Origin of the sequence: Bradyrhizobium diversitatis (genome assembly GCF_016031635.1) — a bacterium.
Taxonomy (GTDB): Bacteria; Pseudomonadota; Alphaproteobacteria; order Rhizobiales; family Xanthobacteraceae; genus Bradyrhizobium; species Bradyrhizobium diversitatis.
This window is the reverse complement of the sequence record NZ_JACEGD010000027.1, coordinates 1-162,817: the sequence shown is the minus strand read 5'-3', so window position 1 is coordinate 162,817 and position 162,817 is coordinate 1. Positions and strand designations below refer to the sequence as shown.

The window sequence follows — 162,817 nt, the reverse complement described above, 5'->3', positions numbered from 1 at the left end:
CCTGGAACCGATCCGCGCTCCGCCAAGCCCTACCTGCTGGCCCACCTCTTGATCATCCTGCTGCTCGAGCCGCTTGCCCGCGACTTCGAGGACTCTCCCCACTGGATGCAGGCCGCCTGACGACACCTGGCGCTTGGCGCATTCTGCAACAACTCGTTGCATCCTTGCTACAAGCGATCATTCCACAACCAACCATCCGTTGCTTCCGCCGCAGAAAACGAGCGCTTGGGCGGCACCTGCGCGAGCCTCCTCGAAAACGTCGGTATCAATCGATGCTCGCACTACCTTAACGCCTATGCGGTCTTCCCTGCGCCCTTTTCTTTGAGGGCAGGCAATGAAGCAAAGCTCGGGCGAGATGCGCCGCGAGGCTGCGAAGCTGTGTCTGTATCTACACAATCGCTGTCATCGCCCGCCTAGTGCGCAATTGCGCACAGGGGCGGGCGATCCAGTATTCCAGAGGCCGTTGTGAGTGAGCCGACAGGCTGCGGCGTACTGGATTCCCCGCCTTCGCGGGGAATGACACCGGTGATGGAAGCGATAGCGGACGCTATCGCAAGCAAGTTCGCGCCTACACTTCCCGCCGGCTCAGGAACGCCAGCCGCTCGAACAAATGCACGTCCTGCTCGTTCTTGAGCAGCGCGCCGTGCAGCGGCGGGATCAGCTTGCGCGGGTCACGCTCGCGCAGCTGTTCGGCGCTCATGTCTTCGTTGAGCAGCAGCTTGAGCCAGTCCAAGAGCTCCGAGGTCGAGGGCTTCTTCTTCAGGCCCGGCACCTCGCGCACCTCGAAGAAGATGCGCAGGGCTTCCTCGACGAGGCGCTTCTTGATGCCGGGGAAGTGGACGTCGACGATGCGGCCCATCGTGTCGGCGTCGGGGAACTTGATGTAGTGGAAGAAGCAGCGGCGCAGGAAGGCGTCCGGCAGCTCCTTCTCGTTGTTGGAGGTGATCATCATGATCGGGCGCTGCTTGGCCTTGATCGTCTCGCCGGTCTCGTAGACATGGAATTCCATGCGGTCGAGTTCGAGCAGCAGATCGTTCGGGAATTCGATGTCGGCCTTGTCGATCTCGTCGATCAGCAGCACCGGGCGCTGCTCGGCGGTGAAGGCCTCCCACAGCTTGCCGCGCTTGATGTAGTTCTTGATGTCGGAGACCCTGCTGTCGCCGAGCTGGCTGTCACGCAGGCGCGAGACCGCGTCGTATTCGTAGAGGCCCTGCTGCGCCTTGGTGGTGGACTTGATGTGCCAGGTCAGCAGCGGCGCGTTCAGCGCCTTCGCCACTTCCTCCGCCAGCACCGTCTTGCCGGTGCCGGGCTCGCCCTTCACCAGGAGCGGGCGCTCGAGCACGATCGAGGCATTGACGGCGACCTTGAGATCGTCGGTCGCAACATAGTCCTTGGTGCCGGTAAATTTCATCGCGCGTCCTTGTTGGTCGTCGTCGTGAGGCAATGCCGATTTCGTTGCCTCGGTCACGACAAGCGAACGGCCGCGCATGGCGGCCGTTCCTGGTTCGGTCAGGCTTTCAGACCCGTTTTATCAGCGAAAGGATGACCAGCACAATCACCGCGCCGATCGTGGCGTCCACGATGGCACCGACCGTGCCGGTGGCGAGCTGGATGTGCAGCTGGGGCAGCACCCAGCCCGCAACCAGTGCGCCGATGATGCCGACGACGATGTTGCCGACCAGCCCAAATCCCGCCCCGTGGACAATCTTGCCCGCGAGCCAGCCTGCGATCGCGCCGATGATGAGCGCTGCGAGAATTCCCATTGCAAACGTCCCCAAAACAACCCCGTGAGAAGGGCAATTCTAGAGCAAAAAGGCCTCGGGTCCACGTTGAATTGGTCCGCCGACGCGCGTGGTTCACCTCTCCCGATGGGAGAGGTGGAGCGGCGCCCCTTGACGTTCGCCCCCCGACGGGCAATCTGTCAGCCATGTTCCTGCAATTCTTCACCTCTCTGCGCGACGCGCAGGTCCCCGTGACGCTGCGCGAATACCTCACGCTGATGGAGGCGCTCGACGCTGACCTTGCGGACTACACGGTCGAGAATTTCTATTATCTGTCCCGTGCCTCGCTGGTGAAGGACGAGCGCAACCTCGACAAGTTCGATCGCGTCTTCGGCACGGTGTTCAAGGGGCTGGAAAGCCTGCTCGAGGCCATGGACAAGGCGGAGATCCCCGAGGAGTGGCTGAAGAAGCTCGCCGAGAAATACCTGACGGAAGAAGAGAAGAAGCAGATCGAGGCCATGGGCTGGGACAAGCTCATGGAGACCCTGAAGAAGCGCCTCGAGGAGCAGAAGGGCCGGCACCAGGGCGGCTCGAAGTGGATCGGCACCGCCGGCACCTCGCCGTTCGGCGCCCATGGCTACAATCCCGAGGGCGTGCGCATCGGCCAGGAGAAGAACCGCAACAACCGCGCCGTGAAGGTGTGGGACAAGCGCGAGTTCAAAGACCTCGACGGCAATGTCGAGCTCGGCATCCGCAACATCAAGGTGGCGCTGCGCCGGCTGCGCAAGTTCGCGCGCACCGGCGCGCCGGACGAGCTCGATCTTGACACCACGATCCGCGAGACCGCCAATCACGGCTATCTCGATGTGCACATGCGCCCCGAGCGGCGCAACGCGGTGAAGCTGCTGGTGTTCTTCGATATCGGCGGCTCGATGGACGCGCATATCGAGCAGGTCGAGGAGCTGTTCTCGGCGGCGAAGAGCGAGTTCAAGCACATGGAGTATTTCTACTTCCACAACTGCCTCTATGAAGGCGTGTGGAAGCAGAACAAGCGCCGCTTCACCGACCGCACGCCGACCTGGGACGTGCTGCACAAATACCCGCACGACTACAAGGTCGTGTTCGTCGGCGACGCCTCGATGTCGCCTTACGAGATCATGGTGCCCGGCGGCTCGGTCGAGCACGTCAACGAGGAGCCGGGCTCGGTCTGGCTCGACCGTATCATCCGCACCTATCCGCACGCGGTGTGGCTGAACCCGGTGCAGCAGAAGCACTGGGACTATTCGGAATCCACCACCATCATCAAGCGCATCTTCGCCAATCGGATGTACCCGATCACCATCGAGGGGCTGGAAGGTGCGATGAAGGAATTGACGCACTGATGGTTGCTGTCATTCCGGGGCGCGACGAAGTCGCGAACCCGGAATCCATCGGGCCGCAGCGCATGTAGAGGAATGGATTCCGGGCTCGCGCTGCGCGCGCCCCGGAATGACAACAAGAGGGAGACATATATGCCCCAGACCATCACCCGCGGCATCAAGGCGCTGATCGACGAGGCCAATGCCGAGATCGAGACTCTCACCGCCAAGGACGCCATCGAGATCTCCAAGAACGGCGATGTCGTCATCGTCGACATCCGCGACCCCCGCGAGATCGAGCGCGACGGCCGCATCCCCGGCGCCTTCGCCTGCACCCGCGGCATGCTCGAATTCTGGATCGATCCGCAGAGCCCGTACGCCAAGCCGATCTTCCAGGAGGACAAGAAATTCGTCTTCCACTGCGCCGGCGGCCTGCGCTCCGCGCTCGCGGCCAAGACCGCGCAGGACATGGGCCTCAAGCCCGTCGCCCACATCGCCGGCGGCTACGCCGCCTGGCGCGACGCTGGCGGTCCGACGGAGAAGTGGGAGCCGAAGAAGAAGGGGTGAGGGGGCACCTCCCTCGCCTCACATACTCCGTCGTGCCCGGGCTTGACCCGGGCATCCACGTCTTCGCCACAGGACAGAACGTGGATGGCCGGGACAGGCCCGGCCATGACGACCGAGACAATTGCCGGAGCATGCCAATGACCGCCACCGACCCCCTCGTCTCCACCGAATGGCTCGCCGCGCACATGAGCGACGCCAACGTCAAGATCCTCGACGCCAGCTTCAAGCTGCCGGGCGTCTTGCCGCTGCCGAAGGACGACTATCTCGCCGCGCATCTGCCGGGCGCGGTGTTCTTCGACGTCGATGCGGTGTCGGATCATTCCAATCCGCTGCCGCACATGTTTCCGAGCGCCGAGCAGTTCGGCCGCGATGTCGGCAATCTCGGTATCGGAAATAGCGATACCGTCGTGATCTACGATGCCGGTGGCTGGGTCGCAGCGCCTCGTGCCTGGTGGATGTTCCTGTCCTACGGCCACGGCAATGTGCGAATCCTCAATGGCGGCCTGAAGAAGTGGCGCGCCGAGGGCCGCCCCGTCGAGAGCGGCGAGGTCAAGCCGAAGCCGGCGACGTTCAAGGCCAGCTATGATTCAAACCGCGTGCGCAGCATGCAGCAGCTGATCGCCAATGTCGAAAGCCGCAAGGAGCAGGTGATCGATGCGCGCGCCGCCGACCGTTTCGAGGGCCGCGCGCCCGAGCCGCGGCCGGGCATCCGCTCCGGGCACATCCCAGGCGCTCGCAACGTGCCGTATAATCTCCTGTTCGACGCCGCGACCGGCACGATGAAGCCGCTCGATGACCTCCGCGCTGCCTTCACGGGCGCCGGCGTCAAGCTCGACGCGCCGATCGTCACGAGCTGCGGCTCCGGCGTCTCCGCCGGCGTGCTGACGCTGGCACTCTATCGGCTCGGCATCACCGACACCGCGCTCTATGACGGCTCCTGGTCGGAATGGGGCCAGGCCGGCGGCCCGGCCATCGCAACCGGTCCGGCGTAGCCTCGCTATTTCCACATCGTCATGGCCGGGCTTGACCCGGCCATCCACGTCTTGAGGCGCGGCACAAAGAACGTGGATGCCCGGGACAAAGCCCGGGCATGACGATCGTCGAAACGATTGCAGGGCCGCAAGGAAGGCGCCTCACCGCGTACGCGTGGTCGTCGTGGCAAACGTCTGCTGTCCAAACGGATCCAGCTGCTGCTGCAATTGCTGAGGCGGCGGACGCCGCACCACGCGGTGCGGCTTCTTCGCCTTCGCCTTGCGCTTGGTCGCCTTGTCGTCGGCCTTGCTCTCGACCTTGGCCTTCGCCGGCGCATCCTTCACGGCCGTCGTCGCCGGATTGTTCAGCGCGGCCAGCTTGCTCGAAGCGACGTCGGGCGCCGAGGAGGCGAGGGCGGCACTGGGATCGACCGGTGCCGGCTCGCTGGCGGTCGCGACAGCGGCAGGTTGAGAGTCAGGCTTGGCGTCGGGAATCGAGGCCGTCGTGTCGGCTTGAGTGAGCGTGTCGGTGGGCGCTGGCGCTTCAGCTTCCGTCATCGTCTCGGGCTTGGCCGGCTCGGGGGCCGGAGGCGCGGCTTCAGTGACCTGCGGCTGCGGGTCAGCCTCGCTCGTCAGCGCGGCCACCTGCTCGGGCCCGCTCGCCGGCAGCCCGATCGTCGGCACCCGGTCCCGCAGCGACGGTGCGGGCGCGGGCGCGATCTCCGGCTCCGCTCGCAGCACCGCGAGCACCGGTTGAGCCGGTTCGGGCACTTGCGCAAACACCTGCTCCTGCGGGCCGTTCCGCCAGGAGGGGTTGCTGACATATTGCTGATGGGTCGCCCGCAGCAGCGCGGCGGCTCCCAGGCCGAACACCAGGATGGAGGTTGACAACAGGATCGCGGCAAACAGGAAGCGAAAGCCGGGAAGCATCGAGCGATTGCGAATTTCCGCCCCGGCGGCGAGGAGGCCTGGGCCAAAGAGCCATCTGAACGCGGTGACGGTACTGATTGCCGCGTTCGCCACGCGGGATCGGAGCTCGGAAAGGTGGCGAATCAGGCTGATTCGACCATATCGCAACGATCCCGCGCCGTTCCGCTAAAATCGCGGCCGAATAACGCGGCAATTGATGGCGCAATACGATTTCAACCCCGTGATGCAACGGGGCAACGGTCGTCTTGCGGATCACAAATCGGCAAATCCGGCGCAAATAGGCCTGATATGTCTTGAATGTGCCGCTATCTTCCGTCATCTGGCCGTTAACGGTCCGATCGGGCTTCGGGACTATACAAGAGCGATGATGATCAAACATTTTCTGACGATATGCGCTGCCGCAACAGTCGCTGCGGCGGGAACCTCGCTCGCTCAGGCTCAGAGCTATCCGGTCCAGCAGGCGCCGAGCTATGGCGCCCCGGCCGAATATCGGCCCGGTGACCGCACACCGAATTTCGACGCACTGGACGAAGACGACGAGGCGATGCCGCAGGCCTCGCTGCCGCCTCCCGGCCCAGTCGACGATCCGCGCTACGGTCGCCCGGTCGGCGCGCCCCCGGTCTATTCGGCCGCCCCGCAGGGGCCGGTGATGTCGCCGGATGATCCCCGATACGGTCGTCCGGCTGGCGCTCCGCCGGTCTATTCGGCGGCGCCCCAGGGGCCCGTGATGTCGCCCGACGATCCGCGCTACGGCCGGCCCGCCGGTCCGCCGCCGGTGATTTATGCCAATCGTCCGGGACAGCAGGCGCCCGCCAGTGACGGCCTGCGTCCGCCCGAGGCGGTCGGTGGTCCCGCCGCGACCGGAACGGTCGATGCCGCCCAGCCGCCCGTCGGCGCCGATGGCCGGCCGATGACTTTGGCCGCGCTGCCGCCCGAGGAGCAGCCCGATGCTGCGCCGGTGCAGCTGCCGCCGAACCTGCGCCGCCAGGAGGTCGCGTTCCAGACCAAGGAGCCGGCCGGCACGCTCGTGGTCGATACGCCCAACACCTACCTCTATTACGTGCTCGGAGGCGGCCGCGCGATCCGCTACGGCGTCCGCGTCGGCCGCGACGGCTTCACCTGGACCGGCGTGCAAAAGATCACCCGCAAGGCCGAGTGGCCGGATTGGCATCCGCCGACCGAGATGATCGAGCGTCAGCCCTACCTGCCGCGCTTCATGGCCGGCGGCCCGGGCAATCCGCTTGGCGCCCGCGCGATGTATCTCGGCTCGACCGTCTACCGCATCCACGGCACCAACCAGCCCTCGACGATCGGCAAGTTCGTCTCCTCCGGTTGCATCGGCATGCTCAACGAGGACGTCTCCGACCTGTTCGATCGCGTCAAGGTCGGCACCCGCGTGGTGGTGCTGCCGGGCGGCCCGCCGCCGGGAACGGCGACTGCCTCCGCTGCGCCGACGCAGGGCGCTGCCGGGCCGGCTCCGATCTCCGCCCAGGCTGGTCCCGTCCCGGGGACGCAGCCGACCGTGGTGCCGCCGCTGCCCGCGCCGGTCACCGTGCGCTGAGCGCTTCGTCCCCTACCAGATTGCAGAAAGGGCGTGCCGTCGGCGCGCCCTTTTCGTTTCAGGCCAGCCTGCGCGGCAGCTCGCCGCCCCTGGTGAAGGCGTCGATCGCCTCGACCATCTGACCGTAATGGATGCGCAAGCCGTCCGCGGTGGCGTAGCCGAGGTGCGGCGTCAGCACGAGGTTGTCGAGCTTGCGGAAGGGATGGTCGACCGGCAGCGGCTCGACCGAGAACACGTCCAACCCCGCGCCCGCGATATTCCGCTGCTGCAACGCCTCGAGCAGCGCCTGCTCGTCCACGATCGGCCCGCGCGCGGTGTTGACGAGGAAGGCGGTCGGCTTCATCCGCGCGAGATCGGCGCGGCCGACGAGGCCACGCGAGCGATCGCTCAGCACCACATGGATGGTGACGATATCGGCCTTGGCGAACAGCTCCTCCTTGCTGGCGTAGCCGACGCCGGCCTCCTTGCACTTCTCCGGCGTGAGGTTCGGACTCCAGGCGATCACGTTCATGCCGAACGCTTTCGCGATCCCAGCCATCTTGCTGCCGAGCTTGCCGAGCCCGACGATGCCGAGCGTCAAGCCCTCGATCTCGACGCCGGCAAAGGTCTGCCAGGGCTCGCCCGCATGCATGCGCGCATTCTCGCGGCCGATGCCGCGGGTCAGCTCCAGGATCAGGCCCATGGCGAGCGGCGCCGTGGGATCGCGCGAATATTGCGTGCCGCCGATGGCCACATTGCGCGCCTTCGCAGCTTCCATATCGATGGAAGCGTTGCGCATGCCCGACGTCAGCAGCAGCTTCAGCTTCGGTAGGTTCTCGAACAGGCTCATGGGGAAGGCGGTGCGCTCGCGCATCGCACAGATGACGTCGAAGTCCGCCAGTGCGCTCGCCGCGGCCTGCTCCGAAGCGAAGGGATGGCTGAACACGGTGACGTCGACCCGGTCGGACAGTTTCTGCCAGTCGGCGACGTCGAGCGCGAGGTTGAAATAATCGTCGAGAATTGCACAGCGCAGCCGGCTCATCAGCGTTCATCCATGGCAAGAGATGACGGCGCAGGCGGGCACCGTCGAGGGAGCCCGGCCATGGTTGCGCGCAATCACACCTGTGCGCAAGCAGCTGACGACTTCAAAAGTCCGATAGGAAGGAGAGGCTCAGAGATCGCGGGATTTCAGGCGGAACGGCGCATCCATGCCGTGCTTGGCGCGCCAGGCGGGACCGGGTCCACGCATGTAGTGCAGTTCGGGCCGGTAGGGATTGAAGGCGGTGGTGAAGAAGCGCTTCCAGAAGCCCTTGACCTCCGAAACGAACCCGAAGACGTGGCCGGCTCCTGCCGGAACAGGATGAGAATGCGTCTCAATCAGAGCCATGATGCGGCCTCGCTGTGCTCCCGTTCATTCTGGCGGGTGGCGCTGTTTCCGCGCGAAACCGAGCTTTCGGCCTGATTTATTAAAAGATAGTTTCAATTGTCCGGATTGGCGTCGGGATGGTGTCCATTCCGTATTCATCCGTGGTGAACGGACGGAAAACATTGCCCTTTTAGGGCGGGATCGTTACATCGGCGGCAAGCAAAATTTCCTCAAATCGAAGGTGTCACGGGACCGATGGCGCGCCAGTTCATCTATTTCATGCAGGGCCTGACCAAGAGCTACCCGACCCGGAAGGTGCTCGATAACATCCACCTGAGCTTCTACCCCGACGCCAAGATCGGCGTGCTCGGCGTCAACGGCTCGGGCAAGTCGACGCTGCTCAAGATCATGGCTGGCCTCGACAAGGAGTACACCGGCGAGGCCTGGGTCGCGGAGGGCGCCCGCGTCGGCTATCTCGAACAGGAGCCACAGCTCGATCCCAAGCTGTCCGTGCGCGAGAACGTCATGCAGGGCGTCGCCAAGCAGAAGGCGATCCTCGACCGTTACAACGAGCTCGCGGTCAACTATTCCGACGAGACCGCCGACGAGATGACCAAGCTCCAGGACGAGATCGAGGCCCAGGGCCTGTGGGATCTCGACAGCAAGGTCGACCAGGCCATGGATGCCTTGCGCTGCCCGCCCGATGACTCCGACGTGACCAAGCTCTCCGGCGGCGAGCGCCGCCGCGTCGCGCTATGCAAGCTGCTGCTCGACCAGCCCGAACTCCTGCTGCTGGACGAACCGACCAACCATCTCGACGCCGAGTCCGTGTCGTGGCTGGAAGGCCATCTGCGCAACTATCCCGGCGCGATCCTGATCGTCACCCACGACCGCTACTTCCTCGACAACGTCACCGGCTGGATCCTCGAGCTCGATCGCGGCCGCGGCATTCCCTACGAGGGCAACTACTCGTCCTGGCTGGTGCAGAAGCAGAAGCGCCTGGAGCAGGAGGGCCGCGAGGACGCGGCACACCAGAAGACGCTCGCCCGCGAGCAGGAATGGGTCGCATCTTCGCCGAAGGCGCGCCAGGCCAAGTCGAAGGCACGCTATCAGCGCTACGAGGAGCTGCTCAAGAAGGCGAGTGAGAAGCAGACCCAGACCGCGCAGATCATCATTCCGGTCGCCGAGCGGCTCGGCGCCAACGTGGTCGATTTCGACGGCCTCAGCAAAGGTTTTGGCGATCGCCTCCTGATCGACAATCTCACCTTCAAGCTGCCGCCCGGCGGCATCGTCGGCGTGATCGGCCCCAACGGCGCCGGCAAGACCACGCTGTTCAGGATGATCACCGGCCAGGAGAAGCCGGACGCAGGCACGATCACGGTCGGCGAGACCGTGCATCTCGGCTATGTCGACCAGTCGCGCGATGCGCTCGACGGCAAGAAGACCGTGTGGGAGGAGATCTCCGGCGGCAACGAATTGATCCTGCTCGGAAAGAAGGAAGTCAATTCGCGCGGCTATTGCTCGGCCTTCAACTTCAAGGGCGCGGACCAGCAGAAGAAGGTCGGCGCGCTCTCGGGCGGTGAACGCAATCGCGTCCATCTCGCCAAGATGCTGAAGTCCGGCGCCAACGTGCTGCTGCTCGACGAGCCGACCAACGACCTCGACGTCGACACGCTGCGCGCGCTGGAAGAGGCGCTGGAGGACTTTGCCGGCTGCGCCGTCATCATCAGCCACGATCGCTGGTTCCTCGACCGTATCGCGACGCACATCCTGGCGTTCGAGGGCGAGAGCCACGTCGAATGGTTCGAAGGCAATTTCCAGGACTACGAGAAGGACAAGATGCGCCGGCTCGGCCAGGACAGCATCATCCCGCACCGCGTGAAGTACAAGAAGCTGACGCGGTGATGGCGGCATGATGCGGCGGGCGCTCATCGCTGCGGTGATCGTGGTCACCTGCGGCTGGTCGTCCGCCCGTGCTGCCGACGCCGCCTTCACGCAGTTCATCGCCTCGCTGTGGCCGGAAGCCCAACAGGCCGGCGTTTCGCGCGCGACGTTCGAGCGAGAGACGCGCGGGCTCGAGCCCGATTACAAGCTGCCCGACCTGCTTCTGCCGGGCCGGCCTGCGCTAGGTGCGCCGTCGCAGGCCGAGTTCGTGCAGGTGCCTGCCGACTACGTCAAGGAGGCTTCGATCGCGCGGCTCGCCGGCGAGGGGCAGCGGCTGCTGCAAAAATATCGCACCGCGCTGACCGAGATCGAGAAAAGCTCCGGTGTGCCTGCCACCGTGATGCTCGCAATCTGGGGCCGTGAGACCGATTACGGCCGCTACACGCTGCCCTACGATCTCGTGCGCGTGCTGGCGACGCAAGCCTATGTCGGACGTCGCAAGGACCAGTATCGCAACGAGTTCATCCTCTCGCTCAAGATTCTCGGCGAGGGCGTGGTGACGCGCAAGGACATGCGCTCGTCCTGGGCCGGCGCCACCGGGCTGACGCAGTTCCTGCCGTCGGAATATTACAAGCATGGCGTCGACTTCGACGGCAATGGCCGCATCGATATCTGGCACTCCGTGCCGGATGCGCTGGCCTCCGCCGCGCAGCAGCTCGTCAACAAGGGCTGGCAGAGTGGCCTCCGCTGGGCCTATGAGGTGCAGGCGCCCGCGAAGGTCGATTGCACCACGGGCGTACCGGAGGTGACGAAGCCGATCGGTCAATGGCTGCGCGAAGGTTTTGTGCCGGTGCGTGGCGCGAGGCTCAGCGCCGCCGAGCAGGCGCAGCAGGCCTCGCTGCTCCAGCCCGAAGGCATCTACGGCCCGTCGTTCCTGACCACGAAGAATTACTTCGTGATCAAGGAGTACAATTTCTCCGACCTCTACGTGCTGTTCGTCGGCCATCTCAGCGACCGGATGACCAGCCCGCTGCCATTTGCAACGCCGTGGTCGGCTTCGAAGCAGCTGCGCACGAAAGACGTCGAGACCATGCAGCGCGAGCTGACGCGCATCGGGCTCTACAAGGACAAGATCGACGGCAAGGCCGGCATGCAGACGCGCGCAGCGCTCGGCGCCTATCAGAAGTCGGCAGGCCTCAAGGTCGATTGCTGGCCGAGCGAAGAGGTGCTGCGCTCGATCCAGGCGGGGCGATAGCGCAGGACCAAAGAAAAAGCCCGGCCGATGGTCTCGGCCGGGCTTCGATCGCAGCGCTTGCGAGCGCCGTGCGATCAGATCAGTAGCAGACGCGAACCGGGCGAACGACCCAGCCATAGCCGTCCCAATAGCGCTGGCGCTGCCAGTAGCAGGGCGGGGGCGGCGGGCCGGGCTCGGCCACGTAAACGGGACCACCATAGGCCGGTCGGCTCGACGCGATGGCGCCGCCGACGATCGCGCCGCCGATCAGGCCGGCCGCGATGCCGGCGCCAATGTTGTCACCGGCCTTGGCGGGCGGCGTGGCGGTCACCAGCGATCCGGCGACCGTCGCAACCGTGAGGGCAGCAACCAAAGTCTTCTTCATGCTCTTTGCTCTCCTGGGAGATGGACTTCCCCTGTAAGGGACGGCCCGGGTTTCAAAGGTTCACGCACACTCTGATGGAATTTGGCCTTGCGGTTAGGAAGCGCGCAAATGGTCAATCCACGGTAAACGCACACGGAGCTGTGACGAGAAAAAGCGGTCTTTTTCGGGCTCCGAGATGAACGGCGCATCCGTAGTGAACCGGTTAAGCGCGCCTCAGCCACAAACTCTGACGCGGCGGACGCGCCATGCATAGCCGTCCCAGAAGCGCTGCTTCTGCCAGACGCAGTTGCCGTAATAGTCGTCGGCGACATAGCCCGGACCGGGGGCGTAGTAGCGGGGCGGATAATAGCCCGGTTCGTAATAGCCGGGGCCTGGTCCGTAATAATACGGAGAGGCCAGCGCACCGCCGACGATGGCGCCGCCGATGATCCCGGCTGCCACGCCCGCTGCGACACCGCGCTGGGCATGGGCCGGTGTACCGGCCGTCAGGGCCAGAGTGAGGACGGCAGCGACTGCCAGGAACGACTTCTTCATGCGCTCGACCTTATCACACGCGGGAACTCTTTGGAGCGTAAGGTTCCATATTTCGTTTGAATGATCAATGAACGGCACTTTTGCCGGAGACGACCAACCGGCATGGCCCCCAGTTTCATCAGGAGACGATGATGGGCAACGCGATGGTCAATGCATTGATTGCTGCTGGGGTCGTCTTCGCGATCGGCTACGGCTGGATCGCTCACCTCCAGAACCGGGGCCGGCGGCGCACGCGTGTCGGGGCCGGCGGTGATAGCGGTGGTAGTGGCGCCGACACCTACATGGGGACAAGCGACGGCTTGTCGTTGGGAAGCTGGTTCTCCAGCGACCGTTCGGGGAATTCAACCGACGGCGGCAGCTGTTCCAGCAGCGATGGCGGCAGCAATGGCGGGGACTGCGGAGGTGGCGGCGATGGTGGTGGAGGCGGTGGCGGCGATTAGCTCCGCCAGAAGCTTGATCAACCGCAACACCTGATTTTAGAGCCGTTCTAGGCTGATTGCCGGGCCAGTTTGGAATAGCTTCAAATACCGCTTTTTCCTTTTGCATCCGGCCGGCCCGTTAAATATCGATGATGGCGCATCACCGAAGGGCCTGCCGCTTCCATGATCGTTTGTTCCTGTAACGTGCTGAGCGATGAGGACATCCGCGCCGCCGTCGCCGACTCCGACGACGCCGTGCGCCATGCCAAGCAGGTCTATGGATGTCTCGGCTGCAGCGCCGAATGCGGCCGCTGTGCCCGGACCATCAAGACCATCATCGACGAAGCGCTTGGCCCCTGCGCCCAGTCTTGCTGCGCCGGCTGTCCCCATGGCCATACCGTCGCCGCCAATGACGAGACGGCCGAACCCGCCCAATTCGCCCTCGCGGCCTGCTGAAAACTTCCGCATCCTCAGCTGACCTTTTCCCCGGCTGCGTCCGCATAGCCGGTTGCCGGCATGCGCAAACTCATTTAGAAGCATTCTAAACTCGGTTAGGGCCGATTTGGACTGCAAAGCTGGAGTGAACCATGCAGGGCGACGCGAAGGTCATCGACTATCTCAACAAGGCACTGCGTCACGAGCTGACTGCGATCAATCAGTACTGGCTGCACTACCGCTTCCTCGACAATTGGGGCCTCTTGGACATGGCCAAGGTCTGGCGCAAGGAGTCCATCGAGGAGATGGAGCATGCCGACAAGCTCACCGCGCGCATCCTGTTCCTCGACGGCTTTCCGAACATGCAGGTGCTGGATCCCCTGCGCATCGGCCAGAACGTCAAGGAGATCATCGAATGCGATCTCGCCGCCGAGATGAGCGCGCGTGCGCTTTACCAGGAAGCGGCGACCTACTGTCACGGCGCCAAGGACTACGTCACGCGTGACCTGTTTGAGAAGCTGATGAGCGACGAGGAGCACCACATCGACTTCCTCGAAACCCAGCTCGACCTGATTGGTCGCATCGGTCTCGAGCTCTACACCCAGAAGCACGTCGGCGGGCTCGAGGGCGAGGGGCATTAAGCTCCGGCGCCAGCCGCGCACCCGGTGTCGTCCCTGCGCAAGCAGGGACCCATACCGCGGAATCTATCGATCGTCGCCAGTAGCAGTACCGAACGACGAGGCTTCGCCAAACGATGTCCTGTGGCTATGGATCCGGATCTGCGCTTCGCTTGTCCGGGACGACACCGCGATTGTCGCTCGCCTACAGCTGCGTCTTGTACCGAGCCTCCACGATCTCCTGGCTCTCCGGTTCTCCCAAGCCCGTCTGGTCGTGAATGACCTCGATGATGCTCGGCATCACCGATCGCTGTACCTTCTCGGATGACCACAGCTTCGAGCGCATCAGCGCCTTGCCGCAGTGGAAATAGACCTCGCTGACCGCGACGTTCAGCACCGCGCGGGGCGGCTTGCCGAACTCCACCATGGCGGCGAGCAGATCCGGATCGGCCGACAGCGTGCCGCGTCCGCCGACGCGCAGCGTCTCGTCGATCCCCGGCACGAAGAACAGCAGCTGAACGAAGCCCGAGCCCTCGACGACGTTCCGAAAACTGTCGATGCGGTTGTTGCCGGAGCGGTCGGGCATCAACAGCTGGTTGGGACCGGCGACGTGGACGAAGCCGATGCCGCCGCCGCGCGGCGAGGCGTCGACGCTGCCGTCCGCGCCCGAGGTCGCGAGCACGCAGAACGGCGACATCTCGATGAACTTCCTCGCATGCGCATCGATCGCCGGCCGCGCTTTCGCGATCACGCGCGGGGTCGGCTTGGCGTAGATGGTGGCGAGGTCTTCGGCGCTAAGATCGGTCAACGGCGTGCCTCCGTATCAGCTTGTCCTCAAGCAAGCCGATCAGGCGCCCCCAGCCAACGAAATCCGGCGCGCTAGACTGCATCCGCCGGCACGAAGCAACTGATGATGATGGCGCCGCGATGGTGGACGTACCACACCACGGCCTGGCCCACGGGATTGCCGCGGTCGCGGATGATGGCGCGCGCGGGCACCTCCATCCATTGTCCGTCGATCGGCACCCAATAGGCGCCGCCGCGCACGTCGTATTCGGTGCGATGGCCATCGGAGATATCGCAGCAGGGCACTCCGTTCGGAGCGATCACGCTCTTGAACCAGGCGCGGATATCGGGCGGGACGTGGTCGTATTGGCCGTTGTCGAACGCGAACGCCGCGCTCGTCAGCGCTGTCGTTGCAGCCAGCCAGACGCACAGTACCAGCCTGTGCATGCGATCCTCCTCATCGCGTATCGTGCCATCGGCGCGCGATTGTCCCGCGCGTCGATTCGTATCCTCGGCGCAATTAAGCCCGAGCTGTCGGCGCAATGCATGCTCAAATAATGCGCTGCGCCGGGGCGCCGCACATGATGCGTTGCGAGATGAGACAGCTTGTGGCGGTGCGCAGCCACGGAGTTGATCGGCAGGGCGCGATGGAACTTCGCAGAAGCGCGAAGGCCGATGTAGGATTTCGGCCCAGACCTTCGTCTTCAAGAAAACGTCGGGAGAGAGTGCATGTGCCGCAACATCAAGACGCTGTTCAATTTCGAGCCGCCGGCGACGGAGGACGAGATTCACGCCAGCGCACTGCAGTTCGTGCGAAAACTGTCCGGTTTCAACAGGCCGTCGCAGGCGAACGAGGCGGCGTTCGAGCGTGCGGTGGCGGAGGTCGCGGAGGCCGCACGAAAACTCCTGACGTCGCTGCATACCCATGCGCCGGCGCGCGACCGCGAGGTCGAGGCGGAAAAGGCGAAAGAGCGCTCGCGGCTGCGCTTCGGTTCGTGAGCTCGAACGGCGCACTCCGTGACCTGGCTCACGGTATCTGCTGCGTCAGGTTGCGATGGTGTCGGCCGGGGTTTTGACCGCCCGGAGCACGACCATGAGCCGCGCCCTTCTTCCCTTGAAAGCAGGTGCCATCGTCTTCACGCTGCTGTGGACTGCGTGGATGATGTGGTGGAGCGGCTCGTTCTCGAGCGCGAACATGATCATCCTCGCCCTGTGTGGCGCGGCGGTCGGCTACCTCTGGTATCGCGCGATACGCTGGCAGTTCGAGCGTATGGGCATGTTGCCGCGAGACGAGGATCGGCCGAAATAGACCCGTCTGCTAGGCCTTGTCGCCGTGCTTCTTCTTTTTCTTTTTCTTCTTGTGGTCGTCGCCGTCATCGCTCTCGTCATCGACGAATGTCTCGTCTGGCTCCTGGACGGCGGCCGCGAGCGCTTCGCGCTCAGCGGCTTCGCGCTCGCGCTGGCGGCGGCGTTCGTCCCAGGCGTCGAAGAGCTGGTCGAGCCAGGGCAGCACTTGCTCGATCGACGGCAATTGGCCGGGCGGACCTGGTTCGCCGCGCGGGCCTTGCGGCCCTGCCGGTCCCTGAGGTCCGGCAGGTCCCGGTGCGCCGGCTGCGCCGCGCGGGCCGGCTTCGCCCTGCTTGCCTTGCGGACCGGGTTTGCCGGGCGGGCCAGCCTTTCCGACCGGCCCCGGCTTGCCCTGCGGTCCGGGCTTGCCGCGCGCCCCGTCCGGGCCACGCCGGCCCGGATGGCCCTGCGGCCCCGGCCGCCCCGGCTCGCCTTGCCGCCCGCGCGGGCCCTGAGGTCCCTGCCGTCGTCCCTGATCGTCTGCCACGCCACTGCTCCCTTGACCGGAAGCAAGCTACTTAGCGGCCTTTGACGACAGCAGCAATTCTGCCCGCGCACCGTGTCGGGCTTGATCAACATCTCGGTCGCGATGATCGCGCTTGCGGTCATCGCCGGCGTGCATCTGCGGCACGAGCTGCGCCGCTTGCGGCGCAGCGCGTCGTCGCGGGCGGACTGATGTCACCCGTCAGTCCTGATAGGCAGGCACCTCGATGCCGGAAGCGGCGTAGATCCTGATCTTGTTGCGCAGCGTGCGCACCGACAGGCCGAGCACGCGCGCTGCACGCGTCCGGTTTCCGTCGCAGCGTGCGAGCGTCTGGAGCACGAGCTCACGCTCGACCTCGTCGACCGTGGCGCCGATCAGCATCGGAACGATCTGATTAGGGGCTAGGAATTGCGCGCCCGGTTCGGACGCAGCGACATGAACAGTGGTCATCAACACACTCCCCGATCAACGCCCGCTTCCATCATTGGAAGCGGATCGAGAACAACGACCCCAAGCCGTAATTTCACGGTGGTCCTGTTTGGTTAATGAAGGGTTAATCGGGAGCGAGCCCACCAATTGACCCCGGGAATGCCGCGAAGCCGCCGCGATTGGCGCAGGATGCATCGCGATGCGGACCTATCTCGCGCGACAAGTACGGTGTCATCGTCCGCGAAAGCGGACGATCCAGTACGCCGCGGCCCCTCGTGGGATGTTTGGCGTCTCTGGAATACTGGATCACCCGCTCCAGTGCGCAATTGCGCACAAGGCGGGTGATGACACCGTGTATGTGGTGAAAGCGTTCTCCCTCACACCGTGCGGTACCCGCCGTCCACCATCACGATCGTTCCGGTGACATAGGCCGACAGGTCCGATGCCAGGAAGATCGCAGGGCCGACGATGTCCTCGGGCTTGCCGGTGCGCGCCAGCGGGGTGTGATCGAGGAAGGCCTGCACCAGCGCCGGATTGGTTGCGCGCACATTGGCGTTGATGTTGGTCTCGATGAAGCCGGGACCGATCGCGTTGACGCGCACGCCTTCCTTGCCGAGCTCGGCGGCGAGCGCCTTGGTGAAGCCGAGCACGCCGTGCTTCGAGGTCGTGTAGGCCGCCGAGCTCGGCGTGCGCAGATGCATGAAGGACTGGATCGAGCCGATGTTGACGATGCGGCCCTTGCTCGCGCGCAAGGGCGCGAGGAACGCCTGCGTCATGTTGAAGACGCCGTTGAGGTTGAGCGAGATGATGTCGTTCCAGTCCTTCGCCACCGTCTCGGTCTCGGCGGTGAAGGCGTTGCGGCGGGTGATGCCAGCATTGTTGACGAGGATCGAGACCTGTCCGATCTTGGCGTCGACCTGCTTGGCCAGGGCAAAGCAGTCCTCGCGCCTGACAACGTCGAGCGGAAAGCTCTCGGCCTTGCCGCCCGCTGTTCGGATCTCCTGCGCGGCCTCCGCCACCGTCTCGGCGTTGACGTCGAGCAGCACCACCTGTGCGCCCTCGCGCGCGTAGCCAGCCGCGATCGCCCGGCCGATGCCGGAGCCGGCACCCGTGACTACGGCGATGTGGTTTGCGAGCAATGCCATGACATATTCCTCCCGGTTTCTTTTCGAAGTTTCACGAAAAGCTAACTCGAAATTAAGGGGGCGGAAACGGCGGCCTTGGCATACTGATCCTGATTGCTAAACGTTGCGCGCATGATGGAACGGCTGGACTCCTGGAAACTCGCTATCGAACGGCTGCGGTCGGCGCACGTGCCCGATTGGGCCGAGGCGGCCCGGCTCGTCGCCGAGATCGCGCGGATGAGCAGCGACGTCACGCTGCGCCAGGCCGCCGAGCAGGCGCTGCCGGTGCTGCGCCAGGCCGTCGACAATGACGATCACAGTGTGACGCTGGCGGCCCAGCGCCGTCTCGGCGTTGTGCTCGAGGTCGTCCACGATCTCTCCGCCCCGCGCTTCGGCCGCCGCAACGCCATGCCGAAGCAGATGTCCAGGGAGGACCGCGCCCGCAAGGTGCTCGGCCTCCCGCTCGCGGTGCAGCTCACCTGCGAGGACATCAACCAGGCCTATCGCCGCGCCGCCAAGGGCATGCATCCCGACCGGGGCGGCAGCGCGCAAGGCTTCATCGACCTCGCCGCCGCGCGCGATCTCCTGATCCACCCCGGCGCGCACAAGGACGCGTGAGTATCAATGTGCTAGACTGTAGCCCGGATGAGCGAAGCGATATCCGGGGAAGGTCTCGCCATGGTTCTGTACCGCAGAAATTTCATTCCCGGCGGCACTTACTTTTTCACAGTGACGCTTTTCGACCGTCGGTCGAGCGTCCTTACTGACAACATCGATGTTCTTCGCAACGCCTTCCGAACCGCTCGGAACGAGCGACCATTTGAGCTCGACGCCATCGTGATCCTTCCGGATCATCTGCATGCGGTCATGAAACTGCCGCTGGACGACTCTGATTTTGCAGGACGGTGGCGTCGGATCAAGGGGCACTTCAGCAGTGCTCCGCTGCATGCCGGTGTCGACATAGCCCGCCACTCCAATGGAGAATTGGCGCTATGGCAGCGGCGATACTGGGAGCACACGATCCGCAACGAAGACGACTTTGCACGTCATATCGATTACGTTCACTTCAATCCCGTCAAGCACGGCTACGTTCGGCGTGTTGGTGATTGGCCGCATTCGTCCTTTCACCGATACGTGCAGACTGGGCTGCTCCCGGGGGATTGGTCCGGTGAGGTGAGCGAAAGTGGGGATGCCTTTGGTGAGCGTGCCGAGGAAGGCTGACGGGAGAACGAGTCGCGTCCCGGATATCGCTTCGCTCATCCGGGCTACGGAGTGGAAAAAAACCGGGCAGGGACGCTGGCGTCCTGCCCGGCTCTTCGTTCGCCGATCGAATTGTTACCAGGTGCACTGGCCGTTCTTGAGGGCGGCGTCCTTCATGACGAGGGCGTCGATGAAGGTCGGCACGCTCGCGCTGGCGCGGTGGTAGCCCGCCGGCCACGGCGTGGTCGGGATGCTCTCGTCCCAGATCTGGCAGAAGCCGCTGTCCTGCCAGCGGATCAGATGATAGCTGGCTTCGGCAGGGCTCGCGGCGGCGAAGGCGGTGACGGCAAGACCGACGGCAGCGCACAGCACGGAAATACGACGCATGATCAGCTCCTCAAAATGAAAGACGTGATGCGCCTCCCGACAATGACGGGAGGGGTTGGCGCGGGACGCCTTTGGAGATGCGCCCCGGACAAGATGTGAGTAGTTCCGCCGGCCGGTCAGGTTCAAAACAGCCGTTGCGGGAAATACGCAATTTGAACAGATTCTGCAAAAGAGAAGGGCGGACCGTTCGCGCGGTCCGCCCGTGAAAACTTATCCGTATGCGCGACCCGTCGCGTCGGGGCTCAGAGCGTGCAGCGGCGCTCGGCGCGCAACTTGATCTGGACGTCGGACGCCTCCTGGAAGGTCGGGAACGGCTTGCTGACGACCTTGTAGGTCGACGCGCCGATTTGGAACGGCTTGTACTTGAGGTCCTCGTTCCAGACCTGGCAGATGCCGGTGTTGTCCCAGCGGATCACGTAATAGCCGACCGCCGCCGAGGCCGGCACGGCGAACACGGAACTGGCGATGCCGGCAACGGCACAGAGGGCGAGAACGCGACGCATGAACTATCTCCTGTGGGAAAGTGGATCTTAGAGTTCGTGCGGTAAAAGCAGGATCTTTGCAAGCCGGGGCGCAGCCGCTCACGGACATGTCAGTCGTTCCGCTCGCATTTGGTTCGGCCGCGTGCCCGGCAGGCCACACGCTCACCTCGCCAGTGACGCCACCGCCTCGATCTCGATCAGCATCTCCGGCCTGGGCAGCGCCTGCACCACGCACGTCGTCCGCGCCGGATAGGGCGGCGGGCCGAAGGCGCCGGCATAGAGCGCGTTCATGGCGGCAACGTCCGAGGCGCGGGTCAGGAGCACGTTGACCTTGACGAGGTCCTGCATGCCGGCGCCGGCCTCGTCCAGCACGCGGCGGATGTTGACGACGACGTTGGCGAACTGGGCCTCGAAGCCGTCGGGCAGCTCGCCCGATGCGTCGAAGCCGGGAATGCCGGAGACGAACAGGAGATCGCCGACGCGCGTCGCAAAGGACAGCGGCGGCGCCTTGACGTGCGGCGGCGGCGCGAAGTGCTGGATCGGCATGGGATCACCTCAAGGACGGTCGCGGGACACATGGACGGTGGCGAGGGAGGAGCCTCGCAAAACGAAAGTGCGAAAACAACCCCATGCACAGTAGACGCCGCACGGAAATCATTGATGTTTTCCAGAATTCGTGAAAGGCGAAGCATTCGCTTGCTCCGTCGGGCAATACAGGGGCATTATGGCATGCTGGCGAAGGTCGGTGCGCGGCCCCAATCTCCGCTGTCATGCTGCGGCTTGGCCGGGGCATCCAGTACGCCGCGGCGGACGTGGCGAGAGTGAGCTTCCCAACGCAGGCCTCTGGAATACTGGATCGCCCGCCCCTGTGCGCAATTGCGCACCAGGCGGGCGATGACGGTTGAGGGTGTTGCTGCACCTCGCAACCCACATCCTCCGCCCCATCATGTTGCCGCCGCGATCGATCGGATACATTCGCCGCGTCTGATTCGAATCCACTCTTGAAAAATAGCCCCCGGAGACACCCATGAAGCTCGCATCCACCTTCCGCGCCGCGCTGGTCGCCATCGCCGCCCTGGCCGGCCTCTCGACCGCCGCGCGGGCCGACAGCGGCTTCGTGACGCTGACGATCTACAAGGCGGGCTGGATCATCGGCGGCTCCGGCGGCTCGGGCGTGCTGAACTTCCGCGGCCGCTCCTATGCGCTCTCCACCGGCGGCCTCGACTACGGCCTCGTGTTCGGCGGCTCGAAAACCGTGCTGCGCGGGCGCGTCTCCAACATCAACCGCCCCTCGGACGTCGCCGGCGTCTACGGCGCCGCCGGTGCCGGCCTTGCCGTCGGCCGCGGCGCCCGCGCCATCGTGCTGACCAACCAGAAGGGTGCGGTGCTGGAGCTGACGGGTCACCAGGTCGGGTTGATGGCGAATGCGGATCTCTCGGGGCTTGCGATCACGATGCGGTAGGGGAGGTCGCGTAGGGTGGGTTGGCCCTGCGGATGCGCGAAGCGAATCCGCGGGGCGTAACCCACCTCTTTGGCGTCTCCGGAGACGAACAGCGGTGGGTTACGCTTCGGACAGCGCTTCGCGCCGCCCGAAGCTAACCCACCCTACGATTTCTCGACCATCCCGTGAATCCGCTCGCAATGCGCGACGAGATTTTCGTGCGTATCGACGAAGGCCTTCAGCGGCGTCGGGATCGGAACGAAATAGATGTTGGCGATGAAGCCGTAGATGCCGGCATCGACGCTGGACGGCGCCGCGCCGTGGACGAAGCCCGCGGCCGGCACGATCTCGGCCAGCACCTGCAGATCGGCAAGCCCCCGCGCGTAGGCCTGATCGGGCGTGTAGCGGCCGATGCCCTGGAAGTGATAGCGCTGCGCGTTGTACGCCTTCGCCTTCTCGAAGCCTTCCGCACTCACTTGCGGATGCTGCGCGATGAAGCCGTCGCGGAACGCGGGATAGAAGCGCTCGTCCTTCCAGCGCGAATAGGACATCACCCAGTAGAGATCGTCGAGCATGCGCGTGACCAGATGATCGGTGCGGCGCTGCGCGGCCGTCAGCGCGGCATCGATGCCGAGCCGGTATTTCGCGACGACACGCGCGATGATCGCTTCGCTGTCGCCGATGGTCTCGCCGTCGTCGACGATGTAAGGCAGCTGCCCGCGCGGCGCGGCGGAGGCATCGAAGACATGCTCCTGCACGAACGGCACGCCCGCGAGCTTCAGGAAGGCATAGACCTTGAGGCCGTAGCCGTTGTTGTCGGCGACGCCGAAGAGTTCCGGGTAGGAGTAGAGGGTCAGCATCGGCGGGCTCCTCTGGCGTGGTGGGCCCAGCATGAAGTGGTGTGGTGACGGACGCAATGGTAGCCGTGCGGCGCAGCTCTCGTAGGGTGGGTTAGCCGCGGGCTGCGCGAAGCGCAGTCCCGTGGCGTAACCCACCTCTTCTCCATCCACGGCGACAGAAGTGGTGGGTTACGCCGCACGGTCTGCGCTTCGCGCAGCCGCACGTCTAACCCACCCTACGAATTACGAACGCGATGCAGCGGTGAACACCGCCAACTGCGCATCGAACGCGCGCCGGAACGCCGGCCGCGCTTCGCCGCGCGCGACATAGGCGGCTATCTCAGGAAATTCGGCGAGCAGCCCTGATGTATTCAGCCGGCGCAGCACCGTCACCATCATGAGATCGCCGGCGCTGAAGGTGCCGTCGAGCCAGTCGGCACCGCCGAGGCGGCGGGACAGTTCGCCGAGCCTGACACGGACGCGGTCCTGCAGCAGGGGCAAGCGCTCCGCGTACCAACTCCTGTCGCGCTCGACCAGCATGGCCATGCCGAGCTCGACGATCGGCGGCTCCAGCGTGTTCAGAGCCGCGAACATCCACGCGATCGCACGGCTCCGCGCGTTCGCATCAAGCGGCAGCAGCCCGGAATGACGCTCGGCGATGTGGAGCACGATCGCGCCGGATTCGAACAGCGCGAGATCGCCATCCTCATAGGTCGGGATCTGCCCGAACGGATGCAGCGCACGATGCGCGGGCTGCTTCATTTCTTCGAACGAGACGAGGCGAACGTCGTAGGGCTGGCCGACCTCTTCCAGCGCCCAACGAACGCGCATGTCGCGGGCCTGCCCGCGGCCGCGATCGGGCGAGGATTCGAAGGCGGTGATGGTGGGAGGCATCTGGGGGCTCCGGGTGGTCGCGCCTGGTCCAGAGGACGAATGGGCTGCGCGGATTCCGACAACGTTCCTTTTTATACGCGTGCCGCCAAACCAACGGTGTCGTCCCGGCGAACGCCGGGACCCATACCGCGAGATCTATCTATTGCGGTTGGTGGCAGTACCGAAACGCCGAGTCTCCGCCAAACTACTCCCTGGGGTTATGGGTCCCCGCGTTCGCGGGGACGACAGCGGAATGTGACGCGCTATTGTTCGCTGAACCTACGCGGCGATCCACGCCGCCAGCTCGCGCCACGGCTCTAGTGTCCAATGCCCCGATGCAGCACCCGAGGGCGAGGGCAGCACGAATATCTCCGGCCACATTGCATCGCGCGCCTGCCGCCCCAGCACAATCGCAGCTGACGGCCTGCCGTAGAACAGGCTCGCCGCCTTCTTGCTCGTGAACGCAATCGTCCGCGGCCGGTACTTCTCGATCTTCGCCCTGAACCCCGGCACGTCGATCGTCTCCGCCGCGATCTGGTGATCCATGCCGGCGTCCGTCTTGCAGAGATCGGTGAAGCCGATCCCGAGCGCGATGAGCGATGCGAACTCGCCCGGCTGATAGCGCCGCGGCGTGATGCCGGCCTCATGGATCGCGCGCCAGAAGCGGTTGCCGGGATGGGCGTAGTAGTGCCCAAGCTCGGCCGAGCGCGTCGAGGCGGCGGTGCCGACGAAGACGAGGCGGAGATTGGAGCGGAGTTGGTCGGGGAGGCGGTGGGAGTTGATCACGAGATCTCTACCTGACGGGTTGAAGGGTGAGCGTCGTGAGGCCAAATTTGAGAATGTGCGTAGATTGATGCAGTACGAAATTCCAGCGGTTCATATGCGGGATTTCTCCTTCGATCAGGCTGTGGAGGCATTTACCCGCATCAATACCTTGGGGGTTAAGTTAAAGACAGAGGATATCGCCAGCGCGCGCGTTGCTGCAAAGCATACAGGTTTCATTGCGGATGAGGTGGCGCCGTTCGTTGCCGAACTCAAAGGTGAGGGTTTTTCCCGCTTGAACGTTATGCACTTATTTCGTGCATGTGCGTTCGTTGCGCTTCCAGACGGCCGAAGTCGAACTCCTCTCCATGAGCTAAGCCGTTCCGAGGTCGCAAGTGCTTGGTCTGCAACAAAACGGGCAACAAAGGAGGCGATGGCGCTCATTCGGAATGAGTTTGGCCTGGTCAATATGGACATCCTATGGAGCGGCGCGCTTCTTGTCCCTGTCATCGCATTGTGCGCATCGCGCGGCGTACGTAATAGGGACCCAAGAGGCGTGGCGGGATGGCTGGCCATGGCAGCCCTGTTGCACCGCTACAGTAAGTCGTCTGAAACAGCATTAGACCAAGACTTACGCGCGTGCCGATCCGACGATCCGATTGGAAAGTTGCTAACTAACGTTCGTAGAGATGCTGGAGCGTTCGGTGCAATTGCAAATGATTTTAGAGGTGCACTCAACGATAAGGGGGCTCTATTCGCAGCCTATATCGCCTGCCGACACCGAGGGCTTCGCGATCTATTCTCCGGTTCTCCGATTTTATTGCAGGCGAATGTGGATCGGCATCATATCTTGCCTCGCGCGCAGTTTGAAGAATCGAGTAGAGGCAAAGCAGATGCAGTCGCCAACATTGCTTTTATTAGCGGCGAAGCTAACAGAAACGTCGGTGCTGCTTCGCCGGACGTCTATCTAAGGAAACTCAAGCGGGAAACGCTGGAGAGCCAATGTATTCCGCTCGACGTATCGCTTTGGGACGTCGACAAAGCCGAGGAGTTTTGGGCGGCTCGTCGTGTTCTGCTCGCCGAAGCTTTCAATGGCTTCTTGCGCGAGATGCTGCCCGGACGTCGGATACTTCAATGAAAAGTTGCCTCGATCCCCACGTCTAAGTGATAGTGGGGACGACGAGAATCCTGCCGAATTAAGCAGGCCGGCTCTCGCTGGCCTGCTTAATTTCCACAAAATGGAGTGGGGCGGGAATAACGGGCAGAGCTAACCCTCACAACACCCGATTACTCTCCTTCACCTTCTCCGCATCCAGATAAACGCTCGACCCCATCTCCTTGAACTTCGCGCTCATCTGCTTCATGCCGTCCTCGGCAGTGCCGCTCATCGACATTCCCACCGAGTTCGGGTCGTTCAGCGTCGCGGCGTAATCCCGCACGTCCTGCGTGATCTTCATCGAGCAGAATTTTGGGCCGCACATCGAGCAGAAATGGGCGACCTTGTGGGCTTCCTTCGGCAGGGTCTCGTCGTGGAAGCTCTTGGCGGTATCCGGATCGAGGCCGAGGTTGAACTGGTCGGTCCAGCGGAATTCGAACCGCGCGCGGGAGAGGGCGTCGTCGCGCAGTTGCGCCGCGGGGTGGCCCTTGGCGAGGTCGGCGGCGTGGGCGGCGATCTTGTAGGTGATGACGCCGGTCTTGACGTCGTTGCGGTCGGGCAGGCCGAGATGCTCCTTCGGCGTGACGTAGCAGAGCATGGCGCAGCCGAACCAGCCGATCATGGCAGCGCCGATGCCTGAGGTGATGTGGTCGTAGCCCGGCGCGATGTCGGTGGTCAGCGGCCCGAGCGTGTAGAACGGCGCCTCGCCGCACTCCTTGAGCTGCTTGTCCATGTTGATCTTGATCTTGTGCATCGGCACGTGGCCGGGGCCTTCGATCATGACCTGGCAGCCCTTGTCCCACGCGATCTTGGTGAGCTCGCCGAGCGTTTCGAGTTCAGCAAACTGGGCGCGGTCGTTGGCGTCGGCGATCGAGCCCGGGCGCAGGCCGTCGCCGAGCGAGAACGAGACGTCATACTTGCGCATGAGGTCGCAGATCTCGTCGAAATGCGTGTAGAGGAAGCTCTCCTTGTGATGTGCCAGGCACCACTTCGCCATGATCGAGCCGCCGCGCGAGACGATGCCGGTGACGCGGCTGGCGGTGAGGTGGATGTATTGCAGGCGCACGCCGGCGTGGATGGTGAAATAGTCGACGCCCTGCTCGCACTGCTCGATCAGCGTGTCCTTGTAGAGCTCCCAGGTCAGCTTGACGGGATCGCCGTTGCACTTCTCCAGCGCCTGGTAGATCGGCACGGTGCCGATCGGCACCGGCGCGTTGCGCAAGATCCATTCGCGGGTGGTGTGGATGTTGCGCCCCGTCGAGAGGTCCATCACGGTGTCGGCGCCCCAGCGGATCGCCCACACCATCTTCTCGACCTCTTCCTCGACCGACGAGGTCACCGCGGAGTTGCCGATATTGGCGTTGATCTTGGTCAGGAAGTTGCGGCCGATGATCATCGGCTCGAGCTCGGAATGATTGATGTTGCAGGGGATGATGGCGCGGCCGCGCGCGATCTCGTCGCGGACGAACTCCGGCGTGATGAAGGCGGGGACGGAGGCGCCGAAGCTCTCGCCGTCGGCAAGGGCGGCTTCCGCGCGCTCGAGCTGTGCCTTGCGGCCGAGATTCTCGCGCGCGGCGACGTAGATCATCTCCTTGGTGATGATGCCGGCGCGAGCGAATTCGAGCTGCGTGATCTTGTGGCCGTCGAGGCCACGCAGCGGCTTGTGATAGGCCGAGAAGGCGCGCGCGGCCTTGTCGGTGGAGACGCTGCCGTTGTCCTCCGGCTTGATCTGGCGGCCCTCATATTCCTCGACGCCGCCGCGCTCCAGCACCCACGCCTTGCGGTTGCGGGGCAAGCCGGCATTGACGTCGATGGTGACGGACGGGTCGGTGTAGGGGCCCGAGGTGTCGTAGACGGGCAGGTTCGGCTCGCCCGCGCCCTCGGAGAGGATGATCTCGCGCAAGGGCACGCGCAGGTCGGGCGCGGCGTCGGGCGTCGCGAAGATCTTGCGCGAGGAGGGCAGGGGGCCGGTGGTGACGGCGGGCACGGTCTTGTCGGGATTGGAGCGGATGTTCATGGGATCCTCCGGTTAATTCTGTTGTGCGTGCGATTGAGCCACGGCGATGAATTCTTGCTCCGTCATTGCGAGGAGCCCTTGCGACGAAGCAATCCAGACTGCCTTCGCGGAAAGATCCTGGATTGCTTCGCTACGCTCGCAATAACGGTGTGGAGAGAGTGTGCGCATCACTCCGCCTCCTTCGACAGGCCGAGCCATTGCCGCACGCGGGCATCGGGGTCGGGGTTTTGCGTCACGTCGCTGACCACCGCGATGGAATCCGCGCCGGCCGCAAAGATCTCCGCGGCGTGCTCGAACTTGATGCCGCCGATGGCGACCAGCGGGATGTTGCCGATGCGCTTCTTCCATTCTGTGATTTTTGGAATGCCCTGCGGCTCGAAGCGCATCGATTTGAGCGTGGTGAAGAAGATCGGGCCAAGCGCGACGTAGTCGGGCTGGGCTTCGAGCGCGGCCGCAAGCTCGTCGTCGTCATGGGTGGAGATGCCGAGCTTGAGGCCGGCCTCGCGGATCGCCTTGAGGTCGGCCTCAGCGAGGTCCTCCTGGCCGAGATGCAGATATTCTGCGCCGGCGACGACCGCCGCGCGCCAATAGTCGTTCACCACCAGCTTGGCCTGCGTGCCCTTGGTGATCGCCAGCGCGTCAGTGACGATCTGCAGCGCCTGGGAGTCGTCGAGCTCCTTCGCGCGCAGCTGGATGGTGCCGACGCCGAGCCTGGTCAGGCGTTCGACCCATTGGAGGCTGTCGACGACGGGATAAAATCGATCAGGATACGGCATGCCAGAACGGGGTCCCAACGACAGGGGTTGAAGGAGAGGCGAAGTCGCGGGCGTTCATCAGCCCGGCTTCATAAGCGGTGCGGCCGGCATCACAGCCGAGGCGGAAGGCGTCGGCCATGGCGACGGGATCGGCGGCCTTGGCGATGGCGGTGTTGAGCAGCACGGCGTCGTAGCCGAGCTCGAGCGCCTGGGCCGCGTGGGAGGGAGCGCCGAGACCGGCGTCGACCACCAGCGTGATGTCGGGCAGCCGCTCGCGCAGCAGCGTCAGCGCATCGCGGTTGGTGATGCCCTTGGCGCTGCCGATCGGCGCGGCCCAGGGCATCACCACCCTGCAGCCGGCGTCGACCAGGCGGTTGGCGACCGAAAGATCCTCGGTGCAATAGGGGAACACGTCGAAGCCGTCCTTGATCAGGATGGTCGCGGCTTCGACGAGGCCGACGACATCGGGCTGCAGCGTGTCGTTGTCGGCGATGACTTCGAGCTTGATCCAGTTCGTGCCGAACAGCTCGCGCGCGAGCTTGGCCGTGGTCACCGCCTCGCGCACGGTGCGGCAGCCGGCGGTGTTCGGCAGCACGGTGACGTCGAGCTCGCGGATCAGCTTCCAGAACGCATCGCCGCTCTTGCCGCCGGCGGATTCGCGCCGCAGCGACACCGTGACGATGTTGGCGCCGGAGGCGCGGATTGCGTCCTGCATGATCGCGGGTGAGGGATAGAGCGCGCTGCCGATCAGGAGGCGCGAGGCGAAGGTCTTGCCGTAGAAGGTCACCATGTTGAAGGTGTCTCCTCGAATTCAGTGCGCTCCCTCGCCCCGCTTGCGGGGAGAGGCATCGGCGGCCTGCGGCCGCCGCTCTTCTTAGTAGAACGCCGATGCGCAGCATCGGCTATGGGTGAGGGGGGGCCTCCGCGGGGACGGTGAGAGTTGGACTCGCGGAGAGTCCCCCTCACCCGGAATTTGCTTTGCAAATTCCGGCCTCTCCCCGCAGGCGGGGAGAGGCGAAGGACGGCGATAGCTTCACTCATCCCGCTCACCCTCCCTGCCGCGGCGTGATGATCTCGATCTCGTCGCCGGCCTTCAGGGCGGTCTCGGCCCAGCGGCTTTTCGGCACGACGTCGTAATTGAGCGCGATGGCGAAATGGTTGCCTTCGTAGTCGAGCTCGTTGAGCAGCGCATCGACGCTGGCCGCGCTGACCTCGCGCTGCTCTCCGTTGACGATCACGCGCATTGCATCACCTCATTGTCGATCTGGCCGCGCTGGACATAGGCCAGCGTCAGCTCGGCGAGCGCAGGCGCGATCAGGAAGCCGTGGCGGTAGAGCCCGTTGACGCTGATCCTGCCGCCACAGATGCCGATACGCGGCAAATTGTCGGGATAGGCAGGCCGAAGCCCTGAGCCGAATTCGAGGATGCGGGCTTCGCCGAACGCCGGATGCACGGTATAGGCCGCGCCCAAAAGCTCCAGCGCCGAGCGCACGCTGACGCCGGTGTCTTCTGTTTCGATCGAGGTCGCGCCCAGCATGAACAGGCCGGCCTCGCGCGGGATCACGTAGAGCGGCCAGCGCGGATGGATCAGCCGCACCGGGCGCGCAAGCTGCACCTCGTTCGTCTCGATCAGGATCATCTCGCCCTTGACGCCGCGAAGCTCGCCCTGCTCGTCGCGGGCACTGATGCCGCGGCAGTCGATCACGATGCCCTCGGGATCCTTTGCGAGATCGTTTGCGGTGACGTCGCTGCAAAACCTGATGGTGCCGCCGGCGGCGCGGATGCGCTCGTGCAGCTTCGGCAGCACGCGGCGCGGCTCGACATGGCCCTCGGCCGGGAAGAACAGCGCGTCGCGGAAGCGGCCCTCCAGCGAGGGCTCCAGCGCGGCGAGGCCGGCGGCGTCGAGCCGCTCGTGGCCCTCGGTCATCCGGGCGAAGCGCTCGAAATCGTTGCGCTCGCGCGGATGGGAGACGACGAGCGAGCCGTTGAAGGGCGTATCCGGCAGCTCGCGCCGCCAGATGTCGAGCGAGCGCAGGCCGAGGCGGCTGATGATGGGTTCTGCGACCTCGGCCTCGCAATAGGGTGCGAGCATGCCGCCGGCCCAATGGCTGGTGGCGTCCGTCATCGCCTCGTCACCGCGCTCGTGCAAGGTCACGGCGTGACCCGCCTGTGCGAACAGCAAAGCCTGCCAGGCGCCTGCGATGCCTGCGCCGATGATGGATACCGGGGAATCCGGTCGCTTGGTGGTCTGCAACATCCCTGTCCCTTCGCCGGCATGACCCGGATCAGGTTCAAAGGGTCACCGCGGTCCTGGGCGTTATTGCCCATTTAGCGGTATCTCAGCTCCTCCTCGGAGCACCCCTCGGAACGGTGCTAATGTATGCCAGTGGCGGGCAGTGTCAACGCGTGTTGGCGCAAGGCCAGTCATTCCGGGATGGTGCGAAGCACCAGACCCGGAATCTCGAGATTCCGGGTTCGGTCCTACGGACCGCCCCGGAATGACGGTGGTTAGCGCGGGGCCTGCGCCCGCGCGTTTCGGACGCGCTGGGCGAGCTTCCTGTGCGTCGGCGCGGTTCCGACCATCGGCTGCGGGTTGCCGTTCGGCTCGAGCCAGGGCTGACCCACGGTCTCGCCCGCATTGGCGAGTTGCACGGCTTCCTGGCGCTGGCGCTTTGCAGCGTAGTAATAGCCGCCCGCGAAATAACGCACAGCTCGGGCATGATCGCCATTGGCGGCGCGATAGGCGCCGGCGAGGTATTTGACCGCGTAGGTGAGGTTGGTGTTGGGATCGCGCAGGCCGGCGGCATCGCCGGTGTAGCCGACGCCGCGGGCGGTCGCGAGCTTGATCTGCATCAGCCCGATCGTGCCGCCACGGCCGACGAGGTGCGGCTGATAGCGGCTTTCGCGCATGATGACGCGATGCACCAGCGCTTCCGGCACGCCGTTGGCGCGGGCATGGGCTGCGACCATCTCGGCATATTCGGCTTCGCCGGCAATAGCGGCCTGCGGCAAAATCGATCCGGCCGCGAGCAGCGCGGCAACGCGTAAAATTTTCATCATTTATTCCCGACTTGCCTGGGTCTGGCTGCCTTATTGTTTGAGCATGATCTGCTCGGAAAACCGCGATGCACTTTTCCGGATCATGCTTTAGGCCCCCGAACACGGCGATGATGTGACCAAACGACGCCGCTGACGTTTTTGCGGTGCCGTGCCGCCGTTACGACTCAAAGCTGGCGTAGTTGGGCTTCCGGGGCGGATGACCCCCGCGCGACAGCACGCCTGTCTATTCGTGCCGGCTCGCGAAAGCGAGCACGCAAGCGCTGCAAATCGGGAGAGGTGCCATGACAAAAGCCAGCCTCGTCAGTGCACACACCGGCGACATCCCCAGACACAACCCTTGCGCCCAGTGCGGCACGCCGATCGCGCAGCCCGATTGGATCGAGCCGGGCGAGGGGCGCGTCTCCTACCTCTGGACCTGCCGCGCCTGCAATTATCGCTTCGAGGCGGTGGCCATCTTCCCGCATGAGGCCGTCGAGCACCCGCCGCTCGCGGCGTGAGGTGCGTCAAGCCGCGAGCCGCGGCTCCTGCCAGATCGGCAATCGCATCCGCACGATCAGGCCATGTGGCTCGCGGTCGTGCAGCGACAGCTCGCCGCCATGGGTGATTGCGATCGCGCGCGCGATCGAGAGGCCGAGCCCGAAGCCGGTGGACTCGTCCATGGTGCGTGCGTCGTCGCCGCGCACGAACGGCTCCAGCATCTCCTGCTTGCGCGCATCCGAAATGCCGGGGCCGTCGTCCTCGACGTCGATGACGAGCGTCGTGCCCGAGACGACGAGACGGATCGTCACCTCGGCGCCGAAGCGGACCGCGTTCTCGACCAGGTTGGTGACGCCGCGATGCAGATCGTCGGGCCGCGCGGCGGCGGTCGCGGACGCCGGTCCGTCGTATCGCACGACATGACCCATGTCGCCGAACTGGTCGGCGATGAGCTGGAGCGTGCTGGCGATGTCGACCAGCGTCAAGGCCTCGATCTTGCGATCGTTGCGCAGCAGCGACAGCACCGATTCCAGCATCGAGCGCATCTGGTCGAGATCGATCAGCATGCGCCTGCGGTTGCCCTCGTCCTCGATGAACTCGGCACGCAGGCGCAGCCGCGTGATCGGCGTGCGCAGGTCGTGGCTGATCGCGGCCAGCATCCGCGTGCGATCCGCCATCAGCCGCGCGATCCGCTCCTGCATGCGGTTGAGCGCGCGCGCGACCTGGCGGATCTCTTCCGGCCCGCGCTCGGGCAGCGGCTCGGAGGTGCGGTCGAGACTGAAATTCTCGGCGGCCTTGGCGAAGGACGACAGCGGCCTCGTCAGCGTACGCGCCGCCCACAGGCCAAGCACGGTGACACAGATGAAGGCGGTCATCAGCGCCATCAGCCAGGGCGCGCCCCAGAACATCGGCCGCGGGCCGCCATCGCCACGGGCTGCGATCACCGTGCCGTCGGGAAATTCGATGCCGACGCGGCGCGCATTCCCGTCCGGGGCGAGCTGCACCGCCTTGAAGCCCGGGGGGAGGTGGCGGCGCATCTCGCGCAGGTGCGGACTGTCGCTCGTCTCGACGGCCGCGGTGCCGGGTGCCAGCATCTCGATGCCGAGCCTGGGAAAGGCGCGCGCCAGATCGGCGACGAGGCGCGGCCGCTCGCTCGCCTCGGCCGCGCCGAGCAGCTGTGCGGCATCGGTCAGTTGATGGGCGCCGTCCGGCGGCGTCTCCTGGCGGTCGGGCCGGCCGATCAGGAAAGCGGTGGTGACGACGAGATGGAGCGCGACAGTCGACGCCAGCACCAGCGCGGCGATCTGCCCGCCGATGCCGTTGAGGTGGAAGAACCCGGGCGGCTTCATCTTCGGCAGGCTCAGCCGCTCAGAGGCGTCGCGACCGCTTCCGTCCTCGGCGTGAACAAGTAGCCGCCGGAGCGCACCGTCTTGATCAGGGTGGGGTCGGCCGGATTGGGCTCGATCTTGCGGCGGATGCGGCTGACCAGCACGTCGATGGAGCGCTCGAACGAGCCGGCGTTGCGGCCCTGCGTGAGGTCGAGCAGGCTGTCGCGCGACAGCACGCGGCCCGGCCGCTCGCAGAACGTCCTGAGCAGATCGAACTCGGCGCTGGTCACCGCAACGCGCGCGCCCTCGGGATTGCGCAATTCGCGCAGGCGCAGATCGATGCGCCAGCCTTCGAAGGCGAGCGTGCTCGCGCCTTCGACCGCGCTCGCCGCCTGCGCCGCGGCCTGTCGGCGCAGCACCGCGTTGATGCGGGCGAGCAGCTCGCGCGGGTTGAACGGCTTCGGCAGATAGTCGTCCGCGCCCATCTCGAGGCCGACGATGCGATCGACGTCCTCGCCGCGCGCGGTCAGCATGATGATCGGCGTCTGCGATTCGGCGCGCACCTTGCGGCACAGGCTGAGGCCGTCTTCGCCGGGCAGCATGACGTCGAGAATGATGAGGTCGACGCGATGGTCGGCCATCGCCCGCGACATCTCGCGGCCATCGCTCACGGCGGTGACGTTGCAGGCGTTGCTGCGCAGATATTTCGCAATCAACGCCCGGGTTTCGCGGTCGTCCTCGACGACCAGGATGTTGGGATTGGGGATGGCCATGCGATTTGTTTGACCAAGATTCGGGCCAAATGGCGAATATTTTTGTTTCGATTTGTTTCTGTTCGGTTGCCTGAAACGAGCGGCAATCGACGGATGGCGGAGTGGCAAGACTGCGTTAAGGCCGTTAACCATACCGTGGCGTGGTCGGCGACGAAACCCCGCAACAACCACGGAGCCATCATGACCTCGATTTCGGCGGCGTCCGCCGGCAGCTATCAATCGCCGCTCCAGCGGCTTCAGCAGGAATTGCAATCGCAAGTCTCCGCCGGCACGATCTCGTCGTCGGACCAGTCCGCGCTCTCGACGGCGCTGACCGATATCGACACGGCGCTCCAGCAGAGCCGATCGAGCGACCAGTCGAGCGGTGCGCCTCCCTCCAGGGAGGAGATGCAGTCGAAGATCGACGACCTCATCTCGAATGAAGTGTCGAACGGGACGCTGACCTCGGACCAGGCCGAGGAGCTGAAAAGCGTGTTTCAATCCGCCTTCGCGGGCGGCGCGGGTGGCGCAGGCGGCCCGCCGCCCGGTCCGCCGCCGGACGACGACTCTTCGGATTCGACGACGACGGACTCGAGCAACAGCTCGACGGACCAGACCACGGCCGAGATCCTCCAGCAGTTCCTGCAGGCGCTGCAACAGTCGCAATCGTCGGCATCGTCCTACGGCGCCAACGGCAGCTCATCGAGCAGCTCGGATTTCTCCGCGCTCCTGATCGACTTCAAGAGCTGACCTGAGCGAGTTGAGGTCGGCGCAGTCCTCGCCGCGGTCATGCGTCGCCCAGGGCGCATGATTGTCGGCGGGGAACCGTGCATCGCAAAATGTTCCTGAGTGACGCAGGAACAATAGTTGTGGCTCCCGCTCGCGCATTGCGCGACGAAATTGCGGCGCGCAAGGAACTGCAAGTGATCAGCGCTGTTTTCCCCGCACGAGTTTTCTGTGAAGGAGAGGACAAACATGCTGACGAAATCGATCGCCGCCGGCCTTGCCGGCACCGCACTTCTTGCAACCGCCGCGTTCGCGCAAGCGCCGACCGCCACCACCGACAAGGCGCCGACCGCGGCCGCCACCACGACATCCACGACCGCGTCGGGCCAGTGGCGTACGTCCAAGATGGACGGCCTGAAGGTCTACAACGAAGCCAACGAGAACATCGGCACGATCAATGATCTGCTGATGGACAAGAACGGCGACATCAAGATCGCCGTGATCGGCGTCGGTGGCTTCCTCGGCGTGGGCGAGCATCTGGTCGCCGTGCCCTATGAGAAGCTGAAGTTCGTCAACGAGGCCGTCGCCTATACCGGCACGAGCGCCAAGCCGGGCGCGACCACCACCACCACCACCGGCGCTGCGACCGACAGGCCCGCTGCGACCGCGACGTCGTCCACGTCGAAATGGTATCCGGACCACGCCGTGTTCAACGCCAGCAAGGACGAGCTGAAGAACATGCCCGAGTTCAAGTACTCGGAGTAATGCGGCTCGCGTAACTGCCTGAACGAAGCGCGCCCGGTTCTCACTGGGCGCGCTGTCGTGTCTTTTCGCCATCGCGAGCAGCTCGCCACGAAATTGCGACGCCGCCGGTCAGGCCCCGGTGCCCTTGAGCCGTTCGTTGCGCCGGCGCAGGCCTTCCAGGGTGGCGAGGAGGATGACCGAGACCGTCGTTAGAATCACCGCCGCTGCCGTGATGGTCGGGCTGATGTTCTCGCGGATGCCGCTGAACATCTCGCGCGGCAGGGTGCGCTGCTCGGGGCCTGCCATGAACAGCACGATCACGACCTCGTCGAAGCTGGTCGCGAAGGCGAACAGCGCACCCGACGCCAGGCCCGGCAGGATCAGCGGCAGGATCACGCGGCGGAACGCCTGAAGCGGCGAGGCGCCGAGCGAGGCGGCGGCGCGTGCCAGATTGGTGTCGAAGCTTTGCAGCGTCGCACCGACCGTGATCACCACGAAGGGCGTCGCCAGCGCGGTGTGGGCCAGGATCAGGCCGAGATAACTGCCGGTCAACCCGATCGGTGCGAAGAAGAAATACAGGCCGACCGCGGTGATGACCCCCGGCACGACCACCGGCGACAGCACGAAGGCCAGCACGAGCGGCTTGAACCGGCTCTTCCACTGCGCCAACCCCAGCGCGGCCGTCGTGCCAAGGACCATGGACAGCGCCGTCGAGGCGACGCCGATGATCATGCTGTTCTTCAGCGAGTTCATCCAGCGCGGCGAACTGATGAAATCGTCGTACCAGCGCAAGGAGAGGCCCGGCAGCGGATAGGTGAGGTACGAGCCCGAGCTGAAGGACAGCGGCATGATCGCCAGGATCGGCGCGATCAGGAAGACGAACACCAGCGTGGAGACGATGATCGTCGCGGTCCACGCGATGCGCTGGCTGGGCGTGCGGAGGGAGGGGCTATCGCTCAATTCTTCATGCCTCCCGTGACCTGCTGTCCCTGCACCAGCTTGCCGTAGACAAGGGCGAGCAGAACGGTGGCCAGCAGCAGCACCGCACCCAAAGCCGAAGCGAGGCCCCAATTGGCCGTCTCGGTCGTGTAGAGCGCAATGAAGTAGCTGATCATCTGGTCGGCGGCGCCGCCGACGAGGGCCGGCGTGATGTAGTAGCCGAGCGCCAGGATGAAAACGAGCAGGCTTCCCGCGCCGATCCCGGGCAGGGTCTGCGGCAGGTAGATCCGCAGGAAGGCGGTGAGGGGTGGCGCGCCGAGCGAAGCGGCGGCACGCATGTAGGCAGGCGAGATCGCCTTCATGCTGCTGTATAGCGGCAGGATCATGAACGGCAACAGAACGTGGGTCATGGCCACGCAGACGCCGAAGCGGTTGTAGATCAGGCGCAACGGCTCGTCGACGATGCCGAGCCACAGCAGGCTGTCGTTCACGACTCCCTTGCTCTGCAACAGGACGATCCAGGCGCAGGTGCGGACCAGAAGCGACGTCCAGAACGGCAGCAGGACGAAGATCATCAGCAGGTTCGACCGGGCCGGCGGCAGCGTCGCCAGGAGATAAGCCACCGGGAAGCCGAGGATCAGGCAGAGTGCGGTGACGCTGAGGCTGATGATGAAGGTGCGGGCAAACAGGCTGCGATAGATGGCCTGGTCCGGCGGGGCTGCGACGATCGCGCCGTCCACGTTCCGCGTCAGGTCGAGCGCCGCCAGCAGGTAGAAGCTGGTCACTGGACCGCCGGCGTCCCTGATCGTCGTCCAGGTGGCGCGGTCGCGCCAAGCGGGATTGATCCTGCCCAGCGTCTCCTTGGCCGTCCCTCGCTCCGGCTCCGACTTCAGGTTGCGGGCCGTGCTGGTCAGGATCGTGCGGAAGCCGTTCAGCGCGTAGTTCAGCCGCTTGGCTGCGATGGCGATGGTGCCGGAGGCGCGCGCCGCCAGGATGTCGCTTGCCAGCGCAGCGTAGGCGGTTTCGTCCGGCAGGTCCTTGCCGTCCCACCCAGCGAGCGCAGCCAAGGTGTTCGGCAGAACCTGACGGACCTCGCGGTCGTCGACCGCACGCCACAGCATGCCGGCGATCGGCCCGGCAAAGGTGAAGAGCAGGAAGACGAGAAGCGGTGCTACCAGCGCCAACGCCTTGAGCTGGCGTGTCCGCTCGGTGCGCCTCAATCGGCGCTTGAGCGGCACCTCGGTCGACGCATCGGCGCCGGTCAAGAGTGCATCCGTCATGGCATGAGCCCTTTTGAACGGACATCACTCGCCCATTCGGAGCGGGCTATTGCATGTGGCCTTTCGGCGCGGCCTGAGCAGGCGCCTCGTCCTTCGAGACGACCGCTTCGCGGCCTCCTCAGGATGAGGCTCCTCGAGATCGGTGCCTGTAGAATCGTTGCCACAGACTTAGACCTCATCCTGAGGGCTCGCCGTAGGCGGGCGTCTCGAAGGATGCGCCGCGGGCGAGCTATCCGCCACGTTTTTCCCTCCGCCTGCGCCATACAACGGTTCGGTCGCTTGCTATTTCGCCGCCCATTTGTTGAAGCGCTCGGTCAGGCGGTCGATGTTCTCGAGCCAGAAGGCAACGTTGATCTCGACCGCGTTCTTGATGTTGTCAGGCGCGGTCGGCAGATCCTTCAGGACGGCGGCTGGGAGTCGTCCGGCGGCATCCTTGTTCGACGTGCCATAGGCAATGTTCTCCGACAGCTTTGACTGGTTCTCCGCTTTGCCGACGAAGTCCAGGAACTTGTAGGCCGCGTCCTTGTTCGGGCTCCCCTTCAGGATGACCCAGCTGTCGAGGGTGAACAGCGCGCCGTCCCACACCATGCCGAAATTCTTCTTCTCGTTCTTGTTCGCGGTGTCGATGCGGCCATTGTAGACCGAGGTCATCGCCACCTCGCCGGAGGCGAGCAATTGCGGCGGCTGCGCGCCGGCCTTCCACCAGACGATGTCGCCCTTGATGGTGTCCAGCTTCTTGAAGGCGCGATCGATGCCTTCGTCGGTCGCCAGCACCTTGTAGACGTCCTTCGGCGCGACGCCGTCGGCCATGAGGGCGATTTCGAGCGTGGTCTTCGGGCCCTGACGCAAGGCGCGCTTGCCCGGAATCTTCCTGGTATCGAAGAAGTCGGCCCATCCGCCGGGGGCCTGCTTCAACTTGTCCTTGTCGTAGCCGAGGACGAAATCGTAGAGGATGGCGCCGACGCCGCAAGGGTTGACCGATGGCGGGATATAGGCGGCCTCGCCGCCGATCTTGGAATAATCCAGCTTCTCGAACAGGCCTTCCTCGCAGCCGACCGCCAGTTCGTCGCTCTCGACCTGGACGACGTCCCAGGTGGCGGCGCCGCCCTGCACCTTGGCGCGCAACACGCCGACGCCGCCGTCCCAGGACTCGTCGTTCATGGGAATCCCGGAAGCTTTCTTGAACGGCTCGAAATAGACCTTCTTCTGCGCATCCTGATACGCGCCGCCCCACGACACGACGGTGAGGTCGCGCGCTTCTGCAACCGTGGCCAGCGCAGCACTGGCACTCAGTGCCGCGACCAAACCCAGAGCGATCTTGCCAATCTTGCGCTTCAACATGGTTCCTTTTCCTTCTACATGTGAGTTGCGTTGAGGTTGATCGATGCGGGTCCTGATCAGACGGGATCGAGGGCCAGGCAGTCCTCGGGGCGGAAGGTGATGAAGACGCATTCGCCCTGTGGGAGGCCGTGATGCGCTCCCGGTTGAAGCTTGACCATGAACTCGCCGTTGCCGGCGACGTCGAGCACGGCCAGCGCGTGGTCGCCGAGATAGATGGTGTTCTGCACTTTTGCCGGCAGCCGGTTCGGTCCCTCGCTGGCGCTGCCATCCCGAACAATCGCGACACGTTCCGGCCGCACCGACAGGGAGGTCGATGCGCCCGCGCCTGACACGTTGACCGCCCTTGCGGCGACAGTGCCGCCACCGGCCAGCGCGACGCGGCAATAGTCCCTTTCGACGGTTTCCACGGTGCCGGGGAGCACGTTGTTCTCGCCGATGAAGTGAGCGACGAAGCTGTTCACCGGATGCTCATACAGCGCATCGGGCTTGTCGATCTGCTGCACGATGCCGTCGTTGAACACGGCGATGCGGTCCGACATGGTGAGCGCTTCGCTCTGATCGTGGGTGACGTAGACGATCGTGATGCCCGTGGTCTCGTGCAGTTGCTTGATCTCCAGCTGCATCTGCTCCCGCAGGCGCTTGTCGAGGGCGCCAAGGGGCTCGTCCATCAGCACGAGTTGCGGATTGAAAACCAGCGCGCGGGCCAGCGCCACGCGCTGCTGCTGACCGCCGGACAGCTGCCCCGGCCGCCGGTGCGCAAAAGTTTCCATCTTGATCATGCGCAGCGCCGCCCTCACGCGGTCCTGAACGTCCGCCTTGCTCGACTTGCGAACGGAGAGCGGGAAGGCGATGTTTTCCGCGATCGTCAGGTGTGGAAACAGCGCGTAGTTCTGGAACACCATGCCGATGTCGCGCTTGTGCGGCGGCACGTTCTTGATCGGGCGGTCCGCGAGATAGATCTCGCCATGGGTCGGTACCTCGAAGCCGGCCAGCATCATCAGCGTCGTCGTCTTGCCCGAGCCCGAGGGGCCGAGCAGGGTGATGAACTCGCCCTTCCTGATGTCGAGATCGAGGTTCTTCACCACGAGATGCTCGCCATCATAGGTCTTCTGAATGCCGGAAAAGCGTACCAGTGCCGGCGCAGGTGTGACCATGCCGGCTTCCATGTCGTCCTCGCGTTGTCCCGTCCAATGCCATGCGAGATTAGCATCGTGCAGCGAGAATGCCAGCGGCGCAAGCGACGAGGACGTGTGCGGGTCCGGTGAGTGGCAGGGCTATTGCATTTCAGAGCTCTTTCCTGCGGCCATCCTTCGAGACGCCCGCCTTGGGCGGGCTCCTCAGGATGAGGACGGAGTGCGTGGCTGCAGTTCAAAGGGCACTGAGGCCGAATAGCCTCATCCTGAGGAGGCGCGTAAGCGCCGTCTCGAAGCACGAGGCGTGCGCGCAGGTCGCGCAACAAAGTCAAATGCGATAGCTCTGTAGGGGCGCTACATTCCCGACAGCTTCGTCACGAACACGTTCAGCGTTCCGCCGGCTTCCGCGACCACGCGGAGGGTCTTGGAATCGAAGGCGATGTCGGCGAGCGTCAGGCTGTCGATTTTGGCCTCGACCTTGAGGCCGTCCTCGCTCTTCTGGTAGTCGGCGATTGCGGCCGCGATCTTCTCGCGGGCGTTCGCAGCGATCGGCTTCAGATCGAGCGTTGCCCTCTGCAACAGCGCCTGCTGCAGCTGCGGCACCACCGCGCGCGCGGCGGCGCCCAGCAGGCCGAAGGCGGCCTCGGATTCCACCGCGAGCTCGATGTCGTCGAGCCGTAGTGTCTGCCGTGCCTGGTCGAGAATCGGCCGGCCCCAGATGTGCACCGTCGCCTCGGCGCCGAGCCCGAACCAGCTCTTCTTCTCCTTGGCGCGCACCAGAAGCGAGATCAGCAGCCGGTCGCCCGAAGGGGTCACATTGGCACTCTTGACGGTGACGTCGACCGGGCCGGAGCCGTCCTCGGGATAGGTGCGGCCGACCATCTGCGCTGCGATCAGCTTGTTGATCTCGGTGAACGGTACGTCGATCGGCACGCCGATGCTCACACCGGTGCCGGTCGGCGGCACGATCGAGATCTTGTCGGGAAACGGACACTCCGGCTTGGTCGCCGCCGAGGTGACACGTGTCTCGGCCTCGAGGCCGAGCAGCAGCGTCACGGCCTGCGCATCGACGCGCGGCTGCGCCGCGATCGCGCGCACCGGCTTCATCTCGAGCCAGAGCGGCGGCAGCGCGGCCGAGGAGCCCGAGCCTTGCAGCGGAATCGAGCGGCACGCCTTGGCCCATTGCACCCTAGCGTTCTCTCGCAGCGAAGGATCGTTGCGGATGCGTTCGGCGACCGCGTTGATCTGCTCGCCGACCGTCTTGTCGATCAGCGGCTTCACCTGCGCCGGCACGTTGACCTTGGCGCCGGCGACCGCGAGATTGGTGTCGCCGAGATTGACCTGGGCGCCGAGATTGGGCTCCAGATGCCAGGCGGCCGCGAGCTTCGGGCGCGAGGTGACGACCACGTTGCCCTTGATCTCGGCGCTGGCGTTCAGGTTCTTGATGTTGACGGCGCCGATCCGTTTCGCCGCGTCACCGCCGAGCACGCTGCCGAGCGCGTCGCCGAGCGCGCCCGTGGCTTTCGACGACAGCGACCCCGTCACGTTCAGCTTGCCGCTGAGCGGCGTCGAGATCGTCAGCACGTCCTTGTCGCCGCTAGCTGCCATCGGGCCGCGCGCCGCGGACCAGCCGATATCGGCGTTCTCCAGGATTTGCGAGATCGGGTTGTCGGCCTTGCCGGCGAAATTGCGCGGCGCGGCCTTCTCGGCCTGCTCGCGGATCGCCGACAGCGCGATGGCGACCGGTGCGATGACGATGGAGCTCTTCGACGCCGGCGGCAGCGGCGGCAGTTGTGCGACCGGCGGCGCCGAGTTCGGCGCGTGCGGCGACAGGAGATCCATCGCCTTCAGGCTGATGAAGAACGACGCCGCGAGCACTGCCAGGCCGATCAGGATGGTCTTCAGATTCAACGTCGGTCGCATCAATCCCCCAAGCAGCCCCGGTGGGATTCTACAGGGCGGGCGAAGAGGGCGCTAGAGCGCACCGGTGGGGTGGAATTGGGGCGAACAGGTTAACGGAAGCGAACGCGCCGTTACCAGGCCTTCAAGCATTGCGGGCTAAAGCGCGATGCGATCGGGATGAATCGGCATCGCGCTCCAGGCTGTCGTTTAAGCATGATCTTTTCGGAAAACCGCCGCGCACTTTTCCGGATCATGCTTTAGCCGCGCCGAGGACGGCGGATCGCCCTCACATTGCCGCGATCTCCGCCGCCGCAGAAGAAGCGGTCGCCGCCGTCGGATTCCAACCCCGACACCACCGTTCCGGCGGGCAGGTCGAGCTGCTCCAGCACCTTGCCCGTATCAGGGTCAATTCGCCGCACATCGCTCTCCTCGCCCTCCCAGGTGCCGTGCCAGAGCTCGCCGTCGACCCAGGTCACCCCGGTCACGAAACGCTTGCTCTCGATGGTGCGGAGGACCTTTCCCGTGTCGGGATCGACCTGATGGATCTTGCGCTCGCGATATTGTCCGACCCAGAGCGAGCCCTCGGCCCAGGCAAGGCCGGAATCGCCGCCGCCGCCGGGTGCCGGAATGGTGCTGAGCACCTCGCCCGAGGCGGCATCAATTTTCTGGATGCGATCCTCGGCGATCTGGAACAGGTGCCGGCCGTCGAACGCCGTTCCCGCATGCGCGGCGACGTCGATGGAGCGCGCGATCTTGCCGCTCGCCGGATCGAAAGCGTTCAACTTGTCGCCGGATGCGAACCAGACATGCTTGCCGTCGTAGCTGACGCCATGCACGGCTTCCACGCCAGGAAAGGGCCCATACTCGGTGACGATCTCGGTGGCTGAACGTTTCATGTGCTCGCTCCCTGATGCTTGCGCGCATCCTACGTCTTCAGGAGCAGCGTGGGGAGTAACAAGCCTGTCGGGAAACCCGGAACAGGCGGCGTCATCCAGCGGCGTGCCCGTCCGTGTCCGAAGCACTGCACCTTGTGCGACCGCGCCAGCTCGTCGAGCGCCCGCTGCACGGTGCGCGGACTGATCCCAAGCGCAACTGCGAGCGCCGAGCTCGACCATGGCTCGCCGTCGGCGAGAAAGGCCAGCACGGCCGCGTGCTTCTCCTCGAGGGGCCGCGCCAGCACGAGGACGTCGCGCGTCTTCCGCGGCGTCAGCACAAAGCCCGGCTTCGTCGCGCTGATTTCGGCCAGTGGCTTCAGCTTGGTGCGGAGCCGTCCGATCTCGACGCGCAATCGCGCGCGGTGCGATTCATCGGCGTGCCTTGCGTGAAAGGCGCCTGATATCAACGCCTCTCGCGAGACGTCGGCGGGCCATGCCTGCGCCAGCAGGCGAGCGAGCGCGAACAGCACGGGGCGCGTTCCGAGCGGCACGACGACGCCTTGCCTGCGCACGACATGATGGAAGGTGTCCACGACGAGCGCCGTCGAGGTCGCCAGTCGTTCGATCTCTCCGAGCAGCAACGGATGTTCGCTGCCGCGCGTGATCAGGCGCGCTGCCGGCGTGTCGAGCATGAGGCTCGCGCTGTCGACCTCGGCCACCAGCGCCGGGATTTTCGCCAGGCGCGCCGCGTGAGCCGCGCGGCTGAGGGCCGTGCGCGCGTCTTTCGTTCTGAGCCGCCTGATGGCGATGCCGGCGACCACGAGCTCGCGGACGACTTGGGAGGCGGGCGGGAGCGGCGCAGGACGGACCTCGGCCAGCGTGCGCTCGGCCTCGTCGAGGCGCCCGACCAGAAGCAAACGCCGCGCCTCGATGTGGCCTGCATGGGCGGCATTGGCGAGATCGCCATGGTTTTCGAGCGTCGCGCGTGCCGCCGCGAGGGTCTTCACCGGCCAGCTCAGATCGCGCGAGACCAGCGCGATCTCGGCTTCGGCCACCACGCATCTTGCGCGTGCCACCGCCTCGCGCGGACCGAAGCCGCGCGCGGCGCTTCGCAGCAGCGTCTTGGCCTTGGCGAGATCGCCGAGCTGCGCCATCGCGATGCCGCGCAGCGCGAGCGACGGCGCATCGTTGCGCAACGCAACGCGGTTCAGCGCGCCGAGCGGATCGCCGGCTTCGAGCGCGCGCGCCGCGGCGGTGATCAGCGACTCCATGTCAATCCCGCCACACTTGTTACTCCCACCGCGCGGCTGTCCGGTGCCAGAAATCGTTGACGGCCGACGATGTGCGGCGAGGGACGATCGGTTCCGCGACCGTCAAGGTGCGGCGGAGCTTCGCCCAGGCAAGGGAATTGGAGGACCATGATGAGTTCAGCAGACAACGCAGCGACGCACGGAAAGACCGCCATGCAGACACCGCCGGTGGTGTCGCCGCAGGACTGGGAGGCAGCCCGTCAGCAACTGCTCGTGAAGGAAAAGGCGCATACCCGTGCCCGCGATGCCCTGGCCGCCGCGCGGCGCCGGATGCCCTGGATGGCTGTCGACAAAACCTATGCGTTCGAGGGGCCCGGCGGCAAGCTCAGTCTGCTCGACCTGTTCCAGGGCCGGCGGCAGCTGATCGTCTACCGCGCGTTCTTCGAGCCCGGCGTGTTCGGCTGGCCCGATCATGCCTGCCGCGGCTGCTCCATGGTGGCGGACCAGGTTGCCCATGTCGCGCACCTCAACGCGCGCGACACCACGCTCGTCTTCGCCTCGCGCGCGCCGCAGGCCGACATCGCGCGGCTGAAGAAGCGGATGGGCTGGACCATGCCGTGGGTCACCATCACCGACAGCTTCGATGCCGATTTCGGCGTCGGCGAATGGCACGGGACGAATGTGTTCTACCGCGACGGCAGCCGCATCTTTCGCACCTATTTCGTCAAGAGCCGGGGCGACGAGCAGATGGGCGGGACCTGGAACTATCTCGACATCACCCCGCTCGGCCGCCAGGAGGTGTGGGAGGATTCGCCGCAAGGCTATCCGCAGACCCCGACCTACAAATGGTGGAACTGGCACGACAGCTACACCGAAGGCGCCGCGCCCGACAAAAGATGGGTCGAGATCTCCGACGCCGGCGAGAAGGCCTTTCGCAAAGAGGCTGCGGAAGGACGTGACTAGTCCCGTCAGCGCAACTGTCGGCGCCGGCCGCGACGGCGCGGCGACCGCACGTCACGTCGCCCGATGGCTCACTCTGGCGGCCACGCCGACCTTCGCGATCATGGCCGCGCTGACGGCCATGACCGGGGGTGGGCCGGCAGATCTGCTGTGTGCCGCCGGGCAGGGATCTCTGCTCGGCGGAATGGTGCCGATGTATGTCTTGATGAGCGCGTTTCATGCATCGGCGTGGCTGAGATTGATCGCAGAATGGCGACGCCCAGTCAGCCGGTAAGCGCGCCGCCGGTGCGAACGCCTCGTCCTTCGAGACGACCGCTTCGCGGTCTCCTCAGGATGAGGCTAATCGACATCGTCGCCGCGGCTAGAGAGCTGCCCCGCACTCAGTCCTCATCCTGAGGGCCCGCCGTAGGCGGGCGTCTCGAAGGATGATGCGATCCGCGCTTTGCCAGCTCATGGAGTTCGGCGAAGTCGGCGCGCATGAACGCTTCCTTTTTCGCGCGGCTCCATTTCTTGAGCTTGCGCTCGCATTCGATCGCGTCGGTGATGCGATCGAACCATTGCGAGAAGGCCAGCGTCACGGGACGTCGCGACTTCGTGTAGCCTTCGAACGTGCCGGCGTTGTGCTGTGCGACCCTGACCTCGAGCTCGGTGCGCGTCGTGCCAATGTAGTAGCTGCCGTCGGCGCATCTGAGAATGTAGAGCCACGCGCCTTCGGTCATCGTGCACGCCTCGTCCTTCGAGACGCGCGCAAGGGCGCGCTCCTCGGGATGAGGCTAACTGGCATTTGATGACTGGTGCAAGTAGGGCGGAGAGACTGCGGCCGCACACTCAATCCTCATCCTGAGGGCCCGCCGGTAGGCGGGCGTCTCGAAGGATGCGCCGCGAGTTCTAAAGCAAACCTGAAACCGCCCGGCGCGGGCACCGCTATTGACCGCCCGCCGCCTGCAGATACGCAAACACCTTGCTCGCTTCCTCTGCCGAGACGCCGCCATAGGGCTGCATCTTGTGGCCGGAGACGACCTCGTCCGGCTTGACCATGAAGCGGGTGAGCTTGTCCTGGTCCCAGGCGAAGCCCGCTTCCTTCATCGACGAGGAGTAGTTGTAGTTCGGCAGCGAGCCGGCCTTGCGTCCGACGATCTTGTTGAGGTTGGGACCGAGCCGATTGTCGCCCTCCTTCATGGAGTGGCAGGTGCGGCAGGAGTTGTTGAAGGCTTGCTGGCCTTTATCGTCACTCGCGGGTTGCTGCGCGAGTGAGAAGGGTGCGGACAACAGCAGCGTCAGTGCCCCGGCGCCGATCCACGCTTTTGACGAAGGTTGCAGGCGGGGTCGCATTTGCGCCTCCATCGGGGATCGCGCCGCAGCAAGCGCGTCGGGATGTCGAGGGCAAACAAAGACGGCCCCGGCGGGTTCCGGGGCCGCTTGCGTCACAATGTCCGGTCGCTCAGCGCGTTGCCGTGCCGAGCTCGGCCCTGCGCTCGGTCATCGGCAGCACGATCACCTTGGTGCCGACGTTCACGCGGGAATAGAGGTGGGTGACGTCCTCGTTGGTCATGCGGATGCAGCCCGAGGAGACACGCTTGCCGATGGTTTCGGGCGCGTTGGTGCCGTGGATCCGGTAGATGGTGCCGCCGAGATACATCGCACGGGCGCCGAGCGGATTGCCGGGGCCGCCGGCCATGTGGCGCGGCAGATAGGGCTGGCGGGCGATCATTTCCGGCGGCGGAGTCCAGGCCGGCCACTCCGCCTTGCGGCTCACCGACTGGATGCCGGACCAGGTGAAGCCATCGCGGCCGACGCCGATGCCGTAGCGCAACGCCTGGCCGTTGCCGAGCACATAATAGAGATAGGTGTTGGGCGTGTCGATGATGATCGTGCCCGGCGCTTCGCGCGTTGCATAAGACACGGTCTGGCGGCGGAAGCGGGCCGGCAGCTCGACTGCGTCCTGATCCTCGGACGGCTCTGTCTGGTAGGTCGGCGGCTGATAGGGCTGATACGGCTGATAGGGCTGCAGCGGCTGCGGCGCGGTCATCGGCGGCAGCGGCTGGAAGAACGGGAAGATCTGCACCGGCGCGGCCTTGGCTGCGCTAGCGAACGCGATTGCGGAGATCGCGGCTGCACTGAACGCAGCGGCGCGCGAAAACGTCTTGAACATATCCAGATTGAACATTGGTCGCCCCTGTTTGCTCGGTGTTTCTGCTCACCGCGGCACCATTTCGGTGCTCCGTTGCCTCAAGTCCTAACGGCGAAACGTTTCGGGACATTTGCGCGGAAAACCGAAAACGGTTTCGTCGCGGAAAGGATTGTTTCATGACGGTTTCGTGGCCCCGACGGCCCGTTAACGAACAAAACAGCACGCCGACACTTCTGTGACGTCACACGCCTGAAATATCCTTCGTTGATGGTCGATGCCTGAGAATCATCAAACTCTCGGGATCTTCCCATGCGGGTATTAATCGCGACTGACGCCTGGCATCCGCAGGTCAACGGTGTGGTCCGCACCCTGACCTCACTGGCGAATGCGGCGAAGGCCCTCGACGTCGAGATCGACTTCCTCACCCCCGACGGCTTTCCGTCCTGGCCGCTGCCGACCTATCCGGGCCTGCGCTTTGCGCTGCCGGGCGGCAAGGAGATCGCACGGCGGATCGAGAAGGCCGCGCCGGATGCGCTGCATATCGCGACCGAGGGCCCGATCGGCTGGGCGGCACGGGCCTATTGCCGCCGCAGCCGGCTTGCCTTCACCACTTCCTACACGACGCGCTTTCCCGAATATGTCGCGGTGCGGACCGGCATCCCGGCCGCAATCGGCTATGCCGTGCTGCGCCACTTCCACGATGCCGCCGCCATGACGATGGTGGCGACGCCCTCGCTGCGGCAGGAGCTGTCCGAGCGCGGCTTCAAGCGGCTCGGTTTCTGGACGCGCGGCGTCGACACCGAACTGTTCCATCCCGATAGTCCGGCCGAGCTCGACCTGCCGCGCCCGATCTTCATGACGATGGGCCGCGTGGCGGTGGAGAAGAATCTCGAAGCATTCCTCTCGCTCGACCTGCCCGGCACCAAGGTCGTCGTCGGCGACGGGCCGCAGAAGGCGGCGCTCGAAAAGAAGTACCCGGACGCCGTCTTCCTCGGCGAGAAGAAGGGCGCGGATCTGACCGCGCATCTCGCCGCTGCCGACGTCTTCGTGTTTCCGAGCCTGACCGACACCTTTGGCGTGGTGCAGCTCGAGGCGCTCGCCTGCGGCACGCCGGTCGCGGCGTTTCCGGTCACGGGACCGAAGGACGTCATTGCCGATCACCCGATCGGCGCGATCGACCACGATCTGCGCACCGCCTGCCTGCGCGCGCTCACCATGTCGCGCGAGACCTGCCGCAATTTCGCGCTGGAGCGCTCCTGGGAGAACAGCGCGCGCCAGTTCGTCGGCAATCTCACCTCACTGCAGCCCAGCCGCGTCCTGCGCGCCTCGCCTCGCATGGCGCGGCGGCCGGTGCGCGGTTGACCGTCCATTCGAACCACAGCGAGAACCCCATCGATGGCTAAGATCATGAACCTTGACGGCACCCAGCAGCTCGACCTCACGCGCGGCACGGTCGAGCAGGCCTATGACCGCTGGGCGCCGGTCTACGATCTCGTGTTCGGCGGCGTGTTCGCCAAGGGCCGGCAGGCGGCGATCGCGGCCACCAACAAGATCGGCGGCCGCGTGCTCGAGGTCGGCGTCGGCACCGGCATCTCGCTGCCGCTCTATGCCCCCAACGTTCGCATCTTCGGCACCGACATTTCGGAAGCGATGCTCGACAAGGCGCGCCGCCGCGTGAAGGAGCAGAAGCTGAAGAACGTCGAGGGCCTCGCGGTGATGGACGCCGAGAAGCTCGAATTCCCTGACAATTCCTTCGACGTCGTGATGGCCCAATATGTCGTCACCGCCGTGCCGAACCCGGAGAAGGCGCTCGACGAATTCGCCCGCGTGCTGCGCCCCGGCGGCGAGCTGATCATCCTCACCCGCGTCAGCGCCGACACCGGCATGCGCCGCTTCATCGAGCAGAAGCTGCAGCCGGTGGTGCGCCCGCTCGGCTTCCGCACGGCCGAATTCGCCTGGTCGCGCTATGCCAAGTGGCTCTCCGGTGCGAACGGTATTGAGCTCGCCGAGCGCCGCCTGATCCCGCCGCTCGGTCATTTCTCGCTGGTGCGCTTCCGCAAGGTCGACGTCGCCAAGGCGGCTTGAGTTCCTCGGCCTTCATCCTTCGAGACGCGCGCAAGAGCGCGCTCCTCAGGATGAGGGGAGAGAGTAACCCGTGCGTCATCGCGCCGCTGCGCATCGTCACATGACAAAATGATGATGTCACACGGCCTACATCGAATCCCTGTAATCCCGTACCCGAAAGCATTTTGGGGGAGAGCATGATCAAGAACTATCTCGAGCAGCTGCGGATCCAGCGCTGGGACGACCATCGCTACTATCACCACAGCCGCATCAACCAGAGCCTGCACTTCGTCAGCGCGCTGAGCTTCCTGTTCGCCTATGTCTGGCTGTTCATCGACCCCGTGGTCTCGGCGCTGGTCGGCTGGCTGGTGTCGATGACCTCGCGCCAGGCCGGACATTTCTTCTTCGAGCCGCATACTTACGATCACGTCAACCAGGCGACGCACGAATACAAGGAAGAGATCAAGGTCGGTTACAACCTTCAGCGCAAGGTGGTGCTGATGGCGATCTGGGCGCTGTCGCCGCTGGTGCTGGTCGTCGATCCCACCCTGTTCGGCATCTTCACGCCCTGGCAGAGCGCGACCGACTTCATGCGGCAGGTGGCGAAGATCTGGCTCGTGGTCGGCGGCGGCGGCCTGTTGTTCCGCACCGTGCACCTGTTCTTCATCCGCGACGTCGAGACCGGCCTCGTCTGGATGACCAAAATCCTGACCGATCCGTTCCACGACCTGATGCTCTATCACAAGGCGCCGCTGGCGCTGATGCGCGGCGAGCTGATGGATCCCGGCCTGCACCTCAATCCCGAGCATACGCTGGGCTTCATCGACGAGCCCGTGCTCGAAGAGCAACACGCCTGAGCGCGCTGCTCGCACGACGCACTCCGATGTCTGATGGTTACGTCATGCCCGGGCTCGTCCCGGGCATCCACGTCTTGGGGGCTGCGAACGCGGTGCTTCCTTCACCTCTCCCCGCGTGCGGGGAGAGGTCGAATTTGCGCGGAGCGCAAATTCGGGTGAGGGGGGCTCTTCGCGGGGGGGCTGCCAGATGGTCGTGCGTCAACGCTCACCGCACGCGCGGAGAGTCCCCCTCACCCCGACCCTCTCCCCGCAAGCGGGGCGAGGGAGAAGGGCGAGCGGTGATCGGGGCCAAGTGTCAGAAAGCCTCAGCGCCCGAGGCGCTTGGCCAGCATCTCTTTCAGGATCTGCCGCTTGATCTGCTTGTTGGTGAGCACGCCGTCGTGCCACCAGAAGCCGTCGGCCTTCATCTTTTCGGCAGCGCGGACGAAGCGTTCGGCGACCTCGGTGAAGTCGGCGTCGGTGTAGTTGAGGCTGAAGATCAGCCGGCCGGTGCCGACCCAGCTCAGCGCCAGGCCCTCGGCGCGCAGGTAATATTGCAGCATCCAGTTGTAGCGCGACGGCATGGTGTATTTCACCGTCCAGATCGAGGAGAAGTTGGCGAACCGCACCGGCAGGTCGGCGCTCTCCATCATCCGGTTGAGCTTCTGGACGCGGCCGTTCCAGGTTTCCTCGAGGCCCTCATAGACCGCGCGGAAGTTCGGGCTGGCGAGGCGGCTCAGGAACTCGTCCATCGCCGTCATGACGTAGGGGTGGGAGTTGAAAGTACCGCGGGCGAAGCAGATGTCGGCGGGACGATCGTCGCGGAAGCGGCGCATCAATTCCTTCTTGCCGCAGACCACGCCGACCGGCAGCCCGCCGGCGAGGCTCTTGCCGTAGGTCACCATGTCGGCGCGCACGCCGAAATATTCCTGGGCGCCGCCGGCGGCGAGGCGGAAGCCGACGAAGACCTCGTCGAAGATCAGGACGATGCTGCGTTCGGTGCAGACTTCGCGCAGCTTCTTCAGCCACTCCGTGTAAGCGGCCCGATCGAAATTGCCGCCGCGGGAGGAATCGACCAGCGAGGAATCGCCGGGCGCGTTGGCGTTCGGATGCAGGCCCTGCAGCGGATTGACCAGCACGCAGGCGATGTCCTTGCGCGTCTTCAGCACGTGCAGCGTTTTCTCGGACATCTCGGCGAGGGTGTAGGTCTCGTGCGCGGGGATGGGATTGCCGACGCCGGGCTGCACGTCGCCCCACCAGCCGTGATAGGCGCCGGCGAAACGGACCAGATGGGTACGCTTGGTGTGGTAGCGCGCCAGCCGGACCGCCTGCATCACGGCTTCGGTGCCGGACATGTGGAACGAGACTTCGTCGAGGCCGGAAATCTGGCAGAGCCGCTGCACGTTCTCCAGGATGACGGGGTGGTAGGGGCCGAGCACCGGTCCGAGCGCATGCGCCCGCTTCTCGGCGCCCTCAATGCATTCCTTGTAGAAGTCGTTGCCGAAGATGTTGACGCCGTACGAGCCGGTGAGATCGTAAGAGGTGTTGCCGTCGACGTCGGTGACTGTGACGCCGCGCGAGGACTCCATGAAGGTCGAGGTGCCCAGGTGCTCGCGGACGAGACGCGAGAACTGGAACGGCACGCGGTAGCTCTCGGTGAAGTTCAGGTCGGAGATCTTCTCCGCCGCCTCCTTCGTCATCGCGCGGCCCTTGGGGTAGCGCTCGGCGTAGAGGCGGGCGAGACGGAAGAAGCCGTCCTTGCGTCGCGCGGCGATGTTCGCGGGCGCGCCGTCGCAGGAGAAATAGTCGTTCTCTCCGTACTCGTAGAACGGCAGCAGCCGCGCTACCCGGCGCGACATCTTGGAGTGCCCGGCGAGCGACCGGTGCTTGGCGCGGGAGAGTTCGATGCGCGCCTTGAGCTTCGGGAAGGCGGCGGCAGCGGACGCTGCGGCGGCCACGGACATCGAGAGAATCGGGAGTGTCGTTTCCATGACAACAAGCGCTAACCCTGCGAGCTGACAGATTCATGACAGTCAAAGCCCTCATCGCCTCTTTCACCCAGCAGGAAGACCTCAACTTCCTGCTGACCAACCGCATCCCCCGCGCGGCCCTGACCCGCTTCATGGGCTGGTTCTCCAAGGTCGAGAATCCGCTCGTCCGCGACTTCTCGATCGCGCTGTGGAAGCTGTTCTCGGACCTCGATCTGTCGGAGGCGCGCAAGACGCATTTCAAGAGCCTGCACGACTGCTTCACCCGGGAGCTGAAGCCGGGCCTGCGCCCGTTTGATCCGGATCCGGCGGTGGTGGCGAGTCCCTCTGATGGAATCGTCGGCGCCCACGGCAAGATCGCCGACACCGAGCTGTTCCAGGTCAAGGGTGCGCCCTATTCGCTGCTCGACCTGCTCGGCGATTCCGCGCTGGTCGACCAGCACCGCAACGGCTCCTTCGTCACGCTGCGGCTGACGTCGAGCATGTATCACCGCTTCCACGCGCCCTATGACGCCCATATCGAACGCGTCACGCTGATCCATGGCGACGTCTGGAACGTCAACCCGATCGCGCTCAAGCGCGTCGAGCGTCTGTTCTGCAAGAACGAGCGCGCGGTGATCCGCACCCACCTCTCCACCGGCGAGGCGGTGACACTGGTGCCCGTTGCGGCGATCCTGGTCGCGAGCATCCGGTTGCACTTCCTCGACATGGTGCTGAACGCGCAGACGAAGGGGCCGGTCAATTTCCCCTGTGACGTCAACGTAGCCAAGGGCGAGGAGCTCGGCTGGTTCGAGCACGGCTCGACCATCATCATCCTGGCGCCCGGCGATTTCAACTTTTGCGACGGCATCGCCGAGGGTTCGCGCATTCGCGCGGGTCAAGCGCTCTTGAGGAGAAACTAGCCTTCAATCTGCCGTCCCGCTGGCTATATCGTCTGTCGGGGACGACGATTTCGGATGTGAGCGATGGCGCGGGAGCCGGTCATGGCCGCGGGTGGTATTGTGCTGCGGCGTGGCTCGGCGCCGCTGATCGCGGTCGTGCGCCAGCGCAAGCGCAACGAATGGGTCCTCCCCAAGGGCAAGCTCGACGACGGCGAGACGCCGAAGGAAGCCGCGCACCGCGAGGTGCTGGAGGAGACCGGCCACGAGGTTGCCGTGCACGAATTTCTGGGCACCCTCGTTTATCAGTCCGGCGGGCGCTCCAAGGTCGTGCATTTCTGGCGGATGGAAGCTGACGGCGGACCGGTCCGCAAGCTGATGAACGACATCAAGGCGGTCGACTGGCTGACGCTGGACGATGCGATTGCCCGCCTGTCGCGCGAATATGAGCGCGCGTTTCTCAACCAGGTCGGTCCGATCGCGCTTGCGGCGGCGGGGCCGGCAGCGCCGCTGCTGCCGCCCGAGCCGGCGCAAGCGGCCGATGACATCGATGCCGCCTTGCAGACGCTGACGCCGGCCGAGGCGGCCTCTGTCGATGAGCTGCGCCACGGTTTGCTGCAGAAGGTGAAGGCGTGGCTGCGCGGCGAGGCGTGAGACCTGTTCACGCCGCTCTGCCGCGCTCGCAATGACGGAGGGGCGGCGCCGTCACCGTCGCTCTTTCCTTTCCTTCGGAGAAGGCGCCGGTCTTCGTGGCGGTGTGAGGCGTTGCTGGAATCCACCGGGGCGCTGCATGCCTGGCTGTTGAGCCGCGGCCGGCTGGCCCGGCTGCGGCGGCACGATTCCGCCGGGCTGAGGTTGCATCCGTCCACCGCGCTGCGGCCGGGTTTGCGGCGCGGCGCCCGGCTGCGTTGCTTCTCCGCGGCGCGGCGCGCCTGTCGGGCGACCTGCGCCTTGCTGCTGGCCCTGCTGCTGTCCCTGGCCTGCGCGCCGGCCACCCGGCTGCACGGCGCCGCCTTGTCCCTGTCGCCGCGGCGGCGGCGCGCCTTGCCGGTCAGGCGTACCCGGCTGCTGCCGACCCGGACGGATGTTCTGGCCGGGCTGGCCGTTCGGTCGCTGTTGTCCCGTCGGCGTATTCGGCCGCAATTGCTGCTGCTGCGGCTGGACCGGTCGCGGAATGCGGCTGAGCGCGCCCGGATTGGCACGGCGGAAGTCGCGCTGCTCGGTGACGATCTGCCGGCCCGTGGTTTGTGCCAGATGCACCTGGCTGACGAAGCCGCGGTCGCGCGCGATCTGCTGCGCGGGAATCGTGATCGGTACCGCGGCAAAGCGCATGACGCCGCCGGCGCCGCCCGCACCCGGCCGGATCGCAAAGCCGCTGGACGGCTGTGTCAGCGCGCCGAGCCGTGTGCCGCTGCTGCGGTCGTCGACATCGATGTGGCCGACCCGGCCGTCGGCGTCGGGATAGAGCTTGATGTTGACGTTGCTGGCCCTGCTCGCCGCCGCGCCTTCCGGCACCTCGACGACGCCGGTGGTGCCGCGGATGCCGAGCGTTGCCGTCGGCGTGGTGATCTTCATGTCGCCGGTCTTCGCCACCGCTGCCGCCACGAAGGCAACCGTGCCCTTGCCGACGTCGAAGATCGCCGAATTCTGCCTGCCGCTGTCCTCGTAGACGTAATTGTCGATCGTGATTCTGGCGCTGGCCGAGAGATTGAACGTGGTGGCGTCGTTGAAGGTGATGCCGAGCGCGGAGTTCGACGAGGTCTGCACCACGTCGTTGAGATAGATGTCGTCGCGCACGCGCAGCGGATAGGAGTTCTTGTCGCGGATCACGGTCGCGATCCCCGTCACCGTCGCGACGTTGCCGATCGGCTCGACGGCGGCGGGCTGTGCGTCTGCAGCTTGTGTCGGTGAGGCCGCCGGCGTCGGGGAGGGGGCGGGTATCGGCTGCACTTGCGGCTGCGCCTGGGCGAACTCGATGGCCTCGAATGCACGAGCCGCGTTGCTGCCAGCCAGCGGCAAGGCCAGCAGCACAAGCGCGAGCGCGAAGCGGCGCCAAGCCACCAATGAAGTCACGAGGAAGTTCCGGTGAGAACGCGAGGCGAGAGCTGCGGATATGAGCCGGGCTTGGCTGAATGGCGGATGAACATGTTTCGCAGGGGAAGGAGTGTTTGAAAGCCACGTTCGCCCAGAATGTGGCGTCGCCTTCTTGCTCGTCATTCCGGGGCGCGACGAAGTCGCGAACCCGGAATCTCGAAATTGGAATGGGTGTCTGCGGCGCGAGATCCTCAGGTGCGCAATTGCGCACCATAGTTCGATGCTTCGCATCGCCCCGGGATGACCGTGGTAATATCAGCTCACGCGCTTCCAGGTCTGGCCGCCGCAGAACATGCCGCCGAAGGCGCAGCCCTGAACGCGCATCGCGTTCGGACCCTTCATGGCGATCGTGGAATCGTAGTTGCGGCCGGAGTCGGGATCGTGGATGCGGCCGCTCCACTTCGAGCCGTCGGGCCTCATGTTGATCAGGATGCGCGCATTGGTCTTCTCGGCGTAACCGCAGAGATTGGCGCCGCACTGCTCGACGCGGACATTGCCCTTGTTGCCTTCGGTTGCCCACAGGCCGATCGGCGAGTTCGGCGCCGCCACGGGCGCGGCGGCAACAGGAGCCGGGGCCGGCGCGGGAGCCGCAACGACGGGAGCGGGCGGGGCAACCGGAGCGGGCGGGGCAGCGGGCGCAGGCTGCGTGGCGTCGACGCCGACGGACGGAGCGGCGGCGACGGTTGCTGCCGGGGCGGCGGGCGTGGTCACGGCCGGTGCCGTGGGCGCAGCCGCCTGCACCGGAGCCGGCGCAGGCTGCGCCGTCGTGGGGGCGGGAGCCGGCGTGGCGTCGAGGTCATCGTCCTTGAAACCGCCAAGGCCCTTGAGGTTGATGTCGTTCAGCTTGATCGGCTTGTCCGACAGGCCCGGCGCGACGATGGTCACGCAATCGAGCGAGGCGCAGTTGCGCGGCGTCTCGATGCGAATGCGCTGGCCTTCGATCTGGAACGAGATCGAATTGCCGGCATGTGCGGCGGCAGTCGAAGCGAGCAACAGCGCGGTGGCGGCGATGGAGAGCTTGTTCATGACAACCTCCGAAAATGGCGTGGTCGCGATATGACAGGTGTCGCTGGTGGATGAAGCGTGGTTCGACCCTACGCCGGGGCGGGCAGGCGTTCTGTGATGAACGTCACGACCGGCGAGCGCGTCTGGGTGAGGCAGCGCACATTCAGGTCGCTTTTCTGCATAGGGTCGCCGCGACGCTGGGCCGGACGCCGATGCCGCGGCTTGCGCCTTCGCAGATGGATCGCGCGATGGCAGTCGGAGTTCCCAGGAACGGCGGCCAAAGCTCGCCTATGCCACTTCCGCAGGGCGAGAAGGGAACGGCAACGTGCCAGCGTTCGATGTCGCGGTCTGAAGCCTCTAGATCACGCCGAGCACGATAGCGCCGACGAAGGCCATGGCGAGGTAGGCGGCGACAACGCTCAGTTTGCAGGCGAACGTCATGAGGTCGCTCTCCCCAGGCGCGCCACTTTGCGCGCGGGCATCATGGTTAACAGAGAGTCTCCTTCCGAAAAAGTCAGGCTTGCTGTCGATCGGGCCGTGCATCCGGGCGCGCGCGGCCGCCATGGTTAAGGAAGGCTGAAATCAACGTGTTGAAGAGTCTTTAAGTAAATTCACCGAACGTGCGTGCATGACGCGCGGAGTTCGTTTGTATCTCGTCGGCTCCATCGTCCTTGTTTCGCTAGCGGGTTGCGGACGCGGCTTCTTCCAGGCCGAACGCGAACCGTGGCGGGCCGAGGCAGAAGCCGCATGCCTGAAATCGGGCGCGGTGAAGGAGAGTGCGGACATCGTCCGCATCGACCCGATTTCCGGCCCCGGCCAGTGCGGCGCCGAGTTTCCACTCAAGGTCGCAGCGATCGGCGAAGCCTCCAGCACTTATGGCTTTGCCGACGAGCCATTGCGTCCGCCGGGGAGCATCGGTAACCAGCCGCGCTGGCCCGTGACACAGCCGCAATCGAACTATCCGCAGGGTCAGAACTACCCGGCCTCCTCCTATCCGCCGCGGTCGAACTATCCCGAGAGCGCGACGCGCCAGCCGTCCGGCTATGGGGCCGCGACCGGGCCGATGTCGCTGAACGCGCCCGGCGTGGCGCCGCAGGAGGACGAGATCGATCTGCCGCCCGAAGGCACCGATGCCGCCGGGGCTGCGCGCTACATGAATGCGCCGAGCTATCCGGCACGGCCGGCGCCTTACTCGCAGGCGCCCGCGCAGCAGCCACTCCCGCGCCTTGGTCCGGCGCAGGGCAATCCCGTCACCGCGGTCGGTCCCGTCGCGATCAAGCCGACGGCGACGCTGGCCTGTCCGATCGTGTCCGAGCTCGACCGCTGGCTCGCCGACACGGTGCAGCCCTCGGCGATGCGCTGGTTCGGCGTCCGCGTCGCCGAGATCAAGCAGATCTCCGCCTATTCGTGCCGCGGCATGAACGGCAATTCGCGTGCTCACATCTCCGAGCACGCTTTCGGCAACGCGCTCGACATCTCCGCCTTCGTGCTGGCCGACGGCCGCCGCGTCACGGTGAAGGACGGCTGGCGCGGCATGCCGGAGGAACAGGGTTTCCTGCGCGACGTGCAATCGGGAGCGTGTGCGCATTTCACCACCGTGCTCGCGCCGGGCTCGAACGTCTTTCACTACGATCACATTCACGTCGACCTGATGCGCCGCGCCAGCCGCCGCCTGATCTGCCAGCCCGCCGCCGCGTCCGGCGAGGAGGTCGCCGCGCGCGCGCAGTCGCGCAGACCCTATGCGAGTGCGCGCGAGCCATCGGTGACCGGTTCACTCGGTGCGCGCAGGAGCACGATGCACAAGCGCGAAGAAGACGAGTACATCGACGAGTAGTGGCGCGATCGTTACCGTATCCTGCTTCGCTCCATACATGCTACGATCTACGAGCCCGGCTTGACGGTGCCGGGGCCAGCCCCATGCAGCGCTGCACCTCACCCGGAACGTTGTAGGTGCGCATGATGTGGCGGCTGTCGCGCAAGCCGGACGCCTCACGTTGGACGACGAACATCCAAAGCGCGTGGCCGGCTTCCATCACCAGCTTGCGCCTGGCCGATTGCATCGAGGCCGGAACCTCCGAGGGGGCGTGGGCGGCGTCGAATTCGCGCAAACGCGCAAGACTCTGTTCGAGCGCGCGGCCCATCCGTCCAAGCGCCGAGGCCTGTTCCTGAACGATCTCGTAGTGGAGGATGTCGACCGGCGGGCGAAGATCACGAGACATGGCCGCAATATAGTGCCGCCCAGCCCGTCTGCGCAACGCGCTGCTACTTCGTCTTGTATGCCGCCAGGAACATCCGCGTTGCGCTGCCGACCACCTCGGTCATGCGCTGTTCCGATGGCGCGGGCGCGGCCTGGAAGACAAAGGGCAGGAACAGCGAGGCCTTGCACAGCTCCATGAACTGCGAGGCGGCTAGATCGCAATCGTCGATCTCGAGATCGCCCGCGGCGACGCGGGCCTTGAGATAACCGGATAGGCGGTTGATGGACTTGTCGAGCACGCGCCCATAGTAACGGCGGCCGACATCGGGCATGCGTTCGGCGATCGCCATGACGGTGCGGATCGCCGATCCGCCACCGGGCCGGCACACCAGGTGAAGGTAGGCGAGGCCAAACTCCTTCAGCGTGGTCTTGGCATCACGGGTGGGATCGAAATTGAACACGACCTGGCCGTGCTGGAGCGCTTCCTGCTCGAGGATGGCTTCGAACAGCGCGGATTTGTCGGCGAAGTAGACGTAGAGTGTGCCCTTCGAGACCTGAGCGGCGCGCGCGATCTCGCCCATGCTGGCGCCATCGAAACCGAGGTCCATGAACACTTTGCGGGCGCCGTCGAGGATCTGGCGGCGCTTGGAGCTGTCCTCTTCATGGACAACCTGCGGATGTTCGTTGGCAGCTACAACCATTGGTTTAGTGTCTCGGAAGGTTTTTGGACCGGATCAGTTCCATGAAACCCGAATAAAGCCTTCAAGGTCGTATGGTCTGTCCGCGAAGATTGTCTATATTGACCGAACGGTTCGGTCAATGGTACTTGGAGTCAGCGAGAGGGAACCGGCTGCGCGGCGGCCGCCCTCGATCGCACATATTTGGGGGAGGCCTTTATGGCCGTATCGAGAGACCAGACTGCTCGCGTCCTTCGCCAGGACGCGGTGGAGCTGCAGTCGGGCGATGATGCTGCGTCCGAGACAGCCGCACCCCATGCCGAGCAGTTGCGCGCTCATGTGGCCGACGAAGCGAAACATCCGGCCCCGGAGGCGCCAAAGCCCGTGACCGACAAGCCGGCCGCACCCGCGCCAGGCGCGCCCGCCGCCGGTGCGCCCAAATCGGGCAAGCGCAAATTCGTCCTGATGGGCGTCGGCCTCGTCCTCGCGCTCGCGGCCGCGAGCTACGCCGGCTATTACACGCTGGTCGGCCGCTTCTATGTTTCCACCGACGACGCCTATGTCCGCGCCAACAATACGATGCTCGGCGCGCGCGTTGCCGGGCATATCTCCTCGATCCTCGCCGGCGACAACACGCCGGTGCGGGCCGGCGACATCGTCCTCCGCATTGACGACGGCGACTACAAGATCGCGGTCGAAGCCGCCGCGACCAAGATCGCGACCCAGCAGGCCACCATCGATCGCATCGGCCGACAGGTCGCCGCGCTCGACAGCCAGGTCGCGCAGGCCAAGGCGCAACTCGTCTCCGCGGAGGCGGGCCTCAAGCGCGCCGACCTCGATTATGAGCGCCAGCAGGCGCTGAGCAGCAAGGGCTTTGCCTCGCGCGCCACCTTCGAGAGCTCGGAAGCCGGACGCGATCAGGGCGCCGCCGCGGTCAAGGCCGCGCAGGCTGCCTACGACGTTGCCGTCAGCAATGTCGATGTCGCCAGGGCGCAGCAGGCCGAGGCTCAGGCCCAGCTCGCCGAGCTCAAGACCACGCTCGCCAAGGCCGAGCGCGACCTCGCCTTCACCGCGGTGCGCGCGCCGGTCAACGGCACGTTCTCCAACCGCCTGGTCAACACCGGCGACTTCGTTGCGGTCGGCCAGCGCCTCGGCAATATCGTGCCGCTCGACGACGTCTATATCGACGCCAACTTCAAGGAAACGCAGCTCAAGCGCATCCGGCCCGGCCAGCCGGTGACGATCAAGGTCGACGCCTACGGCATGCGCAAGTTCTCCGGCGTCGTCGACAGCATCGCGGCGGGTGCGGGCTCGGTGTTCACGCTGCTGCCGCCGGACAACGCCACCGGCAATTTCACCAAGATCGTGCAGCGCGTGCCGGTCCGCATCCGCGTGCCGAAATCGGTGGCGAAGCAGAACCTGCTCCGTGCCGGCATGTCGGTCTACGCCACCGTCGACACCAACAAGGGCGCCGCCGACGCCGAAAGCGAGGTCGATCTCGACGATCCCGCGGTCCATCCGCAGTAAGCGCGGTGACATGAGCCTCGACGCACTCTTACCCCGAGCGCAGGTGCGCTCCCGCCCCCGCCTGCGGGGGAGGGTTGGGGAGAGGTTGTCTCCGCCAGGGAGATTCCCCAAGAGGATAGAGCCCTCACCCGCCGCGCTCTTTGAGCGCGGCGACCTCTCCCGCAAGCGGGAGAGGTGTACCCAACTCGCAGCCTGCTCCAGTCAGAGCTGACACCATGGCAAATGCCACCACCGCTTCACCGGCCATGACGGCGGATCCCGCTTCGGAGCGCATTGCGCCGAAGCGGCTGTTCGCGTTCATCATCATGGTGTTCGGGATGTTCATGTCGATCCTGGACATCCAGATCGTCTCGGCTTCCCTCAGCGAGATCCAGGCCGGACTGTCGGCGAGCTCCAGCGAGGTCTCCTGGGTTCAGACCGCCTATCTCATCGCCGAAGTGATCGCGATTCCGCTGTCGGGTTTCCTATCGCGCGCCTTCGGCACGCGGCTCCTGTTCGCGATCTCGGCGGCCGGCTTTACCGCTTCGAGCCTGCTCTGCGGCTTCGCCACCACCATCGAGGAGATGATCGTCTGGCGCGCGCTTCAGGGCTTTCTCGGCGCCGGCATGATTCCGACGGTGTTCGCCTCGGCCTACACCGTTTTTCCGCGGACGAAATTCCACATCGTCGGGCCCATCATCGGGCTGGTCGCGACCCTCGCACCCACGATCGGGCCGACGGTCGGCGGCTACATCACCGACCTGATGTCGTGGAACTGGCTGTTCTTCATCAACGTCGTGCCCGGCATCGGCATCACCATCGGCGTCCTGGCGCTGGTCGATTTCGACGAGCCGCAGTTCGAATTGCTCGACCGCTTCGACTGGTGGGGCCTGCTGTTCATGGCCAGCTTCCTCGGGACGCTGGAATATGTGCTGGAGGAAGGCCCGCAATATGAATGGATGCAGGATACGTCGGTCGCGATCTGCGCCTGGATCTGCGCGATTTCGGCGATCGCCTTCTTCTGGCGCGTGTTCACGGTGGACGAGCCGATCGTCAATCTGCGCACCTTCTCCGATCGCAATTTCGCCGTCGGCTGCACGCTGCAGTTCTGCATCGGCATCGGCCTTTACGGCCTGACCTATATCTATCCGCTTTATCTCGCCCAGGTGCGGGGCTACAGCGCGCTGATGATCGGCGAGACCATGTTCGTGTCCGGCATCACCATGTTCCTGGTCGCGCCGCTGGTCGGCCGGCTGATGGCCACGCTCGACATGCGCTACATGATCGCGTTCGGCCTCATCGTGTTCGCGATCGGCTCCTACCAGATGACCTGGATCACCCGCGAATACGATTTCTACGAGCTGCTGGTGCCGCAGATCCTGCGCGGCGTCGGCATGATGTTCGCGATGGTGCCGACCAACAACGTCGCGCTCGGCACGCTGCCACCCGACCGGGTGAAGAACGCGAGCGGCCTGTTCAACCTGATGCGCAACCTCGGCGGCGCGGTGGGTCTTGCCGTCATCAACACCGTGCTCAACGACCGCACCGACCTGCACATCGCCCGCCTCCAGGAGCGCGTGACCTGGGGCAACGCGACCGCGATCGAAACCCTGAGCATGTTCATGCAGAAATTCCAGGGGTTAGGGGATTCCACGCTGATGGCGATGAAGCAGCTCTCCCAGCTCGTGCATCGCCAGGCCGTGGTGATGAGTTTCGGCGACACCTTCCTCATGCTGACGCTGTTCTATCTCGGCCTCAGCCTGCTGGTCGCGCTGCTGAGCAAGCCGGCCTCGCCGTTCGGCGCCGGCGGCGACGCGCACTAATTTGCAACACTCGTGCGTGATCTCGCGCGAGCCCCGTTGCAATCCACGCGCGGCACATCTATAAAGCGCACCTCATTCATTCGAACCGGGAGGGATTTGCATGATTTCGTCGCATTCGCAGATCGTACGCCCGCGCTCGATGATGACCTCGATCACGTTCTGGCTCGGTATGTACGCGGCCTGTTAGAGGCCTCTTCCGCCAGCTTCGATTGGGCCAAGGTTTCGACCCAGCGTCCCGATCGCTCCGCTTCCCAAGTCAAAATCAGTTTTGAGTGACGCCGTTCCGGCCTTTCGCGGCCGGCTTGCGTCCATCGATGGAGCCGGCCCGCGTGTGCGGCCGGATGATGTCATGACCGCTCTGTCCAAGAAGCCCGCCGCAATTCGCGTGGTGCTGCCCTTCGTGTTCCAGCACTGGCTGAAGCAGCCGGGGCGCGGCCTCATCGTGGCCGGCGGGCTGCTGGGCGCGACCGTTGCCGACCTGTTCATGCCGGTATTCTCGGGACATCTGGTCGATGCGTTGACCCGCGGTCCGTCCGATCCCGATGCGCGCCACGCGGCGCTGGTTGCGTTCGGCGCCATCGTGGCGCTGGGCGCGGCCTCGATGGTGCTGCGTCTCGTCGGTCTCCAGGCGATCGTGCCGTTCACGCTGAAAATCATGTCCGACGTCGCGCAGGACGCGTTCACGCGCGTACAGCGTTTCTCGACCGACTGGCACGCGAACTCATTTGCCGGGTCCACCGTCCGCAAGATCACCCGCGGCATGTGGGCGCTCGACCTGCTCAACGACACCATCCTGATGGCTCTGGCGCCGTCGCTGCTGGTGCTGGTCGGCTCGATGATCCTGATCGGCGCGCACTGGACCTCGCTTGGCCTCGTGATCGCGGTCGGGGCGATCTTCTACGTCACGATCACGGTGGTGTTCTCGACCCGCTACATCGCGCCGGCCGCGCGCGTCTCAAATGCCTGGGACACCAAGGTCGGCGGCACGCTGGCGGACGCGCTGACCTGCAATGCCGTGGTGAAATCGTTCGGCGCGGAAGCGCGCGAGGACACGCGGCTTGCCCGTGTCATCAACCGCTGGCGCGTGCGCGTGCGGCGGACCTGGTATCGCTATAATTACACGGCGATGTCGCAGCTTGCCTTGCTGCTGTGCCTGCGCGCGTCCGTGATCGGCGGATCGGTGCTGCTGTGGATGTCAGATCACGCATCGCCCGGCGACGTCACCTATGTGCTGACGAGCTACTACGTCATTCACGCGTACTTGCGCGACGTCGGCATGCACATCAACAACCTCCAGCGCTCGGTCAACGACATGGACGAGCTGGTGGCGATCCACGACGAGCCGATCGGCATTGCGGATGCTTCCGACGCACGACCGATCGCGATCGAGGGCGGCGAGATCGTGTTCGACGACGTCACGTTCCACTATGGCGGCCATCGCGCGCCGCTGTACGACGGCTTGTCGGTCAAGATCCGCGCCGGCGAACGCGTCGGTCTGGTCGGACGCTCCGGCTCGGGCAAGACCACCTTCGTCAAGCTGGTGCAGCGGCTCTACGACGTCACCGGCGGTCGCGTGCTGATCGACGGGCAGGACATCGCGCACGCCACGCAGCAATCGCTGCGCAGCCAGATCGCGATCGTGCAGCAGGAGCCGATCCTGTTCCACCGCACGCTTGCGGAGAACATCGCCTATGGCCGGCCGGGCGCCAGCCTCGAGGCGATCGAGCAGGCGGCGCGGCTTGCCAACGCGCACGATTTCATCCTGCGCCTGCCGAAGGGCTATGGCACGCTGGTCGGCGAGCGCGGCGTGAAACTGTCGGGCGGCGAGCGGCAGCGTGTGGCGCTGGCGCGCGCCTTCCTGGCGGACGCGCCGGTGCTGATCCTGGACGAGGCGACGTCGAGCCTCGATTCGGAATCGGAAGCGCTGATCCAGCAGGCGATGGAGCGCCTGATGAAGGGCCGCACCTCGATCGTGATCGCGCATCGCCTGTCGACGGTGAGGAGCCTCGATCGCATCCTGGTGTTCGACCGCGGCGAGATCGTCGAGCAAGGCACGCATGCGATGCTCGCAGCCAAGCAAGACGGCGTCTATCGCGGCCTGTTCGAGCGCCAGGTGGTGGAGCTCGGACAGATCGCAGCGGAGTGAGGCGCGCGGCGGCGGGGCGAAGGTCCCGACGTCACGCCGCCATAGGTGAATGACATGAAAGACCTGGCGAACGGCTCCATCGTGAGACACATCCTGGCCATGACGCCGCCGATCATGGCCGGGATGGTCTCGATCATGGTCTGCCAGCTGGTCGACCTGTACTTCGTGTCGGGCCTGGGCGATGCCGCCGTGGCAGGCGTCGCCGCGGCCGGCAATGCCGGCTTTCTCGTCAACGCGCTGATACAGGTGCTTGGCGTCGGCACGGTGGCGCTGATCGCACACGCCGTCGGGCGCAAGGATCGACCCGACGCCAATCTGATCTTCAACCAGGCGGTTGCGCTGTCGGTGCTGTTCGGCGTGTTGACCCTGGTCGCGGGAGCGGTGCTGTCGCGCGCCTACATGCGTTCGGTCGCCGCGGACGAGGCCACGATCGAGGCGGGAACCACTTATCTGTTGTGGTTCATGCCGGCGCTCGCGCTGGAATTCATCATGCAGGTGACGGCATCCGCCCTGCGCGCGACCGGCATCGTACGCCCGGCCATGTTGGTGCGGGTCATCGCGGTCGTCATCAACATCGCGCTGGCGCCGGTGCTGATCTCGGGCTGGGGCACCGGCTACGCGCTCGGCGTTGCCGGCGCGGGGCTGGCGAGTTCGATCGCGGTCGCCATCGGCGCGCTGATGCTGCTTGTCTATTTCCGCAAGGTCGAGCGCTATGTCGTCTTCAATCCGGCGCAGTGGCGTCCGCAGCCGCGTCATCTCATGCGCATTCTCAATGTCGGCCTGCCGGCTGGCGGCGAGTTCGCGATGATGTTCATCTTCATGGCGGTGGTCTACTACGTGCTGCGCGATTTCGGCGCGGCGGCACAGGCCGGATTCGGCATCGGGCAGCGGGTGCTCGGCCTGATCCAGATGCCGGCGCTTGCGGTGGCGCTGGCGGCCGGACCGATCGCCGGCCAGAATGTCGGCGCCGGCAATGGCGCGCGCGTACGGGAAACCTTCGTCAAGTCGGCGCTGATCACCAGCGCCGTGATGGTCGGCTTCATGATGCTGGCGCAGTTGAAGCCGGAGCTGCTGCTCGCCGGATTCTCGAACGATCGGGAGACGATGGAGATCGCCTACCTGTTCCTGCGGATCATCTCGCTCAACATGGTGGCGCAGGGTCTCATCTTCACCTGCTCGAGCATGTTTCAGGGCCTCGGCAACACCAAGCCGGTGCTGCTGAGTTCGGCGACGCGCGTCTTCACCTATTCGCTGCCGGCAATCTGGCTGTCGACGCGGCCAGGCTTCCGAATGGAGCACGTCTGGTATCTGTCGATCGCGGCGACGACGCTCCAGGCCGCGTTGAGCCTGTGGCTGTTGCGTCGCGAATTCGGCAGGCGGCTGGTATTGCCTCCTCCGGAGCAAGGTATGGAGGAGGCGGGGTCCGAGCCGGTCGTGCCTCCTGCACGCGTGCCCGCGCTTTAGGGGGCGACTCAAAAATCTTCGTCACTGTCAGCTTCGATCCGATACCGACCGCTTTCGTACAACGGCAGCAAAGGTCGGAATGGCAAGAACCGAGCTTGGCAGTCTTTTTTGCGCAAAGCGGGTCTCGCCGCAGCCATGGTCAAATTGCGGATCCCGCGAGGCACTTATCTCGAGGCTAAAGCAGCTCTCTACTGCTTGAGTTGCTTGATGAGGTCTTCGATTTTGCGATTGTGGGGCATCAGGCGCGCGAGTTGCTCAGCATAGCCCAGCGCAGATGCGGAATCGCCTTTTTCGCGGCTCAGCGCGAGTGTCGCAGAAAGGGTATCACGATCATTGGGATGCATTAGCAAGCTGTTCCTCAGAACAGCAAGGGCGTCGTCGCGGCGGCCAGAGGAATGTAACCCCACGGCGTAAACGTAAGCATAGCGCGGTTGACTTGGCTCCAGGACTGCCGCCTGGCGCAATTCGTCGAGAGCCTCATTGGCGCGCTTTTGGCGTACAAGGACGAGGCCGAGCGAATGGTGAAGTGAGGCATTTTGCCCCGATTTGGACAGAGCTTCGCGAAGAAGTTGCTCGCCATCACTTTCGCGACCGAGTTGCCGGTACAGATCGGAAAGATTGACGGCCGCGGGCGAGAACGAGGGGTCAAGCCTAAGGGCAGCCCGATATTCTGCTTCGGCCCCTGCGGCGCTGGCTTGTCGTGCATAGAAATTGCCGAGCGCTGTCCGGGCGTCCGGACGATCTGCATTCAATTTCTGCGCAGCCACAAACTCGGCCACGGCTTGCGCGAACCTATCGCGGTCGGCGGCAGGCTGTTGAAAGGGAGGCACGGAGGCGAGCACCTCGGCGGTGCGAATGCGCACGCCGCGAATCGGATCGGCCAGTTGCGCAGATGCGAGGGCCCAGAGCTGATCGGTTGGTACCCCCTCCAGCGCATCGAGCGATCCCAATCTCACCAGCGGATCGGGATCCGAGAGCCCGCGGCGGATCAGAATTAGGTCAGGCACCGGGAGCTCGGCCAGCGCGCTGGCGCGAACGATACCGGGAACGTCGCCGGAACCGGCAATGGCGGCCAGCAGCGACTGCGCGTCGGCAGCTTCGCTCCAGGCGGCGTGAAAAGCGCGAGCATAGGTCTGATGGTCGTGCCGCTCCGGACCGAACCAGGTCTCGATCTGCTGGGCCGCCCACGCCGCGGGCTTGTCGTGATGGCAATCGTTGCACGCATTCGGTGCGCCGGTGTGCATCGAGAGATCGGGGCGCGGGATGCGGAAGCCATGGTCGTGGCGGCGGTCGACAACCATGTAGCGCCGCTCCGGCATGTGGCAGGACGCGCAACTTGGTGTGGGCGAGACCTCGACGTGGTGCCGGTGTGCGGCGGATTCATAGTTCGCCGCCGCATGGCACTGCGCGCAGATGCCGTCCCCAGGGGCCTTCAATGCGGCGCTATGCGGGTCGTGGCAGTCGCTGCAGGTCACGCCCTTGGCGAACATCTTGCTCTGCCTGAACGGCGTGTAATTGTAGGTCTCCTCGTCGTCGCGCATCTGACCGTCGGCATGGAATCGTTGCCGGTCGAGCAGCGACACTCGGTGGGTTTCCGAGAGCGGACGGCCGGGCGTCCAGTCCTCCGAAAGCTGATCACGGCGCGCGTGGCAGCGTCCGCAGGTTTCGACCTCCTTGCGCAAGGCCGTTGCGGGCACGCTGCGCTTCGGCCTCAACGTTCCGGTCTCGGTTGACCAGGTGATGCCCGTTCGCTCGTCGAACCTCACCAACAAACCGTCGTCCGGACCGCGCCACGCCGGCTTCTGATTGGCCCAGGCGATATGGCGCGAACCTGCACCGTGACAGGCCTCGCAACCTACGCTGATCTCGGCGAACTTCGTTGCGAAGCGGTTATCGGCCGCATCGTAGTTCTTGTGCACGCCGGTCGAATGGCACTCGGAGCACATGAAATTCCAATTCTGGTTCAGCCTGGTCCAGTGCAAGGGGTCGTTACTGGTGATCGCGGCATCCGGATAGAGATGAAACCAGCGCTGTCCGCCCTGGTCTTTCGGCCTGGTGTCCCAGGCGATCGACAGAGCCTGGATGCGGCCGTCCGGAAACTCGATCAGATATTGCTGCAGCGGGTCGAGGCCAAACGTGTACTTGATGTCGAACGTCGCAGGCTTGCCGTCCGGCCCGTCTGTCTCGACAAGAAATTTCCTATCGCGACGAAAGAAGCGCGAGCGCGTGCCGGCGTATTCAAGCACCGCGTCGTTGAAATCGCCGCGAACGGATTGGTTGGTCGCATGATCCATTGCGTGTCGGTGCTGCGAGGTCTGCCAGAGCTTTGCCTGCGTCGCATGGCAGCCGCTGCACGCTTCGCTACCGACAAATGTCCGTTCGGCGATTTGCCGTGGTTTGGCTGGGACCTTCGAAACTCTGGGCCATAGTAGTGCCCCCGCGATCAGAACGAGCAGCGAACCGCCCAGCAGTACAGCGGCCTTCAGCCTGGTGGCCGAGGACCGTTGCGCGGGATGAGCAGATTCAGGCGTGTGCGCCTTCGTGCCGGCATTTTCGCGCTTGCGGTTCTTTCGCGAACCTTTTGCCACGTTCGCTCACCGGAGGCAGAACATCAAAAGCGTCGCCGTGACAGGGTCATCGAAGGACCTCCACCTTTGCGGCCATGTCGGGAAAGCGGCTGACCCGATAGGTCGCATTGCTACATTTGAGAACCCAGACCTCATGATCCGGCTTCGAGCGCTTTGTGTCCTTGCTGGCGCCGAGCGGCTTGTCACACGCAAAGCCCTGCAGGCGGATCTGGGCCGCGAGCATACCCTGAGGCGTTTCGCCGGCGGTTTGCGCAAAGGACTCGGATCCGCCGGGCAGAATGCCGAAAGACAGGCAAGCTGAGAAAATGATGAAGCTCCGAGCCTTCACGATGCCTCCACCTTCTATCAATGACAGGCAATACCAAGATCAGGCGAGAAGGTGGGGCGCGTAAACCCGCCCCACCTTGCGACTCGCGTTAGTTCGCAGATGACATCTTGTTTGGTCCAAGCCTCACATTCAGCTTGTTGATCTTGCCGGTGAACTTGAAGGGCACCTGGTAGTCCTGATCGTCCACTGGCGTGCCGGTGTCGAGACCGACGTTGAAGGTCTCATCCCACATCAGAGTGATGGGCAGACTGCGTGGCATGGGATGACTTTCCACGACGTTGCCGTCTACCTTCAGCGTGCCGGTGCCGCCCTTGCCCAGGCCGGGGCCATCATACTTCCAGTCGAACTCCAGCGTGTGCTTGCCCGGAGCAAGTGCCTCTTTGCCCTGCCACTTGACGCGCTCGAGGGCGACCAGATTCCAGGTGAACACCGGCCGGCCCTTTAGCAGATAGAAGCCATAGCCGGCGAATCGGCCGCCGTCGGTGACCAGCATCCCCTCGGCGCCGCCTTGGGGAATATCGACCTCGGCCGTGATCGTGTACGACCGGTTCAGCAGGCTCGGTGCGGAGCCCGTTTCCGGGAAGGGCACGTTGCTCAGCTCGCCGGTGTAGGTAAAGAGCGTCCGGTCTGCAGAGTAACTTGGTTTGTGCGAGATGAACCTGGTCAGGCGGGTGTCGTCGAGCGGGAAGACTTGGTACTTTGTGGCCTCCATTGCAAACAGCTGCTCCATGTCGCGCAGCTTGTCGGGCATCTTGGCCGCGAGGTCGTTGGCCTGCGTCCAGTCTTCATTGATGTTGTACAACTCCCAACGGTACGCGTTCATGACGTCCGAGGGCGGCTCGGCCAAACTGAGGTCCCATGGCGGGCTCAATGGAGGAGTCGCGGCGACCCAGCCGTCCTGATAGATGGCGCGCTTGCCGAACATCTCGAAATACTGCGTCGTCCGTTGGCCCGGCGCGTTGGCGTCCCCCCACGTATAGGCCATGCTAACGCCTTCGATTGGCTTCTGCGCGATGCCGTTCACCATCGCCGGCTGCGGAAGACCGGCTGCTTCGAGGATCGTCGGGACGACGTCGATCACATGGTGGAACTGGTGGCGAATGCCGCCCGCGTCCTTGATCCGCGCCGGCCAAGCCATCGCCATGCCGTTCCGGGTGCCGCCAAAATAGGATGCGATCTGCTTTGTCCATTTGTACGGCGTGTCCCAGGCCCACGCCCATCCCACCGCGTAGTGTGGGTAGGTCTGGTCGGAGCCCCAGGCATCGTAGAACTTCGTGTTCAGTTCGACGGTCGGGTGTACGGCGTTGGCGACAGCGAACTCGTTGAACAGCCCGTGCAGCGTGCCCTCCGGGCTCGCGCCGTTATCACCGCTGATGTAGATGACGAGCGTGTTGTCGAGCTTGCCGGTATCTGCGATGGCCTGGATCACGCGACCGATTTCGTGGTCGGTGTAGGCGAGATACGCCGCATAGACGTCGGCCTGGCGGATGTAGAGCCTCTTCGCCTCTGGGGAAAGCGTATCCCACTTCGGGATGCTGTCTGGCCAGGACGTGAGCTGAGCGTTCTGCGGAATCACGCCGAGCTTCTTCTGGTTGGCGAAGGTTTGCTCGCGCAGATCGTTCCAGCCCTTGTCGAACAGATGCATGTCGCTGATCTTCTTGGTCCACTCGGGCGTTGGATGATGCGGCGAATGCGTGCCGCCCGCTTGCGTCCCCTCCCACTGCGGCACATTGTGGTCCTTCCCGTACCAGGATGTATCGTAGCCGTTTTGCCGAAGGATCTCGCCGATGGCGACGGCGTCGCGTGGGATGACGCTGTTGTAGCCGGGATAGCCGGTGGCCTGATCGACGACAACGCCGGTGGCCACCGAGTGATGGTTGCGGCCGGTAAGGAGAGCGGCTCGCGTTGGAGAGCAGAGCGCCGTGGTGTGGAAGCGCGTGTAGCGCAGACCTGTTTGAGCGATCCGATCCAGGGCCGGTGTCGGGATGACGCCGCCGAAGGTGCTCGGCGCGCTGAATCCGACGTCGTCGGTCATGATCAAAAGCACGTTGGGCGCGCCCTTCGGCGGCGTCACGAGCGCGGGCCAATACGGCTTCGACTGCACCGCATTGGGACTGATCTCGCCTTTGACGGCTGTGGGGGATTCGGCAGGTATCTGCCGTCGATGGTAGTCGTCGCTCCCGGCGAACCCGCGACGCCGGTGGTTTGCTGAGCGTACGCGTTAAGTGCTGTCAATGGTAACAGCAAGAGAGAACCGACTAGAATGCGTGAGGTAACTCGGTGATGCAGGTTCGAGACACTCGTCATTGGCTCCTCCCGAAGACCAAATTGGTCTGAATTGGCTGGAAACCGGATCCCCTCTTCTAGAAAGCAGTACGTCGCCCCATCTGCAACGCGAGGCTGTTTCGGACTTAGTCTGACTCAAGGGCCGTTCGCGGACGTGCAGTGCTTCGACCGGCTCGTCCGTCGTTATGTTTGCTGCTCAAATGCCTGAGCGTTGACGATAAAGGCAGTGAGATCAGCAATTTTGCGAATATCCATTGCAAATACACTCCCCACGCACAACCGCTCCACCTCAGATCGCATCCGATCGTCGAGCGTTGATCCAAATCAATGCAAATGACGCGCGAGAATCGGCGTCACCATCACAATGAGCAGGATGATACCATTCATTGCACTTGTGGCAGCATTGCTGTCTTGCCGGTAGTGACGCCCGGTAGATGGCGAAAAGCATCGTCCCTCAACAGTGTTCTTATGGTTGCCCGAAAAGCGGCGAGCCTACGTGACTTAAGCGCAACAGGCCGAGCGCAATTTGAGGAGATCGCTACCTTGGAGCGACACATAGAATCACGGTTTGATACACTGTTATTTATTGGCGGGAGGACAACAGATGATGCAGGGCATACCCGAACCCAGGTCTCGTTGCCTTATTCGGGCAACGATCGGGGTAGCTGTGGCAATGGCCGGCTTCGTGTCCGAAGCCGCATATGCTGATGAAGACGGTGTTTCATACTGGCTTCCGGGGCGCTTCAGCAGCCTCGCGGCAGTGCCTGCGGTCCCTGGCTGGTCAATGGCCGAGGTCTATTATCACACGAGCGTCTCGGCCTTCGGTAGCGCCGCGGCGGCAAGAGAAATTCGTGTTGGCCGAATCCCCGCCAACGTCAATGTCGATTTGAATTTGCGCTTGAACGCGCAGGGAGACCTTCTCCTGCTCAACCCAACCTACACATTTGCAACGCCGGTACTCGGCGGACAATTAGCAATCGGCGTCACCGGCTTGTTTGGCCGATCCGCCGCAACGCTCGACGGAACACTAACGACGGCAGTCGGGCCGTTTGCGACAACCCGCACGGGCACGCTTTCTGATTCAGTCACCTCCATTGGAGACCTATATCCGCAGATGACACTGAAGTGGAACGCGGGCGTCCACAACTTCATGACCTATCTGACCGGCGACATTCCGGTCGGCGCCTACGATCCGTTGCGTCTTGCAAACCTTGGCATCGGCCACGGCGCGATCGACGGCGGCGGCGGCTACACGTACTTCAATGAGAAGTTGGGGCACGAATTTTCAGCGGTCGCTGGGCTCACTTACAATTTCAAGAACCCGGATACGCAATACCAAAGCGGCATCGATTTCCACATCGATTGGGGGGCTTCGCAGTTCCTCTCGAAGCAACTCTTCGTCGGGGCGGTCGGCTACTATTACCAACAGATCACGGACGATTTTGGTCAGCATCCGATCCTGGGTGGTTTCCGGTCGCGCGTCGTGGGAGTGGGCCCTCAGATCGGATACCTGTTTCCAGTTGGAGACTGGCAGGGATATTTGAACCTAAAGGGATACGGCGAATTTGCTGCTGAAAACCGTCCAGCAGGTTGGAATACCTGGCTGACTTTCTCGCTTTCGCCAATGGCGCCGACGAGCACAGTCGCGCCGACGCGGCGGATTGTGACGAAATAAGAGCCGGCCGACATGGCTTAGCGTGCCGCCGGCGACCGTCCGCCAACGCACGCTGGTGATGAATGGCTGCATTGCTGTCGTCGGATGCAGACGAGACCTGTTCGATCGACAAGCCGAACGATGCGCTCCGCCCACCCAGCCTAGTCAGTTTTGGGCAATCACTGTCCGCGATCAGCTGCTGGAGAGGAGAGGAAGTTCTGACGAATAAACGCGCTACGACAGGCTTGCCGCCAACTACCTTGCCTTCGTTCAACTTGCGTCAATCAGGTTATGGCTGCGTCTTGATGAGTCCGCGGGCTAACTAATGCGTGCCAACACTGTTCCAGACGAGGCCAAGGCCTGACAGGAACAACAGGCCGAGCACGACATCGCCGAAATGCTTGTCGCTCAGGGCGTGATAGACCCGGGCGCCGGCCCATGCGCCGATCAGTGTGCCCGGAAACGCGACCAGTGCGAGCCAGACCACTTTCAGTTCGACCAGGCCTGATGCCGTCTGCAGCACCAGCGCGGTGGCGAGCACCGTGAAGTTGAAGAGCTGGAAGATGCCGCGACGCTCGTGCTTGTTCCAGCCTCGGATGTTGGCCCAGAGGATCGGCAGCGGCCCCGAGAGTCCGGCGAGGCCGCCGAGAATGCCGCCGGCAAAGCCGATCGCTCCGTCGGCGATCCTGCCGCCGAACTTGAAGGAGAGAGGCCTCTTGTTGAGGTACAGCGCGCTCGAAAAGATCAGGAGCAGCACACCGACGCTCAGCTTGAATACCTTCGGATCGGCCGTGGCGACCATCATGGTTCCCAGCGGGACTCCGATCAGGCCTCCGATCAGGAACGGCCAGACCAGCGAGAGGTCGAAGCTTTTCCACATCGAGGGCAGCGTCGAGGTCTGTGCGATCACCGAGCAGATCAGCACCAGCGGTACCGCGAGCGAGGGCGGCAGGACGTAGAGCCAGATGCCGAGCGCCATCAGCGCCGTGCCGAACCCGGCCAGTCCCGAGACGAAGCCACCGGCCAGCGCGCCGAACAGCAGCAGGACGTAGGTGAGCGTTTCCAACAGATTAGCCTTGTCGCAAGGGGCGATCCCGGATTGCTGATCGCCATCGCTCGCATAACATGCTTGCCGCCGTTCCGGTCAATCCATGCTGCACGCAAGCGTGATCTGCCGTGTCGGGCTTTCGCGGAAGACACGCCTACATGATGGCCGTACTTCAATCCGGGGGGCCGCCCGACGCGATCATGCGCCCGGATCGGTCAGTCCTGAATGCGATGATGGAGAATGACCATGACCCGCACCAAGATTGCCGTTGCAGCCGCGCTGCTGGCGGTCGCGTTGACGCCGACAATGGCCCAGGCACAGTTTTCCGAGCCTGCGGCTTATCAGGCCGCTCATCCGGATCGCGATGTGCTCAACGGAGGCCAGCTCACGCCTGCGGCGCGCGCGGCTCTCGGTCAGCGGGGAACACCGGGCGATGCGTATGCATCGCAGGCCTATCCGTCACCTGTGGCACCCCCCGTGCGCTCCGGCCATCGCCGTCATCGCCGATGATCTAGACGATCTGCCTGGTGTCGGAAGGCTTCTGCAGCGCGCCGACCAGGATGCGTAGCGCCTCTGCCAATTCCGATCTGTTCCGCGCCGCCCCCAGTGAGACACGTGCCGCATGCGGCGGCGCCCCGTCGACCGTGAAGGCATCGCCGGCGACGACCGCAAGTCCGCTCCGCAGAAGATGTGCCGCGATATCGGGCCGGCCTTCCGGCAGCCGCAACCACAGATGATGGGCGGCGGGCCTGGCCAGGAATTGAAAACCCTTCAGCGTGCGCTGCGCGAGCTGCTGGCGGCCGACCGCCTCGCTGCGGATGGCGGCGATGATGCGATCGGCAATGCCGCTTTCGATCCAATGCGTCACCAGCGCGACCATCAATGGCGCCGGCATCTGCACGGTCGCCTGCAAATACGTGCGCATGTCCCGTTGCGCGCTGCTGTCGGGCGTCACCAGGTAGGCGACGCGCAGCGCGGGCGCGATGCATTTTGACAGTGTGGTCGCGAGATAAGTCCGCTCCGGAATGAGGCTCGCGATCGGCGATGCCGAGCGGTCGAGCAGGCCGTAGGCGTCGTCCTCGATCAGGGTCGTGTCGGCATCGCGAATGATCTTTGCGACGGCATTGCGCCGCTCGGCGGACAGCGTCGCGGTGGTCGGATTGTGCAGCGTCGGAATGAGATAGACGGCCCGTGGCCGGTGCGCGCGGCACGCCTTCGCCAGCGCATCGGGCAGGATGCCGCCGTCATCCATGGCGACGCCGACGAGCTTGACGCCGAGCCGGGCCGCGGCGGCCTTGATGCCGGGAAAGGTGAGGGCTTCCGTCAGAACGATGTCGCCGGGCCGCGCGAGATGGGCGAGCAGGTTGAACAGGATGGTTTGCGCGCCGGGGAAGATCAGGAGCCTGTCGGCCTGCGCATGCGGAACGCGTGCGCGCATCCAGCGCGCCGCGACCTCGCGCTCATGCGTGCTGCCGCCGGGCGGCTGATAGTTGAGATACGCCGTGAGGCCCGATTGCGCGCGGATGGCTTCCATGCCGGCGATGATGCGCTCGTCGAGCTGCGCCTCCAGCGGATGCGGCGGCACGTTCATCGAGAGATCGATCGCGACGGGATGCGGCAGGTCGACCGCGCGGCGCGCGCTGGTCTCCGACACGAACGAGCCCTGTCCGACGCGGGCTTCCATGATGCCGCGGCGCCGCGCCTCGGTATAGGCGCGCGTCACCGTGGTCAGGTCGATGCCGAGGGCTTTTGCGAGCGCGCGCTGCGTCGGCAATTGCTGGCCGCGCACCAGCCTGCCCGCAGCAATGTCGGCCTCCATCGCATCGACGATGCGCTGATAGCGCGGGCCGCTCAGCTCCGAGATTGTAGGGGTCCAATCCATGCAATCTAGCCCCGTATCCTTTGAATGTATGGATGCAAGATACTATTGTATGGATCGTCGAAAAGGAAGAGGTTTGGTCATGTCGGTCTCTCTGGCGCCGGTCTCTCTGGCTAAGGCGATGTGGCGCGGTTTCAGCGGCAAGTGTCCGAATTGCGGGGAAGGGCACATGTTCGGCCGTTTCCTGAAAGTGGCCGACGCTTGCGACCATTGCGGCGAGGAACTGTTCCACCAGCGCGCCGACGACTTTCCCGCCTATCTCGTGATGGTCGTGGTCGGCCATCTCGTGGTGCCGGCGATCCTCGCGGTCGAGACCGCCTATGCGCCGCCGGAATGGTTGCAACTCGCGGTGTGGCTGCCGGTGACGCTGTTCGCCTCGCTCGCGCTGCTGCAACCGACCAAGGGCGCCATCGTCGGGCTGCAATGGCAGCTGGGCATGCACGGTTTCGAGGCGAGCAAGCTGCGGCGCGAAGCCGCCGGGCTTGCACCGGTCCTGGTGAAGGCGGATACGCGCGCGGCCTGAGCGGCGTTTACATCGCGCGGCCGGCCAGTACACTCCGTCGTACCAACAAGAACGATGGAAACGCCGATGGCCGCACGCGCGAAGACCTTCCTGCTTTGTCATGGCGCCTGGTCCGGCGGATGGGCCTGGAAGAAGATGCATCCGCTGATGGCGCAGGCCGGCCATCGCCTGGTGGCACCGACCTATACCGGGCTCGGCGAGCGCGCGCATCTCGCAAGCCCCACGATCGATCTGGAGACGCACATCCAGGACATCCTCAACGTCATCGGCTTCGAGGATCTCAGCGACATCGTGCTGCTTGGCCATAGCTATGGCGGCATGGTCGCGACCGGCGTCGCCGATCGCGCGCGCGAGCGCGTGACGCAGCTGATCTATCTCGACGCCTTCGTGCCGCGCGATGGCCAGTCGCTGTTCGATCTCAATGAGGGCGGTCGCGAGCCGATGCGAAGGGCGGTAAGCTCGGGCGACGGCTATCGCATCCCGCCGAATCCGCCGCCGCCGGACACGCCCCAAGCCGATCTCGACTGGCTCAATGAACGCCGGGTCCCAATGCCGATCAAGTGCTTCGAGACCAGGCTGAGGCTCGAGCACGGCGAGCCGGCGATGCCGCGCAGCTACATCTATTGCACGCGCATCCCGCCGGGCGACGTGTTCGGGCAGTTCGCCAAGCGGACGAAGAGCGAGGACGGCTGGCGCTATGTCGAGCTCGACGCCAGCCATGCGCCGAACGTGACGGCGCCGGAGGCGCTGATGGCGGTGTTGAACGAGATCGTTGCCTAGTTCTCGCCGTCATTGCGGGGCGTGCGCAGCACGAGCCCGGAATCCATTTTTCCTCCGTCTCCGCCGCTCGATGGATTCCGGCTTCTCGCTTCGCGAGCCCCGGAATGACACCGGTTGAATGGCAGGGCGCCCGGCCAAAATGGTGAGGGGTCCGATGCGTTGGCACCGAACCCCTCGTCGCTTACCGAGCAAGACGCGCTTTCTTCACGCGAACCGGAAACCCACTTCGCTCGAAAACGCTTTAGAGTATCAGCCGGCCTGTAAGCCGGGTTCTGTAGGGCACCGTCCGCTTGCGCGAACGATACGTGACGACCATTCCTCTGGGACCGTGTTTGCACATGGCCTCGAGCAACCTACCCGGACGGCGGGCCTGACATCGCCCCGCGGCGTTATCGCTCAAAGCGAACAGCCCGCTTAAGCCGTCCCTATTCGGTTTTGCTCCCGGTGGGGTTTGCCATGCCGGCTCCGTTGCCGGAACCGCGGTGCGCTCTTACCGCACCTTTTCACCCTTACTTCCTCCGAGGAGGAAGCGGTTCGTTCTCTGTGGCACTTTCCCTGGGGTCACCCCCGCCGGACGTTATCCGGCACCGCATGTCAAGGGAGCCCGGACTTTCCTCCCCGGCGGCCTTTCGGCACGTGCCGGAGCGGCCGTCCGGCCGACTGACGGATTACGCATGGGGCATTTGTGACGGTTTCGTCAAGCCGATATCGCGACGCGCGCCTCGCCGGCGAATAATCTATCCTGAAGATGTCGTTTGGTGCGTGTTCCGTTCGACTGAATGTCGGCAACACAGCCGGGCAACAGGAGTGAAGCAATGCAATATCTGCTGATGATCTATCAGAACGAGGTCGAGTACGCGAAGAACGACGCGGCGACCAGCCAGAAGATGCTGGCCGAATACCAGGCCTTCACGCAATCCATCATCCAGGGCGGCAATTTCAAGGCCGGCGACCGCCTGCAGCCGACCACGACTGCAACGACCGTGCGTGTGCGCGAGGGCAAGACGCTGACGACCGATGGTCCGTTCGCGGAAACGCGCGAGCAGCTCGGCGGTTACTATCTCGTCGAGGCCAAGGATCTCAATGCCGCGATCGAGATCGCGGCGCGGATTCCCAGCGCGCGCATCGGCTCGATCGAGGTACGGCCGATCTGGGTGTATGAGAAGTGACAACTCTCACCTTCGTCATTCCGGGATGCGCCGCAAGGCGCAGGCCCGGAATCCATATCCCCGAATCGTGGTTATGGATTCCGGGCTCGCGGCTTTGCCGCGCCCCGGAATGACGAGAGGGAAGTGATCGCGTTCAATGGCCCCTGGCGAGATCGACAAAATCTTCCGCGACGAGACGGGGCGGGCGCTGGCCACGCTGATCCGTCTCGTCGGCGATTTCGATCTCGCCGAGGACGCGCTCCAGGATGCCTTTGCCGTCGCGCTGGAACGCTGGGCGGGGTCTGAGGTCCCCGGCAATCCGCGCGCCTGGCTGGTCAATGTCGCCAAGCACAAGGCGATCGACCGCATCCGCCGCCAGGCCGTCTTCCGCGGCAAGCAGCAGGCGCTGGTGCATGAGCTCGAGCTGAACGCGCTGGGCTCCTACGAGCCGCCGGCAACGCTCGACGACGACATGCTGCGGCTGATCTTTACCTGCTGCCATCCCGCGTTCGCGCCCGAGGTCCAGGTCGCGCTGACGCTCCGCACCGTCTGCGGGCTCTCGACAGCGCAGGTCGCGCGCGCGTTCCTCGTGGGCGAGGAGGCAATGGCGCAGCGGCTGGTCCGCGCCAAGCAGAAGATCAGGCTTGCCGGTATCCCCTATGAGGTGCCCGAACGCGACGCGCTGGTGCCGCGGCTCGATGGCGTGCTCGCCGTGATCTATCTCGTCTTCACCGAAGGCTATGTCGCGACCGAGGGCACGGACCTGATGCGGCCCGATCTTGCGGCCGAAGCCATCCGGCTCGGCCGCTTGCTCGATCGGCTGATGCCCGATCGCGCCGGCATCAAGGGGCTGCTGGCCCTGATGCTGCTGCACGACGCCCGCCGCGCCGGACGCGAGACGCCGGCCGGCGACATCGTGCTGCTCGAAGAGCAGGACCGCTCGCTGTGGGATCGTGGGCAGATCGATGAAGGCCTGCGTCTGGTCGACGATGCGCTGCGCGTGCCCGGCCGGCCGCAGCCCTATGCCGTGCAGGCCGCGATCGCCGCGCTGCATGCGAGAGCGCCGAGCTTTGAGGAAACCGACTGGCCGCAGATTGCGGGACTCTATGAGGTTTTGCTGCGCATCAACCCGTCGCCGGTGATCGAGCTGAACCACGCCGCCGCGGTGTCGATGGTCGACGGGCCGGCACGAGCGCTCGATCTCGTCGATGCGATCACCGCGCGCGGCGGGCTTCGCGGCTATGAGCTGTTGCCGGCAGTGCGCGCGGATCTGTTGCGGAGGCTCGGCAGGACGGAGCAGGCGCGCGAGGCCTATCATGCGGCGATGGAGGCGACGCAGCTCGAGCCGTTGCGGAGGCTCTATGCGCGAAGGATGAGGGAGATGGAGTAGTCGCCACACATTCCGTCATTGCGAGCGTAGCGAAGCAATCCAGCGTCTTTCCGCAGAGACATACTGGATTGCTTCGTCGCAAGAGCTCCTCGCAATGACGGCGGATGTGGCCTACGCCGTCACTTCGACGCCACCGTCGTCCCTTCCGCCGGCAGGCTCGCCAGCAGTGCCTGCAATGTCGACAGCGTCGAATGATCGGCGACGCCATCGAGCCGTGCCGGACGGAAATGGCGCTGGAAGGCGGTGACGACTTCCAGCGTCGCGGCGTCGTATTTGCCGGTGAGCGGCACGCCGTAGCCGTACCTTGCGAGCGCCTGCTGCATGCTCAGCACGGCGTCACTGATGGTGCCGAGCATCAGAGTCTCGCCGCGCACGATCGGAGCGGGCGTAACCCAGTGGCCGACGCCGGAATTGGCCAGCGAATGCCATGGAAATTTTTCGCCGGGATCCTTCTTGCGCGCGGGCGCGACGTCGGAATGGCCGAGCACCCGGTGCGCCGGCACCTTGCGGCGAAGCATGATGCCGCGACACAGCGCGATCACGGCGGCGATCTGGCGCAACGGAAACTCGGGATAGCCCCAGTCGTGGCCGCGATTGATGATCTCGATGCCGATCGAGCAGGAGTTGATGTCGTCCTCGCCGGCCCAGGACGAGACACCTGCGTGCCAGGCGCGCTTGGCCTCGGGCACGCATTGCACGATGCGGCCGTCCTCCAGCACGACATAATGCGCCGACACTTCGCTGCCGGCCGTGCACAGCCGTGCCAGCGCGCCCTCGACATCGGGCATGCCGGTGTAGTGCAGCACGATCATGTCCGGCTGCCGTCCCTTGTTGCGCTCGCCATGATTGGGCGAGGGGATGATGTCCGAGACGATCGACGAGTCGGGCTCGAACGTCCGCAGGCTCGCCACGGTCTTGGGAACCGGGAGAACGCGTTGGCGCTTCGAATCAGATCCAGACGGTGTGGACGAACCGGAGGGCATGAGCAGCTCGAACGAACGGAGAGTAGGGCAAGCCCTTCTCTTTACTATTCCTTTACCGTCCACCGCACGCAATCGCGCGGCGCGGTTAACGGATGCATTTCGGCGACGTGTGTGGATGAGGCATCACCCCGCTCGTCACCTTTACGACTTGTATCGAGTCGAGCAACGCTTTCTTAACGCTAAGGGCCGTTACTGAGGGATGAAGTGCCGACCCGCGTCCGGAGGCGGCCAAAGCGTATTTTGGCTTGAAATCCCATGGCTGCCCGACAAATTCCACTGGGAACACTGGGTTTGCGGCGCGGGACGACCGGGCCCGGTAACCATGCTGGACGAGGGCTTTGTCGTGGAACCGCCGCGACGCGTAATGATTCGAGGCGTTATGGGCTTGTTCGTCCCCGATCTTGCTTGGATGTCAGGCCGGTCGGTCGGCAGGCGTTTCGCATGAGCTCGGTTCCGCACATCCCCGTCCTTGGTCGGGAGGCCGTCGCGCATCTCGCTCCGCGCGAGGGCGGCGTCTATGTCGACGCCACTTTTGGCGCCGGCGGCTATAGCCGCGCGATCCTGGAGGTGCCGGGAACCCGACTCATCGCCATTGATCGCGACCGCACGGCGATTGCCGGCGGCGCCGGGCTGGTCGAACGTTCCGCAGGCCGGCTGATGCTGGTCGAGGGCCGCTTCTCCGATCTTGCCGAGATCTGCGCGGCGCAGGGCGTCGAGGCGATCGACGGCGTCGTGATGGATGTCGGCGTGTCCTCGATGCAGCTCGACCAGGCCGGCCGCGGCTTCTCGTTCCGCCTCGACGGTCCGCTCGACATGCGGATGGGGCAGACGGGCCCGACCGCGGCCGACGTGGTCGCGCGTGCGTCGGAAGGCGATCTCGCCGACATCATCTATCTCCTCGGCGAGGAGCGGCATTCGCGCCGCATCGCACGCGCCATTGTCGCGGACCGCCAGGAGACCCCGTTCACCACCACGCGCGCGCTTGCCGATCTCGTCGGAAGGGTGGTCCGCTCAAAGCCGGGGGACATTCATCCGGCAACGCGGACGTTCCAGGCGCTGCGCATCTTCGTCAACGAGGAACTCGACGAGCTCCAGGCCGCGCTCGCTGCGGCCGAGCGCATGCTCAAGCCCGGCGGCCGCCTCGTCGTGGTCTCGTTCCATTCGCTGGAAGACCGCATCGTCAAGAATTTTCTCACTGAGCGCTCCAGGACCGGCGGCGGTTCGCGGCATCTGCCGGAAGTGGCGCAAGTGACGCCGAGCTTCCGGGTTCTGACGCGGCGGCCCGTCGTCGCCGGCGAAGACGAAGTTGCGCATAATCCGCGCGCACGCTCCGCAAAGCTGCGCGCCGCCGAGCGCACCGCGGCGCCGGCGCACGAGACCGACGAGGCATCGCCCTGGCCGAAACTCTCCGACGTGATGAGGGGCGGTTAGCGCATGCGCATCATCCACCTCCTCGTCATCGGCGCGCTGATCTTCGCGGCGGCCCATGTCTACCGGATCAAGATGGACTCCACGGCGCGCACCGAGAAGGTGCTGCGGCTGCGTGCAGAGATCCGCGAGGAGCGCGACGCGATCGCGGCGCTGCGGGCCGAGTGGGCCAAGCTCGATGCCCCGCTGCGGCTGCAAGGCCTGTCCGACCGGCATCTGCACCTCAAGCCGGTCAATGGTACGCAATATGACTCGCTGAAGAATCTGCCGGAGCGCCCGCCGCGGCTGTTCAGGCCGGGCGATCCCGATCCGATCGGGGCCATGCTGAACGCCATCGAAGCCGCGAGCGATCCCGATACCGTGACGGGCTCCGTGCCTCAGCCCGAGGACAAGCAATGAGCGCGGCAACGCCTGCAAAACCGACCGAGAAGCCGGCTGAACCGTGGCGGCAGCGGCTGATCCGCAGCCTGCTCTACGGGCGCAATGTCGATCGCGCCGTGAAGGCGCGAGCGCGCGTGGGGCTTGCGATACTCGCCTTCGCTTCGGTCTATGCCCTGATCGGCGGGCGGCTCGTGATGTTCGCGATCGGCGCGGACGCCCACGGGGCGCGCCGCGCCGCGGCGCAGGAGGTGGTCGCGACCGCGCGGCCCGACATCGTCGACCGCAACGGCGCGATCCTTGCGACCGACGTCAAGGCCGCGAGCCTGTTCAGCGAGCCGCGCCGCATCATCGACAAGGATGAGGCGATCGAGCTCCTGACGGCGACCATTCCCGACCTCGACGAGGCCGAGGTGCGCGAGCGCCTGAAGTCGCGCAAAGGCTTCGCCTGGCTCAAGCGCGAGGTCACGCCGGCGCAGCAGCAGGCCATCCACAAGCTCGGCCTTCCCGGCATCGGCTTCCTGCGCGAGAACAAGCGCGTCTACCCGACGGGCAACGAGGTCGCCCACATCATCGGTCTCGTCAACATCGACAACCAGGGCATCGCCGGCCTGGAGAAGTGGCTCGACAACCAGGGGCTCGCCGATCTCCACCGCGCCGGCTTTGCAACCGACCGGCTGCAGAAGCCGATCGAGCTCTCGGTCGATCTGCGCGTCGAGCATGCGCTGCGTGACGAACTCCTCAAGGCCAAGGACAAGTTCCACGCCAAGGCCGCTTCCGGCATCGTCTCCAACGTCAAGACCGGCGAGATCGTGGCGATGGTCTCGCTACCGGATTTCGATCCCAACAATCCGAAGGAAGCGCACGACCCCGATCGCATCAACCGCCTGACCACCGGCGTCTACGAGATGGGGTCGACCTTCAAGGCGTTCACGCTGGCGATGGGGCTCGATTCCGGCAAGATCAACCTGAATTCGATGTGGGACGCACGTGGAAACCTGCACTACGGCAAGTTCACCATCCACGACAGTCATCCGCTCGGGCGCTTCATCAACACCAAGGAAGTGTTCACCTACTCGTCCAACATCGGCGCCGCGCGCATTGCGCTCAATCAGGGCGTCGAGGCGCACAAGGCGTTCCTCGCCAAGATGGGTCAGATGACGCGGCTGCGCACCGAGCTGCCGGAGAGCGCGGCGCCGCTGATCCCGCGGCGCTGGAGCGAGTTGAACACGGTCACCGCCGCGTTCGGCCAGGGCCTGTCGGTGGCACCGCTGCAAGCCGTGATGGGCATCAACGCGCTGGTGAACGGCGGCTATCTGATTCCGCCGACATTCATGAAGCGCAGCGAATCCGAAGCCATGGCGATGGCCAAGCGCGTCATCAAGACGGAGACCAGCGACAAGATGCGGTACCTGATGCGGCTAAATGCCGAGATCGGCACCGCCAAGACCGCCGACGTCAAGGGCTATTACGTCGGCGGCAAGACCGGCACGTCCGAGAAGGTCATCAACGGGCGCTACGCCAAGAAGCGCGTGCTCAACTCCTTCACCGCCATCCTGCCCTGCGACGATCCCAAATATCACGTCCTGATCATGCTGGACGAGCCGCAGGCGCTGCCCGAAACGCATGGTTTCATCACCTCGGGCTGGAACGCGGTGCCGACCGGCGGCAAGGTGATCGAGCGGATCGCGCCGCTCCTGGGCGTCGAGCCGCGGTTCGACCTGCCGCCGTCCGACCGCCTTATTCTTGCAGCATCCAGGACAACCCAGTAATCAATCGGGTGCGCCATCGCCGGTGCCGAGTCGGGATTTTCAAAGGGATTCGGCTTTCCGGCAGGCATGTCGACTGGAAGACCATGAAGCTGTGCGACCTCTTAGGTCAGGATGTTCTGGGCAATGATGCCGCGATCGAGCCTGCTGTTGCGGCGCTCGACGTGAGCGGCATTGCGCTCGACAGCCGCGTGGTCAGGCCGGGCGATCTCTTCGTCGCAATCGCGGGCAGCAAGACCGACGGCGCGCGCTTCATCGATGCGGCAATTGCCGCGGGCGCGATCGCGGTCGTTGGCGACCATGCGCCTGCGGCGACCAAGGTGCCGTTTGTCACTGTGGCCAATCCGCGCCGCACGCTGGCGCTGGCCGCGGCAAGGTTCTTTCCCGCGCAGCCCGCGACGATCGCCGCCGTGACCGGAACCAGCGGCAAGACCTCGGTTGCGGCCTTCACGCGTCAGATCTGGGAGCGGCTGGGGTATGCCTCCGCCAGCATCGGCACCATCGGTCTCGTCTCGCCCAAACGCACCGTCTATGGCTCGCTGACGACGCCCGATCCGATCGCGCTGCACCGGCAGATCGACGAGATCGCGCGCGAGGGCGTCACCCATCTCGCTTTCGAGGCCTCCTCGCACGGGCTCGACCAGTATCGCCTCGACGGCGTGCGCGTCTCCGCCGGCGGCTTCACCAACCTCTCGCGCGACCACATGGATTATCATCCGAGCGTTGCACATTATCTCGCGGCGAAGCTCCGCCTGTTCCGCGAGCTGGTGCCGCCGGGTGGCGCCGCGGTGATTTCGGCCGATCATGATTGCTCGGCCGAAGCGATCGAGGCCGCCAAGGCGCGTGGCCTGCGCGTCATGGCGGTCGGCCGCAACGGCGACGGTGCAGGCGAGGGCATCCGCCTGACGGAGGCCGTGGTCGAAGGTTTCGCGCAAAAGCTCACGCTCGAACATCGCGGCAAGCGCTTCGCCATCCGGCTGCCGCTGGTCGGCGAATTCCAGATCGAGAACGCGCTGGTGTCGGCGGGCCTTGCGATCGGCACCGGCAGCGATGCAGCAAACGTGGTTGCGAGCCTCGAACATCTCGAGGGCGCCAAGGGCCGGCTCGAGCGCGTCGGCGAGCGCAACGGCGCGCCGATCTTCGTCGACTATGCGCACAAGCCCGATGCGCTGGCGAAGGCGCTGCAGGCGCTGCGGCCTTATGCAAAGCGCAGGCTGGTCGTCGTGTTCGGCGCCGGTGGCGACCGCGATGCAGGCAAGCGTCCGATCATGGGCGAGATCGCGGCCGAGAATGCCGACGGCGTCATCGTCACCGACGACAATCCGCGCAGCGAGAAGCCGGAAGCGATCCGCGCCGCGATCCTCGCCACCGCGAAGGGCGCCCGGGAGATCGGCGACCGCAGTGCTGCGATCCGCGCCGCGATAGAGCAATTGGAAGAAGGCGATGCGCTGCTTATCGCCGGCAAGGGCCATGAGACCGGGCAGATCGTCGGCGGAGAAGTTCTGCCCTTCAGTGATCACGAGGCGGTTGCCGCCGCACTAGCGTCGAGGGTTGCATGAGCGCGCCAATATGGACGGTTGCCGAGGTCGCGCGTGCGCTGGGCGTCACCGGATCGTTCCCGGACACGGGAATCGACTTCGTCACGCAGGACAGCCGGCTGGTGAAGCCGGGCAGCCTGTTCGTCGCGCTCAGCGGCACGCCGAGCGGCGGCTTCGTCTCGGCCTTCGCCAGCGCGCGCGACGGCTGGGAGTTCGCGGACAAGGCGGAAGCTTCGGGCGCAGTCGCGATGATCGTGCCGCACGAGATCGCGGGCATCCGCATCCCGCAGATCGTCGTCGGGGACACGCTGATCGACGGTCTCTGGGGCCTTGCACGTGCCGCACGCGCGCGCTTTGCCGGACCGGTGATCGGGCTCACCGGCAGCGCCGGCAAGACCAGCACCAAGGAATTTCTCGCCGCCTATCCGAACGCCTATGCGAGCCCCTCGAGCTTCAACAATTTCTGGGGCGTGCCGCTGACGCTGTGCAATGCCAGGCGAGATGCCAGCCTCTGGGTCGTCGAGATGGGCATGAACCAGCAAGGCGAGATCGCGCGGCTCAGCGAATTGACGCGCCCGACGGTCGCGCTCGTCGTCAACGTGCAGCCCGTGCATCTGGAAAAGCTCGGCTCGCTGGAAGCCATCCGGCGCGAGAAGGTGTCGATCGCGCTCGGCCTGCCCGAGAATGGTGTGCTGGTGCTGCCCGCCGGGATCAAGGCGCCCGAGTGGAAGGGCAAGGTCGTGCGCTTCGGCGGCGAGCATGCCGAGGTGCACGAGGTCGCGCACGCGCCGCACGGCGAGAGCTGGCAGGTCGTGGCCGCGATCGGCAAGAAGGAGATCGCCTTCAGCCTCACCCCGGGCGCGCCGCACCGGGTCCATAATGCGCTGGCCGCGCTCGCCACCGTTCATGCTGCGCATCTCGACGTCGCGACGCTGGCGATCAAGCTCGACCGCGTCGGCATCATGACCGGCCGCGGCGTCGAGCAGGCGGTCGGCGATATCACCGTGATCGACGACAGCTTCAACGGCAATCCGGCCAGCGTGGCGGCTGCGCTGCAAAGCCTGCAGGCGCGCCACGTGAGCGAAGGCCGCCGCATCGCGGTTCTCGGCGACATGCTCGAACTGGGCGAGGACGCACCGAACTATCATACCGGCCTCGCCAAATATCTCGAAGGCATCGACGGCGTCTACTGCGTCGGTCCTCTGATGCGCCACCTCTACGACGTGCTGCCATCAGGCAAGGGCCTCGGCTGGCACGATGATCCGGCCACGCTGAAGCCGGGCGAGGTTGCGAGCCTGCTGAAGGCAGGGGATGTCGTGGTTGTCAAGGGCAGCAAAAAGATGTTCTGGGTCAACAAGTTCGTGCCGGGCCTGATGACCGCCTTGCAGGCGAAGGCGTAAACTGCTTGGAAGGCGCTGTTCCCGAATCCCACCCTTTGTGGCGCGAAGCCGTCCGTTTTCCCAGAGGTCGCGCGAGCCATGACGAAGACCAGCGAATGCCCGTGAGGCACATCGAGGCCAGGATAACGGCCACGAACAAGGCCAAGGCTGCGTGTGCAAAGGCGCCATAGGACCGTCTGAATGTTTTACTGGCTGATCGAGCTCTCCAACACATTTCCGGGCTTCGGTGCCATTCGCACCTTCCTGAACGTCTTCCGCTACATCACCTTCCGCACCGGCGGGGCGGTCGTGACCGGCGCATTGTTCGTGTTCCTGTTCGGGCCCTGGATCATCGACCATCTGCGCATCCGCCAGGGCAAGGGCCAGCCGATCCGCTCCGACGGCCCGCAATCGCATCTCGCCAAGAAGGGCACGCCCACCATGGGCGGGCTGATGATCCTGTCCGGCCTCACCGTCGGCACGGTGCTGTGGGCCAATCCGCTCAACCCCTATGTCTGGATCGTGCTGGCGGTGACGCTCGGCTTCGGCTTCGTCGGCTTCTATGACGATTACCTCAAGGTGACCAAGCAGACCACGACCGGGTTCGGCAGCAAGCTTCGCCTGCTGATCGAGGCGGTGATCGCGCTGGTTGCCTGCTACGCGCTGGTGCGGCTGAACCGCGATCCCGCCTCGACCGCGCTGACGATCCCGTTCCTCAAGGACACCGTGCTGCATTTCGGCTGGTTCTTCGTCATCTTCGGCGCCTTCGTCATCGTCGGCTCCGGCAACGCGGTGAATCTCACCGACGGTCTCGACGGCCTCGCCATCGTGCCGGTGATGATCGCGACCGCGAGCTTTGCGATGATCGCCTATCTCGCCGGCAACGCCGTGTTCGCCGAATATCTCCAGATCAAATATGTTGCAGGTACCGGCGAGCTCGCGGTGCTCTGCGGCGCATTGCTGGGTGCCGGCCTCGGCTTCCTCTGGTTCAATGCGCCGCCGGCCTCGATCTTCATGGGCGACACCGGCTCGCTCGCGCTCGGCGGCATGCTCGGCGCGATCGCGGTCGCGGTGAAGCACGAGATCGTGCTCGCCGTGATCGGCGGCCTGTTCGTGCTGGAGGCGGTCTCCGTCATCGTGCAGGTGGTGTCATTCAAGCTGACGGGCAAGCGCATCTTCCGCATGGCGCCGATCCATCACCATTTCGAGCAGCTCGGCTGGACCGAGCCGCAGATCGTGATCCGCTTCTGGATCATCTCGGTGATGCTGGCGCTGGCCGGTCTCTCCACCCTGAAGCTGCGGTGATGGGGATGACTGCCCAGCACCGTCATTCCGGGGCTCGCGAAGCGAGAACCCGGAATCTCGAGATTCCGGGTTCGCCCTCCGGGCGCCCCGGAATGACAGAGGAGGGATCATGATCCCCGTCACCTCCTTCGCCGGCAAGACGGTCGCGGTGTTCGGCCTCGGCGGCTCCGGGCTCGCCTCCTGCCACGCGCTGAAGGCGGGGGGCGCTGAAGTGATCGCCGCCGACGACAATGCCGAGAACGTCGCCAAGGCCGCGCAGGCCGGCTTCATCACCGCCGATCTGCGCGACGTTTCCTGGACCAATTTCGCCGCGCTCGTGCTCGCGCCCGGCGTGCCGCTCACTCATCCGGTGCCGCATTGGAGCGTGCTGAAGGCGCGCGAGGCCGGGGTCGAGGTGATTGGCGATATCGAGCTGTTCTGCCGCGAGCGGCGCCGGCACGCGCCGGACGCGCCGTTCGTCGCCATCACCGGCACCAACGGCAAGTCGACCACGACGGCGCTGATTGCGCACCTCACGAAAGTCGCCGGCTATGACACGCAGATGGGCGGCAATATCGGCACCGCGATCCTGTCGCTGGAGCCGCCGCGCATGGGCCGCGTCCACGTCATCGAGATGTCGTCCTACCAGATCGACCTCACGCCCTCGCTCGATCCCTCCGTCGGCATCCTGCTCAATGTCAGCGAGGATCATATCGACCGGCATGGTACGATCGAGCATTATGCCGCCGTGAAGGAGCGCCTCGTTGCCGGCGTGCAGGCGGGCGGCACCGCGATCGTAGGCGTCGACGACGGCTATTGCCGCGATGTCGCCGACCGGCTCGACCGCGCCGGCAAGAACGTGGTGCGCATCTCCGTCAAGAACCCGCTGGCGAGCGGCATCTATGTCGAGCACGGCACCATCGTGCGCGCCGCGGGCGGCGCCCGCAGCGAGGTCGCCGCGCTGGGCGGCATCGGCTCGCTCCGCGGCCTCCACAACGCGCAGAACGCGGCCTGCGCCGCTGCCGCTGCGCTTGCGATGGGCATCAGCCTCGACGTGCTTCAGAATGGCCTGCGCAGCTTTCCGGGCCTCGCCCATCGCATGGAGCAGGTCGGCCGCCGCGGCAACGTGTTGTTCGTCAATGATTCCAAGGGCACCAACGCCGACGCCACCGCCCACGCGTTGTCGTCCTTTGCCGACATCTTCTGGATCGCCGGCGGCAAGCCCAAGGCCGGCGGCATCACTGGCCTGACCGGTTTCTTCCCGCGCATCCGCAACGCCTATCTGATCGGCGAGGCCGCGCAGGAATTTTCGGGCACGCTGGGCACGCAGGTCGCGCATGAGATCAGCCAGACGCTGGACGTCGCCGTCGAGCACGCCGCGCGCGATGCAGAGGCCTCGGGGCTCACCGACGCCGTCGTGCTGCTGTCGCCCGCCTGCGCATCGTTCGACCAGTACCGCAATTTCGAGATCCGCGGCACCAAGTTCCGCGAGCTGGTGCAGGCGCTGCCCGGTGTGAAGCCGGTGGTGTAGGGCGCGCCGCTACTCCTTGCTCCGCCGTCATCGCCCGCGAAGGCGGGCGATCCAGTATTCCAGAGACGTTTGTGATTGACCGAGAAGCCGCGGCGTACTGGATGCCCCGGTCAAGCCGGGGCATGACAGTGTGTCTTGTGGCGAGGCCAAGATCATCTCCAAACATCCGCACTTCCTTAACCCTCCGGTAACCAACCTCGGCGACCAATGGACCGACCTCCGTCCGAAAGCGGCCGCCCATGCTCTCCCGTGAAGAACGCACCCCCTTTTCCGAGTGGTGGTGGACCGTCGACAAGCCGCTGATGGGCGCCATCCTGGCCTTGATGCTGACCGGCGTGATCCTGTCGCTGGCGGCGAGCCCGCCGGTTGCGACCCGCATCGGGCTCGATCCCTTCCATTTCTTCAGCCGCCACGTGCTGTTCCTGGTGCCGTCCTGCATCGTGCTCGTCGGCGTGTCTTTCCTGTCGCCGCGCGCCATCCGCCGCAGCGCGCTCATCATCTTCGCGATCAGCATCATCCTGATCGTGCTCACGCTCGCGATCGGCCCCGAGGTGAAGGGCTCGCGGCGCTGGATCACGCTGCTCGGCGTCAACATCCAGGCCTCCGAAATCGCCAAGCCGTCGTTCGTCGTCATCGCCGCCTGGCTGTTCGCGGAATCGACCAGGCGGCCGGAGATGCCGGCGACCTCGATGGCTGTGGTGCTGCTCCTGATGCTGGTCGCGCTGCTGGTGATGGAGCCTGATTTCGGCCAGACCATGCTGGTCCTGATGGTGTGGGGCTCGCTGTTCTTCATCGCAGGGATGCGCATGATCTGGGTATTCGGCCTCGCGGGTCTGGGGGCGGCCGGCCTGTTCAGCGCCTATCTGTTCGTTCCGCATGTCGCAGGCCGCATCAGGCGCTTCATGAATCCGGCTTCCGGCGACACCTTCCAGGTCGATACCGCCATGGAAGCCTTCTACAACGGCGGCTGGTTCGGCCTCGGGCCGGGCGAGGGCATCGCCAAGCGCAGCCTGCCGGACAGCCACACCGACTTCGTGTTCGCAGTCGCCGCCGAGGAGTTCGGCATCATCCTGTGCCTTGCGATGCTGGCGCTGTTCGCCTTCGTCGTCATCCGCACGCTGTCGCGGGCCTATGCCAACGAGGACATGTTCTCGCGCTTTGCGGCCTCGGGACTTGCGATCCTGTTCGGCGTGCAGGCCGCGATCAACATGTCGGTGAACCTGCAGCTGATTCCGGCCAAGGGCATGACGCTGCCGTTCATCTCCTATGGCGGCTCCTCGATTGTGTCGCTGGCCTATGGCGTCGGCATGATGCTGGCGCTGACGCGGCTGCGCCCGCGTACCGAGGTCGAAGCCAGCGGCCACGCCGAGGCGATGCGGAGTTATGCATAACCGCCCTCGTGTCCCGGACAAGCGAAGCGCAGATCCAGGACCCAGACTGCCGCGGCGTGGGCCCCGGTTCAGCAGCGCACCCCGTCGCCGAGAGCGACGCGCTGCGCTACGCCCGGGGGCACGAGCGCCGCGCAGCCAGCTCGCAATGACGGGAAACTCCCTGTAAAACCCCCTCATCATGGACACGTCCCCCCTGATTCTTCTCGCCGCGGGCGGCACCGGCGGCCATCTGTTTCCGGCCGAGGCGCTCGGCGTTGAGTTGATCCGGCGCGGCTTTCGCGTCCGCCTCGTCACGGACGAGCGCGCGCTGCGCTATAGCGGGCTGTTCAGCAAGGACATGATCGACGTCGTGGCAAGCGAGACCGCGCGCGGCCGCAATCCGTTTCAGCTTGCCTATGCCGGCTTCACGCTCGCCGCCGGCACGTTCTCTGCCTACACCCTGATCAAGCGCCTGAAGCCCGTCGCCGTCGTCGGCTTCGGCGGCTATCCGACGCTGCCGCCGCTCGTCGCAGCCAGGTTCGCAGGCGTGCCCGGCATCATCCATGACGCCAATGCGGTGCTCGGCCGCGCCAACCGGTTCCTGTCGCGGCACGTGCGCGCCATCGCAACGTCCTTGCCCGGCGTGCTCGACCGCGATCCGGCGCTGGCAGGCAAGACCACGACTGTCGGCACCCCGATGCGGCCGGCGGTTCTCGCCGCCGCTGCGGTAAAGTATAGCCCCCCCGAAGTGAATGGTCCGCTGCGCCTGCTCGTCGTCGGCGGCAGCCAAGGCGCGCGCATCATGGCCGACATCGTACCCGGTGCGATCGAGCGGCTCGAGCCTGCGTTATGGAGCCGCCTCGTTCTCACCCAGCAGGTGCGCGAAGAGGACATGAGCCGCGTGCGCGCTGTCTACGACAAGCTCAAGATCAAGGCGGAGCTCGCGCCGTTCTTCACGGATCTGCCGGCGCGGCTCGCCTCCAACCATCTCGTGGTGTCGCGCTCCGGCGCGGGTACCGTCGCCGAGCTCGCGGCGATTGGCCGGCCCTCGATCCTGGTGCCGTTGCCCGGCTCGATCGACCAGGACCAGTTCGCCAATGCCGGCGTGCTGGCCAAGGTCGACGGCGCGATCCGCATCCCGCAGACCGAGTTCACCTCCGATCGTCTCGCCACTGAGATCTCCGGCCTGGCCGCCGAGCCCGCGCGCCTCGCCGCGATGGCCGCGGCCGCGAAGGGGGCAGGGCGGCTCGACGCGGCCGAGAGGCTCGCGGACCTCGTGGTGAAGACCGCCGGAATTTAGCCTCCGCGCCGTTCAAGCTTGCACATGGGTCGCTCGGCTCGATGGTCGCACGCGCGGCAGGTTCAATCGTGCCCGGTGGAGGATTTGTTGGTGGCAGGCCTGCTGATTCACTCCCTCGCGGAGTTTTCCGATCTGGTCCTCGAGGCACTCAGGCTCGCGGATGCGCGCGAGATCGTCGAGATCGGCTCGGAATATGGTGGCATGTCGCCTTTCCTTGCCGCGCATTGTCGTGAGCGCGGCGGACACCTCACCGCCGTCGATCCCGCGCCGAAGCACGAATTCATGGAGTGGCTGAAGATCAGCCCGGACGTTCGCCATCTCGCAAAAACGAGCCTGGAGGCGTTCGCCGATGTTGACGAGGCCGATGCCTGGGTCGTCGATGGCGATCACAACTGGTACACGGTCTACAACGAGCTCGGCCACATCGATGCGATCAGCCGTCGCGCCGGCAAGCCGCTTCTGGTCTTCGTGCACGACATCGGCTGGCCGTGTGGTCGGCGCGATTTCTACTATGCGCCCGAGCGAATTCCAGCCGAGTATCGCCACGCCTACAGCTTTGACGCCGGTGCGGTTCCCGGTCAGGCAGCCCTCGTCAAAGGGCGCGGCTTTCGCGGCATGGGCCAGTTCGCGTTTGCCGAGGTCTCCGGCGGTGCGCGCAACGGCGTGATGACGGCGATCGACGACTTTCTGGCCGACGCGCTCAGGGGCGGCCGCGAGCTCGGCTTTGCCGAGATCCCGGCCGTATTCGGGCTCGGGGTGATCTTCGATCTGGACGCGCCCTGGAGCGCGCCGCTCGCCGATCTCCTGTTGCCGTATCATCAGAACAAGCTCATTGGCGCGCTCGAGGCCAATCGCCTGCGCAACTATCTTCACGTGCTCGATCTCCAGGATGAGGCGGTCGCGCGAACCGGCTCCCTCTGACCGCAGCGGCGACATGGTCCCCGTGCTCCGAATGCGGGTCTCGCGGCCCGCGAAACCGGCCAAAATGGGGCATCCAAGCGGGAAATTACCTCGTTTGGAGGCCGCACCGGGCTTGTCCCGATCCGTCCGGTCTTGCATGAAGTGGAGGAGATTCGCCGCTGGCCGGCCACGACGGGGGTAATGCCGCGGCCGCAGCCGGACTAGACAGAGATACAGCCATGAGACTGCCGCGCGAGATCGGACCCATCCACTTCGTCGGGATCGGCGGGATCGGGATGAGCGGCATCGCCGAGGTGCTGGTCAATCTCGGCTATGCCGTGCAGGGCTCGGACGCCTCCGACAACTACAATCTCGACCGTCTGCGCAAGAAGGGCGCGAAGGTTTCGGTCGGCCACAAGGCCGAGAATGTCGATGGAGCCGAGGTCGTGGTCGTGTCCTCCGCGATCAAGCGCGACAATCCGGAATTGATGGCGGCGCGCGAGAGGCGCATTCCCGTGGTGCGCCGCGCCGAAATGCTGGCCGAGCTGATGCGCTTGAAGAGCTGCGTCGCCATCGCAGGCACCCACGGCAAGACCACGACGACCACGATGGTCGCAACGCTGCTCGATGCCGGCGGGCTCGATCCCACCGTGATCAACGGCGGCATCATCAATGCCTACGGCTCCAACGCGCGGCTGGGGGCCGGCGACTGGATGGTGGTGGAGGCCGACGAGAGCGACGGCACCTTCCTGAAGCTGCCGACCGATGTCGCGATCGTCACCAATGTCGACCCCGAGCATCTCGACCACTTCAAGACCTTCGAGGCCGTGCAGGACGCCTTCCGTCACTTCGTCGAGAATCTGCCGTTCTACGGCTTTGCCGTGATGTGCATCGATCATCCGGTGGTGCAGAGCCTCGTCGGCAGGATCGAGGACCGCCGCATCATCACCTACGGGGAAAATCCGCAGGCCGATGCGCGCCTGGTCGATCTCACCGCGGGCGGCGGCGGCTCGAAGTTCAAGGTCGTGATCCGCGACCGCAAGGCAGGCACCACGCACGAGATCGCCGACCTCGCGCTGCCGATGCCGGGCCGGCACAACGCCTCCAACGCGACGGCGGCGATTGCGGTCGCTCACGCGCTCGGTGTGTCCGACGAGGCGATCCGCAGTGCCATCGCAGGTTTCGGTGGCGTCAAGCGCCGCTTCACCAAGACCGGCGAATGGAACGGCGTCACCATCATCGACGATTACGGCCATCACCCCGTGGAGATCGCGGCGGTGCTGAAAGCGGCGCGCGATTCCTACACCGGCAAGGTCATCGCCGTGGTGCAGCCGCACCGCTACACCCGCCTGCAATCGCTGTTCGAGGAATTCTGCACCTGCTTCAACGACGCCGATGCGGTGATCGTGGCCGATGTCTATTCCGCAGGCGAAGCGCCGATCGAGGGCATCGACCGCGATCACTTCGTCGCCGGCCTGCGCGCCCACGGCCATCGCGAGGTGATCCCGCTGCCGGCGGCATCGGAGCTGGCGGGCATCGTCAAGGGGCTCGCAAAGCCCGGCGATCTCGTCGTGTGCCTCGGCGCCGGCAACATCACGCAATGGGCCTACGCCTTGCCGGACCAGTTGAAGGCGCTGGGGTGAGCATGCACTTGTGCAGCTCCTATGCCGCCACGCGGCACACTGCGCTCCCTCCCCCCTTGTGGGGCAGGGTGGGGGAGAGGGGTAGCCACAAACTCCGTTCTCGCTTGGGGCTACCCCCCTCCCTGACCCTCCCCCACAAGGGCAGGGCTATCGCATTTGCGCCTTCACCAGAGGTCGTCATGCCCGGGCTTGTCCCGGGCATCCACGTTCTTTGTGCTGCGTGGCAAGGCGTGGATGGCCGGGACAAGCCCGGCCATGACGATGTGGAGATTGTCGTGCCCGAAGGTGTACTGCTCATATGCGATAGGCCTGCCCACAAGGGAGGAGGGAACGGAAGCAGCTTGCCTACCTCACTCTCGGAGGCGGCATGAGCTTCCCCGACATCACACCCGCTCTCAAAGCCGCGATGCCAGACTTGCGCGGCCGGCTGCTCGCCAACCAGTCGCTCGCCGAGCTCACCTGGTTTCGCGTTGGCGGCCCGGCGCAAGCGCTGTTCACGCCGGCGGACGAGGACGATCTCGCCTATTTCCTCGCGCATCTCGACAGCGACATTCCGGTCTACGTCGTCGGCGTCGGCTCCAACCTGATCGTGCGCGACGGCGGCATTGCGGGCGTCGTGATCCGGCTTGCGCCGCGCGCCTTCGGCGAGGCGAGCGCGAGCGGAGACGTCGTCACCGCCGGCGCGGCCGCGCTCGACAAGCGCGTGGCGGAGGTGGCGGCGTCCGCGAATATCGGCGGGCTCGAATTCTACTTCGGCATTCCCGGCACGATCGGCGGGGCGCTGCGCATGAATGCGGGCGCCAATGGCGGCGAGACCAAGGATGTCCTCATCGAGGCGAGGGGTGTGGGGCGCGACGGCACGAAGCACGTCTTCTCCAACGCCGACATGAAGTTCGTCTACCGCAACAGCGGCGTCGATGCCTCCATCATCTTCACCTCCGCCCGCTTTCGCGGCGAGATCAGGGATTCGGAAGCAATCCGCGCGCGCATGGCGGAGGTGCAAAGCCATCGCGAGACTGCGCAGCCGATCCGGGAAAAGACCGGCGGCTCGACCTTCAAGAACCCGCCGGGGCACTCCGCCTGGAAGCTGATCGACGCCGCCGGGTGCCGCGGCCTGCGCGTTGGCGGCGCGCAGGTCTCCGAGATGCACTGCAATTTCCTGATCAACACCGGCGATGCCACCGCGCACGATATCGAGACGCTCGGCGAGACCGTGCGCGAACGGGTGAAGGCAAATTCCGGAATCGAGCTACACTGGGAAATCAAGCGGATCGGGATGTCCGCGTGAGTGTCGTTCCGGGGCGGTGCGAAGCACCGAACCCGGAACCTCGAGATTCCGGGTTCGCGCTTTGCGCGCCCCGGAATGACAAAGAAACAGAGGCAGCGAATGCGCATCACCATTCTTTTCGGCGGCTCCAACCGGGAGCGTCTGGTTTCGGTCGCGTCGGCCCAGGCCCTGCATCAGGCATTGCCCGAGGCCGATCTCTGGTGGTGGGACGTCGAGGACAAGGTGCATGTCGTCCAGTCGAAGCAGCTGCTCGAACACACCCGTCCGTTCGAGGACGAGTTCAAGCCGGGCACATCGGGCATTCCGCTGGAGCAGGCGCTCGACCAGGCCAAGGCGGAAGGGCGGGTGCTGGTGCTCGGCCTGCATGGCGGACGGGCCGAGAACGGCGAATTGCAGGTGATGTGCGAGGTGCGCGGCGTGCCCTTCACCGGCTCGGGCTCGGCCTCCTCGCACCTGGCCTTCGACAAGCTCGCGGCCAAGCGATTCGCCGCCCTCGGCGGCGTGACGCCGCCATCGAACGTTGTGCTTGATAAGGTCGACGAGGCCTTCGCCGAATACGGAAGACTGATCGCGAAGCCGGCGCGCGACGGCTCGAGCTACGGGCTGATCTTCGTCAACGCCAAGCAGGACCTCGTCGCCGTCCGCAATGCGGCCAAGCACGAAGAGTATGTGATCGAGCCCTATATTGCCGGCGTCGAAGCGACCTGCGGCGTGCTGGAGCGCACCGATGGCTCGATCGTCTCGCTGCCGCCGATCGAGATCATTCCGGGCGAGGGCAATTTCGACTACGCCGCGAAATATCTCCTGAAGTCGACCCAGGAGATCTGTCCCGGCCGCTTCGCACCCGAGATCACCGCCGCGCTCGAGGAGCAGGCGATGCTGGCGCATCGCGCGATGTCCTGCACCGGCTATTCCCGCTCGGACTTCATCGTCTCCGACAAGGGCCTCGTCTATCTCGAAACCAACACGCTCCCCGGGCTGACCAAGTCCTCGCTCTACCCCAAGGCGCTGAAAGCCGCAGGGATCGAGTTCGTCGACTTCCTGCGCGGCCTGGTCGAGCTCGCCGGGCAGCGCGTGCGGAAATAGTCGGGACTGGTTAACGGCCGGATCGGCGAAATCGCCCGGTTTGGCGGCCAAAACCGGTAAAATGCCGGACATCGCGCCACAAATGCCGGATATCGCGGGGCAAAATGCGCATGTCGTTAACGAATTTTACCTTTTGTTTACCAGGACGTCCGAAGGTTAACGCTGGCGGCGCATATGGCGCTTTGGCTGCCGGCGCGTGAGCTGTCGCGGGTGATGTCACCTCCAGCGAACGCTTTGAAGGGGAGAGGTTTTCTTCTGCTGAAGACCAGCACCCGGCCCGGCAGGTCCGAGACGTCATGTTCGCCAGGATCCGCGCGCTGTCGCGGGGAAACTGTTGACGAGCTCGTGCAATGGATGGAGCAGGAAGCCTCACCCGATCGCTTTTCAGATCGCTGAGGCCCCAAGCTGACCTGAAGGCGGCCGCTGTCGGAGCGGTCGTGCTTCTGCGCGAGTGGGTGCAGGACAAGCGCCAGCAAAGACTCCAGGCCGCGCGCACCGCCGCCAAGGACAAGATCAAGAGCAGGGCCAAGGCCGTCGTCGAGCGTGAGCCGACACCGCGCGTCGTTGCGCTGGTCGAGCGCTATCTGCCGCACCGGGTCGGACTCGGCATGACCGTGCTGCTGCTGATCGGAAGCTGCGGCTTCGGCATCGTCAAGGGCGGCCATCTCCAGGACTTCGTCACCGCGGTCAGCAACGCCCGCAACGCGCTGGCCAATTCCGCCGGCTTCCGCATCACCTCGGTCGTGATCAACGGCCGCAAGCAGCTCACCCAGGACGAGATCCTCGCCATCGGCGGCGTCAGCGGCCGCTCCTCGCTGCTGTTCCTCGACGCCGAAGCGGTGCGCGACAAGCTCAAGGCCAATCCCTGGATCGCGGATGCGACCGTGCTGAAGCTCTATCCGGGCCAGCTCATGATCGAGCTCACCGAGCGGAAGGCGTTCGCGCTGTGGCAGGAGGCCGGCCGGCTCTCCGTCATCGCCGATGACGGCGCGGTGCTCGAACCCTACGTCTCGCGCCGCTTCCTGTCGCTGCCGCTCGTGGTCGGCAAGGGTGCCGACACGCAGGCGCGCGATTTCCTGGCGCTGCTGGCGCGCTATCCGCAGGTCAATTCGGTGACGAAAGCCGCGATCTTCGTTGGCGAGCGGCGCTGGAACCTGAGGCTCAAGGACGGCCTCGACATCCGCCTGCCCGAGCAGGACGTCGGCAACGCGCTTGCGATGTTGTCGAAGCTCGACAAGGACGACAGGCTGTTCTCCCGCGATATAGTCGCCGTCGACATGCGCCTGCCCGATCGGCTGGTAGTGCAGCTGTCGGAGGACGCCGCCAAGGCGCGTGAGGATCAGTTCAAGGACAAGAAGAAAAAGAAGGCCGGGGATTCCGCATGACCGGTCTCGATCGTACCCAGACGCCGAAGACGCGCCCGATGCCGCACAAGCGCGGCGGCATCGTCGCCTGCCTCGACATCGGCACCAGCAAGATCGCCTGCATGATCGCACGGCTGAAGCCGTCGCCCCCGAGCGATGCGCTGCGCGGCCGTACTCATGCGGTGGAACTGATCGGCTACAGCCAGATCCAGTCGCGCGGGATGAAGGCCGGCGCGGTGATCGATCTCGGCGAATGCGAGCAGGCGGTGCGCCAGGCCGTCGGGCTCGCGGAGAAGATGGCCAAGGTGCGGGTCGAGTCGGTGCTGCTGTCGGTCTCTGGCGGCCGGCTCTCCGGCCAGCTGGTCGAAGCCGCCGCGGACATCCGTGGCGGCGCCGTGACGCCGGCCGATGTCAACCGCGTCACCTCCACCGGCATGCGCCACGCCACCGGCGAGGGCCGCACCGTGCTGCACGCGCTGCCGGTCGGCTACACGCTCGACGGCGTCAAGGGCATCCGCGATCCCCGCGGCATGGTCGCGCACCAGTTCGGCGTCGACATGAACGTCGTCACCTGCGATGCCACCGTGGCGCGGAACCTGATGCTGGCGGTGGAACGCTGCCACATCAATGTCGAAGCCATGGCGGCGAGCCCCTATGTGGCCGGCCTGTCCGTGCTGACCGACGACGAGGCCGATCTCGGCGCCGCCGTCGTCGAGATGGGCGCGGGCACCACCACGATCGCCGTCTATGCCGGCGGCCGTTTCGTGCATGCGGCGGGTTTTGCGGTCGGCGGGCAACACATCACGATGGATCTCGCGCGCGGACTCTCCGCGACCATTGCCGATGCCGAGCGAATCAAGACGTTATACGGGACCGTCATCACCGGCGGATCGGACTCGCGTGAGCTGATGTCTGTGCCGACAGCCGGTGACGAGCAGGATCTGCCGCGGATCGTCTCCCGCGCCACCATCGCCAACATCGTCAAGCACCGTGCCGAGGAAGTCTTCGAAATGGTTCGGGACAAGCTGAAGGATTCGCCCTTCGCCTCGGAGCCCAACGGCCGCGTCGTGCTGTCGGGCGGCGCCTCGCAGCTCACCGGCCTCGTCGAGCTCGGCACCCAGATTCTCGGCCGGCCCGTGCGGGTCGGTCGTCCGCTCGGTTTCGGCCGGCTGCCCAACGAGGCGAAGAACGCCGCGTTCGCGGTGCCGGCCGGACTCCTGGTCTACCCGCAATATGTTCACCTCGAACATGTCGAACCGCGGCATACGGGGCAGCAGGTCAGGACAGGGACCGGCGGATATTTCGGAAAGGTCGGACGATGGCTACGCGAGGGCTTCTGATGACGGCTTTCCGCAATCTTCGATTTTCACCAACTCCCGCGGCCGCCGGCCGGGGCGAACCCACGCGCGCGTGATCGAGAGGCAGCAACCATGACCATCAGCATCAATGTTCCTGATATTCACGAACTGAAGCCCCGGATCACCGTGTTCGGCGTCGGCGGCGCCGGCGGCAACGCCGTCAACAACATGATCACGGCGGGCCTGCAGGGTGTCGATTTCGTGGTCGCCAACACCGACGCGCAGGCGCTGACGATGTCGAAGGCGCAGCGCATCGTGCAGATGGGCACGGCGGTCACGCAAGGCCTTGGCGCCGGCTCGCAGCCGAACGTCGGTGCCGCGGCGGCGGAAGAGGTGATCGACGAGCTGCGCGACCATCTCTCGGGCGCCAACATGGTGTTCGTCACCGCCGGCATGGGCGGCGGCACCGGCACGGGCGCCGCTCCCGTGATCGCCAAGACCGCGCGCGACATGGGCATCCTCACCGTGGGCGTCGTGACCAAGCCGTTCCACTTCGAAGGCGGCCGCCGCATGCGCACCGCCGAAGCCGGCATCAACGAGCTGCACAAGGTCGTCGATACGCTCCTGATCATCCCGAACCAGAACCTGTTCCGGGTCGCCAACGAGAAGACCACCTTCGCCGACGCCTTCGCGATGGCCGACCAGGTGCTCTATTCGGGCGTCGCCTGCATCACCGACCTGATGGTCAAGGAAGGCCTGATCAACCTCGACTTCGCCGACGTCCGCGCCGTCATGCGCGAGATGGGCAAGGCGATGATGGGTACCGGCGAAGCCTCCGGCGACAAGCGCGCGCTGACCGCCGCGGAAGCCGCGATCGCCAACCCCCTGATCGACGATAGCTCGATGAAGGGCGCCAAGGGCCTCCTTATCTCCATCACCGGCGGCAAGGACCTCACTCTGTTCGAGGTCGACGAGGCCGCGACCCGCATCCGCGAGGAAGTCGACCAGGACGCCAACATCATCGTCGGTGCGACCTTCGACGAAGCCCTCGACGGCCTGATCCGCGTCTCGGTGGTCGCCACCGGCATCGAGCAGGCCGCGATCGCCCGCAACAGCCAGGCGACTTCCGCGCCCGTCGCAAACCCCGCACCGCAGGCGCAGCAGGCTGCCGCACCTGCCGCCGTTGCCGAGAGCCGTCTCGCCGACCTGACCGCGCGGCTCCGTGCCGACAACCAGCGTCTGGCCGAACGCGCCCAGAAGCTGGAAGCGCAGAGCCCGGCCGCCGCGCCGGCTCCGGGTGCTGCCGCGCCCCGTCCCAACGTCGAGCGCGCTGCGCTCGCCGCCATCGCCGCTGCCGTTGCCGAAGCCCCGCCGGCGCCGACGCAGACCTATGGCGACGTCACCGTGCGGCCGATCGCGCAGAAACCGACCCTGTTTCCGGAGCCTGACATGGCCCCGGTCGCGATGCAGGAGCCAATGACGCCGGAAAACTTCATTCCGCCGCAGGCGGAACGTCCGCCGGTCCGCGCGCCGCGGATGCCGCGTATCGAGGAACTGCCGATGCCGGCCCAGGCCGAGATTCGTCAGGCCCGCGGCGAGGCCGAGGAAGAGACCCCGCAGAAGACCCGCCTGTCGCTGCTGCAGCGCCTCGCCAATGTCGGCCTCGGCCGTCGCGACGAGGAGAGCGAGCCGCCGGTCGCCGCCCGCACCGCCGGCCCCGCCATGCCGCCGCTACCCGAGCGGCGCCCGCAGAAGACCGTGGCGCAGCAGATCGCATCCAGTGAGCCGGTATCGGAGTATGCCCGTCGTCCCGCGCCGCAGGGCCTGGATATGCACGGCCGCCCCGCGCCTGTTGCGCCAGCGCCACAGGGTGACGATCATCTTGATATCCCGGCCTTCCTGCGGCGGCAGGCGACCTGAGGATTTTTACAATAAGGCAGACGGAAAAAGGTCCCGGCAGCAAGCTTGCCGGGACCTTTCCTTTGCTTCCGCCTAGACCTGGATTTTTCTACCAAGCAACTGATTTTAAATCATTAATTACACATTCGGTGGTTCAGTAAAACTGCCGATAACCGCCTCGAGCCGGGGCTCAATTTGGTTAAGCCTTGGCGCGAATACGGCGGGTTTGGGGTAACAATCGGTAAAAAAGCGTGAGTTGGCGCTGTTTGAGGCAGTGACTATGGTTTGCCGTGACTTGGGGATACGGATTCGCGGGGTGTCGGCACTGGCCGGCGAAGCGGGTTTGTATAAGTCGCGATGGTCGTAGTGGGGCGGTTCCTGATGAAACTCAACCGGCAAACAACGCTTCGTGCGCAAGCCTCTGTGGCAGGCGTAGGCGTTCATTCCGGTCTTCCCGTCACTGTCACCCTTGGGCCTGCGCCTGTCGACGCAGGTTTTATTTTTGTCCGTACGGGCCTCGAGGGAAGTGATCGCGAAGTTCAGGCGACCGCCGAGCAGGTGGTGGCGACCGACTTCGCGACCGTTCTCGGCGACCGCAGCGGGCCGCTCGTATCCACTGCCGAGCACGTGCTTGCCGCACTGCGGGGCATGGGCGTCGACAACGCTACCATCGAGATCGATGGTCCCGAAGTGCCGATCATGGACGGCAGCGCCGCCGCCTTCATTGCGGCGATCGACCAGGCCGGTATCGTTACCCAGCCGGCGCAGCGCCGCCTCATTCAGGTTTTGAAGCCGATCTCGGTCAAGGTCGGCGACTCCTTCGGCGAGATCAGGCCGCACGCCAGCGGGTTCCGCGTCGAGGTCGAGATCGACTTCACCAATCCCGTCATCGGCCAGCAGAGCTACGTCTTCGACCTCAACCCTGAAGGTTTCCGCCGCGAAATCGGCCGGGCCCGGACGTTCGGTCTGATGTGCGACGTCGCGCGGCTCTGGAGCGCGGGCTATGCCCTCGGCGCTTCCTTCGACAATACCGTCGTGTTCGACGATGAGCGGCTGCTCAATCCCGAGGGGCTGCGCTACGCCGACGAATGCGCCCGCCACAAGGTGCTCGACGTGATCGGCGACCTCTCGCTGGCCGGCCTGCCGCTGCTTGGCGCCTACCGCTCGGTGCGTGGCGGCCACAAGCTCAACCACGCTGTCCTGACCGCGCTGCTCGCCGACCGTACCGCTTGGCGCGTGGTCGAAGGCGAGGCTGCCCGCCGCACCCCGCGTCCCGTGGGCGAAGTCGGTCGCGGTATCGTCGGTGGCCGGGTTGCCGCGGCGTTCGGACCGGACGTGTCCTGAAAAAGACCCGTCGCCTCGGCGTTCGGTTGGCGACCCCACCCGGGAAACTCCTGGTAACCAAGATCGGCTAGGATTGCGGCACGTTCGCCTTAATCCGGGCGAAATGCCTGCCTATCCGGTGGTTTACGATCGTTTGTCGGATACATTGGCGTGGTCGCATGGCAGGCACCACGGTTACAATTCGCGCCCAGGACGGGGTTCGTGGGCTGGCGGACACCGCATCACAGGGCGTCAGGGCTTAAACTCATGTCGGCACAGCGTATGACGCGCGGATATTTCTCGGTCTCGTCGCGAGCCCGTGGGCTGCTGCAGGCCGTCACCTTCATCATGCTCGCGCTGCCGCTCGCCGGCTGCGGCACGGGCTCGCTCTGGGACAAGTTCACTGCCAAGGACGACACCTTCGTCGAGGAGCCCGCCGACAAGATCTACAATGAGGGCCTGTACCTCATGAACGAGAAGAAGGACATGAAGGCGGCGACCAAGAAGTTCGAAGAGGTCGACCGCCAGCATCCTTATTCCGACTGGGCCCGCAAATCGCTGCTGATGTCGGCCTATGCGTCCTATCAGGGCGGCGACTATGACGGCTGCATCGGCGCTGCCACCCGCTACGTCACGCTGCATCCGGGCAGCCCGGACGCGGCCTATGCGCAATATCTGATCGCCGCCTCCCATTACGACCAGATCCCGGACATCAGCCGCGACCAGGCCCGCACCGAGAAGGCGATCGCCGCTCTGGAAGAGGTGGTGCGCAAATATCCGACGTCCGAATATGCGACTTCGGCCAAGGCCAAGATCGAGGGTGCGCGCGACCAGCTCGCCGGCAAGGAAATGAACGTCGGCCGCTACTACGCGCAGAAGCGCGACTACACGGCCGCGATCAACCGCTACAAGACCGTCGTCACGCAGTACCAGACCACCCGCCACGTCGAGGAGGCGCTGTTCCGGCTCACCGAGGCCTATATGGCGATCGGCATCGTCGGTGAGGCGCAGACCGCGGCGGCCGTGCTTGGGCACAATTTTCCTGACAGCCGCTGGTACAAGGACGCCTATAATCTTGTAAAATCCGGCGGTCTCGAGCCGAGCGAGAATCAGGGGTCCTGGATCAGCCGGACCTTCAAGAAGATGGGTCTCGGCTAGGAAATTTGGTTCCATGCTGGCGCGTCTGTCGATCCGTGACATCGTCCTGATCGAACGGCTCGATATCGAATTCGCCTCGGGCCTCGCGGTTTTGACCGGCGAGACCGGTGCGGGCAAATCCATCCTGCTCGATGCCTTTGCACTGGCGCTCGGTGGCCGGGGCGATGCCGGCCTCGTGCGCCACGGCGCGGAGCAGGGGCAGGTCACTGCCGTGTTCGATATCCCGAAGAATCACCCCGCGGCGAAGATCCTCGCCGAGAACGGCCTCGACGATACGAGTGTCGAAGAGTCTTGCGAGATGATTCTCCGTCGGGTGCAGCTCGCCGACGGTCGCACCCGCGCTTTCATCAACGACCAGTCGATCAGCGTGCAGACGCTGAAGGCGGTCGGTGCCGCCCTGGTCGAGATCCACGGCCAGCACGACGAGCGCGCGCTGGTCGATGCCGCCACCCACCGCCGCCTGCTCGATGCTTTTGCCGGCCTGGAGAAGGACGTCGCGGCGGTCGAATCGCTCTGGGACGCACGCCGCACCGCCAATACCGCGCTGGAGGAGCATCGCGCCGCCATGGAGAGCGCCGCGCGCGAGGCCGATTATCTCCGCCATGCCTCCGACGAGCTGAAGCAGCTCGCGCCCAGGGATGGCGAGGAGACCGCGCTGGCCTCGCGTCGCACCACCATGATGCAGGGCGAGAAGATCGCCTCCGACCTGCGCGAGGCGCAGGAGGCGGTCGGCGGCAATCATTCGCCGGTCGCTGCGCTGTCGGCGGCGGTCCGCCGGCTGGAGCGCCGCGGCGTCAACTCGCCGGCGCTGGTCGAGCCTGCGGTGAAGGCGATCGACGCTGCGATCAACGCGCTGGAGGAAGCCGATCAGCATCTCCAGGCGGCGCTGGCCGCGACCGATTTCGATCCCGCCGAGCTCGAGCGCATCGAGGAACGGCTGTTCGCCCTTCGCGCCGCCTCGCGCAAATATTCGACGCCGGTCGACGGCCTCGCCGCGCTTGCTGCCAAATATGCCGCTGACGTCGTGTTGATCGATGCTGGCGCCTCGCGGCTCAAGAAGCTGGAGCAGGCCGCGATCGAGGCCGACGGCCGCTACGCCGCCGCCGCCAAGAAACTGTCGCTGGCGCGGCAGAAATCGGCGGAGAAGCTCAACAAGGCCGTCAATGCCGAGCTCGCGCCGCTCAAGCTCGAACGGGCCAAGTTCATGACCCAGGTCGAGACCGATGAGGCCGCACCCGGTCCGCAAGGCTTCGACCGTGTCGAGTTCTGGGTCCAGACCAATCCGGGCACCAAGCCGGGCCCGCTGATGAAGGTCGCCTCAGGCGGCGAGCTGTCGCGCTTCCTCCTGGCGCTCAAGGTCGTGCTGTCCGACCGCGGCTCGGCGCCGACCTTGGTGTTCGATGAGATCGACACCGGCGTCGGCGGTGCGGTTGCGGACGCCATCGGCGGGCGCCTCGCGCGCCTTGCCGGCAAGGTCCAGGTCATGGCCGTGACCCACGCCCCACAGGTCGCCGCCCGCGCCGACCAGCACCTCCTGATCTCCAAGGACGCCCTCGACAAGGGCAAGCGCGTCGCCACCCGCGTCAATGCGCTCGCCGCCGACCACCGCCGCGAGGAGATCGCCCGCATGCTCGCCGGCGCCGAGATCACGGCGGAAGCGAGGGCCGCTGCGGAACGGCTGCTCAAGGCGGCAACGGCTTGACTCTCGTGTCCCGGACGCGGTGCAGCGCGTAGCGCTGCTCCGCAGAGCCGGGATCCAGAGCTCCCGTCGCATGGGCCCCGGCTCTGCAGCGCATCGCCGAAGAGGCGCTGCGCTGCGTCCGGGGCACGAGATTTCCACAAGCCTTTACCCTTCCGCCCGCTCCGTCGTATCCAAGCACCATGGCCAGAGCAGCAAGATCCAAAGCAACACCGCTTCGCGACGTCGCCGACCTCACCAAGGCGCAGGCCAAGGTCGAGCACATGCGGCTCGCGCTCGAGATCGAGGGGCACAACGAGCGCTACTATCAAGAGGACGCGCCCACCGTCACCGACGCCGAGTACGACGCGCTGCGCCAGCGCTTCAACGCGATCGAGAAGCGCTTTCCCGAGTTCGTCACCGCGGACTCGCCCTCGCAGAAGGTCGGCGCGGCGCCGTCGGGCCGCTTCAGGAAAGTCCGGCATGCCGTTCCCATGCTGTCGCTCGACAACGCCTTTGCCGAGGAGGACGTGCGCGACTTCGTTGGCCGCATCGTGCGCTTCCTGAAGCTCGACGACGACAAGGTCGATTTCTCCGCCGAGCCGAAGATCGATGGCCTCTCGATGTCGCTGCGCTACGAGGGGGGCGAGCTCGTCACCGCCGCAACGCGCGGCGACGGCGCGGTCGGAGAGGACGTCACCGCCAACATCCGCATGCTCGAGGACGTGCCGCAGAAGCTGAAGGGTCGCAACGTTCCCGATATCTGCGAGGTGCGCGGCGAAGTCTATATGACCAAGAAGGCATTCCTTGCCCTCAACGAGCGGCAGAAGGCCGAAGGCGGTACCATCTTCGCCAATCCGCGCAACTCGGCTGCGGGCTCGCTCCGGCAGAAGGACCCGACCATCACCGCCTCGCGCCCGCTCGGCTTCTTCGCCTATGCGTGGGGCGAGATGAGCGCGATGCCGGAAGGGACCCAGAGCGGCATGATCCACTGGTTCGAGCGCTGCGGCTTCAAGACCAATCCGCTGACCAGGCTCTGTCACTCCGTCGAGGAACTGCTCGCCTTTCATCATGCGATCGAGGAGCAGCGCGCGCGGCTCGACTACGACATCGACGGCGTCGTCTACAAGGTCGACCGCATCGACTGGCAGGAGCGGCTCGGCTTCGTCTCGCGCACGCCGCGCTGGGGCATTGCACACAAATTCCCGGCCGAACGCGCCATGACGGTGCTGCGCGACATCGAGATCCAGGTCGGCCGTACCGGTTCGTTCACGCCGGTCGGCAAGCTCGAGCCGGTCGGCGTCGGCGGCGTGATCGTGCAGAACGTCACGCTGCACAACGAGGATTACATCAAGGGCATCGGCAACAAGGGCGAGGTGCTGCGCGAGGGCCGCGACATCAGGATCGGCGACACCGTCGTGATCCAGCGCGCCGGCGACGTCATCCCGCAGGTGGTCGACGTCGTCCTCGACAAGCGGCCGAAATCCGCCAGGGAATTCCACTTCCCGAAGAAGTGCCCGTGTCCGCTCCACACCGACGTCGTGCGCGAGGAGACCGCGACGGGCGAGGAGGGCTCGCGCGCCCGCTGCACCGGCGAGTTCGCCTGTCCCTATCAGAAGATCGAGCATCTCAAGCTGTTCGTCTCGCGGCGCGCCTTCGACATCGACGGCCTCGGCGAGAAGCAGCTCCAGTACTTCTTCGACGAGGGCTGGGTGAAGGAGCCCGCCGACATCTTCACGCTGGAGAAGCGCAACGCGAAGCTCAAGCTCGAGGAGATCGAGGGCTATGGCACGACCTCGGTCCGCAACCTGTTCGGTGCCATCGAGAGCCGGCGCAGAATCGCGCTCGAACGCTTCATTTATGCGCTCGGCATGCGCCATGTCGGCGAGACCACGGCGCTGGCGCTGGCACGCGGCTACGGCTCGTGGGAGGCCTTCCACGACGCCTGCCTCAAGGTCGCCAAGGGCGACGAGGAGGCGATCGCGGAGATGGACGCGCTCGACCAGATCGGCGACACCGTGATCAAGAGCATCGCCGATTATTTCGGCGAGAGCCACAACCGCGGCATCGTCGAGCGGCTGACCAAGGAGGTCGAGATCGTCGATGCCGAGAAGCCGAAGAGCAATTCGGCCGTCGCCGGCAAGACCGTGGTGTTCACGGGCTCGCTGGAGAAGATGACGCGGGATGAAGCCAAGGCCACGGCGGAGCGTCTGGGGGCAAAGGTGTCGGGCTCGGTGTCGAAGAAGACCGATCTCGTCGTCGCCGGCCCCGGCGCGGGCTCGAAGCTCGCGGAAGCCAACAAGCACGGGGTCCAGGTGCTGACCGAGGACGAGTGGCTGAAGCTGATCGGGGAGTGAGGTCTCTCTCCGTCATTGCGAGGAGCGTAGCGACGAAGCAATCCAGAATCCTTCCGCAGTGACAGTCTGGATTGCTTCGCTCCGCTCGCAATGACGCGGGAGAGAGCACCGCGCCCCCTACATCATCCCTGTCTCTTCCTCCTCCGCCTTCTCGATCAGTGTCTCGCTCACCATCACCTCGCGCCGAGGGACGACGAAGATCATCGTGCAGGCGCAGAGCAGCGAGATCGCGAGGACTGCGGCGGTGAGCGGCAGCGTCGTTGCGGAATGGCCGCCGAGATAGGCGCCGAATTGCGACATCAGCGCGCCGACGCCTTGCTGGAGGAAACCCATGGCACCCGAGGCGGTGCCGGCGGCCTCCGGGCGGATGCTGATGGCGCCGGCGGCGGAATTCGCCATCACGAACGCATTGCCGACCATCACGATCATCTGCGTTCCGAACAGCCAGGCGGGCGCTTCGTTCCAGCCCGTGAAGCTCCACAGCAGGTTCAGCAGACTGCCGCAGAGTTGCAGGCCGAGTCCGAACCAGATCAGCTTTTCCAGCGAGTGCCGGGGCGCGAAGCGCACGCAGAGCAGATTTCCGACCAGATAGGCAAAGCCCGTGGTCGCGAACCAGGCGCCGTATTCGGCGCTGGTCCGTCCCATCTGCGTCACCACGATGTAGGGGCCGCCGCCGGCGAAGGTGAAGATGATCTGCGAGGCCAGCACCTGGCACATGACATAGCCGACGAAGGCGCGATTGCGGATCAGCATGCCGACGTCGCCGCGGAAGCCGCTGCCGGCGGCGCGGCTGCGGCGCGTCTCGGGCAGCGCCACCGCGATACCCACGGCGACGACGATCGCGGCGATGGTGATGGCGTAGAAGATCGCGCGCCAGCCGAACGCGGTCTCGATCAGGCCGCCGGTGAGCGGCGACACCATCTGTCCGATCATCAGCGCGGCGATGACGAGACTGATCATCGAGGCGACACGGTCGCGCTCGTAGATGTCGCGGATGATGGCGCGGCTCACCACCATGCCGGCGGCGCCGCCCAGCGCCTGGAAGAAGCGCGCAGCGATCAGTTGCGGCAGGTTCTGCGCGAAGATGCAGGCGATGCTGGCCGCGACCATCAGCGCCAGCCCTCCGAGCAGCACCGGGCGCCGTCCGAACCGGTCCGACAGCGGTCCCATGATCAGCTGCGACAGCGCGATGCCGACCATGTAGAGCGAGACCGTCATCTGCGCGATCGAGATGTCGCTGCCGAAATTCGTCGCCAGCACCGGCAGCGCCGGAACCAGCATGTAGAGCGAGATCGGCGCGATCCCGGTCATGATGACCAGCAGCAGCAACACGACGCGCGATGTCGCGATGCTGGTGGCCGCTCCCGGCGGCTTGCTGATCATGCCGTGCATGCGTGTCCGTCTCTCGAATTCGAATCGACTGTAGCGCGCCCGCGCAAGACGGATATCGGCGTTTCGGAATGCGGCTATACGGATTTCGGGAGGGTGCTGATGATGGCACGATGGTCGCGCCAGCCTCCGCTGTCATTCCCCGCGCATGCGGGGAATCCAGTACACGGTGGCGTCTCGTGCTACGTTTTCTGTCTCTGGAATACTGGATGCCCCGCTTTCGCGGACCATGACAGCGTTGTTGAGGAAGGAGCGTTGCGTCGGTGGCGTAGCGCCATGCGCGCTGCGGCAGTGAGACTCTACGCCTTCAGCTCCGCCGTGGCCTGATCGAGCCAGGTCCTCGTCGCCTGGTCCAGCGCCGGGCGCACCTCGTCCCTCACCCGCGCGTGGTACGCGTTGAGCCAGTCGAGCTCATCGCGGCTCAGCATCGCCGCATCGATCAGCCGCCGGTCGATCGGCGCCAGGGTCAGCGTCTCGAACGCATTCATCGGCTTCTCGGCGCCCTTGATGTCGGCGGCGGCGACCAGCTCGAGGTTCTCGATACGGATGCCGAAACCATCGGTCTTGTAGTAGCCGGGCTCGTTGGAGAGGATCATGCCGCGCTTCAGCGGCGTGGTGCCGAGCTTCGAGATCCGCGCCGGGCCTTCGTGCACCGAGAGATAGCTGCCGACGCCGTGGCCGGTGCCGTGCTCGAAATCGACGCCGGCGGCCCAGAGATATTGCCGCGCCAGCGTGTCGAGCTGCGCGCCCGTGGTGCCGTCGGGGAAGACCGCGCGCGCGATCGCAATATGGCCGCGCAACACGCGGGTGAAGCGGTCGCGCATCTCTGCCGTGGGCTCGCCGACCGCCATGGTGCGCGTGACGTCGGTGGTGCCGTCTTCATATTGCGCGCCGGAATCGATTAGCAGCAGGTCGCCGGGCGCGATCCGCCGGTTGCTCTTGCGGGTGACGCGGTAATGCACGATGGCGCCGTTCGGGCCGGTGCCGGAGATGGTCGGAAACGACACGTCCTTGAGCGCGCCGGTATCGCGGCGGAACGTTTCCAGCGCCTCCACCGCATCGATCTCGGTCAGCTTGCCGCTTGGCGCCTCGCGATCGATCCAAGCAAGGAAGCGCGCCAGCGCCACGGCGTCGCGCACATGGGCCGTCTTGGTGCCCTTGATCTCGGTTGCGTTCTTGACCGCCTTGAGCAGTGCGACCGGATCGTTGCCGCGCACCGGCTTGCCGCCGGCGCCCGCGATCAGCCGGCTCAGCGCATCGGCCGCGGTGGCATTGTCGAGCGCGATCGCCGCGCCGCTTTTGGCGAGCGCCATCAGTGTCGGCGCCATCGCATCGGGCCCGCGCACGTCGGCGGACTGCTCGAGATGGTCGCGCGTCAGGTTGGAGAGCTTGCGGTGGTCGATGAAGATGGTCGGCCGTCCCTCCTTCGGCACCAGCGCGTAGGACAGCGGCAGCGGGGTGTGCGCGACGTCGGCGCCGCGGATGTTGAAGGTCCAGGCCACCGCGTGGCTGTCGGACAGCACCAGCGCATCGGTTCCGAGCTTGGCGATCTCGCCCCTGATCTGCGTCAGCTTCTCGGCTTCAGTGACGCCGGCATGCTGGAGGCCGTGCACGGCGACGGGAGCGAGCGGCGGCTGCGGCCGGTCCTGCCAGATCGCATCGATCGGATTGCTGTCGACGGCCACCAGGTCGGCGCCAGCCTTGGCGCAGGCTGCGGACAGGCGCTCGGCTGCCGCAAAAGTGTGCAGCCACGGATCAAATCCGAGGCGGTCACCGGCTTTCAGATGCGCCGCCACCCAGCTCTCCGGCGGCGGGTCGATCAGCGATTCCACGGCCCAGGCCTTTGCATCGACCTGCTTGGCGGCCTGAAGCGTGTAGCGGCCATCGACGAACACCGCAGCTTCTTGGGACAGCACCACCGCTAGTCCCGCCGAGCCGGTAAAGCCGGTCAGCCAGGCCAGCCGCTCTTCCGATGGCGGCACATACTCGTTCTGCTGCTGATCGGCGCGCGGGATCACGAAGCCGGTCAGCTTGCGACGGGCGAGTTCTTCGCGAAGTGCGGCCAGCCGTGCCGTTAATGCGACACCGGCCTCCGGCTCCTCGAATGTCTGGAAGTGTGCTTCGAACATGGTGGATCACTTTAGGATCATGAGGATCGGTCCGCAATCTCGACGCATTTACGTCGCATGTGGCATGGACTGTGCTTGAAAAGTTCTATTCGAATCGAGTGGAGTAAGGATGCGGCAGTTGCGCTTCGTCCGGATAACAGGGAAATTCGAGCAAGTGGTTCATCTCAACGGCGAGGGGACACACGATGCCAGCGTTCACGTTTGAGAAGATTTCGCCGCCAGTACGCCGCGGCCCGGCTGCAACACCACCGAAGAAGCCGCGCGGCCTCATCAGCCAAATGATCGACCGTTTAGCCGAGCGCCGCGCGAGGCGCACCTTGCAGCAGCAGCGCGCGATGCGCCGCGACGAGAAGCCGGCAGAGTAGCCTCAGCGGTGGCGGCGTCATCACCTCGCCCCAGTTCACCCGACCATCCGCAGCAACAGGCTGCTCCACCCCTCGATCCGCAGATGCTTCAGGGGCACGAGGCCGCGTGCGCGATAGGCGGCGATCACGGCAGGGGCCTGGTGAGTCAGCAGGCCGGAAAGGATCACGCGGGCGCCGGGCGCAAGGTGCTGTGCCATCGAGCCCGCCAATTGCCGCAACGGATTGGCAAGGATGTTCGCGAGCACCAGGTCGAACGGGCCGGCGCGCGCAAAATCCGGTGCCGCAAACCCGGTGGCGCGGATCACCCGGACCTGGTTGCCGACTTCGTTCAGGGAGGCGTTCTCAGCCGCCACCCGCACCGAGGGCGGATCGATGTCGGAGGCAAGCACGGCGCGATGCAGCGCCTTCGCCGCTGCGATCGCCAGCACGCCGGTCCCCGTGCCGAGGTCGAGCACGTTCTGCGGCCGGGAACTCTTCAGGACATGGTCAAGCAGCAGTAAACAGCCGCGGGTTGTGCCGTGGTGACCGGTGCCGAAGGCGAGCGCCGCCTCGATCTCGATGGAGAGCTTATTTGGCGCGACACGGTCACGGTCATGGCTGCCGTGCACGACGAAGCGCCCGGCCGGGACCGGCACGAGATCCTCAAGGCTGGCCTTGACCCAGTCCCTGGCCTCGACGGTGTCGAAGGCGAGGGTTGCGGCGATCTCATTTCCTGCTGAAGTTACAACGAGTTCGCGCAGCCATGCCTGATCCGGCGCCTCGGCGAAATGGAGCGTGACGTCCCATTGTCCGTCCGGCCGCTCGAAGGCGGCGACAGCGGCATCGCCGTCGAAAAACACCTCGGTGAGCACGTCGACGACGCGCCTGGCGTCGGGCTCGCTGCCGATTGAAAAGCTGGCACGATGGGTGGGCGAAGGCTGCATTCAGGGTTCCATTGAGTTCAATTTTTGGAACTTTTGGGACCAATTTCCCGTCAAGTTACGGTTCCCGGGTTAACTGGGACGAAGGTTCCGCCCTATACATTCTCAGATGTTGGATCCAGCTAGCACAGCTTGGAGTTGAAACGGAGGCGAGTCTTGAAGCGCATGATGCAGAAGTTCTGGTCGGACGAGTCCGGTGCAACCGCGATCGAGTACGGTCTGATTGCCGCGGGTATCGCCCTGGCGATCATCACCGTGGTGAACGGCCTGGGCACCGCCATGAATGAGAAGTTCACTTCGATTAGCACCTCCTTGAAGTAATTTCCGCCTGCATTTCCCAGCGGGGGCTGTTTTTCTTCAGAGGCTGTTCCGATCACCGCCCGCCAGGGATTTCCCTGGCGGGCGAGGTCGTTTTTGCGGCGTCAGTTCTGCGGATCTTCAACAGGTTATCTGCCGGCTTGCCGGGTCCCTATCCACCGCATTTCCCGCAATTGTCCCTGCGATTTTCCACCGACCTTCCCCAGCTTCGGCGCGGCGGTCTGGCCCAGGCATCCACCGCCCGACCACAGACCTTTCGACGGGCTGTCCACAAGCAATCCACAGACCTATCCACGGATTCCGAACAGCGAGCGGTGATCCCGCAGGATCGCCTGCGCCGCGTTGTGGCCGGGGGCGCCGGTGACGCCGCCGCCGGGATGGGCGCCGGAGCCGCAATGGTACAGGCCCTTCAGCGGTCCGCGATAATCGGCATGTCCCAGCATCGGCCGCGCCGAGAACAGCTGGTTCAGCGTCAGCGCGCCGTGGAAGATGTCGCCTCCCAACAGTCCGAACTGCCGTTCGAGATCGAGCGGGGACAGGATCTGGCGGCCGAGCACGCTTGACGCGAAGCCGGGCGCGTATTTGTCCACCGTCGCGATCATGAGATCGGCGACCCCTTCGCGATGCTCGTCCCACGACGTTCCATCGGGAAGCGCGGGGGCGACATGCTGGCAGAACAGGCTCGCGACGTGCTTGCCGGCGGGCGCCAGCGTGTCGTCGAGCGTCGAGGGGATCAGCATTTCGACCACGGGCTCGCGGCTCCAGCCCTGGGCGCGCGCGTCGAGCCAGGCGCGGTCCATGTAGTCGAGGCTCGGCGCCAGGATGATGCCGGAAGAGAGATGATCGCCCTCGCCCGGCAGCGCCGTGAAGGACGGCAGGCGGTCCAGCGCCACGTTCATGCGGAAGGTGCCGGACCCGTTCTTCCAGTGCCGGATGCGGGCGAGGAAGTCCGCAGGGAGAGCGTCGGCCGCGATCAGTTGCGTGTAGAGCAGCTTTGGATTGACATTGGCCGCGACATATCTTGCGCGGACGGCCGAGCCGTTCTCCAGCACGACGCCGACGGCGCGGTCGCGCTCGACGATGATCTCACGGACGCCGGCATCGGTTTCGATGACAACGCCGTGGTCGCGGGCCGCGCGCGCCATCGCCTGCGTGATCGCGCCCATGCCGCCGATGGCGTGGCCCCAGACGCCCTTCTTGCCATTCACCTCGCCGAAGGCGTGATGCAGCATCACATAGGCCGAGCCGGCGGCATAGGGGCTGGCATAGTTGCCGACGATGGCGTCGAAGCCGAACAGCGCCTTGACCAGATCATGTTCGAAACGTTCGTCCAGCATCTCGCCGGCGGAACGGGTGAAGAGATCGAGCAGGCTGCGGCTCTGCTCCAGCGTGAGGCCGCGCAGGATGTTGGCGCTCTGGAGCGCGTTCACGGCCTCGCGGATCGCGTTCGTGCCAAATCCGTCGAGCAGGTTCGGCGGCGCGCGCAGCACGAACTGCCTGAGCACGTCGGCGATGTCCTCCAGCTCGCGCGAGAAGCCGTCGAGGGCCTCTGCATCATGCGCGCTGAGCCGGGCGACCGACGCTTTCGTCCGCCCCTCGCCGGTGAGGAGATAGCTGCCATCTGGCGCGGGCAGAAAATTCTGCGCGCGCCGTTCGACGATCCGCAGGCCGTGCTCGGCGAGCTTGAGGTCACGGATCACCCGCGGATTGAGCAGGCTCACGGTGTAGGCTGCGACCGAATTGCGGTATCCCGGATGAAACTCCTCCGTGACTGCGGCCCCGCCAACCACCTTGCGACGCTCGACCACGCGCACCCGCAGGCCCGCCATCGCAAGATAGGCCGCGCAGGTGAGGCCGTTATGGCCAGCGCCGATGATGACGACGTCGGTTTCGCTCATGAAGAATGCAAGGCCCAGTCTGCTGTCATTCCGGGGCTCGCGAAGCGAGAACCCGGAATCTTGAGGTTCCGGGTTCGATGCTTTGCATCGCCCCGGAACGACCTCCTTATATCAAGCATTCCTTGCCGCAACATCACGTCACACTTTATTGCCCGATCAGGCGCCTTGTGCTCCATTGCGCGCGTCCGGCGCCCGCCGGAGTCTTGCCGGAGCATCCATGGATTCCATCGTGCAACCCGCCGCCACGGAGCAGCCTTCGTCGTCGCGCAACCGGCTGCTGCTGGCGGTCTACACGGCTGCGATCTTCGTCAGCGCGCTGCTGCTGTTCTCGGTGCAGCCGCTGTTCACGAAGATGGTGCTGCCGCGGCTCGGCGGCTCGCCGGCGGTGTGGTCGGTGGCCATGGTGTTCTTCCAGTCGCTGCTGCTCGCGGGCTACGCCTATGCGCATCTGCTGATGCAGGCCAAAAGCCGTATCGTTCCGGTCGCGGTGCATCTGGTGCTGCTGATCGCGGCCTTCGCCACGCTGCCGCTCGGCATCGCCTCCGCCTATGGCGAGCCGCCTGCTTCCGGCTATGCGTTCTGGCTGCTCGGCCTGTTCGCGGTCTCGATCGGGCTGCCGTTCTTTGCGCTCGCCGCCAACAATCCGCTGCTGCAGGCCTGGTTCGTCCGCACCGGCCACCCCGACGGGCATGATCCCTATTTCCTCTATGCCTCCTCCAACATCGGCAGCTTCCTCGCACTGTTGTCCTATCCGTTCCTGCTGGAGCCGATGTTCACGCTGCACCTGCAGAACCGGTTCTGGACGGCAGGCTATGGCCTGTTGATCCTTCTCATCGCCGCCTGCGGCGCGCTGTTGTTGCGTTCGCCGAGGCTGGCTGAGGTCGAAGCGCGAGACGAGGAGGTGAACGCACCGGCGCCCGGGCTTATCACGCGGCTGCGCTGGATCTTCCTGGCCGCGGTGCCGTCCGGCCTGCTCATCGCGGTGACCGCACACATCTCCACCGACGTCGCCGCAGCGCCGCTTCTGTGGGTGCTGCCGCTGTCGCTGTATCTGCTGACCTGGGTCGTCGTGTTCCAGTCGCGTCCGCTGCTGCCGCACAAATGGATGCTGATGCTCCAGCCGGTCGCCATTGCCGGCGTCGTCGTGCTGCTGGCGTTCGGCGGCGAGCAGAATCTGCTGCTGACGCTCGGCGGTCATCAATTGTGCTTCTTCGTCATCGCCATGGCCTGCCACGGCGAACTGGCGCGGACGCGGCCGCCCGCCAGATATCTCACCGGCTTCTACGTCGCGCTGTCATTCGGCGGCATGGTCGGCGGCCTGTTCGCAGGGCTCGTTGCTCCATTCACCTTCTCGTGGATCGCCGAATATCCGATCCTGATTGCGCTTGCCGCGCTGTGCCGCCCCTCCGCGAACGAACGCCTCGCCGGCATCGTCAAATGGTACTGGCTGGCGCTCGCCGCGCTCGCGGTGGCGCTCGTCGCGCCGTCTTATACGACCGGCGACCTCTCGACCTGGCTCGAGGATCACCGCGTCTGGGTCGCCGGCGCCGTCGGCGTGCTCGCCGCGCTGCTCGCGCTGATCCTCAATGCCGGCCGCTGGAAGATCTTTGCCACCGTCGCGCTCGCGCTGGCGTTGATCCGTGTTTATCCCGCGGACGAGGGCCGCGTCACGACGGTGCGCAGCTTCTTCGGCGTGCACAAGATCGTGGTGACGCCGGGCGGCTATTTCCATGTGCTGATGCACGGCACCACCATCCACGGCGCCGAGCGCTTCCGCAACGATGACGGCACGCCGGTCATCGGCCGGCCGGAGCCGATCACCTACTATCACAAGGACGGCGGCATCGGTCAGGCCGTCAGCGCCATCCGCGAGCGCAAGGGCGCGCCGCTCAAGGTCGCCGCGATCGGCGTCGGCTCCGGCACGCTCGCCTGCGCCGCCGAGCCGGGGGAGAACTGGACCTTCTTCGAGATCGACCAGTCCATGGTCGACGCGGCGCGTGACCCCAGGAATTTCCGCTACATCTCGAGCTGCATGCCGGACATGAAGCCCGTCATCGGCGATGCGCGCCTCACCTTCGCGAAGGAGCCCGATGGCGCCTACGATCTCGTCATCGTCGATGCCTACTCGTCCGATGCGATCCCGATTCATCTCGCCACCGAAGAGGCGATGAAGATCTACAAGGACAAGCTCGCGCCCCACGGCGCGGTCGTGATGCACGTCTCCAACCGGCATCTGGATCTCGAGACGGTCGTTGTCGGCATTGCGGATGCCAACGATCTCACGAGCTGGGTCTTCAACGAGGATTCCGGGCGCGATTCCGACTACATCTTCTCGACCGACGTCGTCATCTCCGCGCGCGAGGAGGCCGACATCGGCAGGCTCGCATCCTCCAAGCAATGGGTACAGACCGAATCCGACGACAGGGTGCGGGTCTGGACCGACGACTATTCGAATATCCTGGGCGCGCTGTATCGGCGTTTGCGGGACGGGGAGTAGGCTTCGCGCCTCAAGTGATCTCGTGCCCCGGACGCAGCGCAGCACGAAGTGATGCGCTGCAGAGCCGGGGCCCATGGCGCGGCGTTCTGGGTCCCGGCTCTGCGCCGCACCGCTACGCGCTACGTCGCGTCCGGGACGCGAGATCGGAGCTATGGCGCTACCGGCGTCCCTGCCGGCAGCGCGATCCCCTTCCCGCCGGCGATCTGGCGCAACAGGTCCGGCCTGTCCGAGATGATCCCATCGACGCCGAGCTCGATCATGCGCGCCATGTCTTCGGGCTTGTTGACCGTCCAGACCACGACACGCAATCCGAGTTCATGGGCCTCGGTGACCAGTGACGCGGTCACATCGCCGAAGTAAGGCGACCAGATCGCGCCGCCCGCAGCCTTGACCGTCCTTGGCAGCGAGCCGCCGTGATCGGCCGGATTGAAACCCGCCGTCCAGTTGGTCGCCTTGTCGCGTGCCACCGTCGGGCGCGAGCCGCGCTGGAGCGTCAGGTACACGGTCGGGATCTTCGGCGCCTGCTGCTGGACGAGAAGCAGGGTTCGCCAGTCGAACGACTGGATCATGACGCGGTCGGAGAGTTTTTCGGCCTCGATCACTCCGAGCAGCTTCGCGACGAAGGCCTGCGGATCAGGCGCTTCATCCGGATGGTTCGGATCGATCTTGGTCTCGATGTTGAAGCGCACCTGCGCGTTGCCGGACTTGCGCACCAGCGCGAACAGTTCGCGCAAGGTGGGAATGCGCGTCCCCGGCACGGCACGCTGGTCGGGGAACTGTCTTGCGTAGGCACTGTCCGGCCGGATCTGGCCGACGTCATAGGTCCTGACCTCGTCGAGCCGCATCTTCACGAAAGCGTGCCGGGCGGAGCGATGTAGGCTCCATCGGCTCCGCGGGCGAGATCGGGGCTGAGCCTGCGCTCATGCGACAGGATGACTTCGCCGTCGGCGGTGACACCGACGTCGAGCTCCAGCGTGTCCACGCCCATCGACAGCGCATTGGCGAAGGCGGGCAGGGTGTTTTCCGGCAACAGCGCCCGCCCGCCGCGATGCGCCTCGAGATCGAAGCCCACATCAGATCCCATGGCCCGTCCCGCCATCAGAACGCAGAGCACGATCAGAATGGTCGTGGCACGTGGCTTCATGGTGCCTCGGCCGCCGAGGGGCGGTTGATGGCGGTCGCGTCAGTTCTGATAGTAATAGCCGCGCGGCTGATAATACTGCCGCGGCTGCGGCTGATAGTAGTAGCCCTGCTGGCCGTAGCCCTGGTCGTAATAGGTCCGCGGCTGCTGCTGCTGATAGACCTGCGTGTCGTAGAGCGGGCGGGTGGCCGGGCGCGGCGCCGGATAGCGCGCGCCGGTGTCGCTGCCGTCGGCCGGATAGATGTAGTTGTCGTCCTGCGGCATGTAGCGGCGCGCGGGCTGTGCCGGCGGCGCCAGGTTCACGGGATCACCGGCGGTCGCGTATTGCTCCTCAGCCGGCTGCGGTGCGCGCGCCACTGCATTGGCATTGCGGCCGCGCGGATTGCGAGCCAGCGCCACCTGCGCCGAGCCGGTCAGCGTCACCGTGGTGTTGAGCACGCCCTGCTGCTGAACCAGCGCATAGAGTGTCGAGGCATTCTGGCGCGACAGCCGCACGCAGCCATGGGAGGCGGGGGAGCCGAGCCGGCCGACCGAGTCCGTGCCGTGGATGGCATGCCCGACCTTGGTGAAGAAGATCGCGTGCGGCATCGGCGCGTCGTCGAATTCCTTGGAGTAGTGATCCTCTTCCATGCGGAAGGCGCGGAACGCGCCGTTCGGCGTCTCGCGCGAGGGGATGCCGGTCGACACCGGCCAGTGATAGCGCGCGACGCCGTCGACGGCGACGGTCATCTGCTGGTTGTCCTTGTCGACGGTGATCTCGACCTTGGCCTGCGCGGCGCCCGCGCTCAACAGCAGCGATGAGGTGAAAGCAATGAAAAACGAACGCATCTGGAAACGCATATCAATCTCGGCCTCCGGCCTGTTCACGCTAGGCGCCGCGGCTCTCCGTCCCCGGCGTGCAATATGCCTGCAATCCGGCTTTCGTTCCAGCGAGCTGCCGGCCCATCGTTAACGCGATGCCTGATGTAAGCAAGGCCGCTTCGTGCCGCGCCGCGCGCGGCAGCGCTGACATTTTCGCGAGCAGAGGCGCGTTCACAACACCGACAATTCGTCACAAAGGCGCAACCATTCCGCCGCGCGGCGCGTTGATGATGGCCTCTCTCGACTGGCGGCACGTCCGCCGCCGTTTACCTCTTTACCTTCCCTGGGGACCCGAAAATGAACAAAGCCCGTCTCGCCGCTGCGCCTTTGCCGGCCAGTCTGCCCATCCGCCTGCTGTTCGCCGCCGCCACGCTGCTGGCGCTATCGTCGTTGCCGCAAGTCAGTCACGCCCAGGGCATCGTGCGCGGCGCACAGGAGGGCTCTTATGAAGGCAACCGCATCGCCGGGCCCGTGGGCGGCGCGGTCGGCGGTGTCGTCGGCGCTGGCGTTGGCGGGGCTGTCGGTGCAGTCGAGGGCGTGCTCGGCGTTCCCCACCGCCATTACCGGCACCGCTGTCGCGGATATTACGACAGCCATCACCGTTTCCGCTGTTATCGGTGAGTCGACCGTAGTCATTCCGGGGCGCCCGAAGGGCGAGCCCGGAATCCATTTGTCCACGAACTCTGCCGCACGATGGATTCCGGGCTCGCGCTACGCGCACCCCGGAATGACGGCGGCAATCAGTTCTTCAGCCGGTATCCGGTGCGGAAAATCCACCAGATCACGACGAGGCAGATCACCAGGAACGCCAGCGTCATACCGATGCTGACGGCCATGCTGACGTCTGCGATCTCGTAGAAGCTCCAGCGGAAGCCCGAGATCAGGTACACCACCGGGTTGAGCAGCGCGACCGTGCGCCAGGTCGGCGGCAGCATGTCGATGGAATAGAAGCTGCCGCCGAGGAAGGTCAGCGGCGTCACCACCAGCATCGGGATCATCTGCAGCTTTTCGAAGCCGTCGGCCCAGATGCCGATGATGAAGCCGAACAGGCTGAACGTCACCGCGGTCAGCACCAGGAAGGCCAGCATCCAGACCGGGTGCTGGATGTGCAGCGGCACGAACAGGCCGGCCGTCGCCAGGATGATGAGGCCCAGGATGATCGACTTGGTCGCGGCGGCGCCGACATAGCCGAGCACGATCTCGAAATAGGAGATCGGCGCCGACAGGATCTCGTAGATCGTGCCGGTGAATTTCGGGAAGTAGATCCCGAAGGAGGCGTTGGCGATGCTCTGGGTCAGCACCGAGAGCATGATCAGGCCCGGCACGATGAAGGTGCCATAGCTGACGCCCTCGACCTGGCTGATGCGCGAGCCGATCGCGGCGCCGAACACCACGAAATAGAGCGAGGTCGAGACCACCGGCGAGACGATGCTTTGCAGCAGCGTGCGCCAGGTGCGCGCCATTTCGAACAGATAGATGGCGCGAATGGCGCGGTGGTTCATGACGTCCTCACGAGGTCGACGAAGATGTCCTCGAGCGACGATTGCGTCGTGTCGAGGTCGTTGAAGCGGATGCCGGCGGCGCGGAGATCGCCGAGCAGGCTGGTGATGCCGGTGCGTTCGCCCTTGGTGTCGTAGTCGTAGACCAGCGTCGCGCCGCTATCGCAGAGCTCGAGCTCGTAATGGCGAAGGCTCTCCGGCAGCGAGGCGATCTTGCCCTGCAGATGCAGCGTCAGGCGCTTCTTGCCGAGCTTCTGCATCAAGGTCGTCTTGTCCTCGATCAGAACGATCTCGCCCTTGTTGATGACGCCGATGCGGTCGGCCATCTCCTCGGCTTCCTCGATGTAGTGGGTGGTGAGGATGATGGTGACGCCGGACTGTTGCAGCCCGCGCACCACCTCCCACATGCCCTTGCGCAGCTCGACGTCGACGCCAGCGGTGGGCTCGTCCAGGAACAGGATCTGCGGCTCGTGCGACAGCGCTTTGGCGATCATCACGCGACGCTTCATGCCGCCGGAGAGCGTGATGATCTTGTTGTCCTTCTTGTCCCACAGCGAGAGATCCTTCAGCACCTTCTCGATATGTTCGGGGTTCTTCGGCTTGCCGAACAGGCCGCGTGAGAAGCTCACGGTCGCCCACACGCTCTCGAAGGCGTCGGTGTGCAATTCCTGCGGCACGAGGCCGATCAGCGAGCGCGCCTTGCGGTAGGAGGTCTGGATGTCCTCGCCGCCCACCAAGACCTTGCCTTGGCTCGGGTTGGCGATGCCGCAGATGATCGAAATCAGCGTGGTCTTGCCGGCCCCGTTGGGGCCGAGCAGCGCAAAAATCTCGCCACGCTTGATGTCGAGATTGACGTTCTTGAGCGCCTTGAAGCCGGACCCATAGGTCTTCGACAGATTGGCGACGGAAATGATGGAAGACATGATGGCCGGCGGGCTGGGGAGGGAAAGGGGAACGCCGGACCCACTCGGAAAGGCGGGTCGGCGGAGCCCTGAAATAGGAACGCAGTCATCGGCCCGCAATTCCCCGGAGGAAAATGGTCTCAAAACAGGCCGTTCAATGGCAGTGTTCCGGGCAGGTGTTGCGCGATGGCCACGGCTTGCTGCGAAGATTGTCGCTCACGCGTCTCTTTGTTGCGTCTGCGAGCGGGCCGTGGCTACGATTCCGGCCAATCGCCAAGCGTATTGTCTCCAGGGAAAAAATCGATGAGACCGAACGGCCGTCACACCGCCGGCGCCCGCCAATTGTCCACACTGCGTGTGTGGGCGATGGGCCTGCTCCTGCTGTCAGCTGTTGCCATCAGCCCGACCACCGCCAAGGCCGCGCCGAGCCAGGCCGCTGTGGCAACCACGCATGTCTACCTGCTCCGTGGCGTGCTCAACATTTTCTCGCTCGGGCTCGACACGATCGGCGCCCGGCTCCAGGCGCAGGGCATCCCGGTGACCGTCGCCAACTTCGTGTCCTGGTCCTCGCTCGCCGATGAAGCGGCGGCCGCCTACAGGGCCGGCCGGCTCAAGACCATCGTCCTGGTCGGCCATTCCTCCGGAGCGACGGCGCTGCCGGACATGATCGCCAAGCTCAATCAGCTCGGCGTGCCCGTGAAGCTCGCGATCGGCCTCGACTCCGTGTTCAAGACCAAGCTCTCGACCGGCGCGGAGCGGTACATCAACATCTATATCGGCGATGGTCCCGGTGAGCCGGTGCGGGCCGCTGCGGGTTTTCGCGGCAAGCTTGACAATGTCGACGTCCGCGGCACCGGCGTCGGCCACATCTCGATCGACAAGAACGAGGCGATCCAGCGTCGCGTCATTGCCGAGATCGATGCTGCCATCATGCGCTCGCGCGCACCGGCAGCGCCGGTCGCCGAACCCGGTACGCCGCGACGGGCACGCTCGGCGGCGGCGGCCGCTCCCGCCAGGAACTGAGCTTCCTTGCGCGACGGACTCGTCGCGCAGCCACCCTTCGGCGATCGCGGGAACAGCGCGGTCGGGAAGAACGGATCGTTCTTGCCCAGACCGCAGGGAACGGCGGCGTGTGCTTGCAGAAATAGTCCTGGAAGGCGGGATAGAGCGCTTTGTAGCAAGTGACGCCCTATCGCTTCCTGACCAGCGTGAGGGGACGGCTGGCCCTTTGATCGCGGGGCTTGCTCGCTGCGCTCCCGGCTTCGGGCGGGCTCAGGAAGCGGATGAGCATCGTCTTCAGATGCGCAGTGCTCTGCTTGATATCCAGCTTCGGATTGCGGATCGGCATTGCGCGCGATCCGTCGATGATCGCGATCAGGATGTTCGCCGTCGCTTCCGGGTCCAGTCCCGGATCCACCCGCCCCTGGCTTTGCGCCCGGCGCAGGAAGTCGGCCCACATGCGGCGAACCGCTTCGGTGTGCCGTTCGATGATCTTGGCGAATTCCGGATTGCGTGCGGCCTCCGCGAGGCCATCGAGATTGAGGATCTGGGCAGGACGAAACCGCAGGCTGGTTTCCTCAATGTCGGCGAGCAGCGCCTCGATCACGTCCGTGGCCGTGAGAATCTTTTCGAAACGCTCCGCCGAACGGCACAGACCCAAATCGATCATCGCCTCGATGATCGCGATCTTGCTTGGAAAGTAGTGGTAGAGGTGCCCCGGACTGATCCCGGCCTCGGTGCAGATGTCGGTCGTGCTGGCGCCGCGGAAGCCGTCCCTGGTGAAGCAGCGGATCGCCGCGTCGAGGATCTCCCCGCGCTTTCGCTCATGCTTGACGGGGTCCACCTTCCTCAAGGCCCGTTCTCCTTTTCGTGAAGGCCCAATTTAGCATGCCGGTCGGTCACGAGAAATTCAAAATTAGAGAGTTCCATCTATTTATGCTGACGGGCAGCAACCGGCGTTGAGAATGTTAATAGAGTGATCTCTCTAGTAAAGAGTCCGGGCCTGAGCGGAACCATGCGCGTTCGATGGGTGACACTGGTGTCTGTCACGCTCGCGATCGGCGGTTGCGCGACCGCGCCGCTCGAACGGGGCGGCTTGCTCAGGAGCTACGACCGGATGTCGGATGCGAATGGGCTGGTGACGCGATCGCAGATCCGCGTGAACAAGAAGGATTTGCTGGCGGCGAAGACGATCCGGATCGCGACGACGGTCTTTCCCGCGCGTTCCGACGTCGCGTTGAACGAAAAGGAGCGGCGCCTGGTCGCAAATGCCGTCAGCCGCGAGCTTTGTCTACGCCTGAGCGAGCGCTTCCGCATCGTTGCCGCCGATGATGATGCCGACCTCACGGTGCAGGCGACGGTGACGCATGCTGCGCCGACCAGCCCGACCGCCTCGGGCGCGTCGAAAGCGCTGTCGATCGCCAAGACCGTTGCGCTGCCCGGCGTACCTGTGCCGGTGCCGCGACTCCCGGTCGGGCTCGGCAGCCTGTCGGTCGAGGCGGAGGCGCGCGACTTCGCTGGATTTCAGAAGGCGGCCATGGTCTGGGGGCGGAGCGCCAACTCCATCACGAATTCTCCGCGGGTCGCCAACGAGGGCGATGCGTACGATCTCGCTGCCGATTTCGGCGCCGACTTCGCCAAGCTGGTTGCGACCGGAGAGTCGCCGTTCGGCGGCATCCCTGCGCTGCCTCCGATGGACAGCATCCCCGTGCGGTTCGGCGGCGCTCCCAAATATGTCGCGTGCGAGGCGTTCGGGCGGTTTCCCGGCATCACCGGCTTCGCGGGGCAGGGGCTCGGCCTGCCGCCGGCCTGGACGGATTCCGGCGCCGAGGCCAGTCCGACCGGGAATCCGGCCCCGGCAACCCAGGCGAATCCAGAGCAGACGCTCACGCAATGATCCGGATGCGGTTGCCGTCACATCCGACTTCAACAACATTCGTGGCTCACCAGAGTAGATGACATGACCCAAGCAACGATCCGTCCCTTGCGCCAAGATGCAGCGCGCGCCGATGCGCGCGTGTACGCGACGAGCGCGCCCCTGTTCACGGCCGATGAGGTGTGGAGCCGAACCAACGCGGATCGTCGTTCGGCCGGCGAGACGGACGACCAGGATTCGATCCTGGAATCCGGCTTCTGGATGGCGACCGTGGTTGCGTTCCTGCCCACGGTCGCGGGCTGCTTCTATCTCTTTCTGACCCAAGGATGAGGCCCAAGATGAGGCGCGTATCGAGCGCGGCGGCCTTGTCCGCGGTCTTGACACTGTTGCTGGCGGGCTGCGGGTCGAGCTTCGATCTTCCTCCGGCGTATCAACCTCCGCAGCCGCCCAGTGCCAAGGCGGTGAAAGACGGCGTCACGAAAGCGGCTGCCGAAGCCAAGCTGAGCGGGGGACTGGAGACATCTGCCGTCCGCCATTCCGACCACGGGCCGGGATCGTATTTCGTCTGCCTGAGGCAGAGTGGCCCATCAGCCAGCAGGCGCCCCGCCTATTCGGTCTTTTTCGACGATGATACCTACAAGGGTGTCCAGACTTCGGTAATTCTCGAGGCCTGCGAAGCCGAGGCATGGACACCCTTCAATCAAGTCGGTTCCCTCCAATGATGCCACGATGCCGCGGGCGTCACGGTCCCGGTTCCGTGCCCCAAATTCCACCCAATCGGCGGTCACTAAGCGCGCCGGGGGAGCCTCTGCCTCCTGTAGTGGGACTGCTGGATTGATGCTTGATCCAAGGCGAATCGTCGCGCTGGCAGCGATTGCGCTGCTCGCCTTCGGCACCGGCACGGCCGCTGCCACACCAGCCAAGTCCAAGACCACTGCGGCCGCTCCCGCCGCGGCGCCGCCGCCTGCGCCGTTCGAGCCATTGCCGCCGCCAAAAATCTACCTGTTCCGCGGCGCCATGGGTCCGATCTTCTCGACCGGCATGGATCGGCTCGAAGAGAAACTGACCAAGGCTGGCTTCTCGGCCAGCGTCTACGAATTCACCATCTGCCGGTGGATCGGCGATCGCGCGATCTCCAGCTACAAGGAATCGCCGGCGCCGATCGTGCTGATCGGCCACTCCATGGGCGGCCTGTGCTCGATCGTCATCTCCGAGATGGCGGCCAAGGAGAACATCCCGATCAGCCTCGTCATCGTCATCGATCCTGCGCATGCGACCGGCGACGTGCCGCTCAACGTCGAGCGCTTCATCAACATCTTCCTCTCCGACAGCGTGCTCGGCGGCGGCGACGTCGTGGCCGTGCCCGGCTTTCGCGGCCATTATGCGAGCTACGACCTGAAGGAAAACTCGCGCGTCAGCCACATCAACATCGAGAAGTCCGACGACATCCACCGCCAGATCGTCGAGATGGTGACGCAGCTCCCGCGCATCCCGCCGCAAGCCCAGGCCGATGCCGTGCCGCTGCGCTATCTGGTGCCGGCGGACGCGCTGGTCGAATTGTGGGACAGCGGCGTGCGGGTGCCGGTGCGCCGCGGCGACACCATGGAAAGCATCGCCGCAGCCAATCGCGTGCCGCTGTGGACGCTCGCGCAGAGCAATTCATTGCCGGAGAACGCGCAGCTCACGCCGGGCCAGACCATCATCGTACCGCGTCACCTGACGCCGCCGGAGCCGACCGCCGCGATGGCACTGCCACCGCCAGCGCCGGCGGCAGGGAAGAAGTAGCTCCTTCATCTCTCCCCGCAAGCGGGGCGAGGGAGCACACTGGCGTCCTGGCACCAGCTTGCCTACACATTCGATCCGTTGATCGCGTCGATCACGGCATCGGTCACTTCCTTGGTAGTCGCCTTGCCCCCGACATCCGGCGTCAGCACGCCGGCCGCGCAGACGCGTTCGACGGCCGCCATCAGCCTCGAGGCGGCATCCTTCTCGCCGAGATGCTCGAGCATCTGCGCGCCGGTCCAGAACGTCGCGACCGGGTTGGCGATGCCCTTGCCGGTGATGTCGAAGGCCGAGCCGTGGATGGGCTCGAACATCGAGGGGAAGCGGCGCTGCGGATCGATGTTGCCGGTCGGCGCAACGCCGAGGCTTCCTGCCAGCGCACCGGCGAGATCGGAGAGGATGTCGGCGTGGAGATTGGTCGCCACGATGGTGTCGAGGCTCCTTGGATGCAGCGTCATGCGCACAGTCATGGCGTCGACCAGCATCTTGTTCCAGCTGACGTCGGGGAATTCACCGGCAATTTCGGCCGCGATCTCGTCCCACATCACCATGCCATGGCGCTGCGCGTTCGACTTGGTCACGACGGTCAGCAGCTTGCGCGGACGCGACTGCGCAAGCTGGAACGCGTAGCGCATGATCCGCGTCACGCCGACGCGGGTGAAAACCGCCACTTCCGTGCCGACCTCCTCCGGCAGGCCCCTGTGGGCGCGGCCGCCCATGCCGGCATATTCGCCTTCCGAGTTCTCGCGCACAATCACCCAGTCGAGATCGCCGACGCCGACATTGCGCAGCGGCGAAGCGACGCCCGGCAGGATTTTTGTCGGCCGTACATTGGCGTATTGGTCGAAGCCCTGGCAGATCGGCAGCCGCAGGCCCCACAGCGTGATGTGGTCGGGCACGTCAGGGGCGCCGACCGCGCCGAAATAGATCGCGTCGAACTTCTTCAGCTCGGTGAGGCCGTCGGCCGGCATCATCACGCCGTGCTTCTTGTAATAGTCCGAGCCCCAGTCGAACGTGGTGACGTTGAAGGCGAGATCGCCGCTGCGCTTTGCCAGAGCCTCCAGCACGCGGACACCGGCCGAGATCACCTCGGGCCCGATGCCGTCGGCGGGGATGGCTGCGATCGAATGGGTGCGCATGGGAATGCTCCGTATCAGTGAGATTGCGGCGAGGATCACGGTCCGGGCGGCAGCGAGTCCTTGCCGGCCGCAGGGCCAATTCAATTGACGCTGGCTTATACCGAAAATGATACGCTATGACATCAATCCGGTGGGAAAGTGGGATGCGATGACCGATCAGAGGGGCCAGAGTGAGTTGCGGGTTGCCATTGCAGGGCTGGGCTCGATCGGCACCAAGATCGCGACCGCGCTCGACCACGGCATCGAAGGACTGGCGCTGTCCGCCGTCGCTGTGCGTGATCCCGCCAAGCATCAGGCTTTCCTTGACGGCCTGAATCGTCCGCCGCAGGTTCTGTCTCTCGACCAGCTCGGCGATGCCGCCGATATCGTGGTCGAGTGCGCGCCGAGCAGTCAGCTGCGCGCGATCGTCGAGCCCGCGGTGAAGCGCGGCAAGGCCGCGGTCGTCGTCAGTGTCGGCGGACTGCTCGACAATTTCGATCTCGTCGATCTCGCCCGCGCCAATGGCGGCCGCATCCTCGTGCCGACCGGCGCACTGATCGGGCTCGATGCCGTGAACGCCGCCGCGGTCGGCACCATCCATTCGGTGAAGATGGTGACGCGCAAGCCGATCGATGGGCTGAAGGGCGCGCCGTTCATCGTGCAGAACAATATCGACATCGACAATCTGCGCGAGCCGCTCAAGCTGTTCGAAGGCACGGCGCGCGAGGCCGCGAAGGGCTTTCCGGCCAATCTCAACGTCGCGGTTGCGCTGTCGCTCGCGGGCGTCGGGCCCGACCGCACGATGGTGCAGATCTGGGCCGACCCGACCGTGACGCGCAACGTTCACCGCATCGAGGTCGAGGCGGATTCGGCACGGTTTTCGATGTCGATCGAGAACATCCCATCCGATAATCCCAAGACCGGCCTGATCACGGCGCTGTCGGTGATCGCGCTGCTCCGCAAGCAGCGCGCCACGCTGTGCGTGGGGACGTGACGGGTTGAGGCTTAACTAGTCCAGACGTGGCGCGCTCTATCCCCGCCACCCTGAGGTGCTCGCCTCTTCGGCGAGCCTCGAAGGGCGACGGCCCGTCTGCATCTCGGCCGTTCATCCTTCGAGGCTCCCGATTGGGGCGCTGAGCGCCCCATCACTCGCACCGCAGGATGACGGAACGCATATGCGCCGTAGCGCCTACTTACGCCCCCGTCACGCGCCAGATCACGTTGCCGACGTCGTCCGCCATCAGCAGCGACTTCTTGTCCGGCCCGATCGCGACGCCAACCGGACGGCCGTAGGATTCCTTCTCGTCCGGAGACAGGAAGCCCGACAGGATGTCGCGACCGGGGCCGGAGGGCTTGCCGTTCACGAACGGGATGAACACCAGCTTGTAGCCGGACAGCTTGCTGCGATTCCACGAGCCGTGCTGGCCGATCACCATGCCGTCTCCGAAGCCGGGCAGGGTGCCCGCGGGCATCCAGCACAGGCCGAGCGAAGCCGTGTGGCCGCCGAGCGCATAGTCCGGTTGAATCGCCTTGGCGACCATCGCCGGATCCTGTGGCACGCGGTCGTCCACCGTCCTGCCCCAATAGCAATAAGGCCAGCCGTAGAAGCCTCCGTCGCGCACCGAAGTGAGATAATCGGGCGGGGTCTCGTCGCCGAGGCCGTCGCGCTCGTTGACGACGGTCCAGAGCGCATTCGTGTTCGGCTCCCATGCCAATCCAACCGGGTTGCGCAGGCCGGCACCAAAAATCCGATGCGTGCCGGCGACGAGGTCGAGCTCGTAGACCGCGGCGCGGCCTTCCTCGACCTCCATGCCCATCTCGGCGATGTTGCTGAGCGAGCCGACGCCGGCATAGAGCTTCTTGCCGTCGGGGCTTGCCAGAAGACTGCGCGTCCAGTGTCCGCCCGGCTTGAACGTGGTGAGCCGCGTGCCCGGGGCGGTGATGCGGTCGGCGTTCGCGGCGTAGGGAAACGCCATCACGCCGTCGGTGTTGCCGACATAGAAGGTGTCGCCGACCAGCGCCATGCCGAAGGGCTGGCTGAGATTCTCCATGAAGGCGCCGCGAACTTCGGCGACGCCGTCGCCGTCCTTGTCGCGCAGCAGCGTGATGCGGTTGGCGGAAACGCCGAGCGCCGCGGCACGCCGCATCGTCGCCTGCATGGCATAGTGGAACATGGAGCGCGGGGGACCGGCGATCTGCGTTGCTTCCGCGATCAGCACGTCGCCATTGGGCAGCACCTCGATCCAGCGCGGATGGTCGAGGCCGGTCGCGAACGCATTGACCTTGAGCCCGGGCGCGACCGTGGGCTTCTGGCCCTCGCGCCAGCCGCGTGCGGTTGGCATCTTCAAGGTCGGGATCGCGCCTTGCGGTTTCGCCTCGGGAATGGCCGGCTTCTCGCCCCAGGCAGGTGCGGGCTCCGTGCCCGACAGTTTTCGCCATTGCAGCGCGATGCCGCCGATGAACGCGACGAACTGCGCGAAGATGCTGGAAAACGTCATGAGAAGCCCCTGTGTGCGCGCGCATCCAACTGGCTGGCGGGGCAGACGTCAACCTGTGCGGCGGGCCGCGCGGGCCTATTCCCATGGAATGGCAGCCGATCGAATTTGCATGGGAGGGGCGTGGCGTTTACGCCGGAGATCAGCGGCCGATCTGTCGCTCCAGCCGCCGTGCCGCGCGAAAATCACCCAGGTGCTGGATGTTCGGCGCCAGCGCGGCTTCCCTGGACAACAGATGATACACCCGCGCGACCGTGCGCTGCTTCTGCTTGGTCCGCCCGGGCGGCAGCGCCCGCGCCTTGCGGAGCGCGGCAATCGCGTGCGCGCGGAAATAATCGTAGGCGTCCGACATGGCTCGATGCTCTGCGGCTGGTAGCAGCTGTCGAGAGGGTAACGGGCGCAGGGAGCGGCGGTTCCTTGCGAGATCCGCGCGTTCTCTCTCCCCGTCATCCTTCGAGGCTCAGCTTGCGATACATTCGCATCGCAAACCTCGCACCTCCAGCGACAACGGCTTTGCCGTTGCGCGGGGATGACGGGATCAGCAGTAGCGTTGCGCGGAGAACGCAGTAGGTGGAAGCCGCCTCACCGCGGCGACAGGAACGGAATGATCATCGGAACGCGGCGGCAATAGGCGCCGTAGGCGTCCTCGCCGAGCTCCTTGGAGAGGAACACCTCTTCCATCCGGCCCTTCTGCCACATGCCGAGCGAGATCAGGATCGCGCCGAGGATCGTCGTCACCAAGCCGATCGCAACGCCGGTCACCAGCATGCCGAAGATCAGCCCCGTGTAGATGGGGTGGCGCACGATGCCGTAGGGACCTGTGTCGATGACGCGGTGGTCTTCCTTGTGGGTGATGGTGTTGGACCAGAATTTCCCGAGATGCAGCCGGCCCCACCAGGCGAAGGCAATGCCAGCGGCCGAGAGGACCGCTGCGACGGCGATGCCTGTGTTGTCGAGTACCCAGAGCGGCTTCCAGCCCATGATCTCCGCAACCCACGGCGTGTACAGGATGCCGCCGACCAGAATCGGCAGCCGATAGCGCTGCGACTCCCGCGTCATGACCTGCTTCTTGGTCCGCCCCTGCCAGAACGAGGCGCCGACCCAGCTGGCGAGAAAGGCAAGCCAAAGCAGAGCCAGAAGTTCGGTCGGCCAAGTCGTGGTCCAACCACCCCAGGCGACAGAGAGAATCTTGCTGAAATCGAAGGACATGAAGGTTCTTTGCGTTGGGCGGAGCGATCAGCTCGCGCGCGAGGAGAGCGCGTGATGCTCGATGGCGCCGGAGGGCTGCTGGCCGTTGCGGGCGAGCAGATGGGTGATGGTTTCGCGCAAGACCGGCTCGATCGGACGCGGCGAATAGCCGAGCTCGTTACGGGCTTTGCCGATCGAAAGATCGCTCGCGGCGAGCGCGATGCGCACGCCCTCGGCGGTGCCGTTGGGCGGCCGGCGCGTGACGTGATCGGCGATGAATTCGAGCATGATCGCGGAGAGCTCGGCGATCTTGCCGGGCACGACGACCGGAAACTGCCGGCGGCCGCTCATCGCCGACATCATGCGCAGGATGCGACCGAGCGGAACGCAATCGCCGCCGAGAATGTAGCGCTGGCCGAGGCGGCCGCGTTCCATGGTCAGCACGAGGCCCATCGCGACGTCGCGGACGTCGACCAGGTTGACCAGGAAGTTGAGATGCGGCTGCACCTTCTTCTGGAGGAAGTACCACAGCATCGCGGTCGGCGGCGTCAGATTGTGGTCGGCAGCGCCGATCGGCATGGTCGGTGTGCCGATCACGAGCGGGAAGCCCGCGGCCGCCGCCTTTGCGGCATGGTGCTCGGCGAGCGACTTCGACCTCGTATAGGCGCCGGGCATCGCATTGGCCGGTTGCAGCGCCTCTTCGGCGGGAACGCCCTTGAGGTCGGAATAGGGGAACAGGATCGATTCGGTCGAGCAGTGCAGGAAGCGCGAGACACCGCGCTTCATGGCAGCCGCGAGCACGATCTCGGTGCCGCGGCAATTCACGTCGTGAAAGTCCTGCTTGTTGGCGACCCACATGCCGGGCAGGCCGGCGAGGTGATAGACCTGATCGACACCGGCGATCGCAGCATCGACCGCAGCGCCGTCCAGCACCGAGCCGTGGACATGTTCAACGTCGGCATTCGCTGCGGCCGGCACCCGGACATCGAGAACACGGACCCGCTGCCCGCGGGCGCGGAGCGCTTCGACGAGATGATGTCCGATGAAGCCACTGCCACCGGTAACCAGGACGAGAGCCATGCAGAAGGTTGCTGTTTCGCTTTTGGAGTTATCGGGTCGAAAGGGAATTGGTCGGAAGAGGCGCCAGAATCGCGGCAAGGTCGCGACGGAAGCCCAAGGCAATGAACAATTTTGCCATCACGAACATCGGTCCAAGCAAAAGATGCGAAGGAAAAGTGAACAAGGAGGCCTCGCGGCCCTCGAAAACCTTGTGGCCGATGGTCTGCGCGGCGAGGCCGAGCACCACCAGCGTGGCGAAAATTGCCCACATGGCCGCAGTGCTGACTTGCGCGGCGGTCGTCGTCGCAACCGAAAATAGTACGACGGAGACGGCCAGAATGCCGAGCCCGAGCGCCATGTCGAGCAGCAGCCAATAGACCAATACCGGCAAGGCCAGGATCACCGCCAGGCTGACGTTGAAACCGAGCAGCGGAAGCTTGACCAGAGTCAGAGGCAGCACGGCGCCGGTGAACAGCAACAAAATGCCGACCACATGCATCGCCGTGTTCCGGGGATCGCGATGGTACTCAACGTAAACGGCAAGTTGGCGCTGAAAAAAGCCACCCATTTCGGTCTCATGCTGCACGGGGTCAGGAAGGGCGAACAGAGGCTATAGCACCGGACCCGGCGGTGCACAAACCGGCGCTTTTGTCGCGCCAAGCCGTGCTGATGCGCCCCGGGGACGGGCTGCAAAACGGCGCCGCTTCAAAGGGTTCCGCTCGCCGCGGAACCGCATTCGCTCAGCGCTTCTTGGCGGGTTTTTTCGCCGCAGGCGCAGGGGCCGCAGCCGGACGCGGCTCCTCCGGCAGCTTGGCATAGGTCAGGATCTGCAGCTGCCCGTTGACGGCCGAGGTCGGCTTCGCCCGGTCGAGAAATTGCTCCTCGCCGAGGCCGATCGGATGCAGCCGCTTGGTCGAGATCTTGAACGTGTTCACCAGCACGTCGCGGATCGCGTCTGCCCGCCGCTGGCTCAGGATCGCGTTGGCCTCGCGCGTCTTCGAATTGGATTCGACGTGGCCGACGATCAGGAACGTGTAGGGCAGCAGCGAGGCGTGCACCAGCGCATCCGCGATCCGGCCGACGGTCTGATAGGACGATGGCTGGATGATCGGCGTGTCGGTGTCGAACTGGATCTGCGCATTGAAGGCCGGCAGCTTGGCGAGGTCGGGCGCGATCAGCGGCCGGTTCACGGGTCCCGGATCGTTCTTGATCCTGGTCTTGGCGCGCTCCATCACCTGCTGCTTCAGCGCGGACAGATCGACCTCGGCGGCCTCTTCGAAATGGTTCAGCTTGCCGACGATGTCGTCGCGGGTCGGCGCTGCCGTTTGCGCGCCGGCAGTGCCCGCGAGCAGGACGAAGCCCAGCGCGATGCCTGTTCGTGCGATGGCGAGCCCCGTCGCGCGCATCAGCGATACCCCGCGTCGTCGATGGCCTTCAGGCAGTTGTTGCTGATGCCCTTGGGCGTCGAGACCAGGCAGGGGACCGACTTGCTGGTCTCCTTGGTCGAGCCGCCGCAGACCTTGACGATCTCGCGCTGGCAGGCGTTCGCCACCGTGACACGCGCGGCGACGCGCTTCTGGATGGCGTCGAACACGCCGAAATAGTCGCTCGTGCATTGCGGCGACAGCACGTCGCGATTGCGCGACAGGCACTCCTTCAGCCGGTTCGAATCCGGGTTGACGCCGCGGCAATTGGCGACGATTTCCGCGCCGCAGCTCGCCGCCAGCTTTCCGATCGAATCGCCAAAGCTCATGGTCTCCGCCGCCGCCAGCGACGGCATCCCCAATGCAAGCACGATCAATGTGATGGAGCCCCGGAACATGGGTTTATCTGATACGGGGAAGTTCGCGATGGTCAAGGCCTGTTCGGACCAGAACCGTCGAGAGTTCGGCGAGTGCGGCGAACAGTCCTCACTCCGAGGCATCGAGCGGCGGCCATTCGATCAGGACAGCCGTGTGTTTCCCGAGATCGTCGGCAAAATCAGGATCGGCTTTGAGCTCGGCCAACGTCCGCGGCGGGGGCAGCTGGCGGCCGTCCGCGGTCAGCTCCTGCGCAAAGAACGCGAGCGCTTCGGGCGCATTCTCCAGCGCCTCCTCGAGATCGTCACCGCCGGAAATGCAGCCGGGCAGGTCGGGAAACCACAGGCTGACAGAGTCCGGATCGGCGTCCTCGATGATGGCAACGTACTGAGCCATGGCAGGATTGGTGGCCTCGAAGGTTGTCCGGCTGGGTTTGCGTCGATAATGAATACCTGATCCGGGGAGGCAGGCAATTGAGCAAATTCACTATGGCGGAAGGCGCCGGCTCGTTCGTGTTTCACGATGATGGTGCGGTCCCATCGCCACGATCGATTCGGATCTCCTCGTTCTGCGCCAGATCGAGCCATCGGCACACGCGCATCATCGTGGCGATGCACGGCGTCGACCGCGCTGCCGAGGAGTTTCGCGATCTGCTCGCACCTCAGGCCGAACGCAATGGGCAGATCGTGCTGGTTCCGGAGTTTGATCCGGATCAGTTTCCGGGTGTCCACGCCTACAATTTCGGGGGCGTGCGGCTGCCGCCGCCCGACAACACGGTTCTGCCGCGCGATCATTGGAATTTCGGGGTGATCGACCGGCTATTTCATCATGTTCGACATGCGATCGGGTCGAGCCGGGACACCTTTGGCCTGTTCGGTAACTCCGCGGGTGCCCAGTTTGTCCTGCGCTATCTCGCGCTCAACGAGGCCGCGTCCGTCGATCTCGCCGTTGCCGCCAATTGCGGATGCTACATGCTGCCGAACCTCACCAAGGACTATCCGGTCGGCATGGGAGGGATTGGCCTCGACGAAGGTCATCTGCGCAGGTATCTGGCGCGTCCGCTTGTCATCCTGCTGGGCGCTGCCGACAACGATCCGGACGCCCCAGATCTGCCGCGCTGGGACGAGGCGATGGCCCAAGGGCCTCACCGTCTTGCGCGTGGTCTCTGGCATTTCGAACACTGCAAGGAGTTAGCCGGGCGTCTTAGTGGAACGCTGGGCTGGAAGCTCGAAATCGCGCCTGGCGCCGGGCACGTCGATCAGCAAATCTACGATCAGGGCGCCATCATCCTGAACGGCTGAGCGGAAGGCTGTTCACGCCCGCTGCACAAAGCTGTCCACGACCTTCTTCTCGCCGGCCTTGTCGAAGGTGATGGTGAGCTTGTTGCCGTCGATCCTGGTGACGCGGCCGTAGCCGAATTTCTGGTGAAAGACGCGGTCTTCGAGCGAGAACTCCGAGGTCGTGCCGGTGGACTTGGCGACCAGCTCGCCCTCGATCGTCAGAGGCCCGCGGCGGCGCGAGGAGAAGCTGCCGAAATCCGGGCCGGATGACGAGGAGGTCGAGAACGTGGACGTCTCTTCCTCGAAGCCGCTTCTGCCGCCGCCATTGCGGCCGCTGCCGCGGTTGCGATTGGCCTGGGCGCGCTGCCAGCCCGGCGTCGAATAGCTGGAGCCGAACGCCTCCATGTCGTCGAAGCGCGAGGCGCCGTAGCCGCCGGTGCCGCCCCATCCAGAGCCGCCCTTGGATTCCGTGATCTCGACATTGGCCGCCGGTAATTCGTCGAGGAAGCGCGACGGGATCGTGGTCGACCAGGTGCCGTGGATCCGCCGGTTGGTCGCGAAGTATATCTTTGCACGGCGGCGCGCGCGGGTGAGGCCGACATGGCCGAGCCTGCGCTCCTCCTCGAGGCCGGCGCGGCCCTGTTCGTCCAGCGTGCGCTGGCTCGGGAACAGGCCTTCCTCCCAGCCCGGCAAGAATACGTTGTCGAATTCGAGGCCCTTGGCAGAATGCAGCGTCATCAGCGACACCGCGTCGTCCTCGGCGCCGCCCTCGCGGTCCATCACCAGCGAGATGTGCTCCAGGAACCCTTGCAGGTTCTCGAACTCCTCCATCGAGCGCACCAGCTCTTTCAGGTTCTCCAGCCGGCCCGCGGCGTCCGCCGAGCGGTCCTTCTGCCACATCTCGGTATAGCCGCTCTCGTCGAGCACGATCTGGGCGAGATCGGTATGCGCGGTGACCTCGCGCTGGGCGCGCCAGCGGTCGAACTGGGCGACGAGGTCGCGCAAGCTTCCGCGCGCCTTCGGCTTCAGCTCGTCGGTCTCGACCACCGCGCGCGCGGCCTCGAACAGGGGAATGCGGCGCTTGCGGGCATGGTCGTGCAGCATCTGCACGGTGGCGTCGCCAAGCCCACGCTTCGGCGTATTGACGATGCGCTCGAAGGCGAGATCGTCGGCCGGCGAATTGATGACGCGCAAGTATGCCAGCGCGTCTCGGATCTCGGCGCGCTCGTAGAAGCGCGGGCCGCCGATGACGCGATAGGGCAGGCCGAGCGTGACGAAGCGGTCTTCGAACTCGCGCATCTGGTAGGAGGCGCGCACCAGGATCGCGATCTCGTTGAGCTTCTCACCCTGGCGCTGGAGCTGCTCGATCTCCTCGCCGATGCCGCGGGCTTCCTCTTCCGAATCCCAGGAGCCCGTCACCGTGACCTTCTCGCCGTCCTGATCCTCGGTGCGCAGCGTCTTGCCGAGCCGGCCTTCATTGTGCGCGATCAGATGCGAGGCGGCGGCGAGGATATGGCCGGTCGAGCGATAGTTGCGCTCGAGGCGGATCACCTTGGCGCCGGGAAAATCGTGCTCGAAGCGCAGGATGTTGTCGACCTCGGCGCCGCGCCAGCCATAGATCGACTGGTCGTCGTCTCCGACGCAGCAGATGTTCTTGGTTTTCTCCTTCTCCCCGCTCATGTCCGCCGAAGCCTTGGCGAAGGCGGATGCGGGGGCGCGACGAGCTTCGCTCGCGCTGAGAAGGTCGGGATGAGGGGGAGTCTCCACGAGCGCGGTGCTTGGAGAGTCCCCCTCACCCGCAGCGCTGCGTGCGTCGGCCTCTCCCCGCACGCGGGGAGAGGCGAAGGAAGCAGAAGAGGGCGCCTGCGACAGCAGCCGGAGCCATAGATATTGCGCGACGTTGGTGTCCTGGTACTCGTCGACCAGGATGTATTTGAAGCGCTGCTGATACTGCCGCAGGATATCCGGGTGCTCGCGGAAGATCCGGATGTTCTCCAGCAAGAGATCGCCGAAATCGGCCGCGTTCAGGATCTTCAGCCGCTCCTGATAGCTCGCATAGAGCTTGCCGCCTTTGCCGTTGGCGAAGACAGCGGCCTCGCCAGAGGGCACCTGCGAGGGCATCAGGCCGCGGTTCTTCCAGCCGTCGATCAAGCCCGCCAGCATGCGCGCCGGCCAGCGCTTGTCGTCGATGTTCTCGGCCTGCAGCAGCTGCTTGAGCAGCCGGACCTGGTCGTCGACGTCGAGCACGGTGAAGTTCGACTTGAGCTGCGCCAGCTCGGCATGGAAACGCAGGATGCGGCCGCCGATGGAGTGGAAGGTGCCGAGCCACGGCATGCCCTCGACGGCATGGCCGAGCATCTGGCCGAGCCGGTGCTTCATCTCGCGCGCGGCCTTGTTGGTGAAGGTCACCGACAGGATCTCGGCGGGGCGGGCGCGGCCCTGGCTCAGGATGTGCGCTATGCGCGTGGTCAGGACGCGGGTCTTGCCGGTGCCGGCGCCGGCCAGCACCAGGACCGGGCCGTCCAGCGTCTCCACCGCCTCGCGCTGCTCCGGATTGAGCCCGGCGAGGTATTTCGGGCCCACCGAGGCGCGCGCACGCGCGGCGATGCCGCCGGCTGCGGGCTGGTGGTCGGGGACATTCTGGGACGTGATCTTGCTCGGCTCGGTCATGCGAATCATCGGCCCCACGATGGCACCGCGGGGTGGTGGAAGGGAGCCTTCTTAACAGGGATTGGTGCGTATATGGGGCGCCGGGCCGGGTTTTCCACGTGCGCGGCAGGCCGATTTGTTCCAGCACGGGCCGCGAATTTCGCTCCCGCCGGGATCGGAACTATCGTTCCCGCGTCGAGATTGTCAGGACAGGTGGCGCGGCCAGCCGCGTCGATCGCAGACAACATCAAGACGAGGGTTTGACCATGCTAGGCTGGGTTGTGACGTTTCTGGTTATCGCACTGATCGCCGGCATCCTTGGCTTCGGCGGCATCGCCGGCGCCTCGATCGAGATCGCCAAGATCATCTTCTTCATCGCGGTGGTCCTGTTCCTGGTCTCGGCCGTGGTCGGCCTGGCGCGCGGCCGCAACAGGGTATAGCGCTTATCGCTTCGAGGGCATCGCCACGTTCCGGCCGATGCCCTCGGGGCGTGCTACCGCGCTGTGGGCCCTTGTGACCGCAGCGATGCGCTCGCGAATATCCGGCGGAAACGGCGCAACGCGTCGTGCATTCATGTCCATGTGCAGCGACATGTTCTCGGACGTGGCCGACAGCCAGCCCTCGGTCGCGTGCCGCATCTCCTCGAACGTGTGCAGCCGCTTGTCGTCGGCCTCGAGCAGCCAGACGAGGATCTGCACGGGATCGCCCAAATGGATTTCCCGGAGATACCGCACGTGGCATTCGGCCGTGAAGGTCGAGCCGCCGCGCTCCTTCATGTAGGTCGGTCCGATCCCGAGCTCCAGCCAGAGCTGGTCGATCGCGCGGTCGAACATCACGTTGTAATAGGCCATGTTGAGATGGCCGTTATAGTCGATCCATTGCGGCTCGATCTGCATGATCGAGGCGCGGAACGGCGCGGCTTCGGGCCTTGAGGCGGCAGTCTCCGGCATGTTTCCTTCCCAAGCTATGCGTCCGGTCGCTTGACTTGACCGGTTTTATGTCCTTTGCCACGGTTCTTCTTTCGGGAGGAATTCCGTGGGTACGACCATCACCAATAATCCGCCGCGGCCGGAGCCGAAAGCCCTCGCGAGCACGCTGGAGCAGCTTGCCGCACGCTTCGGCAACCGCCTCATCACCTCGCAGGCCGTGCGCGAGCAGCACGGCCATACCACCACATGGATCCCCAACCAGCCGCCGGACGGCGTGGTGATGGCGCAGGAGACCGCCGACATCCAGGACGTGGTGCGGATCTGCGCGAAAAGCCGCGTGCCGGTCATTGCCTTCGGCACCGGCACCTCGCTCGAGGGCCAGGTCAACGCGCCCGCGGGCGGCATCTCGATCGACCTGCGCGACATGAACAAGGTGCTGGCGGTGCATGCCGAAGACCTCGACTGCGTGATCCAGCCCGGCGTCACCCGCAAGGCGCTGAACGAGCATCTGCGCGACCAGGGCCTGTTCTTCCCGATCGATCCCGGCGCGGATGCTTCGCTCGGCGGCATGGCCTCGACCCGCGCCTCCGGCACCAATGCGGTGCGCTACGGCACCATGCGCGACAGCGTGCTGGCGCTGAAAGTGGTGCGCGGCGACGGCGAGATCATCACCACCGGCACGCGCGCGAAGAAGTCGTCGGCCGGCTACGACCTCACGCATCTCTTCGTCGGCGCCGAGGGCACGCTCGGCATCATCTCGGAATTGACCATTCGCCTGCGCGGCATCCCCGAGACAATCGCGGCCGGCGCGGTGTCGTTCGAGACCGTGCACGGCGCCTGTCAGGCCGTGATCCTGGCGATCCAGACCGGCATTCCCGTCGCGCGCATCGAGCTGCTCAATGCCGCGCAGGTGAAAGCCTGCAATGCCTATTCCAAGCTGACGCTGCCGGAGACGCCGCTGCTGCTGATGGAATTCCACGGCAGCGAGATCGAGGTCGGCGAGCAGTCGAAAGCGTTCGGCGAGATCGCAAGGGACTGCGGCGGCGGCGATTTCTCCTGGACCACCAAGCCCGAGGACCGCACGAAGCTCTGGCAGGCGCGGCACGACGCCTATTGGTCGGTGAAGGCGTTGCGGCCCGGCGACAGCATCGGCGTGGTTGCGACCGACGTCTGCGTGCCGATTTCGCGGCTCGCCGATTGTGTCAGCGAGACCGAGCAGGATCTCGAGCGCCTCAATTTGCTGTCGCCGATCGTCGGCCATGTCGGCGACGGCAATTTCCACTGCTCGCTGGTCTGCGACACCAACGATGCCGACGAGATGGCACGCGGCGAGGAGTTCATGCATCGGCTGGTCGAGCGCGCGCAGGCGATGGACGGCACCTGCACCGGTGAGCACGGCATCGGACAGGGCAAGCAGAAATATCTCAAGGCCGAGCTCGGCTCCGAGGCGCTCGATGCGATGCGGGCGTTGAAGAAGGCGCTCGATCCGCTCAACATCTTCAACCCCGGCAAGATCGTGCCGGAGGCCTAGCGCACAGTCCGCGCGATCCAGGCCGGCTGGATGCGGGAAGCCGTTCAGCGCGATTGTCCCGGCACTGGCGCAATAGATGCGGCCCGCGCGATGGGCGCGGTCCGGTGCGAGTTCATGCCGGATCGGTTCAATACCTGCGGTAGTCGCCGCGTGCCGAGCCGCCATAGCCACCGCCGTAGCCGCCGCGGCCCATGCCAATTCCGATTCCGATGCCGACACCCACGGCTGCGGGCGGGGGCGGCGGGGCACGCTCGTAGACGACCACTTCGTCGGGCGGTGGCGGCCGACGCGGCTTCGGTGGCGTCTCGACCACCTTGCGCTTCGGTGGGGTGTCGACGCGTTTCTTGATGGTGGGCGGAACGCTCGGATTGACAGGCGTCGCCGGCGACGGCGTCGAGCACGGGCAGGTCGGCGCCATCGCGACCGCGACGGGCGTCGCCGTGGCGGCCACGGGCAAGGCGTAGTTGCGGTTCTGCACGCGGAGCAGCAGCCGGCGCGCGGTTGCCGCGAGATCGCTGTTGTCCCAGTTCGCCAGATAGGCCTCGAACGAGGCGCGTGTGTTGATCGCGGTCGCGCGCTCCCAGGCCAGCATCTGCCGCCGCCGCTCGAGCACGGTGCGCAGGCGCGGCGTGCGGGCGTCCTGTGCGTAGAGTTCGATATAGGCCTGATAAGCGGGCACCGTGTCCTCGGTGATCACGAGTTCATAGGCGACCATGGCAGGCTTGCCTCGTAATTCCTTGCGCCAGTCTTCGAGGCTGCGCGTGCCGCCGGCGAGCGCCATCGCGGATGCGCCGGGAAGAGCGGGCGTGCTGCCGCTGCTCTCGCCGAAGAACCTGAAGTCGGTGGTCAGCGACGAACTCTCCCAGGGGATCTGCCGGCCGTCGGTCGATTGCGCCACGGCGACGCGGATGCGCTTGAACATTTCCTCGATTGCCAGATTGGGCTGCTTGGCAACCGTCAGCACGGCCGCGGTGTAGGGGCTGTCGATGCCGTTGCCGTCCTCGGCTTCGGCGCCGGGCGAGGTCGAATAGGAGATGAAGGAGCCGGGCGCGCCGGCCTTGGTGTCGACGATCGCAAGTCCGTGGCCGGCGCCGCTGAGCGCGGGGAACGGATTGTTGCGGCAGGCATCGAGCATGAAGATGCGCGCCCGCGTCGGCAGCGCGCCGAGCGTGTTGAGCAGGTCGTTCAGCCGCACGCCCTGGAGCGGAATGTCGGCCTCGCGCTTGGGGTCGAGATCAACCGGCACCAGGTAATTCTCGCCGTCGATCTGCAGGCCATGGCCGGCATAGAACACCAGTGCGACGGTATCGGCGCCGCTGGCACCGACCTTGCCGGCGAAATCCGAAATCGCCGCGCGCATCTCGTTCTGCGACAGGTTGGCCGCGGTGGTGACGGTGAAGCCCGCATTGCCGAGCAGCTCCGTCATGCCTTTGGCATCGTTGGCGGCGTTGGGCAGCTCCGGCACGGTGCGATAGGCCGATTGGCCGATCACCAGCGCAAGCCGCGTTTCGGCGGCCGCGTCCGTGGGAGTCGCCAATTGAGCAAGGGCGAGAAGACCGGACGCAAGAAGAAAATTCGAAAAGACTGGACGGCGCATGATGTCACCTCCAACGGCAATGCGCACGATGATGTCACTTTTCCTAAGTCCGCGCCATGAGAGCGTCTGTGCGCTGGATCACGTTACGCGGGCGACAAATCGGGCAGTGGATCTGGCCGGAGCTGCGCCTCAGGCCGTGCGCCGTCACGGCAGTCCGCGGTCCCAGGGCGTCACCGGCGCAAAGCGCGCGGCGAGAAAGTCGATGAAGGCGCGCACCTTGGCCGGCGGGCGGCGATCGGGCAGATAGACCGCATGCACGGCCGACGTCTGGATCTCTGGCTGGTCGAGCGGGAGCGCGACGAGCGCGCCTGAGCGCAAATCGTCGGCGATGATGAAGGTGGGTTGTCGCGCAAGGCCGAGGCCGGCCAGCGTCGCCGCGCGCAGCGCATCGCCATTGTTGGCACGCAAGGTGCCGCTGACCTGGACGCGGATCTCGCCCTCGACGCCGAACAGCCATTCCGCCGCGCTCGCCTGCTGCGAAAGCGTGTAGCCGAGGCAATTGTGCCGGGCGAGGTCGGCGACGGTGCGCGGTGTGCCGTGCCTGGCAAGATAGGAAGTTGCGGCACAGACCACGAGGCGGTTCGGCGCGAGCTTTCGGGCCACCATGCTGGAGTCGCGCAAGCTGCCGATGCGGATCGCGAGGTCCCAGCCTTCCTCGGCGAGGTCGACGAGGCGATCGTTGAGACCGAGCTCGACGGTGACCTCGGGATGGACTGCCGAGAACTCCGCGATTGCAGGCGCAATCTGCCTCGTACCGAACACGACGGGGACGTTGACCCGCAGCAGCCCGCGCGGCTCGACGCGTTCACGCGAGATCGCCGAGTCGGCGGCCTCCATGTCGGCGAGAATGCGCTCGGCGGATTCCAGATAGCTCCGTCCGGCTTCGGTGATGGAGAGCCGCCGCGTGGTGCGGTGGAACAGTTTTGTGCCGAGCCGCGCCTCCAGCGAGGCGACATGCTTGGTCACCATGGTCTGCGACAGCCCCATGGCCCGGGCCGCGCCGGAGAGGCTGCCGGCCGCGGCAACCTTCGCGAAGACCTCCAGGCTGGTCAGGCGGTCAAGCAAGCCGATCTCGCTCTGTTGGTGTGAAGTATATTTCAAAAATACCAGATTATCACCGATATGAGAATAGATCATCTTGAGGCGCAAAGGAGACCGCCATGATCGATTCCCGTACCGCCCCTTACGCCGCGCTGGTGCTGCGCGTGACCCTGGGCGCGCTGTTCCTGGCTCATGCCAGCCTGAAGCTGTTCGTGTTCACGCCGGCTGGTACCGCAAAGTTCTTCGGTAGCCTCGGCTTTCCGCCCGAGCTCGCCTATCTCATTATGACCGTGGAAGTGCTCAGCGGTGTCGCGCTGATCCTCGGCGTCTGGACCCGCTATGCGGCGCTGGCAGGAATCCCGATCCTGCTCGGCGCGATCTTCACGGTGCACGGCGCGGCCGGCTTTTTCTTCACCAATCCCAAGGGCGGCTGGGAATTCCCCGCCTTCTGGGCAATCGCGCTCGCGGCGCAGGCCCTGCTCGGCGACGGCGCCTACGCGCTGCGTCCCTCGCGCGATGTCGCGGCGGCGGGCGGCCAGCTCAGCGGCGCACATTCGCGCTGACGTCACCGCATTCGCTCAAGCCTCTGGAGCCGCGGGATCACGATGCCCGCGGCTTTCGTCGTTTGCTTCGTTGCAATCCGATCAATCTGCGTTCAGCATCGATCCATACCTGAATTGGATCGATCTCCCCCAATCCTGCATGGCAGGTCTCGTCGCTGCCGTGCGGCATGTGCGAAAACACCGACAAACGGAGGCGTTCCGTCGCGATTTCCGCGGAGCGCCCGTCGCTCGTGTCATCGCGACGTTGCCGGCCGCATCCCTTGCCTGTGCCGTCGCTTTGGCCATACAGTCCGCGCAACAGGCTGCGGCAACGATCGTGGCGAAGAAAAAGAGCAGGGAGAAGCCGCACCATGACCATCGTGCCCGTGAACCGTCGCGCGTTCATCAAGTCATCGGCGGCGGTCACCGCCGGCATTGTGCTCTCCCCCGCTATCATCGGCCGAGCCGAAGCTGCGACGCTGAAGCTGAAGTGCTCCTCCTCGCTGCCGAACGATCCCAAATACGCCAATGGCCGCGTCTACTACGACAACCTGATCAAGAATCTGAAGGGTAACGGCCTCGGCGAGCAGATCGAGGTCGCCTTCTTTCCCGACAATCAGCTCGGTCAGGAGATCGACGTCATCAATTCGGTGAAGCTCGGCGTCATCGACCTCATGGTGTCGGGTTCGTCGATCTCGGCCAATCTGGTGCCGCTGGTCGGCACCTTCGACCTCGGCTTTCTGTTCTCGAGCTTCCCGCAGCAGACCAAGGCGTTCGAGGCCGGCGCCGCCAGGCCGATCGAGGATGCGCTGCTCAAGGGCGGCAACATCCGCATCATCGCCTGGGCCTACAATTTCGGCTCTCGCAGCGTGCTGGGGAAGAAGCCGGTGAAGACGCCGGAGGATCTTGCCGGCCTCAAGATCCGCACCCTGCCAAATCCCGTCATCACCGAATGCCTGCGCCTGATGGGCGCGGCCGCTACGCCGCTTGCCTTCGGCGAGATCTACACGGCCTTGCAGGCCGGCGTGCTGGATGGGCTCGAGCACGACCCGCCGACCATCCTGGCCAGCAAGTTCTTCGAAACGGCGAAGTTCTACGCGCTGACGCAGCACAATTTCTCGCCGCTCGCGATCTACTTCAGCGACATGACCTACAATCGCATGGATCCGAAGCTGCGCGAGGGTTTCCTCGATGCCGCCAAGAAGGCCGCGGCCGACACCCGTGCCCATGGACTCGCGGTCGAGAAGGAGGCGCTTGCGGCGTTGACTGAGAAGGGCGTGACGGTCGCCGAATGCGACCGCGAGGCGTTCAAGAAACGCGTGGAGCCGCAGACCAAGAACTTCATCAAGGCGCGGCCTGGCTCCAAGGCCGTCATCGACATCATCCGCGCGACGCAAGCCTGATATGGCGATGACAGTCGCCGTGCCCCTCTCGGGCGGCCGCAACGGCAGCATCGTGCTGCTGCTTCGGCTCAGCGATGCGATCGCGGCCATTCTGCTGGCCGCCGATCTCGTGGTGGTGTGCGCCTCCGTGCTGCTGCGCTTCTTTTTGAACGCGCCGGTCGAATGGTCCGACGACGTTGCTCGCGGACTGATGGTCGGCTCGGCCTTCTTCGGCGCGGCGAGCGCGCTCGCGCGCGGCGAGAATATCGGTGTGTCGTTCTTCCGCGATCTCTTGCCGGTGCGGCTGCGCACACTGGTCGATGCCGCCAGCGCGCTGCTGATCGTGGTGATCTCCGGCTATGTCGCCTACAACGCCATCAAGCTGGGCTCGCTGACGTCGGGGCAGACCACCGGCTCCGGCCTGCCGCTGGAGCTGACCTTCTATCCGATGGGCATCGGCGCGCTGTTCATGACGGTGTTCGCGATTGATCATCTCTGCGCGAGGCCGTTCCCCGAGATCGTCAGGGGCCTTGTTGCCATCATCGCGGTGACCGGCCTCTATCTCGCCTGGGATTATCTGTCGCCGTCGTCGGTGCCGTCGGCGGGCATGCTGATGCTGATCGGCTTCTTCGCTACCCTGTTCGGCGGCTTGCCGATCGGATTTGCGTTGGCGCTCGCCGCACTGATCTTCATCTGGGTCGAGGGCGCGCTGCCCGGCGTCATCTTCGCGCAGCAGATGGCACGCGGCATCGACAACTTCGTGCTGCTCGCGATCCCCTTCTTCATCCTGGTCGGCTATCTCATGGAAGCCAACGGCATGTCGGTGCGGCTGATCGAGTTGCTGCAGCGCGCCGTGGGCCGGATGCGCGGTGGGCTGAACGTTGTGATGGTGGCCTCGATGGTGCTGTTCTCCGGCATCTCCGGCTCGAAGATGGCCGACGTCGCCGCGGTCGGTTCGGTGCTGATCCCGGCGGCGCGACGCTCGAAGCAGAACCCCGGCGGCGCAGTGGCGCTGCTCGCAGCCTCCGCAGTGATGGCGGAGACCATTCCACCCTGCATCAACCTGATCATCCTCGGCTTCGTGGCGAACCTTTCGATCGGCGGCCTGTTCGTGGCGGGTCTCTTGCCGTCGGCGCTGATGGCGCTGGTGCTGATCGCGGTGTCCATCATCTTCGGCACGCGGCCGGCGGAGGCGGAGGATGTCGAGCCGCAAATGCCGGTGTCGGGTCTGTGGAGCGGCGCGATCGCCTCGTTCGGCCTGATCTTCATGATTTTCTTCGGCTTCAAGAGCGGCTTTGCCACCGCGACCGAGATCTCGGCCTTCGCGGTGGCCTATGCGCTCGTCGTCGGCAGCGTGGTGTTCCGCGAGCTCGGCTTTAAATCGGCCGCGCACAGTTTCGTGCAGGCGGCGACGCGCGCAGGCCTGGTGCTGTTCATAGTCGCCGCCGCGCAGTCGCTGGCGTTCATGCTGACCTTGCAGCAGGTGCCGCATGCGGTCGGCGACTTCATGCTCGGCCTGTCCAAGACCTCGGGCGTCTGGCTGTTCATCCTCTTGGCGATCGCAGTGCTGATCGTGATGGGCTCGGTGCTGGAAGGCGCGGCCGCCCTGATCATCTTCGGGCCGCTGCTGCTGCCGGTCGCCGTGCAGCTCGGCGTCGATCCCCTTCATTTCGGCGTCGTGCTCGTCATCGCCATGGGCATCGGCCTGTTCGCGCCGCCGCTGGGACTTGGCCTCTACGGCGCCTGCCTGATCGGCAACGTGCCGATCGAGCAGACCGTGAAGCCGATCATGGGCTATCTCGGTCTCTTGTTCCTCTGCCTGCTCGTCATCGCCTTCGTGCCGTGGCTCTCGACCGCGCTGCCGCGGGCATTCGGCTACTGAAGGGGGCTGCCGTGAAGGTCCTGCTGGCTCACACGCCGGAGATGCGGCGCAATTACTATGGTGATCGCAGCCTGAACGGCCTGCGCGCGGCCGCCGAGGTGATCCTGCACGAGGGCGATGACCCGCTGGACGCAGCCGGCCTCGTACGCGCCGCCAAAGAGGCAGACATCATCGTCGCCGATCGCATGACCGAGGGCTGCGGCGAGATCTTTGCGCAATTGCCGCACCTGCGAGCCTTCGTCCGCTGCGCCGTCGACATCCGCAACGTCAACGTCGAAGCGGCCTCGGAGGCCGGCGTGCTCGTGACCCGCGCCGGACCCGGCTTCGTGCAGGCGGTGGCCGAGCTCGCGCTCGGCTTCATGGTCGATCTCTCCCGCGGGGTGTCGCGGACCACTGCCGACTATCAGGCCGGTCGCAAGGCGGAGGCGCGGATGGGCCGCCAGCTCGCCGGCAGCCGAATCGGCATCATCGGCTATGGCAGCATCGGGCGCTATCTTGCCGAAGTGGCAAAGGTGCTGCGCATGGAGGTGCTGGTCGCCGATCCCTTCGCGAACGTCAGCGACAGCGCCATCCGCCAGGTCGGTCTCGACGAGCTGCTCGCCGCATCGGACTACGTCGTTTGCCTCGCCATTGCCAACGAGCAGACCGAGAACCTGATCGGCGAAGCGGCGCTGTCGCGCATGCAGAGGCGTGCAGTCTTCGTCAATCTCTCGCGCGGCAATCTCGTCGACGAAGCCGCACTGGCGCGCGCACTGCGCGGGGGCCGCATCGCCGGCGCGGCGATGGATGTCGGCCGCGCACCCGACCAGATGCCGACGCCCGAGCTGGCGAAGCTGCCCAATGTGATCGCCACGCCGCATGTCGGCGGGCTGACGCCGCAGGCGATCGAATATCAGTCGCTGGAAACCGTGCGGCAAGTCGAGGCCATCGTCAAAGGCGAGGTGCCGCCAGGTGCGGTCAACGCCGACCGCTGGATGCGGCGGCCGTGAAGGGCCCTACAGCCGATCCACCGCCCTGAACGATCCGTCCTTCTGGATCACCGTCAAAAACACCTTCGGCGGCGTATCGATCATGCGCGGGCCGACGGTGACGATGGTGCCGCTGATGTCGAAACGGCCGATATCGTTGATGGTGCGCAATAGGCTCGCGCGCGTCGGCTGCGGTCCGGCCCTTTCCAGCGCCGCGGCCGCGAGGCGACCGGAGATATAGCCTTCGAGCGACACGAAGTCCGGCGTCAGCGTCGGATCGAACGCCTGCTGCGCCCTCTGGTAGTCGGCGACGAGCTTGAGCGAGCGGTCCCAGGGAAAAGGCACGACCTGCGAGACGACGACGCCTTCGCCGTCCGGGCCAAGCTCCCCGGCGAGCGCGTTGGCGCCGACGAAGGAGACGTTGACGAAGGTCGGAGAGAAGCCGCTGCGGCGCGCGAGCTTGATGAATTCGGCGCAGGGGCCGTAGGTCCCGACCATGACGACGGCTTCGGGCTCGGCTCGCTTGATCATCCGCAAGGCCGCGGCGACAGCGCGGGTATTGCGCTCGAAAGTGCCCTCGGCGGCGAGTTCGAGGCCGCGCCTCGCAAGCGCCCGCTTGACGCCGAGGAGGCCGTCGCGGCCGAAGGAATCGTCCTGGTAGAAGATGCCGATGCGGGTGAAGCGGCGATCCTCGGTGAGGTGCTTGACCCAGGCCTCGGCCTCCGCGCCGTAGCTCGCGCGGATGTTGACGACGTTGGGAAGCTCGAGGTCGCGGAGGAATTCGGCGCCGGTGAAGGGGCCGATGAAGGGAATGTTCCTGGTGCTGGTGATCGGAATTGTCGCGATGGCAGTCGGCGTGCCGACCGCGCCGATCAGCGCGAACACCTTGTCGTCCTCGATCAGGCGCAGCGTCTGCGTCACCGAACGATCGGGGTCGTAGCCGTCGTCGCGGCTGATGAGCTGGAGCTTGCGGCCGTGGACGCCGCCCTTGGCGTTGATCTCGGTGAAGGCCGCGACGATGCCTTGCCGCATGCGCTGTCCGAGCGCGGAGGAGGGGCCCTCGAGCGCTGCCGCCTGACCGAACAGGATCGCGTCCTCGCCGACGCCGACTTCGTCGCCCTTGGCGGAAAGCATCGCTGCGGCCAACAATGCGATGGTCAAGCCGACGTAGGTCGCGAACGGCGATCGTGACATGAGGATGCTTGCCGAATACAGGATGGGTTGCGGAGACGATAAATCCTGCGGGCTGAACAGGACGCTAATTTGTGCCGCGTCGACGGTCCGTAAGACTCCGGGCAAAATCGGCAAGTTACTGCCACTCTGCCGGAACTTTCTGGGCAATCGTTAACTAAGCCGCGCGATGCGCGGCGGTGCGGTTTGCGAAATTGGGCAGTTCTTAACCCCGATCCTGGTCCGATAGTCGCGCCGGCGGCTCAACCAGAAGTTCGTGCCGCCGTACCGATGGGGACTTGCAGATCAAGATGGGCGGTCGCGATCAGAACGATCAGGATCGGAGGCATATGAGCGGATGGTGGCGTGCCGCGCCGCTGCTCGGGCTTTATCGCCCTGCGCTCGTGGCGGTCGGCATCGGCCTGCTGTTCTCGATCGTGGGCGCTGCCGCCGTGGCGCGGTGGGAGGATCGCGTCAACCGGGGCGAGTTCGAGAACGCGGCCGAGACCCAGTCGATCGTCATGCAGAACGGCATGAACGAGTATATCTCACGGCTTCTCGCGCTGCGCACGCTGTTCGAATCGACCAGCGACGAAGTCACTCGCAGCGAATTCGAGACCTTCAGCGCCCGCCTGTTCGAGCGCCATCCCGGCATGCTGCGCCTTGCCTGGTTGCCGCGCGTCAACAGCAAGGAGCGCGCCGAATACGAAGCTGCGGCGATCGCCGACGGCGTGTCCGGCTATCGGATCAAGTCGCTGCAGGGTGAGAGATTCGTCACCGCAACGCAGGGCGACGAATATTTTCCGGTGTTCTACTCGACTCAGCCGAAGACCTCGTCGGTCTACGGCATGGACTACGCGACCGTTCCGGAGCGCCGGGCGCTGCTGCAGCGCGCGCGCGACAACGATCGCGTCGCAGCCATTCGCACCCGCCTCTTCGAGCCGAAGCAGGGGGGCAGCCGGGTGCCCGACGTTCTCGTCGCCATTCCCGTCTACGCCAAGGGCACGTCGCGCGAGGAGATCGCGGACCGGCGCCGCAATCTCGCCGGTTTCGTGGTCGGCATCTTCGACCTGCCGCTGCTGATCCAGTCCATTCGCGTGACCACCGGAGCAAGCCCGGCAGTCAGCATGAACGTGTACCCGCCCTTCGCGGCGCAGGTCGCCAACGAAGAGGAAGCGCTGCCGGACTACTCGTCGGCCGCCACCGCGCCGCATTCGATGCGGGACATCGCACAGGCCGTGCACTGGTCGGGCAGTCTCAAGATCGGCGATACCGCCTGGCAGGTGCGGGCGGTTCCAACCGCCGGCGGTCCGCTGGCGACGACTTACGATCGCGCCGGCGCGGTGCTGATCGTCGGCATGCTGCTGACGATGTCGCTGTCGACCTATCTGATGCTCGCGAGCCGCAATTCGCGGCGGCTGTCGCAGGCGAACCGGCGGGTGCTCGAACTTGCCCAGACCGACATACTCACCGGACTGCCGAACCGCGCCTACTTCCTCACCCGGCTCGACGAGATGCACCGGCAATCCGGCGTGACGGGTCTGCCCTTCGCGATCCTGATGCTCGACCTCGACCGCTTCAAGAACGTCAACGACTCCCTCGGTCACGCAGCCGGCGATGCGCTGCTGCGCCAGGTGGCGCAGCGGTTGAAATCCGCGATGCGCGCGAACGACGTGCTGGCGCGGCTCGGCGGCGACGAATTCGCCATCATCCAGGAAGCCTGCGAGGACCAGCGCGCCTGCTCGACCGAGCTGGCGGCGCAGATCGCCAAGCTCGTGAGCAGACCTTTCCTGCTGCCGGGACACCGCGTCGAGATCGGCACCAGCATCGGCATCGCGATCTCGCCGGATCACGGCAGCGATCAGGAGCAGCTCCTGAAGAAAGCCGACCTCGCGCTTTATCGTTCGAAATCGGCGGGCCGCAACTGCTTCACCATCTACGACGAGGCGATGTCGGCCGAGCTGGAGGCCCGCAATACGCTGGAAGGAGATCTGCGCGACGCCATCGCACAGTGCCAGCTGGAGGTGCACTATCAGCCGTTCGTCGATGCCCTCAGTGGCGTACGGCGCGGCTTCGAGGCGCTGGTGCGCTGGCGGCATCCGACGCGCGGGCTGATCCCGCCGGACCAGTTCATCTCGCTAGCGGAAGAGACCGGTCTGATCGTGCCGCTCGGCGAATTCGTGCTGCGGCGCGCCTGCGCTGACGCCGCCGGCTGGCCCTCCGATCTCATGGTCGCCGTCAACTTGTCGCCGATCCAGTTCAAGGAGGCCGAGCTGTTCGACATGATCTGCGCGGCGCTCGCCGATTCCGGCCTGCCGCCGCAGAGGCTGGAGATCGAGATCACGGAATCCGTGCTGCTGGAGCGCGCGGTCGAGAACCACGCCTTCATGGAGCGGCTGAAGAGCATCGGGATCGAGCTGGCGCTCGACGATTTCGGCACCGGCTATTCGTCGCTCAGCTACCTGACCGCGTTCCCGTTCGACAAGATCAAGATCGACAAGTCGTTCATCCGCAACCTCACGCATCAGCCGCGCAGCTCCGCCATCATCTCCGCGATCGTGACACTGGCGCGCGGGCTGGACATGTCGGTCACGGCCGAGGGCGTCGAGACGTGCGAGGAGTTCGAGCGGCTGAAGGTGCTCGGCGTCAATTTCGCGCAAGGCTATCTGTTGGGCAGGCCGCAACCGATCGAAGGGATCCAGTTCGACGAGCAGGCCAAGCCGTCGCGGCGCGACGCCGCCTGAACGCGCCTCGGCGAGGTGTGGATGGCCGGGACGAAGTCCGGTCCGACGCCGTGGAAGCCTCGTCCTCGCTCAGCGGGCATGCGCGAAAAAGCGCTTGACCAGAGCATCCCCGGATGATCCGAAGGAACGTCTAGGGATGAAACAAGCACAACATGCGGCTTCCGTTCTTCTACGGCTGGGTGGTGGTCGCCGTGACCTTCGTCACCATGGCCATCGGCGTCAACGCGCGTACCGCCTTTTCGCTGTTCTTTCCGCCCATCATCTCCGAGTTCGGCTGGGAGCGCGGCGTCACGGCGGGCGCCTTCTCCTTCGGCTTTGTGGTGTCGGGCGTGGTCAGCCCGCTGATCGGCCGCCTGATGGATCGCGCCGGGCCGCGCGCGGTGATGGAGCTCGGCATCGTGCTGATGGGCGGCGGGCTGCTGCTGGCACCGCTGACCAGCGCGCCGTGGCATCTCTATGTCACCATCGGCGTCATGGTTGGTGCAGGCTCGGTGTGCCTCGGCTATTCCGGCCAGTCGCTGTTCCTGCCGAACTGGTTCATCCGCAAGCGCGGCTTCGCCATCGGTATCGCCTTCGCCGGCGTCGGCATCGGCTCGGTGACGCTGCTGCCCTGGGTGCAGCACCTGATCGAGCAGACCGGGTGGCGCACCGCCTGCACCGCGATGGGACTGCTCGTCCTGATCGTGCTGGCGCCGATCAATCTATTGCTGCGCAAGCGCCCCGAGGACATCGGCCTTCAGCCGGACGGCGATGCCGCCCCGGCCGCAGGCGCTCCAAAACCGATCTCCAATGTGGTCGACGCCGTCTGGGTCAGTACCGACTGGACGCTGAAACGCGCCGTCGCGACCGCGCGCTTCTGGTGGATTGCGCTGGGCTATTTCTGCGGCCTTTACATCTGGTACGCGGTGCAGGTGCATCAGACCAAATTCCTGCTCGACATCGGCTTCAGCGCCAATGTTGCGGTGTGGGCACTCGGCATCGTCAGCCTGCTCGGAATTCCCGGCCAGATCCTGCTCGGCCATGTCTCTGACCGGATCGGGCGAGAATGGGTGTGGGCGATCAGCTGCGCGGGCTTTGCGATCTGTTTTGCGGCGCTGATGGCGCTGAAGTTCCAGCCGTCGCTGTGGCTGGTTTACCTGATGGTCCTCACGCAAGGCGCGCTCGGCTACGGTCTCACCTCGATCATGGGGGCGGTGGTGTTCGAGATTTTCCAGGGAAGGCACCAGGGCAGCATCTTCGGCACGATCATGCTGGCGGCGCTGGCCGGTGGTGCGGCAGGACCGTGGGTGACGGGCTTCCTCTATGATCGTGCCGGCGACTACACGCTTGCCTTTGCCATCGCGATCGTCATGAGCGGATTGTCGGCGCTCTCGATCTGGCGGGCCGCGCCGCGCAAGGTGCGGGCCGTCGCCGGCCGGCTGCACAAGCTCCCCGGCGGTATTGCGCGGTAGGTTGTCTCAAGCATCGCATTGGACGTTTCCTCTTCGGAGAGCGTTAAGCATATCGCGTCTTGGCGTGACACCACGGGCCCGCAAAAACGTCTTGGACACCATCGGAGCACTAGCGTCGGTTCAGTACCACTTCTTCCCGACGCCGTCCGGTTCCAACGATGTCCGCCTCCGATTGTCCCACGACCGAAATGCCGGACGTGCTGCGCGCCGCACTCGCACGCGCCGAGGATGGCGTCGTCATCGTCGATGACGCGCATCGCATCACGCACTTCAACCCTGCCGCGGAGCGGATCTGGAAGCTCGCTGCGACCGAAGTGCTCGGCCGCAACGCCGCAGTGCTCACCCTCAAATGTCTCGAGGCCGGCGCGACCGCGGAGTTCCGCGAGGAGATCAGCCTCGTGCGGCGCGACGGCAGCCGCATCAAGGCGCTGGTGTCGATGTCATCAACGACGATTGGCGGCGCGACCCATCGCATCGTGTTCGCTCGCGACGTCACTCTTGATGCGGATCGGCGCGTCAGGATCGCGCTTCTCCACGCCGTTGCCGACCAGACCAACCGCGCGGTGATCATCACCGACGTCGGGCAGAACATCGTCTACGTCAATTCGGCGTTCACGGCGCTGTTCGGCTACACCAGCGAGGAGGCCGTAGGTCGCAGCGCCGACGGGCTCGTTGCCGGTCGTCACACTGACCGCAAGGCCCTCGCGAACCTCGTCAGGCGCCTGATGCGTGGCGGACATCGCGGCGAGGCCGAGCTGCTCGTCTACGACAAGGACGGCGAGGAGATCTGGGTCTCCGCCCGGATCGACACGTTCCGCGACAGCAAGGGCCGGGTCAAGCATATCTTCGCGTTGCTCGAGGATATCACCGAGACCAAGCAGCTGCGCTCGCTTCAGCAGCTCATCATGAGCGCGCTCGCCGACGAGGTGCCGATCGGCGAGATTGCCGACCGGCTGTGCCGCCGCGTCGAGGAGATCGCGCCCGACGTGGTCTGTTCGCTGCTTCACGTCGATGCCGCCGGCCTGATCCATCCGCTCGGCGGTCCCAGCCTGCCTGAGGACTATTCCCGCGCGCTGGACGGCATCGCGATCGGCCCCAATGTCGGCTCCTGCGGCACCGCGGCCTTCTACGGTACACCGGTTCTGGCGACCGACCTCGACACGGATCCGCGCTGGCAGCCCTACAAGGCGATGCCGCTCGCGATCGGCCTGCGTGCGTGCTGGTCGACCCCGGTCAAGGCCAAGGACGGCCGCGTCATCGCGACCTTCGCCTTTTACTATCGCGAGCCGCGCGCGCCGAGCAATTGGCACCGGCGCATCGTCGAGGCCTGCGTCAACCTCGGCGCCTTCGCGATCGAGCGCAAGGAGGCGCGCGCCGAGATCGCGCGGCTTGCCTATCACGACATCCTCACCGGCCTGCCCAATCGGGCCCAGTTGCGGCACCTGATCACCACGGCCATCGATGCCTGCCCGACCAGCAGCCATGTCGCGCTGGCCTTCCTCGACGTCGATCATTTCAAGGACGTCAACGATACGCTTGGTCACGCGGCCGGCGACGAGCTCCTGGTCCAGCTCGCGCAACGCCTGCGCGAGCATATCGGTCCCGGCGACATGCTGGGTCGGCTCGGCGGCGACGAGTTCGTCATCCTGCTGCCGCAACGCAACGTCGAGAGCGCCGAGCGCGTCGCGGCCGATATCGCCGAAGCTCTGGCGCGCCCGCTCCGGCTCGGGTCGAAGCTGATGCCGATGTCTGCCAGCATCGGCATCAGCCTCTACCCCGATCACGCCACCGATATCGACACCTTGATGCAGCAGGCGGACGCCGCCATGTACATGGCCAAGCAGGCCGGACGCTCGACCCATCGCATCTTCAGTGCCGAGATGAACGTGCTCGCCGAGCAGCGGCTGGCCCTGATCGCGGCACTGCGCCGCGCGATCGCGGAAGGCGCACTGAGTCTCAGCTACCAGCCGCAGATCCGCAGCTGCGACGGCGCGATCCATGGCGTCGAAGCGCTGGCGCGCTGGCGCGATGCCGTGCTCGGCGACGTCTCGCCGGCAAAGTTCATCCCGCTCGCCGAGGAATGCGGCCTGATCGAGCAGATCGGCCTGTGGTCTGTGCGCGAGGCCTGCCGGCAGATCGCGAGCTGGCGCCACGCCGGGCTCAACATTCCCTGCGTCTCGGTGAACCTGTCGCCGATAAATTTCCGCAACGTCGCGCTGGCGGCGCGGCTGAAGGACATCCTGGCCGAATACGATCTGCCGCCGGACGCGCTGATGCTGGAGATTACCGAAGGCGCGTTCATGCAGGACGGCGTCGCAGCGCTGGAGACGATGAACGCGATCCGCGAGCTCGGCGTCGGCCTCTCGGTGGACGATTTCGGCACCGGCTATTCCAGCCTGAGCCGGCTCGCGCATCTGCCGATCCGCGAATTGAAGATCGACCGCAGTTTCATGCGCGACATCGAGAAAGACCCGGGCGCGCTCGCGATCGCGACCGCCGTGGTCCGCGTCGGTCAGGGCCTCGGCATGACCGTGGTCGCCGAGGGCGTCGAGACCGAGGGGCAGCGCAGGACGCTGGCCGAGCTCGGCTGCGACATCGTCCAGGGCTTCCTCTATTCACCCGCGCTGCCTCCTGTCGCCTTCGAGCGCTGGCTGATCGACCACTGCGCCGAGCAGGCGAGCGCGATGCTGCGGCGGCTTGATATCACGCCGGCGGGCGAGGATGCGGTGAAGCGGTCGGCGTAGCTGCCTTCGAGCGATATTTCCGGCCGATAGGAACGCATCAAACCGCATAAGGCTGGGCACCAGGACGTCGCCGATACCGAAGCAGTTCGAACCACCAGCGATATGGAGGACAAGCGATGAGACGGTATTCCCAATCGCATGCGGCGAAGGAGGCGAACAGTCTCTTCAAGCAGACCGTGACGAAGCCCGCGACCGATTACGAGAAGGCGGAACAGACCTTCCACGCAAATCGTGAACGACTCAAGGCTGAACGGTTGGCGAGGGAAGCTGAACGACGAAGCCAATCCGAGAAGACGAATTGAGTGCCGCTGTTCTACTTTGACATCTGGGATGGTGAATCCTCGGAAACCGCCGCGCACTTTTCCCGATCATGCTTTAGAGCATCGGAAGCACGACAATCCCGTCTTCGAGCTCCCCTGAAGCAAGGCGCGCCCGCGCCATACGCTCGAACTCCGTTCGGTGCTTCTGCAGATAGCTGAAGGCCTGCTTCTGGGTGTTGAATGTCGTGGCAAGCCGGCACATCTGGCGGTTTGCGCCGGATGCGAGGAAGAAGGTGATGGTTCCGTGGTCTGGTTTGATTCTAGGCACGATCTGCACTCTCCGGCAATGAGATCGGCACTTCAAGTTTGGCCGGCGGCGTTGAAGTCGACTATCGCGCCGGCTTTCTTGAACGCCTCTTCAGTGTAGGCGCCGGCAAAGCTGTTCGAAGCGCGTCGTCAGCCGCTTCCTTCGCCTCGCGCACCTCTCGAAGCCGCGCCATGTTCTTGCGAACCTCGATGGCTTGTCTTTCGACGTCTGCCAATGCCCGGGCTCCCTCTTCAGCGGCGAGGCGCTTGCGATCGGAACGCGCAATGCTTTCGGGTGACGGCTCTACCGGTTTCTTGGTGCTCATCGTTCACCCGGATCCGCAACGGCCAAACCCGCTCAATCCCGGGATTGAGCGGGCGAAGCAACCGTTTCAGTACATCCGTGAAACGGCGCCACGATATCAGGCCAGCGAGAGGTTCTCAGCGCTGACTTTGCCTCGCATCTTGTCGGTCTTGATCTCGAAATTGACCTTTTGGCCCTCGCCGAGACCAGCAAGACCAGCGCGTTCAACCGCGCTGATGTGAACGAACACATCGTTGCCGCCATCGCTCGGCTGGATGAAACCGAAGCCCTTTTGGCCATTGAACCACTTGACTGTACCTGTCGTCATTCTCTTCTCCAAAGCGCACAAGCGCATCCCGCGCGACAATCACGCAGCTATCTTCAACTTCGTCGATGACATTGGAAAAGGAGCCCGCGGGCGCATTCAACAAGGCACAGCGGCTAATCGAACGGCCTCAACATATATGATTTTCGCGGTTTTGCAAGGAGCGAAGCCGGTTTGTTTTCTGCAGGCCACTTCCTCCGGTCCGTCGAGGCGCTTTGCGTGTGTCCGTCGAGCTTCAAGCAGGACGTTATCGATTGACAGCGCCGCGCGACAGTGGTCACGTTGACGTCACCAAGGTGCTCGCCGTGACAGGCAGATCGGCTCGTCCGAAGCCGCGACGATGTCGCCATCACTATCCTCAAAAATTCGCAATGAAGCTCCTGCGCAATTGGCTGCCCTGCAGGACGTGTCGCATTCGCAGCCCGGGCCAGGAGGAACAAATTGCACGTACTCGTCAGAGACAACAACGTTGAGCAGGCACTCCGTGTTCTCAAGAAGAAGATGCAGCGCGAGGGCGTCTTCCGGGAAATGAAGCAGCGCCGTTCCTACGAAAAGCCGTCCGAGAGAAAGACCCGCGAGAAATCCGAGGCCATTCGCCGCGCCCGCAAGCTCGCCCGGAAGCAGGCGATCAGGGAGGGATTGCTGCCCGCGCCACCGAAGAAGAAGCCCTTCGAGCGCAAGCCGCCCCTGCCGGAGATCAAAGCAAGGCCGGAGTAGAAGCGATCTTGATTCCGGATATCATGACGGCGCGCCACCGCTGAGGTCGCAGAAAAGCCGGGCCCGGCTGTCCCGGCGGCTGTCTTCCTTATGGCCTGAAATCGATGCCTCGAAGCACGATGCCCGGCGGGGTGCCTTCGAACTCGGTGGCGCGATATTTGCTCTCGGCGCATGCTTCGATGCGATCGCGTAGACGGGCGAATTGGGCTTCCCGCTGCTCGGGCTTGACGTGTGCACCGTGCTCGAGATCATCCATCGCTGAGGTCGAGATCGCGCAAGGAATCTCCCGGGCGCCGTCATGCATCGAGAACCGGACGATCATCCGGTCGTATTCGTGGTCGATAAAGCGACCGCTGGTCAGTGTGCTGGTCAGTGTCATGGCTCACTCCGTTACGTGTTGGCTTCCTTGCGAGTTCGCGCCCTCCAATCATTGACTGGTACCGCGCGCCCGCTTCCCGGCTCCCGCCGAATATGCACGTCGAGAATGCAGGTGGCCCTCGCTCAGCCCTCTCCGGACAGCCGGGCGAAATCGTCGAACAGCGCCGAGACGAGCGCGCGATGGCGCGTGTCCTCGGCCGGCAGGCCCGCAGCATAGAGGTTGAGCAGATGGCGCGCCTTCACAGCGGCCTCCGGCCAGGACGCAGCGGGAACCGTCATCATGCGGTGTTCGAGATCGGCCTCGCGCTCGCGCAGCTCTCTGACATGGGCCTCGACCTCTGCCAGCGCGCGGCGCAGGTCGGTGGCCTTTTGCGCGGCCATGCCACGACGCTTGTCGAGATCGACCGGCTGGTCAGTCATTGGCGATGCTCGCGTCTGCAGCTTGCGCATTCGCAAGATCGACAGAGCCGATCGACAGCATCTCCATGGTACCGCCCCCACCTTCGGCGGGCACGGTGATCATCGTGGCGACCCGGCGATAGGCGGCGAAGGTCAGGCCTTCGATCGTCTCCTCGTCGGTGACGACCTCATAGGCGCCGGCCGGCAAGATGCGCTCGATGCCGCGGATGTGGAACGGATGCCTGAAGGTGACGGTCTCTCGCCGCGAGCGGATGGTCATGCGCACGCCTGCCTTTCGCAAGTGAAGCCCCAACCGGTGCCGGCTGCTGCGAGCATGCGCCTTTGGCACGGCAATAGCCAGCACTATCGTGTCCTTACGGGCGAACGGTCACGTCGCGGTGCGACGACAGAAGGCACTTAACGCTCGCTATTGGTTCGGCGCGGGCGTAGGCTCGCAACCATCACCGCGCGTCTCGACGGCTTCGACCGGTGACTGTGGGCAAATGTGCTCCCGCCGAAGGCTGCGCTGGAGCGTTCGATGTCGGGTGATCGCATTTCGGAATGGATCGTGCCGCCGGTGATCGTTCCGCTGTTTCTTCTGCTTCTCGTGTGCGGAGCCGTGGTCCTCAATGGCTAGGACAATACGCGTGCCGTATCTGGTCTGTGGAACCAACGAATACGGCAGCTCTAATCTCGGCCGGGGAACTGCGGCGGTCGCGTTGCGTCTTGCGGAAAAACTGCTGCGCGAGGGCTACATGGACGTCAGGGTCTGTACCCCGCGCGGCCGGGTCCTGCAGCCGAGTGAATTCGACGAACTCAAACCAGCAAGGGAGAGCGACATGGCAAAGGGCCAGCAACGCGGCAACCGCGAAGCCAAGAAACCGAAGAAGGACAAAGCCAAGGTGATCGCCGCGGCGCCGTCCCGCAAGGAAGCCGCTTGGCAGCCGGATTTCGGACCTGCGAAGAAGAAGTAGCGAGGGGACCGCATTTGAAGCGCGACAAATATGCCGCGCGGCGATTGAAGGCACAGGTTCTGATGCGACGCCGATCCCGTCCGACGCCGCAACCGTGATCGCGCGCAAGAAGCTGTCGGCCGGCATCGATCGGCCGGTCACGGATGTTCCAAGCAGGCGCACGCTTTCACAAATGCACGATGGGCGGACGACGAGTAGTCGAGGCACTGAACGGAGATCGTGCGAGAGGCATCAGAATCCGTTGAAATCTCATGTGAAAACATCTTGTGAACGATAGCTGCGGCGAGCGGTCACACGGCTGGCGTTCCAACGCGTAAATCTGGACCGTCGGTTGCCGATGTCGGATAATTGCGTGGATCTGGTGTGGCGCCTCCGCTCCCCAGGCTTCTCACATTATTGAGACACACGCCATGGCACAGGCGCGCGCCTTCGCGCAGAAGCTCGAACGGTTCTTGCATTTGAGGGATGCGCCGCCAACGCTGGTCACGCGTTCGCTGCGCAGCGCCGAGCTCGCCGTCACCGAGACACGGGATGACCATCCGATTCCGCGTCTCTCCGAGTCGATGCCCTCGGAGGACGCCTATCTCGTCAGCCTCAAATTCCGTGATTTCGCCGATTGTGAGTGCTGGGAGCACGGCCGATGCGTGACCAAGCGCGATATCCGCGCCGGTGCCACTTATCTCTACGACCTGAAACGCGATCCGCGCTACGTGATCGACAAGCCCTTCCATTCTCTGTTCTTCCATCTGCCCCGTTCGGCATTGGACGACATGGCGAGGCAAAGCGGCGCGCCGCGGATCGGTGAGCTCGCCTATCAGCCCGGCGTCGGCCACGACGATATGACCATCCGTCATCTCGGCGCGTCGTTCCTGGCGGCGTTGCGGCAGCCCGAAGAGGCCAACCAGCTCTTCATCGACCACATGATGCTCGCGCTCACCGCACATGTTGCGACGACCTACGGCGGATTGCGGCGCGCCGCCGAGCCGGCGCGCGGCGGCCTTGCCCCCTGGCAGGTGAAGCGGGCTTGCGAAAGGCTGGAGTCCGATCTCCGCGGAAAGCTTTCGCTGGAGAAGATCGCAGCCGAGTTCGATCTCTCGGTCAGTCATTTTTCGCGCGCATTTCGCGTCTCGACCGGCCTGCCGCCGCACCAATGGCTGCTGCGCCAGCGCGTGGACACGGCCAAGCAATTGATGACGGTGCGCGACCTGTCGCTGGCGGAGATCGCGATATCGGCCGGGTTCGCCAATCAGAGCCACTTCACCCGGGTGTTTTCCTCGGTGGTCGGCATCAGCCCGGGAATGTGGCGCCGTGAGGCGCAGGGCGTGCCGGACGGCGAAACGTGATCCCACCGTTCAGCGGCGCTCGGTCTGGGAGATGGCGTAGGCGTCGCGCCGCGCCGCAAATATCTCGTCCGGCGGATGGCCGATGCCTTCGGCAAGATTGGCTGGATTGAACACCGACGCCTCGCACGCTCCGTTTGGTTCAGTGCCCGTTATCACGATCGTTCCGAGGCGCACCGCCTCGCGTCCATCCTCGTCGGGCCAACGGATGGTCACGTCCATGACGGGATCGCCGGGACGGTCCAGCAGCGCCATCACGCTGAACCTGACATCGCGCGCCGCGATCCGGGAGTCGAGATCGCGCAGCAAGCCGGTGGACTTGGCCGTGGCGGCGTGCTCGCTCGGCCTGCGTTCGTCGCCCACCGGCGCGACCTTGAACTTGATGAACCGTGTCTCACCCCTCGCATTCGTTGCGGGAAAGGCGTGCACGCCCCAATAGGTCGTGTAGGCGAGGCTTGCCGGCGGCGGATTCGCGGCAAGATAGCTTGCCTGACGCAGCGTCTCCGGATTGGCGGCGGAGAATGCCTCGACTCGAGCCATGTCCGGCTTGCCGTCCGGTCCCGGCATGCGCGCTTGCAGGAAAGCCAGCATCTGGTCGAGCGTTCTGGCGAAATGAACCGGGACGCTCTGGGTGACGATATCGGAGAGCTGATCGCCGCTGCCGAGCCGGAAGCTGAAGCCGCGCAGCGAGCACCCGTCGATGTCGACCGCGTTCGCGGAGACGCCGTCCGCCGAGAAACGCGCCAGCACCCGGGAGGGCATGGTGAAGCTGCGGGACCTGGTGATCTCCTTGGCCTGATCCGAGGGGGCATAGGTGCCGCGAACGCATCGGCCCCAGCAAAAGCTCGCGCGCACCTTGGGCTGAAGACCGGCAGCCGCCCTCAGGACATCGACAACGGACATCGGTATGGCTGCGCCGCTCGGGAACTGAGGCAGAACCGAACCTTTGGATTCGAACGATGGGCTTGTTTGTGGCGCAGGGCGCGCCGAAAAATCTTTCCCAAAGCGGACATGCCTTGTCCGATCCTGCGACGAATCTCGCAACTCGCTGGCTCGGGACCAGCCGCTCGCTCGAGACACGACTACGGCATGTCCTCAACAAGCGATGGCCGCCTGATGTCCGGTCTGCCGCCTACGCCGAAGAGCGAATGGTCTCGCAGGTCGCAGATGGGCAGATATTGTTGCAAAAGTCAGTTGAGACGAGCCAGCAAGCGTGATTCCGTTGTGTTGACGCGAATCGCGACGAGGTCGATCCATGATGGGCCGTCTGAAGGGTGACCAAGGTCAACTGTTCTACGAGTTTCATCTCAGCGATGTAGTTCCCGAAGATCATCTGGTGCGGAAGATCGACACTGCTCTCGATCTATCCTGGCTTCGCAGCGAACTTGCTCCTCATTATTCGTCCATGGGTCGCCCGTCGATCGATCCGGAGCTGATGATCCGGATGTTGATCGTAGGGTATGTCTTCGCGA

157 protein-coding genes, 1 other RNA gene, 3 pseudogenes and 1 riboswitch are annotated in these 162,817 nt (G+C 65.2%); of the genes and pseudogenes, 82 read left to right on the top strand and 79 right to left on the bottom strand.

Annotated elements, in window-relative coordinates; all coding sequences use genetic code 11:
* Window positions 1-568 precede the first annotated feature (568 nt).
* Window positions 569-1,411 carry an AAA family ATPase gene (locus H1B27_RS27395; protein WP_197968218.1) on the bottom strand — a complete coding sequence of 281 codons (843 nt, stop codon included), beginning with the start codon at window positions 1,409-1,411 and terminating at the stop codon, window positions 569-571.
* A gap of 106 nt (window positions 1,412-1,517) precedes the next feature.
* The gene (locus H1B27_RS27390; protein WP_028179892.1) at window positions 1,518-1,763 is read right to left on the bottom strand and encodes a GlsB/YeaQ/YmgE family stress response membrane protein; all 246 of its coding nucleotides are present in this window, start codon (window positions 1,761-1,763) and stop codon (window positions 1,518-1,520) included.
* Between the two features lie 164 nt (window positions 1,764-1,927).
* On the opposite strand from H1B27_RS27390, the gene H1B27_RS27385 reads away from it, so the two are divergent.
* The 3 genes from H1B27_RS27385 (at window position 1,928) to sseA (ending at window position 4,638) form a co-directional block, all read left to right on the top strand.
* The gene (locus tag H1B27_RS27385) at window positions 1,928-3,103 is read left to right on the top strand and encodes a vWA domain-containing protein (protein ID WP_061879466.1); all 1,176 of its coding nucleotides are present in this window, start codon (window positions 1,928-1,930) and stop codon (window positions 3,101-3,103) included.
* Window positions 3,104-3,232: 129 nt separating this feature from the next.
* The gene (locus tag H1B27_RS27380) at window positions 3,233-3,646 is read left to right on the top strand and encodes a rhodanese-like domain-containing protein (RefSeq protein ID WP_028179894.1); all 414 of its coding nucleotides are present in this window, start codon (window positions 3,233-3,235) and stop codon (window positions 3,644-3,646) included.
* Between the two features lie 137 nt (window positions 3,647-3,783).
* Window positions 3,784-4,638, top strand: coding sequence for a 3-mercaptopyruvate sulfurtransferase (gene sseA, locus H1B27_RS27375; RefSeq protein WP_197968217.1), 855 nt, complete (start codon window positions 3,784-3,786; stop codon window positions 4,636-4,638).
* Between the two features lie 141 nt (window positions 4,639-4,779).
* Here sseA and H1B27_RS27370 read toward each other — a convergent pair whose 3' ends face one another.
* A complete protein-coding gene (locus tag H1B27_RS27370) occupies window positions 4,780-5,547 on the bottom strand; it encodes a hypothetical protein (protein WP_197968216.1) in 768 nt (255 codons plus the stop codon).
* 367 nt (window positions 5,548-5,914) lie between these two features.
* On the opposite strand from H1B27_RS27370, the gene H1B27_RS27365 reads away from it, so the two are divergent.
* Entirely contained in the window at window positions 5,915-7,108 is a 1,194-nt protein-coding gene (locus H1B27_RS27365; protein WP_197968215.1) for a L,D-transpeptidase family protein, read from the top strand.
* 58 nt (window positions 7,109-7,166) lie between these two features.
* On the opposite strand, the gene H1B27_RS27360 is transcribed toward H1B27_RS27365, so the two are convergent.
* Complete coding sequence (locus H1B27_RS27360) at window positions 7,167-8,129, bottom strand: D-2-hydroxyacid dehydrogenase family protein (protein ID WP_197968214.1); 963 nt, start codon at window positions 8,127-8,129, stop codon at window positions 7,167-7,169.
* A 129-nt stretch (window positions 8,130-8,258) separates the two neighbouring features.
* Window positions 8,259-8,474 carry a hypothetical protein gene (locus tag H1B27_RS27355; protein WP_061879469.1) on the bottom strand — a complete coding sequence of 72 codons (216 nt, stop codon included), beginning with the start codon at window positions 8,472-8,474 and terminating at the stop codon, window positions 8,259-8,261.
* Between the two features lie 234 nt (window positions 8,475-8,708).
* Between H1B27_RS27355 and ettA the strand changes: the two genes are divergently transcribed.
* Complete coding sequence (ettA, locus tag H1B27_RS27350; RefSeq protein WP_197968213.1) at window positions 8,709-10,358, top strand: energy-dependent translational throttle protein EttA; 1,650 nt, start codon at window positions 8,709-8,711, stop codon at window positions 10,356-10,358.
* Between the two features lie 7 nt (window positions 10,359-10,365).
* Window positions 10,366-11,592 (top strand): lytic murein transglycosylase, encoded by a 1,227-nt coding sequence (locus tag H1B27_RS27345; RefSeq protein ID WP_197968212.1) that lies wholly within the window; start codon window positions 10,366-10,368, stop codon window positions 11,590-11,592.
* A gap of 79 nt (window positions 11,593-11,671) precedes the next feature.
* Here the strand turns inward: H1B27_RS27345 and H1B27_RS27340 are convergent, their stop codons facing one another.
* Both H1B27_RS27340 and H1B27_RS27335 read right to left on the bottom strand, forming a co-directional pair.
* Window positions 11,672-11,956 carry a hypothetical protein gene (locus H1B27_RS27340; RefSeq protein WP_028179902.1) on the bottom strand — a complete coding sequence of 95 codons (285 nt, stop codon included), beginning with the start codon at window positions 11,954-11,956 and terminating at the stop codon, window positions 11,672-11,674.
* A 213-nt stretch (window positions 11,957-12,169) separates the two neighbouring features.
* Window positions 12,170-12,490, bottom strand: coding sequence for a hypothetical protein (locus H1B27_RS27335; RefSeq protein WP_197968211.1), 321 nt, complete (start codon window positions 12,488-12,490; stop codon window positions 12,170-12,172).
* 128 nt (window positions 12,491-12,618) lie between these two features.
* On the opposite strand from H1B27_RS27335, the gene H1B27_RS27330 reads away from it, so the two are divergent.
* The 3 genes from H1B27_RS27330 (at window position 12,619) to bfr (ending at window position 13,985) form a co-directional block, all read left to right on the top strand.
* Window positions 12,619-12,930, top strand: coding sequence for a hypothetical protein (locus tag H1B27_RS27330; protein ID WP_197968210.1), 312 nt, complete (start codon window positions 12,619-12,621; stop codon window positions 12,928-12,930).
* 162 nt (window positions 12,931-13,092) lie between these two features.
* Window positions 13,093-13,365 (top strand): (2Fe-2S)-binding protein, encoded by a 273-nt coding sequence (locus tag H1B27_RS27325; RefSeq protein ID WP_061879473.1) that lies wholly within the window; start codon window positions 13,093-13,095, stop codon window positions 13,363-13,365.
* A gap of 131 nt (window positions 13,366-13,496) precedes the next feature.
* A complete protein-coding gene (gene bfr, locus H1B27_RS27320) occupies window positions 13,497-13,985 on the top strand; it encodes a bacterioferritin (RefSeq protein WP_024339472.1) in 489 nt (162 codons plus the stop codon).
* Window positions 13,986-14,166: 181 nt separating this feature from the next.
* Here bfr and H1B27_RS27315 read toward each other — a convergent pair whose 3' ends face one another.
* Window positions 14,167-14,769 carry an MSMEG_1061 family FMN-dependent PPOX-type flavoprotein gene (locus tag H1B27_RS27315; RefSeq protein ID WP_197968209.1) on the bottom strand — a complete coding sequence of 201 codons (603 nt, stop codon included), beginning with the start codon at window positions 14,767-14,769 and terminating at the stop codon, window positions 14,167-14,169.
* Window positions 14,770-14,840: 71 nt separating this feature from the next.
* Window positions 14,841-15,194, bottom strand: coding sequence for a hypothetical protein (locus H1B27_RS27310; RefSeq protein ID WP_197968208.1), 354 nt, complete (start codon window positions 15,192-15,194; stop codon window positions 14,841-14,843).
* A 282-nt stretch (window positions 15,195-15,476) separates the two neighbouring features.
* On the opposite strand from H1B27_RS27310, the gene H1B27_RS27305 reads away from it, so the two are divergent.
* Entirely contained in the window at window positions 15,477-15,746 is a 270-nt protein-coding gene (locus H1B27_RS27305; RefSeq protein WP_028182409.1) for a DUF2277 domain-containing protein, read from the top strand.
* A 94-nt stretch (window positions 15,747-15,840) separates the two neighbouring features.
* Window positions 15,841-16,056 (top strand): hypothetical protein, encoded by a 216-nt coding sequence (locus tag H1B27_RS27300; RefSeq protein WP_197968207.1) that lies wholly within the window; start codon window positions 15,841-15,843, stop codon window positions 16,054-16,056.
* Between the two features lie 9 nt (window positions 16,057-16,065).
* Here H1B27_RS27300 and H1B27_RS27295 read toward each other — a convergent pair whose 3' ends face one another.
* From H1B27_RS27295 to H1B27_RS27285, 3 genes are all read right to left on the bottom strand, one after another.
* The gene (locus H1B27_RS27295; RefSeq protein WP_197968206.1) at window positions 16,066-16,581 is read right to left on the bottom strand and encodes a collagen-like triple helix repeat-containing protein; all 516 of its coding nucleotides are present in this window, start codon (window positions 16,579-16,581) and stop codon (window positions 16,066-16,068) included.
* 198 nt (window positions 16,582-16,779) lie between these two features.
* Window positions 16,780-17,028, bottom strand: a complete 249-nt coding sequence (locus H1B27_RS27290) for a helix-turn-helix domain-containing protein (protein WP_197968205.1) — start codon at window positions 17,026-17,028, stop codon at window positions 16,780-16,782.
* Between the two features lie 356 nt (window positions 17,029-17,384).
* Entirely contained in the window at window positions 17,385-18,152 is a 768-nt protein-coding gene (locus tag H1B27_RS27285) for an SDR family NAD(P)-dependent oxidoreductase (protein WP_061879478.1), read from the bottom strand.
* 111 nt (window positions 18,153-18,263) lie between these two features.
* Here H1B27_RS27285 and H1B27_RS27280 point away from each other — a divergent pair, with 111 nt between their 5' ends.
* On the top strand, window positions 18,264-18,749 hold the full coding sequence (locus H1B27_RS27280) for a J domain-containing protein (protein WP_197968204.1): 486 nt from the start codon (window positions 18,264-18,266) through the stop codon (window positions 18,747-18,749).
* Between the two features lie 60 nt (window positions 18,750-18,809).
* Window positions 18,810-19,352, top strand: a complete 543-nt coding sequence (locus tag H1B27_RS27275; protein ID WP_197968203.1) for an REP-associated tyrosine transposase — start codon at window positions 18,810-18,812, stop codon at window positions 19,350-19,352.
* 114 nt (window positions 19,353-19,466) lie between these two features.
* Here the strand turns inward: H1B27_RS27275 and H1B27_RS27270 are convergent, their stop codons facing one another.
* From H1B27_RS27270 to H1B27_RS27260, 3 genes are all read right to left on the bottom strand, one after another.
* Window positions 19,467-19,718 carry a hypothetical protein gene (locus H1B27_RS27270; protein WP_197968202.1) on the bottom strand — a complete coding sequence of 84 codons (252 nt, stop codon included), beginning with the start codon at window positions 19,716-19,718 and terminating at the stop codon, window positions 19,467-19,469.
* A 242-nt stretch (window positions 19,719-19,960) separates the two neighbouring features.
* On the bottom strand, window positions 19,961-20,221 hold the full coding sequence (locus H1B27_RS27265; RefSeq protein WP_197968201.1) for a hypothetical protein: 261 nt from the start codon (window positions 20,219-20,221) through the stop codon (window positions 19,961-19,963).
* Between the two features lie 141 nt (window positions 20,222-20,362).
* Window positions 20,363-20,746: a RidA family protein gene (locus H1B27_RS27260; RefSeq protein WP_197968200.1), complete on the bottom strand. Its 384-nt coding sequence runs from the start codon at window positions 20,744-20,746 to the stop codon at window positions 20,363-20,365.
* Between the two features lie 481 nt (window positions 20,747-21,227).
* Between H1B27_RS27260 and H1B27_RS27255 the strand changes: the two genes are divergently transcribed.
* Window positions 21,228-21,662, top strand: coding sequence for a hypothetical protein (locus H1B27_RS27255; protein WP_197968199.1), 435 nt, complete (start codon window positions 21,228-21,230; stop codon window positions 21,660-21,662).
* A gap of 143 nt (window positions 21,663-21,805) precedes the next feature.
* Here H1B27_RS27255 and H1B27_RS27250 read toward each other — a convergent pair whose 3' ends face one another.
* The 3 genes from H1B27_RS27250 to H1B27_RS27240 form a co-directional block, all read right to left on the bottom strand.
* On the bottom strand, window positions 21,806-22,501 hold the full coding sequence (locus tag H1B27_RS27250; RefSeq protein ID WP_197968198.1) for a glutathione S-transferase family protein: 696 nt from the start codon (window positions 22,499-22,501) through the stop codon (window positions 21,806-21,808).
* A 222-nt stretch (window positions 22,502-22,723) separates the two neighbouring features.
* A complete protein-coding gene (locus H1B27_RS27245; RefSeq protein WP_197968197.1) occupies window positions 22,724-23,374 on the bottom strand; it encodes a glutathione S-transferase family protein in 651 nt (216 codons plus the stop codon).
* Between the two features lie 258 nt (window positions 23,375-23,632).
* Window positions 23,633-24,139 (bottom strand): mismatch-specific DNA-glycosylase, encoded by a 507-nt coding sequence (locus H1B27_RS27240; protein WP_197968196.1) that lies wholly within the window; start codon window positions 24,137-24,139, stop codon window positions 23,633-23,635.
* Here H1B27_RS27240 and H1B27_RS27235 point away from each other — a divergent pair.
* The gene (locus tag H1B27_RS27235; protein WP_197968195.1) at window positions 24,132-25,253 is read left to right on the top strand and encodes a hypothetical protein; all 1,122 of its coding nucleotides are present in this window, start codon (window positions 24,132-24,134) and stop codon (window positions 25,251-25,253) included. The two genes, H1B27_RS27240 and H1B27_RS27235, sit on opposite strands and share 8 nt — an antisense overlap.
* Before the next feature lie 136 nt (window positions 25,254-25,389).
* On the opposite strand, the gene thiC is transcribed toward H1B27_RS27235, so the two are convergent.
* The 6 genes from thiC to H1B27_RS27205 form a co-directional block, all read right to left on the bottom strand.
* Window positions 25,390-27,288: a phosphomethylpyrimidine synthase ThiC gene (thiC, locus tag H1B27_RS27230; protein WP_197968194.1), complete on the bottom strand. Its 1,899-nt coding sequence runs from the start codon at window positions 27,286-27,288 to the stop codon at window positions 25,390-25,392.
* 167 nt (window positions 27,289-27,455) lie between these two features.
* Window positions 27,456-28,064: a thiamine phosphate synthase gene (locus H1B27_RS27225; RefSeq protein WP_197968193.1), complete on the bottom strand. Its 609-nt coding sequence runs from the start codon at window positions 28,062-28,064 to the stop codon at window positions 27,456-27,458.
* A complete protein-coding gene (locus H1B27_RS27220) occupies window positions 28,051-28,833 on the bottom strand; it encodes a thiazole synthase (protein ID WP_197968192.1) in 783 nt (260 codons plus the stop codon). The genes H1B27_RS27225 and H1B27_RS27220 overlap by 14 nt, the downstream gene beginning before the upstream one ends.
* Before the next feature lie 256 nt (window positions 28,834-29,089).
* Window positions 29,090-29,287, bottom strand: coding sequence for a sulfur carrier protein ThiS (gene thiS, locus H1B27_RS27215; protein ID WP_061877523.1), 198 nt, complete (start codon window positions 29,285-29,287; stop codon window positions 29,090-29,092).
* On the bottom strand, window positions 29,278-30,300 hold the full coding sequence (locus H1B27_RS27210) for an FAD-dependent oxidoreductase (RefSeq protein WP_197968191.1): 1,023 nt from the start codon (window positions 30,298-30,300) through the stop codon (window positions 29,278-29,280). Before H1B27_RS27210 ends, thiS begins: the two co-directional genes overlap by 10 nt.
* Window positions 30,288-30,416: riboswitch (TPP riboswitch) on the bottom strand. It overlaps the preceding gene by 13 nt.
* A gap of 135 nt (window positions 30,417-30,551) precedes the next feature.
* Window positions 30,552-31,100: a lytic transglycosylase domain-containing protein gene (locus H1B27_RS27205; RefSeq protein WP_197968223.1), complete on the bottom strand. Its 549-nt coding sequence runs from the start codon at window positions 31,098-31,100 to the stop codon at window positions 30,552-30,554.
* Window positions 31,101-31,384: 284 nt separating this feature from the next.
* Here H1B27_RS27205 and H1B27_RS27200 point away from each other — a divergent pair, with 284 nt between their 5' ends.
* Window positions 31,385-31,600 (top strand): hypothetical protein, encoded by a 216-nt coding sequence (locus H1B27_RS27200; RefSeq protein WP_028178064.1) that lies wholly within the window; start codon window positions 31,385-31,387, stop codon window positions 31,598-31,600.
* 6 nt (window positions 31,601-31,606) lie between these two features.
* On the opposite strand, the gene H1B27_RS27195 is transcribed toward H1B27_RS27200, so the two are convergent.
* Window positions 31,607-32,929 (bottom strand): ATP-binding protein, encoded by a 1,323-nt coding sequence (locus H1B27_RS27195; RefSeq protein ID WP_197968190.1) that lies wholly within the window; start codon window positions 32,927-32,929, stop codon window positions 31,607-31,609.
* 11 nt (window positions 32,930-32,940) lie between these two features.
* A complete protein-coding gene (locus tag H1B27_RS27190; RefSeq protein ID WP_061877526.1) occupies window positions 32,941-33,681 on the bottom strand; it encodes a response regulator in 741 nt (246 codons plus the stop codon).
* Window positions 33,682-33,861: 180 nt separating this feature from the next.
* Between H1B27_RS27190 and H1B27_RS27185 the strand changes: the two genes are divergently transcribed.
* Together H1B27_RS27185 and H1B27_RS27180 are read left to right on the top strand one after the other, a co-directional pair.
* Window positions 33,862-34,410, top strand: a complete 549-nt coding sequence (locus tag H1B27_RS27185) for a hypothetical protein (protein WP_197968189.1) — start codon at window positions 33,862-33,864, stop codon at window positions 34,408-34,410.
* A gap of 225 nt (window positions 34,411-34,635) precedes the next feature.
* Window positions 34,636-35,151 (top strand): PRC-barrel domain-containing protein, encoded by a 516-nt coding sequence (locus H1B27_RS27180; RefSeq protein WP_061877528.1) that lies wholly within the window; start codon window positions 34,636-34,638, stop codon window positions 35,149-35,151.
* A 108-nt stretch (window positions 35,152-35,259) separates the two neighbouring features.
* Here H1B27_RS27180 and H1B27_RS27175 read toward each other — a convergent pair whose 3' ends face one another.
* The 7 genes from H1B27_RS27175 to H1B27_RS27145 form a co-directional block, all read right to left on the bottom strand.
* Window positions 35,260-36,090: an ABC transporter permease gene (locus tag H1B27_RS27175; RefSeq protein WP_061877529.1), complete on the bottom strand. Its 831-nt coding sequence runs from the start codon at window positions 36,088-36,090 to the stop codon at window positions 35,260-35,262.
* The gene (locus tag H1B27_RS27170; RefSeq protein ID WP_197968188.1) at window positions 36,087-37,349 is read right to left on the bottom strand and encodes an ABC transporter permease; all 1,263 of its coding nucleotides are present in this window, start codon (window positions 37,347-37,349) and stop codon (window positions 36,087-36,089) included. The genes H1B27_RS27175 and H1B27_RS27170 overlap by 4 nt, the downstream gene beginning before the upstream one ends.
* Before the next feature lie 282 nt (window positions 37,350-37,631).
* Window positions 37,632-38,690, bottom strand: coding sequence for an ABC transporter substrate-binding protein (locus H1B27_RS27165; RefSeq protein ID WP_197968187.1), 1,059 nt, complete (start codon window positions 38,688-38,690; stop codon window positions 37,632-37,634).
* A gap of 56 nt (window positions 38,691-38,746) precedes the next feature.
* Window positions 38,747-39,856: an ABC transporter ATP-binding protein gene (locus H1B27_RS27160; protein ID WP_197968186.1), complete on the bottom strand. Its 1,110-nt coding sequence runs from the start codon at window positions 39,854-39,856 to the stop codon at window positions 38,747-38,749.
* A gap of 321 nt (window positions 39,857-40,177) precedes the next feature.
* On the bottom strand, window positions 40,178-41,746 hold the full coding sequence (locus H1B27_RS27155) for a DUF4403 family protein (protein ID WP_197968185.1): 1,569 nt from the start codon (window positions 41,744-41,746) through the stop codon (window positions 40,178-40,180).
* 236 nt (window positions 41,747-41,982) lie between these two features.
* The gene (locus H1B27_RS27150) at window positions 41,983-42,621 is read right to left on the bottom strand and encodes a Vgb family protein (protein WP_197968184.1); all 639 of its coding nucleotides are present in this window, start codon (window positions 42,619-42,621) and stop codon (window positions 41,983-41,985) included.
* A 29-nt stretch (window positions 42,622-42,650) separates the two neighbouring features.
* Entirely contained in the window at window positions 42,651-43,871 is a 1,221-nt protein-coding gene (locus H1B27_RS27145) for a winged helix-turn-helix domain-containing protein (protein ID WP_197968183.1), read from the bottom strand.
* Between the two features lie 147 nt (window positions 43,872-44,018).
* On the opposite strand from H1B27_RS27145, the gene H1B27_RS27140 reads away from it, so the two are divergent.
* On the top strand, window positions 44,019-44,813 hold the full coding sequence (locus tag H1B27_RS27140) for a DUF899 domain-containing protein (protein ID WP_197968182.1): 795 nt from the start codon (window positions 44,019-44,021) through the stop codon (window positions 44,811-44,813).
* On the top strand, window positions 44,806-45,084 hold the full coding sequence (locus H1B27_RS27135) for a hypothetical protein (RefSeq protein WP_061877538.1): 279 nt from the start codon (window positions 44,806-44,808) through the stop codon (window positions 45,082-45,084). The genes H1B27_RS27140 and H1B27_RS27135 overlap by 8 nt, the downstream gene beginning before the upstream one ends.
* A 106-nt stretch (window positions 45,085-45,190) precedes the next feature.
* On the opposite strand, the gene H1B27_RS27130 is transcribed toward H1B27_RS27135, so the two are convergent.
* The 3 genes from H1B27_RS27130 to H1B27_RS27120 all read right to left on the bottom strand — a co-directional run bounded on the left by H1B27_RS27130 (window position 45,191) and on the right by H1B27_RS27120 (window position 46,977).
* The gene (locus H1B27_RS27130; protein ID WP_197968181.1) at window positions 45,191-45,529 is read right to left on the bottom strand and encodes a GIY-YIG nuclease family protein; all 339 of its coding nucleotides are present in this window, start codon (window positions 45,527-45,529) and stop codon (window positions 45,191-45,193) included.
* A gap of 205 nt (window positions 45,530-45,734) precedes the next feature.
* Window positions 45,735-46,154, bottom strand: a complete 420-nt coding sequence (locus H1B27_RS27125) for a c-type cytochrome (protein WP_197968180.1) — start codon at window positions 46,152-46,154, stop codon at window positions 45,735-45,737.
* A gap of 97 nt (window positions 46,155-46,251) precedes the next feature.
* Window positions 46,252-46,977 (bottom strand): L,D-transpeptidase, encoded by a 726-nt coding sequence (locus H1B27_RS27120; protein WP_061877540.1) that lies wholly within the window; start codon window positions 46,975-46,977, stop codon window positions 46,252-46,254.
* Window positions 46,978-47,250: 273 nt separating this feature from the next.
* On the opposite strand from H1B27_RS27120, the gene H1B27_RS27115 reads away from it, so the two are divergent.
* The 3 genes from H1B27_RS27115 (at window position 47,251) to H1B27_RS27105 (ending at window position 49,862) form a co-directional block, all read left to right on the top strand.
* Window positions 47,251-48,303: a glycosyltransferase family 4 protein gene (locus H1B27_RS27115; protein WP_197968179.1), complete on the top strand. Its 1,053-nt coding sequence runs from the start codon at window positions 47,251-47,253 to the stop codon at window positions 48,301-48,303.
* A gap of 33 nt (window positions 48,304-48,336) precedes the next feature.
* Entirely contained in the window at window positions 48,337-49,026 is a 690-nt protein-coding gene (locus H1B27_RS27110) for a class I SAM-dependent methyltransferase (RefSeq protein WP_061877542.1), read from the top strand.
* A 176-nt stretch (window positions 49,027-49,202) separates the two neighbouring features.
* Window positions 49,203-49,862, top strand: a complete 660-nt coding sequence (locus H1B27_RS27105; RefSeq protein ID WP_061877543.1) for a hypothetical protein — start codon at window positions 49,203-49,205, stop codon at window positions 49,860-49,862.
* A 305-nt stretch (window positions 49,863-50,167) separates the two neighbouring features.
* Here the strand turns inward: H1B27_RS27105 and H1B27_RS27100 are convergent, their stop codons facing one another.
* Entirely contained in the window at window positions 50,168-51,832 is a 1,665-nt protein-coding gene (locus tag H1B27_RS27100) for an aminotransferase class III-fold pyridoxal phosphate-dependent enzyme (protein ID WP_197968178.1), read from the bottom strand.
* Between the two features lie 35 nt (window positions 51,833-51,867).
* On the opposite strand from H1B27_RS27100, the gene asd reads away from it, so the two are divergent.
* Both asd and H1B27_RS27090 read left to right on the top strand, forming a co-directional pair.
* Window positions 51,868-52,731, top strand: a complete 864-nt coding sequence (asd, locus tag H1B27_RS27095; protein WP_197968177.1) for an archaetidylserine decarboxylase — start codon at window positions 51,868-51,870, stop codon at window positions 52,729-52,731.
* 63 nt (window positions 52,732-52,794) lie between these two features.
* Window positions 52,795-53,361, top strand: coding sequence for an NUDIX hydrolase (locus H1B27_RS27090; protein WP_197968176.1), 567 nt, complete (start codon window positions 52,795-52,797; stop codon window positions 53,359-53,361).
* A gap of 51 nt (window positions 53,362-53,412) precedes the next feature.
* Here H1B27_RS27090 and H1B27_RS27085 read toward each other — a convergent pair whose 3' ends face one another.
* The 3 genes from H1B27_RS27085 to H1B27_RS27075 all read right to left on the bottom strand — a co-directional run bounded on the left by H1B27_RS27085 (window position 53,413) and on the right by H1B27_RS27075 (window position 56,370).
* Window positions 53,413-54,771: a FecR family protein gene (locus tag H1B27_RS27085; RefSeq protein WP_246515738.1), complete on the bottom strand. Its 1,359-nt coding sequence runs from the start codon at window positions 54,769-54,771 to the stop codon at window positions 53,413-53,415.
* A gap of 285 nt (window positions 54,772-55,056) precedes the next feature.
* Complete coding sequence (locus H1B27_RS27080; RefSeq protein ID WP_197968174.1) at window positions 55,057-55,827, bottom strand: DUF2147 domain-containing protein; 771 nt, start codon at window positions 55,825-55,827, stop codon at window positions 55,057-55,059.
* 336 nt (window positions 55,828-56,163) lie between these two features.
* Window positions 56,164-56,370 carry a hypothetical protein gene (locus tag H1B27_RS27075; protein ID WP_197968173.1) on the bottom strand — a complete coding sequence of 69 codons (207 nt, stop codon included), beginning with the start codon at window positions 56,368-56,370 and terminating at the stop codon, window positions 56,164-56,166.
* A 64-nt stretch (window positions 56,371-56,434) separates the two neighbouring features.
* Between H1B27_RS27075 and H1B27_RS27070 the strand changes: the two genes are divergently transcribed.
* The gene (locus H1B27_RS27070; protein WP_061877550.1) at window positions 56,435-57,640 is read left to right on the top strand and encodes an extensin-like domain-containing protein; all 1,206 of its coding nucleotides are present in this window, start codon (window positions 56,435-56,437) and stop codon (window positions 57,638-57,640) included.
* Window positions 57,641-57,680: 40 nt separating this feature from the next.
* Here H1B27_RS27070 and H1B27_RS27065 read toward each other — a convergent pair whose 3' ends face one another.
* Together H1B27_RS27065 and H1B27_RS27060 are read right to left on the bottom strand one after the other, a co-directional pair.
* Entirely contained in the window at window positions 57,681-58,025 is a 345-nt protein-coding gene (locus H1B27_RS27065) for a DUF6665 family protein (RefSeq protein WP_061877551.1), read from the bottom strand.
* Between the two features lie 43 nt (window positions 58,026-58,068).
* Window positions 58,069-58,704: a TetR/AcrR family transcriptional regulator gene (locus tag H1B27_RS27060; RefSeq protein WP_061877552.1), complete on the bottom strand. Its 636-nt coding sequence runs from the start codon at window positions 58,702-58,704 to the stop codon at window positions 58,069-58,071.
* Window positions 58,705-58,899: 195 nt separating this feature from the next.
* Here H1B27_RS27060 and H1B27_RS27055 point away from each other — a divergent pair, with 195 nt between their 5' ends.
* The 4 genes from H1B27_RS27055 to H1B27_RS27040 all read left to right on the top strand — a co-directional run bounded on the left by H1B27_RS27055 (window position 58,900) and on the right by H1B27_RS27040 (window position 65,619).
* Entirely contained in the window at window positions 58,900-60,207 is a 1,308-nt protein-coding gene (locus H1B27_RS27055) for an HlyD family secretion protein (protein ID WP_197968172.1), read from the top strand.
* Window positions 60,208-60,422: 215 nt separating this feature from the next.
* Entirely contained in the window at window positions 60,423-62,009 is a 1,587-nt protein-coding gene (locus H1B27_RS27050) for a DHA2 family efflux MFS transporter permease subunit (protein WP_197968171.1), read from the top strand.
* Window positions 62,010-62,358: 349 nt separating this feature from the next.
* Window positions 62,359-64,155, top strand: coding sequence for an ABC transporter ATP-binding protein (locus H1B27_RS27045; RefSeq protein ID WP_197968170.1), 1,797 nt, complete (start codon window positions 62,359-62,361; stop codon window positions 64,153-64,155).
* 54 nt (window positions 64,156-64,209) lie between these two features.
* On the top strand, window positions 64,210-65,619 hold the full coding sequence (locus H1B27_RS27040) for an MATE family efflux transporter (protein WP_197968169.1): 1,410 nt from the start codon (window positions 64,210-64,212) through the stop codon (window positions 65,617-65,619).
* A gap of 188 nt (window positions 65,620-65,807) precedes the next feature.
* Here the strand turns inward: H1B27_RS27040 and H1B27_RS27035 are convergent, their stop codons facing one another.
* Window positions 65,808-68,207, bottom strand: coding sequence for a multiheme c-type cytochrome (locus H1B27_RS27035; RefSeq protein WP_197968168.1), 2,400 nt, complete (start codon window positions 68,205-68,207; stop codon window positions 65,808-65,810).
* Window positions 68,208-68,623: 416 nt separating this feature from the next.
* Window positions 68,624-70,842, bottom strand: a pseudogene (locus tag H1B27_RS27030) (arylsulfatase).
* Between the two features lie 583 nt (window positions 70,843-71,425).
* Here H1B27_RS27030 and H1B27_RS27025 point away from each other — a divergent pair.
* Window positions 71,426-72,496, top strand: a complete 1,071-nt coding sequence (locus H1B27_RS27025) for a SphA family protein (protein ID WP_376709004.1) — start codon at window positions 71,426-71,428, stop codon at window positions 72,494-72,496.
* A 208-nt stretch (window positions 72,497-72,704) separates the two neighbouring features.
* A pseudogene (locus H1B27_RS27020) lies at window positions 72,705-72,797 on the top strand (IS5/IS1182 family transposase); the annotation flags it as partial.
* Here H1B27_RS27020 and H1B27_RS27015 read toward each other — a convergent pair.
* Window positions 72,798-73,541, bottom strand: coding sequence for a sulfite exporter TauE/SafE family protein (locus tag H1B27_RS27015; RefSeq protein ID WP_197968167.1), 744 nt, complete (start codon window positions 73,539-73,541; stop codon window positions 72,798-72,800).
* A gap of 228 nt (window positions 73,542-73,769) precedes the next feature.
* On the opposite strand from H1B27_RS27015, the gene H1B27_RS27010 reads away from it, so the two are divergent.
* Window positions 73,770-74,033 (top strand): hypothetical protein, encoded by a 264-nt coding sequence (locus H1B27_RS27010; protein ID WP_197968166.1) that lies wholly within the window; start codon window positions 73,770-73,772, stop codon window positions 74,031-74,033.
* 1 nt (window position 74,034) lies between these two features.
* On the opposite strand, the gene H1B27_RS27005 is transcribed toward H1B27_RS27010, so the two are convergent.
* Window positions 74,035-75,405, bottom strand: coding sequence for an aminotransferase-like domain-containing protein (locus H1B27_RS27005; RefSeq protein ID WP_197968165.1), 1,371 nt, complete (start codon window positions 75,403-75,405; stop codon window positions 74,035-74,037).
* A gap of 79 nt (window positions 75,406-75,484) precedes the next feature.
* On the opposite strand from H1B27_RS27005, the gene H1B27_RS27000 reads away from it, so the two are divergent.
* Both H1B27_RS27000 and H1B27_RS26995 read left to right on the top strand, forming a co-directional pair.
* Window positions 75,485-75,925, top strand: a complete 441-nt coding sequence (locus H1B27_RS27000) for a DUF983 domain-containing protein (RefSeq protein WP_061877558.1) — start codon at window positions 75,485-75,487, stop codon at window positions 75,923-75,925.
* Window positions 75,926-75,991: 66 nt separating this feature from the next.
* Window positions 75,992-76,705, top strand: a complete 714-nt coding sequence (locus H1B27_RS26995; RefSeq protein WP_197968163.1) for an alpha/beta fold hydrolase — start codon at window positions 75,992-75,994, stop codon at window positions 76,703-76,705.
* 245 nt (window positions 76,706-76,950) lie between these two features.
* Here the strand turns inward: H1B27_RS26995 and rnpB are convergent.
* Window positions 76,951-77,369: RNase P RNA component class A (gene rnpB, locus H1B27_RS26990), an RNA gene on the bottom strand.
* 151 nt (window positions 77,370-77,520) lie between these two features.
* Between rnpB and H1B27_RS26985 the strand changes: the two genes are divergently transcribed.
* Together H1B27_RS26985 and H1B27_RS26980 are read left to right on the top strand one after the other, a co-directional pair.
* Complete coding sequence (locus tag H1B27_RS26985; RefSeq protein ID WP_131869719.1) at window positions 77,521-77,874, top strand: YciI family protein; 354 nt, start codon at window positions 77,521-77,523, stop codon at window positions 77,872-77,874.
* Between the two features lie 136 nt (window positions 77,875-78,010).
* Entirely contained in the window at window positions 78,011-79,243 is a 1,233-nt protein-coding gene (locus H1B27_RS26980; RefSeq protein WP_197968162.1) for an RNA polymerase sigma factor, read from the top strand.
* Window positions 79,244-79,362: 119 nt separating this feature from the next.
* On the opposite strand, the gene H1B27_RS26975 is transcribed toward H1B27_RS26980, so the two are convergent.
* Window positions 79,363-80,226, bottom strand: coding sequence for an N-acetylmuramoyl-L-alanine amidase (locus tag H1B27_RS26975; RefSeq protein ID WP_197968161.1), 864 nt, complete (start codon window positions 80,224-80,226; stop codon window positions 79,363-79,365).
* A 441-nt stretch (window positions 80,227-80,667) separates the two neighbouring features.
* Here H1B27_RS26975 and rsmH point away from each other — a divergent pair, with 441 nt between their 5' ends.
* From rsmH to ligA, 20 genes are all read left to right on the top strand, one after another.
* Entirely contained in the window at window positions 80,668-81,657 is a 990-nt protein-coding gene (rsmH, locus tag H1B27_RS26970) for a 16S rRNA (cytosine(1402)-N(4))-methyltransferase RsmH (RefSeq protein ID WP_197968160.1), read from the top strand.
* Window positions 81,658-81,660: 3 nt separating this feature from the next.
* On the top strand, window positions 81,661-82,053 hold the full coding sequence (gene ftsL / locus H1B27_RS26965; RefSeq protein WP_061877563.1) for a cell division protein FtsL: 393 nt from the start codon (window positions 81,661-81,663) through the stop codon (window positions 82,051-82,053).
* The gene (locus tag H1B27_RS26960) at window positions 82,050-83,804 is read left to right on the top strand and encodes a peptidoglycan D,D-transpeptidase FtsI family protein (protein ID WP_061877564.1); all 1,755 of its coding nucleotides are present in this window, start codon (window positions 82,050-82,052) and stop codon (window positions 83,802-83,804) included. Before ftsL ends, H1B27_RS26960 begins: the two co-directional genes overlap by 4 nt.
* A gap of 83 nt (window positions 83,805-83,887) precedes the next feature.
* Window positions 83,888-85,360, top strand: coding sequence for a UDP-N-acetylmuramoyl-L-alanyl-D-glutamate--2,6-diaminopimelate ligase (locus H1B27_RS26955; protein ID WP_197968159.1), 1,473 nt, complete (start codon window positions 83,888-83,890; stop codon window positions 85,358-85,360).
* A complete protein-coding gene (locus H1B27_RS26950) occupies window positions 85,357-86,739 on the top strand; it encodes a UDP-N-acetylmuramoyl-tripeptide--D-alanyl-D-alanine ligase (protein ID WP_197968158.1) in 1,383 nt (460 codons plus the stop codon). Before H1B27_RS26955 ends, H1B27_RS26950 begins: the two co-directional genes overlap by 4 nt.
* A 180-nt stretch (window positions 86,740-86,919) precedes the next feature.
* Complete coding sequence (gene mraY / locus H1B27_RS26945) at window positions 86,920-88,023, top strand: phospho-N-acetylmuramoyl-pentapeptide-transferase (protein WP_061877567.1); 1,104 nt, start codon at window positions 86,920-86,922, stop codon at window positions 88,021-88,023.
* Window positions 88,024-88,132: 109 nt separating this feature from the next.
* Window positions 88,133-89,533: a UDP-N-acetylmuramoyl-L-alanine--D-glutamate ligase gene (murD, locus tag H1B27_RS26940; RefSeq protein WP_197968157.1), complete on the top strand. Its 1,401-nt coding sequence runs from the start codon at window positions 88,133-88,135 to the stop codon at window positions 89,531-89,533.
* A 239-nt stretch (window positions 89,534-89,772) separates the two neighbouring features.
* Complete coding sequence (gene ftsW / locus H1B27_RS26935) at window positions 89,773-90,924, top strand: putative lipid II flippase FtsW (protein ID WP_061877570.1); 1,152 nt, start codon at window positions 89,773-89,775, stop codon at window positions 90,922-90,924.
* 178 nt (window positions 90,925-91,102) lie between these two features.
* Window positions 91,103-92,203 (top strand): undecaprenyldiphospho-muramoylpentapeptide beta-N-acetylglucosaminyltransferase, encoded by a 1,101-nt coding sequence (murG, locus tag H1B27_RS26930; protein WP_210343508.1) that lies wholly within the window; start codon window positions 91,103-91,105, stop codon window positions 92,201-92,203.
* Window positions 92,204-92,293: 90 nt separating this feature from the next.
* Window positions 92,294-93,124, top strand: a complete 831-nt coding sequence (locus H1B27_RS26925; RefSeq protein WP_197968156.1) for a class I SAM-dependent methyltransferase — start codon at window positions 92,294-92,296, stop codon at window positions 93,122-93,124.
* A 218-nt stretch (window positions 93,125-93,342) separates the two neighbouring features.
* On the top strand, window positions 93,343-94,746 hold the full coding sequence (murC, locus tag H1B27_RS26920) for a UDP-N-acetylmuramate--L-alanine ligase (RefSeq protein ID WP_197968155.1): 1,404 nt from the start codon (window positions 93,343-93,345) through the stop codon (window positions 94,744-94,746).
* 367 nt (window positions 94,747-95,113) lie between these two features.
* Window positions 95,114-96,034: a UDP-N-acetylmuramate dehydrogenase gene (gene murB / locus H1B27_RS26915; protein ID WP_197968154.1), complete on the top strand. Its 921-nt coding sequence runs from the start codon at window positions 95,114-95,116 to the stop codon at window positions 96,032-96,034.
* 99 nt (window positions 96,035-96,133) lie between these two features.
* Entirely contained in the window at window positions 96,134-97,120 is a 987-nt protein-coding gene (locus tag H1B27_RS26910; RefSeq protein WP_197968153.1) for a D-alanine--D-alanine ligase family protein, read from the top strand.
* A gap of 350 nt (window positions 97,121-97,470) precedes the next feature.
* Complete coding sequence (locus H1B27_RS26905) at window positions 97,471-98,505, top strand: cell division protein FtsQ/DivIB (RefSeq protein ID WP_197968152.1); 1,035 nt, start codon at window positions 97,471-97,473, stop codon at window positions 98,503-98,505.
* Complete coding sequence (gene ftsA, locus H1B27_RS26900; RefSeq protein WP_197968151.1) at window positions 98,502-99,824, top strand: cell division protein FtsA; 1,323 nt, start codon at window positions 98,502-98,504, stop codon at window positions 99,822-99,824. The genes H1B27_RS26905 and ftsA overlap by 4 nt, the downstream gene beginning before the upstream one ends.
* Before the next feature lie 90 nt (window positions 99,825-99,914).
* On the top strand, window positions 99,915-101,702 hold the full coding sequence (ftsZ, locus tag H1B27_RS26895) for a cell division protein FtsZ (RefSeq protein WP_197968150.1): 1,788 nt from the start codon (window positions 99,915-99,917) through the stop codon (window positions 101,700-101,702).
* A 360-nt stretch (window positions 101,703-102,062) separates the two neighbouring features.
* On the top strand, window positions 102,063-103,025 hold the full coding sequence (lpxC, locus tag H1B27_RS26890) for a UDP-3-O-acyl-N-acetylglucosamine deacetylase (RefSeq protein WP_061877578.1): 963 nt from the start codon (window positions 102,063-102,065) through the stop codon (window positions 103,023-103,025).
* 246 nt (window positions 103,026-103,271) lie between these two features.
* Entirely contained in the window at window positions 103,272-104,162 is an 891-nt protein-coding gene (locus tag H1B27_RS26885) for an outer membrane protein assembly factor BamD (RefSeq protein ID WP_028177055.1), read from the top strand.
* Between the two features lie 13 nt (window positions 104,163-104,175).
* Window positions 104,176-105,864: a DNA repair protein RecN gene (recN, locus tag H1B27_RS26880; RefSeq protein ID WP_197968149.1), complete on the top strand. Its 1,689-nt coding sequence runs from the start codon at window positions 104,176-104,178 to the stop codon at window positions 105,862-105,864.
* Window positions 105,865-106,043: 179 nt separating this feature from the next.
* A complete protein-coding gene (gene ligA, locus H1B27_RS26875) occupies window positions 106,044-108,197 on the top strand; it encodes an NAD-dependent DNA ligase LigA (RefSeq protein WP_197968148.1) in 2,154 nt (717 codons plus the stop codon).
* A gap of 117 nt (window positions 108,198-108,314) precedes the next feature.
* Here ligA and H1B27_RS26870 read toward each other — a convergent pair whose 3' ends face one another.
* Window positions 108,315-109,589, bottom strand: a complete 1,275-nt coding sequence (locus tag H1B27_RS26870) for a multidrug effflux MFS transporter (protein ID WP_197968147.1) — start codon at window positions 109,587-109,589, stop codon at window positions 108,315-108,317.
* A 296-nt stretch (window positions 109,590-109,885) separates the two neighbouring features.
* Window positions 109,886-111,715 carry an aminopeptidase P family protein gene (locus tag H1B27_RS26865; protein WP_197968146.1) on the bottom strand — a complete coding sequence of 610 codons (1,830 nt, stop codon included), beginning with the start codon at window positions 111,713-111,715 and terminating at the stop codon, window positions 109,886-109,888.
* Window positions 111,716-111,900: 185 nt separating this feature from the next.
* Between H1B27_RS26865 and H1B27_RS26860 the strand changes: the two genes are divergently transcribed.
* The gene (locus tag H1B27_RS26860; RefSeq protein ID WP_082821949.1) at window positions 111,901-112,080 is read left to right on the top strand and encodes a hypothetical protein; all 180 of its coding nucleotides are present in this window, start codon (window positions 111,901-111,903) and stop codon (window positions 112,078-112,080) included.
* A gap of 35 nt (window positions 112,081-112,115) precedes the next feature.
* Here H1B27_RS26860 and H1B27_RS26855 read toward each other — a convergent pair whose 3' ends face one another.
* Window positions 112,116-113,003 carry a 50S ribosomal protein L11 methyltransferase gene (locus tag H1B27_RS26855; RefSeq protein WP_197968145.1) on the bottom strand — a complete coding sequence of 296 codons (888 nt, stop codon included), beginning with the start codon at window positions 113,001-113,003 and terminating at the stop codon, window positions 112,116-112,118.
* A gap of 162 nt (window positions 113,004-113,165) precedes the next feature.
* On the opposite strand from H1B27_RS26855, the gene H1B27_RS26850 reads away from it, so the two are divergent.
* On the top strand, window positions 113,166-113,321 hold the full coding sequence (locus tag H1B27_RS26850; protein WP_376709005.1) for a Flp family type IVb pilin: 156 nt from the start codon (window positions 113,166-113,168) through the stop codon (window positions 113,319-113,321).
* Window positions 113,322-113,605: 284 nt separating this feature from the next.
* Here the strand turns inward: H1B27_RS26850 and H1B27_RS26845 are convergent, their stop codons facing one another.
* Entirely contained in the window at window positions 113,606-115,216 is a 1,611-nt protein-coding gene (locus H1B27_RS26845; protein WP_197968143.1) for a phytoene desaturase family protein, read from the bottom strand.
* 217 nt (window positions 115,217-115,433) lie between these two features.
* Here H1B27_RS26845 and H1B27_RS26840 point away from each other — a divergent pair, with 217 nt between their 5' ends.
* Window positions 115,434-117,713, top strand: coding sequence for a fused MFS/spermidine synthase (locus H1B27_RS26840; protein WP_197968142.1), 2,280 nt, complete (start codon window positions 115,434-115,436; stop codon window positions 117,711-117,713).
* A gap of 149 nt (window positions 117,714-117,862) precedes the next feature.
* Here H1B27_RS26840 and H1B27_RS26835 read toward each other — a convergent pair.
* Window positions 117,863-118,857: pseudogene (locus H1B27_RS26835) on the bottom strand (glycerophosphodiester phosphodiesterase).
* Window positions 118,858-118,896: 39 nt separating this feature from the next.
* Window positions 118,897-119,682 carry a L,D-transpeptidase gene (locus H1B27_RS26830; protein ID WP_246515733.1) on the bottom strand — a complete coding sequence of 262 codons (786 nt, stop codon included), beginning with the start codon at window positions 119,680-119,682 and terminating at the stop codon, window positions 118,897-118,899.
* A gap of 330 nt (window positions 119,683-120,012) precedes the next feature.
* Between H1B27_RS26830 and H1B27_RS26825 the strand changes: the two genes are divergently transcribed.
* Window positions 120,013-120,336, top strand: coding sequence for a hypothetical protein (locus tag H1B27_RS26825; protein WP_197968140.1), 324 nt, complete (start codon window positions 120,013-120,015; stop codon window positions 120,334-120,336).
* Between the two features lie 119 nt (window positions 120,337-120,455).
* On the opposite strand, the gene H1B27_RS26820 is transcribed toward H1B27_RS26825, so the two are convergent.
* Window positions 120,456-121,217, bottom strand: coding sequence for an ABC transporter permease (locus H1B27_RS26820; protein WP_197968139.1), 762 nt, complete (start codon window positions 121,215-121,217; stop codon window positions 120,456-120,458).
* Window positions 121,214-122,137 (bottom strand): ABC transporter ATP-binding protein, encoded by a 924-nt coding sequence (locus H1B27_RS26815; protein ID WP_131869751.1) that lies wholly within the window; start codon window positions 122,135-122,137, stop codon window positions 121,214-121,216. The genes H1B27_RS26820 and H1B27_RS26815 overlap by 4 nt, the downstream gene beginning before the upstream one ends.
* 282 nt (window positions 122,138-122,419) lie before the next feature.
* Here H1B27_RS26815 and H1B27_RS26810 point away from each other — a divergent pair, with 282 nt between their 5' ends.
* Window positions 122,420-123,139, top strand: coding sequence for a hypothetical protein (locus tag H1B27_RS26810; RefSeq protein ID WP_061877590.1), 720 nt, complete (start codon window positions 122,420-122,422; stop codon window positions 123,137-123,139).
* A gap of 166 nt (window positions 123,140-123,305) precedes the next feature.
* Here the strand turns inward: H1B27_RS26810 and H1B27_RS26805 are convergent, their stop codons facing one another.
* Window positions 123,306-123,968 (bottom strand): TetR/AcrR family transcriptional regulator, encoded by a 663-nt coding sequence (locus H1B27_RS26805; RefSeq protein ID WP_197968138.1) that lies wholly within the window; start codon window positions 123,966-123,968, stop codon window positions 123,306-123,308.
* A gap of 162 nt (window positions 123,969-124,130) precedes the next feature.
* On the opposite strand from H1B27_RS26805, the gene H1B27_RS26800 reads away from it, so the two are divergent.
* The 4 genes from H1B27_RS26800 (at window position 124,131) to H1B27_RS26785 (ending at window position 126,776) form a co-directional block, all read left to right on the top strand.
* Window positions 124,131-125,012 carry a DUF3313 domain-containing protein gene (locus tag H1B27_RS26800; RefSeq protein WP_210343506.1) on the top strand — a complete coding sequence of 294 codons (882 nt, stop codon included), beginning with the start codon at window positions 124,131-124,133 and terminating at the stop codon, window positions 125,010-125,012.
* 63 nt (window positions 125,013-125,075) lie between these two features.
* Window positions 125,076-125,321, top strand: coding sequence for a hypothetical protein (locus H1B27_RS26795; RefSeq protein ID WP_197968137.1), 246 nt, complete (start codon window positions 125,076-125,078; stop codon window positions 125,319-125,321).
* Between the two features lie 8 nt (window positions 125,322-125,329).
* Window positions 125,330-125,713: a hypothetical protein gene (locus H1B27_RS26790; protein WP_197968136.1), complete on the top strand. Its 384-nt coding sequence runs from the start codon at window positions 125,330-125,332 to the stop codon at window positions 125,711-125,713.
* Between the two features lie 115 nt (window positions 125,714-125,828).
* The gene (locus tag H1B27_RS26785) at window positions 125,829-126,776 is read left to right on the top strand and encodes a LysM peptidoglycan-binding domain-containing protein (RefSeq protein ID WP_061877595.1); all 948 of its coding nucleotides are present in this window, start codon (window positions 125,829-125,831) and stop codon (window positions 126,774-126,776) included.
* A gap of 62 nt (window positions 126,777-126,838) precedes the next feature.
* On the opposite strand, the gene H1B27_RS26780 is transcribed toward H1B27_RS26785, so the two are convergent.
* On the bottom strand, window positions 126,839-127,912 hold the full coding sequence (locus H1B27_RS26780) for a tartrate dehydrogenase (protein WP_197968135.1): 1,074 nt from the start codon (window positions 127,910-127,912) through the stop codon (window positions 126,839-126,841).
* Between the two features lie 148 nt (window positions 127,913-128,060).
* Between H1B27_RS26780 and H1B27_RS26775 the strand changes: the two genes are divergently transcribed.
* Complete coding sequence (locus H1B27_RS26775; protein ID WP_061877624.1) at window positions 128,061-128,885, top strand: aspartate dehydrogenase; 825 nt, start codon at window positions 128,061-128,063, stop codon at window positions 128,883-128,885.
* A gap of 199 nt (window positions 128,886-129,084) precedes the next feature.
* On the opposite strand, the gene H1B27_RS26770 is transcribed toward H1B27_RS26775, so the two are convergent.
* The 8 genes from H1B27_RS26770 to H1B27_RS26735 all read right to left on the bottom strand — a co-directional run bounded on the left by H1B27_RS26770 (window position 129,085) and on the right by H1B27_RS26735 (window position 134,828).
* Window positions 129,085-130,389 (bottom strand): PQQ-dependent sugar dehydrogenase, encoded by a 1,305-nt coding sequence (locus tag H1B27_RS26770; protein WP_197968134.1) that lies wholly within the window; start codon window positions 130,387-130,389, stop codon window positions 129,085-129,087.
* Between the two features lie 139 nt (window positions 130,390-130,528).
* The gene (locus H1B27_RS26765) at window positions 130,529-130,738 is read right to left on the bottom strand and encodes a hypothetical protein (RefSeq protein WP_061877597.1); all 210 of its coding nucleotides are present in this window, start codon (window positions 130,736-130,738) and stop codon (window positions 130,529-130,531) included.
* 230 nt (window positions 130,739-130,968) lie between these two features.
* The gene (locus H1B27_RS26760; protein WP_197968133.1) at window positions 130,969-131,595 is read right to left on the bottom strand and encodes a methyltransferase family protein; all 627 of its coding nucleotides are present in this window, start codon (window positions 131,593-131,595) and stop codon (window positions 130,969-130,971) included.
* Window positions 131,596-131,622: 27 nt separating this feature from the next.
* A complete protein-coding gene (locus H1B27_RS26755; protein WP_197968132.1) occupies window positions 131,623-132,654 on the bottom strand; it encodes an NAD-dependent epimerase/dehydratase family protein in 1,032 nt (343 codons plus the stop codon).
* Between the two features lie 28 nt (window positions 132,655-132,682).
* Window positions 132,683-133,201 carry an Mpo1 family 2-hydroxy fatty acid dioxygenase gene (locus H1B27_RS26750; protein WP_197968131.1) on the bottom strand — a complete coding sequence of 173 codons (519 nt, stop codon included), beginning with the start codon at window positions 133,199-133,201 and terminating at the stop codon, window positions 132,683-132,685.
* Window positions 133,202-133,373: 172 nt separating this feature from the next.
* The gene (locus H1B27_RS26745) at window positions 133,374-134,039 is read right to left on the bottom strand and encodes an OmpA family protein (protein WP_197968130.1); all 666 of its coding nucleotides are present in this window, start codon (window positions 134,037-134,039) and stop codon (window positions 133,374-133,376) included.
* Complete coding sequence (locus H1B27_RS26740; RefSeq protein WP_061877602.1) at window positions 134,039-134,455, bottom strand: hypothetical protein; 417 nt, start codon at window positions 134,453-134,455, stop codon at window positions 134,039-134,041. Before H1B27_RS26740 ends, H1B27_RS26745 begins: the two co-directional genes overlap by 1 nt.
* An 88-nt stretch (window positions 134,456-134,543) precedes the next feature.
* Complete coding sequence (locus H1B27_RS26735) at window positions 134,544-134,828, bottom strand: type II toxin-antitoxin system HicB family antitoxin (RefSeq protein WP_197968129.1); 285 nt, start codon at window positions 134,826-134,828, stop codon at window positions 134,544-134,546.
* 77 nt (window positions 134,829-134,905) lie between these two features.
* Between H1B27_RS26735 and H1B27_RS26730 the strand changes: the two genes are divergently transcribed.
* Window positions 134,906-135,733: a hypothetical protein gene (locus tag H1B27_RS26730; RefSeq protein ID WP_197968128.1), complete on the top strand. Its 828-nt coding sequence runs from the start codon at window positions 134,906-134,908 to the stop codon at window positions 135,731-135,733.
* A gap of 12 nt (window positions 135,734-135,745) precedes the next feature.
* Here the strand turns inward: H1B27_RS26730 and H1B27_RS26725 are convergent, their stop codons facing one another.
* The gene (locus tag H1B27_RS26725; RefSeq protein ID WP_197968127.1) at window positions 135,746-138,391 is read right to left on the bottom strand and encodes an ATP-dependent helicase; all 2,646 of its coding nucleotides are present in this window, start codon (window positions 138,389-138,391) and stop codon (window positions 135,746-135,748) included.
* Window positions 138,392-138,627: 236 nt separating this feature from the next.
* Here H1B27_RS26725 and H1B27_RS26720 point away from each other — a divergent pair, with 236 nt between their 5' ends.
* Window positions 138,628-138,801: a DUF1328 domain-containing protein gene (locus tag H1B27_RS26720; protein WP_018319670.1), complete on the top strand. Its 174-nt coding sequence runs from the start codon at window positions 138,628-138,630 to the stop codon at window positions 138,799-138,801.
* Between the two features lie 3 nt (window positions 138,802-138,804).
* On the opposite strand, the gene H1B27_RS26715 is transcribed toward H1B27_RS26720, so the two are convergent.
* The gene (locus H1B27_RS26715; RefSeq protein WP_061877605.1) at window positions 138,805-139,311 is read right to left on the bottom strand and encodes a thioesterase family protein; all 507 of its coding nucleotides are present in this window, start codon (window positions 139,309-139,311) and stop codon (window positions 138,805-138,807) included.
* An 85-nt stretch (window positions 139,312-139,396) separates the two neighbouring features.
* On the opposite strand from H1B27_RS26715, the gene H1B27_RS26710 reads away from it, so the two are divergent.
* Window positions 139,397-140,821 carry an FAD-binding oxidoreductase gene (locus tag H1B27_RS26710; protein WP_197968126.1) on the top strand — a complete coding sequence of 475 codons (1,425 nt, stop codon included), beginning with the start codon at window positions 139,397-139,399 and terminating at the stop codon, window positions 140,819-140,821.
* Window positions 140,822-140,948: 127 nt separating this feature from the next.
* Here H1B27_RS26710 and H1B27_RS26705 read toward each other — a convergent pair whose 3' ends face one another.
* Together H1B27_RS26705 and H1B27_RS26700 are read right to left on the bottom strand one after the other, a co-directional pair.
* Window positions 140,949-142,358, bottom strand: coding sequence for a caspase family protein (locus H1B27_RS26705; protein WP_246515731.1), 1,410 nt, complete (start codon window positions 142,356-142,358; stop codon window positions 140,949-140,951).
* A gap of 204 nt (window positions 142,359-142,562) precedes the next feature.
* Window positions 142,563-143,483 (bottom strand): LysR family transcriptional regulator, encoded by a 921-nt coding sequence (locus H1B27_RS26700; RefSeq protein ID WP_197968116.1) that lies wholly within the window; start codon window positions 143,481-143,483, stop codon window positions 142,563-142,565.
* 95 nt (window positions 143,484-143,578) lie between these two features.
* Between H1B27_RS26700 and H1B27_RS26695 the strand changes: the two genes are divergently transcribed.
* Window positions 143,579-144,022, top strand: a complete 444-nt coding sequence (locus H1B27_RS26695) for a DoxX family protein (protein WP_061877608.1) — start codon at window positions 143,579-143,581, stop codon at window positions 144,020-144,022.
* Window positions 144,023-144,059: 37 nt separating this feature from the next.
* Here H1B27_RS26695 and H1B27_RS26690 read toward each other — a convergent pair whose 3' ends face one another.
* Entirely contained in the window at window positions 144,060-144,374 is a 315-nt protein-coding gene (locus tag H1B27_RS26690; protein WP_197968114.1) for a hypothetical protein, read from the bottom strand.
* Here H1B27_RS26690 and H1B27_RS26685 point away from each other — a divergent pair.
* Genes H1B27_RS26685 through H1B27_RS26675 form a run of 3 tightly spaced genes read left to right on the top strand, consistent with a single transcriptional unit; the run spans window position 144,373 to window position 148,254 of the window.
* The gene (locus H1B27_RS26685) at window positions 144,373-145,404 is read left to right on the top strand and encodes a TRAP transporter substrate-binding protein (RefSeq protein WP_197968112.1); all 1,032 of its coding nucleotides are present in this window, start codon (window positions 144,373-144,375) and stop codon (window positions 145,402-145,404) included. The genes H1B27_RS26690 and H1B27_RS26685 overlap by 2 nt on opposite strands.
* A gap of 7 nt (window positions 145,405-145,411) precedes the next feature.
* Complete coding sequence (locus H1B27_RS26680; RefSeq protein ID WP_197968110.1) at window positions 145,412-147,265, top strand: TRAP transporter large permease; 1,854 nt, start codon at window positions 145,412-145,414, stop codon at window positions 147,263-147,265.
* An 11-nt stretch (window positions 147,266-147,276) separates the two neighbouring features.
* A complete protein-coding gene (locus tag H1B27_RS26675) occupies window positions 147,277-148,254 on the top strand; it encodes an NAD(P)-dependent oxidoreductase (RefSeq protein WP_197968108.1) in 978 nt (325 codons plus the stop codon).
* Window positions 148,255-148,260: 6 nt separating this feature from the next.
* Here H1B27_RS26675 and H1B27_RS26670 read toward each other — a convergent pair whose 3' ends face one another.
* Complete coding sequence (locus H1B27_RS26670) at window positions 148,261-149,427, bottom strand: ABC transporter substrate-binding protein (RefSeq protein ID WP_197968106.1); 1,167 nt, start codon at window positions 149,425-149,427, stop codon at window positions 148,261-148,263.
* Between the two features lie 326 nt (window positions 149,428-149,753).
* On the opposite strand from H1B27_RS26670, the gene H1B27_RS26665 reads away from it, so the two are divergent.
* From H1B27_RS26665 to H1B27_RS26655, 3 genes are all read left to right on the top strand, one after another.
* Window positions 149,754-152,147 carry a bifunctional diguanylate cyclase/phosphodiesterase gene (locus tag H1B27_RS26665; protein WP_246515730.1) on the top strand — a complete coding sequence of 798 codons (2,394 nt, stop codon included), beginning with the start codon at window positions 149,754-149,756 and terminating at the stop codon, window positions 152,145-152,147.
* 152 nt (window positions 152,148-152,299) lie between these two features.
* Complete coding sequence (locus H1B27_RS26660; protein WP_197968102.1) at window positions 152,300-153,598, top strand: MFS transporter; 1,299 nt, start codon at window positions 152,300-152,302, stop codon at window positions 153,596-153,598.
* A gap of 158 nt (window positions 153,599-153,756) precedes the next feature.
* A complete protein-coding gene (locus tag H1B27_RS26655; RefSeq protein ID WP_197968100.1) occupies window positions 153,757-156,342 on the top strand; it encodes an EAL domain-containing protein in 2,586 nt (861 codons plus the stop codon).
* Window positions 156,343-156,717: 375 nt separating this feature from the next.
* On the opposite strand, the gene H1B27_RS26650 is transcribed toward H1B27_RS26655, so the two are convergent.
* The 3 genes from H1B27_RS26650 to H1B27_RS26645 form a co-directional block, all read right to left on the bottom strand.
* Window positions 156,718-156,939 carry a hypothetical protein gene (locus H1B27_RS26650; RefSeq protein WP_061877614.1) on the bottom strand — a complete coding sequence of 74 codons (222 nt, stop codon included), beginning with the start codon at window positions 156,937-156,939 and terminating at the stop codon, window positions 156,718-156,720.
* A gap of 52 nt (window positions 156,940-156,991) precedes the next feature.
* Complete coding sequence (locus H1B27_RS40335) at window positions 156,992-157,234, bottom strand: transcriptional regulator (RefSeq protein WP_082821951.1); 243 nt, start codon at window positions 157,232-157,234, stop codon at window positions 156,992-156,994.
* Window positions 157,235-157,330: 96 nt separating this feature from the next.
* Window positions 157,331-157,540, bottom strand: coding sequence for a cold-shock protein (locus H1B27_RS26645; RefSeq protein WP_028181638.1), 210 nt, complete (start codon window positions 157,538-157,540; stop codon window positions 157,331-157,333).
* Between the two features lie 438 nt (window positions 157,541-157,978).
* On the opposite strand from H1B27_RS26645, the gene rpsU reads away from it, so the two are divergent.
* On the top strand, window positions 157,979-158,254 hold the full coding sequence (rpsU, locus tag H1B27_RS26640; protein WP_025038058.1) for a 30S ribosomal protein S21: 276 nt from the start codon (window positions 157,979-157,981) through the stop codon (window positions 158,252-158,254).
* A gap of 88 nt (window positions 158,255-158,342) precedes the next feature.
* Here rpsU and H1B27_RS26635 read toward each other — a convergent pair whose 3' ends face one another.
* From H1B27_RS26635 to H1B27_RS26625, 3 genes are all read right to left on the bottom strand, one after another.
* Window positions 158,343-158,633 carry a DUF1488 family protein gene (locus H1B27_RS26635; protein ID WP_061877615.1) on the bottom strand — a complete coding sequence of 97 codons (291 nt, stop codon included), beginning with the start codon at window positions 158,631-158,633 and terminating at the stop codon, window positions 158,343-158,345.
* 122 nt (window positions 158,634-158,755) lie between these two features.
* Window positions 158,756-159,052: a hypothetical protein gene (locus H1B27_RS26630; RefSeq protein ID WP_061877616.1), complete on the bottom strand. Its 297-nt coding sequence runs from the start codon at window positions 159,050-159,052 to the stop codon at window positions 158,756-158,758.
* Entirely contained in the window at window positions 159,045-159,311 is a 267-nt protein-coding gene (locus H1B27_RS26625; protein ID WP_131869778.1) for a hypothetical protein, read from the bottom strand. The genes H1B27_RS26630 and H1B27_RS26625 overlap by 8 nt, the downstream gene beginning before the upstream one ends.
* Before the next feature lie 367 nt (window positions 159,312-159,678).
* Between H1B27_RS26625 and H1B27_RS26620 the strand changes: the two genes are divergently transcribed.
* Both H1B27_RS26620 and H1B27_RS26615 read left to right on the top strand, forming a co-directional pair.
* Window positions 159,679-160,005: a hypothetical protein gene (locus H1B27_RS26620; RefSeq protein WP_197968225.1), complete on the top strand. Its 327-nt coding sequence runs from the start codon at window positions 159,679-159,681 to the stop codon at window positions 160,003-160,005.
* Between the two features lie 410 nt (window positions 160,006-160,415).
* Complete coding sequence (locus tag H1B27_RS26615) at window positions 160,416-161,348, top strand: helix-turn-helix domain-containing protein (protein WP_197968095.1); 933 nt, start codon at window positions 160,416-160,418, stop codon at window positions 161,346-161,348.
* A 9-nt stretch (window positions 161,349-161,357) separates the two neighbouring features.
* On the opposite strand, the gene H1B27_RS26610 is transcribed toward H1B27_RS26615, so the two are convergent.
* Window positions 161,358-162,248, bottom strand: coding sequence for a catalase (locus H1B27_RS26610; RefSeq protein WP_376709003.1), 891 nt, complete (start codon window positions 162,246-162,248; stop codon window positions 161,358-161,360).
* A 56-nt stretch (window positions 162,249-162,304) separates the two neighbouring features.
* Here H1B27_RS26610 and H1B27_RS26605 point away from each other — a divergent pair, with 56 nt between their 5' ends.
* Window positions 162,305-162,562, top strand: a complete 258-nt coding sequence (locus H1B27_RS26605; RefSeq protein ID WP_197968224.1) for a hypothetical protein — start codon at window positions 162,305-162,307, stop codon at window positions 162,560-162,562.
* Between the two features lie 38 nt (window positions 162,563-162,600).
* Window positions 162,601-162,817: transposase (locus tag H1B27_RS26600; protein WP_376709002.1), on the top strand; the 217-nt coding region annotated here is incomplete at its 3' end.

Excerpts from the sequence above, each read along its gene's own strand:
- H1B27_RS27000 (WP_061877558.1), top strand. The coding sequence starts at position 75,485 with ATGTCGGTCTCTCTGGCGCCGGTCTCTCTGGCTAAGGCGATGTGGCGC.
- H1B27_RS26815 (WP_131869751.1), bottom strand. The coding sequence starts at position 122,137 with ATGTCTTCCATCATTTCCGTCGCCAATCTGTCGAAGACCTATGGGTCC.
- H1B27_RS26830 (WP_246515733.1), bottom strand. The coding sequence starts at position 119,682 with ATGCGTTCGTTTTTCATTGCTTTCACCTCATCGCTGCTGTTGAGCGCG.
- H1B27_RS26615 (WP_197968095.1), top strand. The coding sequence starts at position 160,416 with ATGGCACAGGCGCGCGCCTTCGCGCAGAAGCTCGAACGGTTCTTGCAT.
- H1B27_RS27360 (WP_197968214.1), bottom strand. The coding sequence starts at position 8,129 with ATGAGCCGGCTGCGCTGTGCAATTCTCGACGATTATTTCAACCTCGCG.
- H1B27_RS26670 (WP_197968106.1), bottom strand. The coding sequence starts at position 149,427 with ATGTCACGATCGCCGTTCGCGACCTACGTCGGCTTGACCATCGCATTG.
- murC (WP_197968155.1), top strand. The coding sequence starts at position 93,343 with ATGAGACTGCCGCGCGAGATCGGACCCATCCACTTCGTCGGGATCGGC.
- lpxC (WP_061877578.1), top strand. The coding sequence starts at position 102,063 with ATGAAACTCAACCGGCAAACAACGCTTCGTGCGCAAGCCTCTGTGGCA.
- H1B27_RS27025 (WP_376709004.1), top strand. The coding sequence starts at position 71,426 with ATGATGCAGGGCATACCCGAACCCAGGTCTCGTTGCCTTATTCGGGCA.
- H1B27_RS26785 (WP_061877595.1), top strand. The coding sequence starts at position 125,829 with ATGCTTGATCCAAGGCGAATCGTCGCGCTGGCAGCGATTGCGCTGCTC.
- H1B27_RS26845 (WP_197968143.1), bottom strand. The coding sequence starts at position 115,216 with ATGAGCGAAACCGACGTCGTCATCATCGGCGCTGGCCATAACGGCCTC.
- H1B27_RS27395 (WP_197968218.1), bottom strand. The coding sequence starts at position 1,411 with ATGAAATTTACCGGCACCAAGGACTATGTTGCGACCGACGATCTCAAG.
- H1B27_RS27165 (WP_197968187.1), bottom strand. The coding sequence starts at position 38,690 with ATGTTGAAGCGCAAGATTGGCAAGATCGCTCTGGGTTTGGTCGCGGCA.
- H1B27_RS27390 (WP_028179892.1), bottom strand. The coding sequence starts at position 1,763 with ATGGGAATTCTCGCAGCGCTCATCATCGGCGCGATCGCAGGCTGGCTC.
- H1B27_RS26645 (WP_028181638.1), bottom strand. The coding sequence starts at position 157,540 with ATGACGACAGGTACAGTCAAGTGGTTCAATGGCCAAAAGGGCTTCGGT.
- H1B27_RS26760 (WP_197968133.1), bottom strand. The coding sequence starts at position 131,595 with ATGTCCTTCGATTTCAGCAAGATTCTCTCTGTCGCCTGGGGTGGTTGG.
- H1B27_RS27355 (WP_061879469.1), bottom strand. The coding sequence starts at position 8,474 with ATGGCTCTGATTGAGACGCATTCTCATCCTGTTCCGGCAGGAGCCGGC.
- H1B27_RS27210 (WP_197968191.1), bottom strand. The coding sequence starts at position 30,300 with ATGTTGCAGACCACCAAGCGACCGGATTCCCCGGTATCCATCATCGGC.
- H1B27_RS27075 (WP_197968173.1), bottom strand. The coding sequence starts at position 56,370 with ATGGCGGCCGCGCGCGCCCGGATGCACGGCCCGATCGACAGCAAGCCT.
- H1B27_RS26825 (WP_197968140.1), top strand. The coding sequence starts at position 120,013 with ATGAACAAAGCCCGTCTCGCCGCTGCGCCTTTGCCGGCCAGTCTGCCC.
- H1B27_RS27040 (WP_197968169.1), top strand. The coding sequence starts at position 64,210 with ATGAAAGACCTGGCGAACGGCTCCATCGTGAGACACATCCTGGCCATG.
- H1B27_RS27335 (WP_197968211.1), bottom strand. The coding sequence starts at position 12,490 with ATGAAGAAGTCGTTCCTGGCAGTCGCTGCCGTCCTCACTCTGGCCCTG.
- H1B27_RS27145 (WP_197968183.1), bottom strand. The coding sequence starts at position 43,871 with ATGGAGTCGCTGATCACCGCCGCGGCGCGCGCGCTCGAAGCCGGCGAT.
- H1B27_RS26800 (WP_210343506.1), top strand. The coding sequence starts at position 124,131 with ATGCGCGTTCGATGGGTGACACTGGTGTCTGTCACGCTCGCGATCGGC.
- H1B27_RS27120 (WP_061877540.1), bottom strand. The coding sequence starts at position 46,977 with ATGTTCAATCTGGATATGTTCAAGACGTTTTCGCGCGCCGCTGCGTTC.
- rsmH (WP_197968160.1), top strand. The coding sequence starts at position 80,668 with ATGAGCTCGGTTCCGCACATCCCCGTCCTTGGTCGGGAGGCCGTCGCG.
- H1B27_RS26980 (WP_197968162.1), top strand. The coding sequence starts at position 78,011 with ATGGCCCCTGGCGAGATCGACAAAATCTTCCGCGACGAGACGGGGCGG.
- H1B27_RS27260 (WP_197968200.1), bottom strand. The coding sequence starts at position 20,746 with ATGCCGATCCAGCACTTCGCGCCGCCGCCGCACGTCAAGGCGCCGCCG.
- ftsZ (WP_197968150.1), top strand. The coding sequence starts at position 99,915 with ATGACCATCAGCATCAATGTTCCTGATATTCACGAACTGAAGCCCCGG.
- thiC (WP_197968194.1), bottom strand. The coding sequence starts at position 27,288 with ATGAACATCCGCTCCAATCCCGACAAGACCGTGCCCGCCGTCACCACC.
- H1B27_RS26885 (WP_028177055.1), top strand. The coding sequence starts at position 103,272 with ATGTCGGCACAGCGTATGACGCGCGGATATTTCTCGGTCTCGTCGCGA.
- H1B27_RS27325 (WP_061879473.1), top strand. The coding sequence starts at position 13,093 with ATGATCGTTTGTTCCTGTAACGTGCTGAGCGATGAGGACATCCGCGCC.
- H1B27_RS26795 (WP_197968137.1), top strand. The coding sequence starts at position 125,076 with ATGACCCAAGCAACGATCCGTCCCTTGCGCCAAGATGCAGCGCGCGCC.
- H1B27_RS26865 (WP_197968146.1), bottom strand. The coding sequence starts at position 111,715 with ATGTTCGAAGCACACTTCCAGACATTCGAGGAGCCGGAGGCCGGTGTC.
- H1B27_RS26625 (WP_131869778.1), bottom strand. The coding sequence starts at position 159,311 with ATGACCATCCGCTCGCGGCGAGAGACCGTCACCTTCAGGCATCCGTTC.
- H1B27_RS26985 (WP_131869719.1), top strand. The coding sequence starts at position 77,521 with ATGCAATATCTGCTGATGATCTATCAGAACGAGGTCGAGTACGCGAAG.
- H1B27_RS27070 (WP_061877550.1), top strand. The coding sequence starts at position 56,435 with ATGACGCGCGGAGTTCGTTTGTATCTCGTCGGCTCCATCGTCCTTGTT.
- H1B27_RS27380 (WP_028179894.1), top strand. The coding sequence starts at position 3,233 with ATGCCCCAGACCATCACCCGCGGCATCAAGGCGCTGATCGACGAGGCC.
- H1B27_RS27280 (WP_197968204.1), top strand. The coding sequence starts at position 18,264 with ATGATGGAACGGCTGGACTCCTGGAAACTCGCTATCGAACGGCTGCGG.
- H1B27_RS27345 (WP_197968212.1), top strand. The coding sequence starts at position 10,366 with ATGATGCGGCGGGCGCTCATCGCTGCGGTGATCGTGGTCACCTGCGGC.
- mraY (WP_061877567.1), top strand. The coding sequence starts at position 86,920 with ATGTTTTACTGGCTGATCGAGCTCTCCAACACATTTCCGGGCTTCGGT.
- ettA (WP_197968213.1), top strand. The coding sequence starts at position 8,709 with ATGGCGCGCCAGTTCATCTATTTCATGCAGGGCCTGACCAAGAGCTAC.
- H1B27_RS26720 (WP_018319670.1), top strand. The coding sequence starts at position 138,628 with ATGCTAGGCTGGGTTGTGACGTTTCTGGTTATCGCACTGATCGCCGGC.
- H1B27_RS27290 (WP_197968205.1), bottom strand. The coding sequence starts at position 17,028 with ATGACCACTGTTCATGTCGCTGCGTCCGAACCGGGCGCGCAATTCCTA.
- H1B27_RS27105 (WP_061877543.1), top strand. The coding sequence starts at position 49,203 with ATGATCAAGAACTATCTCGAGCAGCTGCGGATCCAGCGCTGGGACGAC.
- H1B27_RS27185 (WP_197968189.1), top strand. The coding sequence starts at position 33,862 with ATGACCTCGATTTCGGCGGCGTCCGCCGGCAGCTATCAATCGCCGCTC.
- H1B27_RS27190 (WP_061877526.1), bottom strand. The coding sequence starts at position 33,681 with ATGGCCATCCCCAATCCCAACATCCTGGTCGTCGAGGACGACCGCGAA.
- H1B27_RS26995 (WP_197968163.1), top strand. The coding sequence starts at position 75,992 with ATGGCCGCACGCGCGAAGACCTTCCTGCTTTGTCATGGCGCCTGGTCC.
- H1B27_RS26605 (WP_197968224.1), top strand. The coding sequence starts at position 162,305 with ATGGGCTTGTTTGTGGCGCAGGGCGCGCCGAAAAATCTTTCCCAAAGC.
- H1B27_RS27090 (WP_197968176.1), top strand. The coding sequence starts at position 52,795 with ATGGCGCGGGAGCCGGTCATGGCCGCGGGTGGTATTGTGCTGCGGCGT.
- H1B27_RS27110 (WP_061877542.1), top strand. The coding sequence starts at position 48,337 with ATGGCTAAGATCATGAACCTTGACGGCACCCAGCAGCTCGACCTCACG.
- H1B27_RS26745 (WP_197968130.1), bottom strand. The coding sequence starts at position 134,039 with ATGCGCGCGACGGGGCTCGCCATCGCACGAACAGGCATCGCGCTGGGC.
- H1B27_RS27010 (WP_197968166.1), top strand. The coding sequence starts at position 73,770 with ATGACCCGCACCAAGATTGCCGTTGCAGCCGCGCTGCTGGCGGTCGCG.
- H1B27_RS27205 (WP_197968223.1), bottom strand. The coding sequence starts at position 31,100 with ATGAAAATTTTACGCGTTGCCGCGCTGCTCGCGGCCGGATCGATTTTG.
- H1B27_RS26870 (WP_197968147.1), bottom strand. The coding sequence starts at position 109,589 with ATGCACGGCATGATCAGCAAGCCGCCGGGAGCGGCCACCAGCATCGCG.
- H1B27_RS26765 (WP_061877597.1), bottom strand. The coding sequence starts at position 130,738 with ATGTCGGACGCCTACGATTATTTCCGCGCGCACGCGATTGCCGCGCTC.
- H1B27_RS26735 (WP_197968129.1), bottom strand. The coding sequence starts at position 134,828 with ATGGCTCAGTACGTTGCCATCATCGAGGACGCCGATCCGGACTCTGTC.
- H1B27_RS26840 (WP_197968142.1), top strand. The coding sequence starts at position 115,434 with ATGGATTCCATCGTGCAACCCGCCGCCACGGAGCAGCCTTCGTCGTCG.
- H1B27_RS26690 (WP_197968114.1), bottom strand. The coding sequence starts at position 144,374 with ATGGTGCGGCTTCTCCCTGCTCTTTTTCTTCGCCACGATCGTTGCCGC.
- H1B27_RS27225 (WP_197968193.1), bottom strand. The coding sequence starts at position 28,064 with ATGCCGTATCCTGATCGATTTTATCCCGTCGTCGACAGCCTCCAATGG.
- H1B27_RS27150 (WP_197968184.1), bottom strand. The coding sequence starts at position 42,621 with ATGAAACGTTCAGCCACCGAGATCGTCACCGAGTATGGGCCCTTTCCT.
- H1B27_RS27385 (WP_061879466.1), top strand. The coding sequence starts at position 1,928 with ATGTTCCTGCAATTCTTCACCTCTCTGCGCGACGCGCAGGTCCCCGTG.
- H1B27_RS27195 (WP_197968190.1), bottom strand. The coding sequence starts at position 32,929 with ATGAAGCCGCCCGGGTTCTTCCACCTCAACGGCATCGGCGGGCAGATC.
- H1B27_RS27245 (WP_197968197.1), bottom strand. The coding sequence starts at position 23,374 with ATGCCTCCCACCATCACCGCCTTCGAATCCTCGCCCGATCGCGGCCGC.
- H1B27_RS26855 (WP_197968145.1), bottom strand. The coding sequence starts at position 113,003 with ATGCAGCCTTCGCCCACCCATCGTGCCAGCTTTTCAATCGGCAGCGAG.
- H1B27_RS27365 (WP_197968215.1), top strand. The coding sequence starts at position 5,915 with ATGATCAAACATTTTCTGACGATATGCGCTGCCGCAACAGTCGCTGCG.
- H1B27_RS27255 (WP_197968199.1), top strand. The coding sequence starts at position 21,228 with ATGAAGCTCGCATCCACCTTCCGCGCCGCGCTGGTCGCCATCGCCGCC.
- H1B27_RS27080 (WP_197968174.1), bottom strand. The coding sequence starts at position 55,827 with ATGAACAAGCTCTCCATCGCCGCCACCGCGCTGTTGCTCGCTTCGACT.
- murD (WP_197968157.1), top strand. The coding sequence starts at position 88,133 with ATGATCCCCGTCACCTCCTTCGCCGGCAAGACGGTCGCGGTGTTCGGC.
- H1B27_RS27160 (WP_197968186.1), bottom strand. The coding sequence starts at position 39,856 with ATGGAAGCCGGCATGGTCACACCTGCGCCGGCACTGGTACGCTTTTCC.
- H1B27_RS27200 (WP_028178064.1), top strand. The coding sequence starts at position 31,385 with ATGACAAAAGCCAGCCTCGTCAGTGCACACACCGGCGACATCCCCAGA.
- H1B27_RS27170 (WP_197968188.1), bottom strand. The coding sequence starts at position 37,349 with ATGACGGATGCACTCTTGACCGGCGCCGATGCGTCGACCGAGGTGCCG.
- H1B27_RS26960 (WP_061877564.1), top strand. The coding sequence starts at position 82,050 with ATGAGCGCGGCAACGCCTGCAAAACCGACCGAGAAGCCGGCTGAACCG.
- H1B27_RS26685 (WP_197968112.1), top strand. The coding sequence starts at position 144,373 with ATGACCATCGTGCCCGTGAACCGTCGCGCGTTCATCAAGTCATCGGCG.
- H1B27_RS27300 (WP_197968207.1), top strand. The coding sequence starts at position 15,841 with ATGAGCCGCGCCCTTCTTCCCTTGAAAGCAGGTGCCATCGTCTTCACG.
- H1B27_RS26665 (WP_246515730.1), top strand. The coding sequence starts at position 149,754 with ATGAGCGGATGGTGGCGTGCCGCGCCGCTGCTCGGGCTTTATCGCCCT.
- H1B27_RS26725 (WP_197968127.1), bottom strand. The coding sequence starts at position 138,391 with ATGATTCGCATGACCGAGCCGAGCAAGATCACGTCCCAGAATGTCCCC.
- H1B27_RS27055 (WP_197968172.1), top strand. The coding sequence starts at position 58,900 with ATGGCCGTATCGAGAGACCAGACTGCTCGCGTCCTTCGCCAGGACGCG.
- H1B27_RS27340 (WP_028179902.1), bottom strand. The coding sequence starts at position 11,956 with ATGAAGAAGACTTTGGTTGCTGCCCTCACGGTTGCGACGGTCGCCGGA.
- H1B27_RS27125 (WP_197968180.1), bottom strand. The coding sequence starts at position 46,154 with ATGGAGGCGCAAATGCGACCCCGCCTGCAACCTTCGTCAAAAGCGTGG.
- H1B27_RS27305 (WP_028182409.1), top strand. The coding sequence starts at position 15,477 with ATGTGCCGCAACATCAAGACGCTGTTCAATTTCGAGCCGCCGGCGACG.
- H1B27_RS26950 (WP_197968158.1), top strand. The coding sequence starts at position 85,357 with ATGAGCGCGCCAATATGGACGGTTGCCGAGGTCGCGCGTGCGCTGGGC.
- H1B27_RS26955 (WP_197968159.1), top strand. The coding sequence starts at position 83,888 with ATGAAGCTGTGCGACCTCTTAGGTCAGGATGTTCTGGGCAATGATGCC.
- H1B27_RS27140 (WP_197968182.1), top strand. The coding sequence starts at position 44,019 with ATGATGAGTTCAGCAGACAACGCAGCGACGCACGGAAAGACCGCCATG.
- ftsW (WP_061877570.1), top strand. The coding sequence starts at position 89,773 with ATGCTCTCCCGTGAAGAACGCACCCCCTTTTCCGAGTGGTGGTGGACC.
- H1B27_RS27065 (WP_061877551.1), bottom strand. The coding sequence starts at position 58,025 with ATGTCTCGTGATCTTCGCCCGCCGGTCGACATCCTCCACTACGAGATC.
- H1B27_RS26635 (WP_061877615.1), bottom strand. The coding sequence starts at position 158,633 with ATGACACTGACCAGCACACTGACCAGCGGTCGCTTTATCGACCACGAA.
- H1B27_RS26810 (WP_061877590.1), top strand. The coding sequence starts at position 122,420 with ATGAGACCGAACGGCCGTCACACCGCCGGCGCCCGCCAATTGTCCACA.
- H1B27_RS27220 (WP_197968192.1), bottom strand. The coding sequence starts at position 28,833 with ATGGTGACCTTCTACGGCAAGACCTTCGCCTCGCGCCTCCTGATCGGC.
- H1B27_RS26975 (WP_197968161.1), bottom strand. The coding sequence starts at position 80,226 with ATGCCCTCCGGTTCGTCCACACCGTCTGGATCTGATTCGAAGCGCCAA.
- H1B27_RS27265 (WP_197968201.1), bottom strand. The coding sequence starts at position 20,221 with ATGCGTCGCGTTCTCGCCCTCTGTGCCGTTGCCGGCATCGCCAGTTCC.
- H1B27_RS26905 (WP_197968152.1), top strand. The coding sequence starts at position 97,471 with ATGGATGGAGCAGGAAGCCTCACCCGATCGCTTTTCAGATCGCTGAGG.
- H1B27_RS26755 (WP_197968132.1), bottom strand. The coding sequence starts at position 132,654 with ATGGCTCTCGTCCTGGTTACCGGTGGCAGTGGCTTCATCGGACATCAT.
- recN (WP_197968149.1), top strand. The coding sequence starts at position 104,176 with ATGCTGGCGCGTCTGTCGATCCGTGACATCGTCCTGATCGAACGGCTC.
- H1B27_RS40335 (WP_082821951.1), bottom strand. The coding sequence starts at position 157,234 with ATGAGCACCAAGAAACCGGTAGAGCCGTCACCCGAAAGCATTGCGCGT.
- H1B27_RS26695 (WP_061877608.1), top strand. The coding sequence starts at position 143,579 with ATGATCGATTCCCGTACCGCCCCTTACGCCGCGCTGGTGCTGCGCGTG.
- H1B27_RS27155 (WP_197968185.1), bottom strand. The coding sequence starts at position 41,746 with ATGCGACCGACGTTGAATCTGAAGACCATCCTGATCGGCCTGGCAGTG.
- H1B27_RS27275 (WP_197968203.1), top strand. The coding sequence starts at position 18,810 with ATGGTTCTGTACCGCAGAAATTTCATTCCCGGCGGCACTTACTTTTTC.
- H1B27_RS27115 (WP_197968179.1), top strand. The coding sequence starts at position 47,251 with ATGCGGGTATTAATCGCGACTGACGCCTGGCATCCGCAGGTCAACGGT.
- ligA (WP_197968148.1), top strand. The coding sequence starts at position 106,044 with ATGGCCAGAGCAGCAAGATCCAAAGCAACACCGCTTCGCGACGTCGCC.
- H1B27_RS27100 (WP_197968178.1), bottom strand. The coding sequence starts at position 51,832 with ATGGAAACGACACTCCCGATTCTCTCGATGTCCGTGGCCGCCGCAGCG.
- asd (WP_197968177.1), top strand. The coding sequence starts at position 51,868 with ATGACAGTCAAAGCCCTCATCGCCTCTTTCACCCAGCAGGAAGACCTC.
- H1B27_RS26820 (WP_197968139.1), bottom strand. The coding sequence starts at position 121,217 with ATGAACCACCGCGCCATTCGCGCCATCTATCTGTTCGAAATGGCGCGC.
- H1B27_RS27330 (WP_197968210.1), top strand. The coding sequence starts at position 12,619 with ATGATGGGCAACGCGATGGTCAATGCATTGATTGCTGCTGGGGTCGTC.
- H1B27_RS27045 (WP_197968170.1), top strand. The coding sequence starts at position 62,359 with ATGACCGCTCTGTCCAAGAAGCCCGCCGCAATTCGCGTGGTGCTGCCC.
- H1B27_RS26860 (WP_082821949.1), top strand. The coding sequence starts at position 111,901 with ATGCCAGCGTTCACGTTTGAGAAGATTTCGCCGCCAGTACGCCGCGGC.
- H1B27_RS27310 (WP_197968208.1), bottom strand. The coding sequence starts at position 15,194 with ATGCACAGGCTGGTACTGTGCGTCTGGCTGGCTGCAACGACAGCGCTG.
- H1B27_RS26630 (WP_061877616.1), bottom strand. The coding sequence starts at position 159,052 with ATGACTGACCAGCCGGTCGATCTCGACAAGCGTCGTGGCATGGCCGCG.
- H1B27_RS26740 (WP_061877602.1), bottom strand. The coding sequence starts at position 134,455 with ATGTTCCGGGGCTCCATCACATTGATCGTGCTTGCATTGGGGATGCCG.
- H1B27_RS27060 (WP_061877552.1), bottom strand. The coding sequence starts at position 58,704 with ATGGTTGTAGCTGCCAACGAACATCCGCAGGTTGTCCATGAAGAGGAC.
- bfr (WP_024339472.1), top strand. The coding sequence starts at position 13,497 with ATGCAGGGCGACGCGAAGGTCATCGACTATCTCAACAAGGCACTGCGT.
- H1B27_RS27270 (WP_197968202.1), bottom strand. The coding sequence starts at position 19,718 with ATGCGTCGTATTTCCGTGCTGTGCGCTGCCGTCGGTCTTGCCGTCACC.
- H1B27_RS27005 (WP_197968165.1), bottom strand. The coding sequence starts at position 75,405 with ATGGATTGGACCCCTACAATCTCGGAGCTGAGCGGCCCGCGCTATCAG.
- H1B27_RS26680 (WP_197968110.1), top strand. The coding sequence starts at position 145,412 with ATGACAGTCGCCGTGCCCCTCTCGGGCGGCCGCAACGGCAGCATCGTG.
- H1B27_RS27050 (WP_197968171.1), top strand. The coding sequence starts at position 60,423 with ATGGCAAATGCCACCACCGCTTCACCGGCCATGACGGCGGATCCCGCT.
- H1B27_RS27370 (WP_197968216.1), bottom strand. The coding sequence starts at position 5,547 with ATGCTTCCCGGCTTTCGCTTCCTGTTTGCCGCGATCCTGTTGTCAACC.
- H1B27_RS27130 (WP_197968181.1), bottom strand. The coding sequence starts at position 45,529 with ATGACCGAAGGCGCGTGGCTCTACATTCTCAGATGCGCCGACGGCAGC.
- H1B27_RS27250 (WP_197968198.1), bottom strand. The coding sequence starts at position 22,501 with ATGCTGACCCTCTACTCCTACCCGGAACTCTTCGGCGTCGCCGACAAC.
- ftsL (WP_061877563.1), top strand. The coding sequence starts at position 81,661 with ATGCGCATCATCCACCTCCTCGTCATCGGCGCGCTGATCTTCGCGGCG.
- H1B27_RS26770 (WP_197968134.1), bottom strand. The coding sequence starts at position 130,389 with ATGACGTTTTCCAGCATCTTCGCGCAGTTCGTCGCGTTCATCGGCGGC.
- H1B27_RS26910 (WP_197968153.1), top strand. The coding sequence starts at position 96,134 with ATGCGCATCACCATTCTTTTCGGCGGCTCCAACCGGGAGCGTCTGGTT.
- H1B27_RS26780 (WP_197968135.1), bottom strand. The coding sequence starts at position 127,912 with ATGCGCACCCATTCGATCGCAGCCATCCCCGCCGACGGCATCGGGCCC.
- H1B27_RS26610 (WP_376709003.1), bottom strand. The coding sequence starts at position 162,248 with ATGTCCGTTGTCGATGTCCTGAGGGCGGCTGCCGGTCTTCAGCCCAAG.
- murB (WP_197968154.1), top strand. The coding sequence starts at position 95,114 with ATGAGCTTCCCCGACATCACACCCGCTCTCAAAGCCGCGATGCCAGAC.
- thiS (WP_061877523.1), bottom strand. The coding sequence starts at position 29,287 with ATGCGCGTGATCGTCAACGGAGAGCAGCGCGAGGTCAGCGCGGCCAGC.
- H1B27_RS26750 (WP_197968131.1), bottom strand. The coding sequence starts at position 133,201 with ATGGGTGGCTTTTTTCAGCGCCAACTTGCCGTTTACGTTGAGTACCAT.
- ftsA (WP_197968151.1), top strand. The coding sequence starts at position 98,502 with ATGACCGGTCTCGATCGTACCCAGACGCCGAAGACGCGCCCGATGCCG.
- H1B27_RS26660 (WP_197968102.1), top strand. The coding sequence starts at position 152,300 with ATGCGGCTTCCGTTCTTCTACGGCTGGGTGGTGGTCGCCGTGACCTTC.
- H1B27_RS27285 (WP_061879478.1), bottom strand. The coding sequence starts at position 18,152 with ATGGCATTGCTCGCAAACCACATCGCCGTAGTCACGGGTGCCGGCTCC.
- H1B27_RS26775 (WP_061877624.1), top strand. The coding sequence starts at position 128,061 with ATGACCGATCAGAGGGGCCAGAGTGAGTTGCGGGTTGCCATTGCAGGG.
- H1B27_RS27180 (WP_061877528.1), top strand. The coding sequence starts at position 34,636 with ATGCTGACGAAATCGATCGCCGCCGGCCTTGCCGGCACCGCACTTCTT.
- H1B27_RS26715 (WP_061877605.1), bottom strand. The coding sequence starts at position 139,311 with ATGCCGGAGACTGCCGCCTCAAGGCCCGAAGCCGCGCCGTTCCGCGCC.
- H1B27_RS26850 (WP_376709005.1), top strand. The coding sequence starts at position 113,166 with ATGATGCAGAAGTTCTGGTCGGACGAGTCCGGTGCAACCGCGATCGAG.
- H1B27_RS26655 (WP_197968100.1), top strand. The coding sequence starts at position 153,757 with ATGTCCGCCTCCGATTGTCCCACGACCGAAATGCCGGACGTGCTGCGC.
- sseA (WP_197968217.1), top strand. The coding sequence starts at position 3,784 with ATGACCGCCACCGACCCCCTCGTCTCCACCGAATGGCTCGCCGCGCAC.
- murG (WP_210343508.1), top strand. The coding sequence starts at position 91,103 with ATGGACACGTCCCCCCTGATTCTTCTCGCCGCGGGCGGCACCGGCGGC.
- H1B27_RS26790 (WP_197968136.1), top strand. The coding sequence starts at position 125,330 with ATGAGGCGCGTATCGAGCGCGGCGGCCTTGTCCGCGGTCTTGACACTG.